Here is a 195540-nt window from a genome sequence, read left to right on the forward strand (position 1 = left end):
TTATCAAAATACAGATTATCCTAATTACTCTGATCAACAAATAAAACGTTTTAATGACTTACATAATTAGTACATTTTATTTAATTCTTAGATCGAACCTTTGTACAATAGTGATGAATGTTTATCAGATTTAGATAGTAAAGAAAGAAGTGGCAAAAATGAAGTTTATTTCATGGAACGTAAATGGTTTTAGAGCAGCTTTGAGACATGGCTTCTTAAGAACTTTTAAGGAATTGGATCCAGATATTTTGGCTATTCAAGATATTAGATTATCTCCTGATGAGATAGAAGTGGAAACTCCAGGATATTATCAATATTGGAATTATTCTGAAGAAAAGAGTTATGATGGTACAGCAATTTTTACTAAAGAAAAGCCACAAACTGTAGCTTATGGAATTGGAGTTCCGGAATTTGATCAACAAGGAAGAACAATTACTTTAGAATTTGAAGATTATTATTTTGTAAATACTTATGTACCATTTTCTGGAGAGCAATTACAAAGATTGGCCTTTAGACAGGCTTGGGATCGTGCCTTTAAAGAATATGTTGAAAGGTTAAAAGAAAATAAGCCAGTAGTAATTGGTGGTGATATGAGTGTTGCTCACGAAGCAATAGATTTAGCTGAACCATCAGAAAATCATCATCATGCTGGTTTTACTGAACAAGAGCGAGATGACTTCACTGAATTACTTGATGCTGGATTTATTGATACCTACCGTTACTATTATCCAAATAAGACTGGTATGTATACTTATTGGAGTTATCGTGGCGATGCTCGTCCAAAGAATGAAGGTTGGCGTCTTGATTACTTCTTAGTTTCAGATGATTTACAAAACAACTTGGAAAGTGCTAATATTTTGACTGATATCATGGGCTCAGATCACTGTCCAGTTAGTTTGAAAATTGATTTAAAGAAGTAGGCGAATAACATGAGAGTTACAAAATTAATTGTTGGAATTTTCTTAATCTTACTTTCAATTTGGTTGTTTATTCATGGTCTATTATTTGGCATAATTGGCTTAAATAATTTACAAAATATTTTTGCAGGTATTATTGAATTAATTATGGCTGGTTTAATATTAGCTGCTGGAATAGTTTACATAGTAACTGAAAACAGAGATGGACTGGGTGGGGACATCACTAATTTTGTTTTACTCTTAATTGCTGGATTAATTAGTATTGGTGGCTGGCTATATAATGGTTTAATATGGTATGGAGCATTGGTACTAGTTATTGGAGTAGGATTTTTTATCTGGCACTTATGCAAAGATAATTAGGAAAAATAAGATTCAAAAAACGCGATGAGTGATCATCGCGTTTTATTTTTCATGATAGATTTTTTTAACATTCTCAATGTCGCTAGGTTGAATAGTATAAAAGGAACCTTGCGGATACATGACAGAAATTCCACTTTGGTGATCAAGACCAATGGCGTGTCCTAATTCATGCTCAACTGTATTAACAATTCGATTATTGCTATAACTATAAGCTGGATTAAGTAAATAATATGAATTAAGCTGGACAGTTGCATGAACTAGGTAACCAGTTAAAGAATTATATTCGGTATTGGTAAGACCAGCTGCATCTGTATCAGAACGATCCATAGATTTAATGACTATTTGAGCGTTTTTCTTATCATTAACCATTTTAAAAGTGAAGGCACCAGTATTATTCCAAGATTTAAGTCCATCAATTGCCGCGTTATACAGAGTAGGGTTCTTAAGATCAACATAGACAGTTGCTTCGTTTTTTTGAAAGGTGTGGCCCTTTTCTTGAGGCTCATCATTGTTTAGCTGATTAAATTTATTAGGGTTAAAGACTCGCTCTATTCGGCTAGAAAGGTAAGGCAAAATATCAGTTGTACCAAAAGTTTGTTCTAAATATGGACGAGAATATAAGTAAGCCAAATTGCCTGCAAGATAAATGAGAACTAAGATTATTAAGTTACGAATAAATTTTTTCATTGTATCCTCAAACTAAATTATATTTAGAGTATATTATAGTCCTAATTAATTGAGAGACACATTAAGATGATTTATTTAGTTGAAAATTAAGAATATAGATTGAAATACAATTTATTTATGAAAATAACTGATTATGATAAAATATTATGCAACAATTGCTAGATATAGGTTTAGGTGAGAAGATGGCTAAAGAATCACAACAAGAATTAGAGCAGCAACATCTTGATGAAATAATGGAAAAGATAAAGGAGAAAGAAAAGTCTCTAGATAAGTCTATTGATTCTGCTCAAGGTGAAGCGCGTAACTTAAACTTTCATTATTTGGATGATGTAAGGCTAGATTATGATGATTATTCTACTTCAATAGAAACTGCACTAACTATCCAACAACAGCAACAAATGCTTAAAGAGCGTGAGCATGCGTGGCAGCAATCTACAAAACAGTTAGATACTTTGCAACGTCTAGAAAAGAGTCCATATTTTGCACGGGTGGACTTTAAGGAAGATGGCGAGAAAGATTCAGAAACTATCTATATTGGTTTGGGTTCATTTGCAGATGATCAAGAACATTTCTTAGTTTATGATTGGCGCGCACCAATTTCATCTATTTATTACGATGGCAAACTGGGGAAAGTTACCTATAATGCTCCTGATGGCGAACGTAGTGTCGATATGACTAAGAAACGCCAGTTTATCATCAAAGATGGCAAAATTGAGAACATGTTTGATACCAATGAGTCAATTGGTGATCAAATGTTGATGAATGTTTTAAACGAAAAATCATCAACTCAGATGAAATCGATTGTTACAACTATTCAGCGTGAGCAAAATAAAATAATTCGTAACACTAGTGCTGATTTACTATTTGTTCAAGGTGCTGCTGGTTCAGGAAAAACGAGTGCGATTATGCAACGAGTAGCTTATCTACTTTATCGTTACCGTGGTAACTTAAATTCTGGCCAAGTAATTATGTTTAGTCCTAACCAATTATTTAATGATTATGTTAAAAATGTTTTGCCTGAGATGGGTGAACAAAACATGGTCCAAATGACTTATTGGCAATTTGTCTCTCGTCGTGTACCTGGCATGAAAGTTGAAAATTTATTTGAACAATTTGAAGATAATAAAAAAGACGATAAGATTGTCAATTTAGAAAATTCCTTAGATTTCTTTAAAGCTGTAACACGCTATGCTAAGCACTTAAATAAGAGTGGAATGCTTTTTAAGAATATCTACTTTAAATCAAAGAAGAAACCATTTTTTGATAAAGAAAAAATCAAAGAAATCTATTATAGCTTTAATGAAAACTATAATTTAAGGAATCGAATTGATGCTACTCAAGAACAATTAATTACCGATTTGAATCATCGTGTAAGTTCAGAAGCTCGAAAAGCTTGGGTAAGCAAAACAATTGAATCTTTAGATCCACAGCAACTTAAGGCCCTTTATGATCGTCCTGACCAAGAGTTCGAATCAGGAGAAAAAGAAGAAAAATTCCTTGCTAAAAAAATTGTTACTAGGGAATTAAAGGGTGTTGCTAAGAAAATTAACCATCATCGCTTCTTAAATATTCGTAGTCAATATTTAGCATTTTTACGTGCAGTACCAAAAATTCTTGATCTATCTAAGTGGAAGATTAGTGAAGCCGAATGGCAAGAACATATTGAGCAAGTCAAAGAACGTTTACGTGATCATAAAATTAAAATGTCTGATATTACTCCTTACTTGTATCTTTATGACTTAGTGACAGGGCGTCGAACTGACTATACTATGCGTTATGCCTTTATTGATGAAATTCAAGATTATACTCCATTCCAATTAGCTTACTTGAAGTATAATTTCCCAAAGGCAAAATTCACGATGCTTGGCGATTTGAATCAAGCTATCTTTACTAAAGATTCAAGTAAAGACTTATTAAGTCAAATCTCTAAGTTGTTTGACCCAGAAAAAACTGATGTTGTTCAGTTAACCCGTTCATATCGTTCTACTAAAGAAATTACTGATTTTACTAAACAAATTTTGCGTCAAGGTGAAAAAATTGAAGCATTTGATCGTAAAGGACCAAAGCCGGCATTTTATAAACGTGATGATATTGAAAAAGAATATCGTGTTTTAGAAGATATTTTGACAGAAAATGATGAGCAAAAGTTAACAACGGCCATTATTACCAAAACTTTGGAAGAAGCTAAACAAGTAGCGCAAGTATTAAAAGAAAGAAATATTAAAGCTACCTTGATTGGCTCAGCTAACCAACGTTTAGTAGAGGGAACACTAGTGATTCCATCTTATTTAGCAAAAGGACTCGAATTTGATGCAGTAGTAGCCTGGGATGTTTCAGAGAAGCAATATCATGAAATGGATGAAACCCAATTACTTTATACTATTGCGTCGAGAGCAATGTATAAGTTAGATCTTACTTATGTAGGAAATAAGAGCCCAATTCTGGATGGTATCAAAGAACAAACTTATGTTAATAGATAAAAAAAGCGAATTAGCCATTATGACTAATTCGCTTTTTATTAATTTTCATCAAATTCATAATGAGTACCTTCTTCATTAATTATTGCCGTCAGATCACCTTTGCGACCGTCGATTAATTCTAAGATACCTAAGTTAATTTTGCCATATTCATGGTCAGGATCTGTTATTTCTACTTGATAGTCTGGATCATCAAGTAATTTTCGTAACAGTTTAATCTTTTTTTGATTTTCTTTTGATTTTTTAACCGCACTTGCTAGTGTATAACCCTGATCCAGTTTTTCTTTGATAAATACAATACAAAATAGGGTTCCAAGACTGTACTTGCGGATACCATCTTTTTCAATGGGGCTAATGTATCCTTTTTCTTCCCAGTAACGTAATTGCCTTTGTGTTACACCAGTAAGACTACTTACTTCGCCAATACCTACTTTAAGATCACGATAGATATTACGCCATATCGAATTCATTTATTGACCCTCCAAATAATAGTAGTCTGAATTATATTAGTATTGTAAACTAATTAATCATAATTGTAAAATTTATATCCACTATTGTAAAACTGATTGACAATAATCTAGAATAGACCTAAAATGGTATTCGTTAAACTTAAGTAAGGGAGATTGGATATGGATAAAGAAATAACCGATATCTATGGCAAGACATACAAACGCAGTTTGCTTGTTATGGTATTGATGATCGGTTCATTTTGTACGGTATTAAATGGTACTTTACTTGCTACCGCATTACCGTCCATTATGAGAGATTTTAAAATTAATACAGCTACGGCTGAATGGTTATCAACTGCCTTCCTCTTGGTAAATGGGGTTATGATTCCACTTTCAGCATGGGTCATGGGTAAGTTTGGAGTAAAGAAAGCTTATCTTTTTGCCATGATTACTTTCTTTATTGGAACTACTTTTGCAGCCTTAGCTCCAAATTTTGGTAGCTTATTAACCGCACGTATTATCCAAGGTATTGGAGTAGGAATTACTATGCCTTTACTTCAAACTATCATGTTAACAATTTTTCCCCCTAGTGAACGTGGGGCGGCGATGGGAACGGTAGGAATCGTTATTGGACTAGCGCCTGCGATTGGTCCTACTTTATCTGGTTGGATTGTTGATAATTTAAGTTGGCGGTACCTCTTTAGTTTAATTGCTCCTATTGCTTTTGTAGTAATTGTCTTGGCCTTTTTCTTTATGAAGGACGTTGTTCCGCTTAAAGATGATAAATTAGATTACTGGTCAGTAATTACTTCCACTATTGGTTTTGGATCATTACTTTATGGATTTTCAGAAGCTGGTAATGATGGGTGGACTGATCCAGTGATTTTAACTTTCATGGCAGTTGGAGTTGTATTTATTCTTTTGTTTGGCTGGCGTCAAACTCACATGGATAAGCCATTTTTGGATATCTCTGTTTTTAAACATTTTGAATTTGCCTTAGCAGCCTTTTTAAGTGGTATTGTTAACTTAGCAATGGTTGGAATCGAATTGGTTTTACCACTATATATTCAAAACTTGCGTGGCGAGAGTGCCTTTAATTCAGGACTTTTACTTTTACCAGGTGCCTTAATGATTGGTATTATGTCACCGATTACTGGTCGCTTATTTGATAAATACGGTGCTCGTAAGATGGCTATTACTGGTATGGTAATTTTAACTTTAGGTACAGTACCATTTGTCTTTTTAACTGAAGAATCTTCAATGATTATGATTACTATTCTTTATGCAGTAAGAATGGTAGGTGTATCTTTAGTAATGATGAACGTTACTACTTCAGGAATGAACTCATTACCACTTGATAAGATGTCTCACGGAACGGCAGTTAACAATACTTTTAGACAAGTATTAACTTCAATTGGTACTGCAATTATTGTTTCAGTGCTTTCTACTGTTACTAAGAATCACATGCCAGCCCATTCAGTACTTAAGGCAACTCCGCTTAAGTATGCTTCTGGTGCAAAAGCTGCAACTTTAGATGGTTTTAATGCAGCCTTTTGGGTAAGTATCGCCTTCTGTATTGTTGCATTAGTGTTAGCCTTCTTCTTGAAGAAGGGCAATCGTGCTAGCCAAACAAAGATTTCTGTTGAAGGAGGTAAGAATTAATGATTATTGTAATTTTAATTATTGCTATTTTCTTATTTGCTTTCTTCAATATTATTCCAGGAAAATTTCATACTTTTTGGGCTTGGATATTTATGATTGCTTCCATTGTAAGCGTTGGATTTATTGTTGCTCATGATTATAATCATTTAGGAATGAAAGAAGTTACTACAGTTAAAACTGAAAAGTTGGCTTCTGCTGTGCCAATGCCAAGTAAGGCTCAACAAGCTAAGCAAGCTCAACAAATGCAAGCGATGATTCAAGCTAATCCTGCAATGGCAGCTCAACTTCAAAAACAAGCTGCTAATACAAAGATGCCAGGGGGAATTTTGATTTATCAACCACTTGGCAACGGTTCAGAAAAAGTTTATGTTTACCATACTACTCAAAAGAGTAAGTTAAAACCAATTAAGACTGAACATATGACAGCTAAAACAGTTACTGCTAAAAAGCCACAAGTGGAAATTAGAACTACTAAGTATGTATATAAAAATAATACTGTAAAAGTCTTCTTTGGTATTTTTGGTAGAGATAATGAATTAATTAAAAGACAATATATTTTCCATGTCCCATCTGATTGGATGGTTATTTCAACCAAAAAAGCTAAAGCTCTTCAAAAACAAATGACTGAAATGAAGCAACAACAAGCTAAAATATTAAAAAATGCTCAAACTAGTCAAAAATAAAAATCGCTGAGTAATTACTCGGCGATTTTTTGTTTGATTAAACTAGTTAAGTTATTAGTTAATAATTCGATACCTGCTTGATTAAGATGAACTCCATCATCTTGCAGAAGTTCATTTGGATGGCCAGTTTCCATCATTTTTTTGTTAAGGTTTAAAAAGGGTAAATGGTGAATAAAACTGCACTGTTGTGCGATTAAAGTAAACTGAAGTGTACGTGGCCATGACTGGTTAGGATCAATTTTCCAATTTGTATAAGAAGGACCCATTAAAATAACTTTATGAGGATTTAATTTTTTAACAAGTGTATTTAAGTTGTAGGCGTAACGACCAGCATTTAATCCGTTGTAAACACTATCATCATTAGTTCCTAAACCTAAGGTAACAAGATCATAATGCTGATTTAAAATCCGTTTAGGAAGGAAGTCCGCTGCTTCTTCCGTGGTTAAACCAGGAATTGATTCATTAGTAATATTATATTTAGGAAAATTATTTATCAAAGCGTTAGTGACTCTGTCAGTAGGATGGCCATTAGTATAACCTGCAAGGAGAGAGTCACCAAACAAGATTATCTTTTTTGCCATTGTTAACATTTCTTTCTATTCAGTTATATGATACTCTGAACCCGGAAGTAATACTAGCAATAAGGAAGAAGGCGATTCAGATGAATAAAGAATATTTACATTTAACTCCTGATGAATGGGAGAGTTTAATGCCTCCAAGTAGTTCTAAAAGTGGCTGGGCTTTTATTAATTATGTATTAAATAAAGAAATTGTAGTACAGCAGAATTCATTACAGGAATTGAACTGGCGTATATCTAGTCCCTATATTATAGGAATTGCAGGTTCAGTTGCTGCTGGAAAAACTACATTTGCACAGAATTTAAAAGCAAATTTAGAAAAAGAAGATAGAAAAGTTGAGATTATTTCAACTGATAGTTTCTTGATGTCCAATGCAGAATTAACGGCTAAAGATCTAATGGATCAGAAGGGATTTCCAATTTCAATCAATTGGAATGCACTAAATAATTTTTTAAAAAATGTGAAATTAGGAAATACTAATATCCCATATCGTCTATATTCTCAAGAACGATCTGATTTAGTGCCTGATAAAGTAGGTATTTTACCTCAAACAGACGTCTTAATAGTAGAAGGAATAAATATTTTAGAGTTGCCAACAAATAATGGTGAGATGCCGAGTGATTATGTCGACTATGCAATTTATCTGGATAGTAGCGAAACTAATTTAGAAGCGTGGTATCTGGAACGCTATCATAGAATGTTAGATCTTAATCGAGATAATCCCGATAATTTCTTTTATAAGTGGGCTCATACTGATAGGCAAAAAGCTGATGAATTTGCAAAAGAAGTTTGGCTTAATGTTAATATTAAGAACTTACATGAATATATTGCTCCAACAAAAAAGCGGGCAGATATGATTGTAACTAAGTCTTTTGATCATTCCATTAGCGCAATTGACTTAAAACAAATTTAGGAGAAAATTTATGGAAGCAATCAATTTAAAAAAAGGTATGATTTTTAATCAAAATGGTAAGTTAACGGAAGTTTTAAAGAGTAATCACCACAAGCCTGGTAAAGGTAATACAGTAATGCAAATGGACTTAAGGGATGTTCTAAGTGGAGCAGTGGTGCATAAGACTATGCGTCCTAGTGAAAAGATTGAATTAGTAGATGTTGCTTTAAAAAAGGCACAGTATCTTTATGATGATGAGAGTAACTATATTTTTATGGATCAACAAACTTATGAACAATATATGATTCCCAAAGAACACTTAGCTAATGAGGCTCATTATTTATTACCTAATATTGATGTTGAATTAAAATTTACCGATGAAGGAAAATTAATTGGGATTAACTTACCTTCAACCGTAAAAATGAAGGTTACTGAAACTCAACCCGAAATTAAAGGTGCAACTGCTGCAGGTGGCGGAAAACCAGCAACAATGGAAACAGGCTTGGTAGTAACAGTGCCAGATTTTATTAATGAAGGCGAAGAATTAATTATCGGTACTGAAACTGGGGATTATAAAGGCCGTGCATAAAATTAATTTGACGAAAAAAAGCGAGTTTTAATAAACTCGCTTTTAATTATCTTCTTGATTTTTTTGACTTACAAGTTGATCTCTAATTTCTTTTAAGTAAATTTCTTCTTGAGATGGAGCAGTTTCTTTTTCCTTCATTGGGAAAACTTTTGTGACAGCCTTCATGAGTAAGAAGATTACGAAAGCAATAATGATAAAGTTAATTACGGCATTAAGGAAACTCCCGTATTTAAAAGTAGCATCTCCTACTTTTAAGGCTAAATCTGATAGATCAATCTTACCAATGAAGAGCCCAATTAAGGGGTTAATTAAGTTAGTTACCAAAGAATTGACAATTGCGGTAAAAGCACCACCGATGATTACGGCGATTGCTAAACCCATGACATTGCCACGAGAAATAAAGTCTTTAAACTCTTTTAGCATATTTTTACTCCTTTTCATTTATTTAGTTATATCTTATATTTAAATTATAAATAAATTATGAATATTGTGAAAAATTTTTTAGAACTCTAATTCCCAGTCTAATAGGCCTTACAAATTTTTGGAAAATGTCAATCCTTGTATTCGATTTTTTTCACTTATATACTATATATCGATGCGAAAAAGCGGACAAGGCACGATATATAGTATTGTGACCTAATAATGAAAGGAAGATAGAATATGCAAGAATCGACATCACTCACTGGTTCAGTGTCTACCAAAAAAGACAACTATTTTGTATGGTTATTTAAACAACTTAAGGGGTGGCCAATCCAAAACTACATGTTGTGGTTTTTTGCTTTTGGTTTCCAATTAGCTTTATTAATTGAAACTAAAATTACAGCTCTCAGTTTAATTACCTTTATTGGAACGTTAATTGGAACACTTTGTGTATTGGCTATCAATGCGACTAAGGCAATTAATGGCTGGCTTGGATTGTTGTCAGCTGCATGTTTTATCTATGCTGGCTTAGAAGCAAAAAATTATTTGTCAATTTTTGAGCAAATGGCTTATATTCTTACTTTAGATTTACCAATTATTTTTTCAGTTAAGTCTTGGAACGATGATACTAAGAATCATTTACGTAAGTTTGGCCCAAAGCAATGGGTAATTGCAATTGTAGGTACTTTACTTGTATATGTGGTTTCTGGATATTTAATTGGCCACTTTACTAATGATCCTCGTCCTTGGATTGATGCAATTAGTTTTTCAATTTCATTAACTGCAGGAATTATGTGCTTTATGCGTTACAACAATCAATATTTCTGGTGGACAGCTAGTGGAGTCTTTCAATTGATTCTTTGGGGCATCACTTATGCACAAGGGGATGCATCCCTGGCAATGGCGGTTAATGCCTTAATTTATGTGGTAAATGACATTTTAGCCTTTACAGTTTCTCCGTGGTTTAATCGTGGACGTCGTCTTAAAGGACTTCGTGAAATTAAAGGTCAAGAATAACTTAGCAAAAAGAGCTCATTGCATGAGCTCTTTTTCTTTTAATTGTATTTAATTTTATTCTTTCGTTAAACTAGAAATAAAAATTTTGAAATAGTGAGGAATAAGTATGGAAGAAGAATTACTTGCTTTAACACATGAAGAAGGTAATTGGCTTAAAAAGGCTAGCCAGTTAAAAGGAATAATTAACAATAATGCTTATATTCGGCTAAATGCAGGTATTTTATCTGTTAATCAAATTAATGAGTTATTAGCTAGTTATCCTGGAACTATCTTCTTTTATGGATCTCATGGTCATTTTCTTTACTATAAGCAATTGATTGATATGAATTATGACCCGAAAGAATTGGGGCATAAAATTATTGAATCAGATATTTTAGCTACTTTAAAATCTGGAACAAAAAAGGAAATTATTATTCCTGATCAAACGAATTCCTTGACGAGATTCGTAATAGATAAATATAAGGGTGTCTTTGATAAAGAACATAAATTTGCGGGTGTAGTAGAAACGGTAGAGGATATTTATCCTTTAGTTGAATATTACTTAAAAGAAACTGGGCAAAAATTAGTAGATGACCCCACTAGTAAGCAGGGAGCACAGTACCATCAAAATGCAGAAACTGATGCGGAAACTGGCGCTAGTGAGTGGGAAGGATAGGTTTCTTTCGATTAATTAAACATAATTTTTGGATTAAATAAGGATCTATTCTAAAATTTAGCTATAAAAATAATTTTAACTGAGAAGAAACTTATTGGAAAGGCATGAAGATGAGTATTTCAATTATACAAGGCGTTTTAAATATACCTGGAGCTCAAGAAAAAATTAGAGCTAAGGGTATTGAAAAACCGGGATTTCTGGATAATTATACCTTAATTGATGTAGAAACAACTGGACTTAGCCCATATCGAAATCGAATTACGGAAATGGGAGCATTAAAAGTTCGTCATGGTGAAGTAGTAGCGACATTTTCTGAATTAGTAAAGTTTCCAGATAGTAATAAGGTTCCAGCCTTTTTAACAAAATTAAATGGAATTGATGAGGAAGCAATTGAAACTAAAGGGATGCCAGTAGATAAAGCGATAAAGGAATATCGCCAGTTTATTGGGAGTGATATAATTGTTGGCTATAATGTTAATTTTGACTTGAATTTTGTCTATGATTTAACTGAAAAATATCATTTGCCAGTTTTGAGCAATGACTATGTTGATGTTTTACGTTTAGCAAGAAGTTTTTACAATCATGAAACTCATAATCGCTTGATTGATTGTATGCAGCGAATGGGGATTGCTGAATCGCAAGAACACCGTGGCTTAGATGATTGTCTTGATACTAAAAAAGTCTATGATAATTTACGCGAGAACTTTACTCAAACTCATATGTTACGGGCACATGAATCCGTTAAGTCAATTGATTTAACTAATGAATGGCCTGATATTGTAAAACAAACTCATGCCTTTAGAAGTCCATTTAAAAATAAAAATATTGTGCTTACAGGAGATTTGACTTTAGATGAAGTTGAATTAGGGAATGCAATTAAAAACCTAGGTGGCTTTATCCAAGATCATGTTGATGACTATACAAATTTTGTTTTTATGGGCGATGGCGACTTCTTTAGAACTGATTTAGTGGAATTGAATCGGGCTAAGGCTTTAAAGAAACAAGGGCAGAAAATTAATACTTGGTCAGAAAAATTTTTCCTAAATGTATTAGATAATTGGGCCAGATCATAATTAGGTATTTGTGTGAAAAGCGCTTACATTGTATAATCAAGTTGTAATTGATATGTACAAGGAGAAAGAAAATGGCTGAGCCTGATTGGTTAAAGAAAATACCGGAAGAAAAATACTTAAACGAAGATTTTACTGCTAGTGGTAAGGCAAAATATACTATTGATGGAATCAATAAGGAAGATCCAGAGTGGTTAGAAAAAGCTGCTAAAAAAGTTCACGCGGCTGAAGGTGACGACTACGTTAAATTAGATGCGGGTTTATTAACAGTTAATCAATTAAACTGGATGTTACATCAGACCTTAGGAGAATTAACTTTTGTCGATGAGAACAATCAATTTCTTTGGTACAACCGTCCAGTTGATCCAGATAAGAAAAAGCTGGCTAAGCGTGTCCCTAGTCAAGTAGGTGATACCATGGGAGCGGTACACCCGAATGTGAGAGATGTAATTCCAGAAGCGAAAAAAGTTGTTTATGCGTTACGTAATAAAGTAGACGGACATACTGAAGTTAAAATGCCTGTACCAAATGGTAATCGGCATAAAATGATTCTTCATAATTATCGTAGGATAGAAGATGATGAAGGAAATTATGCAGGTATTTATGAATGGGTACAAGACTTATATCCATTAGTTAAGTATTTCTGCGAAACTACTGGTCAGAAACTAGTAGATGATCCCGATGCTGTAAGTGGTGCAACTTTTAAGCGAGATGCACAGAGTGGTGCCTCAATAAAAGAAGAAAGTCCAAAAATAGATAGTAATTCTGGTGCTTCACAACATTAAACAGTTATCATACTAATAAAACCCCGAATTTTATATGAATTCGGGGTTTTATTAATTATTATTTGAATTTAAACATTTATCTTTTTTTGTCCTTTAGAAAGGGAAAATTTAACGAGATAAATTACATTGATAGTTACGACAAAGAATGAAGTCATAATAACTACTGGGAAGTAATGGAGCCAGATGCAGATGAAAAAGCCGATTAAGGTAACTGATGTAAAGAAAATGACAGTAGCCCTTTTTAAGGTAAATATTTTTTGATTATAACGGGTGGCAACTAATAATCCGAGATAGATTAAGGCAATTCCTGCAAAAAGACAACATACTGTAAAAAGTGAATCTGCTTCTTTCTCGTGGATAATTTTAAGACTAGCCGTAACTAAACTAATTCCAAAAATAATCGCATAGTGGAGGTAAATAAGTGCATTTCCAGTGGCATGAGGCTGATCTTCTTGGATTAAATAGTCAAATTGCAAAATATAAGTAAAAATAGAAATGCGACTAATAAGAAAATAAAAATGGAATAAAAATTAAATGTAGTGGGACGGAAGTAATCAGCAATCCCAATAATAGTTTCGCCAAAAATTACAATAACTAGTAAGTTTAATCTTTCTAAAAAATGACCAAAATGAATTGGATGCTTAACAGTATATTTTTTAGTCAAACTTGGCATAATCCAGCTAAAGGCTAATCCGATAATGGCAATTGAAAAGCCAAAGATATTATCAAGATATCCACCTGTGAATAAACAGATTGCACGGAAAATTAAAAATCTAAAATACGAAATGGTGATTTTTTTGTCTTCTTCCTTATTGACTTGAAAATATGTGATTAGATAGTGAAGTGCTAGAGTTGTTGAAAGTAATCCGGCTGAACTAAATAATACTCGCATTTCTTTTAAGTCAGTTGTATCAAATGAGTTTGACATGAAGAGTAAAATCATCATGTCAGTGAAATAGAAGCCAATATCACTCCAACTCCCTTTGCCGTAGCGATTGGTAAAAATAGTTTGAGTCATCCAGGAACTGATAAAAATTAGAACAATAATAGCAAATAAAAGAAAAGAAAAAAGAGAAATTCGTCCATGTGATAAGTGATGAAGAATCTCACTAGTTTTTGAAATCATGTAAACAAAGACAAGATCATAAAAAAGTGCAATTTTTGAAACATGCTTTTCGGTAGTTTCACTGGTGGAAGTCATTAATAAACCTACTTTCATATATTGTTGATATCTTTAGAATAATACTTATTTATTATTTTTGGACAAAAATAAATCCTATCAAATTATGATAGGACTTGAAAATTAGAATTCTTCATGTTCATGTGGATCAAAACGACGACTATCAATTTGATCAAGTGCAGTAATTTTTTTCACTTCTTCTGGAGTTAGTTTGAAATCAAAAATATCCAAATTAGATAATTGGTGACTAACTGAAGTTGCCTTTGGAATAGGGATTACATTTAGCTGAGTTTCCCATCGTAAAATTATTTGAGCAGGTGATTTGTGGTACTTTTGGGCAAGCTGATTGATAAGTGGTTCATTAAATGCTTCACCACCACGCTGCAATGGACTCCAAGCTTCAGTAATAATCTGATGTTTATCATCGAATTGACGAATAGCGCTGCTGGACCAGTAGGGATGTAGTTCAACTTGATTTACCGCAGGTAAAATATTTGTTTCACGGTAGATTTTTTCAATGTGTTCTGGTTCAAAATTAGAAACACCAATTGATTTAATTAAGCCCCATTTCTGTGCATCAACTAATGCTTGCCATGCTTCAACATATTTGTCTTCTTTTGGATTTGGCCAATGAATTAAGTAAAGATCAAAATAATCTAAGCCAGCTGAAAATAAGGATTCTTGAATTTGATTTACAGCTTTTTGATATTCATGATCTCGTCCAGGTAATTTGCTAGTAACAAAGATTGCATCTCGAGATACATGGCTACGCTTGATAGCGGCACCGACAGCACCTTCGTTTTCATAGTTTACGGCACTATCAAGTAAGCGATAGCCGAGGTTAAGGGCACTTTGAATGGCAAAACTACCAGCACTGCCATTTAATTTATAAGTGCCAAATCCTAATTTTGGAATGCGATTTCCGTCATTTAAGTCAAAATATTCCATTATGTTGTGCTCCTTCATTAAATTTTACTATCTTCAGTTTACCATTAACTATTTTTTTAAATAATCTACAAACATATGTTCAAAAAAGAATATACTAGTTTTATATAATTTAAGTTAAGGAGTAAAGTAATGGCTAAAAGGAAACGCAAACAAGCTAAATCGACCAAGTCTACTCTATTTTCATCGCTTATAGTTTTATTTGCTTTGGTTTGGGGGATTTGGGGCAAATATGGTAATCAACTGAAACAAATAAATACTAATAAATCTAATGAACCTCAGTCTGGAGTGATAAGTAATGCTAATCGTGCTAATACTTCATACGGTGGATTATCTAGTCAAGATTATCAAAAACTAGCAAATTTAAATTTTCAAAGTGGTAATCGTGGCTACGTTTATGTGAATAATAATAAATCAACTTTAATTAAGAATGCATGGCAAGTGAACAAGGTAGTCTACTCAAATTTAGATAGTTTGAATAGAACTTCAACTTCCAATACAGCTTTTCTTGAACCATGTAACGTTGCCAATGATAGTTTGCGAGTACGCCAGTTTATTCAGCCTACAGCATGGCATTCTAATCGTAAAAGCGGCACGCAAATTTATAATCGTGGTCACTTGATAGCCTATTCGGTTTCAGCTGGTATTGATCAAGATGGACAATATAATCCTAATAATCAGTCGGGAGATCAAAATAATCCTAAAAATCTTTTTACTCAAACAGCTTTTTCTAATCAAAAAATACAGACAATTTTTGAAACAAAAGTAAGACAAGCATTAAGACAAGGAAATAAGGTCATTTATCAAGCAACTCCGATTTTTCGGGGTAATGAGCTAATGGCACGCGGAATTAATCTACAAGCAATTGGGGTAACTGGAAATTTGGATTTTAATGTATATATCTTTAACGTTCAACCGGGTTATAGTTTTGATTACAATACTGGTAGAGCACTAGTTGATCGTTCAATGGAAGTAATAGAATAAAAAAGTGGAGTTAAAACTCCACTTTTTATTTGTTCTTGATTAAAGAGATATACAAATTAATGCAATTAAAGCAGGTAACATTTGCACTAAAAATATTTTCTTGGTAGCAGTAAAGCCACCGAAAATTCCTGCAATGACCACAAAAGCTAAAAGCAATTGCCAAACTGCGATAAGCCATTTAAAAGGAAAAACAAACCAAACCAAAATTATTAATAAACCTAATAATCCATTATAGATCCCCTGATTTGCCATAGAAATCTTAGCAGGTCTTTGTTCGACAAAGTTAATATCCATATCGAAAGATTTTGCTTGTAGTTTTGAATTACCAAAAATTTCAAGACAAGCTATACCAATGTGTTCTATTCCCACTAAGAATGTTACAATAATTCCGATTATTTGAAGTACGTTCATAATAGTGCCTCTTTCCGATAAATTGTCGAAAATTATTTTATAGGATTAAGGAATATTCTGCAAGCAGGTGAAGTTAGAAATGAAGTTTGAATTTAAAACGATTGACCAAATGACGGGAAGGGAAATGTATTGCATTGAGCGATTACGCTTAGAAACATTTGTTACTGAACAAAAAATTACTCTTCCTGAATTAGATGAGCAAGACTTAACTGCAATACATGTTTATCTATTGAATGAAGATAAGACAAATGCATTGGCAACTTGTAGAATTTTTCAAAATGAGACAAGAAAATGGATGCTGGGTAGAGTTGCAGTAGCCAAAAGTATGCGTGGTCAAGGGCTAGGAAAGCAAATGCTAGAAGCCGTGCATGAATTTTTAAGAACAGAAAAGAAGGCCGTAATGCTTTCTTGTCATGCTCAGCAATATGTCCAAAGATTCTATGAATCTCTAGGCTATAAGGCAAAAGGTGATACTTTTCAAGAAGCAAATATCGATCATATTATGATGACAAAAAGATTATAAATAAAAACCAGTTAGCGGAGCTAACTGGTTTTTATAATAATTAATTTTAGCTATTGTGGTTAGTAAAGTAACGGTAATCTTTACTCTTATCAAAGATGACACCACGAGCATTTTCACCATTAGATACACTAAAGACTGCATCTGGGTATTTTTCTTTAACTGCATCTTCCATAATTGAACGCATCATTGCATTATTAGAAAGTACTGAACCAGTTAAAGCAATGCGCATAGGTTTTGGATCTTCATAACGATCTAAGCAGAAAATAATATCACGTGCTAAAAGGTGGGCTTGATCTTGAATAATTTGTCGTGCTTCTTCATCACCGCTATCAGCAAGTTTAGCTACTTCAACAGCATAAGAAGCAACTTCAGGACTAGTCATTTTGTAGAATTTAGCTGGAGCTTCATCCATGCTATCTAAGTCCCAAATTTTAACAAAAAGATCAACTAATGAACTCTTTTGACGTTGGTCCCATTTAAGTAAAGCTGCTTGTAAAGCTGCCTTAGTGATTGCATAACCACTACCTTCGTCACCTAATTGTGAACCATAACCACCAACAGCAATTAATGATTCATTTTGACGACCGTTAACAACTGAACCAGTACCAGCAATAACTAAAGCACCATCTGCGCCTTCAAGGCCATTATAAAGAGCTAAAAGTGAGTCAGTGATTGCTCTAGTTGGAATATTACCAACATTTGAAGAAATAGTTGCGGCAACTTCAGGAGCGTTACCAACAACTGATAATCCGGCAATTCCGGCTAAAATTTTCATACAATCACCATTAACTTTATTTTTTAAATCGTTAATAGTGTTAGAAATATTTTTAATACCAAGTTCATAGTTGTTGTTAATTTGACCTGGGCCACCTTCACTACGAGCTAATTCATTTCCGTTTTCATCGTAAGCGATAGCGGTGGAATGAGTACCACCAGCATCAATACCAATCATATATTTCAACATGTTATCTGTCCTTACTTTTAAGATATTTAACTAGTTTATCATACTTTTCAACATATTTATAATATGAGCGTATACATTATAGTACAAGCATGAGTCATCAGTCTAATTTTTAATAGTGACGAATATTTTCTTTGAACATGATAAAATAAAAGAATGTATGTTAAGGAGTAAAATATGAAAAATAGAATATTCTTAGGATCGATTTTAGTGACATTTTTGAGTTTATCATTTTATTTAACTGGAACTGCGCGATTAGAAAATGCATCGTTAAAAATTTATGGAAGTAAAGATGCTCACGTTACTACTAAATCCAGTTTAGATCATAAATCAGCTGCTAATTTAACTCCGGATGCTTTAAAGAAAACAAAAAATAGTAACTCAGCATTGGCTAAAGTTATTATCAAAAATGTTGATGATGCTACTGCACCGATAGAGGTTGCGACAGAAAACCTGAAGCAGGATACTCAATATGCTAATATCAAAAATACGGATCAAGCACAAGACGTAAGTTCAGTGTTAAAGTTATTTATCTTAATTGCATATGAAAAAGAAGGTAAAGTATCTCAAACCTTTAAAGTAACTAGTGATGAAATAACAGAAAATGACAGGTCTTTGCAAGCCGGTACTGCATATTCAGGCGCCTTTTTAAAGGACTTGATGATACGCCAAAATAATAATACAGCAGCCAATATTTTACTAAAGTCTTTAGGTGCAAAAAAAGTTAATCAAGTAGCACATTCGGTTGGAGCCACCCATACAAAAATAACAGGAAAATTTGGTGATGAAAAAGTTGGAGTTACAACAGCTGCAGATTTAGAATTGGTCATGAAAAAGCTTTATCAAGGAAAAATTAAAGATACTAACTCGGATAATCAGATATTAGGTCAACTACTGAATTTTCCAGACAAAGGTTTAGCTAGTCAAGTTAGTGGAACTGTTTATAAAATTAGTGATGATCACGCTAGCGTGGCTTTAGTCCAGTCAAGTAGAGGACAAGTTTATGTGATGAGTGGTATTAGTGAGAATAATAGCTTCAATTTCGAAAAATTAGGTAGCGCCATTAATACATGGTATGAAAAGAATTAATAAAAGTCTTTAAAGCAAAGACTTTTATTTTTTTGCCCAAAATTTCAATCTGTAGAAAATAATCTACAGATTGTAGATTGTAATCTACAGGGTGTAGTGATATTCTATTAAAGAAAGAGGTGAATATCATGACACAAAAAAGGACCTTAGATCGTCAAAAGGTTATTAATAAAGCTACAGAAATCATTAATGACAAAGGATTAAGTGAATTAACAATGCCTAAGTTAGCGAGGGCTTTAAATGTAAGATCACAATCCTTATACCATTATGTATCTAACCGGGATGAATTACTTTCTTTAGTTTGTGCAGCTCGTTTGAAAATTTTGCGTACACATCTAACTGAGAATCTAATTGGCTATTCTGGAAATAATGCCTTATATCGTTTTGCAGATGAAATTAGAGATTTTTTACTAAACGATCGAACTGTTTCTAGTATTTTTTATAACATTAATGAATACATTAATAATAATTTGATAACTGATGAAATAAATAAAGTTATTGAGTTAGGTGAAAAACTGTTAGATGTAGATAAAAAGAATACTGTTTCATTGCATGGATTATTAGCGGCAGTTTTAGGTTATGTCTTCTTAGATAGAGCCGATCTATTTAAAAATGAAGATAAAAAAAGTGCTGATGATAATTACCATGAATTGCTTTCACGTTTAGTTACTGCTAATGGAAAGTAGAACTTAAGTGAAGTAATAAAAAGTTAGGAAAGGAAAAATATTTTTATGAAAGGGTTTGTTAAAAATCACTTTGGTGCCTTAGTTGCATGGATTGTGATCCTACTGATAGCAGTTTTTACCTTGCCTGATGTCTCAGCATTGACAAGTGCTCATTCAGAAATAACTCTTCCTAATTATGTCCAAACTTCGGTAGCAAAGAAGATCCAAAATCAATGGGGACGCAATCAAGGAAATAGTTATACTGCAGGGGCAGTGTTTAACAAGAAAAATGGTAAATTAACTGCAGCTGATAAAGAGCGAATTGATAATACAATTTCGTATTTGAAAGATAATAAGAAGAAACTTGGAATTAAGACAATGATGACGCCAAATGATAATGAGGCGGCGAAATCTCAATTAGTTTCAAAAGATGGTACAACAGAAGTTGTGCAATTGACCTTATCTAAAAGTCATCAAACAATCGCTAAAACTAATAAAGCTCTAATTAAAGCAGTAAAAACTAGCGGCTTAAGAACATATGTAACTGGTGCAGAAATTCTTCAAAATGATTTTTCTGCCTCAGTTCAAGAGGGAATTAAGAAGACTGAAGTTATTTCTGTTATCTTTATCTTTATTGTTCTAGTTCTTGTATTTAGATCACCGATTGTTCCGATTATTTCTTTGATAACTGTTGGAGTATCCTTCATTACTTCATTTTCAATTGTGACGAATTTGGTACAACATGCTAACTTCCCATATTCAAACTTTACGCAAGTATTTATGGTGATTGTGCTATTCGGAATTGGAACTGACTATAATATTCTTCTTTATAATAAGTTTAAAGAGAATCTGGGGAGTGGAATGGAGAAATGGGAAGCTACTCGCAATGCTCAGCACAAGGCTGGAAAAACCATTCTTTATTCCGGTTCGTCTATTTTAATTGGTTTTTCTGCTTTAGGATTAGCGAACTTTTCTCTATATCGTTCAGCAACAGGAGTTGCAATCGGTGTCGCTGTTCTTTTAGTAGTACTTTTGACTTTAAATCCTTTCTTTATGGCAACTCTAGGTAAAAAGATGTTTTGGCCAGTTAAAACATTTAAGGGAGAAAGTGATTCTAAATTATGGCATAGCATTTCAAAGAATACCCTCTTACATCCAATTGTTTATCTTGTGGTAATGGCAATTGTTACTGTGCCATTTATGTTGCTATATAATTCAACTGCATTAAATTATAATGATGCCGATGAAATTTCAGATTCTACGCCATCTAAACAAGGGCTTCTGGTATTCCAAAAGCATTTTTCAAAGGGAACACCAGAAGCGTCTACCTTGTATATTAAGGCTGACCATCCTTTAGATAATGAAAAAGATCTAAAGACAATTGATCAAATTACTAAGCAGATTCAAGATTATAAAGATGTCAAATTAGTTGCATCTGTAACAGAGCCTGCTGGTAAACCGGTCAAAGCTTTATATGTAAATGATCAACTTAAAACAGTAAATAAGGGTACTGTTGCTGCAAGAAATGGTTTAACTAAAGTAAGCGAGGGTACAAGTCAAATTGCAAGTGGTGCAGCATTGTTGCAAAATGGTGCAGGTCGCTTGGAAAACGGTACTCTTCAACTTAGAGACGGTGCAGTTCAGCTTCAAAATGGTACTTATGTACTAGCAAGCGGTGCCACTACGTTACAGAATGGAACTCAACAACTTGCCTCCGGATTAAACTTAATGAGTGCACAATTAGCGAGCCAAATGAATGGCGCAACGGCTGCACAATTGGCTCAGCTAGAAGAAGGTTTGCCACAAATTAATGCAGGAATTCAACAATTGAATCAAGCTTTAGGTAATTCAGACAGCATTGATACGCAGACTTTAGCAACTAATTTAACCAACGTTGGTACTCAAGCTAAAACTATTGGAGATAACTTAACTGCTGCTGGCAACACACTAAAAGGTATGCAAGATAATTCGCAACAAGCACAGACTGCCTTTGCTAGTGCGATGAATCAGGCACAATTAACTGATCAACAAAAACAAGTGATGAGTGCAGCTTTGAGTCAAATTATGGCTAGTCAAGAAAATAGCTTGAATTCTGTAGCTGGTAATCTTCAAGCAGCCGGAGATGCTGATCAATCGCTTGCTAATTCAATGACTAGTGTATCTGGTACCATGCAGAACTTGCAAAGTATGCTGGGTCAAGTAAATACCTTAAAAGCCTCTGTAAATCAATTAGCAAGTGCATCTAATGTTGCACTTCCTGGTGCAAATCAAGCGCTTGATAAATTGAGTTCTGGATTAACCCAAGTTCAAGGAGCTGTTGCTCAAGGAGCTAGTGGTGCTGAAGCCTTAAACTCAGGTGCAGGTCAACTTGTAGCAGGTTTAAATCAGGGAGCTGATGGCGCAGCACAATTAAGTTCTGGGGCCGAAGCCTTAAATTCTGGTGCTAGTCAATTAGATAATGGTATTGGACAAATTGCTACTAATGCACCACTTTTAACAGATGGTGTTAATAAAGTAAATTCAGGTTTAGGAACTGCTCAAAATTATTTAACTGGATTAGGAAATTCAGCAGCCGCTAAAACTTTCTATATTCCAGAAGATAAGATTCATTCAGATGAATTCCAAGAATCTATTGATAACTACATGTCTTCAAACTTGAAGGCAACCAAGTTTACTATTATCTTCAAGATAAATCCAAATTCTACTAAAGCGGCTAAAGAAGCTAATGAAATTAGTAAAATGGTTAAAAAATCTGTAAAGGGAACAAGTTTGAGCAATTCAACAATTGCAATGGCTGGTCAGTCAGAAAATATTTATGATACTCGTGATGTTGCAAACTCAGACTTTATTAGAACCGCTGCAATAATGTTAATTGGTATTGGAATTGCCTTAATTTTTATTACTCGTTCTCTCTTACAACCATTCTTTATCTTAGGTACTTTATTAATTGCTTACTTGGCTTCTCTTGGTATTACCCAGAAGCTAATTCCAGTAACTTTAGGTACAGATTTAATGGCTTGGAATACTCCATTCTTTACCTTTATCATGTTAATTGCTTTGGGAGTTGACTACAGTATCTTCCTGATGATGCGCTATCGTGAGTTAGGAAAAGAAGATCCATCACTATCACCGAGCCAGAGAATTTTACAAGCTTCTTCATTCATTGGAACAGTTGTCATCTCTGCCGCTATTATTTTAGGTGGTACATTTGCTGCTCTTATCCCATCTGGAGTTCCTACTTTAATTGAAGTTGCAATGGGAGTAATTATCGGTTTATTCTTGTTAGTCTTTTTACTGCCAATTAATATGTCTGCAGTAGTAAAAATTGCTTATGAGGGATTAACGATTAAAAGGGGTAAACACTCTGAAAGTTAATTCAGATAAATAAAAAGTTCGTACTGTGTGCGAACTTTTTTGGTATCAAGAAAATTATCGGGTAAAATAAAATTAAGAGATATTTTTTATGAAAGATAATTATGAAACAGAAGTTACTTAAAATATTATTAATTGTATTAGGTATCGCAGCAGCAATTTGTTTACTTTACTTTTTGTACCAAGATTATCGACCAGAAATTCAAATTTTACTTCATCCTGAGCGAGGAAACATTAAAGAAAAGTTATTAGTACTTTTGCGTCAACATGAAACAGGAGATATTTTATTTTTAATGTGTTTGATTATGATTTTTAATGCTATTCCTGGTCTTTCAAATTCTATTTTTTGTATTTTAGCTGGACTTTGTTATGGACCTTGGTTAGGATTATTAATTAATTGGTGTGGAAATATTTTGGGAAATAGTATTGTTTGTGCCTTAATTAATAAGATGCACTTTTCTCATTCTTTTAAAAAGAATCGTGTTCTAACATATTTAATGCACCGTAAACATCCAATTATTGGGATGACTATTGGACTCATGATTCCTGTTATTCCAAGTGTACTGGTTGATTATACAGCTGTGCGACTTAAAACACCTGTAAAAAATATAATCGCAATGATAGTTGTTGGTATGCTACCAACGTCTTTTATTTATGCGTTTGGAGGAGATGCACTATTTTCTGGCGATATTAAGAGAATCGCAAGTGCACTAGCAGCGTTGGTGATTTTAATTGGATTAGCACTAGTAATTTTCCAACTTGCTAGTCACCACGATAAAGAAAAATCAAAAACTACTTTATAAAATTAAAAGGGACACTTCATCTGAAGTGTCCCTTTTTTATTGAAAATAGATAGATTAAATTACTTAATCTAATAGGTCGTATTTTAAGGTCATTAAACCATGGCCTTCTTTAACCATGTTACCTAATAAATCTACCGTATTATTGTAAACGGTGTCTGCCATTTTTTGGTTAGCTGCATCAAGCTTATCTTGTAATTCATCACCTGAGAAATTAAGCGCTTCTTTATCAGTTTCGTGTTGAATCTTATGACATTGGGCTAAAGATTTTTGCTCAAAATCTTCTTCTAGAGCACCATAGACGCGGAAATTAGTATCTCCTAATTGAGCAGCTAACTTGTTTAACCAGAAGATTTGGTTCAGATCAAATTTTGGTCCAGTTTGGAAACTAGCAGGGGTAGTAGTGATATTAGTGTAAAATGGCACCATTGTGTTAAAGGTATTAGGGCCAAAAGCTAACCATTGTACACCAGCGATGCCACTAGGAACATCGTTTCTAATTTGTAAAATATGAGTTTCAAAATTACGGTTAATTCCAATTGGACGGAAGGTTTTCTTTTGTTCGGGTGTACCTTGATCGCCATAAGCATCGTAAGGAGTGTCTTGATAGTGAGAACTTTCTAGGAATTTGATGTCTTCAACGCTAATTTTATGTTTAGGATAAGTGATAAAAGGTTGATCTTGATCACCAGGCTGACCTTCAAAATCAGGGTCAAAGTAGCGGTGTACATACCAAGCACGTGGGTTGTTGTAGTGTGCGTCTTTAATAGTAGAAGAACCAAAAATATGACGTAAATTATATTGGTTCGGTTCATCAGGATTTAAATGGTATTCTTCAATTAAATCCTTTAAGTCGCTAGAAGCTAAAAAGCCAGGAGTTTCAAAATAAAATTCATCGATATTTAAACGGTTAGGGGCGATTACATAAGCATCATCTGGGATGCGACGTGCAGCCCAATGGTGACCACCAATAGTTTCAAGGTACCAAATTTCATCCTTATCAGAAAATGCCATGCCATTCATTTCGTAAGTGCCGTATTTTTCAAGTAAGTATCCTACTCGTTCAACACCTTCTTGAGCAGAATGAATATATGGTAAGGTCAAAGTTACAAAATCTTCTTCCCCTAAACCACCTTTTTCAAGTAAAGGATCAATTCCTTGGATTCTGGCATTAGTTGTAATGGTTTCAGTAGCAGTCATGGCAACATTGTCGCTATTGATACCTGCAGCTGCCCAAATTCCATTTTCATTTGAAGCATCAGGAGCAGAAGTGTAACGAAGTGGGGCAGTTAAAAGATCACTATCGTCAATTTTTTGATGACTAATTACACTTTCATAATGCTTAGGCTGATCTTTAGGCATGACTACTTTAAAAGCTTCAGGAATAATGGTACGACCACCATCTTCACTACGAGCAATCATAGTTGAACCATCAATACTTGCTTTTTTTCCAACAAGAATTGTTGTACATTCGGTTTGTTTCATGGATTAAATCCTTTCAATTCGAATAATAATTACTTTCATTGTTTTCTATACCTATATTATATTTAAAAAGAAAATATATTGACACTAAAATGAGTTAATGTATACTAAACTTAATTAATCAACAGGAGAATAATAAAATGCAAATTAGAAAATTGAACGTTAATATTCGTTGGCAAGTCCGGTAAGTCAGGTTCATCGACGTAGGTGTAACCTGAAATAATCAGATTACATCTGTGCCGGCTAATTTGCGTATTTAATTTGGTCTGCATGGATTAAGCACATGCAGACTTTTTCTTTAAGATATTAAGAACAGAAGATAGAGGTCTCATGTGAGATCTCTATTTTTATTTTCGGAGGAAAAGCATGAAACGAATGTATAGCTTTATTGCGATTATCCTAATTTTTTTAGGCTTTGCCTATTTTCAAGAAAATAAGCAAACTACTGAAAAAAATAAAATACCGCAAATTGGAGTTCTAACTTTGATGCATCATCCAGCTTTAGATAAGATTTATCAAGGCTTTTTGGATGAATTAAAGGCAGAAGGTTATCAGCCTGGAAGAAATATCAAAATTGATTATCAAAATGCAAACGGTGATCAGAGTAATTTGCGCACTATGGCTGCAAAGTTAGTTGATCAACATAATGATCTTTTAGTTGGTATTACTACTCCAGCTGCACAAGCTCTGGCTAATGACACTAAAACGACGCCAATAATTTTGGGTGGAATTACTGATCCACAAGGTGCAGGCTTAGTTAAAAGTAATCAACGACCAGCTGGAAATATTACAGGAGTATCAGATGGTGCGCCAATTAAGCAACAATTAAAGCTTATTAAAGAGTTTATGCCACATTTAAAAACCTTAGGTGTGATTTATACCTCAAGTGATAGTTCAGCTGTTTCTGAATATAAAAAAGTAGTGGCTGAATGTAAAAAAATGCATATTAATTTGAAAAGTTATTCAATTGCCAATAGTAATGATTTAAATCAAGTTTCAGTTCAGATGTTTAATCAAGTTGATGCGGTAATTATTCCTACCGATAATACAATTGCTGGGGCTATGGATACGCTAGTTAAAAATGGTAATGCAGCTGGTAAGCCAATTTTTCCTGCTGCTTCAACAATGGTTAAAGATGGTGGAGTAGCTACTTACAGTGTGAATCAATATGACTTAGGCAAACAAACTGCCAAAATGACAGTTGCAGTATTAAAAGGAAAGCAAAAAACAGCAACTACGCCGATTGCTCATGTTACGAAAGGTGAACCAGTTCTTAACATAAAAGAAGCTAAAAAATTAGGTCTAAAAGTACCAACTAAATTTATGCAGGAATGCAAGCAAAAAGGAGAGATCTATCGATGAATTTAATTGTATCTTCAATTGGACAAGGGCTTTTATGGGCTTTGTTAGGCTTAGGCCTATATTTAACCTTTAGGATTCTGGATTTTGCTGATATGACTGTTGAAGGAACATTTCCTTTAGGAGCAGCTATTGCGGTAACTGCAATTTCACAGGGGATGAATCCATATCTGGCTACGTTATTGGCACTAGTAGGCGGAATGACTGCTGGCCTGGTAACTGGTTTACTTTATACTAAAGGAAAAATTCCAATTCTTTTGGCGGGAATTTTAACAATGACAGGTATTTATTCAATTAACCTCCACATTATGGGAAAATCAAATATTTCCTTATTAGGAAAAGATACGATTTTTACAAATAAATTTTTAGAAAGCTTACCACAATATTTTGACAGTATTGTAGTCGGCAGTATTATTATTCTGATTCTCACTAGCTTACTTATTTTCTTTTTAAATACTGACTATGGACAAGCTTTTATTGCAACTGGAGATAATCCGATGATGGCACGTTCAATTGGGATTCATACTGATTCCATGGTCATTGTTGGCTTGATGGTTTCCAATGGCTTAGTTGCGGTATGTGGAAGTTTGATCGCCCAAAGTAATGGCTATGCAGATATTAACATGGGGATTGGAACCATTGTTATTGCTTTGGCCTCAATTATTATTGGTGAGGTGGTTTTTGGAGAATTAACTTTGAATCAACGATTGATAGCTATTACTTTGGGAAGTATCATTTATCGCTTGATTTTACTCGCAGTTCTACAGCTTGGCTTCTCGACTAATGATTTAAACTTAATATCTTCAATTGTTTTGGCGATTTGCATGATTATTCCTCAATTAGAAAGTATGTTTCATATTAAGAGAACTTTTATAAGAGGAGGCCAAAGTAATGAATAAGCCAATTTTAGAACTAAAAGATGTTCATACTAATGTGACTACGGCTGATGGCAAGTCAATTGAGATTTTAAAGGGTTTAAATTTAAAAATTAATGCCGGCGATTTTATTACTGTGATTGGAACCAACGGAGCAGGTAAATCAACTTTTTTTAATACAATTGCTGGTACACTCAAGCCTAACTATGGGAATATTTATCATCTTGGAAATGACATTACAAAATTTTCTGAAGAAAAAAGAAGTAAATTCATTGCACGAGTATTTCAAGATCCCAAACTTGGCACGGCACCACGAATGACTGTTGTGGAAAATATGTTATTGGCAACTAAGCGAGGAGAACGCAGATATTTATTACCAAGAAAGTTAAAGCAAAACGTTCCTTATTTTGAAGAATTGGCTAAGTCAATGAATAATGGATTAGAGAAGCGTTTAACTACATTTGTGGGAAATTTGTCGGGTGGACAACGACAAGCATTAAGTTTTTTAATGGCTACTTTAAAAAGACCGGATATTTTACTTCTTGATGAACATACAGCAGCTCTTGATCCGCATACTAGTCAAAATCTTTTGGCAGCTACAGATGAAAGGATTCGAAAAGATAAGTTGACGGCACTTATGATTACCCACCATTTAGAAGATGCTTTGAAGTATGGAAATCGCTTATTGGTATTAAAAGAAGGGCAAGTAATAGCAGACTATAAAGACGAAGCTAAAAAGAAATTAAATATTAGTGACCTATATAACTTTTTTGAAGATTAAACTTTTGGCTAGCTTGAAAACCTTAGTAAAAGATGCTATTCTAATTAAGTCGTAATATAATCTATGGTCTGAAATATAGGCCATGGCAAAGGAGTATAAAACAATGAAAAAAGGCATTCATCCAGATTACCAAGAAGTTGTTTTCATGGACTCAGCTACTGGTGCTAAGTTCTTAGCTGGCTCAACTTTAAAGCCAACTGAAACAATTGATTACGAAGGTAAGACTTACCCATTAGTTCGTGTTGAAATTTCTTCAGATTCACACCCATTCTACACTGGTAAGCAAAAGTTTGCTCAAGCAGATGGTCGTATCGAAAAATTCAACAAGAAATACGGTATGTCTTCAAAGAACTAATATTTCTTGGTTTTTACCAAAAGAGCAGTTCCGTTTGGAACTGCTCTTTTTAACTTATTATTTGCATTACTGAATGTGAATACCTTTTTGGCGTACTAGCTTAATCTAAAGTATAATAGGCAGTATGCAATAATTAATGGGAGCAAAGATATATTATGAAAATGCAACTTGCTGAAATTGCTGATGCTTTAAACAGCGATTTAGATAAAGGTGAAGATACAGTAATTACTTCAGTTGACTTTGATTCGCGCAAAGTAACTGATAATTCATTATTTGTACCACTTAATGGTGCAAGAGATGGCCATGATTTCGTAAACAGTGCAATTGCAAATGGGGCTAGTGCAACTTTATGGAAAAAAGGACATCCAAATAAGCCTGAGAATATTCCAGTAATTGAAGTAGAAGATCCTTTAACTGCATTACAAGAATTAGCACAATATTATCTAGAAAAGGTTAATCCAACTGTTGTAGGGATTACAGGATCAAATGGCAAAACTACTACTAAAGACATGGTAGCGGCAGTTTTGGCAAAAAGATTTAATGTACATAAAACTCAAGCCAATTTTAATAATGAAATTGGGGTACCAACTACAATTTTAGAAATGAAGCCTTCTACTGAAATTTTAGTATTAGAAATGGGAATGGACCGTGCTGGTCAATTGCATCATCTTAGTTCAATTGTAAAACCTGATGTATGTGTAATTACTATGATTGGGGAAGCTCATATTGAATTTTTTGGTAGCCGTGATAAAATTGCCGATGCTAAAATGGAAATTACTGATTTCCTTAAAGAAGATGGTGAATTTATTTATAACGGCGACGAGCCACTTTTAAGACAGCGAGCAGAAAAAATCTCACAAGATAAGGCTACTTTTGGTTTTGAAGCTTCTGATACTATTTATGCAACAAGCTGGCATAGTGAAATGCACCAAACTAGTTTTAAGGTGCAAGATTCTAAGCAAGAATTTACAATTCCAATGATTGGCAAGCATAATGTGTCTAATGCAATGGCAGCCATTAGTGTAGGACGTCACTTCCATGAAAGTGACGAAGAAATTGCTCAAGCTTTAAGTGACTTTACGCCGACTGCTAATCGTATGGAGTGGGAAACTGGCGACTTAGGTGAAGCGATTATGAGTGATATCTATAACTCTAATCCAACTGCTGTAGATGCTGTTTTAACTGCTTTTGGTCAAGTCGAAGTTAAAGATAATGGTAGAAGAATCGCGGTATTGGGAGATATGCTTGAGTTAGGGAAGAAGTCTCCAGAATTGCATGCAGGATTAGCTTCTGTTTTAGACCCTAAAATTATTAATGAAGTTTATTTATACGGATCAGAAATGAAAAACTTATATGAAGCGCTTAGTGATAAATATGATGAAGAGCATTTGCATTACTATCCTACTGATAAAATGATGGAGCTAAATAATGCATTAAGCGATGATGTTAAAGCTAATGATATTGTTGTTTTAAAAGGTTCCCATGGTATGCATCTTGAAAGAGTATTAGAACGTCTTCTTTAGGAAGGAAAAATTAATTGAAATTTTCAGAATTAAATTTAAAACCAGAGATTTTAAAAGCGATTAAAAGAGCTGGCTTTGAGGAAGCTACTCCAATTCAGGCGCAGACAATTCCCCTAGCATTATCGGGTAAAGATGTAATTGGTCAAGCCCAAACTGGAACAGGAAAGACTGCAGCATTTGGCTTACCAATTTTACAGAATTTAGAAAAGCAACATGATACCATTCAAGCGATCGTGATTGAACCAACACGTGAATTAGCAATTCAAACCCAAGAAGAACTGTATCGTTTGGGAAGAGATGAAAAGGCCAGAGTACAAGTTGTTTATGGTGGCGCAGATATCAGACGCCAGATTCATGCGTTGAAGCAAACACCAGCAGTTTTGGTCGGAACGCCTGGCCGCTTACTTGATCATTTAAAACGTGGTACGATAGATATTTCTCATGTTAAGACAATTGTGCTTGATGAAGCCGATGAAATGCTAGATATGGGATTTATTCAAGATATTGAAAGTATTTTGAAATATGCTTCCAGTAAGCATCAAACACTTTTATTTTCAGCTACTATGCCTAAACCAATTATGCGTATTAGTGAAAAATTTATGCATAATCCTGAAGTTGTCCAAATTAAGGGGAAAGAGTTAACTGCTAACTTAATTGATCAATACTTTATACGTGCAAAAGAAAACGAAAAATTCGATATTCTTTGTCGTTTAATTGATGTGCAAAATCCGGCTCTTGCAGTTGTCTTTGGTCGGACAAAACGACGTGTGGATGAATTAACTCGTGGCTTACAAGCTCGTGGTTATAATGCAGCAGGAATTCATGGTGATCTTTCTCAAAATAAGCGGATGAGTGTTCTTAAACGTTTTAGAAATGGCCACTTAGATATTTTAGTTGCTACTGATGTAGCTGCCCGTGGTTTAGATATTTCCGGAGTTAGTCATGTTTATAACTATGATATTCCGCAAGATCCTGATTCGTATGTTCACCGCATCGGAAGAACTGGTCGTGCTGGACAAAATGGGATGTCAGTAACCTTTGTAACTCCAAATGAAATAGGTTATATGCGTGAAATCGAGAGTTTAACTCGTAAGAAGATGATGCCATTGCGTCCACCTTCTGATGAGGAAGCATTGAAGGGACAACTCCATTCTGCTAATAAAAAAATAGTTGAGCTTTTGGATAGTGATTTAAGTAAGTATACTGAAGGAGCAGCTAAATTATTAGATGATTATTCTGCTGTTGATCTAGTAGCTGCTTTACTTAAGGATCTTTCAAAGGATTCAGCCAGTGTTAAAGTTAAGATTACTCCTGAAAAGCCACTCCCATTTAAGGGAAAACGTAAGAATAGTAATCGTCGCGGTAATCACTATAGTAATAATCATAAGCGTAATTCCCGTCAGCGTAACTCAAGTAACCGTCGTGGAAACAATCATAAGTTTGTGATTAAAAAGAAAAACTAAAAGAGTGCTTAAAGCACTCTTTTTATATAATCTGATAAAAGAAGGATTAAAAATGATTCGAGGTATTGGAATAGATATTATTGATCTTGAGCGAATTGAGAAAATTCAAGCTCGGCGCGGAGATGTTTTTGCCAAAAAGATATTAACAGAAAAAGAATTTGAACAATATCAGCAATATTCGGGCCACAGGCAAATTGAATATTTAGGCGGAAGATTTTCAGCTAAAGAATCTTTTTCTAAGGCTTTAGGAACTGGCCTAGGTAAAAAAGTAAGTTTTAAAGATATTGAAACTCTCCAAAATGAATTTGGTCAGCCAATTATGACCTCGACAAAATTTAGTGGTAAAATTCTAGTCAGCATTTCCCATGAAAAACGGTATGCGATTACGCAAGTGTTATTAGAGGAGAATTAAAATGGTTCCTGCAATGCATCGCCCAGCTCAAATAAATGTAGACTTGGGTGCCATTAAAGAAAATATCAAAAATGAAGTAAAACATTTAAAAGATAAGCAACAATTATGGGCAGTAGTTAAGGCAAATGCCTATGGACATGGTGCAATTCCAGTAGCTAATGCTGCTTTGCAAGCGGGTGCAACTGGATTTTGTGTGGCTACTCTCGATGAAGGATTAGAGTTAAGAGAATATGGCATTCCTAAGCCGGTTTTAGTTTTGGGAATTGTACCAGTTCAATGGACTCCTTTAGCTGCACAAAAAAATATTTCTCTGACAGTTGGTAGCTTAGAATGGCTTAAAGCAGCAGATAAAATTTTGGCCGAAACCAACCAAGCCTTAAAAATTCACTTAGGAATAGACTCTGGTATGGGAAGGATTGGTTTTAGTGAAGATGATGAATTTATAGCAGCTAATAAGTTTTTACAAGATAATCCACATTTTGAAGTTGAAGGGATGTTTACCCATTTCTCAAAAGCTGATGATGCTGATACTTCATATTTTGATTATCAAGTAAAACGCTTTAAGCACATGCAGGATTTGTTAACAATTAAGCCTAAGTATATCCATGTAGCTAATACTGCAACCAGTATTTTTAATCGAAAAATAGATAGCGATATTGTAAGATTCGGAATTGGAATTTATGGCTTGAATCCTTCTTCAACGCCTAATACAGATGATTTACCTTCAGAAGTCCCATTAAAGCCTGCACTTTCATTTACCTCTGCCCTTAGTTTTGTAAAACAAATTCATAAAGGCTATGGTGTAGGGTATGGTGCAACTTTTGTGGCTGATAAAGATCAATGGATTGGTACTGTTCCTGTAGGATATGCCGATGGTTGGCAAAGAAAAATGCAGGGCTTTAAAGTGAAAGTTGGGGATGAATATTGTCCAATTGTGGGACGAGTATGCATGGATCAATTTATGGTTTTACTTCCTCATAAAATGTCAGCTGGTACTCCAGTTGAATTGATTTCGGCTGATCCGACGGCTCCTAATAATATTAAAGCAGTAGCTGATCAAGCAGATACAATTCATTATGAAATTGCTTGTCTTTTATCGGATAGGTTGCCGCGAGTTTATAAAGATTAATGTGAGCATATAATAAAAAAGACAGTCTTGCGACTGCCTTTTTTAGTCTAAAAATTCTCCTGGTTTCTCATCACTACGAATGGTCATGCCAGATTGTAAATCTTCAATTTCAGCTACAACATAGCCTTTATGTTCAAGTTTTTTAACAATAGTTTCCATTGTTTGACGAGATACTCCAATCGGTAGAGTAAATAAGTTACGTCTTACAAGTTCGCCTTGCTTCGTATCTAAAGTAAGACATCCACCTAAATTAGTGTATTTAGCAATTAACTTACTCATCTTAGCTAAATTACCACGGCCATTGTCGGATAAGACTGTTAAAACATATGAACCAGATTTAATGTTCCAAGCATCTGATAACATGTTTAAAAGACTAGAGTGGGTCAAAATCCCGTAGAAGTGATTTTCCTCATCCAATACAGCGATATATGGCAAGTCTTTAATATTGAAAAATACGCGGAAGAAAGGTGAATCAACTTTAATTGTCTTAGTCGCATTCTTTAATAAATAAGTTACAGGTAAATTCATATCGCCACCTTGAGATTTGTGACGGTAAATGTGCATTTTATAAATATTTCCTCTGAAGATTTTGCCACTATCATCTAAAATCGGTACACATCTGAATCCGGAATCTTCAAGTATCTTTAAGGCTTCAGCTAAAGTTGCTTTTTCATTTACGGTAGTTAAATAATCTTTTTTGTATACAAGCGATTTGATTAGCATTAGTTGTCTCCTATTAATAAGTATAGTAATTCATTAAAAGTATAGCATATAGTCAAGGAAAACTTAAAGGATAATTAAAAAATATATAACTAATGAAAAAATTACATCCATAAAAAATAGACATTGTTATCCACAATGTCTATAAATAATTATTTAGCAAAGATTATTGACGAGTTTTAACTCCAGTTTCTTCAAAGGCTTTGTCCATAACCTTCTTTAATTGGTCAGCTGAAGCAGTCATAAGTTTCTTTTCTTTGTCATTTAATGGCATTTCAATAATTTGTTCAATACCATGACGACCGACAACAGCAGGAGTACCAATATGAATATCGTGAAGTCCATATTGACCATTCATTGGAACAGAAAGTGGAAGAACACGATGTTCATCATTCAAGATTGCTTTGGTAATAAATGCTAATGCAGTACCAATACCATAGAAAGTAGCACCCTTTAAGTTGATGATGTTGTAAGCCATATCAGCAACTTCTTTGTGGATAGCTTCAAGCTTATTTTCGCCAACTTCTGGGTGTGCCTTTACCCAATCACTAACTTTTACACCACCAACATTGTTGTAGCTCCATGCAGGGAATTCAGTATCACCATGTTCACCAAGCATGTAAGCATTAACTGAACGAGGGTCAACCTTTTCCATTTGACCAATAAGTTTTTGCAAACGAGCTGAATCAAGTGAAGTACCAGAACCGATAACACGATCTTCTGGGAAGCCAGACATTCTCCAAGTTGCGTGAGTTAAGATGTCAACAGGGTTGGCAGCAACTAAGAAAATACCATTAAAGCCAGATTCAACGATTGGTTCAACGATGGAACTTAAAATCTTTAAGTTCTTGTTAACTAAGTCAAGGCGAGTTTCGCCAGGCTTTTGAGGGGCACCAGCAGAAATTACAACTAAATCAGCATCTTTAGCATCTTCATATTTTGCAGAATAAATATTCTTTGGTGCAGTCCATGGAAGAGCATCAGACAAGTCGATCGCATCACCCTTAGTACGATCTTCAATAATATCAACGATACCTAATTCTTGAGCAATACCTTGTTGAACAAGTGAAAAGGCATAGCTTGAACCTACGGCACCGTCACCAACAAGAATAATTTTGTGGATTTTTTCTTCTGACATGAGAAAAGCTTCCTTTCATGATAGATATTATGAATTTTTTCACATAAGGATTATAGCATGAGACAGAAGTTGATTTAAAGTAGAAAGCATTACGGTATATGCTATAATCAGTACACAAGTAAAGCAGTTAAGAGGAGACAAAAAATGAAATTAATAACGGGTTTAGGTAATCCAGGACAAAAATATGATCGTACTAAGCATAATACTGGATTTATGGCTTTAGATAATTACTTAAATAAAAATAATTTAACTTTAAACAAAGATAAATTTGATGGTCTTTGGACTAAGGAAAAGATTGATGGAGAAGATGTGATTTTTCTTGAACCGCAAACTTATATGAATGATTCAGGAAAATCAATTGCTCAAGTAGCTAATTTCTTTAAGATTGCTCCTAAAGATATTTTAGTTATCCATGATGATATGGATATGCCAATTGGTAAGATAAGAATTAGAGCTAACGGTAAATCTGGTGGCCATAATGGTATTAAAAGTATTATGGCATGCTTAGGAACTAATAGCTTTAATCGTTTAAAGATCGGAATTAAACATCCTGAAAATGAATCAGTAGTTTCTTGGGTATTAACTCCATTTAATGCAGAGCAACAAAAGCAAATGGATCAAGCTTTTACTACTAGTGAAGATATTATCAACGACTTTATTAGTGGTAAAGATGCTCAATATTTGATGAATCGATATAATTAAAATGCAAGTTAGTGAAATAATAAACAAAGATCGAGATTTAGATAAATTTATTCAAGCTGTCCCTGATTCTAAGAAGTCATTATTGACTGGAGTGAATCCAGGGGCTTTTAATGCTGTCTTAAAACAATTTGTAAGCACAATTCGTCACCCTATTCTTTTAATTGAAGAAAATGAAGATCGAGCACAGCGCTTAGTAAATGATCTAGAAGCAGTGCTAAAAGAGCCAGTGCTTTCTTTTCCAGTAGATAGTAGTTTGGCAACACAAGCTGCAACAGCTTCACCAGATGAATTAAGCCAACGATTAGAAGCATTGCAATTTCTTTTAAGGGACCGTCCGGGCGTAGTCGTTGCAACACCGCAAGCGTTGCAATATAAATTATCTGATCCAATAATATTTGCTAGTGCAGCACGAACTTTAAAATTTGGGCAAGAGAACGATTTAGGTGAATTGACTAATTGGTTGGTTCAAGCAGGATACAAACGTGACAGCTTAGTGGCTCGGCCAGGAGAATTTGCACTACGTGGTGATATCTTGGATATTTATCCCTTAAGCCGTGATAATCCAGTTAGAATTGAATTCTTTGGTGATGAAATTGATACTATTAAAGAATTTGATGCAAGTAATCAGCGTAGTATCAAAGATTTGGATAGCATCACAATTGGCTCAGCGCTTGATCGAATCTATCAAAATGAAGATATTGAACGAGCAGCAAAGAAGTTAAAGCAAGATATGAGTGAAAGTATTGCTTATCCTGAAAATGTCAAAAGTCATTTTGGAGTCGATCTTGATGCTTTAGAGCGTGGAGAATTACCAGAAAATAATGCCTTTTTGGTTGATTATTTGCTAGATAAACCTGCTTCTCTAATTGATTATTTACCAGAAAAAGCACTGGTTGCTTTTAATGATTGGAACCACATTAAAAAGAATGTAGCAGATGTAAACACCCAAAATGAAGCTTTTATTTCCCAAGAAATAAAACTGGGTGGGATGTTAAATAATCAAAGTTTGCGTTTAGATTTTGATAAAGTTACGCGCAAAATTAAACAGCCACAATTACTCTTTTCTTTGTTCCAAAAGGGTACTGGCCGTATGAAGTTTGATCAGTTGCTTAATTTTGTAAGTCGTGAACCTGAACAATTTTTCAGTCAGATGCCTTTAATTAAGACTGAATTAACTAGTTTTGCAAAAGAAAAAAACACGTTAATCTTACAAGCTGATAATGAGCAACGAAGTCATGAAATTCAGCAGAACTTAATTGATTATGGGTTAGATGTGCCAATAGTGGATAGTGACCAGGTAAAAGAAAATACAACCCAAATAGTTGTTGGTTCTTATGCTAATGGCTTTACTTTGCCAACAGTTAACCTAATTTATTTAACTGAACGTGAACTTTTTAATCAAAAGCCAAAACGTAAAAAGCGGATAAGAACTCTTGAGAATGCTCAGCGGCTGCGTAACTATACCGAATTAAAGCCGGGAGATTATGTTGTTCATGTTAACCACGGAATTGGGCGCTTTGAAGGAATAAAGACCATGAAAGTTGACGGTAAAAACCGTGATTATATTACGATTACTTACCAACATCATGATCAATTATTTATTCCTGCTGATCAGTTAGGCTTAGTCCAAAAATATGTGGGATCAGAAGGAAAAGTGCCCCATATTAATAAATTAGGTGGTAGTGAATGGGCTAAAACTAAACGTAAGGTTCAAGCTAAAGTTGAAGATATTGCCGATGACTTAATTGAACTTTATGCTAAACGTGAATCTGAGAAAGGCTATGCTTTTAGTCCTGATGATGAATTACAACGAGAATTTGAAGATTCTTTCCCTTATCCAGCAACACCAGATCAGCAGAGATCTCTAAAAGAAATTAAAGCTGATATGGAAAGTCCTCGACCAATGGATCGTTTGTTAGTAGGGGATGTAGGATTTGGAAAAACAGAAGTAGCATTGCGAGCTGCATTTAAGGCAATGCAGGATGGTAAACAAGTTGCTTTTTTAGTACCAACAACAATTTTGGCTCAGCAACATTTTGAAACAATGCAAGATCGTTTTAAGAATTTTCCGGTTAATGTCGCTCTTCTTTCTAGATTCCAAAGTGACAAAGAAGCTAAGCAGATAATTGCGGATTTAAAAGCCGGTAAAATTGATATAGTAGTAGGAACTCACCGAATCTTATCTAATGATGTTAGCTTTAAAGATTTGGGTTTACTAATTGTTGATGAAGAGCAGAGATTTGGAGTTAAGCATAAGGAGCGTTTGAAGGAATTAAAGTCGAATGTTGATGTTTTGACTTTAACTGCAACTCCAATTCCGCGTACTTTGCATATGTCAATGGTTGGGGTACGCGATCTTTCAGTAATGGAGACGCCGCCGGTTAACCGTTATCCAATTCAAACTTATGTCATGGAAGAAGTTCCTAGTGTGGTTAGAGAAGCGGTTTTACGTGAAATGAAACGTAACGGCCAGGTCTTCTTTTTGCATAACCGAATTGATGACATTGATAAAGTAGTTAGTCAGTTGCAGGAATTAATTCCAGAAGCAAGAATTGAATTTATCCACGGCCGCATGAGTCAGAATCAGCTCGAAGATATCATGTATCGTTTTGTTAATAATGAATTTGATGTCTTAGTTACTACAACAATTATCGAAACAGGGGTGGATATGCCCAATGTAAATACTTTAATTGTAGAAAATGCGGATCATTATGGTTTGAGTCAACTGTATCAATTGCGTGGTCGTGTTGGACGGAGTGCGCGGTTGGCTTATGGTTATTTCTTATATCAACCCAATAAAGTTTTAACTGAGGTTGGAGAAAAACGTTTAAGTGCAATTAGAGACTTTACTGAATTGGGTTCTGGCTTTAAGATTGCAATGCGTGATTTATCCATTAGGGGTGCTGGTAATATGCTAGGATCGCAGCAACATGGATTTATTGATAGTGTTGGATATGACCTATATTCTCAAATGCTAGACGATGCAATTAAGGAACGCAAAGGTCAAAAGCCTGTAATAAAAACTAATGCCGAAGTTAACTTTGATCTTGAGTCCTATATCCCAAGTGATTATATTGCTGACCAAGAACAAAAAATTGAATTTTACAAAAAGATCAAAGCAATTCAGGATAAAAAAGAAGCAGAAGAAATTGCTGACGAATTGATTGATCGTTTTGGCGATTATCCACCAGCTGTTGAAAATTTACTCAATGTATCTACACTTAAGTTAAATGCAGATTTGGCTCAAGCAGTTACAGTAGTTCAAAAGGAACAAAAAATTCAAGTTATTTTCAGTAATAAGGCTACACAAGAATTAGAGGGCCCTAATGTTTTCAAAGCACTCGAGCATGTTAATTTACGTGCGCGTGTAAGCACAGACCAGCATCAAAGACTAAATGTAATGTTGGAAATTCCAGATAAGATGTCAATGCGTCAATTGTTTAATGAATTAAATGTATTCTTAGCTGCCGCAGCTGAGATTATTCAAAGATAATAATAGTAAGAGGTAAAAATGAGACTAGATAAATTTTTAAAAGTGTCACGATTAGTAAAGAGACGTACAGTTGCCAAAGAAATGGCAGATCAAGGACGTGTGGATGTCAATGGTCGTGCAGTTAAATCAAGTTACGATGTAAAAATTGGTGATGTAATTAAAATTGGTTTTGGTACTAAGGAAATAAAAGCAAAGGTATTAGACTTGCGTGAAACAACTAAAAAGGCAGAAGCTAGTGAACTCTATGAGCTAATTGACTAGTGACAATTTTATCCCACCGTGCTAAACTAGAAATGTTACATATTAAATAACTAAAAGTTATTAACTTATAAGGATAAATTGATGGAATAATGATAAAGGGTGGGCAGTAATAAATGAATAATGGACCAAGGATATATAATGCTTTAAGTGATGAAGAAAGAATTGCACGTCTGCAAAGAAAAGCTAATAAAAAAATTAAGGAAGTACATCGTGTGCGTCGAAATCGTATTTTGGCTATCTTTGCAGTAGTTTTTCTTATTTTTGGAGTTCAATTAGTAATGGTTCATGTTCAAACCAATAAAATTAATGCTCAAGCTGTTACTACCCATAAGCAACTAACTAAGTTAAAGAAGAGTAATAAGACCCTTGAGAGTCAAGCTACTAATTTACGTGATTCAGATTATCTATCAAAAGTAATCCGTTATAAGTTTTATTACTCTAAACCGGGAGAAACTATCTACAATATTCCCGAAAAAACAGGAGATAATAACTAGTGAAATATATAACTGGTTTAAGAGTTAACGGCAAAATTAATAATATTGTTGATTTTGGCATCTTTGTTGATCTGCCTGCTGGACGTCATGGATTAATTCATGAATCAGATTTTGACGGAAAATGGACAGTGAATAAGGGTAAATTTGAAGTGGGCCAAAAAGTTAGAGTAGTGGTCTTAGATAATACTAATGGACGTTTATCTCTTTCTCTTCAGAGAGTCGATGATCCCGAATTAATTGATCCAACTAATTCATTTAATCAGCAAAAGGATTTTGTCAAAAGCTTAAATGATTTATTAACCAAATCAACTGTAAGATTAAATAAGTTAAAAGAAGAGTTAAAGTGACCGATGGTCGCTTTTTTATTATCAATGGAAAATTTAAAAGATTTTTTTATAAAGCACCAACTGCAAATTGAAGCAAAAAAATTTTTGATAGCTGTGAGTGGTGGCCCGGATTCAATGGCCTTGCTTGATTTAATACGTCATACTGTGACGGACCCGACAAACCAGCTTCTCGTCGGACATTTTGATCATCAATTGCGTCCGGATAGTTATTTAGAAAGTAATTTAATTAGTAATTATTGTAAAAAATATAATTTAAAATTATTTGAACAAAGATGGAGCAAACAAGAGCAGCCAGAAAGAGGAATAGAAGCTGCTGCTCGAAAATTTCGCTATGCTTTTTTAAAAGAGCTAGTACAACAAAATCAAGTTGATTATTTATTAACTGCTCATCATGGGGACGATTTGATTGAAAACATCCTTTTAAAGCTTATTCGTTCAGGAAATGTAAAGGAAATGAATAGTTTGATTGAAATGGGGCAGTTTGAAGATACACAAGCGTATCTCTTGCGCCCCCTCCTCAAATATTCTAAAACAGACTTATTGCACTATGTTAAAGTGCAACAATTATCCTATATCCAAGATAGTACAAATTTTGAAGATAAAACTTTAAGAAACAGACTTCGTCATCATGTGATTCCACTTTTAAAAAATGAAAATAAGAAATTAATTAAAAATGCAAATCGCTTTCAGGTCAGTGAAGCTGAATTGGCTGAAAGTCAAAATATTTTGTTTAAGAATTTGTCCAATCCCCAAAGAAGATATTTTACTTGGACAGGAAATTTAAGTGATTTGCAAGAATTAAGGTTAAACCAAAAAAAGCTTTACTTCGAATGGTTAACTTTAACTAAATTTCATCAACAGGTTCATTTTGAATCCTTAGAAGAAAAGGCAAATTTTCGAACAAAAAAAGATGGTATTGGGTTAATTCTTTATCAGAATAAGTACTATTTGTATCGTGAAAAAGATTTAGATAGTGAACAAATAAGACCATTTAAGGTTTACTTAGATAAAATATTTAACTTTAAAGGTAAAAATTATTTAATTTCTAAGCAAAAATTAGGTTTGCAACAAGTTGGTAGTTTTTACAGTAAAGAGAATTTAAGTCTTAAAGTGGGTTCTTTGCCTGAGGGACAAAAATTAGTTTTAGCTACTGGAAATAAAACAAAGGCTAAAAAGAAATTTGCAGAAAAAGGTATACCTAATATTTTGCGTTCGAACTGTCTAACCATCTTATCGGATGATGGTAATGAAGAAGTTCAGTATATTATGAATGTATATCGTCGTCAGATTTTTGATCCTGCTTTTATTGAATATAGGGTTTATGAAATTTAAGATAAGTTGAAGAAATTTTAAATAATAGAGAAAAAAGTTGATTTATGGTAAACTTTTGAGGTAATTCGTTAAACTTTCATGGAGGTTCAATATGAAAAATAGAAGAAATAGACTGCTTTCTAACGGCCTTTTCTATATTTTGGTTTTCGTGATCCTCTTGGGAGGAATTAATTGGTTTGTCGGTGGTTCCGGCAATAGTGGTTCCTCTGAAAATATTAGTTATTCGACCTTGGTAAAGGAGTTGAATAACGGTAAAGTCAAGAGTATCAACATTCAACCAGCAAATGGTGTATATACTGTTACTGGTACTTATAAAAAAGCTGAAACAGCTAAAAATTCTCAGAATAATAATTTAGACTTCTTTGGTGGTGCCAAAAATAATAGTAAAGTTACTAATTTTAGTACTACCATGCTTCAAAATGATTCCATGGTTAAAAATGTATCAAATCTTGCACAAAAGAATGGTACAAAAATTTCTAACCAGGGAGAATCACAAACAGGTACTTGGATATCTACGTTAGTTATGCTTGTGCCAACTTTGATTTTTATCGTCTTACTTTGGATGATGATGAACCAAGGTGGTCAAGGTGGACGTGGTGGTGTCATGAACTTTGGTAAGTCCAAAGTTAAGCCACAAGATCCCAAGAAGAACAAGGTTCGTTTTTCAGATGTTGCCGGTGAAGAAGAAGAAAAACAAGAACTTGTGGAAATTGTTGAATTTTTAAAGAATCCAACCAAATACACTAAGTTAGGGGCAAGAATACCAGCTGGTGTTCTTTTAGAGGGTCCTCCCGGAACTGGTAAGACTTTACTAGCTCGTGCTGTTGCTGGTGAAGCTGGCGTACCATTCTACTCAATTTCTGGATCAGATTTCGTAGAAATGTTCGTTGGTGTTGGTGCTTCTCGTGTACGTGATCTTTTTGAAACTGCTAAAAAGAATGCGCCAAGTATTATCTTCATCGATGAAATTGATGCCGTCGGTCGTAAACGTGGCAATGGTATGGGCGGTGGACACGATGAACGTGAACAAACCTTAAACCAATTGCTAGTTGAAATGGATGGTTTTGACGGTGACGAAGGTGTAATCGTAATGGCCGCTACTAACCGTTCTGACGTACTTGATCCTGCCTTGTTACGTCCAGGTCGTTTTGACCGTAAAGTTTTAGTTGGTCGTCCAGATGTTAAGGGTCGTGAAGCTATCTTGAAAGTTCACGCTCGTAACAAGCCATTAGCTTCTGATGTCGATTTGAAAGAAGTTGCGCGTCAAACTCCAGGCTTTGTAGGAGCTGATCTCGAAAACGTCTTAAATGAAGCTGCCTTAGTTGCTGCTCGCCGTGATAAAAAAGAAATTACTGCTTCTGACATTGATGAAGCTGAAGATCGTGTAATTGCAGGCCCAGCTAAGAAGGATACTGTAATTTCTGCCGCTGAAAGAAAACGTGTGGCATATCACGAAGCTGGACACGCAATTGTTGGTTTAGTTTTAAGTGATTCTAGAACAGTTAGAAAAGTTACCATCGTTCCTCGTGGTCGTGCTGGTGGATACAACATTATGCTTCCTAAGGAAGATCAAAACTTGTTAACTAAGAAGCAATTAATGGAACAAGTTGCTGGTTTAATGGGTGGTCGTGCCGGTGAAGAAGTTGTCGTTGGTGATAAATCAACTGGTGCTTCAAATGACTTTGAACAGGCAACTAATATTGCTCGTGGTATGGTAACTCAATATGGTATGACTGATGTTGGTATGACCGAACTTGAATCACCAAGTCAGCAAAATGAATTTGGTGCAAGATCATACAGTGAAGCTACTGCTGCTAAAATTGATGAAGCAGTTAAGAATATCTTAGATGAAGGTTATGACACTGCTGTTGATATTATTAAGAGTCACCGTGATACTCACAAGTTAATTGCAGAAGCATTACTTAAATACGAAACTCTTAATGAAAAACAAATTCTTTCTTTATTTAAAGATGGTAAGATGCCTGAAAATGAAGATAATGAATTTCCAAGTGAAAGCGATGCTTTAACTTATGAAGAAGCAAAAGCTGCTATGGAAAAACGTGATCAAAAGAGAGAAAAAGTAGAAGAAAAGGATGATAAAGAAGATATTCATCCACTTCCAGATGATCATAAGAACATTGATGATATTCCTTTAAATACTCCTTCTGAAAAGAAAGATACTAAGGCTACTGATGAAAAATCAAGTCATCAAGATTCTAATTCTTCTGATGAAGATTCAAAGAATAATGAATAATAAGAATGGAGCCTACGGGCTCTATTTTTTTAGGAGAAATTATTATGGGTGATTATTTAATTAGAGCAATTGATAAAGATAAAAAGTTAAGATTGTTGGCAATTACTGCTAAAGGTGTAGTTAATGAAGCGCAAAAAAGACATGATACTTGGATCGCCTCTTCTGCAGTATTGGGGAGAACTATGATCGGAGGATTACTTTTAGCTGGTGCTTTATTAAAGGATAAAGATGAACTAACCGTACGCCTACTAGGTAATGGACCGGTGGGAGCAACTGTAGTTACAGCACAAGCCGATTTAACGGTAAAGGGGTATATTCAGAACCCTCATATTGCATTGCCACCAAAAAAGGATGGTCATATTGATGTAGCAAAGGCTGTAGGCCAGGGTTGGCTTGAAGTAACTAAAGATCAAGGACTAAAAGAACCATATACTGGCGAGGTTCCAATAGTTAGTGGTGAAATAGCAGAAGACTTTACCTATTATTTAGCCAAATCTGAACAAATTCCTTCAGCAGTTGGATTATCAGTATTTGTTGAACCAAATAATTCTATTGGAGCTGCTGGTGGTTTTATGATGCAAGCCTTACCTGGAGCTGATGATGCCTTACTTGAAAAAGTAGAAAAGAGAATTAAGGCACTTCCTAACTTATCAACAATGTTCTTAGATGGAGCTACACCAGAAGATTTAGCTAAAAAAATCTTGGGTGATGATTGCAAAATTTTAGATAAGCAAGATGTAAGCTTTGCTTGTGATTGTTCTAAGGAAAAATATAGTGAAATCCTTGCTACAATTAAGCCAGACCAATTAAAAGAAATGATTGAAAAAGATCATGGAGCAGAATTAACTTGTCGCTTTTGTGGTGAAAAATATCATTTTAGTGAAGATGAATTAAAAGATATTCAAAAAAAGGCAAAGTAATCTAAGATTAATAGTCGAGTTACTAATTTTTTGTTAGAATATTAAAGTATTTGTGAAAGGATGTGTTGAAGTGAGTAAAAGCTGGAAAATAAGAGACCTTACTATTCCTAATCAAGTTGTAGTGGCACCAATGGCGGGTATTTCTAATGCAGCCTTTAGAGTGGTTTGCAAGGAATTTGGTGCAGGATTAGTAGTTTGTGAAATGATCTCTGATCATGGAATTATTTATCGTAATAAAAAGACTTTAAGCATGCTTCAAGTGGATCCTCGTGAACACCCAATGAGCATCCAAATTTTTGGTGGTAGTGAAGAGACCTTGGTTGAGGCAGCTCACTATGTGGACGAAAATACGGCTGCTGATATTATTAACATCAATATGGGATGTCCTGTACCAAAGGTCACTAAGACTGATGCCGGTGCGATGTGGCTTAAAGATCCTAACAAAATTTATCAAATGGTACGTGCTGTCGTAAGAAATGTTAAAAAGCCAGTTACTGTTAAGATGAGAACTGGTTGGGACCAACGTAATATTTTTGCTGTTGAAAATGCTTTAGCCGCTCAAGAAGCTGGCGCAAGTGCTGTTGCTATGCATGGACGTACTAGAAAGCAAATGTACATGGGTGAAGCTGATTGGGGCATTTTGAAAGATGTAGCTGATGCATTAACAATTCCATTCATTGGTAATGGGGATGTAGATAGTCCTCAAAAAGCTAAAAAGATGCTTGATGAGGTCGGTGCTACTGCTGTCATGATGGGACGTGCTGTTCTAGGTAATCCTTGGCTTTTAAAAGAAGTAAGACACTACTTAGATACTGGGGAACTTTTACCTCCACAAACTGTGGAAGAAAAAGTGGAAACTGCAAAGAACCAACTTTCAGGCTTAATTGATCTTAAGGGAGAAAAAATTGCAGTACCAGAATTTAGACGTCAAGCTGCATATTATCTAAAAGGAATTCCCCGTTCTGCGCGAACACGTGCTAAAATAAATGAGGTATGGACAAAACAAGAAGTTTTTGACTTATTAGATGACTTTGTGGAAAAATATGAAGCAAGGCAAAAGCAAAGACAAGCTTAATAAATAATAAAGGAGTTTTTAGAGTGGCAAAGAATGAGATGAATGACCAGCTTATCGTTCGTCGCGAGAAGATGGAAGAAATGCGTGAAAATGGAATTGAACCTTTTGGCGTTAGAAAGTTCGATCGTCAAGATTTAGCACGTACTTTAAATGAAAAGTATTCTAATGAAGATAAAGATGAACTTAATGCTGACATGCCTAAGACCAAGGTTGCAGGTCGTATGCTTGCAAAACGTGGTAAAGGTAAAGTAGGGTTTGCGGACATTTATGATCGCACTGGTAAAATCCAAATTTACGTACGTAAAGATATTGTAGGCGAAGATAATTATAAGATTTTTAAGAAGGCAGATATTGGTGACTTCTTAGGAATTGATGGCGAAGTTATGAAGACCGATACGGGTGAATTAACTATTCGTGCTACTCATGTTACTTTCTTATCCAAGGCTTTACGCCCATTGCCTAATAAGTGGGATGGTTTAAAAGATGTTGAACAAATTTATCGTCAACGTTACCTTGATTTGATTACTAATAATGAAAGTTATCAACGTTTTGTAAACCGTACAAAGATTATTAAGGCTATTCGTAAATACTTAGACGATCGCGATTTCTTAGAAGTTGAAACTCCAGTTCTTCACAACATTCCTGGTGGTGCCGAAGCTCGTCCATTTATTACTCACCACAATGCTTTAGATATTAGTCTTTACATGAGAATTGCTCTTGAACTTCCTTTGAAGCGTTTGATTGTTGGTGGAATGGAAAGAGTTTATGAAATTGGTCGAGTATTCAGAAATGAAGGTGTTGATACTCGTCATAACCCAGAATTTACTGAACTTGAAACTTATGCAGCTTACTGGGACTTCCATGATGTGATGGATGAAGCAGAAGGTATTATTAAAGCCGCTGCTAGCGTTGTTTCTGATGATGGTAAGATTAACTACCAAGGTACTGAACTTGACCTCGGTAAGCCATTCCGTCGCGTTCACATGGTTGATTTAATTAAAGAAAAGACCGGTGTTGATTTCTGGCAACCAATGACTTTGGATGAAGCTAAGAAAGTTGCGCAAGAACATGGTATTCATGTTGAACCATTCTGGAAAGTTGGTCACATTATCAATGCCTTCTTTGAAGAATTTGGTGAAAAAACAATTGTTAACCCAACATTTGTTTACGGTCACCCTGTAGAAGTTTCACCACTAGCTAAGAAGAATGCAGACGATCCAAGATTTACCGACCGTTTTGAAATCTTTATCTTAGGTACTGAATACGGAAATGCTTTCTCAGAATTAAATGACCCAGTTGATCAACGTCACCGTTTTGAAGATCAAATGGCTGAGCGTGAAGCTGGTAATGATGAAGCTGATATGATTGATGAAGATTACATTCGCGCCATGGAATTTGGTATGCCTCCTACTGGTGGTTTAGGAATCGGTATCGATCGTTTGACTATGCTTTTAACCGATGCACCTGCGATTCGCGATGTATTGCTATTCCCAACTATGCGTCCTGAAAAAGTTGAAGACGTAGATGCTGAAGTTCAAGCAGACTTGAAGAAACGTAAAGAAAACAAAGAATAATATAAAACTCACTCAATATCATTTATATTAATTGAGTGAGTTTTTTTGATAGATGTTTAAAATTGTAATTTAGCTAATAAGTGGGAGATAATGACTATAAATTGTAAAACAATTGATACTTAGAAAATTGGTTCGACTAATGAAATATAAATATTTCGCATTAATAGATGATGTTGTGATAAAAAGTTCAGCATTATTTCCATACTTTTTATATGCAGTGGCTGTAGTCATTAAAGGCAATATAATTACTTTTGCGTGGCCTTTTATTTTGGGATATACTGCTGGACAAGTAGCTCCCTTTTTAATTGATGAAAAAATAGATAAAAACTGGCCTAAAAGTTATCGCACCCTATCTTTGGTTTCGTTAGTAGCTGTTTTTAGTGCTAGTGTAGGAATCTATTTAAGGTGGGAATGGTTAGCCAGTATTGGAGCAATGGGACTTAGCTTGAGTGTAACAGGCCTATCTAGTCTCAGTGATAATAAGCATTACAAAATTAATTTTAAGCGAATTGATACCTTTGCAGCTATTTTGGTAAGTATAAATCTGCTTATCTTAGGTTTTTTGGCTATCAAAATAAGTGTTGTAAGTGCATATATAGCTTATGCAGTTCTTTTATTAGCAGAAAGTATTGGTATTTTTAAGCACTATAAAATTGTTAAAACAAATATAAAATGGCATTTATTTAATACATCGACTAGGTCAGCAAAAGTAACTATTGCTGTATTTGTCGGTGTCTTTATTATTAGTATTTTCAAGCGTATTGGATATTTCTCCGATGTCAGTTGGTTTTTCCTTTTTATTTCAATTATTTATATTCTAGTTTTGCTTAATCAGTTTTTACATCAGAGATTTAAACTATTAAGAATCTGGATTGGCGCAGTGCGAAATTACCTAATAATTTTTACAATAATTTTAGCTTTTCAGATTCATCAGAATCTTTGGATATTTTTGATTTTTATAGAATTAGCTTTTGCAGGTATTTTTGTTAAATTTATTCAGAGGATATTAAATTACTGGTTACCGATTTATCAGTTCTATATCACAATGGCTCTTGTTGATATTTTGTTAGTTCTAATGGTGTATGATAAGTTCTATTTGCTTATTACTTGGATTATTTTGATTCTGCTTATTAATCTGACTGTGATTGCAAATCAAAAATTGCCGATTGTCAAAACTGGAATTAAATCTAAAATCAAAGTTCTTGGTGGCCTTATAAGTCAGGCAGTTTTATTTTCAGTTTTACAGTTAGTTGCTCAAATTAATTTGAAAAACCGTATTGCTTTAGTAACGCCTTATATTATGCATCAGCAGGATCTTAAGTACGGGTCGGAAATGATTTTGGTTAGAATAGTTATGGCTGCACTATTTATTTTAACTGGTATAGGTATAACCATTTATGATCATCGTCAATTAAAAAGATGATATGGAAATATAAATCTATAAATCTATCAATAAAAATAAAAAATATTTCTTGCAACTGAGCTATTTTCTGCTATACTGTTATTTGTACTGCGGAAGTAGTTCAGTGGTAGAACATCACCTTGCCATGGTGGGGGTCGCGGGTTCGAATCCCGTCTTCCGCTCTAGATAAAGAGATTCACGATGATGTGAATCTCTTTTTTATTTTCGGAAAATAGCTCAGTTTGGTAGAGCGCTACGTTCGGGACGTAGAGGTCGCAGGTTCAAATCCTGTTTTTCCGATTTATTGCAATGTATGTAGTACAGTTAAATTGTAATCAGCAAATTTAATAGATTATTTTTTATATAAAAGCACTACTTATTTTAGTAATAGGTAGTGCTTTTTTGAATATTTAATAAGTCAAAACTTTTGCAATTAATATAATAAACATTTATGGTAAAAGAGACGCAGAAAATAGAAAGAGGATGTAAAAATGGGAAAAAGTGTTGCTCCCACTAAAAAGCTATCATTTATCTCGATATTCTTTTTAGGGATTAATGCCATCATTGGCTCAGGGGCATTTTTACTACCAAAATATATTTATCATGATATGGATTTAATGAGTGTTGTTGTACTTTTATGTGCTGCTGTGACAGTAAGTATGATTGCACTTTGTTACGCTGATTTATCTAGTCGTTTTAGTGGATCAGGAGCAGCATGGCTTTATTCATATTATGCTTTCGGTAGATTTGCCGGTTATGAATTAGGGTTATTTACTTGGTTTTTAACTTGTTGTACTTATGCTGCTGAAGTTGTCGCCTTTGTTACAACTTTACGTAGTTTTGTTCCAGCATATAAAAATGATGCAGTATACTTTGGTACTGCGATTGGTTTGATTGTTTTATTCACTATTATTAACTTTTTCGGTAGAAAATTAGTTAAATTTGTGGACAACACTTCCTCAATTGCAAAACTTGGAGTTATCATTCTATTTATTGTAGTTGGTGTATTCTTTATGCACTGGTCTAACTTTAGTCCAGTAATGCCACATGCTGCTACTACTGGTGTAGGACCATTCTTTAAGCATTTTGGTGCTGCATTTAGTGAAGTGTTCTATCTCTTTACTGGATTTTCATTTATTCCTATTGCAGCTCGCCAAATGCAAAATCCAACTAAGAATATTCCCCGGGTATTAATTTCAGTTATGATTACTGTTACCATTCTTTATGCCTTAACAGTGCTAATTGGTATTGGTATTATTGGATCTAAGATGAGTGATTATACTGCTCCAATTGCTAATGCCTTTGGTAAAGCTGTAGGTGAATGGGGCTACATTGTAATTATTATTGGGATGCTCTTAAGTATTTTTGGTGTTGCATTTATTTCATCATTTAATGCTCCATCGCTTGTTGCTTCATTGGCTGAAGAACATAACTTAGTGCCACAATGGGTAGGTAAAAAGAACAAATATAATGCTCCTTGGATTGCTATTATCATGAGTGCAATTATTACAGCATTATTAATTACACAATCATATATTTTCTTAGTTTCATGTATTGTGCTTGCATCATTTGTTCAGTATGTGCCTTCAATTTTTGCGGTTATGAAGTTTAAGCATGATGGCAGATATCCAAACAAAGGCTTTAAACTACCTGGTGGTTACGTTATCCCGGTAATTGCATTACTGGTTTCTTGCTACTTAGTCTTTAATTTCACTTGGAAAACATTTTTTGTTGGAATTGGAGTTGCAGTAATTGCTGCGCTTTTGTACTTCTTCTCTGGACGTAAGAGAAAAGATCCGCATCCAGGAGTACCAGTTGCAAATGAAAATAATAAATAGTCATATATAACATTAATAAATTCTTATTTTCTCTTTTAATAATTACGTGATACGATTAAGTTAGACTCAGACGAGTCTTTTCCAATGCACCTGGAAGGAATGACATTATGAAAGAAAGAATTTATGTTGTAATGCATGCAAGTGTTAACAAAACTAATGAATCTAACAAGAATGGGGTTGTTGATATCTTGTTTGCATCAAAAGATTTTGAAAAGGCACGGGCTTATAAGGAGAATCTAGCTCCTTATGAAGTAGCTGCTATTTATCCTGTTGATCTTGATAAAAGCCTTAACTTAGCTCCTGAGAAGCCTGCGCTTTCAATTGATTGGACTGATCTCCAATAGAAAATATCCTGACTGTTTGGTCAGGATATTTTTATTGTTATAATTAATATAGAAATTATAATTTTACTTTTGGCTGCTTAAGTTTTACAATACATATCTACAATGTTATTCACTTATAAAAAGAAAGCAGTTATTAAGGCGGTGGAAAATGGAAAATTCTTATAGTAATAGTGCTAGAGATGTTTTAGACATCGCAAGAGAACAAGCACAAAATTTTAATCATCGTATTATTGGTACTGAACACGTCTTACTTGCGTTAGTAATTGAAGCAAATGGAGAAGCTGGTAAGATTTTACGTCAAAATGGTGCGACCCCTACAGTTTTACGAGAAGAGATTGAACGCTACACTGGATATGGTTCAAGTCCTAAGGCTAATTATGTAGAAATGTCACCTCGTTTAAATTTGGTATTGAATTATGCCAAACGCCGCGCAGAAAAGCTTGGTGATACACAAATTAAAACTAGCCATATTTTAATGGGATTACTTGCTAGCGAAAAAATTTTAGCAAGTTTAATTTTAAAAAATTTGGGACTAGATTCTGCCTACTTAATGGAACAACTAAAAAGAGTCGAAAATCAAACTGGTTCCAATAATATAAATAATAGTTTAGGAAATAGTTTGTCTAATTCAAATCAAACTGAAAATCAGTCAATGACTCCTAATCTAGATAAAGTAGCTGTTAATTTAAATAAGCGTGCTGAAGAAGGAGATATCGATCCTGTTATTGGTCGAGATAAAGAAGTAAAGCGTGTGATCCAGATTCTTTCTCGTAGAACTAAGAATAATCCTGTACTTGTGGGTGAACCGGGGGTCGGAAAGACCGCAGTTGCTCAAGGTATTGCCATGGCGATTATAAATGGGCAAGTACCTGAGAATTTACTTAATAAACGAGTAATGTCTTTAGATATGGGAAGTTTGATTGCTGGAACCAAGTATCGTGGTGAATTTGAAGATCGGATGAAGAAGATTTTAAATGAAGTTCATTTGGATGGAAATGTAATTCTGTTCGTTGATGAGATGCACACGCTGATTGGTGCTGGGGGAGCAGAAGGTGCGATTGATGCTTCCAATATCTTAAAACCTCCACTAGCTCGTGGTGATATTCAAATGATAGGTGCAACTACTTTTGATGAATATCAAAAATATATCGAAAAAGATCAAGCATTAGCGAGACGTTTTCAACAAGTAAAAATTGAAGAGCCAAATAGTCAGGAAGCACAAGAGATTTTATTGGGCTTGAGACCAAAATATGAAAATTATCATCATGTCACTATCACTGATGATGCAATTAAAGATGCAGTAGACCTGTCTGCAAGATATATCTCCAATCGCTATTTACCTGACAAGGCGATAGATTTAATCGATGAGGCAAGCGCTGCTGTCAAAATTGCAGTCAACCATGAGAAAAATCCACGTTTGACAAAATTAGAAGCTCAAATTCGTTCAGCCAGTCAAGAAAAAGAGCAGGCTGCAGAAAATCAAAATTTTGTTCAAGCAGCGCAGTTACAATCTAAAGAAGAAGAATTACAAGATAAATACAGTAAGCTGACCTCACAATTACAGGAAAAGACTTCACAAAAGGCTACTGTGAATAGTGATGAGATTGCCAAAATTGTAGCTCAATGGACTGGTGTACCGGTTACTCGAATGAAGAAGAGCGAAACGAAACGTCTTGCTCGTTTAGAAAGCTTGCTTCATGAAAGAGTAATTGGCCAAGAAGCAGCAATAAGTGCAGTAAGTAAGGCCATTCGTCGAAGCCGGAGTGGAATTAAGGATGAAAATCGACCAATTGGTTCTTTCTTATTCCTAGGTCCAACTGGTGTTGGTAAAACTGAATTAGCCAAAGCTGTTGCCGATTCAGTTTTTGGTTCAGAACAAAATATTATCCGTGTAGATATGTCAGAGTACATGGATCAAGTAGCTTCTAGCAAACTGATTGGTTCAGCACCAGGATATGTCGGTTATGAAGAAGGTGGACAACTTACTGAAGATGTTCGTCGTAATCCATATTCAGTAGTTTTGCTTGATGAAGTAGAAAAGGCTAACCCTGAAGTCTTTAATCTATTACTTCAAGTATTAGATGAAGGATTTTTAATTGACTCTAAGGGGAGAAAAGTCGACTTTAGAAATACGATTATCATTATGACTTCTAATTTAGGTTCACGTTCTATCCAAGAAGATAAGACCGTCGGGTTTGCTGCAGACTTAGCTGATCAAAATCGTCTTAATAAAGAAAGAGTTCAAGCAGCTACTAAGCAATTCTTTAGGCCAGAATTTCTTAACCGAATTGATGAGACCGTTGTCTTTGATAGTTTGAGTAAAGAAGAATTGCGCCAAATTGTTAGCTTGATGACTAAGAAGTTAGAGAATCGTTTAGCAAAACAAAATATTACTTTAAAGATTTCTCCATCAGCACTTGATGTACTAGCTAAGGATGGTTTCGATCCAGAGATGGGTGCTCGCCCATTAAGAAGAACAATTCAAACCGAATTAGAAGATCCAATTGCCGAAGATTTAATCAGTGGTAATGTATCTGCTGGTCAGACAATTAAAGTTGGCGCGCAAAAGGGCAAACTTAAATTAAAAATTGAAAAAGATACAGCCAAATCATTAGTTAAAAGCTAATACAATAGCTTTGACAAAATGTCAAGAATATAGTAAAATTATTTCTGTTTAAAAGGCTGAAACTCAGGATTTCACTGATCTATTGTCCAGTGAGATGATAAAACAAAAACGACTTATTAAGTTGTTTTTGTTTTTTTGTACCCAAAAATAGGCTTTTTGCAAAATGTAACACAAATGTAATATTAGGCTCTTTTTATGCAAGAAAGGATGTTTGCTGTGTTAGGACATACTGTAAACTACGGTAGCCATCGTACTAGACGTAGCTTCTCACGCATCAAAGAAGTGTTGAAGCTTCCTAATTTAACCGATGTGCAAACGCAATCTTACAAGTGGTTTCTAGATGAAGGTATTCGTGAAATGTTTGATGACATTATGCCAATTTCAGACTTTTCAGGAAAACTTTCTCTTGAGTTTGTTGATTACAAGCTTTTAAAACCTAAATATACCCTTGAAGAAGCACGTGATCATGATGCTAATTATGCTGCACCATTACACGTAACTTTGAAGTTAACTAACCATGAAACTGGTGAAATTAAAACTCAAGATGTCTTCTTTGGTGATTTCCCATTGATGACTGATTCTGGTACTTTCGTAATTAATGGTGCCGAAAGAGTTATTGTTTCTCAATTAGTGCGTTCACCTGGTGTATATTACAATTCAGATTTTGATAAGAATGGTCGTGCAATCTACGGCGCAACTGTAATTCCTAACCGTGGTGCTTGGCTTGAATATGAAACTGATGCCAAGAACTTAGCATACGTACGTATTGATAGAACCCGTAAACTTCCATTATCTATCTTAATTCGTGCTTTAGGATTTGGTTCTGATAGTGAAATCCTAGATATGTTTGGTGATATCGATTCACTTAAATTTACTTTAGATAAAGATTTACATAAGAATCCAGCTGATTCTAGAGTTGCAGAAGCATTAAAGGATATCTACGAAAGATTACGTCCTGGTGAACCTAAGACTACTGATTCATCTCGTTCACTTCTTTATGCTCGCTTCTTTGATCCAAGAAGATATGATTTAGCTCCTGTTGGTCGTTACAAGATCAATAAGAAGCTATCTTTGAAGAATCGTTTATTAAAGCAAACTTTAGCCGAAACTTTAGCAGATCCAGATACTGGTGAAATTATTGCTAAGAAGGGTACTGTTGTTACTCATGAAGTAATGGAAAAATTAAGTCCTTACTTAGATCGTGATGATTTCAAGATGGTAACTTATGAACCATCAGATGAAGCCGTTGTTCCTGAACCAATTACTGTTCAAGAAATTAAGGTTTACTCAAAGAATGATCCTGAAAAAGAAGTTAAGTTGATGTCAAATGGTCATATTGCTGATGATGTTAAACACTTAACTCCAGCTGATGTCTTAAGTTCAATTAATTATTTCTTTAACTTACAAGAAGGTATTGGTACTACTGATGATATCGACCACTTAGGTAACCGTCGTATTCGTCGTGTTGGTGAATTACTTCAAAATCAATTTAGAATTGGTTTAGCACGTATGGAACGTGTTGTTCGTGAAAGAATGTCAACTCAAGATATTGAAACTGTTACTCCACAACAATTAATCAATATCCGTCCGGTTGTTGCATCCGTGAAAGAATTCTTTGGTTCATCACAATTGTCACAATTCATGGACCAAAACAACCCATTGGGTGAGTTAACTCACAAACGTCGTATGTCAGCCTTAGGACCTGGTGGTTTGTCTCGTGATCGTGCCGGTTATGAAGTTCGTGATGTGCACTATACTCACTATGGTCGTCTTTGTCCGATTGAAACACCTGAAGGACCTAACATTGGTTTGATTAACTCATTGGCAACCTATGCCGTAGTTAACAAGTATGGTTTCATTGAAACTCCATACCGTCGCGTTTCTTGGACTGATCACAAAGTTACAGATAAGATTGATTACTTAACTGCTGACGAAGAAGATAACTACATTATTGCCAGTGCCAACTCTCCACTTAATGAAGATGGCTCATTTAAGGATGATATTATTTTGGCACGTCATAAGGAAGATAACGTCGAAGTATCACCTGATAAAGTGGACTACATGGATGTTATTCCTAAGCAAGTAGTTTCTGTAACTTCTGCATGTATCCCATTCCTTGAAAACGATGACTCAAACCGTGCTTTGATGGGAGCTAACCACCAACGTCAAGCTGTTCCTTTAATTAATCCACATGCACCACTTGTTGGTACGGGTATGGAATATCGTGCTGCTCACGATTCTGGGGATGCTCTTTTAGCTAAAGCTCCTGGTGTAGTTGAATACGTTGACGCAAATGAAATCAGAGTAAGACGTGATGACAAGACTTTAGATACTTATATTCTTGAAAAATACCGTCGTTCAAACGCAACTAAGAACTACAACCAAACTCCAAATGTAAATAAGGGTGATAAGGTTGTAGCTGGTGAAGTTATTGCAGATGGTCCAGCAATGGATAAAGGTGAATTATCTGTTGGTCAAAACCCAATTATTGCCTTTACTACTTGGGACATGTACAACTTCGAAGATGCCGTTATGATTTCAGAAAAATTGGTTAAGGATGATGTTTATACTTCAATCCATATCGAAGACTATGAATCTGAAGCTCGTGATACTAAGTTAGGACCTGAAGAAATTACTCGTGAAATTCCTAACGTAGGTGAAGATGCCCTTAAGGATCTTGACGAAGAAGGTATCGTACGTATCGGTGCTGAAGTTAAAGATGGTGACATTTTGGTTGGTAAGGTAACTCCTAAAGGAGTAACTGAATTATCAGCCGAAGAACGTTTACTTCACGCAATCTTTGGTGAAAAGGCTCGTGAAGTTCGTGATACTTCTCTCCGTGTACCACATGGTGGTGGCGGAATTGTCCAAAACGTACAAGTCTTCACTCGTGAAGCTGGAGATGAATTAGCTCCTGGTGTAAATAAGATGGTTCGTGTTTACATCGTTCAAAAACGTAAGATCCAAGTTGGTGATAAGGTCTCTGGACGTCACGGAAACAAGGGTACTATTGCCTTGGTTTGTCCTGAAGAAGATATGCCTTACTTACCAGATGGTCGTCCAGTTGACATTTGCTTGAACCCAATGGGTGTGCCTTCACGTATGAATATTGGACAGGTTCTTGAATTACACTTAGGTATGGCTGCAAAACACTTAGGTATTCACGTAGCAACTCCAGTATTCGATGGTGCTACTGAAGATGACATGTGGGACTTAGTTCGTGAAGCTGGTTTAGGTAAAGATGGTAAGACAGTTCTTTACGATGGACGTACCGGTGAACCATTCCATAACAGAGTTTCTGTTGGGGTTATGTACTACTTGAAGTTAACTCACATGGTAGACGACAAGATCCACGCACGTTCAATTGGGCCTTACTCATTGGTTACTCAACAACCACTTGGTGGTAAAGCACAATTTGGTGGACAGCGTTTTGGTGAAATGGAAGTTTGGGCTCTTGAAGCTTACGGTGCAGCTTACACTCTCCAAGAAATCTTGACTTACAAGTCTGATGACGTTGTTGGTCGTGTAAAAGCATACGAAGCAATTGTTAAGGGCGAAAAGATTCCAAAACCTGGTGTACCAGAATCATTTAGAGTTTTAGTAAAAGAACTCCAATCTCTTGGTTTAGACATTAATGTGTTAGATTTGAACCATCAAGAAGTAGATCTTCGTGATATGGAAGATGCAAATGAACATCTTAATATTGATACATTATCTAAGATGGCTGAACAACAAGAAAAGAAGAAGTTAGCCGAAGAAGCTGCCAAAAATGAAGAACAAGCTCATTCTGTAGTAGATTCTTCGTCAGATGACAAGCTTTCTAATTAATTAACAGGAGGTTAAACTTTGATTGACGTAAATAAGTTTGAAAGTATGCAAATAGGTTTAGCATCTCCAAACAAGATCAGAAGCTGGTCTTATGGTGAAGTTAAGAAACCTGAAACTATTAATTATCGTACTTTGAAACCAGAAAAAGACGGTCTTTTTGACGAAAGAATTTTTGGACCAACTAAGGATTACGCTTGTGCTTGTGGTAAGTACAAAGGCGTTCGTTATCGTGGTATTGTCTGTGACCGTTGTGGTGTTGAGGTAACTTCTTCTAAAGTTAGAAGAGAAAGAATGGGCCACATTGAATTGGCTGCCCCAGTATCACATATCTGGTACTTCAAAGGTATTCCATCACGTATGGGATTGATATTGGATGTATCACCTCGTTCACTTGAAGAAGTAATTTATTTTGCTGCTTACATTGTGATTGATGCTGGTGATACAGACCTTGAAGATAAGCAACTTTTAACTGAAGTTGAATATCGTGATTATAAGGCCAAATATGGCAATCGCTTCGAAGCTAAAATGGGTGCAGAAGCAATCAAGGAACTCTTAGAAAGAGTCGACATTGATAAAGAGGTTACTGCTCTTAAAGAAGAATTAAAGAGTGCAACTGGTCAAAAGAGAACTAGAGCTATTAGACGTCTGGATATCTTAGATGCATTTAAGACTTCTGGTAATAAGCCAGAATGGATGATTATGGATTGTATTCCAGTTATTCCACCTGACTTACGTCCTATGGTTCAACTTGATGGGGGTCGTTTTGCGACTTCAGATTTAAATGATTTATACAGACGTGTAATTAACAGAAATAACCGTTTGAAGAGATTATTAGACCTAAATGCACCTCGAATCATTGTTCAAAATGAAAAGAGAATGCTACAAGAAGCCGTAGATGCGTTGATTGATAATGGTCGTCGTGGTCGTCCAGTTGTTGGACCAGGTAACCGTCCACTTAAGTCACTTTCTCACATGTTAAAAGGTAAGCAAGGTCGTTTCCGTCAAAACTTACTTGGTAAACGTGTTGACTACTCTGGTCGTTCAGTTATTGATGTTTCACCAAAATTAAAGTTCTATCAATGTGGTGTTCCTCGCCCAATGGCGCTTGAATTATTCAAACCATTTGTAATTAATGAATTAGTTAAGCGTGAATTAGCTTCAAATATTAAGAATGCTACTCGTAAGATTGATCGTGAAGACGATGAAGTATGGGATGTTTTAGAAGACGTTATCAAAGAGAGACCGGTTCTTTTAAACCGTGCACCTACTCTTCACCGTTTGGGTATTCAAGCATTTGAACCGGTACTTGTACCAGGTAAGTCTATTAGACTTCACCCATTAGCTTGTGAAGCTTACAATGCCGACTTTGATGGGGACCAAATGGCTATTCACGTTCCATTATCAGATGAAGCTGTAGCAGAATCACGTTTACTTATGCTTGCTGCACACCACATCTTAGCTCCTAGAGATGGTAAGCCAGTTGTAACTCCATCACAGGATATCGTGTTGGGTAACTATTGGTTAACCCAGTCTGAGCGTGGACGTGAAGGTGAAGGAATGATTTTTGATTCACCAGAAGAAGCAGCAATTGCATATGCAAATGGCGATATTCACTACCACACTAGAATTGGATTAGCAGCTGATTCAATGCCTGAAAAGACTTGGCCAAAGGGTTATGAACATGGTATTTTTGTAACTACTTATGGTAAGTTAGTCTTTAACCAAATCTTGCCTGAAGATTTCTTCTACATTAATGATCCAACTCAAGAAAACTTAACTCATCCACTTGATGAAAAATACTTCTTACAACCAGGTGAAGATATTCACGAAAAATTGGATAATATGAAGTTAGGGGATGCCTTCAAGAAGGGATTCTTGTCGGATATCATTGCTCAAATCTACAAGATTTACAAAGTTCAAAGAACTTCAGATTTATTAGATGATATTAAAGAATTAGGTTTCACTGTATGTACCTACTCAGGTTTAACTATCGGTGTTGAAGATATTCCTACTATTACTGATAAAGATGATATCGTAGCCGAAGCACGTAAGAAGGTTGATGTTGTGTCTAAGCAATATCGCCGTGGTTTGATTACTGATGAAGAAAGACACGATCGCGTAATTAGCATTTGGAATAGTTGTAAAGATACTGTGCAAGAAGAAATTGCTGATATTCACGCACCACGTAACCCAATCACTGTCATGGCTGATTCTGGTGCACGTGGTAACATTTCAAACTTTACTCAATTAGCTGGTATGCGTGGACTTATGGCCGCTCCTAACGGCGGAATGATGGAAATTCCTGTTACATCAAACTTCCGTGAAGGTCTATCAGTTCTAGAAATGTTCATGTCAACACACGGTGCTCGTAAAGGAATGACCGATACCGCCTTGAAGACTGCTAACTCAGGTTACTTAACTCGTCGTTTAGTTGATGTTGCACAAGACGTTATTATTCGTGAAGAAGATTGTGGTACTGATCGTGGTATTACGGTTAAAGCTATCACTGAAGGTGATGAAATGATCGAACCACTCTTTGATCGTTTGGTTGGTCGTTACACATTGAAGAGTGTGGTAAATCCTCAAACTGGTGAAGTTATTTGTCCAGCAGATGTGATGATGGATGAAGACATGGCTCACAAGATTGTAGATGCTGGTGTAACTGAAGTTACTATTCGTTCTGTCTTCACTTGTAACACACCACACGGTGTATGTAAGAAATGTTATGGTATGAACCTTGCTACTGGTGAAGATGTTGAAGTTGGTGAAGCAGTAGGTACTGTTGCTGCTCAATCAATTGGTGAACCAGGTACTCAGCTTACTATGCGTAACTTCCACAACGGTGGGGTTGCCGGTGGTGCTGACATCACCCAAGGTCTTCCTCGTGTTCAAGAATTGTTTGAAGCACGTAACCCTAAAGGTCGTGCGACAATTTCTGAAGTTAGTGGTGAAGTTACTTCTATTGAAGAAGATCCAGCAGAACACTCACGTCAAATCACTGTTCAAGGTCAAACTGATACTCGTACTTACGATGTGCCTTATACTGCATCTGTAGCAGTTAGCGAAGGTGACCACGTTGAACGTGGTGATCGTTTGACTATTGGTTCAGTTGATCCTAAGGAATTAATTCGTGTTTGTGATTCATTAACTACTGAAAAATACATTTTGAATGAAATTCAAAAAGCCTACAGAATGCAGGGTGTAGAAGTTGCTGATAAGCATGCCGAAGTAATTACTCGTCAAATGTTACAAAAAGTTCGTATTCTTGATCCAGGTGAAACTGATCTCTTACCAGGTGAATTAATGGATATTGGTGACTTTAAGGAACGTAACAAGGAAGTTATTATTTCCGGTGGTATTCCAGCGACTGCTCAAAGTGTAATTCTTGGTATTACTAAGGCTGCCCTTGAAACTAACAGTTTCTTATCAGCTGCTTCATTCCAAGAAACTACTCGTATCCTTACTGATGCTTCAATTAGAGGTAAGGAGGATCCACTTCTTGGACTTAAGGAAAATGTTATCATTGGTAAGATTATTCCTGCTGGTACTGGTATGGCAGTTTACCGTGAAATGGAACCTAAAGTTGATGTTCCTGATGAAAACTTAAAAGATGCCAAAAAAGATTCAGTCTATTCTATAGCTGATATTGAAAAGAAATTAGCTGCTGAAAGCAATGACAGTAAGGACTAATTTGTTTACTAATAATACATTGTGTAAAAAAACCGTTCCTATGGAACGGTTTTTTTACTAAATTAAAATATAACTAATAAAAATAAAGGGTAAAAATGGTTGGTAATCGTTGTTTCTATTAAATATATAAAAAAGCAAGAATAAGATTGAAGCCATAAGGAGAACATGTAGTCCAAAAATCTGTCCTTTATACAAAGAAATTAAAATAAAGAATAGGGTATCACCGATGCCAAATGTATTTTTTAAATTCATGTAGCTCATTATTAAAATGAGAAAAATTAATAGAATCCAATTAGTAAATGAAAAATAGTGAACGGCTGATTCAGGAGAACCAACTGCAATAATTGTAGGAAGTAGTAAGATAATTGTTTCAAATTCTAAAAAGAAATAATCAAAAATCGCTGCTAATAGAAAGAAAAACAGAAAAATAGCACTAATATAACCAGTTCTAGAAAAAGGAAAAATATTGTAGAATGCTATTCCACTGATTATTTCGATAAAGAAACTATATAAAGGAATTGGTTCATTGCAATGAGTGCAGCGGCCACGTTTACATAGGTATGAAATAATAGGAATTTGATCTAATAATGTTAAAGGAAATTGGCAACTGTCACATCGAGATAAAGAATTAATAAACGATTTATCATTATTTCGTTGAACAATTACAAGCGCATGAGAACCAAGAGCTGCACCAATAAAAAAATTAAAAATCATCATCATAACAAAACCTCCATAAATTATTACGAAAAAAGTTGGAATTTTGTTTACTTAATATTGACGCTAAAGTTTATTCGAGGTAAACTAACACTCGTGCATATAAATATGATATCCGTGAGGTTAAAAAGAAACTCCCGGATGTGTGAACAAAAATTAGGAGGAAAATTTAATGCCAACTATTAACCAATTGGTTAGAAAAGGCCGTCACTCAAAGACGACTAAGTCAAAGTCACCAGCTTTGAACTATGCTTACAACAGCATGAAGAAAGAAATGAATTATAACCCAGCTCCTCAAATGCGTGGAGTTGCAACTCGTGTAGGTACTATGACACCTAAGAAACCTAACTCAGCTTTACGTAAGTATGCTCGTGTGCGTCTTTCAAACATGGTTGAAGTTACTGCTTACATTCCTGGTATTGGTCACAACTTACAAGAACACTCAGTTGTTTTAATTCGTGGTGGTCGTGTTAAGGACCTTCCTGGTGTTCGTTACCACATTGTTCGTGGTGCTTTGGATACTGCAGGTGTAGATGGTAGAAAGCAATCTCGTTCTAAATACGGTGCAAAGAAGGACTAAGAGGAGGAATAACGAATGCCTAGAAAAGGTAAAGTTGCTAAAAGAGAAGTTTTAGCAGATCCAGTATATAACTCTAAGTTGGTTACTAAGTTGATCAACCACTTAATGATTGATGGTAAGAAAGCAAAAGCTTCATCAATTCTTTACGATTCATTTGATATCATCAAAGACAAGACTGGTAAGGAACCAGTTGAGGTATTTGAAGAAGCTATGAATAATGTAATGCCAGTTTTGGAAGTTAAAGCTCGCCGTATCGGTGGTTCTAACTACCAAATCCCAGTTGAAGTTCGTCCAGAAAGAAGAACTACTCTTGGTTTAAGATGGATCGTTTCATACGCTCGTTTACGTAACGAACATACTATGGACGAACGTCTTGCAAATGAAATTATGGATGCAGCAAATAACACTGGTTCTGCAGTTAAGAGACGTGAAGATGTCCACAAGATGGCAGAAGCTAACCGTGCATTTGCTCACTACCGCTTCTAATCGTTAGTTTACAAAAGGAGAAATTAATCTTATGGCTAACAAACGTGAATTCTCTTTAGAAAAGACACGTAACATTGGTATCATGGCCCACATCGATGCCGGTAAGACTACAACTACTGAACGTATTTTGTATTACACTGGTAAGATCCACAAAATTGGTGAAACTCACGAAGGTGATTCACAAATGGACTGGATGGATGAAGAAAAAGAACGTGGTATCACTATTACTTCAGCAGCTACAACTGCTCAATGGAAAGATTACCGTATTAACATCATTGATACCCCAGGACACGTTGACTTCACTATCGAAGTAGAACGTTCACTTCGTGTTTTAGATGGTGCTGTAGCTGTTCTTGATGCTCAAGCTGGTGTTGAACCACAAACTGAAAATGTTTGGCGTCAAGCAGAAACTTATGATGTTCCTCGTATTGTTTTCGTTAACAAGATGGATAAGATCGGTGCTGACTTTGATAAATCAGTTAAGTCATTACATGAACGTTTAAACGCAAATGCTCATGCTGTTCAAATGCCTATCGGTTCTGCTGATACTTTTGAAGGTGTTATTGACTTAATCGACATGGTTGCCGATGTTTACGACGAAGATAAGATGGGCGCAGAATGGGAAACTATTCCCGTTCCTGACGAATACAAGGAAGAAGCAACTAAGCGTCGTAACGAATTAATTGAAGCTGTTGCTGATGTTGATGATGCTATCATGGATAAATACCTTGGTGGTGAAGAAATTTCTAATGAAGAATTAAAAGCAGCTATCCGTAAAGCTACTTTAAACTTAGAATTCTTCCCTGTATACGCTGGTTCAGCATTTAAGAACAAGGGTGTTCAAATGATGCTTGATGGTGTTGTTGATTACTTACCATCACCACTTGATGTTAAACCTTATGTTGCTCACGATCCTAAGACTGGTGAAGAAGTAGAACTTATGGCTGATGATAATAAGCCATTTGCTGCTTTAGCATTTAAGATTGCCAGTGACCCATTTGTTGGTCGTTTAACTTATATTCGTGTTTATACTGGTTCACTTATGTCAGGTTCATACGTATTAAACGCATCAAAGAATAGTCGTGAACGTGTTGGTCGTTTGCTTCAAATGCACGCTAACTCAAGAAGCGAAATTCCTGAAGTATTCTCAGGTGATATTGCTGGTGCTATCGGTTTGAAGAATACCACTACTGGTGATTCATTAACTGATCCAGATCACCCACTTATTTTGGAAAGTCTTCAAATTCCAGATCCAGTTATCCAAGTTTCTATTGAACCTAAATCTAAGGCTGACCGTGATAAGATGGATGTTGCTTTACAAAAGCTTACTGAAGAAGATCCAACTTTCCGTGCAGAAACTAACCCAGAAACTGGTCAAACTTTAGTTTCAGGTATGGGTGAATTACACCTTGACATCATGGTTGAACGTATGAAGCGTGAATTTAATGTTGAAGCAACTATTGGTGAACCACAAGTTGCTTACCGTGAAACCTTCACTAAGCCTGCTAAGGCACAAGGTAAATTCGTTCGTCAATCCGGTGGTAAAGGTCAATATGGTGATGTTTGGGTGGAATTTACTCCAAACGAAGAAGGTAAAGGTTACGAATTCGAAGATGCTATCGTTGGTGGTGTTGTTCCTCGTGAATTTATTCCTTCAGTTGACCAAGGTTTACAAGAAGCTATGAAGAATGGTGTTCTTGCTGGATACCCATTAATTGACGTTAAGGCTAAGCTTTACGATGGTAGTTACCACGAAGTCGACTCATCAGAAGCTGCATTTAAGGTTGCTGCTTCACTTGCATTAAAGAACGCTGCAGGCAAAGCAGGTGCTGTAGTTCTTGAACCAATTATGAAAGTTCAAGTAACTACTCCTGAAGAATACCTTGGTGACGTTATGGGTTCTGTTACTGCTCGTCGTGGTACCATGGAAGGTATGGAAGACAGGGCTGGTGCTAAGATTATTAATGCCTTTGTTCCACTTGCAGAAATGTTTGGTTACGCAACTACTTTGCGTTCATCAACTCAAGGACGTGGTACTTTCACTATGGTATTTGATCACTACAGTCCAACTCCTAAGTCAATCCAAGAAGAAATTATCAAGAAGCGTGGAGGAAACGCTGACGACTAATAATATTCTTTTAAAAGAAGTAGGTAAATCCTACTTCTTTTTTTGTATAAAATAAATTTATTGCCGAAATCCCTTGATAAATAAGGAAAGTAGAAGTACAATAATAAGCGTGCATTTTGATGGGCGTAGTCTGTCTATTGCACAATTGTTAAGCTTTGACGCAAAAGGTTGCGGCACACCAGGCTGCATTGCCACAGAGGTGAGTCGGTAATTTTTGCCGAGCTAGTCATCTTTTAAAGAAGACGAAGGAGGTTATTAGATGGCAAGTCAACAAATTCGTATTAGATTAAAGTCTTACGAACATGGTATTCTCGATGAGTCAGCTGCTAAAATCGTAGCTACTGCGCAAAGAACTGGTGCAGAAATTTCTGGTCCAGTTCCATTGCCTACTGAAAGAACTTTGTTCACTGTTTTACGTTCACCACACAAGAACAAGGATTCACGTGAACAATTTGAAATTCGTACGCACAAGCGTTTAATCGACATTTTGAATCCAACACCAAAGACTGTTGATTCATTAATGAAGCTTGATTTACCAAGCGGCGTTGATATCGAGATTAAATTATAATTTTAAACACATTATGGAGGTGTAATCATGACCAAAGGAATCTTAGGAAGAAAGGTCGGCATGACTCAAATCTTCACTGAAAATGGTGTTTTGGTTCCTGTAACTGTTGTTGAAGCAACCCCTAACGTAGTTTTACAAGTTAAGACTAACGAATCAGATGGTTACGAAGCAATTCAAGTAGGTTACCAAGATAAACGTGAAGTATTGAGTAATAAGCCAGCCAAAGGTCATGCTGCAAAAGCAAAGACTTCACCTAAGCGCTTCATTCGAGAAATCCGCAATGTTGAGCTTAAGGATTATGAAGTCGGCTCAGAAATCACTGTGGACACATTTAGTGAAGGTGACGTTGTTGACGTAACTGGAACTACTAAGGGTCATGGTACTCAAGGTAACATTAAGCGTTGGGGCCAATCAAGAGGTCCAGAAACTCACGGTTCAAGATACCACAGAATCCCAGGTTCAATGGGTTCAATCATTAACCGTGTACCTAAGGGTAAGAAGTTACCTGGTCACATGGGTGGCAAGACAGTCACTGTACAAAATTTAGTAATCGAAAAAGTTGTACCTGAAAAGAATGTTCTTTTAATTAAAGGTAATGTTCCTGGTGCAAAGAATTCATTAATTGAAGTTAAGTCTGCTGTAAAGGCAGCTAAATAGGAAGGAGGACTATAATGGCTAATTTGCAAGTTATCGATCAAAAAGGTAAATCTACTGGTAATGTAGATTTAAACGAAGAAATCTTCGCTATTGAGCCTAATGAAAGTGTTGTTTTTGATGCGATCATTAGACAAAGAGCCGGCAAACGTCAAGGTACCTCTGCTGTAAAGAACAGATCTGCTGTTCGTGGTGGTGGTAAGAAGCCTTGGAGACAAAAGGGTACTGGTCGTGCTCGTCAAGGTTCCATTAGAGCTCCACAATGGCGTGGTGGTGGTACTGTATTTGGACCAACTCCTCGCTCATACAAGAAAGATATGCCTCGTAAGGCTCGTCGTTTAGCTATGAAGTCAGTTCTTTCTCAAAAAGTTGCTGACAACGATTTAATTGTTCTTGATCAACTTACTTTATCTGCACCTAAGACAAAAGATCTTAAAGCTATTTTAGATAATGCTAAAGTTGACGGTAAAGTTTTAATCGTTTCTGACGATAAGAATGTTCAATTATCTGGTAAGAACCTTCCAAAAGTTAAGGTTGTTCCAGTTAACGGTTTAAACATTGTTGACGCAGTTGACTATGATAAACTTTTACTAACTCAAGACGCTATCAAGAGAATTGAGGAGGTTTTGGCATAATGGATGCACGTGATATCATTTTACGTCCCGTAGTTACTGAAAAGTCCATGGATTTAATGGATGGCAAGAAGTACACTTTTGATGTTCTTGTATCAGCTACCAAGACTCAAGTTCGTGATGCTATTGAAGAAATTTTTGACGTAAAAGTTAAAAAAGTAAACATTATGAACGTTCGTGGAAAAGAAAAGAGAGTCGGCCGTTATACTGGTAAGACTGCTCGTCGTAGAAAAGCAATCGTTACATTAACTGAAGATTCTAATGATATTAAGATCTTCAATAACGAAGAAGAATAAATTATAGGAGGTCAGTCAAGTGGCAATTATTAAATATAAGCCAACCACAAACGGCAGACGTAATATGACTTCTTCTGACTTTAGTGAAATCACAAAGACAAAGCCTGAAAAGACTTTACTTGAATCACAAAGTCACAAAGCAGGTCGTAACTCATACGGTCATATTACTGTTAGACACCGTGGCGGTGGACACAAACAAAAATACCGTATTATTGACTTCAAGCGTAATAAGGATGATGTAAAGGCAGTTGTAAAGGCAATCGAATATGATCCAAATAGAACTGCTAATATTGCACTTCTTCACTACACTGATGGTATTAAAGCTTACATTTTAGCTCCTAAGGGCTTAAAAGTGGGCGATATTGTTGAATCTGGTTCAAATGCAGATATCAAGCCTGGTAATGCATTACCATTAGCAGATATTCCTGCAGGTACTGAAATTCACAATATTGAACTTAAACCTGGTAAAGGTGGTCAATTAGTAAGAAGTGCCGGAACTGTTGCTCAAGTTCTTGGTCAAGATGGTAAATACACTTTAGTAAGATTACAAAGTGGTGAAGTGCGTCGTATTTTATCAACTTGCCGTGCAACTATTGGTTCAGTTGGTAATGAACAACACTCATTAATCCAACTTGGTAAAGCTGGTCGTAGTCGTTGGTTGGGCAAGCGTCCACAATCTCGTGGTTCTGTAATGAACCCTAACGATCACCCACATGGTGGTGGTGAAGGTAAGGCCCCAGTTGGTCGCCCACAACCTATGACTCCATGGGGTAAGAAGTCTCGTGGTATTAAGACTAGAAACTCTAAGGCAAGAAGCGAAAAACTTATTATTCGTCACCGTAAGGGTAAATAAAAATAGTTAAACAAAAGGAGGTTTATTAATGAGCCGTAGTATTAAAAAAGGTCCTTTTGCTGATGCAAGCCTTTTAAAGAAAATCGAAGCCCAAGAAGATTCTGAAAAGAAGCAAGTAATTAAAACCTGGTCTCGTCGTTCAACTATTTTCCCTTCATTCGTTGGTTTTACAATAGCTGTTTACGATGGTAGAAAACATGTGCCAGTTTACATTACTGAAGATATGGTTGGTCACAAGTTAGGTGAATTTGTGCCAACTAGAACTTTCCATGGCCACAAGGTTGCTGATAAGGCAACTACTACCAAATAGAGAGGAGAAACATATAAATGGCAGAACAAATTAATTCAGCAAGAGCTGAAGCAAGAACTGTTCGTATCGCTCCTAGAAAAGCCCGTTTGGTTGTTGACCTTATTCGTGGTAAGAGCGTGGCTGAAGCATTAGCTATTTTGGAGTTCACTCCAAGAGCAGCTTCCCCAATCGTTGAAAAAGTTTTGAAGTCAGCAATTGCTAACGCAGAACACAACTACGATCTTGAAAGTGCAAATCTCTATGTTTCTGAAGCATACGTTAACGAAGGTGCAACTTTAAAGAGATTCCGCCCACGTGCTAAAGGTATGGCTTCTCCAATTAACAAGAGAACCAGTCATGTGGTCGTTGTAGTTTCTGAAATGAACGATTAAGGGAGGTAAATTTAATGGGTCAAAAGATCAACCCAAATGGTTTCCGTCTTGGCGTTAACCGTGATTGGGAAGCTAAGTGGTACGCAGACAAAGATTACGCTGATACTTTAAATGAAGATTTACGCATTAGAAAATTTATCTCAGAAAAATTAGCTGATGCATCTGTATCAACTGTTGAAATTGAACGTGCCGCAAACAGAATTAATATTTCAATCCACACTGCTAAACCAGGTATGGTAATTGGTAAAGGTGGTAAAGAAGTTGAAGCTTTGAGAAAACAATTAAATGCTTTAACTAAGAAGAACGTTCACATTAATATTGTTGAAATTAAAAAGCCTGACTTAGATGCTAAATTGGTTGGTGAAAGTATTGCTCGTCAATTAGAAGCTCGTATTGCTTTCAGACGCGCTACTCGTCAAGCAACTTCAAGATCTATGCGTTCAGGTGCTAAAGGTATTAAGGTTCAAACTGCAGGACGTTTAAACGGTGCAGATATGGCCAGAAGAGAATGGCACACTGAAGGTAGTGTTCCACTTCATACTTTAAGAGCTGATATTGATTATGCATGGGTAGAAGCAAACACCACTTATGGACAAATTGGTGTTAAGGTTTGGATTAACCGTGGTGAAATTTTACCTGGTAAAAAGAACAAGCCTGCTTCTAAGAAAGCGAAGGGAGGAAACTAATAGTGTTAGTACCTAAGCGTGTAAAACACCGTCGTGAATTTCGCGGTAAGATGCGTGGTGAAGCCAAGGGTGGTAAAACTATTGCATTTGGTGAATATGGACTAGAAGCTGTTGAATCTCACTGGATTACCAACAGACAAATCGAAGCTGCTCGTATTGCGATGACTCGTTATATGAAGCGTGGCGGTAAGGTTTGGATTAGAATCTTCCCACAAAAATCATACACTGCAAAAGGTGTAGGTGTTCGTATGGGTTCCGGTAAAGGTGCTCCAGCAGGTTGGGTAGCTGTTGTTAAGAGAGGCAAGATTATGTTCGAAATCGGCGGCGTTTCTGAAGAGGTCGCTCGTGAAGCATTAAGACTTGCATCTAACAAGCTTCCAATTAAGACTAAATTTGTTAAGAAGAGTTCGGAAGTAGGTGGCGAATCTAATGAAGGCTAAAGATATCAGAGCATTAACCACTGATCAAATGTTAGAAAAAGAAAAGCAATATAAAGAAGAATTATTTAACTTGCGTTTCCAACAAGCAACTGGTCAATTAGAAAACACCGCTCGCTTGAAGAAAGTCCGTAAAAATATTGCTAAAATTAAGACAATTCTTAGTGAAAAAGAATTGAGCAACGATTAATAGTGGAAGGGAGTAATAAACTTGAGCGAAACTAACGAAAGAAATCGTCGTCACACTTACCAAGGTCGAGTTGTTTCAGACAAGATGGATAAAACTATCACTGTTGTAGTTGATACTTATAAGAACCACCCTGTTTACAAGAAGCGTATTAAATATTCAAAGAAATACTACGCTCATGATGAAAACAACGAAGCTAAACTTGGCGATACTGTTCGTATCATGGAAACCCGTCCATTATCACATGCGAAGCGTTACCGTCTTACTGAAATCGTTAAGAAGTCAATTTAATAGCGCGGATTTTATTGAGGGGAGGATATACTAGTGATTCAACACGAAAGCCGTTTAAAGGTTGCAGACAACTCTGGTGCAAGAGAACTACTAGTTATCAAAGTTTTAGGTGGTTCTAAGCGTAAAACTGGTAATATTGGTGATATTATCGTTGCTACTGTCAAACAAGCAACACCAGGTGGCGTTGTCAAAAAAGGTGACGTTGTAAAGGCAGTTATTGTTAGAACAAAATCAGGTGCACGTCGTGAAGATGGTTCATACATTAAGTTTGATGAGAACGCAGCAGTTATTATAAATGCTGATAAAAGTCCTCGTGGAACCCGTATCTTTGGGCCAGTTGCTCGTGAACTGCGTGAGAACGATTTTATGAAGATCGTTTCTCTTGCTCCTGAAGTATTGTAAAAAGTTTAGGGAGGTGCACTGATGTTTGTTAAAACAGGTGACAAAGTAAAAGTTATCGCCGGCAAAGACAAGGGTAAAGAAGGCACTGTTCTTTCTGTAAATACAAAGAAGAATCGTGTCGTTGTAAAAGGTGTTAACACTATCAAAAAGCATGAAAAGCCTTCACAAACTAACGCTAATGGTGGCGTAGTTGAAAAAGAAGGTTCAATTCATGCTTCAAATGTTAAAGTAATTGCAAAAGCAGAATATAAAAAAGCAGATAAGAAGTAGGAGGGAGGATAACAAATGGCAAACTCATTAGCTGAAAAATACTCAAAAGAAATTGCTCCAGCATTAAGCGAAAAATTCGATTACAAGTCTGTAATGGAAATTCCAAAGATTGATAAAATTGTTTTAAATATGGGTGTTGGTGATGCTGTTTCAAATGCAAAGAATCTTGATGAAGCAGTTGAAGAATTAACACTTATCGCAGGCCAAAAGCCATTGATTACCAAAGCTAAGAAATCTATTGCTAACTTCCGTTTACGTGAAGGTATGTCTATCGGTGCTAAGGTTACTCTTAGAGGAGATAGAATGTACGATTTCTTAGATAAGTTAATTAACGTTTCTCTTCCTCGAGTACGTGACTTCCGTGGAATTAGTCCAAGATCATTTGATGGTCGTGGAAACTATACTTTAGGTATCAAGGAACAATTGATTTTCCCTGAAATTGACTACGATAAAGTAAACCGCGTAAGAGGTTTGGACGTTGTTATTGTAACTACTGCCAATACTGATGAAGAAGCTCGTGAACTTCTTACAGACTTTGGTATGCCTTTTGCTAAATAATTAATGGAGGACAATTAATGGCTAAAACATCACAAATCGTCAGAAATCATCGTCCTGCTAAGTTCTCTTCACGTGAATACACTCGTTGTGAAAGATGTGGACGTCCACATTCTGTATACCGCAAGTTTAAATTATGTCGTATTTGCTTAAAAGACTTAGCACACAAGGGTCAAATTCCTGGTCTTAAAAAGGCAAGTTGGTAATTAACGATAAGGAGGCAAATAAATGGTCATGACAGATCCGATCGCAGATTACTTAACTAGAATCAGAAATGCTAATATGGCAAGACATGATTCAGTTGAAATTCCTGCATCATCAATGAAAAAAGCTCTTAGTGAAATCTTGAAACAAGAAGGTTTTATTCGTGATTACCAAGTTGAAGAAGATAACAAACAAGGTATGATCAAGATCTTCTTAAAGTATGGTCCTAATAATGAACGTGTAATTTCAGGATTAAAACGTATTTCTAAACCAGGTTTAAGAAATTATGTAAATGCTGAGAATTTACCAAAAGTTCTTAATGGTCTTGGCATTGCTATCATTTCTACTTCAGCAGGTGTTATTACTGATAAAGAAGCTAGAGAAAAGAACGTTGGCGGCGAAGTTATCGCTTACGTTTGGTAATATTGAAGGAAAGGAGAACTATTAAATGAGCCGTATTGGTTTAAAAGTCATCGAAGTTCCTGATAATGTTACTGTTACTAAAAATGGTAATGACATTACTGTAAAGGGACCAAAAGGTGAATTAACTAGATATTTTGATCCACGTATTACCTTTAATCAAGAAGACGGTAAAATTCAATTTACTCGTTCTAACGAAGATGATAAGGCTTTACATGGAACTGAAAGAGCTAACCTTGCAGCTATGATTGAAGGGGTAGAAAAAGGCTACGTTAAGAAATTAACTTTAGTCGGTGTTGGTTACCGTGCTCAAGCTCAAGGTAAGAAGTTAACTTTAAATGTTGGTTACTCACATCCAGTTGAATTTGAAGTGCCTGAAGGCATCACTGTTAAGACTCCATCTGCAACAGCAATTGAAGTTGAAGGTATTTCTAAGCAACGTGTAGGTCAATTTGCTGCCGAAATCCGCGATGTACGTCCACCAGAACCTTATAAGGGTAAAGGTATTCGTTACGAAGATGAATATGTACGTCGTAAGGAAGGTAAGACTGGTAAATAATAAATAGAAAATTTTGAGGTGAAATTGTGATTTCTAAACCAGATAAAAACAAATTACGCTTAAAGCGTCATAAACGTATTCGTGGTAAAATTTCTGGTACTGCTGAGCGCCCACGCTTAAGTATTTTCCGTTCTAATAAAAACATCTACGCTCAATTAATTGATGATGTAGAGGGTGTAACGCTTGCAAGTGCCTCAACAAATGATAAAGCTATTTCAGCAAATGGTTCTAAGATGGAACAAGCTGCTGAAGTTGGTAAAGCTTTAGCTGAAACAGCTGCTAAAAAGAATATCAAGAGCGTTGTATTTGACAGAAGTGGTTACTTATACCACGGTAGAATTCAAGCTCTTGCTGATGCAGCACGTGAAAACGGATTAGAATTCTAGGAAAGGAGAATAACTAATGGCAAACCGCAACGATTCTCGTAGAGATTCTCGTAAAGATCGTAAAAAAGACGATATTGAAGATCAATTAGTCGCAATCAACCGTATTACTAAGGTTGTTAAGGGTGGCCGCCGCATGAGATTTGCAGCAGTTGTTGTAGTCGGCGATAGAAAAGGTCACGTTGGTTTTGGTACTGGTAAAGCTCAAGAAGTTCCAGAAGCAATCCGCAAAGCTGTAGAAGCTGGTAAGAAGAATATGATTAAAGTTCCAACTGTTGGTACTACTATTCCTCATGAAGTTATCGGTCACTATGGTTCAGGTAACATTATGTTGAAGCCTGCTGAAGCAGGTTCTGGAGTAGCAGCTGGTGGTGCAGTTCGTATCGTTATGGACTTAGCTGGTATCGCAGATGTTACTTCTAAGTCATTGGGTTCAAATACTCCAATTAACGTTATCCGTGCAACTATGGATGGTTTGAAGAAATTAAAGACTCGTGAAGATGTATTAAAACTTCGTGAATCAGCAAAGAGCTTAGAAGATTAAGGAGATATATAAATGAACTTAAAAGTTACCTTAATTAGAAGTGCCGCTCACCGTCTACCAAAGCAAAGAACTATTGTTAAAAATCTTGGTCTTGGTAAGGTAAATAGCTCTGTTGTTCTTCCAGACAACGCTGCAACTCGTGGCGCTTTACTAAAAATTGCACACTTGATCTCTGTTGAAGAGGTTAAAGATTAAATTATCTAAGGAGGTGCCCTGAATTATGAAGCTTAATGAATTAAAACCAAATGAAGGTTCTCGTCGTAGCAGAAAACGTGTAGGACGTGGTACTTCAAGTGGTTACGGTAAAACTGCTGGTCGTGGTCAAAAGGGTCAATTAGCTCGTACTGGTGGTAAAACTCGTTTGGGCTTTGAAGGTGGTCAAATGCCATTATTCAGAAGAATGCCAAAACGTGGATTTAACAATGTTAACCGCAAGGAATATGCAATTATTAATTTAGAAGATCTTAACAGATTTAAAGATGGTAGTGAAGTAACTATCGATTCATTAAAATCAGCAGGTCTAGTTAAGAAAGAACTTGACGGTGTTAAATTATTAGCAAATGGTGAACTTAAAGCTAAATTAACTGTTAAAGTGAACAAAGTTTCTGAAGCTGCTAAAAATGCAGTTGAAGCTGCTGGTGGAACTGTTGAGGTGATCTAATGTTCACGACCTTGAAGAACGCCTTTAAGGATAAAGAAATTAGAAGTAAAATATTTTTCACATTATTTATCCTTTTGCTTTATCGCATTGGTGCAAATATAACTGTACCAGGGGTTAATGCAAAAGCTGTCACACAGGTCGCACAAACTGGTCTTGTACCTATGTTGGATACAGTTAGTGGTGGTGGATTGGATACTTATTCAATCTTTTCATTAGGTGTTTCGCCATATATTACTGCCCAAATTGTTATTCAATTACTACAAATGGATATTGTTCCTACACTTGTAGAATGGGGAAAACAAGGTGAAGTAGGTCGTAGAAAAACTAACCAAGTGACTAGATATTTAGCATTAGTAATAGCATTCGTTCAAAGTATAGGTATTACCTTGGGATTCAACGTATTAACACAGATGGGATTGGTTAAAAATCAAACTCCACAAACTTATGTTGAAATTGCAATTATTATGACTGCTGGAACAATGTTATTAACCTGGTTAGGTGATGAGATAACTGATAAAGGTTTGGGAAATGGTGTATCAGTAATTATTTTTGCTGGAATAATTGCACGTTTACCAAATGGGTTATATCAGATCTTCAAAGAAAACATCATTAACTCTAATCAAAGCGATCGTTGGCAAGGAATTTTGTTCTTCATCGCGATCATTATTGCCATTTTACTAGTAACTCAATTTGTTACCTGGTTTCAACAAGCTACTCTCCGTATTCCAATTCAATATACACGAAGAGCAGCAACAAGTGGCTCCGAAAGTTTCCTACCATTAAAAGTAAATGTTTCTGGTGTTATTCCAGTTATCTTTGCTAGTTCCTTCATTATTACTCCTGCTACCATTTTAATGGCTTTTCAAAGAACGCATGGAGAAGAAGAATGGTTTAAGATTTGTAATCAAATATTTAGTTTACAAACTACCCCAGGTTCACTGATATATACACTTTTAATTATTCTATTTACATTCTTTTACGCTTTTGTTCAAGTTAATCCAGAAAAATTATCTGAAAACTTACAAAAGCAAGGTGCATATATTCCAAGTGTTTGGCCTGGAAAGGATACACAACAGTATGTTTCTAAAATTTTAATTAGATTATCAACTGTTGGTGCTGTATTCCTAGGTTTAGTAGCCTTAATTCCCCAACTTGCAACTAATATTTGGGGCTTACCAAGTTCAATTGGACTTGGCGGAACTAGTTTGTTAATTGTAATTGGTGTTGTTCTTGAATTAGCTCAACAAATAGATGGGTTACTAATGAAGCAAGAATATGTTGGTTTTATTAGATAGGAAAAAATATGATTAATTTAATTCTTTTAGGATTACCCGGTGCAGGTAAAGGTACAGCTTCAGAACGAATTGTGGATAAGTATCATATTGCTCACATTTCAACAGGTGATATGTTTAGAGAAGCAATGGCTAATGAAACACCTGTTGGTCTAGAAGCAAAAAGTTACATCGATAAAGGTAATTTAGTACCTGATGAAGTAACTGCAAAACTTGTTGAAGAAAGACTTCAACAGCCTGACACTGAAAATGGTTATATTTTAGATGGTTTTCCAAGAACAACTGTACAAGCAGAGTTGTTGGAGAATATTACTAAAAAACTTAATAAACCATTAACTAATGTAATTGCAATTGATGTTGATGAAGATGTTTTAGTAAAACGTCTTTCAGCAAGATATATGTGTAAAAATTGTGGTGCTACATATAATAAAATCTCAAATCCAACTAAGGTTGAAGGAAAATGTGATCGCTGCGGTGGAACTGAATTCTATCAGCGTGAGGATGACAAACCTGAAGTTGTAAAGAATCGCTTAGAAGTTAATAAAAAGATGAATACCCCACTTCGTGATTTCTACGAAGAAAAGGGACTTCTTGAATCAGTAAATGGTGAACAATCACCAGAGAAAGTTTTTGAAGACATCGATAAGATTTTAAGTAAAGACTAGCACTAAGAATTGTAATTTTTATATTCCGTGTTATAATTCCTAAGTGTACATTTCTCATTGGAGGAAATATTTTGGCAAAAGATGATGTCATTGAAGTAGAAGGTAAAGTAGTGGATACTTTACCTAATGCTATGTTTAAAGTTGAATTAGAGAATGGAGCTACTATTTTAGCTCATGTTTCTGGTAAAATTAGAATGCACTATATTCGAATTTTGCCTGGCGATAGAGTAACAGTAGAACTTTCTCCATATGATTTAACTAAAGGTAGGATTACTTATCGTTTTATTAAATAATTACGGAACGGAGGCAAACAATGAAAGTTAGACCATCAGTTAAACCAATGTGTGAACATTGTAGAATTATTAAAAGAAACGGTCGAGTTATGGTTATTTGCTCTGCAAATCCAAAACATAAACAACGTCAAGGTTAATTATTAAAATTAATAGGAGGTGCAATTAATGGCACGTATTGCTGGTGTTGACTTGCCAAAAGACAAGCGAGTTGTTGTTGCTTTAACTTACATTTATGGTATTGGTGAACCAACTGCAAAGAAAATCTGTAAAGATGCAGGTGTATCAGAAGATGTACGTACAAACGACTTAACTCCAGAACAACAAGAAAAACTTCGTAGTGAAGTTGATAAGTACCGTGTTGAAGGTGACTTACGTCGTGAAGTCAACTTAAACATTAAGCGTTTAGTTGAAATTGGTTCTTACCGTGGTATGCGTCACCGTCGTGGCTTACCAGTTCGTGGTCAAAATACCAAGAATAACGCAAGAACTCGTAAAGGTTCAAAAAAGTAATATAGGAGGTTAAGTTAATGGCTGCAAAGAAAACAGCACGTAAACGTCGTGTAAAGAAGCATGTCGAAAACGGCGTTGCTCACATTCATTCTACGTTTAATAACACATTAGTTATGATTACTGATGTACAAGGTAACGCAGTTGCATGGTCATCAGCTGGTGCTTTGGGCTTTAAAGGTAGTCGTAAGTCTACTCCATTTGCTGCACAAATGGCTGCAGAAGCTGCTGCAAAGTCAGCAATGGATCAAGGCATGAAGCATGTAGAAGTTTCAGTTAAAGGACCAGGTGCTGGACGTGAAGCTGCTATTCGAGCACTTCAAGCTGCTGGACTTGAAATCACTGCTATTCGTGACGTAACTCCAGTACCACACAATGGTTCCAGACCACCAAAACGTCGTCGTGTCTAGTTTATTCCTGCATGCAGGATTTTACGTTTTGAAAGGGGCCCATTAAGTAATGATTGAATTTCAAAAACCAAATATTACCGTTGTTGATCAGGAAGAATCATACGGTAAAATTGTTGTCGAACCATTGGAACGCGGTTTTGGTACTACTTTAGGTAACTCACTCCGTCGTGTTTTGTTAACTTCTATTCCGGGAACGGCACTTTCTTACGTCCAAATTGATGGCGTATTGCATGAATTCTCTACAATTCCTGGCGTGAAAGAAGACGTCACAAAAATAATTCTTAATTTGAAGAAACTAGAGTTAAAGTCACTCTCAGATGAAGAAAAGATTGCAGAGATTGATGTAACTGGCCCTGCTATTGTTACAGCAGCTGATTTGAAAGTTGATTCAGATATTGAAGTTTTAAATCCTGATCAATACATTTGTACTATTGCTGAAGGTGGACACTTGCAAATGAATATTGCTATCAAAAATGGTAGAGGATATGTTCCAGCAAGTGAAAATAAGAGAGAGGATATGCCAATTGGTGTTATTCCTGTTGATTCTCTCTTCTCACCTATTAAAAAGGTCAACTACCAAGTCGAGAATACTCGTGTTGGTAAGAGAGACGATTATGACAAATTAACTTTGGAAATTTGGACTAATAGTTCAATCACACCAAATGATGCCCTTAGTTTTGCTTCTAAGATTTTACAAGAACACTTTAAGGTATTTATGTCTACTGATATGGGTGCACAACTTGAAGATGTTATGGTTGAAAAAGAAGACAATAAGAATGAAAAGAAACTTGAGATGACTATTGAAGAGTTAGATCTTTCTGTTCGTTCTTACAACAGTCTTAAACGTGCAGGAATTAACACTGTACAAGAATTAACCGATAAATCTGAGGCAGACATGATGCGTGTTAGAAACTTAGGACGTAAATCATTAGAAGAAGTAAAGAATAAACTTAACGATCTTGGTCTTTCACTTCGTCAAGAAGATTAAGATTCTGAATCAAGGAGGGAAAATCCATGGCTTACCGCAAATTAGGTCGTGATAGTGCTCACAGAAAAGCAATGCTTAGAGAGTTAACTACTCAGTTAATTATGAATGAACGTATTGTTACTACTGAAACACGTGCTAAAGAATTACGTAAAACCGCCGAAAAAATGATTACCTTAGGTAAACGTGGCGATTTAAACGCAAGAAGAAAAGCAGCAACTTTTGTTCGTAACGAAGTTGCAGATATTCATGAAGAAGGTGATGCAGTAGTAGTTAAATCAGCTTTACAAAAGTTGTTTAGCGATATTGCACCACGCTACAAAGACCGTAATGGTGGTTATACTAGAATGTATAAACTTGCTAACCCACGTAAGGGTGACGCTGCACCAATGGTTATCATTGAATTAGTTTAATAATTATTTGTATAAATCTTTCACGAAAGCGAGAATAAGTGCGATGATGGTGGCAATTTGCCTAGTCTAGCTTAGATGTAAATTCATCCCTCTTCGTGGATGATTTTTTTTTACACTTTTTTTGTTTAAGGTTTGTTACAATTATCTTATATAAAATAAGTGAAGTGAAGATTATGGCCAAGGAAATAATTAAAGTAAATAATATTAGTTTTACCTATAAAGATACTGATAAAAAAGCTCTCAATAATATATCTTTTTCTGTGGATAGAGGAGAGTGGATATCTATCGTGGGACATAATGGTTCTGGGAAATCAACATTATCAAAAATTTTAAATGGCTTGTTACTGGCTGATAATAACAACGAATCTTCAGTTATTATCGATGGCCTCCCCATGAATGAAAAAAATGTATGGAAGATTAGAGATAAAATTGGTATTGTATTTCAAAATCCTGACAATGAATTTGTAGGCGCAACTGTGGAAGATGATGTTGCATTTGGTTTAGAAAATCGTAATGTTGACAGAGAAAAGATGATACGAATAGTCTCGCATGTACTTGATGAAGTAAACATGCTTGATTTCAAAAAAACAGAACCTCAAAATCTTTCAGGTGGACAGAAACAGCGGGTAGCTATTGCAGGTATCTTAGCCGTTGATCCGGAAATCATAATTTTGGACGAGGCAACTAGTATGCTTGATCCTGAAGGTAGGAAAGATGTATTGTCCTTAATTAGAGATTTACAAGACAAAAAGAATATTACTGTTCTTTCAATTACTCATAGTATTGAAGAAATCGAAAAGTCGGATCGGATTTTAGTATTAAATAAAGGTAAATTACTCAGGTTTTCTAGACCAGATGAGATATTTACTGATCAGGTACTCATTAAAAATGCCGGACTGCAATTACCATTTATTTATCAATTGAAGAATAATTTAAGGGAAAAGGGACTGTTTATTCCATCTAATATTAGTAGTGAGGAGGAGTTGGTTGAGTATTTATGTCGATAAATTTTAAGAATGTAAATTATACTTATAATTCCAATACACCGATTGCTCATACAGCACTAACAGATATAAATTTGACTATCAAGGATAATATAGTCACTGCCCTGGTTGGTCACACGGGAAGTGGAAAATCGACTCTATTACAACTTCTTGATGGTTTGTTAAAGCCAACAAGTGGGGAAATTAACGTAAATGATTTTATTTTAAAGAGTAAGACGAAAAATAAAGGATTAAAACCATTAAGAAAAGAAATAGGAATAGTATTTCAATATCCCGAGACGCAATTATTTGCTGAAACAGTTTTAGAAGATGTCATGTTTGGACCTAAAAATTTTGGTTATTCAGATAAGGAAGCAGAGGCAACTGCAAGAAAATGGTTAAAGCGAGTTGGCATAGATGAGGATTTATTTCAGCATTCTCCATTTGACCTTTCGGGTGGGCAAATGAGACGAGTGGCTATTGCAGGCGTGCTCGCATATGAGCCAAATATTTTATGTTTAGATGAACCTGCAGCTGGTTTAGATCCTTCGGGTAAAGCGGAAATATTTTCGATTTTTAAGGAATATCAACGTGAGGACCATGGGATTATTCTAGTAAGCCATGATATGAATGATGTTGCAAATTTTGCAGATGAAGTAGTTGTAATGGATCATGGGAAAGTGGCAAGTCATGATAAAGTACAAAATATCTTTTTAGATCCAGAATGGTTGATTAGACATCACTTAAACGAGCCTGAAAGTATTTCCTTTGCTTTAAAACTGAGAAACAGGGGATTAGATATTTCTCCAGCTTTAAATGTTAAAGATTTAGCGGAAGAAATTATCAACGAAGTAGGTGAGAATCTAAATGAGTAAAATAATTGTTGGACGTTATATCCCAGGAAATTCAATTGTTTATAAAATGGATCCTCGAGGAAAAATTTTAGCTTGTTTTTTGTTTATTGTAGTAATATTTTTAGCTAATAATTGGCTTACTTATGCTCTCATTACAATTTTTACATTTTTAGCTGTAATTGCTACTGGATTGAGACCAAAGACTTTTTGGGATGGTGTTAGACCATTTGTCTGGATAATCTTCTTTACTGCTTTGTTGCAATTGTTTTTTTCTCCAGGAGGGAAAATTTATTGGCAATGGACTGTTTTTAGCATTAGCTCTTATGGAATAGTGAGTTCGATTTATCTCTTTATTCGTTTCTTAATGATCATCTTGATTTCAACTGTTTTAACGGTAACCACGACGTCTTTACAAATAGCTGATGGTATTGAATGGATTCTCAACCCATTGAAATATATAAAAGTTCCTGTTGCGGAGATTGCCTTAGTTCTTTCAATTGCTTTACGCTTTGTACCGACCCTAATGGACGAAACAGTAAAAATTGCGAATGCCCAGAGAGCGCGGGGAGCAGACTTTAGTAATGGCTCATTAATACAAAGAGCCAAAGCTGTTATTCCTATTTTGATTCCACTATTTACTAACTCATTGACAGTAGCATTAGATTTAGCAACTGCAATGGAATCAAGAGGATACCGAGAAAATAGCGTTAGAAGCCGATATAGAGTTTTAAAATGGACTAAGTATGATTTACTTAATCTGGGCTTTTTTTTACTTCTAGTGCTTTTATTGATTATATTTAGGACAAAGTAAAGATATGACACGATACAAAATGACTATGGCATATGATGGCCATTTATTTCATGGATTTCAAAAACAACCTAATCAACGTACGGTTCAAGGTACGATTGAAGAGACATTAGAAAAAATGACTAAGGGAAAACGAGTTGTTGTTCATGGATCTGGAAGAACTGATGCTGGTGTTCATGCAAAAGGACAAGTAATACATTTTGATTATCCCGATAAAGAAAATAAAGTTATTCCTGCTAAAAATATGATGTTAGCCATTAATTCACAAATGCCAACTGATATAGTTTTTTTTGAAAGTGAAATTGTAGATCAGGATTTTCATGTCCAGTATTCTACAAAAGGAAAATGGTATCGTTACATTGTTGATCAACATCATTTTACAGATCCCTTTAATCGCTTCTATACAGGACATTTTCCTTATCCTGTAAATGTAGATTTGATGAGACAAGCAAGTAAGGATTTACTTGGGTATCATGATTTTTCAAGTTTTGCGGCAAGCGGTGGACAAATAGTAGATAAGCGTAGAACTATTTACTATGTTAATATTGAGCAAGATCCAGAGAGGAAAGAAATCATTATTGATTTTATTGGAAGTGGATTTTTGTACAATATGGTGCGTATCATGGTAGCTGCACTATTAGAAATTGGAAATGGAAAAAGACCTGTGCATGATTTAAAACGGGTAATTGAAGCTAAAGATCGTCAAGAAGTGCGGGGAACAGCTCCTGCAAGTGGGCTTTATCTCTATCATGTATTTTATGAAGAAGTACCAGAAAAATATCGTTTAGACCATAAAATATATTGACAATTTCCTAAAAGGGACGTAAATTATTATATGTATGTTTGTCCACGATAGGCCCCGGAAACTTATTGTATGTCAAACACAAGAAAACGGAGGAATTCAAATTGCGTACTACCCCATTAGCAAAAACTAGTGATATTAATCGTAAGTGGTATGTTATCGATGCAACTGATATTTCACTTGGTCGATTATCTGCTGCTGTAGCATCAATTTTAAGAGGTAAGAATAAGCCTCAATATACACCAAATGTTGATACTGGTGACAACGTTATCGTTATTAACGCTGGTAAATTGAAATTGACTGGTAAGAAAGCAACTGATAAGATTTACTACCACCACTCAGACTACCGTGGCGGTTTAAAGGCTACTCCAGCTGGTGAATTATTAGCCAACAATCCTGTAAGATTAGTTGAAATGTCTGTTAAAGGCATGTTACCAAAGAATACCCTTGGTCACCAACAATTTATGAAGTTACATGTTTACGCTGGTGAAGACCACGAACATGCAGCACAAAAGCCTGAAAAGTTAGACATTAACAAATAATTCATCTAGGAGGTTTATATAAATGGCACAACAAGCAGCTTATGCTGGAACTGGTCGCCGCAAGGATTCTGTTGCGCGCGTACGCTTAGTACCAGGTAATGGTAAGATTACTGTAAATAAAAAAGATATTAATGATTACATTCCTTTCCCAATTTTAGTTAAGGATTTGAAGCAACCATTAGACATTACTGAAACTGAAGGTCAATACGACATTTTAGTTAACGTTAATGGTGGTGGTTACTCTGGTCAAGCTGGTGCAATTCGTCTTGGTATTGCACGTGCACTTTTAGAAGTTGACCCAGATTTCCGTGCTCCTTTGAAGAAGGCCGGTATGTTAACTCGTGATCCAAGAATGAAGGAAAGAAAGAAGCCAGGTTTGAAGAAGGCCCGCAAAGCTTCACAATTCTCAAAACGTTAATCTTATTATCGTTTCAAATATTTCAAAAAAGAACTCAGCTTATGCTGGGTTCTTTTTTTGAGTTTATAATTACTTTTGAATTTACAGCTTGACTTTATTATCATAAAAAATCTTATTGTTTAGAAATTAGTCGTTGATAAAAATATAAAGTGGATTGAAGTATTAAGAGAGAACAAATTGATTTTATTTCTTAGATTGAAGATAGACTAGACATTTGATAATATGTTAGAAAACCATAGGGGATAATAATAAATTGAATGAGCTATTGGGGTATGAAGATGAAAAAAACTTGCCAAAGACTTTTCTTTAGGGATGAAGGAAAGGTTAGGGATTGGACTAGCGCTAGTGGGAAATCCAAAATTATTAATTTTAGATGAACCAACTAATGGACTTGATCCTTTGGGTATTCAGCAACTTAGAAGTTTAATTACTAATTTAAAAGCAGAAAATATTACTATCCTCATATCTAGTCATATGCTTTCAGAAGTGGAACATTTGGCTGATACAATTGGAATTATTGGAAATGGAAAATTATTATTAGAACAGTCATATAATCCTCAGACTAATTTAGAAGAATTATTTAATAATACTTTGATAAAAGGTGGGGTTCAAAATGTTTAAAACTATTTCTAGTGAATGGTTAAAGAACAAAAGAACGATAGTTAGGAAGTTAGTTTGGTTTTTCCCGCTTTTAGTTGTAATTATGGCAACTCTTCTTTTTATGTCTACAGGTTATGTAGTTCAAACGATTGTTAATCAATGGAGTATTATTTGGGTGAATTTCTTTCTAGCTTTAATTATTGGCTTAATTGATCGACATGAAAAAAATAGTACAGAATATAAAATGATATTAAGTTCACCTATAAATTTATTTAATTATGAATTAGGTAGAATACTTCATGGAGTTCTCCTATCATTTATAGCAACAGTTGTACTAAGTGCTCTGATTCTCTTAGAAAGTTGTTTTATGACTATAACAGTGCCTGTCGTATTTTGCATTATTGCATTATTTGGCATTTTTATTACTTCTCTTTGGGAAATACCATTTTATATATGGCTAAGCCGAGTAACTAATTTATATTTTTCCATTGGAGTTGCTTTTATAGGAAGCATACTTGGTATTTTTATTGCACCAACAGCTTTTGGAAAAGTATTTCCATTTACTTGGATTGATTTAATGCCAGTTTCATTAATTAAAATGAATGTTAATGGATTAATTGTAAAAGACCCTACAGTTCTTTCCAATAACTATTGGACACTGGGAACCTCAATTATTTTGTTTATCGTATTAAGCTTTTTAAGTGCCAGATCTTTTAAAAAGCAGGTGATAGAGCATGCTTAAAAAAATAGTTGGAGCAGAAATAATGAAAATGAGACGTAGTTTTTTATTGTTTCTACATTTAATAATATTAATTTTATTTCCACTTGCTGTAGGGATGTATTATGGAAACAGAAAAGATAGTATTACATCAGCTAGCATGGTAATCATTTTCTTTGAGATTTTGTCTATTTCCTCACCTATTTTAATTAGCATAGTAGTTTCTTCAGTATTTGATCGTGAAGAAAAGGCAGGAAAGTTTAAAAATTGGTTAACTGAGCCAGTAAAAAAAGGGATAGTAGTTCAAGATCAACTTTATTATTATTGGGGCCTATACGGAGTTGAGATTATTGGTACTAGCTTAATTTATTACTTGGTTCTAAGACTAAATTCAGTAAATAATGTTTCGTTTTTGAAATTAATAGGGGTGAGTATAGTTTTTGCATTATGTGGACTAGCTCAGTATGAACTGGCACAATGTGCAGCTTTAAAATGGAATATTGGTGGAACGCTAACTATTGGATTTTTCGGAACAGTAATTTCGTTGTTAAGTATAACAAGTTTATTTGATATAGTTTGGCCAATAATTCCATGGGCTTGGCAAATGCGATTGATTACTTTTTGGCAACCAGGCATAAGTTGGGATTTAATAAAATTAGTGATGATTGAATATCTTATTCCTTTAATTTTTACAATATTAATAATTTTATTTAGTAAATGGTATTTTAATAGATGGGAAGGAAAGTAATAAAGTTTATTACAAGATGCCATGAGTGTTCCTGTTGATGAATATTTTGCGATATTCTTTCGACAGGATTTTTTAATATAGAAAAGTGGATAAAACTTCACTCTAAATTCGATCAATTAAGTCTTTGAGTATTATTGTAATTAAAAAAATATTAAAGTATAATAATTTTAATTTAAAAAAGGGGAGAGTAAGTATCATGATAGAGGAAAATTTTATTTTAGATTTTGATAATAATAAACATGCTGTAATAGAACCAAATCATGATAGACTACCTTTTAAATTTCATGAAAGGTTATTATATGCATTTGTCCCTAAAGACAATATAGACACTTTTTTTAGAGAATAGGCCTTATAAAATATTAGGGAAATTTGATAGTATATCATTTCAACTAAATATTTATGAAATTGAAATAAATAATGAGAAATTAACTCTCTGTCAAGCTCCATTAGGTGCCCCAGCTGCAACTCAGTTATTAGATTGGCTGATTGCATATGGTATCAAAAGTATACTGGCTTTCGGTAATGCTGGCGCTTTAGTAGATTTACCAGAAAATGAGATGGTTTTACCTATCAAGGCAATTAGAGGTGAAGGTACATCATTTTATTATCAAGAACCAAGTAATTTCATTGATATGAAATCATCTTATTTAAGTGAAATTGAAAAAGTAATTACAAGTATGAACTTAGATTATAGAGAAGGAATTACATGGACAACTGATGGTTTCTTTAGAGAAACAGCAAAAAGGGTTAAACAATTTCAAGCGATAGGAGCAGACACAGTAGAAATGGAATGTGCAGCATTAGCAGCGTGTGCTAAGTTTAGAAAAATTAATTTTGCTCAAATTTTATTTACTGGTGATACATTAGCTAACATTACAAATTATGACGAAAGAAATTGGGGCTTAGAATCTCATAGTTTAGGGTTGGAGATTTGTTCGAAAATTTTGAGTAAAATCTAATTAGAATTATGGATTAAAACCTTTTTTCTCTAATCTTCAGAATATCAATTAATATCATTAATTTTTCATCTAGGGTATAATTGTTATGCACGTTAAAGAGGTGAAAATAATGAAATACTTAATTACCGGTGCAACTGGAAATCTTGGACGTCGAGTAACTGAATGGTTGGCAACATTTACAGCGCCGGAAAATATTAAGGCTGGTGTGCATAATCCAGCTCATGGAAAATTCTTAGATAAATTATCTGTGGAAAAAGTAAAAATAGATTATCAACAAAGAGACACCTTGAAGAATGCTTTTAAAGGAATTGATTTGGTTATCTATATTCCAAGTAAGACTTATAAATTAAATGATCGCATCGCTGAGTTTGAAAATGTTTTGGCAGCTGCCAAAGAGAACAAATCTTCTCTTATTTTTGTAAGTTTCTTTGCAGATCAAGAAAATAATCCGTTTGTCATGTCCCCATTTTATGCTTATGTGCCGCGTCGCTTAGCGGGGGCAGGAATCAAGTACACAATTGTAAAAAATACTTTGTATGCCGATCCCTTAGTACCGTATTTATCTGAATTAATTCAGCGACACCATGTAATCTATCCTGTAGGAGCTCAGCCTTTATCTTTTATTACTCAAAATGATAGTGCACATGCAATTGCCAAGCTTGCAGTAGAGCCTGAATTTCGTGATCAAGGACAAACTTATTTGTTAAGTATGGAGCATAATTTTAATATGGTGGAATTAAGCTATATTATGCAAAATGTCACTGAAAAGACTATTACTTATCAGCCAGTTAGTTTAGAAAAATTTGCCCAAATTTATGCGGCTGAAGGTGATGGCTCAGAACTATCATCAATGTATGCGGGAGGAGCAATGGGACTATTAAAAGCTACTTCCGATGATTTTCATCGCATAACTGGTCGTGAGCCGGAAGATATGGAACATTTCTTACGCAACGGTTATCAAATTTCTAAATTAAGTTCTTTCGAGAAAGAACAATTATAAAAAAAGAAGTTAGCTCATGGAGCTAACTTCTTTTTCTTATAAGCTATCTTTAATATTCTTTGCAAGATAGTCGTATAACATAGCTTTTTCTAGTTGACTTGGGTCAATTCCCAAGGCTCTGGCAATCGCATAACTATATGCCCAAGCAGTAGCAGGACCACGGCTTGTAATTACCTTGTGTTCTTCGTCAGTAATAGTAATGTCTTCGCTAAATTTAGCACTTGGACATTCTTCCTGAATTTCATCTTGAAAACCTGGGTAACAAGTATAATTAGTATCTTTTAAGATACCATATCTACCTAAAGCAATTGGTGCAGCACACATTGCAGCATCCCACTTACCTTCTTCATGGCGTTTAACCATAATATCTTTTAACTTATCATCATCGCGTAAGTTGTGGGCACCAACAGTTCCACCAGGAAATGCTACAAGATCGTAATCTAATAAAGAATCATCCACAACTTTATCACAAGTAATCTTAATATTATGAGCACCCATAATACCTTTTTTATCAAGTCCCACCATATCACATTGGACGTTTAAACGGCGAATTACGTCGACAACACTCAGACCTTCAACTTCTTCACAGCCATCTGCAAAGACTACAGCAACTTTAGTCATAATTGTCTCCTTTCAATTACATTTACTATTTATATTCTAACGCATCAATTTAGTTTAGATAAAAAAGACAATCGGCAAATTTCTTAACATGAAGAGTAGGATGGGGCGTAATAGGGACTTTTCGTCCAGTATTTATCCACATAGAATCCACAGCTTCATCATTTGCCTGTTGAATTTCCTCATTTAAATTGGTCCCAATAATTAAGGTCTCTTTTGAATCCCAATTATTGCTAGTGATAATTTGTCTAAAACTACTATCACCAGCCAGAGAAGCTGTTGGAAGCTTTAAAGTTAATTTAGAATTGTTTAGACGAGACGCAATAATCTCATTGGGCAAAAAACTTGTGATAACCAAATTAGTGGCTTCTGTAAGCTGAGATAAATCTTCTTGAATATTTTTAGTTAAACGCGTTTGGTGGATAAGTTGTTGATAAAATTCACTCTTACTTTGATCTAGCTCTATTTCTGGTAGTAAAGCTGTTAAGAGGAGCTGATGTCTTTGTGTCCGTTTTTCGTTTAAGTAACGCTCAAAAAGTTGGTTAAAAAGTTCCTTTTTTTCATCAAAATTATCTATATTAAAGTTTTTAAAAGTATTCTTTAAAGCAGCTCTTTCAGTAATTTTTTCATTAAAAATAATTCCTTCAGGAATTAAAATGATATTCTTATAGGTCATGATTAACCTCCCAATAAATTTTCTCATAAAATTATCGAAATTGCGTAATAAGATATGTTAGGGATGCTTTTAGCTGTAATAAATGTTGAAAATATTACTTAGTTTGATATGATTTATCTAATTAAAATACATATGATAAGTGAGAGGAGTGATAAATTGACAACTGAAGTTTATTTAGTAAGACACGGGGAAACAATGTTTAATCAATTAAATAAAGTCCAGGGATGGTCCGATTCTCCGTTATCGTTAAAGGGCATAAATGATTTGAAAGTTACTGCTAGAAATTTAGCTCAGGTTCACTTTGACAAAATGTATAGTTCCGATTTAAAACGTGCAATTGATACCGCACATTTAATTCAGGATAATAATAAAGTCTCAGTTCCTAGTAAAATGAAAAAACTTCCAGCTTTTCGAGAAGTATTTTTTGGGTCATTTGAAGGGGACGATATTGATCGAACTTGGGAAAAAGTTGCCGTAGCTGGTGGAATGAAACCAGAAAAAAATGTCGATAAAATTATTGAAACTTTAGGTTTTGACAAATTTAGGGATGCGACCAAAAAAGCTGATCCCCGTCACCTAGCAGAAAATAGCCAAGAATTAAATGAACGTATGAAGCAAGCAGTAGAGCAACTGGCTAAAGAAACTAAAGGGTTAAATAGAGTTTTAGTAGTATCTCACGGTGATTTTATCAAAAGTTTAGGTCTTGTCTACTGGGAAAAGGCAGCAGTAAAGGACATCATTCCTTTTCCAGGAAATGGTAGTGTAACTCGGGCGGTTATTGATGATGAAGGTCAATTTAAAATTGTTGATTATAACATTCAAAGTAAAGATTTAAATAATTTATAAATATCTTCTCTAATAGAGAAGATATTTTTCTTTTTGACTATGGTAAACTACTAGTGGAAAAGGGAGAGCAAGTTTATGCATGATAAAACGTCAGTTAAGTTTATTTGGGTAATGATTCTAAATTTTTTAATAACGATTGCTGAATTTTTAGGTGGGATTTTTTCCGGCTCCCTCGCTTTATTATCTGATGCTTTGCATAATTTAGGTGATACAGGAGCAATTGTTTTATCCTTTTTTGCACATTTGATTAGTAAGAAAAGTAAAGATCATATCAAAACTTTTGGGTATGAACGTGCTGAAACTTTAGCAGCATTCACCAATGGGGTAATTTTAGTAGTAATATCTTTCTTTTTAATTATTGAAGCAATTGAGCGCTTTTTAAAGCCAGAGCCAATTAAGGGAAACATTATGTTAATTGTGGCGATTATTGGACTAATTGCGAATCTAATCTCAATGTTTGCAATGCACAATGATTCTAAAGCCAATTTAAATGTTAAATCAACTTTCATTCATATGTTATCTGATGCCTTATCAAGTATTGTAGTGGTTATTGGAGCAATTTTTATTAAAATTTGGCATTGGGAATGGCTTGATCCAACTTTAACTATCTTGGTATCGATTTTTATTTTGTATGAAGCCTTTAAAATCATAAAAAGTGCGGCTAACGTTTTGATGGAATCTAATCCAAGCATCGATTTAGATCAGGTCAAAGCAATTATGTTAACGATTCCCGAGATTGCAAATGTTCACCATGTTCATTTATGGCGTTATTCAGATCAATTAATTATGTTAGATGCGCACATTAATGTTTGTTCAAATTTAGAAATTGAGGAGTTAGAAAAACTCTATAATGAAATAGAAGATAAATTAAGTCCTTTAGGTATTAACCATATTACGCTACAAGCTGAATGCAATCGTGGTTTAAAAGAAAAAATGATTGATACCAGTCAGAGTGATTAACACTTTTATTTGAAGCAAGGAGAAATTAAAAATGAAAACGACATTTTGGACAGCTTTAATTGTATTACTCGTTGGGCTTTGGGACATTCAACTTGCTGTTAAAAGATGGCCAAAGAAAAATCAAGAAAGCCAAGATGGGTCAGCTACTCGAGGATATATTGCGTTTTTGATTTTAGGAATAATTTTCGTGATTACTGGAGTTGTACTATTTTTTGTTAAGTAATTAGGAGAGGAAAGAATGAGAGTAAATATCTGGACTTCGATAATTCTAATTATTGTTGGGCTCTATGACCTAGCTATTGTTTTTAATCGACGCCAGCAATTAAGCAAGGATTATGTTGGACAATCAAAAACTTTAAAACATCAAAGATGGAATTTAATTGGTTTTTTAGTTGTGGGGATAGTCTTATTGTTAGCGGGAATTATCATATTGTTTGTACGTAAGTAGGTGAAGATAATGGCAAAACTTGTTTTGATTCGCCATGGAGAGAGTACAGCTAATCGCGATAATATTTATACTGGGTGGAATGATGTACCGTTAAGTCCAAAAGGAATTGAACAAGCAAAAGCAGCTGGCTTAAAAGTTGCTAAAATTCCTAATTTTGTACCAACCCATATTCATACTTCAGTTTTATCACGTGCAATTATGACAGCCTATATCGTGGCTGATATTTGTGATTTTTTGTATCTCCCTATTACTAAGACTTGGCGCCTAAATGAACGCCATTATGGCGCTCTTAGAGGGATGAATAAGGACGTTTCGCGAAAAATATATGGTAAGGAGCAAGTTCTTGAATGGCGCAGAGGATTCGATAGTGTGCCACCATTGTTAGAAAGACCAGTTCAAGATCGTAGATATGCAAAGTACGATATGCACTTAATGCCTCGTGGTGAAAGTCTTCATCAAACTCAGCAGCGTTTAATGCCATATTTTGAGGAAAAGATAGCTCCCGAATTATTGGCAGGACATGATCAATTAGTAGTTGCACACGGCTCTAGCTTGCGGGCACTAATCAAAAAGTTAGAAAACATTTCAGATAAGGATATTGTCAAGTTGGAAGTTCCAAATGCTGAACCGATTGTTTATACATTTGATCAGGATTTAAAGATTACAAATAAAGAAATTTTAAGCTAAGAAATAAGTATCTAAGCTTTACTCTCAATATTTCTACAGCAAACTCTATTTATTTTTAAAGCATATTTATGGTAGAATTTTTAACGAGTATATTTAAATAGAGAGATTTTAGTTTGGAGAAATAAATGCGTAAAATTTTCTTACTTAGAGGTGCGCCTGGCTGCGGAAAATCCTCGTTTATTGCGCGTCATCACTTACAACCTTACGCTATTTCCCGTGATTCAGTTCGGCTCTTATTAGCTGACTTAACAGTCTATTACGACAAGAAAACTAAATCACTTCATGAAGTTGTGCCTCGGTATGTGACCGAACAGACAGAAAAAATGGTTGATGATTTAGTTGAACATAAAATGAAACATGGTGAAACTGTCATTGTTGATGGAACCCATATTGTTCCTGAAAAAATTGAACATTTTAAACCTTGGGTTGATAAGTATCGGTATGAACTTTTTGTAGTAGATTTGATGCAAAATACTACTTTAGATGGACTTTTGAAGCGCAACCAGACGCGGATGCACTATGATTGGGTAAAACCAACTGTGATTAAAAAGATGTATGAGGACTATGAATCTCACCCTGAGGTCCCCGATTGGGCTTATCGAATCTTGCCCCATGAAATAGATCGTGCCTTGAGTCAAAAAGAAAAGAATTTAGATCGGTTTTCACATGTGATTTGTGTCCCAGACAAAGTAAAACCTGAAGACTTCCCACATGTGCATATTTCCAATTTCTACTTTTCTTTTAATGATGAATTTAATCAGAAGTATGGATCTTATCATAATGTAATTTCTTTAGGTAAAACTAAAGAAGAGGTTGTTAAAGGTTTTAAGTTACCATTCTTTGTTTTTAAATTTCACCATAAGCATTTTTTAATTTCAGCTTATCCAATTAGGAATGAAATGCTTGACCCCATTAGAAAAGTAAAGGGAGTATGGTATTACTCTACTGGATTATTTAATGTGGGTGATTTTGTCCAAGAATTTCCTGAAAATGAACATCCCCATGTTCATCAATTTAACTTAAGTAAAATTGATTCAACACGATTACTACATATTTGGTAAAAGAAAAAACGACTTAAAAGTCGCTTTTTTTCTTTACTAAAATTATTTAATTAATCATCAAAAGCTAAAGCACCCATTGGATCCCATGGTAATAATTCAATTGGGTTTTCTTTTCCTTCTTCATAAGCCTGCTTCAAATCTTCAGGAAGGTATTTCTTGTTGATAACAGCTTGGTAAACAAAGTTATCAAACCATGAATCACTCATAACAAAGTAACCCTTGAATCCAGGTTTTTCACCCCAAGAGTTTTCGATCTTCCACTTAGTAGGCTTGCCATCAACGATATCAACACCAGTGATAACCATGGCGTGATCCATCATACTTTCACCTGAATCTAGCATTTGTGCTTTAGTCATAGTGAAGTCAGTATCGAATAATTGATCACGGCGATAAAGATTAGTATCAAGTAAGCCAGCTTGACGGTCTGAATCTTTAACTACATTAGAACCAAACCAAACAACTTCACCATCTTTAAGTTGCTTAATAATTAAGTCTTTCATCTCATCAACTGGAAGATTTAAGTGACGTACTTGGCGACCACCTTCAATATTTCCCAAGTATTCAACTGAGAATACCTTGTGGAATGGTTTGTCAGCAGTTGGTGCATTAATGGTTGAAATATGATTTTCTAAATCAAGGTCAACGTATTTTTTGTAAAATTCTTTTGGAGTTAAATCTTTGTCAATATGATAATTCTTATTATCATCACGATATTCAAAGTTAAATTTCTTAGGTGGCACACCAAGAGAAATAGCTAAGATACGGTAAACATCATTAAGCATTTCATTTTTACGTGCTCGAATTTCATCATCGGATTTACCATCGTTAATCATTTGACGTAACTCTAGGCCATCTTTGCGAAGTAAAGTGTTTAAAGTATCATTTAAAGCACTTGAATTAGTAGCATTAGCAGTTTCTGGGTAAACACTCTTAGGTACAATACCATACTTTTCAATAATGCCGCATAGCATGTCCCATTGACCACCATCTTGTTGTGGGGTAGCAAATAGAAATGCCACTTTACGGTCACCAAGTGGCTTATCAGCACTGGAAATTACATTTTCAAAGAACCAATTTGATTTTTCAAACTTATCCCAAAAGTTAGTATAGTTTTGAGATAATTCAAAGTCTTTTAATTTGTATTCTTTTTGAAGTGGATGACGCATAGTATTTAATGCGGAGAACATCCAGCAACGACCTGATTGCTTTTGATCAGCTGGCTTACCAGTTTCAATTTCAATTGAAAAGGTTGGATCAAGGTCAATTTTAGTTTCTAAATTTTCACTAGCCTTGTAGATACCATTTGTTTGTGCTGCATGAGATGCAACATTAACTACGGGATGCTTAGCTAAATCATTTTGATAGTTTTCAATATCAGCTTGAGAAATTTCTTTTGCCATAGAAATTTACCTCCTATAAGTAAAATTAAGAATATATTAAATTATTTATAATCTATCTTAACATTATTTAGAAAAAGAAAACATAGCTAACAGATAATTATTAAATCTGCGTAATAAATAATAGATGGTCATTTTTAATGCCGGTTTTAGGGTAAAATAGAAGCAAGGTTATTAATAAGGAGAAAGCTATGCGGACGCGAGGATTTGAAGTAGTTTCAAAATATAAAGATAAAAATATTAACTTACCTCAACGTCAAACAATTGCAAGTGCAGGTTATGATTTTGAGGCAGCTGAAGATATTACAATTCCATCAATCTGGTGTTTAGATTTTGTCAGAATTTACCGTTTGATTAGAAATGGACATGAACTAAATGAATTAGATTTAGAAAGAGCTGAAAAAATATTAAAGCCGATTTTAGTTCCTACGGGAATAAAAGCCTATATGCCAGAAGATGAAGTGTTAATTTTAGCTAATCGTTCTTCAAATACCTTTAAGCATAATATTTCTCTTCCTAATGGGATTGGCGTAGTTGATAGTGATTACTATAATAATGAAAAAAATGAAGGAGAACTATTTTTCCAATTTATTAATTATGGGGTACGTCCACGAAAAATAAAAAAAGGTGATCGCATCGGACAAGGGATATTTATGAAATATCTTAAAGCTGATGATGACCAGCCAGTTCAGAAAAAGCGAATTGGAGGATTTGGTTCTTCAGGAATTAATTAGAGAAAGGAGCAGCGATGGCAAAGGTTAAAACACGCTATAAATGCCGTAATTGTGGCTATATTTCAGCGTCTTATTTAGGACGTTGTCCTAATTGTGGTGCTTGGAATCAATTCGAAAAGGAAACTGAACAAGTAAAGACAGTTTCAACAAAAGCAACTGCTTCACGTTTAATGACAAGTACCGGTAGTAATGAACCAGTTAATTTAAAAAATATTAAGACCCATAAAGAAGAAAGATTGGTTACACCATTTGAAGAACTAAATCGTGTGTTGGGTGGCGGAATAGTTCCTGGATCGTTAGTCCTAATTGGAGGAGACCCAGGTATCGGAAAATCCACTTTAATGTTGCAGATTTCTAGTGCGCTGGCAAAGGATAATAAAGTTCTTTATGTTTCTGGGGAAGAATCGGCTAATCAAATTAAGCTACGGGCTGATCGCTTGCATGTTGGAGAGAGTGGTATTTTACTTTATCCAGAAACAAATATGGAAAATATCCGCCAACAAATTGACGATCTTAAACCTGATTTTTTAGTAATTGATTCAATCCAAACCATGAATGAACCATCATTAGATTCTATGGTGGGATCAGCTTCTCAAGTACGTGAAGTAACTAGTGAACTTATGAAAATTGCCAAAAATGATCAAATTACTGTTTTTGTGATTGGACATGTCACTAAAGAAGGTTCAATTGCAGGACCAAAGATTCTGGAACATATGGTTGACACTGTGCTTTACTTTGAGGGTGATAGTAATCATTCTTACCGGATGTTACGTTCCGTAAAGAATCGCTTTGGAGCGGCAAATGAAATTGGAATGTTTGAAATGAAAACTGAGGGCTTATCAGAAGTAACTAATCCTTCGGCGATCTTTTTAGATGAACGTTTACCTAATTCTACCGGATCAGCAGTCGTTGTTTCTTTAGAAGGAACACGACCAATTTTAGCGGATATTCAAGCTTTAGTAACTCCAACAGCATTTGGTTATGCTAAAAGAACTACTTCAGGGTTAGATTATAACCGAGTTGCACTTTTATTGGCTGTCTTAGAAAAGCGGGGCAATTTAATGTTGCAGAATCAAGATGCTTTTTTGACTGCAACTGGTGGAATTAAATTAAATGAGCCAGCTGTTGATTTGGCAATTGCAATGGCAGTTGCTTCAAGTTACAAGAATAAAGAAATTGCGGCTACTGATTGTTTTGTAGGAGAATTAGGATTAACTGGGGAAGTAAGAAAGGTTAATCAAATTGAAGCAAGAGTAAATGAAGCTGCAAAAGTTGGTTTTAAGAGAATTTTTGTTCCAAAACATAATATGACTAATAAATTAAAAGCTAATGACAAGATTGAAGTAATTGGAGTAGCAAGTTTACCCCAAACTTTAAAGTTAGTTTTCGGATAGAATTGAACTTTTTACCAGTAAAAGTTAAACTTAAATAGGTAAATTTTAGAATTTTGAAAGAGGCGCTTAATTTTGGCTAAACAAAAAATTCGTGTTCGTTACGCACCAAGTCCAACAGGACACTTGCATATCGGTAATGCACGTACAGCATTATTTAATTACTTATTTGCCCGTCATAATAAGGGTAAGATGATTCTTCGTATTGAAGATACTGACCAAAAACGTAACGTTGAAGGTGGTTCTAAGTCTCAAATGGAAAACCTTCATTGGCTTGGAATTGACTGGGATGAAGGTCCTGATGTTGGTGGGGATTATGGTCCTTACCGTCAATCTGAGAGAAAAGATATTTATAATAAATATATTCAACAATTAATTGATGAAGGTAAAGCTTACTATTCATATAAGACTGAAGAAGAGCTTGAAGCTCAACGTGAAGAACAACGTGCGATGGGTGTTGCTCCTCACTACACTTACGAATATGAAGGTATGACTGCTGATGAAATTAAACAAGCTCAAGCAGATGCAGAAGCAAAGGGTCTTAAACCAGTTGTAAGAATTCATATTCCAGAAATGAGAACCTATGCTTGGGATGATATGGTTAAAGGCAAGGTTTCCTTTGAATCTGATACTATCGGTGGCGATTTTGTTATTCAAAAACGTGATGGGATGCCAACATACAACTTTGCGGTAGTAGTTGATGACCATTTAATGGAAATTACTCACGTTTTACGTGGTGATGACCACGTTGCTAATACTCCTAAGCAATTAGTAGTATATGAAGCACTTGGCTGGGAACCACCTAAGTTTGGTCATATGACTTTGATTATTAATTCCGAAACTGGTAAAAAGCTTTCTAAACGTGACGAATCAGTTCTTCAATTTATTGAACAATATCGTGATCTTGGTTACTTACCAGATGCAATGTTTAACTTCATCACTTTACTTGGTTGGTCACCAGTTGGTGAAAGTGAGATTTTCTCACAAAGAGAATTAATTAAGGCTTTTGATCCTGCTCGTTTATCAAAATCACCTGCTGCTTTTGACCAAAAGAAACTTGAATGGATCAATAACCAATACGTAAAAAAGGCTGATCGTGATCAATTATTAGATTTAGCTTTGAATAACTTACAAGAAGCTGGCTTAGTTGACAAAGAAATTAGTCCTGAAAAGATGGAATGGATCCGTCAACTTGTAAATATCTATGCAGTTCAAATGTCATATACTCAACAAATTGTTGATCTTTCTAAGATTTTCTTTGAGGAAGAACCTGAACTTTCAGAAGAAGAAATCGAAGAACTTAAGAAAGATGATGCTCGTCCAGTAATTGAAGAATTTAAGAAACAATTAGACAGTATTCCACGTTTTACTGCAGTTCAAGTGATGAACGCCATTCAAGCAACTAGACGTGAAACTGGAGTTAAGGGTAGAAAGTTATTTATGCCAATCAGAATTGCTTCAACCCGTTCAATGGTTGGACCAGGTGTTGGTGAAGCAATCGAATTATTGGGTAAAGAAAAGACTATGAAACATATTGATTTAACTTTAAAGCAATTAAGTGAACTTGGGCTTTAAAACAATTTCGATTTAAAAGTAAAGCTACGCGAAAGCGTAGCTTTTTTTTGTTAGAATAGAGCTAATGAGTAATTTAGAAAAGAGGGATCTGTGTGAAAGTTTTTAACACTTTAACCCGTAAAAAAGAGGAATTTAAACCACTTGAAGCTAAGAAAGTTAGCATGTATGTTTGTGGCCCAACCGTCTATAACTACATCCATATCGGTAATGCTAGAAGTGTCATTGCTTTTGATACGATTAGACGCTATTTTGAGTATCGGGGATATGAAGTAAAGTATATTTCTAATTTCACAGATGTCGATGACAAAATGATTAATGAAGCTAGAAGGGAAAAGATTACTGTTCCTGAATTAGCGGATAAATTTATTACAGCTTATGAAGAAGATACGGCAGCTTTAAATATTAAACCAGCCACTTTTCATCCACGTGCAACTCACGAAATAAAGGACATTATTGCTTTTGTTGCAGAATTAATTAATAAGGGATATGCCTATGAAGTAAATGGCAATGTGTACTATCGTGCTAAAAAGTTTGCTGATTATGGGAAATTAAGTGATCAAAATATTGCTGAACTTGAAGAAGGTGCTTCAAGCCATATTGATAGTAAAGAGCAAGAAGAAAAAGAAGATCCAATTGATTTTGCTTTATGGAAAGCACAAAAAGAAACTGATGAAATAGCCTGGGATTCACCCTGGGGAAAAGGGCGCCCTGGTTGGCATATTGAATGTTCAGTAATGAGTACTAAATATTTAGGTGCTACCTTTGATATTCATGGTGGTGGACAAGATTTAGAGTTCCCACATCACGAAAATGAAATTGCTCAAAGTGAAGCAGAAACTGGCCAAAAGTTTGTTAATTATTGGCTCCATAATGGTTTCGTAACAGTCGGGAAAAATCAGGAAAAGATGTCAAAGTCCTTACATAATTTTGTTACGGTTCATGACATTCTGAAAGTAGTTGATCCCCAGGTTTTACGTTTTTACATGTCGAGTGTTCAGTATCGTCGTCCCATCAATTACTCTGAAGATGGCTTGAAGCAAGCGCAGACAGTATTAGAACGTTATAAGAATACATTACGTTTGACTAAAGACCGTTTAGCTGAAGATAGTTTAACGATTACAGATGATGAATTTAGAGCCGATCTTGAGCAAGCAAAGGCAGAATTTATTGAAGCTATGGATGATGACTTTAATGTACAAAATGCATTGAGTGTAGTCTATGAGTTGGTTTCAAAAGCTAATAGTCATCTGCAAGAAGATCAAATTGATCGTAGTGCTATTACTAACTTCAAAGAATTATTAACTGACTGGTTAAGTATTTTTGGAGTAGATTTGGACAAACCTCAAGCAAATTCAGATGATGAACAAGAGATTGAAGCATTAATTGCTAAAAGAGATGAAGCTCGTAAAAATAAAGATTGGGCAGCTAGTGATCAAATTCGTGACCAATTAAAAGATATGGGAATCATTGTTGAAGATAGTCCTCAAGGAACGAGGTGGCACCGTGCTTAAGCCAAAAGTATTAAAAGAAAAAAAGCAAAATCCTAATGGCTTAGGGCCTTTAACATTAGCCTACTTAGGTGATGGCGTATACGAGGTCTATATTAGACGACACTTAGTTAAAGGTGGAATCGTTAAACCGCAAATGTTACAAAGATATGCAACGCACTATGTTTCTGCTAAAGCACAAGCATCTTTAATTACTAAAATGAAAGATTTAAAGATGTTAAGTGAAGAAGAATTAGCGGCATTTCAACGTGGTCGTAACGCTAAAAGTCACACCCATGCCAAGAATACTTCGATTAATACTTACAAATTATCTACTGGCTTTGAAGCAATGTTTGGTTACCTTGATTTATTAGGAGAGACTAAACGAATTGAGGAATTAGTAGTTTGGTGTATTGAACAAGTAGAAAATGGAGGACTTGAAAATTATGAATTCAAATAATGATTTTGTTTTTGGACGTCATGCCGGCCTGGATTTCTTAAAAACTCAAGACGCCGAAAAAATTAATAAAGTATTTTTACAAAATGGGGTACGAGAAGATTTTGCTAATCAAGTTTATCAATTAGCTCGCAAAAAGCACCTTATTGTCCAAAATGTGCCTAAAAACAAGTTAGATCAACTTACTGACAATGGTAATCACCAAGGCTTAGTCTTAGCAGTTTCTTCTTTTGAATATGCAATTTTTGAAGATTTACTAGATAAATTTGATGCTGAAGGTAAAGAACCCTTTTTATTAATGCTTGATTCAATTGAAGATCCACACAATCTGGGGTCAATTTTACGTACCTGCGATGCAACAGGGGTAGATGGCGTTATTATTCCTCAAAGAAGAGCAAGTGGTTTAACTTCTGTTGTAGCTAAGACTTCCACTGGAGCTATTGATTATGTACCAGTAGCTCGTGTTAATAATTTAGTTCAAACAACCAAGTTACTCAAAAAACGTGGCTATTGGATTTTTGGTACAGCAATGGAAGGTCAAGACTATCGTCAGTGGAACGCACAAGGAAAAACAGTTTTAGTAATTGGTAATGAAGGAAAGGGCATTTCCCCATTACTTCTAAAACAAATGGATCAAACTTTAACTATTCCAATGATAGGTCATGTTCAATCATTAAATGCAAGTGTTGCAACTGGTGTTTTACTATATCAGATGTTTTCTAGTAGACATGGTGGAAAATAATATTTCCCTGGAAATTATAAAAGGTACAGTTAATTTAAGCTGTACCTTTTATTAGTTAGAAAAAAACATTGATGTATCTATTAAACAATTGTTCGCTATGTTCGCAATATTAGCTCCTTTATTATTAGAGAAAAAAATAAAGGAGTCTTTTATGGAAAAAAAGAATGAATATGATCTAATTATAGGTGTGAAAAATAAGAATGATGAAGACTTAAGAGAATTAATGCAGCGTTACATGCCTTTAGTTAATAGTATTAAGAAGCGCTATTATATTAGACATTATGACAGTGATGATTGGGATCAAGATGCGATGATGATTTGTTATGAAACTTGTTGCTTATTTGATTTTAAATTGAATAAATCTTTTGGAGCTTTTTATAAAACCAAGCTGTCTAATCATGCGCGTTCACTTTTACGCTATGAATTGGCAAAGAGACGTGAGCCATATCGCAAAGCAATTTCTTATGAGGTGGCTACTACTAATGGCATGGTCAATGAAGAGAGCCGAGAATTAAGTATCACACCAGAAAGAGAAATTTATCAAAAGTACCTTACAAATTTGAGTAAACTAGAATTAATTGCAACTTTATTTTTATTAGGGATGATGACCCAAAAACAAGCCTGTAGTCTTGCACAGTGTTCCTACATGCAACTACTGCAGGCTAAAGGCCGCTGCAAGAAAAAACTGACTCAAGAATTAAAATAAAGAGGGAATTAAGATAAAATAATTGATGTGAGGAGGAAAGTAAATGACTAAAATTGATAATTTATCTTGGTTAGATAATCAAATGACAGAAATTTTCTCATGGAGCGATGATGAAAGCTCAGTAAGAGAGTTTTTATGGAAATATTATTTAGAACAAGCTGGAAATGATACCGTTAGAGCAGAAGGTTTGATGCTTAACTTGCTCAATCAGGGCGATGAAAAGATAAAACAGGTAATTGAAGAAATAAAAAAATAGGCTTTTAAAATGAAAGAAGTTATTGGAATCGATATTGGAACAACTGCTTCTAAAGGCGTACTTTATGATGAAGCAGGTAATCAATTAGCCCAATTAAGTCAAGCTTATCCTTTAATTCAAGATCATGTTGATCAGGCAGAAGAAGATCCCAAGGTGATTTTTGCAGCTGTTCAACACATATTGTTTGAATTGGCTAAGATTGCTAAGCGTAAAGGGACTTTAGCGGCTATTTCTTGGTCTGCTCAAATGCATAGCTTAATCGGTTTAAATGAAAATTTTGAGCCTCTCTCCAATAGCTTTACTTGGGCAGATAATCGAGCACAGAATTATGTTGCTAATAATAATCAAATTTACTTAAAGACGGGATTACCAAATCATCCGATGGGGCCAATCTATAAGTTGCGCTGGTTAAAACAAAAAAATCCCCAACTTTACCAGCAAGTAAAATATTGGGTTGGAATTAAAGAATACATTATTGCTCGTTTAACAGGTCAATTAAAAGAAGATATGACCTTGGCGGCGGGTACGGGACTTTTAAATATGCATACCTTAAGTTGGGATGCTGACCTACTGAAAAGTCTTACACTTAAACCGGATCAACTCCCTGATTTAGCAATGCCAGATGAGATAGCTGGATACTTGACTCCGGAATATAGTCAAAAGCTAGGAATTGGAACAGAGGTACCGATTATTATGGGTGCAAGCGATGGCTACTTATCTACGATCGGTGTTGGGGTGCTTGATCACAACGAATTTGCTTTAAATGTTGGAACTTCTGGTGCTGTAAGGACATTGGTGCCCCAACCTCTAACAGATAAAAATGGTAAATTTTTTAGTTATGCATCACCCAATAAGCAATATTTAATAGGTGGGCCGGTAAATAATGGTGGAATTGTGTTTGCTTGGGCTAAAAATACTTTGTTTGGTCCGAATGCAGCTGCAGAAGATTATTTAGCGGCGGCTGAAACAGTTCCAGCGGGAAGTAATGGCTTATTATTTCATCCATATCTGGGTGGTGAAAGAGCTCCAATTTGGAATCCTGCTGCACGTGGATCTTTTATAGGTTTGACTAGGAATCATACTCAGCCACAAATGGCTCGTAGTGTCTTAGAAGGGATTGTTTATAATTTAGCTGGTGTTGGGCAAACATTGCGTGAACAGGTTGGTCAACCAGATACTTTAAGAATTACGGGTGGCTTTGTGAAAAGTGAATTAATTAGGCAAATGCTAGCTGATGTATTTGAATTACCAGTTCAAACAATGAAGCAAGAACAAGGTGGAAGTATTGGAGCATTTTTCTTAGCTGGATTAGCTTTAGGCTGGTTTCATGATTTTGCTGACATCAAAGAGTTTGCCCAGCCAGATAAGACATATTATCCGAAGGCTCAAAATGTACATATTTACCAAGAACTTTTACAGCTTTATCGCGAAATTGAAAAAGATTTAGAACCTACTTATTTACAATTAGCCAAATGGCAAGAGAATCATCCACAAAAGTAATAAACAAAAAGACAGCTCACTACATGAGCTGTCTTTTTAGTTTTGTGAAAAATGATAAGACTTTAACAATCTAGCAATATTCTCTGACAAAATTTTAATATCATTGCTGCTATCTTTCATGGCTTGGGCGAGGTCTTTAGCACCTGATTCAGTCGCAAAGATTGCATCGATTTTGTCATCACCATATAATTGATCGATTCCTGCCCCAATATTTCCTGTTAAGCAAATTACTGAACAATCAGGTGCTATTTTCTTAGCTAGTTGGGCTACTCCAAAAGGAGTTTTGCCGTATTGCGTTTGAAAATCTGTTCCACCTTCACCCGTAAATACTAGATTTGCAGCTTTAACTTTTTGAGCAAAATTGGTTTCTTTAAGAACCAAATCAATCCCTGAATGAAGTTGGGCACCAGCAAAGGCCATTAAGCCGAAGGCCAAGCCACCAGCTGCACCTGCGCCTGGTATATTTGCTAAATCTAAATGAAGATCCTTTTTTACGATTGCCGCAAAATGCTGGAGATTTTGATCAAGTATTTTAACCATTTCAGGGGTAGCACCTTTTTGCGGGCCGAAGACTGCTGAAGCACCATTTTTACCAGTTAAAGGATTTTTTACATCACTGGCAAGAATAATTTTGACATTTTTCAGACGTGGATCTAAGTCTGTAATATCAATATGATCAAGGTCGTTAAGGTGGCCGCCACCAAAAGGAATTTCATTGCCAAAACGATCGAGGAGTTTGGCTCCGAGTGCTTGTGCCATCCCTGCGCCACCATCGTTAGTAGCACTACCACCTAGGCCAATTATTATTTTTTTGACATCTTGATCCAAAGCAGCTTTGATTAATTGACCACTCCCAAAAGTAGTAGCAATTAAAGGATTAGCTGTTTCAGCAGTGATATATTGAATTCCACTGGCCTGCGCCATTTCAATTACTGCGGTATCTTGATTTTCGAGTAAACCGTATTTTGCTTCTACAAGATAATTAAGTGGGGAACGAACTGAAGTAGTTAAAATTTTTCCTTCATTTGCACTTACAAGTGTTTCCATGGTGCCTTCACCACCATCAGCCATTGGGATTAATTCATAATCAGCTGCTGGAAAGATTGGTTTGATTCCAGCATAAATAGCTTGACTAACTTCTTTTGCTGTTAAAGATCCTTTAAAAGAATCGGGTGCAATTACAATCTTCATAATAAACCTCTTTTCTTATTAGCTATTTTAAAACAAATTCAAAAAAAACGATATTCACAAGTGAATATCGTTAGTAGTCTATTTTTTATTAATAAAGTCGTAAGTAACTTTACCATCTTTGGCAGTGTAAAGGGTACGATTTTTGTTATCAGGATTTACGATAACAATTGAAACACCATCAAGTGAATCAGACATTGTTGTTAAGTGATCCGTTAACTCATTCCAATCATCTGTATCTCCATCTACAGCTTCATGGATGATTTGACGCATACCGCTGTCAGAATCAGATTGATCAGTATTAATCATGATAGCCTTTTTACTCTTATCATAAGTAACAGGGGTATCATTTTTAATAGCGGTTTGAATATCACTAGCAACTTCCTTGTAGTCATCATCGTCAAAAGTGACATCATCGGAATCATTTGAATCACTGTCATTTGAGTCAGAATCATCATCTTTATCTAAATCAGTGTAATAGTTTGCAAGTTCCTTATTAACCTTAAAAGTTGTAGTCTTAATTTTTGCTTTATTGATAGCTTTTCTTAAGGCTGCGGTTAAAGTTTCTTGATCAAATTTTTCATCATAACCAGTCACAGCAAAAACTTTGAACTTTAATTTTGTGTCTTTTACGTTAAGATCTTTTGTTTCTTTAACTAGTGGAAATAAATCATCAATTTTAAAATTAACTTTTTTGTTTTCTACACGAGCGTAAGTGTAGCCATCACTATCATCTGAAGAAGCAACATTATCGTTGATAGAATAATCTGCTCCAGACTCTGACTTGGCAAGAACTTTTGCGCCATCAGGGGCTTGAGTCTTAGCTTTTAAGATAAGATCTCCTTCTTTAGATTTAATATTAGTAATAGTAACTGGGTAGACTTTTAAGCCCTTGTATGCAGTGTAAGGCTTTGCTTGTTCCTTTTTAGCACCACAGGCAACAATTAAAAAACAAGTCAATAATCCTAAAAGACCTACTAGAAGTGCTTTCCCTTTTTTCATAAATATAAATATCCTCATTTCATCTTAAATTTTGCTCTTCTAAGTGTATCGAAGATTGTTATCGAATACAAGCAGATATTTATATAGCCTTATGAAAAGCTTAGAAATAATACATTCATAAAAAATATCATATGTTATTAAAACTTATAATTTGATAAGTAAATATAAAAAAGGAGACTCAAAATTGAGTCTCCTTTGATTAGTATTTTAATTAATCAAGAATATTCTTAATGTCTTGAGTAAGGTGATCCACAGTTATGTGATTACGTTCCATAATATCTTTAACTGGTTCTTGATCAGTATAAACGCGGTCTTGACCATAGTTCAAAACTTTAACAGCTTGGTCACCTAAGTAAGAAGCAACTTTTTGACCAAAACCACCATCTAAAGCATTATCTTCTAAAGTAACAATTACTTCACTATCGTGGGCTAGGTTATCGAGTGCATCCTTGTCCAAAATATTAGCTGAAAGTGGGTTAACTAAAGTTGCTCCTAATTGTTGAGCAACTTCACTTGCTAGACCGAAAAAGTCTCCCAAACCAATAATTGTAATTTTAGGATTCTTTCCTGAAGTAATTTGATACTTGATCTCATCGTAGTTCTTGATTGTTTTAGCATCGTCACCTTCAGGAACAGATTTAGTTGGTAATTTAATTGCAATTGGGTGCTTACGTTGACTTAAAGCCCATTCCATCATTGCTTTTTCTTCAGCTAGAGTAGTAGGGGCCAAATAATTCCAGTTAGGTAAGTTTCCGACCATCACTTGATCAAAAATACCTAGGTGGGTCTTTGATTGAGAAGAAATTCCACCGTTACCAACTATCATAACGACTGGTAAGTCATTGGCAGCAACATCATGGGATAATTGATCAAAAGCACGTTGTAAGAAAGTGGAGTTTTCAAAGAGAATTGGGACGCCACCTTCTTTAACGCTACCTGCAGCAAAAGCTACTGATTCTTGCTCAGCAATACCAACATCTTTGTAGTTATCTGGATATTGCTTTTTAATTTCACCGAGTCCAAAGACACCTGGAATGGCAGCATTAATTGCTAAAGTTGTTTTATCTTTTTCAATTTGTTTTTTAGTAACATCTAAAGCCACACTAGTTGCATTAGGTAATGTAGGTGCTGGCACAGTAGTTTTATCGGTCTTTAAGTCAAAAGGTAATACCCAGTGGTGGGCTTCTTCATCATCAATGGCTGGTTGATAACCTTTACCTTTAAGAGTATTGATATGTAAAACAACTGGATGATCTAAGTCTTTAACTTTTTCAAAAGCAGCAATCATTTTTTCTATGTCATTACCGTTTGCTTCATAATAATAGTCAAAGCCCATAGCAGTAAATGGATTTTCTGGTGTTTCGCCATTACTGTCTCGTAATTTCTTGAGGGCAGTAACTACACCACCAACATTTTCATCAATGGACATTTGATTATCATTAATGATGGTTAAAAGATTATGTTTTTCAACGGCAGCATTATTTAAACCTTCAAAGGCTAAGCCACCAGTTAGAGAACCATCACCAATTAAGGCAGCAATCCTTTCATGTCCACCTTTTAGATCACGGGCCTTGGCTAAACCAGTAGCTAAGGCGATTGAAGTTGAGGTGTGACCAATGGCAAAGTAGTCATAAGGACTTTCTTCTGGATTGGTGTAAGGCGTAACATCTTCATAATGTTCAGGATCAAGCCAGCCAATAGCACGCCCAGTTAACATTTTGTGTGGGTATGTTTGGTGAGATACATCCCACACAATCTTGTCGTTGGGTGCATCAAAAACGTAATGGTAGGCAATTGTAGTTTCTACAATACCTAAATCAGGTCCTAAGTGCCCACCTTCAACAGAATCTTTTTCAAGAATTAAGGTTCTAATTTCTGAAGCGAGTTGTTTTAATTGTTCAAGATTTAATTTCTTTAAATCTTTGGGACTATGAATTTCGTTTAATAAAAAATCAGGATGTTGATTCATAAGATACCTCCTAAAATAAAAAGCTTACTTTTTAATTGTAAGTCAAAAAGTAAGCTTTGGAAAAATAATAAAACTTAATTAGTCAAATCAATTTCAGATTGTTTGCTTTTTTGAGATTTTAAAGTTAAGAATAAAGCAATAAAACTAATCAGATAAGCAAGGGCATTAATCCACCAGCCCAAGTTATAGCTAGCGGTTTTATCAAATAATAAACCATCAACATAAACTGAGATTGACATGGCGAAGGCACCTAGCATATTAATAATAGAAAGAATATTACTATAATCTTTGGCACCGAATTCGTCGCGTATCAAGTAAGGAAGTGCCACTAGGCAAATACCTTGTCCTAACCCTAAGATAAAGGCAGCCCCAATCAAAAGATTGCCATTATTTAAAAAGATTTGTCCCAGCCAGCCGATCATGCCAAACAATGAGTAGCAAAAGAGCACTATGCGGGCATTGAAGCGATCAAGAAGATAACCAATTGAGATTTTGCCGGCAGCGGCCCCAAGCATTAAACCAGAGACCACTGTGGCACCAGTGGTTAACGGTAAGCCAATATTAACGATGTGGCCGGAAATATGTTGGACAGAACCTGATACATATTGCAGAACAATCATTGCAAGTGCAATTGCATAAAAGACCGGCATTTTAAAAGCTTGACGAAGAGTAAAGCCACTATTTTCAAGTTTTTCTTGCTGCTGGACTTTCTTTTCACCATACGCAAGATGTTTATCGTTAGGCTCACCTTGTAAAAATAAAGCGGTTGGGACTAAGATAATTAAAATTAATAACCCTTCAGCCAAATAACCACTACGCCAACCGTTGTTTGTGATGATGCCAGCAATAATTGGGTTAAAGAAGGTACCACCGACCGCTGATAAACCAAGGGCAATTCCCATCACCGTCCCCAGCTTTTGGTTAAACCAGTTACCTAATAAGACCGGAATGGATAAAGTAATAGCAATTGGTTGGCAGATACCAATAATAATCCAAGCAACATAGAAATGAATCAAAGAATGAGCCTGGGTTAATGACAACATGCTGATGGCGATTATAGTAAAACAGCCAGTCAATAACCAGCGTAAATTAACTTTGCTCATAATTTTACCAGCGAAGATTAAAGTAATAGCAGCTGCGGCGTTTTGGAATGTTCCCATCAAAGAGACACTAGCACGCCCAACACCAAAACTTTTGCTAACGGGTTCAAAAAATAAACCAATTGTGTTTACCAATAAGCCAAAGCCAATAATCGAGATTAAGCAGGTAGCAATAAACACCCACCAAGGATAAATACTTCTTTTATTATTCAACTTACAATTCTCACTTTCTAAAAGTTAGTCTTGCTAATTATATTTAAAATTACTTAAAAAAAGTAAAAAAGTATTTAAGCTTTAGATTTTCTTTAAAATATAAAAGAGCAAGCTTAAGCTTGCTCTTGACTGGGGATTAATATTTTCGATCTAGTAGCTGATGGGTTAGACTTTCAATTTGCTGGCGTGCTTGTGTATCAGGCCAGTGCTTTTGTAAGTGCTCTAGTGCCTTGAGTGTATATTGATCAGCTAAGCTACTTGCTTGTGTGATACCACCATGTTCTTTAACTAAACGATCAATTTCTTGTAGTTGGGTTGTAGTTAAATCTTTGCCCTGGGCGACTAAATTATGTAACGTTTGTTCGTGATCATTTTGTAAGGCGAAAATTAAAGGAGCAGAATAAACGCCGTCTTTTACATCTAGCAATACTGGCTTTTTAAAATCTTTTGCACTGGTAGTGTAATCCAAAATATCATCGCGAATTTGGAAAACTTGGCCTAAATATTCACCAAATTTTTTGGCTTGGAGAGTTCGCTTAAGATTAGCTCCACTTTCAAAACTACCTAATAAACAAGCTAGACCAAATAAAACGCTGGTTTTACCTTTAATATGTTCTAAATATTGTTCAATAGTAATATTAGTGTCGTAAGTAAAATTATATTGCTCGGTCTCGCCAAGTAATATTGCCTCCATGGTTTCACTGTCTCTTTGTAAAGTAGAAATGTTTTTAGTGTTTGAACTCAAAATATTTAGAGAAACAGCAAAAAGATAATCGCCGGCATAAACGGCAATATGTTTACCATATTTTGCTTGAATTGAAGCTTGACCATGACGCATATCTGATTCATCAATAATGTCATCATGAATTAAAGTTGCGTTATGGAGCATTTCAATTGAAGCAGCAATGTTGAGTAACTGCTTGTGCTTAAACTTGGCTTTTTTATTAAATTGACTAAAAAGCATGACAAAAGCTGGTCGCAGCATTTTGCCGGGAACGGCAAATGTATCATATAGCGCTTGCCCCATAATGCCATTAACGTGACTAATATGCTTTAAGATAATCTTATTAACAGCTATCATATCTTTTTGAATAGAAGGGTATTCATCCCAAAACGCGAATTTTTCCTTGTCAGGGAAGATAATTTTATTATCACTATTTTTAAATGAAGAAAGTTTGATCATTATAATTTTCCTAAGTTTTGTTAAATTTTCTATACTTTAAAGTTTACACTAGAATTTGTTTGAACTATAATTATTTGGCAATTTTAAGTGAAATATTTTAAAGAGATTGATATTATTGCCTATTTTTGGTAGTATTATTCACAGTTTAGGAGTGATTTTATGGCAGTAAAAAAAGCAGCACTTGCTTGCACTGAATGTGGATCACGCAATTATTCTATTACCGCAAGTAAAAATAGAACTTCAAGACTAGAATTAAAGAAATTTTGTAAGCATTGCGGCAAACAAACATTGCATAAGGAAACGAGGTAAGCTTAATGTTTAAGTTCTTTAAGAGCGTTGGACATACAATGAAAGAAGTTACTTGGCCAACTTGGAGACAAAATAGAAGAGATACAGGAATGGTTATTACTGCATCAATTTTATTTGGTTTGTATCTTGGCTTATTAGACTTACTTTTTTCTTTCCTCGTGCAAACATTCTTTTAATCACAAGTGTGTATGTTATAATAATGATAACAACAGAGACCTCCAGTGGGGGTTTTTTATTTTGCAAAAATATTTAAGGAGTTAAGACAATGGTAGAAACCAGCAAGAAACAATGGTACGTTTTACATACTTATTCAGGCTATGAAGATAAAGTTAAAAAAGATCTTTTATCACGTGCACAATCTCTAGGGATGCAAGATTACATTTTTAGAGTCATTGTTCCTGAAGAAGAAAAGACCGAAACTGTTCGTGGCAAAAAACAAGAAGTAGAAGAAAAAGTTTTCCCAGGTTATGTTTTGGTTGAAATGGTAATGACTGATGAAAGCTGGTTTGTGGTAAGAAATACTCCAAACGTAACTGGTTTTGTGGGAAGTCATGGTGGTGGATCAAAGCCTTCACCATTGTATGAAGATGAAATTAATCGTATTTTACGTTCACAAGGTCAACCAGCCAAGCGTCCAGATGTAACTTATGAAGTTGGTGAAACTGTTACTATTACTGATGGTCCATTCAAGGGCATGAGTGGTAAAGTAACTGGGATTGATGATGACAAATACAAGCTTACTGTTTCAATTGATATGTTTGGTCGTGAAACTAATGCCGAATTAGACTACGATCAAGTTAAGAAATTCGAGGCTTAAGTCAAAATTGATATTGTAAAAAATGTAAGTTGATGGTACTATATCAGAGTATCTTTATTATTGTGGGAGGAGAAGAAGGAAAATTCTCCATTATAACCGCATCACGGAATCAAGGAGGTATTGACCGTGGCAAAGAAAGTTATTAACGTAGTTAAGTTACAAATCCCTGCTGGTGCAGCAACTCCTGCACCTCCAGTTGGTCCTGCATTGGGTCAAGCTGGAATCAACATCGTTGGTTTTACTAAGGACTTCAATGCACGTACTGCTGATCAAAAGGGTATGCTTATTCCTGTAGTTATTACTGTATATGAAGATCGTTCATTCGAATTCATTACTAAGACTCCACCTGCAGCAGTTCTTTTGAAGAAGGCTGCTAAGGTTGACAAGGGTTCTGGTGAACCTAACACCAAGAAGGTTGCTAAGGTTACTAAGGCTCAAGTTAAGGAAATCGCAGAAACCAAGATGCAAGATCTAAACGCTGCAGATGTTGAAGCTGCTATGCGCATGATTGAAGGTACTGCTAGAAGCATGGGCTTCGAAGTAGAAGACTAATAAAGTTTCTAGGAACGTCGGATCGTTAATCAAAGTTAACGAATCAAGGTGGGAGAGTTTATGAGAACTTGTTTGACCACATTTGCAAGGAGGAAATCACATGCCAAAGCATGGTAAAAAATATTTAGAAGCAGCAAAAAAAGTTGATTCAACTAAATTTTATTCAGTAGATGAAGCTATGAAGTTAGCTAAAGAAACTTCATACGCTGATTTTGATGCAACTATTGAAGTTGCTTACAACTTATCAGTTGATCCAAAGCAAGCTGACCAACAAATTCGTGGTTCACTTGTTTTGCCTAACGGTACTGGTAAGACCCAAAAGGTTATTGTATTCGCTGAAGGTCCACAAGCTGAAGCTGCAAAAAATGCAGGTGCAGATGAAGTTGGTTCAGATGAATTAGTAGAAAAAGTTCAAAACGGTTACTTAGACTTTGACGTTGTTGTTGCAACTCCAATGATGATGGCTAAAGTTGGTCGTTTAGGTCGTGTATTAGGACCTAAAGGTTTAATGCCTAACCCTAAGACTGGTACTGTTACTATGGACGTTGAAAAGGCAGTTAAGAACGTTAAGGCTGGTCAAGTTGAATACCGTGTTGACAAGCAAGGTTTAATTCACGCACCAATCGGTAAGGCTTCATTTGAAGCTGACAAGTTAGCTGAAAACTTTAACGCTTTACGTGATGTTATTGTACGTGCACGTCCTGCTTCAGCAAAGGGCCAATACATTAAGAGTGTTGCCGTATCAGCAACCTTTGGCCCTGGTATCCACTTGGATCCATTAAACTTAGACTAATTATTTTATGATAATTATCAAAAAGAACTCGCCGTGGGTGAGTTCTTTTTTTGTTTAAGGTGGAGGTTGTCAAGTTAAGGATGCTTATAATAAAATATAATTTTAGTTGTAGACAAATTTGAATTTAATAAAGAGGTTCCAGTGATTAATTATATTATTAGTATCTTACCTTCACTTTTTTCAGGTGCTTGGTTAACTTTAGAGATCTTTTTTTGGACAACTGTTCTAGCTATTCCTTTAGGTATTATTGTTGCCCTAGGTTTACTGTCAAAAATTAAACCTTTAGAAGTAATATTACGTTTTTATATTTGGATTATGCGTGGAACTCCACTCTTATTACAATTAATCTTTATTTTTTATGGCTTACCAACTGTCGGGATAGTTTTTCCCCGTTATGAATCAGCTTTAATTGCTTTTGTAATTAATTATGCAGCTTACTTTGCAGAAATCTTCCGTGGCGGCTTACAAGCAATTCCTAAGGGACAATTAGAGGCAGCTGAGGTGTTAGGCCTATCTTCTTGGCAAAGATTTCATCGAATTATTCAACCGCAGCTATTTAAAATTGTTTTACCTTCAATTGGTAATGAATTAATTAATTTGGTTAAGGATTCAAGTTTGGTATATGTAATCGGCTTATGGGACTTACTTCGTGCAGGTAATGTAGCTACAGCACGCGACGTATCTCTAGTGCCACTCGTTTTGGTTGGTATTTTATACCTAGTCTTAACTGGAGTTTTAACTTTTATCTTAGCTAAAGTGGAGAAAAAATATAATGCCTGGAAATAAAATATTAGAATTAAAAGATATTAATAAATCATTTGGCTCACGTAAAATTATACAGAATTTGGACTTAAGTCTTGATCAGGGCGATATTTTAAGTATTATTGGACCCTCAGGTGCAGGTAAGACAACTTTGCTAAGAATGATTGCTGGGCTAGAAGTCGCTGATAGTGGGCATTTTTATCATAATGGTAAAGAATTTGATCCAACCGATCGCAGCGAACATATTGTTGGCATGGTTTTTCAAGACTATAATCTTTTTCCAAATTTAACGGTGATGGAAAATATCACTTTGGCACCTATTAATGTCAAAGGCTTAAACAAAAAAGAGGCCGAACAGCAGGCTCAAAAAATAATTGATGAGTTAGATTTAGCTGAAGTGGTAAATGCATACCCTTATCAACTTTCTGGTGGGCAAAAACAGCGAGTGGCGATTGCTCGCGCTTTGGAAATGCAACCAGCAATTCTTTGTTATGATGAACCAACTTCTGCCCTTGATCCAGAATTAGTAGGGAAAGTAAAAGATATTTTCTTTAAATTAAAAAAGAGTGGTATTACTCAGATTGTAATTACCCATGATCACCAATTTGGAAAGGCAGTTGCAGATAAGATTCTTGAAGTTGGCAAGCTTAAAGGGGATAAGTAATGAAAAAGAAGTTTTTATATCTGATTCTATTTTTTTGTAGCTTAACCTTACTGAGCGCTTGTGGTGAACGAACCAACTCTTGGCAAGCAATCAAAGAACGCAAGACCTTGGTTATTGGAATTGATGATAGTTTTGTGCCCATGGATTTTAGGGAGAAAAATGGTAACTTAGTGGGCTTTGATGTGGATTTAGCCAAAGCAGCTTGTAAAAAATTAGGGTTAAAACCCCAATTTCAGCCAATCGATTGGGATATGAAAGAAACCGAATTACGTAATGGAACCATTGACGTTATTTGGAATGGCTATACTAAAACTAAGGCGAGAGCCAAAAAGGAAAGCTTTACTGAACCATATTTAAAAAATAAGCAAATTTTGGTTACTAGAAAAACTGAGCATATTAAGAATTATCAGGAAATGAAAGGCAAGATACTGGGGCTGCAGACTGGCTCTTCTGGTGCTGATGCTTATGATACTTATCCTAAAGTACTTAAAGATCGAGTTGCCAGTACAGTACAATATGATAACTATAATGATGCCTTCTTAGATTTAAAGGCTGGCAGGATAAATGGCTTATTGATTGATAGCGTTTATGGTGATTACTATTTAAAACATACTAAGGACGGCAATGACTTTAGCAAATCAGTGCTGCCTTATCCAAGTGAAGAATTTGCCATTGGGGTCAATAAAAAAGATAAAACATTGACTAAAAAATTAAATTGGGCCTTGAATGAATTAAAAAAAGATGGAACCATTAGTCGCTTAGAGAAGAAATGGTTTAATTAGCTGTTGACTTTTACCAGCATTCCTAGTAAAGTAGTTAACGAAGTAAATTCTACCTAAGACTCGGGTGGCGTAAGCCTTAATATCCCGCCGAGGCCAGAAAAAGAACGAGTTTTGTCACTCCACGTCTCTTTTTGGCGTGGAGTTTTTTATTTCGGCAGATAGAATTTATCTGAATAAGTATTTTGGAGGTGAATTCATTGAGTAAAGCTGCTATTGCTGCAAAGGAACAACTTGTCAACGATTTCGCAGAAGAACTTAAGACTGCTAAGGCTATCTTAGTAATTGATTACTTAGGTTTAACTGTTGATCAAGTTACTAACTTACGTAAGGATCTCCGCGATTCTAACGTTAAGATGAAGGTTATGAAGAACACTTACTTAAGACGTGCTGCTGAAAAGGCTGGTATCGAAGGTTTAGATGATACTTTTGTAGGTCCAACTGCTATTGTTTACACTGCTGATGCAGATGACATTACTGAACCTGCTCGTATTGTTTCTAAATACGAAGATGATATCGACGTATTATCTATTAAAGGTGGTATGCTCGAAGGTAAGGTTGCAAGCCAAGACGAAATCAAGAAGCTTGCTTCTATCCCAGGTCGCGAAGGTTTACTTTCAATGCTTCTTTCTGTATTGCAAGCACCTGTTCGCAACGTTGCATATGCTGTTAAGGCTGTTGCAGATTCTAAAGACGAATAATAATTTCGTAAATTTAAACTATATTTTTGGAGGAAACTTATAATGGCTTTAGATACTGAAAAGATTATCGATGCTTTAAAAGATGCATCAATTCTTGAATTAAACGACTTAGTAAAGGCTATCGAAGATGAATTTGGCGTTTCAGCTGCTGCTCCAGTTGCAGCTGCAGGTGCTGCTGGTGGTGACGCTGGTAAGACTGAATTTGACGTTGAATTAACTGACGTTGGTCAAGAAAAAGTTAAGGTTATCAAGGTTGTACGTGACATCACTGGCCTTGGTCTTAAGGATTCAAAGGACCTTGTTGATGGTGCTCCTAAGAACCTTAAGGAAGGCGTTTCTGAAGACGAAGCTAACGACATCAAGGCAAAACTTGAAGAAGTTGGTGCTACTGTAACTGTTAAATAGTTATAGCCTTTCTTGTAAAAGCTCCCCGCTCGGGGAGCTTTTTTGTTTTGAAATAAAACCACCTAATTTTTTGTAATTATTATTAGTAATTATGAAAAGGAGAGTTTTATGATTAAACCTTATTACGGTTTTACTAACGACGTTGTCTTTGGTTGGGTAATGGATAATAAAGAATTTTGTAAGTATTTAATACAGATTATTATTCCAGAACTCAAGATTAAAGATATTGAATATTTAAATCGTCAACATGATGTCAGCACACCCGATGCTAGTAGAGATGTCCGCTTAGATATTTTAGTAAAGGACACAAAAGATAGGTTATATGATATTGAGATGCAGGTGGCTAAGGAAAAAGATTTAGGGGCTAGAATGCGGTATTATCAATCTAAAATTGATAGTTATGCTTTACGTAAAGGAAAAAGTTTTCATGAATTAAAAGAAAGCTATGTCATTTTCCTGTGTGATTTTGATCCTTTTGGTTTTAGAAGATTACGTTATAGTTTTTCCAATTATGAAGATGAATTAGGCAAAGAATGTAAGTTGAATGATAAAAGCAAGCGTATTATTATTAATTCAAAGGGAAAAGATCAAAAAGTTAGCAAAGATTTACAGGCGCTAGTTGATTTAATGAATGGAAAGCCGAAGAAGCTTAACAAGCATTTTGATTATGCCATTAAGGAAATAGAGAAAATAAATGCAAGTCCAGAGAAGAGGAGAACGATCATGACGTTTGAAGCTTAACAAGCATTTTGATTATGCCATTAAGGAAATAGAGAAAATAAATGCAAGTCCAGAGAAGAGGAGAACGATCATGACGTTTGAAGAGAAGCTGAATGAAGTCAGATACGAGGGGATGGAGAAAGGCAAGGCTGAAGGTATAGCCGTTGGCGAAAGAAGAGGCATAGCTGTTGGTGAAAGAAAAGGTAAAGCCTTAGGTAAAACCGAAGCGGTTGTGGAAACATATTATGAATTAGGCCAAAATAGACAAGCAGCGCTATCTGCAGTTAAAAAGCTAAAATTAATTTCAGATCAAGAAGCAGAAGAGCTAGTGAATAGGATATATGGCGAAGAATAATAACGAGAAGTGAGCGATTAGAACTTTCTTCTCGTTTTTTTATAAGGAAAACTCTGTAAAATAGCAAAGTTGAGGTTATTTAATAACATATACTTTCGAAATAACTTATATTATTAAAAAATAAAAAACAACGTAAATTTAATTAATTTTGAAATATTTTTTAGGAGATTTGCCACTCTGTGTTATGTTTAAAAAGCTTAACAGCAGCAAGTTGGGGGGGGGCACGAAACCCACTATTAACTGATTTATAAAAAATATCAATCTTATTAAAATGTTATTTATTAGGTATTGCTTATATAAATAACATCAGTTATATTTAATTTGCTTATTAAATTATTAGACATTATAAATCGGAGGACAAAGATGGTTTCAAAAAATAATAAGGTGAAAAAGTTTGAACAAAGTGCTCAACGCCAAAATCACTTTAGTATTAGAAAATTAACTGTAGGTGCTGCCTCAGTTTTACTAGGTACCTCATTATACTTTGGTACCCAAACTAGCCAAGCGCATGCTGCAGTTGAGAGTGAAAGTGATGTTAAGACTACTGAAGTTGCAAAGAGTGAAGCACCAGCAAGCTCTGCGGCTGCAATGCCTGCAAGTGCAGCTAACCAAGCAAGTAGCGCAGCAATTTCAAGTGTAGCTAGCTCAGCTGTATCTAGCGCAGCAAGTCAAGCAAGTTCAGCAGCATTAAGCAGTGCAGCAAGCGATGCTACAACTTCAAGTGCTGTAGACAAGAAGTCAGAAACCACTACCCAAGAATTCAAGATCAACAAGGATGCAAAGAAAGTTGATTCTAAGAAGCTTGAAAATGCTTTAAAAGAAAGTAAAGCAGCAACTACAGATTCAACTTCAGGTGTAAACCCACTTAGTGTGTTAGAAGATTATGATGACGATAACTGGGATGGTACAGAATATCCAGGTCAACCAGGTGAAGATGGTGTTCCAGATGTATGGCAAAAGAAATATCACGTTAAAATTACAATGATTAATGCTTTAACTGGTGAAGTAATGGATCCAAAAACATCTGGAGATCCAAAGTTCTTTGTAGGTCAGTACTATAATAATACAGGTGTATATAATAGAGACGAATTAGCAATTGATTCTGCTGGTGACTTTGCAATAGCTCCATATGGCTGGAAACTTTTAAATCCAGAAGAAGTAGCCAAGAATTTCCAAGTGTTAGATAGTGACATCGTTATGCCGGATGATATAGCAGGCATGATGAGTTATCCTCAAGGATCAGTGATTGCTAAAAAGGGTAATGTTATCTTAAAGACAATGAATGATGTCGATATGACTCTTTACTTTGCACCTATTTCGCCAGTTGAAATTAAATATGTTGCTGAAGAACAGGATGAAAATGGTAATACTGTTGAAAAGAATTTAATTACCTATACTATTGATAATTCAAATACCTTTGGAACTTATACAAATCCATGGCCAGGTCAAGAAACTACAGATGTTAATGGTATACCAATTCCGTTGGGAGATACACCAATTAATGCGTACGCATTGCATATTCCTGGATTTGATTTAATTGGAGATGCAACATGGTCTGGAGTAGATACTCAATCTAAAACTAAAGACGGTACTAATCCAGTTGTGGTTACCTTTAAATATAAGAAGAATAGTCAAAATGAAGATTCTAAGAGTTTGACTGGTGGAGCCCTTATTCCTTCAGATGCAACTGAAACTATTGGCGGCGGTGAAGCTATATTTAATCTTGATTACGATAAGTATCGAAACTATAATGCACCAATTAATGCTACTTTTGGGGAACAATATCCAGGTGCATCAGAAGCTCTTGCAAAGTTAATTGAGCAACAAAAGAAACAAGGATGGACAACATTAGCGGACTCAGGCCAGTATAAAGCTGATGAAGTTCCACTTGCTAATGCAATGACTGGTAGAAGAGATTTAACAAACAATCAAGCTGTTACAGTTCACTATGTGGATCAAGATGGTAACAAGTTAGCAGATGATGTAATTTTAGCAAGTAATCCAAACAATCCAGATCAAACTAATCAAGGTGTAAATCCAGCAGAAAACTGGTATCCAGAAGGTGACTGGACTGCTCCTCAGAAGAAGATTGATGGTTACCATGTAACAAAGACTTATGGTGAAGATCACGGTAAATTCATGCCATGGGCTTACGAAGTAACTTTTGAATATGCAAAAGATGCTACACCTGAAGAAGCTAAGATTACTGTAAATTACATTGATCAAACTGATAACAATAAAGTTCTTCAAACTGTACCAATTCAAGGTACTATTGGTTCAGCAATTAAGTATGATCCAGCTACTACTATTAAAGCTTACGAAGGTGCTGGTTATGAATTAGTATCAAACGGCTTTACTGAAGCAGGTAAAGAATACAGTGATGCTAACAACGGTAAGTCTTACGACATTATCTTCAAGCATGGAACTCAACCTGTAAACCCAGAAAATCCAGGTGCAGGATACACTAAGACTCAACTTCAAGATGAAGTAACTCGTACTATTACTTATGTAGGTGCAGAAGATGCATCTCCTAAGACTGTAACTCAAAATGTTAAGTTTACTGCTGCAGGTACTATGGATAAGGTTACTGGTAAGTTAGTAACTCTTAATGCTGATGGAAGCATTGCCAATGAAGATGGTAAGTTAACTTGGACTCCAGATTCTGCAACTCTTGATGGTGTAAACTCTCCAGTTGTACCAAATTACCACGTAGTAAGTGTAAGCTCAGATTCTAAAGATGGTGTAAATGTAGATCCAATTACTGTGAACCATGATAGTGTTGATAGTACTGTAGTTGTTAAGTACGCACCAAATGGACACATTATTCCAGTTGATCCAGATGGTAACGAAATTCCAGGTGCACCTCACCCACAATACCCAACTGATCCTAAGAACCCAGCTGGTGTTGTACCAAACGAACCAACTCCAAACGTACCAGGCTACACAACTCCAACTAAGGAAATTACACCTGAAGATCCAGGTAAGGATACACCAGTTGTGTACACTAAAAATGAAGGTAAAGTACCAGGAGATGCACCTACTGTAACTAACCCAGAAGCAGCAGTAATCACTGTAAATTACATTGATCAAACTGATAACAATAAGGTTTTAGCTTCTGAAAAATTAGCCGGTGAAGATGGCTCAGCTATTGATACCAATAGTGTAGACACTAAGATTGCTGATTACGAAAACGAAGGTTACGTATTAGTATCAAACGGCTTTGAAGCAGCAGGTAAGGACTTTACTACTGCAAATAATGGTAAGACTTACGATGTTATTTTCAAGCACGGTACTGAACCAGTAAATCCAAATCACCCAGGTAAGCCAGGTGAACCATTAAATCCTAAAGATCCAGAAGCAAAATTCCCAGATGGAACTGCTAAAACTGATCTTGAAAAGACTGTAACTCGTACTATTACTTACGTAGCAACTGGTGAAGAAGCTTACATTAAATTAGCAAACGGCGAACACAGAGCTATTCCATTTAATACACCTAAGACAGTAACTCAAGATGTTAAGTTTACTGCTGAAGGCATTATTGACAAGGTAACTGGTAACTTAGTAACTGTTGATGCAGCTGGTAATATTACTAGCCAAAATGGTAAATTAACTTGGACTCCCGAAGATGGTACTCTTGCTGGTGTAAACTCCCCTGTAGTTGATTCTTACCACGTAGTAAGCGTAAGTGCTGATTCTAAAGATGGTGTAAATGTAGATGAAACTACTGTTAACCATGACAGCAATAACATTGATGTTGTTGTAACTTATGCTGCAAATGGTCACTTTATTCCAGTTGATCCAAATGGAAACCCAATTCCAAATGTTCCAGTAGATACTCCACCATACACTACTGATCCTAAGAATCCAGCAGGTGTAGTTCCAAACGAACCTGTACCAAATATTCCTGGTTACACTCCAAACACACCAACTAAGACTCCAGAAGATCCAGGTAAGGATACTCCTGTAACTTACACCAAGAATCCAGAAGCAGCTGTAATTAATGTCAGATACATTGATCAAACTGATGACAATAAGGTTCTTGATTCTACCGCTTTAGCTGGCGAAATTGGTTCAGCAATTGATGCTAAAGGTGTAGACACTAAGATTACTAATTACGAAAACGAAGGTTACGTATTAGTATCAAACGGCTTTGAAGCAGCAGGAAAGGACTTTACTGATACTAACAATGGTAAGACTTACGATGTTGTCTTCAAGCATGGTACTGAACCAGTAAACCCACAACATCCAGGCAAACCAGGTGAACCATTAAATCCTAATGATCCAGAAGCAAAATTCCCAGATGGAACTGCTAAGACAGATCTTGAAAAGACTGTAACTCGTACTATTACCTACGTTGCTAATGGTGAAGCAGAAGATCATAAATTCGTTGCACCTAAGGCAGTAACTCAAAATATTAAGTTTACTGCTGAAGGCATCATTGACAAGGTAACTGGTAACTTGGTAACTGTAGATGCTGCTGGTAATATTACTAGTCAAGAAGGTAAGTTGACTTGGACTCCAGAAGATGGAACTTTAGAAGGTGTAAACTCACCAGTAGTAAAATACTACCACGTAGTAAGTGTAAGCACTAATTCTAAACATGGTGTAAATGTGGATAGTGTTACTGTTAACCACGATAGTAAGAATATTGATGTCGTAGTAACTTACGCACCAAATGGTCACATTATTCCAGTTGATCCACAAGGAAACCCAATTCCAAATGTTCCAGTTGATACTCCTCCATATCCAAATGACCCAACTAACCCATCAAAGGTTGTACCAAATGTACCAGTTCCTGTAATTCCTGGTTACATTCCAGATATTCCAGAAGTTCCTGGTAAGGATCAAACTGTACCAACTCCACCAAACCCAAGTGACAATAAAAAGGTTACTTACATTAAGCAAGATAACCCACCAGTTGTAAATAATGACGAAGTAGCTGGTGTAGTATCTTACATTGATGATACAACTGGTAAAACTTTAGATACTGTTACCCTTGAAGGTAAAGTAGGCGAAAAGATTACTTACACTACTAACTCAACTATCACTAAGTACGAAAATGAAGGCTACGACTTTGTTTCAAGTAACTTTGTAAATGGTGATGAAACATTTACTAATGGCAGCAACGTCTTTGAAGTTCACTTTAATGAAGGTACTGTACCTGTAAATCCACAAAACCCAGGTAAGCCAGGTGAACCATTGAACCCTAATGATCCAGAAGGTAATGGTCCTAAGTACCCAGATGGCACTGGTGAAAAAGATCTTAACAAGACTATCACTCGTACTATCAAGTTCGTTGATAACAACGGTAAGGAAGTAGCTAAGAGTATTACTCAACCAGCTCACTTCACTGCAAGTGGTGTGCTTAACAAGGTAACTGGTAAATGGGTAACTCCATTAACTTGGTCACCAAAGGGTGAAGACTTATCATCAGTTAACGTACCTGTTGTTGAAAAACAACACGTAGTAAGCATTGATAAAGATGGTAATGGCTTAACTTCAGTTAAAGGTGTAACAGTAACTGTTAACGATAGTGACTACACCGTAACAGTAACTTACGCACCAAATGGTCATATTGTACCGGTTGATCCTAATGGCAACCCAATTCCAAATGCACCACAACCACAATACCCAACTGATCCTAAGAACCCATCAGGTGTAGTACCAAATGAACCAGTACCAGACGTACCAGGTTATGTACCTGCACCACACGCACCATCAACAGTGACTCCACATGATCCAGGTGAAAATACTCCAGTTCCATATGTACCAGTTGAACCAGGTAATCCTGAAACACCAACTGATCCAAACCCAACACCACAACCACATCCACAACCAACTCCAGATGTAGAAATTCCGGACGAACCAACTCCAGAAGATCCAAGCATCGATGTGCCAATGCCACATCCACAAACACCTGAAGTACCAGAAGAACCAGAAGGCAATACTCCAGCACCACATGCAAGTGTTCCAGAAGAACCTGTAAGTGTAAAAGAATTACCAGCAGTTCATGCTAACAAGGTTAGTGAAGATGTACCAATGCCACACGCAACTCAAGAAACTTTACCTCAAACAGGTGAAAAGACTTCAGTTGTAGGCTTAATTGCCGGAGCTCTTGCTTCAATATTAGGTGTAATCGGATTAGCTAGTCGTCGTAAGGAAGACAAGTAATTTAAAGTCATATTATTTCTAAAAAAACTAATCGTCTAAAAAAGAGATTCCGTAAGGAGTCTCTTTTTTGTATATATACTTAATATATTATTTAAAAAATATGAAACAACGTAAATTTTAAAAATATTGAAGTTTTTATTTTAATTATTTATTAGGGTGTTATTTAATAACCGTCGCTAAGCTCTTAATAGTCGTTAGATAATCGTTACATAATTAAAAGACGACTTTGAAATTAGTTGATAATATTGATGTTGAAATGTTATTTATTAACTATTGCCATATCTATAACGAGTGTTATATTTAATACATAGCTTATTGAATTATTAGTTCACAATTAAAACGGAGGAAAAGAATGGTTTCAAAGAATAATAAAATCAAGAAAATGGAACAAGCAGCACAACGTAACAATCACTTTAGCATTAGAAAGCTAACAGTGGGAGCTGCTTCAGTATTATTAGGGACTTCTTTATACTTAGGTACACAAACTAGTCAAGCTCATGCAGCTACTGCTGACGAACCCAAAGAAGCAGTTGTTGTTACACATGATGATACTTCAAATAATAATCAAGATATTGAAACTAAGACAACTCAAGCTTTAGCTAACACTGAAACAGCTAAAGCTAATGAAGTTCAATCTAATCAACTTACTGCTAAATCAGCAGATGATCAAGATAGTAAAGCTGTAGCAGAAGCAAAAGCAATTCAAGATGCTCCAGCAACTACTAATAGTGAACAAGAAAAAGCAACTACTAAAGATGCCAAGAATCAAACTTACAAAGTTCAGATTAATTACTGGAATGATGCTAAAAATACACCATTGACTTATACTGGGAAACTACCTGGTAATAATGGTAGCTTTAGTCAAGAGGTAAAAGCTGGTGATGTTGTTGGTATTTTGGGAATGGCACCAATGGGATACAAATTATTAAACCCAGAAGCTATTACTTCTAACTTCAAGATGGCTGGTAATGTTGCATATATCGATGGTCATGATGTAGATATTACTTTACATTACGCACCACTTTCATCTGTTTATGTAGAGTATGTTGATGAAAAAACTGGCAAAGTATTGTCAACTACTGGAGTTGGTTCTAATACTTCAAGTAGTCAAAGTATTGCCAATGCTGCCGGTGATGTTATGTATCCAGGTACTTCAAAATTCTTAGTTCATGCTATTGATATCCCTGGCTATGAATTAGTATCTGATCCAGAATATATTGGTTACTATGATCAAGTTCAATCAGCAGATAATGCAAATCCAATTATTGTGCAATTTAAGTATAAGAAGATCACTACAAATGAAGATCCAAAAGATGTTAAGGCAGGAGCTGAAGTAGACGGTCAATGGTTTGGCCCAACTTGGGAAAATTTACCAGGAGGTTCTGCTGTAACTGGGGTATACGGAACTACTTACGGTGAAGAAAATGGTAATCTTGAAGAAAAAGAACAAGTCATGATCAACCGTTATGAAAAGCAAGGTTACACTTATGTTGGTACTTTTAACTACCACAAGAATAGCGATTATTACAACTTTAATGAAGGTGGCGTAGCTGTTAATTTAATTCCTAATCAGCCTGTTACCGTATATTATGAAGATAAGAATGGGAACCAGCTTGCTACACCAACAGTAATTGCGCAAAATCCTAATAATCCAGATCAAACTAATAATGGTATTGACGAATCAAATCACTGGCATCCAACTGGTGATTGGAAAGCAATGGCTAAAGATATTGATGGCTATGTTTTGGATAAGACTTATGGTGCTACTGAAGGTAAATTTGTTCCTTATGACTATAATGTAACTTTTGTTTACATCAAGAAAGAAGGAAAAGTGCCAGGTGATGCACCTACTGTAACTAACCCAGAAGCAGCAGTAATCACTGTAAATTACATTGATCAAACTGATAACAATAAGGTTTTAGCTTCTGAAAAATTAGCCGGTGAAGATGGCTCAGCTATTGATACCAATAGTGTAGACACTAAGATTGCTGATTACGAAAACGAAGGTTACGTATTAGTATCAAACGGCTTTGAAGCAGCAGGTAAGGACTTTACTACTGCAAATAATGGTAAGACTTACGATGTTATTTTCAAGCACGGTACTGAACCAGTAAATCCAAATCACCCAGGTAAGCCAGGTGAACCATTAAATCCTAAAGATCCAGAAGCAAAATTCCCAGATGGAACTGCAAAGACAGATCTTGAAAAGACAGTAACTCGCACTATTACTTATGTTGCAAGTAGCCAAAAAGATGGCTATCCATTTGTTGCACCTAAGACAGTAACTCAAAATGTTAAGTTTACTGCTGCAGGTATTATTGACAAGGTAACTGGTAACTTAGTAACTGTTGATGCAGCTGGTAATATTACTAGCCAAGATGGTAAGTTAACCTGGACCCCAGAATCTTCAACTCTTGCTGGTGTAACCACACCAGTTGTGGCAAACTACCACGTAGTAAGTGTCAATGCAGATTCTAAAGACGGCGTAAATGTTGATGCAATTACTGTTAACCATGACAGCAATAACATTGATGTTGTTGTAACTTACGCACCAAACGGTCACATTATTCCGGTAGATCCAAATGGTAACCCAATTCCAAACGTACCAGTTGACACTCCACCATACACTACTGACCCACACAATCCATCTAAGGTTGTACCAAATGAACCAGTTCCAGTAATTCCTGGTTATATTCCAGATATTCCAGAAGTTCCTGGTAAGGACCAAACAGTACCAACTCCACCAAACCCAAGTGATGATATTAAGGTTCCTTACATTAAGAAGGAAACTTCAACAATGCCGCCACTTGTAGATACTAAGCCTGAAGCAGTAATTGGCCAAGTTGCTTACATTGACGATACAACTGGTAAGACTTTGTCAACTGCAACAATTGCTGGTGAAGTAGGTCAAAAGATTGATTACACTACTACTGGAACTATTACTAAGTATGAAAACGAAGGCTATGATTTTGTTTCAAGTGACTTCGTCAATGGGAATGAAATTTTTGAAAAGGGGGGCAATGACTTTACGGTGCATTTTAAGCATGGCATTATTCCAGTAAACCCACAAAACCCAGGTAGACCAGGTGAACCATTGAACCCTAACGATCCAGAAGGCAATGGTCCTAAGTATCCAGATGGTACTAAGGAAGATGATCTTGTAAAAGACGTGACTCGTACTATCAAGTTTGTTGATCAAAATGGTAATGAAGTAGCTAAGACTGTTACTCAACCTGCTCACTTCACTGCTGCAGGAAAACTTGATAAAGTAACTGGCAAATGGGTAACACCATTAACTTGGACTCCAGATAATGAAAAATTATCATCAGTAGCTGTACCAGTTGTTGAAAAACAACACGTAATAAGTATTGATAAAGATGATAATGGTTTAACTTCAGTAAATGGTGTGACTGTGAACCATGATACTGAAAGTTACGTTGTAACTGTAACTTACGCACCAAACGGTCACATTATCCCAGTTGATCCAAATGGAAACCCAATTCCAAACGTACCAGTGGACACACCACCATATCCAACAGATCCAACTAATCCATCAAAAGTTGTACCAAATGTACCAGTCCCAGTAATTCCTGGTTACATTCCAGATATTCCATCTAAGAATGATAAGGTTCCAACTCCACCAAATCCAAGTGATGATATTAAGGTTCCTTACATTAAGAAGGAAACTTCAACAATGCCACCACTTGTAGATACTAAGCCTGAAGCAGCCATTGATATAATTAAATACATTAATGATACAACTGGTGAAACAATGTCAGAAGTTAAGGTGGCAGGTGAAGTAGGCTCTAAGGTAACTTATACGACTACCAAAGCAATTTCCGACTATGTAGGAAAAGGTTATAAGTTTGTCTCAAGTAACTTCGATAACGGAAATGAAGTATTTGTCAAAGGTGGTCAATCATTTGAAGTTCACTTTACTCAAAGTAATGAACCAATTGAACCAAATACTCCAGAAGATCCAAATCCAACACCACAACCACATCCACAAACCCCATCAGAAAATATTCCTGATGAACCAACTCCAGAAGACCCAGATGTGCCAATGCCACATCCACAAACTCCTGAAGTTCCAGAAGAACCAGAAGACAACACCCCAGCACCACATGCAAGTATTCCAGAGGAACCGGTAAGTGATGATGAAGGTGAAGTACCTGTAGTTCACGCAAATAAAGTGGATGCCAATGATGATGTACCAATGCCACATGCAACGCAAGAAGCATTACCTCAAACAGGTGAAAAGACTACTTCTGCAGTTGGCATTATCGCTGGAGCAATTGCCTCAGTATTAGGCATTATTGGTTTGGCAGGTCGTCGTAAGGAAGACAAGTAATCGATAGTCATATTAATTCTAATCAATCTAATCATCCAAAAAAGAGATTCCAGAAGGAATCTCTTTTTTTATGTATGGAGTTATTAATGAACACAATAAAAAATAAGAAACAACGCAATTTTAAGAAAAAAAGTGAATTTTTTTGAGCATTAGTCGTCTGGTGTTATTTAAAACGGGTCTTGATATACAAGCTTAGTGCAAATTAAATGTTACATAACTGAATAAAAGTCTTGAAATTATTTGTTATTACTGAAATTAATGCGTTATTTAATAAGTGTTGCCAAATTAATAACTAATGTTATATTTAATTATAGCTTATTAAATTATTAGACATCGATTAAGACGGAGGAATAAAATGGTATCAAAGAATAACAGAATAAAAAAGATGGAACAAGCAGCACAACGCAATAATCACTTTAGTATTAGAAAATTGACTATCGGTGCTGCTTCTGTTTTACTTGGAACTTCTTTATATCTAGGTACTCAGACTAGCCAAGCACATGCAGCTGAAGTGGCTAAAGCTGATGAAAAAGTTGAAGTTGTTAATAATAAATCTAGTGAAGCTGAACCAGTAAGTGCTTCTCCTAGTCAAGCTGATAAAAAAGCTGATGTCACTACTAATAAAGATCAGATTGGGGTAGCTGTTGACTCTCTAACTAAGGATTCAGTTGAAACTAATCAGGCAGCAAAGCAAAAGACTTCTGCAGAAAACAAAGATACTAAAGAAGAAAAAACTGCTAAACTTGATTCTCAAATTGTAAATTCAAAGAAGGTAGTGACAACTACTAATGATGATAAGAATAAAACTTATCATATCAAAGTTACTGCCTGGGACGATGCTACTAACGCACCTTTAACCAGGGTATATGGTGATGCTGCTTGGAATTTCAATTTCGAAAATGGTGTTTTAGACGTTGAAAAGAAAAATTCTGATTTTGTTTATGATTTAGGTACCGCTCCTCGTGGTTATAAATTAATGAATCCTGACGCTGTTACCGATAACTTTAAACTAGAAGGTAATAATGCTTATCCAAATGGCCATGATGTAGATATTACTTTACACTATGCACCTCTTTCACCCGTTTATGTAGAGTATGTAGATGAATCAGGAAAAGTATTATCATTTACGCGTGCATTTTCAAATTACTTTAGTAGTCAAAGTATTGCCAATGCTGAAGGTAATCCGATTTATCCAGGCACTTCTCAATATTTAGCTCACGCAATTGATATTCCAGGGTATGAATTAGTCTCAGCTCCTGAATATGTTGGCTCTTATGATAAGGTACAATCTGCAGGTAACGAAAATCCAATTATTGTACAGTTTAAGTACAAGAAGGTCTCACCTAATGAAGATCCTAAGGATATTAAGTCTGGAGCGACTTTAAATCAGCAATGGATTGCACCTAGTGTTGAATACTTACCTGGTGAAATTGAAATTAAAGGACAACAAGGTAAGACATATGGGGAAGCTAATGGTGATATTGAAAAGGAATATCAAGATTTAATTAATCGTTATAACAAGCAAGGGTACAGCTGGCTAGGAACTTTTAATTATGTCAAGAATGACGAATACTACAATATAAATGCACCTGACAGTATGGTTTATCTCATTCCAAATAAGCCTGTGACTGCTTATTATGTTGATCAAAACGGCCAACAAATTGCTGACGCAACTACAATTGAAAAAAATGAAGCTAACCCTGACCAAACTAATAACGGGATTAATTATTCAGATCACTGGCATGCAGCTGGTGATTGGAAGCTAACTGCCAAAGATATTGATGGTTATGTTTTAGATAAGACTTATGGAGCTACTGAAGGTAAATTTACGCCATATCCTTATACAGTTACTTTTGTCTACACTAAGAAAGAGGAAAAAGTTCCGGATCTACCTCCTGTGATTGATAATGAAGAAGTAGCCGGTGAGGTATTGTATATTGATGATACTACTAATACAACTTTAGATAGCGTAGATCTTCATGGTGAAGTAGGCCAAAAGATTAATTATAGTACTGAAGCATCAATTAAAGATTACGAAGATAAGGGTTATGACTTTGTTTCAAGTAACTTTAAAAATAATGATGAAGTATTTTCTAATGGAAGCAACGTTTTCGAAGTTCACTTCAAACATGGTACTGAACCAGTAAATCCAAATCATCCAGGTGCAGGTTATACATCAACAGAGCTTCAACATAATGTGACTCGTATTATTACCTACGTTGGTGCAGGAGATAAAACTCCAGGTGCAGTGACTCAAACTGTTAAGTTTGCTGCTCAAGGTACAATGGATAAGGTTACTGGTAAGCTGGTAACTTTGGATAAAGCGGGTAATATCGTAAATGAAGATGGTAAGCTAACTTGGACTCCAGATTCAGCAAACCTCAATGCAGTAACTACACCAGTTGTGACAAACTACCATGTAGTAAGTGTAAGTGCAGATTCTAAAGATGGTATTAATGTAGACAGCATTACTGTTAACCATAATAGTGCCGATAGCAATGTAATTGTTAAATACGCTAAAAATGAAGGAAAAGTACCAGGTAATGCACCTACTGTAACTGACCCAGAAGCAGTAATTGGTCAAGTTGCTTACATTGACGATACAACTGGCAAGACTTTGTCAAAAGCAACTATTGCTGGTGAAGTAGGCCAAAAGATTGACTATAACACTACTTCAACTATTGAGAAGTACGAAGATGAAGGCTACGACTTTGTTTCAAGTAACTTTGATAATGGAAATGAAACATTTGCTAAGACTGGCAATGACTTCGAAGTTCACTTCAAGCATGGTACTGAACCAGTAAATCCAAATCATCCAGGTAAACCAGGTGAACCATTAAATCCTAATGATCCAGAAGCAAAATTCCCAGATGGAACTGCTAAGACAGATCTTGAAAAGACAGTAACTCGTACAATTACTTATGTTGCTAATGGTGAAGCAGAAGATCATAAATTTGTTGCACCTAAGACAGTAACTCAAAATATTAAGTTTACTGCTTCAGGTATTATTGACAAGGTAACTGGTAACTTAGTAACTGTTGATGCAGCAGGTAATATCACCAGCCAAGATGGTGAATTAACTTGGACTCCAGAATCTACAACACTTAATGGTGTAAAAACACCAGTAGTAAATTACTACCACGTAATCAGTGTAAGCGCAGATTCTAAAGATGGTGTAAACGTTGATACTGTTACCGTGGACCACGATAGTGCCAACATTGATGTTGTTGTAACTTATGCACCAAATGGCCATATTGTGCCAGTAGATCCAAACGGAAACCCAATTCCAAATGTACCAGTTGATACTCCTCCATATCCAAGTGATCCAACTGATCCATCCAAGGTTGTGCCAAATGTGCCAATTCCTGATATTCCAGGATATGTTCCAGAAAAACCAACTAAAGATGGCGAGGTGCCAACTCCACCAAATCCAAGTGATAACATTAAGGTTCCTTACATTAAGAAGGAAACTTCAACAATGCCACCACTTGTAGATACTAAGCCTGAAGCTGCTGTTGATGTGATTAAGTACATTAATGACACTACTGGAGAAACAATGTCAGAAGTTAAGGTGGCAGGAGAAGTTGGCTCTGAAGTAACTTACTCCACAACTTCAACTATTTCTAACTATGAAGAAAAGGGTTATAAGTTTGTTTCAAGTAACTTTGAAAATGGTAAGGAAGTATTTGTGAAGGGTGGACAAACTTTCGAAGTTCACTTTACTCAAGGTACTGAACCAGTTGAACCAAATACACCAACTGATCCAAACCCAACACCACAACCACATCCACAACCAACTCCAGATGTAGAAATTCCGGACGAACCAACTCCAGAAGATCCAAGCATCGATGTGCCAATGCCACATCCACAAACCCCTGAAGTACCAGAAGAACCAGAAGACAACACTCCAGCACCACATGCAAGTGTTCCAGAAGAACCTGTAAGTGTGAAGAAAGTTCCAGTTGTGCATGTAAATGAAGTACAAGAAAATGAAGATGTACCAATGCCACACGCAACACAAGAAGTATTACCTCAAACAGGTGAAAAGACTTCTGCAGTTGGCATTATCGCTGGAGCAATTGCCTCAGTATTAGGTATTATTGGTTTGGCAAGTCGTCGTAAGGAAGACAAATAATAAATTTGTATTTAAGTAAAAAGAGATTCCCGAGAGAATCTCTTTTTTTGCTTTTTGAAGGTTTATTTTTTTGAATAAAATAAGTGTATTTGTTTAAATAAAGGTATGATTAAGAAATATTTGAATCGCCGTATTATCTACAAATGGATAATCGCAATTTTGGCAATTTGGGATATCCTATTAATTTTTATGGATTTTGCCGGATTTGTGAATATCAATTCGCCTGATTCTAAATGGTTTTGGGTTAATAATTTAATTTTAGTAATTTTTGCCATTGATTATTTTGTTCAACTAGCTCACGCTAAAAATAAAAAACGCTATGTAGCAACCCATATCTTTGATTTGCTGGCAATTATCCCAGTAGGACTTGTTTTTAGTGGAATGCAGTTAGCCAAGTTAGGAGATGTGGGATTATACTTTAGGCTGCTTAGATTAATTCGTTTAGCTGGTTTAATGGGTAAATTAAGAGAAATTTGGCATACTAATGGTATTCTTTATATTCTCTATTTCGCAATGGCGTTTATTATGCTAGGTGCAGTTGCCATTTCTATTACAGAGCATGTTACTTTAGATACCGCTTTTTGGTGGGCAATTACAACTGCTAGCACGGTTGGGTATGGAGATATTTCTAGCCGAACTTTAACACCTGATTCGCTAATTGGAAAAGGTGTCGTCTTAATAATGATTCTAGTAGGTGTTGGTGTAATGGGTTTGGTTACGAGTTCGCTGACAGCCTATCTGATGCGCCGAGATCGCAAGCAAGTTCAAGAACCAATTGAGCCTAAGTCCGAGGCTGATCGTTTAAATTTAATTCTAGATAAATTAGAAAAATTAGAAAAACAAAATCAAGATTTGATGAAAACAAATCAAAAGATGCAAATGCAAATTGATGCTTTAGAAGACCATCCTCATCACTCTGATTGGAAGAAATTTAAGACTTGGCTAAAAGACCACAAAGAAACTAAATAAGGGCATCCTACTTCGGGATGCCCTTTGTGTTTTATTACTTAAATTAATATAATCTAAAGTATAAGTGTAAGATGATGCCAAAAATAAAGTAGACTACAGAAAGTAATAATACTGTCCAGCCTGCGGTGATCCAGAATCTAGCCCATCCTTGACGACTAGTTTGTAATTCTTGACCAAAAACTTTATTTTTTCCTTTAATTAAGAAGCCAATTACTAAGGCGGCAACACCGATAACAAGTAAAACTATAAAAATTGGGATTGAAATGTCCATTTTCTTTCTCCTATTACATTATTCTTCTTTTCTAGATTACCACATTTATGGTAAAAGAAGATATATTAAGATGAGAGATTTATAAGATAAAAGAAGAGATTTAAGATGACTGAAGAAAAAAATCAAATGTATTTTGCTACTGCCCCAACTGCTAAACACGATGAGCACTTGGTGAATTATCGAATTGACGACTTTAATTTGAAATTTTATACAGATGCGGGAGTTTTTTCAAAATTAAGAATTGATTATGGCTCAGGTGTTTTGATTAAAGCAATGAAGGATCAAGAATTCCCTGCAGCTGGTATCTTAGATGTAGGCTGCGGTTATGGGCCTATTGGATTATTTGCGGCAAAATTTTGGCCTGAACAAGAAGTTGATATGGTTGATGTTAATGAACGAGCATTAGCGTTAGCCAAAAGAAACGCAAAATTAAATGGGATTGATAATGTTAAGATTTATTGTTCTGATGGTTATGAAAAAGTTACCCAAAATTATGGTCTAATTCTTACTAATCCTCCTATTAGAGCTGGAAAAAAAGTTGTCGATGAAATTTTAACTGGCGCTTATGATCATTTAGTGACTGATGGCCTTTTACTGGCTGTACTGCAAAAAAAGCAGGGTGCTCCAAGTGCTAAAAAATTAATGAATCAAACTTTTGGCAATTGTGAAATCATTAAACGTGATAAGGGCTATTACATTTTAGCTAGCCGTAAAAAATAAAGGAGTTAAATTCTTGTTAACTAAAGCTGAAAAAGAAAAGGGAATGAAGTTTGCCTTTGCCCAAGCCAAACTTGCTCAAGACCAAAATGAAGTACCGATAGGAGCTGTTGTATTAGATGCTGATGGTAAAGTGATTGGTACAGGCTATAACCGTCGTGAGCTTGATGAAGATGCAACCCAGCATGCTGAACTGATTGCGATTAAGGCGGCTTGTCGTCACCTCGGTTCTTGGCGTTTAAATGATTGTAGCCTCTTTGTTACACTAGAACCTTGTCCGATGTGTGCGGGAGCAATTATTAATTCACGTCTAGCTAATGTTTTTTATGGCGCATTTGACCCAAAAGCCGGAGCAAGTGGTAGTGTGATTGATCTCTTCAAGGTGGACAAGTTTAACCATCATCCTCATGTTTATGGTGGTCTGTATCAGGATCAGGCCGCGCAATTATTAAAGGATTTTTTAGAGAAATAAGACAAAAGCAAAAGCGAGCAAAAGAGATAAAATCAACAGATAATGGTGGAAAAAATTCGTAAAATACGCTATTATATCTGTAGGCAATATCCATCTTCTGAATCGTGTCAGGACCGGAAGGTAGCAGCACTAAGGTTGCTTGGGTATGTGCCTTTTTTTGTAGTAGACAATGACTCTTAGCTCTTATTTGAGAGTTAGGAGTTTTTTAGTTAAGAGGTGCAAAATGGCTTATCAAGCCCTTTATCGTAAATGGCGCCCCAAGACCTTTGATGATGTAGTGGGTCAAGGTGCGATAACTGATACTTTGAAAAATGCTATTACGCGTAATAAAATTTCTCATGCATTTTTATTTGCAGGGCCACGTGGTACAGGTAAAACTTCTTGTGCAAAAATTTTTGCTAAAGCTCTCAATTGTACTAACCTTCAAGATGGTGAGCCATGTAATGAATGTGAGAATTGTCTAGCTGCGGATAAAGGCTCAATGAACGATATTATTGAAATTGATGCCGCTTCAAATAATGGAGTTGACGAGATTCGGGATATTCGTGATAAGGTGAAGTATGCTCCTACCCAAGGAAAGTATAAAGTTTACATCATTGACGAGGTGCATATGTTGTCAATGGGAGCTTTTAATGCCTTATTAAAGACACTAGAAGAACCACCCGAGCATGTAGTATTTATTTTAGCAACTACTGAGTTGCAAAAGGTACCAGCAACTATTATTTCACGAACTCAACGTTATAATTTTAAAAGAATTAGTGAACAGGATTTGGTTGCCAGAATGCAATATATTTTAAAGCAGGAACAAATTGATTTTGAACCTAAGGCTTTAGATGTGATCGCACAAATTGCTGATGGTGGAATGCGTGATTCTTTAAGCATTTTGGACCAGATTTTATCTTATGATCAAGATACTGTTAAATACGATGATGCTCTCAAAATTACTGGTTATGCTGATCAGACTAAGATTGAATCTTTGCTATTAAATTTATTGCAACATCAAACGCAATCTGCATTAGATTTAGTCAAAGAATTAATTCAAAATGGATCTTCAAGTCAAAATATTTTGGATGAAATCATTCAATTGACTGTGCGAGTAATGCTAGCAGTTAAAGGAAAACAAGAAGAACATTTTTTAATTGAGAATTATCTTGAACAAGTTAAAGGATTTGACCAGGCAGAATTTTCTCAAATTGTTGAACGGGCAAATGAGGCTTTAAATGATTTACGGTTTACTAATCAGCAGCAAATCCCACTGTATGTGTTCATTGTTAAAGTGACGCAAGAACAAGATCAAATAGTAACAAAAAATACTGCTGCTAATCCTAACCAGACACCAAGTAAAGATGATTCTGGGATAATCAAACTGCAAGAACAAGTTGCTAGTTTGCAAAAGCAAGTTTTAGCTTTACAAAAGAGCGCACCTAGTGCTATAAATAATAATTTTTCAGGTAGAATTACTGATGATTATCAAAGTAAAAAGGCGCCAGTTAAACAAGAAATAGCAAAATCAAGTTCAAGCCCAGAAACACCAAAGATTGCTAAGCGTATTAATAAGAATACAAAAGCTGCGCAAGAAAATAATCGTCGCCAAGTTTATCATGTTTTGGAAAATGCCACTAAACAAGATATTGCAGCCATTAAAGATATTTGGCCTGATTTATTAACGATGCTAGAAGTATCGCAAAGGGCAGTCTTAGAAGTTTTAGAACCTGTTGCTGCAAGTTCTAGTCAGGTTGTTTTAAAATGTAAATATGAGTTATGGTTTGAACGTGCTAATAAGGATAATGATTTAGTTGAACAATTAGAAAGTAAGATTGCACGACTAACCAAGCATAATTATGATATTGTGTTAGTAGCAGATGGAGCTTGGGCACAGGTGAGAAAAGATTTTGTCGCCAGTCATAAAGAAGAATTACTTGCGAAAAAGTTAAAAAAGATCGAAGCTAGCGAACAAAAAGAAAGTGAAGCTAAGGATTCTCAGCCAACAGCTCAGCAACAACAAGAAGTAGTTGATAAGGCAAAAGACTTATTTGGTGATTTAGCCCAGGTTAAAGATTAAGATAGATAAGTAAGAAGGAGAGATTAATTATGAGCAAAGGTCCAAATTTTGGTGGTATGAACATGGGAAACATGCAAAGCTTGATGAAACAAGCCAAAAAAATGCAAAAGCAAATGGCTGAAGAGCAAGCTAATTTAGCTCAGCAAGAATTTGTCGGTAAATCTGCTGATGATTTAGTAGTTGCTACTTTTAATGGTGACCGTAAATTGAAGGATCTTAAGATTAATGCTGAAGCAATTGATCCAGATGATCCTGATATGTTACAAGATTTAATTATTGATGCTGTTAATAAGGGGATTAAAGCAGTTGAAGATGCAACCCAAGCATCAATGGGTAAATATACTAAAGGATTTATGTAAAATGCAATATCCATTGCCAATCGCTCGTTTAATTGAAAGTTACATGAAGTTGCCTGGGATTGGAGAAAAAACTGCTACACGGCTTGCTTTCTATACTTTGGACATGCCAAAAGAAGATGTAGAAGATTTTTCTAAATCTTTGCAAGATGCAAAAAATAATTTACATACTTGTTCTATTTGTGGCAATATTACTGAAAATGATCCTTGTGCAATTTGTAAGGACCAAAGTCGTGATCAAACAACCATTATGGTTGTTGAACAGCCCAAAGATGTCATGGCTTTTGAAGAAATGGGTGAATATAATGGCTTATACCATGTATTACACGGTGTCTTATCACCAATGGATGGGATTGGGCCAGAAGAAGTTAATATTAAGAGTTTAATTACTCGTTTACAAAAAAATGACCAAGTTAAGGAAGTAATTTTAGCCCTTAATTCAACTCCAGAAGGAGAATCAACTGCAATGTATATTGGTAAGTTGATCAAACCTGCTGGGATTAAAGTATCACGTCTGGCTGCTGGTCTTGCAGTTGGAAGTGACATTGAGTATGCAAACTCGATTACCCTGAAAAGGGCAGTTCAAGGGAGAACTACCTTATGAGTTTATTAAATAAAAATCGCATTAAAAAGTTAGGCGATGACCAGTTAATTGAAGTCATTTCAAGACTTCAAACTCAACTTGCAAATCAAAAAATGCTTGATCAAACAACAATTGATTTATCAGATGATAATCGGATTGCAGATCGTATCTTACAAGCAAAATATAATTTTTTATACGATGAAGCAAAACGAAGAAACACAAAATCTAGTGGCTTAGCAAGCGTGATTACACAATAAAATGTACCCATCTTAGATGGGTATTTTTTTTTACAAAAAGTTAAATTTATAAATACAAGACTATTTTTAACTAATTATTTCCAGTAGAATTATTTTGGAGGTTGAAAATGAGAGGACATTTTATTACTTTTGAAGGACCGGATGGTGCCGGGAAAACAACTATTATTAATGAAATATTAAAGCAAATTCCGGCAGCGAAGAAGAAAAATATCTTGGTTACTCGTGAACCAGGCGGTTCCAAAATATCAGAAACAATTAGACAAATAATCTTAGACCCAGCTAATAAGGAAATGGATGATCGAACAGAAGCTTTACTCTATGCTGCGCAGCGAGGTCAGCATATCAATGAAACTGTCCGGCCAGCGCTTATGGCAGGGAAGAATGTATTCTCAGATCGTTATATTGATAGTTCACTTGCTTACCAGGGAGTTGGGCGCAATTTGGGAATTGAAGCAGTCCAGTTGATTAATGACTTTGCGACTAATAATTTAGTAGCTGACTTAACTCTATTTTTTGACCTTAAACCAGAAATCGGTTTAGCTAGAATTAAGAAGTTACGTCCTGATCAAGAAGATCGCTTAGAACAAGAAAAACTTGCTTTTCACCAAAAAGTCTATGAAGGTTATCAAGAACTTTTATCACGTGATAAGAAGCGGATTAAAGTTGTTGATGCCAGTCAGTCAATTCCTGATGTTGTTGCCCAAAGTGTTAAAATAATAAAAAGTAAATTTCCTGAGATATTTTAAAAGGAATGATGGCTAAATGAAATTAATTATTGCCGTAGTGCAAAATAAAGATGCTGATGAATTAGTTAAACAATTTATTGAAAATGATATTCGTGCCACTAAATTAGCTACCAGTGGCGGTTTTTTAAAGGCAGGCAACACCACTTTAATGATTGGAATTGAAGATAAGCGTGTTGATGAAGTTATTGCTCTAGTTAAAAAGTATTCCCATAGACGTAAACAATTTTTAGCTCCTAATATGAGTATGGGTTCAACCATGTTTGCTAAAGGTGTTGAAGTTGAAGTGGGCGGAGCTACTGTTTTTGTGTTACCAATTGAAAGTTTTAAGCAATTCTAATGATTGATTTAAAAAAAGCCGATCAACACCAAATTACATTTTTAAATGATGCGTATCAAAATAAAAAGATTGCTCATGCTTATTTATTTGTCGATCCGATTCAGGAAAGTGGGATTGCTACTGCATACTGGTTAGCTTGTCGCTTCATGTGCACTGGTGAAAAAAAGCCTGATGGTCAATGTAATAATTGTCAACGTATTTTATCTGGTAATCATCCCGATGTTTTTTTGGTTAAATTAGATGGTAAACAGTCACTCTCGATTGAGCAAATTAGGCCTTTAAAAGCTGAATTGGCCAAGAGCCCTGTTGAAGGAACCCACAGATTCTTTATTATTGAAAATGCTGAAAAATTAACATTAGCTGCTAACAATGCTTTGCTTAATTTGTTAGAAGAGCCTGTTGCGCCTGTAGTAACAATTTTAGTAACGAATAATGAGAGTAAAATTTTACCCACTGTTCGCTCTAGAACACAGATACTTCATTTTGAAGAAGAAGTACAAGACAATCGGGCCCTAGAACTGTTAGAATATGGATTGAGTAATGAAGAAATTGCGGATCTAACTAATAGTGAAAAATTAGAACAAGAGACTAAGTATCTTTATCAAGAAATTAAAGAAAAAGATAATTTTGCCTTGGTGAGAGTACACCACTTAGCCGAAAATAAGAGTTCGGCAGAGCAGAAGTTTATCTTGTTTATCTTAAAGAAACTTGCACTTACTGATTTAGAACAGGATTTGACCAGACAGTCAGCTGCAAGAATATTAGATTTACTAGTGCATTGTGATCAGATGCGTGCTAGTAATGTAAGTTTTCGCAATTGTTTAGACTATTTAGTCTTAAAGTATTAAGCGATATGATGTAGTAAGGTAGGTGAATAGGATGGATCCATTTTCACAATTAACACAATTACAACAGGGATTAGATGCGATGACTAAAACCGTGACTGGTCTAAAAAATGATCTTTTAGATGTATTAAAAGAAAATACAGAGCTAAAAGTTGAAAATCAATTATTACGTGAAAAAATTAGTAAATTAGATAAAAAAGAAAATTCTTCTTCAAAATCTCAAGCTGGTTTAAAGTCGCTGCGTAATATCTATAATTCAGGATATCATATCTGTAACATGTACTATGGTTCACATCGTGATGAGGGTGAAGACTGCATGTTTTGCCTAGACATTCTGGATAATTTTGAAAATCATGCTCAAAAACCAAAGAAGGACTAATTATGCAAGTACAAAGTAGTTTTAAAGATGACAAGATTGGTCATCTTTATTTAGTACCTACCCCAATCGGAAATTTAGAAGATATTACTTTAAGAGCAAAAAGAATTTTAGCTGAAGCAGATTATGTCGCGGCAGAAGATACTCGCACGAGTGGAATTTTATTAGAAAAAATTGGTGTCCATAATCATATGCTTTCTTTTCACAAATATAATTCTAAAGAAAGAGCACCAGAATTGATTAAGCTATTGAAGTCAGGAAAAAACATTGCTGAAATTTCCGATGCAGGGATGCCAGTGATTTCTGATCCAGGATATATTTTAGTTCAGGAATGTATCAAAAATGATATTCCAGTTATTCCTTTACCTGGACCATCAGCTTTTGCGACTGCTTTGATTGCTTCGGGCTTTGATGCGCAACCTTTTACTTACTACGGTTTCTTATCACGTAAAAGTAGTGAGCAAAAAGTATTTTTTGAGAAAATGAATAAAGCACCAGCTACTTCTATCTTTTATGAAGCACCACACCGTTTAAAGAAGACTTTAAAAAATCTAGGAGAAGTTTTAAGTCCTGAACGTCAAATTGTCTGTGCGCGAGAATTAACTAAAATTCACGAGGAATTTATTCGCGGAAGTGTAAAAGAAGTAATTGATTATTTTGATCAAAATGATCCTCGTGGTGAATTTGTAGTTTTGGTCTCACCAAATGAAGACCAAGAAGAGACACTTTCATGGCCAGAATTAATTAAACAGGTGGATGAATTAGTCGCACAAGATATTTCTAAAAAGGACGCAATTAAGCAAGTTGCAAAAGAAAATAAAGTTTCAAAAAATGAGCTTTATGATAAATATCATCAATAATAATGGGGTATTTAAATGTCAGCATATAAAATGAAACATACGGTAACTTTTTCTGATGCTGATGAGCAAGGAAGAATAAAGTTATCAACATTAGTAAGTTATATGATGGAAACTTCAAATCGTCAGTTAGCACAAGGAAATGCAAGTGTTGAAGCTTTTATCAAACGTGGTATCGGGTGGGTAGTGTTAGACTATCATTTTGAAATCGAACGTTTACCTAAAGCAAATGAAACAGTAACTTTTTCTGCTGATGTAGCTGGATATAATCGCTTTTTTGCTTATCGTGATTTTAATGTTACCGATGAAGCCGGTCACGAGATTATTACAGTACATAGCCAATGGGTTATTCTTGATCTAAAAGAACGCAAAATTAAAGAAGCTGATCCTAAATTAATGGCCAGCTTTAATAATTATGAACTAAAGAAGATGCCTCGTTTTAAGCGAGTAAGACCCTTGAAAGACTATGAAGAAAAGTATGACCAAAAATATCAGGTAAGATATTATGATTTAGATACTAATCATCATATGACTAATACTAAGTATTTTGATTGGATAGTTGATTCTTTACCACGTGACTTTTTAAATAATCATCAACCTAAGATTTTAGATATTTGTTTTAAAAAAGAAATTCATTATGGACAAGATGCAGTATCACATGTAAAACTAGATACAGAAAAACTTACCTCAAAACATGAAATAGTACATGGTGACGATATTGCTACTTTAGCAGAAATCACTTGGTTATAAAGCATGACCTCCGTCATGCTTTTTTGGGAGGATAACTTATTGAATAAAAGAAACCTAACATTAAAAAAAATGGTTTTATTAGCTGTTTTGGTGGCGATAAATATTATTCTTCAAAAGATTTCTTTTGGACCAGCTTATTTAAAAGTAGGTTTAGGTTTTCTTGGTCTAACTATCCTTGGCTATTATTTTGGCCCTTTTTGGGGAGGAATTGGAGCAGGAATCAGTGATTTGGCAATGGCTTCAATTTTTGGAGTTGAAGGTGGCTTTTTTCCTGGATTTACAATTTCGGCAATTATTTCCGGGGTAATATATGGCTTTTTCTTTTATCAAAAGCCAATCAAAATTTGGCGGATTATTGTAGCGAGTTTGCTAGTTACAATAATTGTTAATCTTTGCCTTAATACATATTGGTTACATGTACTTTATGGGTTGAATTTAAGAGCTGCTTTTCTACAGAGAGTTTTAAAAGAATTGATTACACCGTGGATCCAAATGATTGTTATTTACCTAGTTTTAAAAGCACTTCAACGTGTTAAAATAGTAGATAAATTCTAAAAAGAAAGAATGTATTATGAAAGTATTAAGTATAACAACGGCAACAAACCATCTTAGTGTTGCCCTGACTGATGGTCAAAAAGTGATTGCAGAAAAAAATGAAGAAGATCAAAGAAATCATAGTGAACATTTAGATCCTATGATTACTGAAATCTTAAAAGAAAATAATCTTAAACTAGCTGATATTGATCGCTTTGCTGTGGCTCAAGGCCCTGGTTCTTATACCGGGTTAAGAATTGGAGTCACAACTGCCAAAATGTTTAGTTCGATTTTACAAAAAGACTTAGTAGGGATATCAACTTTAGCCGCATTAGCAAAGGGTATTGAACAAAGTCAAGCCGTTATTGTCGCAGAAATTGATGCTCGTAATAATAATTTCTTTGCTGGTGCCTATGTTCAAGATGAAACAGGACTGAAAAACGTTGTTCCTGATGGTCATTATCATTTAGATGAACTTTTAAAACTCGTCAAAGAACAAGCTGAGCATACTCAAAAACAAATTGTTTTTGTTGGTAGTGAAATGGAAGCTTATAATGAGCAGTTGAAGCAGCAGGTAGCCGGATTTAATTATCAACAAGTTACAGGGGATGTTAATCAAGTTCATGCCAAAAATATTGGCTTCTTAGCTGAAAATGCTCCAGTGATTGATCCTGACAAAATGGTTCCAAAGTATTTACGACGCACGCAGGCAGAATTAGATTGGCATAAAAAGACAGGGAAGGCATATGGCTCTGATAGCGACTATGTTGAAGAAGTTTAACTACTTCTTTCATCAGCCAGAAATTGATCTCTCTTTTCCTTCATATGCTTTAAGGATTAATGGTCAAACATTACAAATTATGAAGGCAAGTGATGAAAATATTGCAGATCTTTTGGTTTTAGAAGAACAAGTTTATTCTGGAAAAACTCCATGGAATAAGTTCTCTTTTAAAAGTGAATTACAAAAGCATTCTAATTCTATTTATTTAGTAGTGTACGAAAGTTCGACTTTGGTGGCTTTCGTAGGAATGAGAATGCAGGCCCAAGAAGGACATATCACTAATATTGCGGTCAAGCCTGCTTATCAACATCAAGGAATTGGGACTTATTTGTTGAATACAATGATTGAACTTGCGCGCAAGAATCATGCTGTCCAAATGACCTTAGAAGTTAGAGTAGATAATGATAATGCCAAAAATGTATATCAGGGGCTGGGATTTAAACCCAATTTTGTTAGAAAAAATTACTATGCTAGTGAACATGTCGATGCACTAAGTATGATTAAAAAATTAACTGATCAGGAAGGAGAAAAAGTAGTAAATTGACTGAGAAAAAAGATATCCGTATTTTAGCTTTTGAAAGTTCTTGTGATGAGACATCAACTGCAGTTATTAAAAATGGTCAAGAAATCGAGAGTTTAATCGTTGCCACTCAAATTAAGAGTCATCAGCGTTTTGGTGGAGTTGTACCTGAAGTAGCAAGCCGTCATCATATTGAGGTAATTACCCAAATTACTAAAGAAGCTTTAGCACAGGCAAATAAAAATTGGGATGATATTGATGCGATTGCAGTTACCTATGGTCCAGGACTGGCTGGTGCTTTGTTAGTCGGAGTCAGTGCTGCCAAGGCTACTTCAATGGCAACTGGAATTCCGCTAATTGGCGTTGATCACATTATGGGGCATATTATGGCAGCGCAATTAAAAGATGAAATTGAGTATCCCGCTTTTGCATTGCAAGTCTCTGGTGGGCATACTGAAATTGTTTTGCTAAAAGATCCAACTCATTTTGAGATCATTGGTGATACACGTGATGATGCAGCTGGAGAAGCTTACGATAAAATTGGACGAGTTCTCGGAGTAAATTATCCAGCAGGAAAAACAATTGATCAGTGGGCTCATAAGGGAAAAGATACATTTAATTTCCCAAGAGCAATGATAGATAGTGATGATTATGACTTTTCATTTTCTGGGTTAAAGAGTGCTTTTATCAATACTTGCCACCATGCAGATCAAATTCATCAAGAATTAAATAAATATGATTTAGCTGCCAGCTTTCAAGCAGCAGTCATTGACGTGCTAGCAACAAAAACTATCCGAGCAATCAAAGAATATCAACCTAAAACTTTTATTCTTGGTGGTGGGGTTGCTGCAAATCAAGGACTGCGTGATCGCTTAAATAAAGAAATTGAAAATATCCCAGTTGGACAAAGACCAAAAGTTATCTTACCTGAGCTTAAATTATGTGGTGATAATGCAGCGATGATCGGTGCTGCTGCATATAATTTGTATCAAAAAAATAAGTTTAGTGATGAACATTTAAATGCTGATCCATCACTGGAATTACCTTATGCCGATCACATGTTAAGTTAGTCAAAAGAGTTTCTATTTAAAATAGAGACTCTTTTTTTAACAATTTATAAAGTTAAAGTTTATAATAAAGTTGAAAAGAAAGTGGAAGCGCTTTTTAGGAGGCTATATTATTATGGATAATGATGAAAAAGAACAAAAATTAGGCTATTGGAGATGGATGGTAGAATCATGGCGTCGACCAATGGGGATGGAAAGCAATGCCAGTCATGGCTATGGAATTTGGACCTTAATTTGGGAAGACATTATTTTATTCTGGGGTTTTGAAGTAGCTGGTGCAAGTATTATTGATGCTGCTTTTCCTGGTGTAATTGCCCAACAATTAAGCACAGAAGTGAATAAGTTCTTATTTAGTTTAATGGTTCTAATTTTCTGTTTCCAAATTGTGACTGTCCTTTGCTCAATGGTTGGTCATTTGTTTGTCTTTGGTTCTGGTTCAATTGGAAACTTTTGGAGCTATTTTAATAAAATAATGCAAGCAAGTAACTGGAATATTTGGATTTCAATTGTTGCATTCATTAGTTTATTGTTCACTTCCAACATGGGCTTTGTTGTGGTAGGATACCGTCTAACATTACTATTTTGTGCTTTCTTTGGTTTAGCAGCATTTGTAAATGTATTGCGTGGTGAACCACAAGATAAGCCAGTTAAGCACGATACATTTTATGGCGCTTTAATTTATGTAGTACTCTTAAGTTTTGCTTATGCAATCTTAATTGCACTATTTAGATTCGTTTTAAGCTTCTAGATTAATTAATTAATGATTTGAGTAAAAAGAGTTATCCTTTGTAAAGGATAGCTCTTTTTAATGTTCGTGTTTTAATAATTTATTTATATAAATACTATTTTGATTAAAAATTATTCCAAAAATATGAACTTTGTAGATACATAATTAAAATAATGTTCGTAAAGTGTGTTGACTTAATTAACTCATCTTGCTACACTAGAAGTCGGTTTTAAAAATAGTTTTTATGAGGTGAAATTCAATGACATCAGTTGCAGTTGTAGGAAGTCAATGGGGAGACGAAGGAAAGGGTAAGATTACCGATTTCTTAAGTAAAGAAGCGACTATGGCAGTTCGCTCAAACGGAGGAAATAACGCTGGTCATACTATCGAAATTGATGGTAAAGATTTTAAAATGCGTTTAATTCCTTCTGGAATCTTCGCTGCAAGTAAAGGCGCTGTGATTGGAAATGGTACAGTTATCAATCCAGAAGTTATGTTTGAAGAATTAGATAATCTTGAAAAAAATGGAATTGATACCAGTAAATTAAGAATTTCTAATCGTGCGCATGTCATTATGCCATATCACATTAAACAAGATGAATACCAAGAAGAAGCAAAAGGCGCTAATAAGATTGGTACTACTAAGAATGGTATTGGACCAACCTATATGGATAAAGCTTCTCGTGTTGGTATTCGTGTTTGTGATCTTTTAGAAAAAGATACTTTTGAAGAAAAGTTACGCACTAATTTAAAGGAAAAGAATGCTTTATTCACTAAGGTATACGGGAAGCCAGCACTTAAGTTTGAAGATATCTTTGATAAATATTTGGAATATGGTCAAAGAATGAAAAAGTATGTAACTGATACCTCTGTCTTAGTTAATGAAGCCCTTGATAATGATGAAAAGGTTCTTTTTGAGGGGGCTCAAGGCATCATGCTTGATATTGATGAGGGTACTTATCCATTTGTTACTTCTTCAAATACTATTTCAGGAGGAATTGCCGCTGGAATCGGTATTGGTGCTAACCGCATCGATAATGTGATTGGAGTATGTAAAGCTTATACAACTCGTGTTGGTGCTGGTCCATTTCCAACTGAATTGACTAATGCTACTGGTGATAAGATTCGTGATATTGCTCATGAATACGGAACTGTGACTGGCCGCGCACGTCGTGTTGGTTGGTTTGATTCAGTAGCTTTACGTCATGCTAAGCGTGTGTCAGGTTTAAATGCGTTGAGTTTGAATTTACTTGATGTCTTTTCTGGTTTTGATACAATTAAAATTTGTACTGCTTATGAACTTGATGGTGAGAAAATTGATTACTATCCTGCTAGCTTAAAAGAACTTGACCGTTGTAAGCCAGTTTATGAAGAATTACCAGCTTGGGAAGAAGATATTACTCAAGTTAAGAATTATGAAGATCTTCCCGAAAATGCTAAGAAGTTCTTGAAGCGAATTGAAGAAGTTACTGGTCTACCACTAGTTACAGTGTCAGTTGGACCAGATCGGAAGCAAACTATTGTTATTAAGAATCCATGGGAAATGTAATAAATGCTTGAACGTTATACTCGCCCAGAAATGGGCAAAGTTTGGACAGATAAGAATCGTTATAATGCTTGGTTAAAGGTAGAAGTTGCTGCAACTAATGCTTGGGCAGAACTCGGTGAAGTACCAGTAGAAGATGCTAAAAAAATTGCTGAAAATGCTAGTTTCACTCCAGAAAGAGTAGCTGAATTAGAAGCAATTACTCACCATGATGTTGTTGCCTTTACTCGGACAGTTTCTGAAAGTCTTGGTGAAGAAAAGAAATGGGTTCACTTCGGCTTAACTTCTACTGATGTCGTAGATACGGCTCAGGGTGTTCTTTTAAAAGAAGCTGATGAAATAATTCGTAAAGATTTGGCTGAGCTGAAAGATACTATTGCGCAAAAAGCTCGAAAATATAAAAATACTGTTATGATGGGACGTACTCACGGAGTACAAGCTGAACCAACTACTTTTGGCTTGAAGCTTGCACGTTGGTATACAGAACTTGAACGTGACATTGATCGTTTTGAACATGCAGCTAAAGGCGTAGAATCGGGCAAGATCTCTGGAGCAGTTGGAACTTTTGCTAATGTCCCTCCAGAAGTTGAAACAAGTGTCTTAAAGCAGTTAGGTTTGAATCAACAACCTGTTACTTCACAAGTCTTACCACGAGATTTGCATGCTGAATATATTGCAATGCTGGCTTTAATTGCAACGAGTATTGAAAACTGGGCTACTGAAATTCGTTCCTTGCAAAGATCAGAAATTCATGAAGTTGAAGAGCACTTTAGAGCGGGTCAAAAAGGTTCTTCAGCAATGCCGCATAAACGTAATCCTATTGGTTCCGAAAATTTATGTGGAATGGCACGTGTGGTTCGTGGAAATATTGTAGCAGCCTATGAAGATGTATCATTATGGCATGAACGCGATATTTCTCATTCAAGTGCGGAACGGGTAATTTTACCCGATACTACAATTGCAATCGATTATATGCTTCACCGGTTTAATAATATCTTGTCTAATTTGGATGTCTTTCCGGAAACAATGCTCAAGAATATGGATCGTACTTACGGTTTGATTTATTCTCAACGCGTATTATTAAAATTGATTGATGAAGCAGGTTTATCACGTGAAAAGGCTTATGACATGGTTCAAAAGCTTACCGCAAAGTCTTGGAACGAACAGTTACAGTTCAGAGATTTAGTTGAGAACAGCGAAATCATGAATTATTTATCAGAAGCAGATATTGATGATGCGTTTGATTATCACTACCATTTACGTCATGTCGATGAAATTTTTGAAAAATGTGGTTTAAATTAGGATAAAGTTGAAAGACTTATCCTTTTTTATTGCACTAAATAATGAAAAAGGAATAAAATTAAATCATTAGTGTTAATTTTTATAAAGTGGGTAGAGAAATATATGGTAAAAACAGCAAAACAAATTTTGCACAAGCCTTTTACTTCTAAAATTACTTATATCTTATTTGGGGCAATTGCAACGGGACTGGGAACAGGATTCGTTGTCAGCGTTTTTCGCTGGATCATTGACCGGACAATGGAAGGATTATTTATTATTTATCCTGTGATGAAGCACAATCTCTGGTTTCTGTTACCTTATATAGCATTGATGTTTGTCGTTTGTTGGTTAATCGCTATTGTCATTAAGCCCCAAATCAAGAATTTAGTGGGATCAGGTGTACCTCAAATTGAAGCGGTATTTTTAAAAGAAAATAAAATGCCGTGGTGGTCAATTTTGTGGCGCAAGTTCATTGGTGGCTTATTAGCTATTTGTCCTGGATTAATGCTTGGACGAGAGGGTCCATGTATTGAAATGGGTGCCATGATTGGTCAAGGAATAGAAAAAAACTTAATTCATACAAAAAGTGAGATCCGCCAGCAATTGCTATTTCAATGTGGTATTGCTGCTGGCTTATCAGCTGCATTTTCTGCACCATTAGCAGGAGTTTTATTCTTAGTAGAAGAAATTACTTTTAGCTTTACTCCTCTTGAAGTAATTGCGGCCTTAATTGCAAGTTTTTGTTCTGATTGGGTTACTTTGCTATTCTTTGGTACTACTCCATGTCTTTACTTACCAGTAAATGGTCCACTTCCTTTGAAATATTACTGGATAATCTTAGTTCTAGGAGTAGTATTAGGCTTATTTGGATATGTTTATCAATATTGTTTATTGAGCTTAAGACCTATTTATAGCAAAATAACTAAACTCACTAAGCTACCCAATGTTTACCACAGTATCATTCCCTTACTATTAATTATTCCCGTGGGTTTATGGGATGCAAAAATACTTGGTGGATCGCATGTTTTCATTAGTAGCTTATCTAATGCTAAATTTATGCATACAATGTTTGATAGTTCCTGGGAAATAATTTTTCTTCCCCTTGTGTTCTTTGTGGTGAGATTTATTTATTCAATGATTTCATATGGTAGTTCAGTTCCTGGTGGTATTTTTATGCCAATTTTAGCTTTGGGTGCTATTTTAGGTGCTTTTGCTGCTACTTCACTCATCCATATGAATTTATTGTCTACTAATTATTATCCACATTTAATCGTAATTTCAATGGCTGCTTATTTTGGCTCAATTGAAAAAGCTCCGTTTACAGCAATTTTATTATTGACTGAAATGGTCGGAAGTGTGGAACAAATTTTGCCAATGGTAATTGCAACCTTCATTTCTTACTATGTAGTTGATTTACTAGGTGGTCGTCCAATTTACGAAGCATTACGCTTACAAATGAATTACAAATAAAAAGAGTTTAAGTCATGATAAAGTTCATGACTTAAACTCTTTTTTTATTCAAATTTATCTAAGGCTTCAATTGCCTTTTCCCATTCATTGTTGGCTTGTTCAAGTTGTTTTTGCACTTTAGTCAGATCTTCTTGTAATGGGCCTAATTTTTCAAATGAAGCAGCAATTTCTGGATTAGCCATTTCAGTTTGAATACTATTTTCTTGATTTTCTAAGTCTTCAATTAAAGTTTCAGCATCTTTGACTGCACGTTCAAGTTTACGCTTTTGAGAATCTCGTGCCTTTTGCTCTTGATAGGAAAGTTTGGTTTTACTTTCGGAAGTAGTTGTAACTTTGTTATTTGAAGAGACAACATTATTTTCGGTTTGGGCAACTTTTTCTTTTTCTCTTTCACTAAGATAATAAGAATAATTACCTTCATAAATTTTAGCATGGCCATCTCTGACAGAAATAATCTTGTTAGCTAATTCATTGATGAAGTAACGGTCGTGAGAAACAAAAAGTAAAGTGCCATCATATTTATCTAAAGCAGCTTCTAAAACTTCTTTAGCTTCAATATCTAAGTGGTTTGTTGGTTCGTCCATTAGTAAGAAGTTGTCATGTTCCAATGAAAGAACAGTTAAGGTTAAACGCGCTTTTTGTCCACCAGATAATTGACCGACAGTTTTATCAATATCCTTAGCAGTAAATAAGAAACTAGCCAGAATTGAACGTACATCTTTTTCTGGCATAGTTTTATGACGATCCCAAATAGTGTCAAGAACTGTTTTGCGAGGTTCAAGGGTTTGGAGTTCCTGGTCATAGTAACCAAGGTCTAGACTGGCACCTAATTTAATAGAACCAGTTTTTGGTGTTAATTTGTCAACAACTGTTTTTAATAAAGTAGACTTACCAATTCCATTAGGGCCAATGATTGCTACGCGATCATTTTTGTTAACTTGGAAGTTAATATCTTCGACCATTGTTTTGTCAGGATAACCAATAGATAAATCCTTAGCTATTAAGACTTCTTTACCAGAAGGACGTTCACTAGAAAAATGAATTCTAACTTTATTTTTGTGCTTAGGTGGATTGATCCGCTCTAATTTTTCTAGTTGTTTACGTCTACTTTGAGCACGTTTGGTTGTAGAGACTCTAACTAAGTTTTTTTGAATGAATTCTTCTTCTTTTTTGATGTGTTCTTGTTGTTTTTCATAAGCTGCTTCTTGTTGTGAATCCATTAATTCACGTTCTTTAGTGTATTGAGTATAGTTACCCTTAAAAGTAGTTAGCTTACCAAAATTTAATTCAAAAATTTCATTAGTTAGATTGTCCAAAAAGTATTGATCGTGAGAAACAGTAACAATAGCGCCTTGATAGTTCTTGAGAAAACTTTCTAGCCAGTCTAATGTATCTAGGTCTAAGTGGTTAGTGGGTTCGTCAAGTAGTAACAAAGGTGGTTTTTGTAAAAGTAACTTTACAAAGGCCAAGCGTGTTTTTTCACCGCCTGATAAAGTCCCAATTACTTTTGACCAAGTATCTTCCTTAAAGTTAAATCCATTTAAAACGCTTTTAATCTCTGCTTGGTAGGTAAAGCCCCCAGCTTGTTCAAAGTCATATGCTAGTTGATCATAGCGTTTTAAAAGTTCTTGATCTTCGGGATGATCTGCAATTTGTTCTTGCATGCTAGTGATTTTTTTATTTGTCGCAATTAAGTCTGCAAAAACAGAAAGCATTTCTTCCCAGATGGTCTTACTTTCATCTAGACCATTTTCCTGAGCGATATAACCGACATCAATATTTTTGTTAATAGTGAACTCACCACCAGATGGATTTTGTTCGCTAGTCATTATTTTTAATAGAGTAGTTTTTCCAGCTCCATTTGGTCCAACAAGACCGATGCGAGCATTGTCAGGAATTGAAAAGGTAACTCCTGAAAAAATTGTATTAGCGCCAAAACGCTGTTCAAGATTTTGTCCTTGTGCAATTATCATAATTCTAATTCTCCTAGCAAATATTGTAACATAGCGCTTTATCCTAAATTTATTTTAGATTGTGAAATATTGGTATTTTTATTTAAAAATATTAATTTGTGAACTTGCTTACTTGATTTTTTTCGAAAGTATCGCGTATTATTGATGTGAAAAGTAAAATAATTCACATTCACAAACTATTGATGATGAGGTAAAAGAAATGGAAGCAATTAAAATTCCTAAGGCAACGGCAAGACGATTACCGTTATATTACCGCTATTTAATTTTTTTAAATGATGAAGGAAAAGAAAAAGTTTCTTCTACGGAATTATCAGAAGCAGTGCAAGTAGATAGTGCATCTATTAGAAGAGATTTTTCTTATTTTGGTGCTCTTGGTAAAAGAGGCTATGGTTATGATGTCAAAAGTCTCTTGAATTTCTTTAAAAAGATTTTAAACCAGGATACTTTAACTAATGTTGCTTTAGTTGGCGTCGGAAATATGGGGCAAGCCCTTTTAAATTACAATTTTAAGCGCACTAATAATATTCGTATTTCAGCAGCTTTTGATATTAATCCTAAGATTACGGGAACAATTATGAGTGGCGTTCCTGTTTATGATATGAGTGAAATGAAGAAGCAATTGCAAGAGCAACAAATTACGATTGCTATTTTATCAGTTCCACAAGCAGCTGCTCAAAAGACAGCTGAAGAAATGATAGAAGCTGGAATTAAAGGAATTATGAATTTTACTCCTTTACGCCTGTCTGCTCCTGCAGATATTAGGGTACAAAATGTCGACTTAGCAACTGAACTTCAAACTTTAATTTATTTCTTGGATTCAGATAAGAAAACTGATGACTAATTAAAATTAATTTTAAAACACAGACTTAGGTAATAGCCTGTGTTTTTTGCTATTTAGCACTCAATGATAAAAAGTGCTAATTTTTTGAACGTAAATTCTTGCATTCATCTTCTAAAGAGGTTAATATTTTAATTGTGAGTTAGCACTAGACAAAAATGAGTGCTAAATATTAATTATGCAATAGGAGGCATGCATCATGTTACAACCAATCGGTGATCGTGTAATCGTAAAAGTTGAAGAAGAGGAAGAACAAAAGGTTGGAGGCATTGTCCTTGCTTCTAATGCCAAAGAAAAACCTCAAGAAGGACAAATTGTATCTGTTGGTGAAGGCAGACGTAGTGCAAACGGCGAATTAATTCCAATGTCAGTTCAAAAAGGTGAAAAAGTATTCTTTGACAAGTATGCTGGAACTAAGTTGAACTACGAAGGTGAAGATTACTTAGTTCTTCACGAAGGCGACATTATCGCTGTCATTAAGTAATTTTAAATAAAAGGTGGCTAGAATTATGGCAAAAGATATTAAATTTAGCGAAGACGCAAGACGTTCATTATTAAAAGGTGTAGATAAGTTAGCTAACACTGTAAAAACTACTCTTGGACCTAAGGGTAGAAATGTTGTTTTAGAAAAGAGCTACGGCAACCCTGATATTACTAATGATGGTGTTACGATTGCTAAGAACATTGAATTAAAGAATAACTTTGAAAACATGGGTGCCAAACTTGTTGCAGAAGCAGCACAAAAGACTAACGATATCGCTGGTGATGGTACTACTACTGCAACTGTTTTAACTCAAGCAATTACCCAAGAAGGTATGAAGAATGTTACTGCTGGTGCTAACCCTGTAGGAATTCGTCGTGGTATTGAAACTGCTACTAAGGCAGCTGTTGATGAATTGCACAAGATCAGTCACCAAGTAAGTACTAAAGAAGAAATTGCACAAGTTGCTTCAGTTTCCTCAGCAAGTAAAGAAGTTGGTAATTTAATTGCCGATGCTATGGAAAAAGTTGGTAATGATGGTGTTATTACTATTGAAGAATCTAAAGGTATTAACACTGAATTATCAGTAGTTGAAGGTATGCAATTTGATCGTGGTTACTTATCACAATACATGGTAACTGATGACAACAAGATGGAAGCAGACCTTGATAATCCTTACATCTTGATTACTGACAAGAAGATTTCTAACATTCAAGACATCTTGCCATTATTACAAGATATTGTGCAACAAGGTAAGTCATTATTGATTATTGCTGATGATGTTGATGGTGAAGCTCTTCCAACTCTTGTCTTGAACAAGATTCGTGGTACTTTCAATGTAGTTGCTGTTAAGGCTCCTGGCTTTGGTGATCGTCGTAAGGAAATGCTTCAAGACATTGCTATTTTAACTGGTGGTACTGTAATTTCTTCAGATCTTGGTCTTGAATTGAAGGATACTAAGATTGATCAATTAGGTACTGCAGGCAAAGTTACTGTAACTAAGGATTCAACAACTATTGTTGAAGGTGGTGGCTCTAAAGAAGCTATTGAAGAAAGAGTTGACCAAATTAAGAGTCAAATTGAAGATGCTACTTCAGAATTTGACCGTAATAAGTTACACGAACGTCTTGCAAAACTTGCTGGTGGTGTAGCTGTCATCAAAGTTGGTGCTGCTACTGAAACTGAATTGAAGGAAAAGAAGTACAGAATCGAAGATGCCTTAAACGCAACTCGTGCCGCTGTTCAAGAAGGTTACGTTGCTGGTGGTGGTACTGCTTTAGTTGATGTTATGAAAGCCATCCAAGACAGTGTAAAGGGCGACAGTGAAGATGCTGAAACTGGTGTTAAGATCGTTATGAGAGCTTTAGGTGCTCCAGTTCGTCAAATTGCTGAAAATGCTGGTAAAGATGGCTCAGTAATCTTAGACCACTTGGAACACGAAAAGCCAGAAGTTGGTTACAACGCAGCTACTGATGAATGGGAAAACATGATTGATGCTGGTATTATTGACCCAACTAAGGTAACTCGTTCAGCTCTTCAAAATGCTGCTTCAATTGCTGCATTATTGTTAACTACTGAAGCAGTTGTTGCTGATGATCCAGATGACTCAAAGAATGATGGACCAGCTGCTCCAGCTAACCCAGGTATGGGCATGATGTAATAAGCTAACTCCTATTAAAAAGTTTATTAATCTTAAATAATTAAAATGCTGATGACTAAGTCATCAGCATTTTTTGTTGTTCTGTTATAGTGAATTTAAACAGAGAAAAAATACTTTTATATAGAATTGGAGATAAAGATGAATCAAGAAAGAAATATTGGAAAATTCTTATATCAAGAACGTAAAAAAAGAGGATTAACTCAAAAAGAATTCGTTAGAAATATTATTTCAGTATCTCAATATTCAAGAGTTGAACAAGGGCAACAAGATTTACGCACTATAGATTTCTTTAAAATAATTAATATTAATAAAATTAAATTAAATGAATTGATGACAGCTGTTAATGAAGAAAAGTTAGTTAACGAAAACTCAGATGATGAAATTTTAAAACGACTAGCGAACGCTTTTTATGATCGTAATTTAGTAGAAATAAAATCTATTAAAGAAAAATATCGTCCCATAAAATTAAAAGAAAATATTGTTTTACAAGCTACGTTGATGGAGTCAATTTTACAAGATAATTTAAAAAATTTAGATCCTATAATTATTAAAAAATTATCTCAAAAATTAAATGAAGCTGATGAGTGGACTACAAATAAAGTATTTTTACAACTATTTGGAAGTTCTATGATGATTTTTGATATGCAACGATTGAGTATTTATATGAAAAAAATTATACGAACTTATATGAATAAAATATCTCAGTATTCCTTTGAAACTCAAAGGAGAATAGGATCGATTTGCATTAATTATTTAGGCAGGGCATACCAAGAACAAGATCAGCAGTTGCTAACAAACATACTGAAGTTACTAGAAAATATGTCAGCTAATCCTGATATGTTAATGTATAAATTATTAGGGAAATATTTTGAAAGTTTATTTAAGAATGATAGAAGTCAAAGTGAGGAGATTCTAGAGATTTTATCTTTATCAGGATATAAGAAATTTATTGTAAATTTGCCAAAATAAATTTGCATATTTGCAAATTTTAACAAAAAATTTATTCGTGATGATATTATTTCTCTAATTATTAATTTAGGAGGAATAAATTATGATTATTGTAACATTGCCTATTTTACCTTAAATAAAAATTACATAAATAAGAGTTAAAGGTAGAAAATTAATGCAAAAAGAATCTAAACTTATTCAACAGTTAGTCAATGAGTCTAATTCGTATCAATCTCCTGTTGTGTTATATTCTCATAGATTACTAATCAATAATTTGAATAAAATAATTAAGGATTTAAGTTATTCGAAGAATAGAGTTTATTTATTTTATTCTGTTAAAGCTAACATGAATCCTGAAGTATTACAAATTATAAATAAGAAAGTTAGTGGTTTTAGTATCTCTTCAGATCAAGAGTATGAAAGTATAAGATTATTCAAAAATAAGATTATTAGTAGAACAGGCTTTTCTTTTCTTCATAATCATATTTCTAAGAATAAGGAAATTTTTTATTTTAATTCTATTTCTCAATTAGAAAATTTTCTTAAGTTAAATAGTGATAGGGCTTTACAAATAGGAATTAGAATAAGAGCTCCAAGGAACTTATATGATCGAAATTCATCTATCTCTAGATTTGGATTTTCAGAAGGCGCACTACGAGATTTAGAGTCATTACAAAAAAGATACAGTTTTAAAATAGATAGTATTCTTATTCACCAAGAAAACAAAGTTTTAGAAGATTGGCATAGACTCAGTAAATTTATTAAAGATATTTTGAAGAAGAAATTATTAAAGAATATTTCTTCTATAAATTTAGGTGGAGGATGGGATAATCTTTTTTTAAAGAATCAAATAGGATTGTTTATTAATCATTTAGGCATTCCCATCCACTATGATGTTTATATAGAACCAGGATCAGCTATAGTAAGAACTATTGGTATATTAAAAGCGGCTGTAATTGATGAAAATGAATTTGAGGATAAGCGTTATATAGTGGTAGATACTTCTCAATTTAATAATAGTTCATGGTATATACCGAGAATAATTGGATATTCAAAAAATGAAATAAATAGGAAGCCTATGACCACAAATGTTTATGGAAATACTTGTTATGAAAAAGATTATTTTGGACAGTATACAAAATGTACTATCAGCTTTGGAAGCAAAGTGTTTATGTTTCCAATTGGAGCATATTATTCTACTACTCATAGAGAATTGCATGGAATAAAATTTCCAAGAGAGTATGTTATATATGATTAAGAGCTATGAAATATATATGAATCAAATAGAAGAGGTTAGAAATCTGACTGATATAGCAAGGGAAATGGAATTATCAAGACCTCATATTTCATTAAAGGAAGATACAATAATTCAAAATGAACGGTTAATTATACAGCTAAATCAGGAGATAAGGAAAAGTTGGATAAAAAAGTGTTGCAATAGAACGGCACCAATATATAAATCACCATTATGGAATACAAATGTAAAAGATTTACAAAATTATTCTTATCATTATTCTTATGAAACCCTCTTAAATGATGAAAATGACTTTGCGGATTTATTAGGTTATCAAATCAAAAATATGACAAGTAAAACATTTCTTTTTTCAAGTGGAATGAATGCAATTTCGAATATTTTAAATTGCTTTAGTAGCTTGATTAAAGAAAAATTAATTATTCAGGCTAGTGCAGGGTATTTTGAAACAAAATATTTATTAAAAATTTTAAAAAGTATGGGAAATGAAATCTATACTGATTTTACTAATAATGTAAATGCCAATCTCTTTTATTTTGAACCGATTAAGTATGATGCTTCATTATCAACTACGGATTTAGATAAATTAATAAGCAGGGTTAATCAGTCTACACATTCGCTTAAATTTATAATTATGGATTCTACTATGCATAATAAAACTAAGATTTTTGATGAATTAAAAAATAAAATTTATAACTTAGATAATGTAGTATTATGTGATATTCGTTCTGGATTGAAATTGGATCAGGAAGGATTAGAGCTTTCAAATTTAGGTATATGTTCTATTTTTGTATCAAAGAATAACATGAATTTATTTCAAATAGTAAAAAGATATATTGAACACTATAAAAACTTAACGGGTGCAAATTTATCTTTTTATTCTTTGGTATTAAGTCATTATTTTAAAGGAAAAATTAAATCTGTAGAGTATACTCAAAAAGTTAAAAAACAGATAATGTGGGCTAGCAAAGCTATCACTTCGGATTCTTCTAGAATTATTAAAAGACTAATTTGGAGAAATAAGCGAATAGCTAATGAAAATTTAATAGCACCTTTTTTATTTATTGAATTATTTTCGCAAGAAGAAGAAGAGTATTTAAATTATATTCATAATTTTCAGAAGTTTATGAAAAAAAGGGGTACCCCAATAGACTATAGAAATAGTTGGGGATTCCGAATGCCATCGGTAGAATATTTTAATGATATCTTCACTCGAAAAAAATATATTAAATTTTATCCTGGATCTTTTCAGGGACTAACAGCTGTTAATGCTATTTATTATTTAAATAGGATATAAAATCTTAAGTATTATTAAAGGAGGTGAAGTAGTATGGAAATAAGACTTTCTAAAGATCAGCTTTCTATGAAAAATATGGAAATTAATTTGGATGAATTAGATAAAACATTAATGCCTGCATTATCAGATAGTGCTGAAATTTTAATGACAGCTTATCCAACGGTAGATAAGCCATATTAAAACGAAAACCATATATGGGTTCTAACCTATATATGTTTTTTTATTCAAGGAGAAAAATAAATGGAAGAAAATAAATATGATGTACTAATAGTGGGCGGTGGACCTGCGGGATTATATACAAGTATTATGTTAAAAAAGGGAACTCCTATGCAAGTTCCAAATGAAAATATAAAAGTAGGAATAATTGAGCCAAATAGAGTAGGCGGTCTTACTCAGTATGCTTATATACAAATAACTAAACACTGGGCATTTTCTGGAAGAAATCTTATTAATACCTTATGGAATGATGCAAAAGAAGCAGAAGTAAATTTTATACAAGAATATGTAGTACAAATTGATAAGGAGAAAAAGTTTTTTAAAGTTATAACAAATCAACGGATTTTAAAAGCAAAATATGTAATTATTGCAACCGGAATTATGACACATCCAAATATATTAGATACACCAGAAGTCGCAACAATTGGATTACATACGCCAGAGGAAATGATAAACGAAGCAGTAAATGATCATAATTGGAAAAGAGTATTAATAGCTGGAACAGATAAAAACTCAGTACAAGATTTATCAAAAACTATTTCTAAATTAGGTAAAAATAAATTGGAGTTAGTAAATTATTATGTATTTGATGAAACAGTAAATATTCAAAAGAAAAATTATGGAATTAATAATAATATTCTTCGTAAATATGATGGGATAATTTTTGATTATAATTCTTACAAATTAAAAAATGGAAGTACATCTTATTTTAAAAATTTAGGAATATTACAGAAGAATGGCTTTATAAAAACTAATAGTTTTGGGGAAACAAATGTTTTAGGGATATTTGCCGTCGGAAGCGTCACAATGCCGATATCCGGTATACCAGAAGCCATATATTCAGGACAAGTAACAGGACTGTATGTAGGGCGATTGTTAAAGAAGACGACTATCGCTGAACCAAGTGGAAGATTTCCATTTTTCCCTCGGGAACTTAATTGGAATTTTAGTTTTCAACATGAAATGGAATAATATAAAATGAATAATTTTACGAAATACGGTAATGTATATAGGCTACTGGGAGGGAGAATAGCTACTAATATAGCTGATAGTCTTTTTTATATGTCTATTTTATGGCATTTTAAAGAAATAACGAACTCTACTTTAGTAGTTTCTATAATTTTTGCAATAACATCAGGAATTGACACGATATCTTTTGGTTTTGGACCTTTAATCGATCGAATTTCTATAAAAAGGCTTTTAAAAATATCTACTTGCATTCAGATTTTAATTAGTATTGGAATTGTAGTTATGTTAACTATTAATATTAGAAATATAATAGTTAGTATTTTAATACTCATACTTTTTACAATTTCTTCTATATTATCTTCTGTGGTTTATCCTGCAGAAGACAAATTGTTACCTCTTTTTGTATCGGAAAGAGAAGTTTTGCGATTTAACGGCATTTTTCAGTTAACTTATAAAGTTTTAGATATAGCTTTAGATGCTTTTGTAACTGTTATTATTACAATAACTTCCATAAACATTACAGTAATTTTCTCTGGGATTGTTTTTGCTATTGCTTTATATTTTTATTCTAATTTAAAAATTAAAGTTATAGCAAAAAAAGTTCTTGAAGAAGAGGAATATTTTACTGGTTCGTATATAAAGGATTTATTAATAGGATGGAAAACTCTAAAAGAACAAAAAACAATTTTGGAATTGATTTTACCCATTTGTGTCATTAATCTATTTTATGGCATTTTTATGGTTGGTTTACCTTATTTTGCACAAAGCTATGTTAAAAATTCTGCGCTTGGTTATGGTGCATTACTTTTTGCTTCTTCTTTAGGTAGTATTTTAGGCGCTTTATTAGTTCAAAAATTTAAGATTGGAAAAGAAGAAATGCATGTATTTGTAGCTCTTTGCTTTTTAGGAGCAGGGATCTTTCGATTAATTGTACCTTTGGCTATAACGCTAAATGTATGGATAATACTTTTTGCTTCAGCAATATCAAGCGCTTGGATTACAATGATGAATATTAATTTTGAATCCTTAGTTCAATTAAGTTTTTCATCTTCTGTTTTAGGACGAGTTCAAACAATTAATTATAGTATTTTGTCGGTAATGATTCCAATTGGCTCTATACTCGGCGGCTGGATTGTAAGACTATGGGGATCACTATGTACACAATATATTTATGGGATTTCGTTATTACTGTGTGCACTATATTATATTTTAGTAATTAAAAGAAAGCCTGATATGTCAGCAGAGGAATAAAATAGGGCAACTAGTATTTTTAGAAGGAACGAATATTTTCACCTCTCTACAACTGAATTTTATTTCCGTTACTAGCCTTGGCTTTAGTAGCTATTTTGTTAGATAATTATTAAATCTTCATGTGATCAGACATGAAGATTTTTGTCATCTAAGAGTTAATATGTTTCAATGAGTTTTACGTTATAATAGAACGTAGGTTTGTAGAAAGGATCCTGAGTTAAGTATGGCCAAAAAAGACACTACTCCCATGATGAAACAATACTATGAAATTAAGGATCAATATCCTGATGCCTTCTTATTTTATCGGGTGGGAGATTTTTACGAATTATTCGAAGATGATGCAGTTAAAGGAGCCCAAATCTTAGAATTAACCTTAACTCATCGTTCTAATAAAACAGACAATCCTATCCCTATGGCAGGAGTGCCCCATATGGCTGTGGATTCTTATGTGAATACTTTAGTGGAAAAGGGATATAAAGTTGCACTTTGTGAACAACTGGAAGATCCTAAGCATGCTAAAGGGATGGTTAAGCGTGGAATTGTTCAATTAGTCACTCCTGGAACAATGATGGCAGATCGCCCTGATCAAGCTAAGGAGAATAATTATTTAACTTCAGTAGTTTCGACAAGCAGTGGTTTTGGTTTAGCTTACAGTGACTTATCCACTGGGGAAACTTTTGCAACTCATTTAAAAGATTGGGAAGCAGTAGCAAATGAACTACTATCACTACAGACAAAAGAAGTAGTTTATGAGGGTGCATTAACTCCGGCAAATAGAGATTTTATAGATAAGGCTAATATTACTTTGTCGGCACCGGTTAAATTAGATGAAGAACATGCTGAAATCTCTTATGTAATGCAGAACTTAAGCCATCAAGCAGAAAAACTTGCTACGCGTCAGCTAGTTGCTTATCTTTTGTCTACTCAAAAACGTAGTTTGGCTCACTTACAAATTGCTCAAAGCTATGAACCAAATCAATACTTACAAATGTCACATACTGTTCAAACTAACCTTGAGTTAACTCATTCAGCAAAAACTGGAAAGAAGATGGGATCGCTATTTTGGTTGTTGGATAAAACCAGTACAGCTATGGGAGGCCGTTTATTAAAGGCTTGGATTGAACGTCCTTTACTTTCATTAAGCGATATTAAGGCACGCCAGGAAATGGTTCAGGCATTTTATGATGACTACTTTACGCGTGAAAATGTAATTGATAACCTCAAGGGTGTTTATGACTTGGAGAGATTAACTGGACGCATTGCTTTTGGTTCGGTTAATGCTCGTGAAATGTTGCAATTATCGAATTCACTTAAAGCAGTTCCTGGTATTTTAGATACTTTAAAAAATTCTGGAAATAAATATTTAGTGGATTTTGCCAAACAAGTTGATCCTTTAACAGGCATCCAAAAATTAATTGAAGAAACTATTGTTGAGGCACCACCTTTATCTACAACTGAAGGAGGAATTATTCGCAAGGGTGTTTCTGATCAATTAGATCGTTATCACGATGCTATGACAAATGGTAAAAAGTGGCTTTCAGAAATGGAGGCTAATGAACGTCAAGCAACAGGAATTAACAATTTAAAAGTTGGTTACAACAAGGTTTTTGGTTACTACATTGAAGTGACGAACTCTAATAAGAGTAAAGTACCTACAGATCGTTATACGCGTAAGCAAACGTTGACTAATGCCGAACGTTATATCACTCCGGACCTGAAGGAACATGAAGCACTTATTTTAGAAGCAGAAACAAAATCCACTGATTTAGAATATGAGCTGTTTGTTAAATTAAGAGAAAATATTAAGACTTATATTCCTGCGCTGCAAACTTTAGGTAAACAATTAGCTAGCCTTGATGTTTTAGTTGCTTTTGCTACTGTTGCAGAACAAAATAATTACGTACGTCCAGCCATGACCAATGAGAGTCACGAAATTAGAGTTACTAATGGACGCCATCCAGTTGTGGAAAAGGTGTTAACTGCTGGAAGTTATATTCCTAATGATGTGATGATGGATAAAAATGTGGATATCTTTTTAATCACAGGTCCTAATATGTCTGGGAAATCCACCTATATGCGTCAAATGGCGCTAATTGCGATCATGGCGCAAATTGGGAGTTTTGTTCCAGCAGATCGAGCTCAGTTACCAATTTTTGATCAAATTTTTACTAGAATTGGTGCAGCAGATGATTTAATTTCTGGTCAAAGTACTTTTATGGTAGAAATGAGTGAAGCTAATGATGCGCTTCAACATGCAACTGAACGTTCTTTGATTTTGTTTGATGAAATTGGTCGTGGAACGGCTACTTATGATGGGATGGCTTTAGCTGGGGCAATTGTAAAATATTTACATGATAAAGTTGGAGCAAAGACCTTATTTGCAACTCACTACCATGAATTAACCGATTTAGCAGAAACTTTAACTCACCTAGAAAACATTCATGTTGGTGCTACTGAAGAAAATGGTAAACTAATTTTCTTACATAAGATTTTGAGTGGCCCTGCTGACCAGTCTTATGGTATTCATGTAGCTCAATTAGCTGGCTTACCTAAACGAGTTTTGCGCGAGGCTACAAGTATGTTGCATCATTTAGAAGCACAAGGAGCTCAGACTACTACTGAGCAACTTGATTTATTTACAGCTCCAGTTGAGGAGCCAGTAGCAGAGGCTCCAGCTTTAACTGATGAGCAAGCTGATGTCTTAGATGATATTAAAGATATTTATTTAGCAGATAAAACTCCGCTTGAAGTAATGCAGCTAGTAGCGCAATGGCAAAATGAACTAAAAGATAAGAAGAAGGACTAATGGCAATAATTCATGAATTATCACCGGAATTAACTAATCAAATTGCAGCTGGAGAAGTTATTGAGCGCCCAGCTAGTGTTGTTAAAGAATTATGTGAAAATGCGATTGATGCTGGTAGCACTAGAATTAGAATAAATTTTGTAGCAGCAGGTTTATCAGAAATTACGGTCCAAGATAATGGTAGTGGGATTGCAAGTGATGAAATTGATTTAGCTTTTACGCGTCATGCTACTAGTAAGATAAGTACTCAAAGAGATTTGTTTAATATTTCAACCTTAGGATTTAGGGGTGAGGCTTTAGCTTCAATTGCGGCAGTAGCTCATGTGGATATTGTAACTAGTGATGGCAGTGAAGTAGGAACCAAGGCAAGTTTTGCTGGTGGACAAAAGAAGGAGCAAGAAGATGCGGCTTCCCCTCAAGGAACAAAAATTACCGTCCGCGATTTGTTTTACAATACTCCTGCACGATTAAAGTATCTAAAGTCAGAACGGACTGAGATTTTAAAAATTGTAGATATTGTTGATCGTTTAGCTTTAAGTCATCCTGAAATAGCCTTTACTTTAACCAATAACAACAAACCTATTTTAAAGACTATGGGACGCAATGATTTAAAGCTAGATGTTGCTAATATTTATGGCCGTCATTTAGCCGAAAAAATGATCCCAATTGCAGGAAATAGCCCAGATTTTAAAATTAAAGGATTAATTTCTAGTGTAGAAGATACGCGTTCGAATCGTAATTTTATCTCTTTACTTTTAAATGGCCGCTATGTGCGCAATAATCAATTAACGCAAAGTATTATGGCCGGTTATGGTAGTAAATTGCGTCCGCGTCGCTATCCAATTGCGGTGATTAATATTGAACTTGATCCTTTGCTAGTTGATGTTAATGTTCACCCGACTAAACAAGAAGTGCGGCTTTCTAAAGATAAGGAATTGGAGCGGTTATTAACTGAAACTATTTCTGATACATTAATGAAGAATGAACACGAAAGTTCAGGATTAGATAACCTGTTAGCCCAAGATAAAAAGGAAGATCAAATTAGTCAATTGCAGTTTGATTTAAATAAAAATGCTGTTAATACTAAGCGTCCAGTTATCTTTGAAGATAATGAATCAGAAGAAAAGAGCCAAAGTGATAATCATTTAGAAGTAAATGAAGCAACTTATGTTGATTTAGATAAGCCACGTAGTGATGATCAGTATGTAATCACTGCTTCTTGGAATAAGAATGTTAATGAGCAAGTAAAACTTACGCCATTTGGCAAATCAGCCGAAAAAGAAGATACATCACTTTTATCTCAGGGTGATGAAGTTGTTGCTAGTCGTTTGGCAGACTTGGTATTGGTAGGGCAGATGGAAGGGTATATTATTGCCCAAGCTCAAGGTGATTTATATTTAGTGGATCAATTGGGAGCGCAAAGAAGATTGAAGTTTGATCAAGTTTATCATGAACTAGAGCAAGAAAATGCATCCCAGCAAGGTTTGTTAGAACCGATCTTGTTAGATTTTTCTAATGTAGATTATTTAAAAATTAAAGAGCAACTAGAACAGCTAAAACAGTTTGGGCTATTTTTAGAAGATTTTGGACAAAATAGTTTCATTTTAAGAACTTATCCTATTTGGTTAAAGCATGATGTTGAGCATCAAGTTCGAAATTTACTAGATATATTTTTGAATGGACTAGCTTCAAATAGTGAAAAATTAAAAATTGAAATTACAAACCAAATTGTTACCCAAAGTATTAGAAATCGTAGAAAACTTTCATCTTTAGAAGCCCAAAATTTATTAAAGGACTTACGTTATAGCTCAGATCCATATCAAGATAGTAATGGAAAAATTATTATTGTTCGTTTAAGTGCGAATGATTTAAATAAGATGTTTAAAAAGAATGAGTAATTAAATGTACGAATATTTAAAAGGTATTGTTACTAAAGTTGAACCAAGTTATATTGTATTAGAAGTAAATGGCGTAGGATATAAGCTTTATTCGCCGACACCATATTCTTATACCGAAAATAAAGAAGCGACAGTTTATGTTGAACAAATTGTTCGTGATACGGGAATTACGCTTTACGGTTTTGTTAAGTCAGAAGATAAAGAATTATTTTTAAAATTATTATCTGTTTCAGGAATTGGTCCTAAGTCTGCCTTAGCTATTATGGCAGCAGAAGATTCGGATTCATTAGCAAGTGCGATTCAAGAGGGGGAAGTTAAGTACTTAACCCGTTTCCCTGGTGTCGGTAAGAAGACAGCCTCACAAATTGTCTTAGATTTAAAGGGAAAATTAGGCGACTATGTCAAAAAGAGTGCCAAGACAGCAGATCTTCCAGCAAGTTTACAAGATGCACTTTTGGCTTTAATTGCCTTAGGCTATACTCAAAAAGAAGTAGACCGGATTACGCCAAAATTAGCTAAGTTGCCTGAAAATACAGCAGATGGTTACATTAAAGAAGCTTTAGGTTTATTATTAAAAAAATAATTAATTAACAATTTAGTAAAGGAAGTGAAGCTAAGTGTCTGATGAAGAAAGAATAGTAGATGGACAAAGTAATGACGAAGAAGAAAATACCGAATTATCATTACGTCCACAGTTTTTAAGCCAATATATTGGTCAAGATAAAGTTAAGTCAGAAATGAAAGTTTATATTCAGGCTGCTAAACAAAGGGATGAAGCTTTAGATCATGTTTTACTTTATGGACCTCCTGGTTTAGGTAAAACAACTTTAGCCTTTGTGATTACTAATGAAATGCAAGTTCATTTAAAAAGTACTTCAGGTCCCGCAATTGAAAAAGCTGGTGATTTAGTTGCTTTACTATCTGAACTGGATCCCGGGGATGTTTTATTTATTGATGAAATTCACCGTTTAGCAAAACCCGTTGAAGAAGTTCTTTATTCAGCAATGGAAGATTATTATATCGATATTGTTGTTGGTGAAGGGCAAACAACCCATGCAGTCCATGTGCCACTTCCTCCCTTTACTTTAATTGGTGCTACTACCAGAGCTGGACAATTATCAGCGCCATTGCGCGATCGCTTTGGGATTGTTGAGCATATGGAATACTATGAAATTGCTGACCTTGAAAAAATAATCTTGCGTTCTAGTGAAGTTTTCAATACTCAGATTAATGAAGATGCGGCTTTAGAGTTGGCACGTAGATCACGTGGTACGCCAAGAATTGCCAATAGATTATTAAAACGTGTCCGTGATTTTGCGGAAGTTAAAGGCGAAGATGCAATTTCTTTAGCAACCACGCAACATGCATTGACTCAACTAGAAGTAGATAATGAAGGGCTAGATCAAACTGACCGCAAGTTACTCGCAACAATGATTGATTCTTATTCTGGAGGTCCTGTAGGGATAAAAACTTTAGCTGCTAATATTGGTGAAGATACTGATACGATTGAATCGGTTTATGAACCATATTTACTACAAAAAGGTTTTATTATCAGGACGCCACGCGGAAGAGTAGCTACGGATAAAGCTTATTTGCAGTTGGGCCTACCACCTAAAAATAAGTAACTGTCAGATTTAAAGAAATAGGTTATAATTAATAATTAAGAAATAAGAGCTAGTTATTTTATGAGGTGAAAATTTTGAATTTATTTTATTTAGCTAATACAGCTGCTAAGGGCGGCAATAATATGTTTATGTGGATTATCTTCATTGCATTGATTGCTTTTTCATATTTCTTTGTAATGCGTCCACAAAAGAAAATGCAACAACAAAAACAACAAATGGAAGCAGGTTTAAAACCTGGTGATCGCGTAATGATGTCAAGCGGTCTTTATGGAACAATTGATACTGTAAATAAACAAGAAAATACTGTAGTAATTGATGCAGATGGCATTTATTTAACTTATAATATTCGTGCCATTGCTAAAGTAGTTAAGTCTGGAACTACTGTGACTAAGACACAAATGGAAAATGCAGCCAAAGAAGATTCTACTGAGAATGAGGAATCAAGTAGTGAAAACCAAAAAGATGAATAATCTTTCCCAAAAAGCGCATTAAGGCGCTTTTTTGTTTTTGTCTTAAGTGCAGCCTATTGTAAAATAAAAACAAGTAGTATTTAAAGGGGGACTATAAAATGAATAACATTCCTGTAGTAATGATTATTTTTGGTGGTTCAGGAGATTTAGCTCACCGTAAATTGTACCCAGCTTTATTTAATTTATATGAAAAAGGATTGATCAAGGATAATTTTGCGGTAATTGGTACTGCTCGTCGTCCGTGGAGTCATGAATACTTAAGGGGACAAGTTGTACAAGCAATCAGTGAAAGTAATGAGCACTATGATGAACAAGCTGCAGCAAATTTTGCCTCTCATTTTTATTATCAATCTCATGATGTGACTGATATTGATCACTATATTGCTTTGAAAAAGTTAGCAGAAGATTTAGATGAAAAGTATCACGCTCAAGGTAACCGTATTTTCTATATGGCAATGGCTCCAAGATTCTTTGGTACAATTGCCTCACATATTAATGATCAACATTTAGTTGGTTCAGGATTTAACCGTTTAGTAGTCGAAAAACCATTTGGTCATGACTTAGCTTCTGCAGAAGAATTAAATAAAATAATTCAAGGAAGCTTTGATGAAGAAAATGTTTACCGCATTGACCATTATTTAGGTAAAGAAATGGTGCTTGATATTACACCTTTTAGGGTGACTAATCCTTTAGTAAGAAATAGTTGGAATGCTGAAGTAATTCAAAATATCCAAGTAACGGTAGGCGAAAGCCTAGGTGTGGGGACTCGTGGTGGTTATTATGATACGTCAGGTGCCTTGCGTGATATGGTTCAAAATCATATTTTCCAAATTATTACTTTATTAGCAATGCCTGAACCAAAGAAATTAACTTCTCAAGATATCCATCAAGCAAAAAAAGATCTTTTGGATAGTCTAGAAATTCCAACTAAAAAAGATGTTGAAGAACACTTTGTCCGGGGTCAATATGAAGCAGGAAAAGATAACCCTGCTTATTTAGAAGAAGACCAAGTAGATCCAAACTCAAATACAGAAACCTATACTGCCGGGATGGTTAAATTTAAGCGTGGTCCAATTGCAGGTGTACCAATTTATTACCGTACTGGAAAAGAATTAAAAGAAAAAGTAACCCGCATTGATATAGTCTTAAAACAAGTAGAGAATTCATATGGGACTACAGAGCCAAATGTCTTAACAATTATTGTGGATCCAAGTAAAGAAATAATTTTTACAATTAATGGTAAGAAGGTTTCTGGTTCTGGTTTAAGAGAGGAATTGTTGAAATTCAATTATTCACAAGCAGAGTTAGACAAGATTCCAGATGGTTATGAACGTTTAATTCATGATATTTTAGTTGGTGATAATACTAACTTCACTCATTGGGCTGAATTAAAGCAATATTGGAAGTTCATTGATGCTATTGAAGCTGCATGGAGCGAATTAAATAAAGAAGGAAAGAAGCCTGCAACTTACAAGCCAGGTTCATTTGGCCCAGCAAGTGCTAATAACATTTTTGAAAATCCTACCGATAAGTGGATTTATCGTTAATGAAAGAGTTATTACCACGTAATAATACTAAAAGAAAGATTATCCATTTAGACATGGATGCTTTCTATGCATCTGTGGAGATGCGTGATAATCCTGCTTTGGCTAAAAAGGCACTAATTGTGGGACAAGATCCACGAAAAGCAAATGGTCATGGTGTAGTTGCGACCGCAAATTATGTTGCACGCCAATATGGTGTCCACTCTGCGATGCCAACCATGAAGGCTTTACGCTTAGTTCCCAAGGATAAAATTGCTTTTGTCAGACCAAATTTTGAAAAGTATCGAGCTGTTTCAGCTCAAATTCATGAATTAATGTATGAGTTAACGGATGTAGTAGAATCAGTTGCTTTAGATGAAGCATATTTGGACGTAACCAAAAATAAACTTGGAGTTTATTCAGCAGTTACTTTAGCAACCCGTTTGCAAGAAAAAATTTTTAAGAAGACTGGATTAACATCTTCGTTTGGAGTTAGCTATAATAAATTTTTAGCTAAAATGGGTTCAGAATTTGCTAAGCCTTTTGGGAGAACAATTATCTTACCAGAAGAAGCAGAGGATTTTTTAGCTCAGCAACCAATTGAAGCTTTTCCAGGAATTGGTAAGAAAACGCAAGAACAATTGCACAGTATGGGAATATTTACTGGAGCTGATTTACAAAATTTGGACGTTAAATTTTTGATTGAGCGTTTTAAAAGAATGGGATATTTTATTGCCCAACATGCTCAGGGAATTGATTTAAGACCGGTAAATAGTACGCGACAGCGGAAGTCAATCGGAACTGAACGGACCTTTGAACCTAATATTTTTGATGAGAATATAGCCTTAACTACTTTGAGAAAATATAGTGAAAACTTGAGTAAAAAATTAAAAGAGAAAAACTTTTTAGCGCAAACGTTAGTAATCAAAGTTAGAAATAATAATTTTGAAACGGTAACTAAAAGATCAAAATTAACAAAACCCACTAATGATGCAATTGAGATTTTTCAAACTGCAAAAGAACTTTTTAAAAGTGTAGATAATTTTTTAACTCAAGGGATCCGCTTATTAGGATTATCAACAACTGACTTGCAAACAAATCAATATGAAGAGATAAGTTTAGATCTTTTTACAACTGAATAATAATTTTAGTAAAATATAATAAAAATAGAACTTATAACTAAGGAGTAATGATAGTGGCAACTTTTGATGAAATCTATGAAAAAATAAAAGAATATCCAACAATTATTTTGCATCGTCATACTAGTCCTGACCCAGATGCACTAGGTTCCCAAGCCGGCTTAGGTCGTGCTTTGAAGGCAAGATTTCCTGAAAAGAAAATTTTGTTTGCAGGTGAAAACGATGAAGGCGATCTTGCTTGGATTAATACGATGGATGATGTATCAGAAGCGGATTATCAAGGTGCTTTAGTTATCACAACGGATACTGCAAATACACCACGTATTTCTAACAAAAATTATGATAAAGGTGATTTCTTAATTAAAATTGACCACCATCCAGATGTTGATCCTTATGCAGATATGAGTTATGTCGATCCCGATTCTCCTGCAGCTTCACAAATTATTGCAGAATTTTTAAATGCAGAAGGGATGGAAATTACTCCAGATATTGCTTATCCACTTTATGCAGGAATCGTAGGAGATACTGGTCGTTTTATGTATCCAGAAACCTCTGCTAAGACTTTTGAAATAGTGGCGCAATTGGCTAAGACAGGCATTAATATTAATGAAATTGCCCGTAATATTAGTGATGTAACTTTTGAACAAGCTAAATTACAAGCTAAGGCAATGGATGAAATGATTGTAGATCCTTCTGGTGCAGCTTATGCAGTTTTAACTCAACAAGATCTGAAAGATCTAGGTGTAACTGGTGATCAAGCATCGGTAACTGTTTCAACTCCTGGCCGCATTAAAGACGTAATTGCCTGGAATGTTTTTGTGGAAAAACCAGATGGCACTTATCGGGTTCACTATCGTTCAAAGGGTCCTGTAATTAATGAATTAGCTGCAAAACATGATGGTGGCGGTCATGCTTTAGCAAGTGGTGCTAATGCTAAGGATATGGATGAAGTAAAGCAAGTATTTGCAGAACTTGTAGAAGTTACTAGAAAGTATCAACAAGAAAATGGCACAAACAAATAATATTTTTGAAAGTGAAAAATTAAGACCTGAGGTAAAAAACGCCTTAGAAAAAATTAAATTTAAGAAGCCTACCAAGGTTCAAGAAAAAGTTATTCCTGAATTATTAACAGATAAAAATGTGGTAGTTCAAGCCGCTACTGGTTCTGGGAAAACTCATGCTTATTTAATTCCAATTTTTAATATGATTGATGAAACAGCTCCCGTTACTCAAGCAGTAATTACTGCACCTAGTCGTGAGCTAGCTAATCAATTATATAAAGTGGCTCGTCAACTAAAAGAAGCTTCTGACTTAAATATTTCAATTGAATATCTTGGTGGTGGTAATGACCGCAATCGTCAAATCGAAAAAGCTTCAAATAAGGCTCCCCAATTAGTAATTGCAACTCCAGGAAGATTACATGATTTTGTTTCTAAAAAGATTATTAACTTAGAAAATGTTAAAGTTTTTGTAATCGATGAAGCTGATATGACTTTAGATATGGGCTTTTTAGGCCAAATGGATCAAGTGATGGCCAAGCTTTCATCTAAGACCTTGCTAAGTGCTTTTTCAGCAACTATTCCAGTTAAGTTGGAAAACTTTTTACGTAAATACATGTCTAAACCAGAATTTATTGTAATTGATAATCCAACTGTTATTGCGCCAACAATTCAAAATGATTTAATTGATGTCGGTTCTGGCGATAAAAAAGAACTGCTATATAAGCTGTTAACTATGGGCCAACCTTATTTAGCCGTTACTTTTGCTAATACTAAAAAGACGGTTGATGAATTAGCAGATTATCTAGAAAATCAGGGCCTTAAAGTAGCGAAAATTCATGGTGGAATTACCGAACGTGAGAGAAAAAGAACCATCCGTCAAGTACGCGAAGGTCAGTATCAATATGTAGTAGCAAGTGATTTAGCAGCTCGGGGAATTGATATTCCTGGTGTTAGTTTGGTAGTTAACTATGAAATTCCAAAAGATTTGGAATTTGTAATTCACCGCATTGGGCGTACAGGTAGAAATAATTTACCTGGTCATGCAATCACATTGATCTATGACGATGAAATGCCAGACATTGAAGATCTCGAAAAATTAGGGATCAACTTTGATTTTAAAGAATTAAAAAATGGTGAGTTAGTTGAACGTACCCACTATCACCGTCGTGATAATCGTCGCGTACGTACTCAAAAACTTGATAACAATATCCGTGGTATGGTTAAAAAAGCTAAAGCTAAACGTAAGCCGGGATATAAGAAAAAGATTCAAAAAGCGATTCAAGAAGATCGTCGCCAAAAACGTAAGTTAGAAGAGCGTCACGAAATGCGTAAAGCAAAAAGAAAACGTAAGCGTGAACGTGATCGTGCACGTGAAAATAATTAATTTGGTCAGTCTTTTTAATTTGTAGTAAAATAGAGAAAGCTTAGGATATGTCTCCAAGTTTAACTTTTCAAAGAGAGAGTTTGATGGTGAGAAAACTTAAAGTTAGCTTGAGGGATGCTCCCTATCCTTTAATAATGAAATAATTGAGAGGTAACAAACACTGTTGCAATCAAGGTGGTACCGCGCTTTAAGCGTCCTTGGCATGCAAACAGTGTTTTTTATTATTTAGGAGAAAATCGATGAAACAATTAACCAGTTCTCAAGTTCGTCAAATGTTCTTAGATTTCTTTAAAGAACATGGACACACAATTATGCCTAGTGCATCATTAATTCCACAAGATGATCCAACTTTATTGTGGATTAACTCAGGTGTTGCAACCATGAAGAAGTATTTTGATGGTTCCGTTGTTCCTAAGAACCATAGATTAACTTCTTCACAAAAATCAATTAGAACTAATGATATTGAAAATGTTGGTAAAACTGCCCGTCACCAAACTTTCTTTGAAATGTTAGGTAACTTTTCTGTTGGTGATTACTTTAAAAAAGAAGTTATTCCATGGGCATGGGAATTTTTAACTAGTCCAAAATGGTTAGGTTTAGATCCGGATAAGCTTTATGTAACTGTTTATCCAAAAGATACTGATGCTTACCACATGTGGCATGATGTTGTTGGCTTACCAGATGATCACATTGTTAAATTAGAAGAAAACTTCTGGGATATTGGTGAAGGTCCATGTGGTCCTGACTCAGAAATTTTCTATGATCGTGGTCAAGAAAATAACGACGTAGCTGAAGATGATCCAGAAAACTTCCCTGGTGGTGAAAATGCGCGTTATCTTGAAATTTGGAATATCGTATTTTCACAATATAATCACTTACCAAATGGCAAATATGTTGATCAACCACATAAAAACATTGATACCGGTATGGGTTTAGAACGTGTTGTATCAATTATTCAAGATGCACCAACTAACTTTGAGACTGACTTATTTATGCCAATTATTCGTGAAACTGAAAAGTTAAGTGATGGTAAAAAATATGGTGCAAATGCCGAAGATGACATTTCATTTAAGATTATTGCTGACCATGTCCGTACAGTGTCATTTGCAATCGGTGATGGTGCACTTCCATCTAATTCAGGTCGTGGTTATGTTTTACGTCGTTTAATTAGACGTGCTGATTTGAATGGTCAACGTTTAGGAATTAAAGGCGCATTTTTATATAAACTTGTTCCAGTTGTTGGCGAAATTATGAAGAGTCACTATCCAGAAGTTGTAGAACAAGAAGACTTTATTCAAAAAGTAATCAAGAACGAAGAAGAAAGATTCCAAGAAACACTTTCATCTGGTCTTAACTTACTTGACAACTTAATTGCGCAAGCAAAAGAAAATGACGATAAGACTATTTCAGGAAAAGACGCCTTCAAGTTATTTGATACTTATGGTTTCCCATATGAATTAACTGTTGAAGCTGCTGAAGACGCTGGCTTAAAAGTTGATAAGGCTGGCTTTGATGCTGAAATGAAGGCACAAAAAGAACGTGCACGTAATGCTCGTGGTAACTTACAATCAATGGGTTCACAAGATGTTACTTTAATGAATATTAAAGATAAGAGTGAATTCGAATACGGTAAGTTAGAAGAAGATCATGCCAAATTAATTGATATTGTTGTGGATGACAAATTAGTAGATAGTGCTGATGGTGAAACTGCAACTTTGATTTTTGATAAGACACCATTTTATGCAGAACGTGGGGGACAAGTTGCTGATCATGGTGATATTTATAACCAAAGCGGCGAATTAGTAGCTAAAGTAACAGATGTCCAACATGCACCTAATGATCAAAACTTACATTTTGTTGATGTGATCTTGCCACTTAAGAAAGGCGAAGAATATGTCCTTAAGGTCGATCAAAAACGTCGTCGTGGCCTTAAACATAATCATACTGCTACTCACTTGCTTCATGCAGCACTTCGTGAAGTTTTAGGCGATCATACTCACCAAGCTGGGTCATTAGTGGAACCTGATTACTTAAGATTCGACTTTTCAAGTTTAGAACCAATGACCAAACGTGAAATTGATAATGTTGAACGTTTAGTTAATGAGAAGATTTGGGAAGAAATTCCAGTAGAAACTACTGTAACTGATCCAGAAACTGGTAAGAAGATGGGAGCATTGGCCTTATTTGGTGAAAAATATGGCGATACTGTTCGAGTAGTTAAGATCGATGACTTTTCAACTGAATTTTGTGGTGGTACTCATAGTGAAAATACTGCTCAAATTGGTATGTTTAAGATTGTTTCAGAATCTGCTGTTGGTGCTGGTACTCGTAGAATTATTGCTGTTACTGGCCCTGAAGCTTACCAATATATGACTGATCATGATGAAATCTTAAAAGAAATTCAAAATGATGTTAAGGCTACTAAGGTTGAAGATGTTAAGACTAAGATTGATTCAATTGAAGATGATTTACGTGCAAGTCAAAAAGAAGTTGAGCAATTAAAGGCACAAATTAATCAAGCTAAAGCTGGCGATTTATTTAGTGACGTCAAGCAAGTCAAAGACCTTACTGTAATCGTCCAAGTAGCTGATGTTGAAGGCATGAATGATTTACGTGAATTAGCTGATAACTGGAAGAGTGCAGATAAATCTGATATTTTAGTCTTAGCTGCGGAAGTAAATGGTAAAGCTAATATGGTTATTAGCTTAGGAGATAAGGCACTAAAAGCTGGTCTTAAAGCCGGTGATTTAATTAAACAAGCTGCTCCATTATTTGGCGGTGGCGGTGGTGGCCGTCCAAATATGGCTCAAGCAGGTGGTAAGAATCCAGCTGGTTTAAATGATGCCATTGCCCAAGTATTAAAAGATATTGAAGAAAAACAAAATTAATTGAGTTACGTTTTAATATCAAGTAAAATTAATAGTGATTAGTTAGATGGGAGGAGTTCTATGAGTTCGCTAGATAAAACTATGCATTTTGATTTTAATCAAAATAAAGGTAAAAATATTTATGATACTTTACAAGAAGTCTATGCCGCTTTGGAAGAAAAGGGCTATAATCCAATTAATCAAATTGTAGGGTACTTACTTTCAGGCGATCCCGCTTATATTCCTCGTCATAATGATGCACGTAACTTGATTTTGAGACATGAACGTGATGAAATTATTGAGGAATTAGTTAAAAGCTATTTAGGTAAAGATAAATAATGCGTCTTCTGGGACTAGATGTGGGTAGTAAAACTGTTGGCGTTGCGATTAGTGACCCTTTAGGAATTACTGCTCAAGAAGTAGAAACGATTCCGATTGATGAAACTAAAATGAATTTTGGGATGAAACGAATTAGAAAGCTAGTTCGCAAATTTCAAGTTGACGGTTTTGTCTTAGGATTACCCAAAAAAATGGATGGAACAAATGGAGAATCAGTCCAAAGAAGTAAGAATTATGGTCAAAGATTAAAAGATAAGTTTGCTTTGCCAGTATATTACGAAGATGAACGTTTAACCACCAAGGTAGCAAATCGCGTTTTAGTCCAAGAGGTTGGGATTCATGATCGGACTGAAAGAAAAAAAGTCATTGATCAGATGGCCGCTGTGCTTATTTTACAGAATTATTTGGAACGAACTAGAAAGGATAAACTAAACAATGAGTGAAAAAATAAATAATCAAGACTCTGAACGACAAATTACTTTAGTTGATGAAAATGGTAATGAAGAATTGTTTGAAGTATTATTTACTTTTACTTCAGAAGATTACGGGAAGTCTTACGTATTACTTTATCCTGCTGCCATTGGTGAAGATGATGATGTGGAAGTCCAAGCATTTTCTTACGATGCAGATGGAGATGGTGATGTAACAAGTTCTGATCTTCATGAAATTACTAATGATGACGAATGGAACATGGTGCAAGGAGTATTAAATACTTTTCTATCAGATGATCGCTTAAGTGGAGAATAGAGTGCTAGAAAAGGCTAGCTTAGCTAGTCTTTTTTAGTAAAAGGAAAAAATATGTTTTCATTTTTCATTATTTTAATATATGTTTATTGCCTTTATGTTGGTTACCGTCGCGGCCTAGCATATGAAGGACTAAGTGCTTTAGGATATTTAATAAGTTTTATAATTGCAGTACTTTTTTATAAACCATTTAGTTCATTATTGACCTTGTGGATACCTTATCCTTCAGCAAATGATCGCAGCAGGTTTGCCTTTTTTGATCAAACTACTGGTTTAACTTTAGATAAGTCATTCTATGCAGTTATTGCTTTTGTCATTATCTTGCTATTTTTCTATGGTATTTGGCGCATAATTATGCATGGATTTAATCAGTTAAAATTCGTTGAGATAAATAAGGAAATTAATACTTTAGCAAGTATTTTAATTGCTTTAATTATTACTCAAATTGGAGTTTATTTATTTTTATTTATCTTAGCAACTATTCCGTCTCCTGGGTTACAGAGTGCGCTAGGTAAATCTATCTTAGCTAATAGTATTTTGCGTTATACGCCAGGGTTATCAAATTTCTTTATAAATTTATTTATCAATGCAATTTAAAGTGGGGGTCCCGGTTATGGGCCCTCTTTTAGTAGGTATAAAAATGAATCCAAAAATTATTGAAAAATTAGAATATAAACGAATTACTAGTCAATTAAGTGATTTTGCAATTACTAGTCCAGCTAAAAAAGCAGCTCTTGATTTATTACCAAGTTCAGATTATGAAGAAGTAAATAAAATGCTTGCTCAAACACAGGTATTAAGCAATATATTGCGTATTAAGGGCCCCTTACCAATTACAGATTTTATTGACGTTAAACCTAGTTTGAAACGATTGAAAATTAAAGCTGATTTGAACGGTGAAGAATTAGGAAATATTTTTTTAGTTTTGGATCTAACACAAGATGTAAATAATTTTAGAGCTGACTTTGAAGATAGAGAAATTGATACTGATCCTATTAGGGAATATCTAGATAAGTTAATAGTTCCCGAAGATTTGTATAAAAAACTTGCTAAAGCAATTAGTAGCGATGGGCAGGTGCTTGATTCAGCCTCAGTAGCTTTAAGTAAAATTCGTCGTGCCCTTAAAGCTAATGAAAATGAAATCAAGAATAAGATGAATAGTTTTATTAAGGGAAATAACTCTAAGTATTTATCTGAACAAATTATTACTATTCGTGACGGCCGTTATGTTGTTCCAGTAAAACAAGCTTATAAAAATAAATTCGGCGGCGTGATTCATGATCAAAGTGCAAGTGGTCAAACTATTTTTGTTGAACCGGAATCAGTATTAACCATCAATAATCGCCAGCAAAATTTACAAGCAGAAGAGCGTCAAGAAATTAGAAATATTTTAAAAGAATTATCTGCTTTTACGGCTGATTTTATTACTGAAATTGCAGCGGATGCTGAAGTATTGACACAGTTGGATTTCTTGAGTGCAAAAAGCAAATTGGCTAAAGCAATGAAAGCAACAGAGCCAGTTTTAACAAATAATCAAGTCTTGAATTTGCGTAAAGCACGTCATCCCTTAATTGATCCTAAAAAAGTCGTAGCTAATGATATCGAATTAGGAGAAGAATTTGATACCATGCTAATTACCGGGCCAAACACAGGTGGTAAAACAATCACCCTTAAAACTATGGGGCTACTTCAATTAATGGCACAGTCAGGTTTATTTATTACAGCTGAGGAAGGTAGTAAAGTAGGCGTCTTTAACGAAATTTATGCTGATATTGGTGATGAGCAATCAATTGAACAGTCTTTGAGTACTTTTTCTTCTCATATGGATCAAATTATCAAGATTATGAACCAGGCAAATGCGCAAGATTTGGTATTAATTGATGAGTTAGGTGCTGGTACTGATCCTGAAGAAGGTGCTAGTCTTGCAATTGCAATTTTGGATGATTTACAAGCAACTGGTTGTAAAATTGCGGTTACTACGCACTATCCAGAATTGAAGCTTTATGGTTATAACAGAGTTCGGACAACTAATGCATCTATGGAATTTGATTTAGAGTCACTTTCACCAACATATAAATTAAGAATTGGGGTGCCTGGACAAAGTAATGCCTTTGCTATTGCTAAACAACTAGGAATGGATGAGCAGGTTGTTGCTAATGCCCAGAATCTAGTTAAAGATGAAAACAGTGATATTAATCATATGATTGATCGGTTAACTGAACAAACTAAGCAGGCAGAAGATTTACGGATACGTTTGGAAAAAGACGTTAGCCAGAGTGAAAATCTGAAAAAGCAGCTTCAAGATGGCCTAGATTGGTACAATCAACAAGTAAATAAGCAATTAGAGAATGCTCAAGAAAAAGCAAATGAACTTGTAGCGAAAAAACGTAAAAAAGCAGATAAGATTATCGCTGACTTAGAACAGCAACAAAAATCTGGCGCGATGGTCCGAACTAATAAGGTAATTGATGCCAAAGGTGCACTTAATAGTTTAGAAAGAGAAAGCTCTAATTTAGCTAAAAATAGAGTACTACAGCGTGAAAAGAGACGCCATCATGTAAATGTTGGAGATACGGTGAAAGTACTCTCGTATGGTCAATCTGGTCAGATTACTAAGAAGCTAAGTGAACATGACTACGAAGTACAAATTGGCATTTTAAAATTAAAAGTTAGTGATCGTGATATTGAAAAAACAGGGACTACTAATAGTAAAAAGAAAAAGACTGAGGTTTCTGTTCGTTCAAGTAGAGGGTTACGTTCTCACAATGCCCACTCCCAATTAGATCTTCGTGGTCAGCGTTATGATGAAGCAATGACAAACTTGGATCGCTATATTGATTCAGCTCTTTTAAGTGGACTTAATAGCGTCACTATTGTTCATGGTATTGGTACAGGTGCTATTCGTAAGGGTGTGCAGCAATATCTTAAACGCAATAAGCATGTTAAAAGCTTTGGTTATGCTCCAGCTAATGAAGGTGGAACAGGGGCAACTATTGTTGAATTTAAATAAAGCTTTTCACTTGCAAAAAGTAAGTAAAGCGTTAGAATATAGGTATAAATATTTTAGAAGTTAAAAAGAGAGGTATGTCTTATGGTTGAAGAAATTAATGACAAATCTTTTGAAAATGAAACCAGTGAAGGTGTTGTATTAACTGACTTTTGGGCAACTTGGTGTGGTCCATGTAAAATGCAATCTCCAGTAATTGAACAATTATCTCAAGAAATGGATGATGTAAAATTTACGTCAGTTGATGTTGACCAAAACCAAGATCTTGCAAAAGAACTTGGTATTATGGCTATTCCAACTTTAATTATTAAGAAGGATGGCAAGATTGTTGACCGTTTAACTGGTTACACTCCAAAAGAAAAGTTAGAACAAATTTTAGATCAATATACTGATTAAGAAAAAGCACTGACGTCACGTCAGTGCCTTTTTCTTAATCTGTTTGAACCGTAATTTCAACGGTTTGCTTTTTTTCGTTTACGCTTGCTGCAGCTTCAGTAGGAGTTCCATTTTGTCTTTCGATACATTCAGCGATAATACCACATTCTAGAGAAAATTCATCACTCCCACTGGCAATACGATCTTGCACAATTTGACCAGAAAGTTCAAATGACGCTGATCTTTTTCGTTCTTTGAGAATTTTAAGTGTACCAAATTCAGCCATATCAAAAAATTCAGGCAGGTCAGTCACGCTTGAAAGATCATATTTGCGACTAACATGCTTACCAGCCCAATAAAGAATTTGCTCTGTATCTTGACCTAAGATTTGCGGTAAAATAGTATCTCGATATAGTGAATTTAAAAAATATAAGTGTTCTTGATTGTCTGCCATAATTTCATTTCCTTTTTGTCTTCTTTAGTATTTTAACCTAAAATAAGTAAAGTAGAAAATATTTTTCTCTTCAATATATAGTGAAGGAGTTAACTGATGGATAATCGTCCAATTGGAGTATTAGATTCAGGTTTAGGTGGATTGACGGTTTTGAAGAAGGTAATCAAGAAATTACCTAATGAATCCACTATCTTTATAGGTGATCAAGCTCATATGCCATATGGGGATCGAAGTGAAAAAGAAATCATTGATTTGACAATGGCGAGCGTTGATTTTTTATTGAAAAAAGATGTTAAAGTTATTATTTTTGGTTGTAATACCGCAACTGCAGTAGCAATGCCAATTATTCAAAAACAAGTACCAGTTCAATTAATTGGGGTAATCCAGTCAGGAGCATTAGCAGCTTCAAGAGAAACAAAAAATAAAAAAGTTGCTGTTTTAGGTACGACTGTAACGACAGAAAGCCATGCATATCAAAGAGAAGTTAAGGGCCGCAACCCAGAAATTGAAGTAAAAGAATATGCACAACCTCTCTGGGCTCCTTTAGTTGAAACTGATCCCGATGAAAAAGAGAAACTTGCAGTTGTCCGAAAAGGAATAGAGGAAATCAAAGATCAAGATTTTGATACTTTAATTTTAGGTTGTACTCATTATCCACTATTAATGGATGAAATTAAGGCTAATTTAGACCCCTCAAAGCAAATTCTAGATCCTGCTGATCAAGTGGCTCAGTATACATATAATGTTCTTAAACGCGATAATATGCTTGCTCAGGGAAAAGCTGAGCATGAATACTTTACTACCGCTACTAATACAGAGAAATTTAACAAATTGGCACAAAAATGGATGGAAGATTCTTCTATTCAATCTAAGCATGTTGATGATTAAAAGAAGTGGAAGTTAAAATGAAACCAGATACCTTATTATTTGCTACCAATAATCAAAATAAAGCTAAAGAAGTAGCTGAAGCACTAAAAAAGGCAAATTTTCCTTTAAAGGTCATCACTAACCGCGACTTAGTTGATCCACCTGAAGTTGTTGAAAGTGGCACAACATTTTTAGCAAATGCCAAATTAAAAGCGCATGCTTTAGCAGAGTTTAGTAATTTACCAACTCTTGCTGACGATTCTGGACTTAAAGTAGATAAATTAAATGGTGCACCCGGAGTTCATTCCGCCCGTTTCGCTGGAGAAGCTCATAATGATGCCTTAAATAATGCCAAGTTATTAGCAGAATTAGGTGGAGTACCAGAAGAAGAAAGAACAGCTACTTTTCATACGACGATGGTAGTTGCATGGCCAGAACATTTTGATGATGATCTAGTGACTGAGGGCGAGATTAAAGGACGAATTCTTACTTATCCTCAGGGTGAAGGGAAGTTTGGTTATGATCCATTATTTTTTGTCCCTAATAAAGGCAAAACTTTTGCTGAAATGACAACTGATGAAAAAAATAGTATTTCTCACCGAGGACAGGCTCTAAGAAAATTATTAGCTGAACTACCAGCTTGGTGGCAAAAGATGGAAAAATTAACTAAGTAAAAAAGTGGAAGAAAGATAAAACTTTCTTCCACTTTTATTTTTAGCTTAGTGCAATATTATGTTTTTTTAGAGCTTTAATATATTCACTAAGATAAGTATTTTTAACTTTGGCTTCCCAGCCTGATACTACTTGGAAGTGAATATTATAAGTTAAAATATTACCATTTTGTCCTGTAAGACCAACGATGGTTGGGCCCTTTTTTATTCTTCGTTTAAAAGTGCCTTTAAGCAATTCATTAGTGGTTTCAATAATTTGGTTTAATTCATGTAAATCGGTAGTTACACTTACTTGGAGGTTAATATCGACTCCGATGCCACCTCGAGTTACATTTTCAACCACGGTAATATTGCGATTAGGAATATAAGTAATAGTTCCATCATAGTTTTTAAGGCGAGTAGTACGTAAGCCAAGAGCTTGTACGGTTCCAGTATAATTTCCAATTTTGACAATATCTCCAACATCGAATTGGCCTTCACTTAAAATTACTAGGCCATTTACCATATCGCTTACAAAGCCTTGTGCACCCATCCCTAAAGCTAGGGAAACAATTCCAGCACTGGCTACTAAGGTTCCAACAGGTAAGCCGAGAATTGAAAGTACACTATATAAATAAAACAGGAGTAGGGTATATTGAAAAATATTCATTGAAAGCTCAGAGAGGGTGCGCTTTCGACCAGTAATTTTATTCTTAAATTTAGAATTATTAATGACATATTTTGCAATGAGAGTTTTCCCAATTCGCCAAATTATTAAGAAAATTACTGAGGTAATTGCAAGCTGAATTGTCTTTCCCAGTAAATTATGAGCAACATCATCCCAATCAATGGGGGAAATTTTGTTGGAAGTTGCTTTATATTTTGAAACAAATGAAGAATAATTCATCTCATAACTCCTTTACTTTGATGTTTGTAGTATATCAAATTATCGGAGGCTATTCATTGCTTGCTTAATTAATTAATGCTAGACTTTAAAGTGAATAGGAATTATTGATGGAGGTAATTTATGACTATTTCATTTGGTGCTCTAGCTGGATTAATTGCTGCTATTGCTTTTCTTATTTTAGTTTTATTTACACTTCCAATATTGGTTAAGTCAGTAAAAACAATTAATAAAGTAAATGTAACTTTAGATAGTACAAATAAAACTATTAATGAGCTCACTGCTCAAGCTTCAGTATTAATGAAGCAAACAGAGGATTTACTTGATAAAAGTAATGATTTATTAGCTGATATAAATAAAAAGTCTGAAGATCTTGATCCAGTTGTTAAAGCAGCAGCAGATTTAGGTCGAAGCGTTTCCGGAATTAATGAATCTTCAAAAGATTTGGTAAACCGCATGGCAAAAAATCATGCTAGAAGAAGAAGCTTTAGCATTTTAGGTTCATTAACAAGCCGAATTTTTGCTAGACGTAAACGTAGAAATGGTGAAGATTAAATTATAAAGGAGATCTTGCATTATGAAAAAAGTATTTAGTTTTGCATTAGGAAGTATTGTTGGTTTGGGTGCAGGTTTAATTGCAGCATCAATGTTTCTTCCAGATGATACCGAAGATGAATTAAAAAAGAAAATCTCAGAGAATGATAAAATTCAAAATTTAAAGGAAAAATATAATAAGGGAACTGAAGTGCTCAGAACTCAATTAAAATCTTTCCCAAAGAGTGTTGATGATGATTCTGAATTGAAAGACTTTGACGATATTGTCATTGATGGCTCTGCAGATGATTTAGGTGAAGACGAAAAAGCTGATAAGAATGCTGTTTCTGATTTATCTAATGCCGAAGCTGATAAGAATTAATCACTTTCTTTATCCAGTAAATTAAAAGGACTGAAGTAGATATTGACTTCAGTCCTTTTTGTCATTCTATTAATCCTTTGCCGGAATATATTTTAGGTCTTTCGGAGTATGGGTAAAGGTTTCAAAGCCATGATTAGTTACAACACCACAGTCTTCAATTCTGACTCCTGCTACATTTGGAATGTAAATACCGGGTTCGATTGAAAAACACATTCCCTCTTGAAGGACAATGTCATTGCCTTCCATAATTTGTGGTTCTTCATGAACATTTAAGCCAATACCATGACCTAAACGGTGTATAAAGTATTCTCCATAGCCAGCTTTAGTAATAATATCTCTAGCTACAGCATCAAGTTCTGCAGCAGTGATTCCAGGTTTTGCAGCATCGATAGCAGCTTGTTGGGCTTCACGGTCTACTTCGTAGATTTCCTTTTCTAAATCTGTCGGAGTACCATAAGCTACTGTACGACTTGAATCCGATGCATAACCATTATGCATGGTTCCAAGATCAAATAAAACTAATTCGTTAGGCTCAATTTTGTTCATAGTAGGACCTAGGTGAGGATTAGCTGCATTTTTACCGGCCTGTACAATCGTTTCAAAACTTGTATGCATAACACCTTTTTGGAGTTTTAATTGATAATCAATTTGTCCGGCAACGTAACGTTCGGTAACTCCATTGCGTAAAGCATCGAATCCAACAGTGAAAGCAAAATCAGCTTCCTCTCCTGCAGCCTTCAGTTGTTTGATTTCGTCTTCAGTTTTAACTAAACGTGCCTTTGCAATAAAAGGCGAAACATTGGCAGCGAAAATTGAATTAGGAAAAGCAATTTTTAATTGTTCAGAGCGATCAACAGATAGATGATTTTTTTCAATCGCAATATTTGCAACAGAATTGACTTTATTTTTGACTAAACTTGCAATTTTTTCCCAAGGATTTTCGTGATCAAGATAGCCATAAACATCACCATCCCATGCTGAAGCCTTAGCTTCTTCAACATTAAGCTCTGGAGCAAAAATAAATGCTGGAGCATCTTTAAATGCAAGTAATGCAAAAATTCTTTCATGTGGCTCCATACTATAACCAGTAAAATAATTGATACTAAGTGGATCTGATATATAGGCAACATCGTTATTGGTATCAATTAACCATTGTTGTAACTTATCAAGATTTTTCATAGAATAGCTCCTTTTTGGATTAACTTGTTAAGGTGAGTATAGCATAATTTTTGCGAAAGAAGTTTGAAATTACATGATAAAACTTGCAATGAAGAAGTATTATTGATAAGTTAAGAAGGAATGGAGTGTGAAAACGGATGCAAAAACAGGAAGTTACAATTTATGATGTTGCCCGCGAAGCTAAAGTTTCGATGGCAACTGTTTCACGTGTTGTAAACGGCAATAATAATGTTCGTAAGGAAACACGAGATCGTGTACTTAAAGTAATAGAGCGTCTCCACTATCAACCAAATGCTGTCGCACAAGGTCTAGCTTCGAAAAAGACAACTACTGTTGGACTTATTGTGCCTGACTTTTCTAACTTACACTTTGCAGAGCTATCTCAAGGAATAAATGATATTGCAACTTTATATAAGTACAATATTCTTTTATCTAGTGTTGGAAATACTTTAGTCGGGGATGATCATGTAATTCAAAACTTACTTAATAAACAAGTTGACGGCATTATTTATATGGCTGATCAAATTTCTGAAAAGGGTAAAGAAACTTTATTAAGATCAAAAATTCCCGTAGTATTAGCAGGCACTTTATCTGAAAATAAGGAAACATTTGGTAGTGTTGCAATTGATTATAAAAAGGCAGTAGAAGAGTCACTTGAAATCTTTTATCAAAATGGAAAAAGAAACTTTGCTCTTGTTCTAAATAATCCTGAAACTTATTTAAGTAGCAAGGAATTAATTCCTGCATTTAATCAATTTGCTCAAGAGCATAAATTGAGTAATAATCATGTTTATAGTGATATCTCAACCTATGAGGATGGTTATAACTTAGTTGATCAATTAAGACAAGATAAGATTGATGCAGTTATTACGCTAAAAGATATGACTGCAGGTGGTATTATCAATGGAGCCCTAGAAAAGGGAATGACTATCCCAAAGCAATTAGAAATTATTTCAGCTGGATCAACAAATGTAGCCAAATTGGTAAATCCTCAACTAACTGTAGTCCAACAACCTCTTTATGATATTGGTGCTATGGCAATGAGAATGTTGACTAAATTAATGAATAATGAAACAGTCGAGGACAAAAATATCAAGGTTCCTTATCTTTTATTAAGAGGTAAGACGACTCTTTAATTAGATAATAAAAAGAACGGAAGTTAGCTTCCGTTCTTTTTTATTGCCCGTTATTTTCCGAGACTTGATTATTTTCCGTTGCTGCTTCAGCACTATCTGCATTAGTAGAGGGTGCTGCTTCATTGTTTGAAACTGAGGCATCGGCAGCATTGCTTGTGTCATTAGATTTATTACCATTACCATTTCCCGAACTACCTTGTCCGGAATTAGCTTGCTGGTCATTTGCACCAATATTTCTTTCTGAAGTAGAGGAGCCCTTGCTATTCACGTTACTTTCTTTGCCGTAATATTCATCATTAGAAGGGTTACCATTTGCTACTGCAAAGAGATCATCTAAGTTACGTTTCTTAGAAATTGTCTTTCCAGTATAAATCAGAGTTTTGCCATAATCATTATCCATATCATCAAGATAATCATAGAATAAGCGGTAATCTTTATGAGAAGCTCCTATACCAAATTCACTGTTAGCTTCAGGAGCAGGGGATAAGCTTAAAGCAGTAACTTTCTTGCCAGAAATACGGTAATCTTCACCATCAAAGTTAACCGTACCAGGAAGCGTACCTGTTTTCTTTACCACTCGATTCTCATAAACACTATCTGGCTTAGGCATTTTCTTGCTAAGATTAAAGATTGATGGATCTTCTTGGTATAAAGCATTTGCAATATTAGCCCATAACTGAAGATTGGTTTCACTTGAGTTAGTATCTAAGGTGTAAGAGTGGCCATAGAAATTGTCATAACCAATCCAACTTGAGATAGTTACTCCAGGAGTCGCACCGTTGAACCAAATATCACGGTAATCATTACTTGTACCAGTTTTACCAATTAAACTCTTAGTGCTAAATTGTAATGAACTCTTGAGACTTGATGCAGTACCACTGGCAACCACTTGGTGTAACATCTTTTGCATGATATAGGTAGTTCCTTTAGAGAAGACTTTGGTCTTTTTGGTGTGGTGTTTATAGAGCACGCGACCAGTAGGATCAGTAATTTCATCAATGTAGTAAGCAGAGCTGCGGTTACCATTATTGTAGAAATTAGAGAAGGCACTGGCATTATCAGCAACTGAGAAACCATAATCGGTACCACCAAGAGCTAATCCAAGGTTTTCGTATTCACTCTTGCTAAGGTTCAAACCTAATTTCTTCATAGTTGCTTGTTCATCAATACCCCGTGTATGAAGAAGTTTATTATAAATATTTACTGCTGGAAGATTATATGATTTTGCTAACGCTTCTTGTGCAGGAATAAAGCGGTTTTCAATCGTCATATTGTAATCGGTTGGAATATAATTTCCATAATTTTTAGGGAAATCGGCGATTGCAGTTTGACTAGAAATAATTTTATGTTCAATTGCAGGAGCATATACTAAGTAAGGCTTAATTGAAGAACCAGGAGAACGATAAGTATCAAAGGCATGATTTATCTGTGAATTTTTAAAATCAACACCACCGGAAAAGGCTAAAACTGCACCCGTTTCATTATCGATAGCAACACTACCATTTTCAACGTTTTCAGTTGTGTTCACGTATTTATTAGTGGATTGGTCATAATCTTCACTAGTATGACTTTCACCCAGATTAGATTCTTTTACTGCAGTCTGCATTGCCTGGTAAAGTGGTTTGCGAATCGTAGTATGAACTGTATAACCCTTTTCGTGTAATAATTGGGTTGCATTTGCTAGATACTGATTATATTGGTTGGTATCCTTTTTTACATCCGAAGGATTAAGTCCATCTTGCTGAATTAAATCATCAGCAATTATCTCTGAACTCTTATTCATCACTAAATTAAATAAGTATGAATTTTGTTTCTTTTGTTTCTTTGCTTTACCTGGTTTTAAGAAATCTTTAGTTAAATCGTATTTCTTAGCAGATTCATATTGTTCTTTAGTAATATCACCATTACGATACATTCTAAATAAAACAATATCTTTACGGCGCATACCCAAGGAAATATTACTTTTCAGCTTGCCGTTTACTGTATAAGGAGTATAAACAGAAGGACTTTGTGGTAAGCCAGCGATAAAAGCGACTTCAGGTAAGGTCAGATCATTTAGATCTTTACCAAAAATTCCTTGAGCAGCAGTTTTTATTCCGTTAATGTTTTCACCATTATTATTTTTACCATAAGGTGCAGAGTTTAAATATGCGCGTAAAATCGTATCCTTAGAGAAGTTTTGTTCAAGTTTATGTGCATAAAACATTTCAGTTATTTTGCGACGCCAAGTAGTCTGACTAGTCAAAAATTGCATTTTTACCAGTTGTTGCGTTAGCGTTGAACCACCCGTTTGGACACCAATTCCCGTAAATTCTGAAATAACAGCTCTGACTAATGACTTGGGAAGCACACCTTTATGTTCGTAAAAAGTTTCGTCTTCGGTAGCAGTGACTGCCTTTTTGATTAACGGTGTAATTTCTTCATCACTCGCCTTGTCAACTTTAATATCAGAATTAACTTTGGCAATTTTTTGGTTACCAGAATAATATAAAGTAGCGGAACTTTGGGCATGATTAATTGGTCGATTAAGTTGACTTACAGTTGGAATAGGGGGTTGCCGTACGATTCCAACAGCGTAGCCACTACCAAAGCCTACAAGTAAAAAAATAATAAAGGCTAAAATAGCAAAAGCATAATGAAAAATACGATGGAGAGTAAGATAAGTTACTCCCGCGTAAAAAGATAGTTTGCTTTCATCAGATTCTTGAGCTAATTCATTAACTTTGGGACCAGCCGTCAAGAAATTAATAAATTTTTCTTTTAAATTTTTCACAATAAATTCCTTTTTATAATGTACTTTTCCTTATTATAGCAAAAAGGACGGTTAATTAACCGTCCTTTTTTGAATTGTAGCAATATTATAAAAATTATTTAGTTAATTCATAGATTGCTTGGGCATAAATAGCAATTGAATCAATCCAATCGTCAACCTTCATATATTCATTAGGTTGGTGCATTACTAAAGGAGCACCTTCAGGTTGTGCACCAAAAGCTACCCCATGTTCAAATAAGCGACCATAAGTACCGCCACCGATAACTACTTCATGGCCCTTTTTACCTGTTTGTTCTTCGTATACTGAAAGTAAAGTTTGAACTAAAGGATCAGTAACTGGAACATAGTGAGGAGCTTCGTTTTTACCATTAACACGTGCAACTAAAATATCGCCATATTTTTCATTGATTTGTTCGCACATTTTTTCGGGATTCGTACCTTGAGGGTAACGGACATTGTTCAAAATGTAAGCATCTTGGCCTTCTACTTTAAAGATTGAAGGTGAACTTGCAATATCGCCCATTAAATCGTCATGGTGAGCAATACCCAATTTTTCACCATGGAAATCTTTGTGTTCAACAGTAGCAATAAAATGGAGGAAGTTCTTAACTTGACCACCAAAATCAAGTGAATCAAGGAATAAAGCAAGGTAGGTTGCAGCGTTACGACCAGTTTCTGGAGCAGAAGCATGAGCACCTTGACCAGTTAAAGTTAAAAGAGCGCGGCCACTGACCATTTCAAACTTACCTTCGAGATTATGTTCTTTAAGGAATAAGTCGTATTTAGGCTTGATGCTTTCTAAATCTTCACCATTTAATTGAGCAGTAGCAGTTTGGGGAATAACGTTAGCAGCAATACCGGCATTAAAGGTCCAAAGTTTTACGCTACCTTCGTTAAAGTCATCTTTAAAGTCTAATTTTAAAGTTACAATACCTTGTTCACCGTTAATGATTGGAAATTCTGCATCAGGTGAGAAAGCAACATCAGGTGCAGGTTGATGCTTAAGGTAGTATTCAATTCCTACCCAATCGGTTTCTTCATTAGTACCTACAACAAAGTCAATCTTTTTCTTTGGTTCAAAACCATGTTCTTTTAAAATTAACATACCGTAGTATGCAGCAAGAGATGGCCCCTTGTCATCAGCACTACCACGACCGTAGATTTTGCCATCTTTGATAGTCATTTTGAAAGGATCAGTCTTCCAGCCATCACCAGCAGGAACAACATCCATGTGACCAATGATACCTACACGCTTATCGCCTTCACCGTAATTGATACGACCAGCATAGTTATCAAAGTTTTCTGTATCAAAGCCATCACGTTTAGCAAATGAGAGAAACTTCTTCATTGCTTTAACAGGTCCTGGTCCTACAGGATATTCCTTACTTGCTTCATCTAAATTTTCGGCAGAATCAATTGCAATTAATTCACCTAGATCTCTTAGAATGTCATCTTTCTTTTCTTTAGCTAATTTTTTATAATCTAGTTCCATAATTAACTCCTTTATTAATTATTGTCTATCATTATATATTATTGCATTTTCAGCTCGATAAGTATTCCAAAAATTGAAACTTACAACTCTATTGTGAGTTAAAGTTGGGAAAAGAGCAATATTTGTGGCTTGTGAACTTTTAGGTAGTTGGCGATATTCTTTAAAGGTAAGTGAATTTGAATTAAACAAACCATAATATAAGATGTCAGTTGCTTTAACCCAACCTTGTTTTGTTAAAATCCAATTAATTTTTTCACCGCCGTTAACTGCTAGAATCTGATATTTTTGGTTGGGATTTAAGGAAGATGTTAAATGAGAGTTTTGAGTAGGTTGTTGATAAGTTTGAGCTAATTTAGTTTTAGATATGACTTGTAAGTTCCAATAAGGTAGAACATTTTTAGGATCTAAATCTAAACTAACGGCATCGGCAGGAACGAATTCTTTATCACCGATTTGATAGAAAATTTTATTATCATTTACAACAGCTGAAGAAACGTGAACAGGTTGTAAGAAATTAAGTGATTCATTAGTTTTAGTTTGAATATATGGATTTTCGGTACTATTAAGAGGGGCGCGCCCGAAATAGTAGCCATCTTTATTGATACTATACTTTTTAGTTCCGTCTTTAGCTAACTTGTACTTATATCCAGTTGCTGGGAAGTTGGTTACGACACCATCAATATCATTATTAATGAGCCAGTTCCATAATTTAGGTGATTCATTCATCTCAGCCCAGACAAAAACTTTTTTATCTAATTTATGGAGTTGGCTAATTAAATCAGGATTATCAGTAATAAGATCCGAAGAAATGTTTACACCATTAACATAAGAAAGTACTTCAAAGTTAATTCGCTTAAGAGATCCAACAATAAAAAAACGCGGTACACTTGGCAATAACTTACTCATTTTTTCTAAACTGCTTGCAGAAAAAGAATGAATCATTACACGATCTTGCATATGATATTTTTTGATGCTTTTTGCAAGTAAGTCTTCCATGTTTTTGGGATAACCATGTGAAGTTTTCTTTGTTTCAATTAAAAACTTAGTTTTTGGTTTATTCTTATAATATTGAAATAATTGATCCAAAGAAATTATATGTTCACCATTAGGCTGAGTTAGTGAGTGTAAATAGTTAAAATTGTTTTGTGATACAATAACCGATGACCCGACAACTCTTGAAAGATCACGATCGTGTGAGACAACCAAGATATTGTCTTTGGAAACATGCAGATCAAGTTCAACATAATCTGCACCATCTTCGAAAGCGGAGTTGTCACTTTGAATAGTTTCTTCAGGATATTTGGATGGATTACCTCGGTGACCTATAACCAAAAATCCAGAATTAAAAACAAAGATAATCGTTAATATTAAAGTAAAAAAAGATAAATGTTTAACCTTCATATATTCACCTCTATCTTTTTAACGATAGCATGGTTATAATATTTTTTCTATATAAAACATGAGGGAAGATAAATTTAGAAACATTAGGTGGAAAATTATGGCTAGTAAGTATCAACAACTAAATTTAATCGAAGAAGTTACCCGTAATGATGGTACTAAATATTATGAAATATCGAATGTTGATCAAAATGGTATTGCTGAATTGGCAGTAGATCAGGGAAAAATTAAAAGAGTAAGAATTTTACAGCTGAATTTAGCTCGTACTAAAGCACTGCAGACTTACGAGAAGTATATTAATGAGACCTATGAACTGGAAACATTATTGAATGAAGATGATTGGAAACATCCAGAATGGGTTGAATGGGATAAGCCAAAAGGGAAAGTACTTGATGCATATCATAGTATTTTAAAAGCAAATCGCATTGGATAGGTAATATGAAAAATAAAGCGAAGTTTAACGATAAAAAAGACAATAATTTTAAGAAAAAAGAACGCGAGCAGCCAACTGAGCCTGTCAAAAAGTTTCATCCTGATGCTCATATTGTTATGGGAGAAGGGGAGTTACTGATTGAGGGACGTAAGTATGAAATTCTTACTAATGAAAAAAATGCTTTGGATGTTTCGCTCTTAAAAGAAAAATATGATCCTTTTTTGAATCAATATGACTATCTTGTCGGTGATATTGCAAGTGAGCATTTAAGATTAAAGGGATTTTATGATAGTAAAGACCATGTTGCAATCGATAAAAAGGCACTTACAATTGTGGATTATCTTGATGAATATTCTAATCCCGGTAGTCCGTATTTTATTCTTCACTTAATTGGAGAAAACCAGGTTAAAAGGGTGGTTTTGGGACGTAAAAATAAGCATAAAAAACGGAATTTACATAGTTATTCGGGAAAAAGACATAATTTTAAAGAGAGAAAAGTACGTAAAACTACCTTGAATTCTCATCATGGCAAGGTAGTTAAAAAAAGTAAAAATAGGGGATTTATTATTAAAAAGAGAGGAGACAAGTAATGAAAAAATATAATGCTTACCTAATAGATTTAGATGGAACTATCTATCGAGGTAGTGACACAATTGATTCTGGAGTAAGATTTGTTAAAAGGCTTCAAGAAAAAAATATTCCCTATCTTTTTTTAACAAACAATACGACCCGTACTCCGGAAATGGTTGTAGCTAAGTTAAAAGGACACGGCATTGAAACTGATGTTAATCATATATACACGCCAGTTTTAGCTGCGAAAACTTATCTAAAAGAACAAAATCTAACTACTACTAAAATTCCTGTTTATTTAATTGGCGAGCAAGGCTTAATAAACGGATTCTTATCAGATCCTCGATTTTATTTGGATGCACAAAATCCAAAATATGTAATAGTGGGGATGGATACTGATTTAACCTATAAAAAAGTCCGTACTGCATGTCGAGCAATTAGGAATGGCGCTACTTTTATAGGAACAAATGCAGATAAGGTATTGCCAGCAGCAAATGAGTTTCTTCCTGGAAATGGTTCACAGTGTAAAATGATTGAGGAAGCAACTGGACAAAAGCCAATCTATATTGGAAAACCGGCTAGTCCAATTATTGAATATGCCTTACAATTAATTAATAAAAATAAGGATGAAGTGGTAATGGTAGGCGATAATTATCAAACTGATATTAAAGCTGGGATGGATAATGGCTTAGATACTATCTTGACGCTTACTGGGGTATCTAATTTAGAAGAGGTTGAAAAAGAAGAAGCTCAACCAACTTATATTGTTAAGAATATGGATGATTGGAAATTATGAAAAGTAAACCTTTAATTGCAATAATCTATAACTTTTTTAATTCCCTATCATTGGCGACAATAGCTACTATTGTGATTAGTTATCCGCTATTAGCTCTATTTACCCTTGGTCAAAAAAATTATCTAATTGTTTATCAATCGATTCCATCAATTATGTATGCTTACGGACAATTATTAATTTATCTTTTGTGGCCATTTTCAACTAAATTACAGATGCGAAATTTTCCTACCTCAGTTTCTGCCGCGGAACACTTTTATGAATGTAAGCTTTTGTTTAGTTTGGCCCTAATCGTTTTTATAATCGGCTTAATCATATATTTATATTTAAAAAGAAGAAAAAAGGTTGGCTATATTGCTTTAACCAAAAATGAGGCAATATTTTTTATGATCTTGCCAATTATCTTATTACCTTTAGCATTAACGAATTTCGATGAATTTTTTATTAGTTTTCATCAAATGATTTTCCACAATAATAATTGGTTGTTTGATCCTAATACGGATCCTATTATTAATGTATTAACAGAAAATTTTTTTGCTGCTTGTTTTGCAGTTGCAGGAATAGTATATGAGATGTATTATAGCCGCTACTTATTTAGCAAATAAAAAAGAACTTCATTAGCGAAGTTCTTTTTTTAATGCTATCTTTTTTTGAAGCCACATGATTAATGGTGGTAGGACCGAAATTAAAATAATTCCAATTACAATTAAAGAAAAGTGTTCTTGGACAATAGGAATATTACCAAAGAAGTAACCCAAAGCTGAGAAAAGACTTACCCAGCAAAATGCGCCTAAAATATTATAGAAGATAAAAGTTCGATAATGCATTTTACTTGCACCTGCTACGAAAGGTACAAAAGTTCTAATAAAGGGAATAAAGCGTCCAAGTAGAATTGTAATACCTCCGTGTGTATCGAAGAAGTTTTCTGCAGCTTTACGATGATTCTCGTTAATTAGTTTGTTGAACCAATTATGATCAGCACTTTTTGTTTCAGACCAGTGTCCAATCTCATAGTTAGAAGAATCGCCGATTATAGCTGCTAATAAAAACAAAAAATAGCAAAGCCAGATATTTAAACCATATTTAGGGGATGCTGCCATGGCACAAGCGGCAAAAACAAGTGAATCGCCAGGTAAAAAGGGAAAAATTACCACTCCAGTTTCGACAAAAATTATTGCAAATAAAATAAGATAGGACCAATTTCCGAAGGTGTTTACCAAAGTAACCAGGTGATCATCAATATGCAAAATAAAATCGATTAGATTCATTATTTAATAACCTTTCTATAATTATTAGATACTTGTTGAGTGTAGGGTGATTTTTTTATTAGGAAATAGATTAGCCATGATATTAGTGATAGCTATTTGTGCTTCACCAAACCCTAATGCAATCATTGGTACGCGTCCTTCATATTCTACACTATCTCCGACGGCATAAATACCTGGAATATTAGTTGCCATAGTTCGATCAACTTTAATGCCACCAGCGCAAAGCTCAAGACCCCACTTTTTTAAGAGACGATTATCCGACTTAAAGCCATATGCAATAAAGATATTATCGAAATTGGATGTAATAAGCTCTTTATTGCCTACCTTATTAAGGGTGATTTCTAATGATGTTGTCTTTGATTGTAATTTTTTTGGAAGGTAAGGAGTAGTAATTTTAACATTTTTTAAATTTTTGAGTTTATCAAGAGAGGCTTCTAGTCCTCTAAATTCTGGGCGTCTATGGATTAAAGTTAATTCTTCAACTTCTGGAGCTAATTGAAGAGCCCAATCTAAAGCTGTATCACCACCGCCTAAAACGGCTACCTTTTGATGTTGATATTTTTTGGGATCAGTCATGAAATAGTTAATAAATTTATCTTCAGCTTCAGAGGTCTTAATAGGTAAAGTTTTCGGATGAAAAGCTCCTAATCCTGTAGTTAACAAAATAGTTTTAGCCTTATATTCATTATTTATAATAAAGAAATCATCATTTTTGGTAATTGATTCAACTCGGTAGTTAGATTTAAGTTTATTATTAATAGAAAATTTAAGTTGTTCTATAAGGTTATAACCACTTATTGTTGGATATGCTGGAATATCTTTAATTTGTTTATTTGGGTATAGCCATTTTACTTGTCCTCCAAATTGATCGAGGACTTCAAAAGTAATTGTGCTTAAATTGTGCAGCTGAGCAAATTGAGTTGCAAATAATCCAATTGGACCGCCCCCAATAATTGCTAAGTCAAAGGTTGTCATATAGTTTGCTCCTTATGAGTTTGTTTAAAGGTATCAAATATTAGCTTTTACAATTAACTAGCTTACAATAAAGCTAGGGGAAGAGAAAGAGATGAATTAAGATGAACCTTCAAATCGGACAAATAGTAAAAGGTGTGATTAATGGAGTTCAGCAGTATGGTATTTTTGTACGATTAGATAAAAAGAATGAAGGATTATTACACATATCAGAAATAAATAAAACTAATCCATCAATCAAGTATAAAGTTGGCAAAGAAATAAAAGTAATGATTTTAGATATTGATCCCTTTTCAAATAAGATAAGTTTATCGCAACGAGGTTTATTAACAACTGCGATAAATATCAGAAGAAAAAAGAGACATTTTTGGACTTCAAGAAGTGTAAGAACGGGATTTGAACCGTTAAAGCAAGCCCTACCAGAAGAAATAAAAGCAGGCTTAAAAAAATACAAAAAATATCTTGCATAAGTAAAATTAATCCTGTAATATATTTATTGCTGTCAGGGATGACAGGCAGAGTTAATAAATAAAAAGCTCTTGCATTATTTTATAAGCTCTGTATAATAATAAACTGTTGTTAGAAAGAGAAAGGATAAATTGATCCTTGACACTATTCTAATAGCTGTGCTATAATTATTAAGCTTCATTTTTGAGAAGCA

Annotated in this window: 199 protein-coding genes, 2 tRNA genes, 1 other RNA gene, 3 pseudogenes and 1 other annotated feature (1 of these 206 only partly in view); of the genes and pseudogenes, 174 read left to right on the forward strand and 31 right to left on the reverse strand. The window is 34.9% G+C overall.

The features are described 5' to 3' along the window. The 3 genes from FP432_RS06980 to FP432_RS06990 all read left to right on the forward strand — a co-directional run. Nucleotides 1-70, forward strand: partial view of a nuclear transport factor 2 family protein gene (locus FP432_RS06980; protein WP_265488603.1) — the 3' portion only. The gene continues 422 nt to the left of window position 1, outside the view; 70 of the gene's 492 nt are visible here — the last part of the coding sequence; its start codon lies beyond the left edge, outside the window; the stop codon is at nt 68-70. A gap of 88 nt (nt 71-158) precedes the next feature. Further along, on the forward strand, nt 159-920 hold the full coding sequence (locus FP432_RS06985) for an exodeoxyribonuclease III (protein ID WP_265488604.1): 762 nt from the start codon (nt 159-161) through the stop codon (nt 918-920). A gap of 9 nt (nt 921-929) precedes the next feature. Continuing rightward, nucleotides 930-1277, forward strand: a complete 348-nt coding sequence (locus FP432_RS06990; RefSeq protein ID WP_265488605.1) for a hypothetical protein — start codon at nt 930-932, stop codon at nt 1275-1277. 42 nt (nt 1278-1319) lie between these two features. Here the strand turns inward: FP432_RS06990 and FP432_RS06995 are convergent, their stop codons facing one another. Further along, nucleotides 1320-1964, reverse strand: a complete 645-nt coding sequence (locus FP432_RS06995; RefSeq protein ID WP_265488606.1) for a matrixin family metalloprotease — start codon at nt 1962-1964, stop codon at nt 1320-1322. 182 nt (nt 1965-2146) lie between these two features. On the opposite strand from FP432_RS06995, the gene helD reads away from it, so the two are divergent. Next, nucleotides 2147-4444, forward strand: a complete 2298-nt coding sequence (helD, locus tag FP432_RS07000) for an RNA polymerase recycling motor HelD (protein ID WP_265488607.1) — start codon at nt 2147-2149, stop codon at nt 4442-4444. Nucleotides 4445-4482: 38 nt separating this feature from the next. Here helD and FP432_RS07005 read toward each other — a convergent pair whose 3' ends face one another. Beyond that, nucleotides 4483-4911: a MerR family transcriptional regulator gene (locus tag FP432_RS07005; RefSeq protein WP_265488608.1), complete on the reverse strand. Its 429-nt coding sequence runs from the start codon at nt 4909-4911 to the stop codon at nt 4483-4485. 159 nt (nt 4912-5070) lie between these two features. Between FP432_RS07005 and FP432_RS07010 the strand changes: the two genes are divergently transcribed. Continuing rightward, nucleotides 5071-6552 carry an MDR family MFS transporter gene (locus FP432_RS07010; RefSeq protein WP_265488609.1) on the forward strand — a complete coding sequence of 494 codons (1482 nt, stop codon included), beginning with the start codon at nt 5071-5073 and terminating at the stop codon, nt 6550-6552. Further along, nucleotides 6552-7235: a DUF4811 domain-containing protein gene (locus FP432_RS07015; RefSeq protein ID WP_265488610.1), complete on the forward strand. Its 684-nt coding sequence runs from the start codon at nt 6552-6554 to the stop codon at nt 7233-7235. Before FP432_RS07010 ends, FP432_RS07015 begins: the two co-directional genes overlap by 1 nt. A 14-nt stretch (nt 7236-7249) precedes the next feature. On the opposite strand, the gene FP432_RS07020 is transcribed toward FP432_RS07015, so the two are convergent. Further along, nucleotides 7250-7816, reverse strand: a complete 567-nt coding sequence (locus FP432_RS07020) for an SGNH/GDSL hydrolase family protein (protein WP_265488611.1) — start codon at nt 7814-7816, stop codon at nt 7250-7252. Between the two features lie 80 nt (nt 7817-7896). Between FP432_RS07020 and coaA the strand changes: the two genes are divergently transcribed. Beyond that, nucleotides 7897-8727, forward strand: a complete 831-nt coding sequence (coaA, locus tag FP432_RS07025) for a type I pantothenate kinase (RefSeq protein WP_265488612.1) — start codon at nt 7897-7899, stop codon at nt 8725-8727. Between the two features lie 10 nt (nt 8728-8737). After that, nucleotides 8738-9295: an elongation factor P gene (efp, locus tag FP432_RS07030; protein WP_265488613.1), complete on the forward strand. Its 558-nt coding sequence runs from the start codon at nt 8738-8740 to the stop codon at nt 9293-9295. A gap of 42 nt (nt 9296-9337) precedes the next feature. Here the strand turns inward: efp and mscL are convergent, their stop codons facing one another. Beyond that, on the reverse strand, nt 9338-9718 hold the full coding sequence (mscL, locus tag FP432_RS07035) for a large-conductance mechanosensitive channel protein MscL (RefSeq protein ID WP_265488614.1): 381 nt from the start codon (nt 9716-9718) through the stop codon (nt 9338-9340). A 237-nt stretch (nt 9719-9955) separates the two neighbouring features. On the opposite strand from mscL, the gene pnuC reads away from it, so the two are divergent. The 4 genes from pnuC (at nt 9956) to FP432_RS07055 (ending at nt 13242) form a co-directional block, all read left to right on the forward strand. Then, nucleotides 9956-10732 carry a nicotinamide riboside transporter PnuC gene (pnuC, locus tag FP432_RS07040; protein ID WP_265488615.1) on the forward strand — a complete coding sequence of 259 codons (777 nt, stop codon included), beginning with the start codon at nt 9956-9958 and terminating at the stop codon, nt 10730-10732. Between the two features lie 106 nt (nt 10733-10838). Next, on the forward strand, nt 10839-11387 hold the full coding sequence (locus tag FP432_RS07045; RefSeq protein ID WP_265488616.1) for a PAS domain-containing protein: 549 nt from the start codon (nt 10839-10841) through the stop codon (nt 11385-11387). 110 nt (nt 11388-11497) lie between these two features. Beyond that, nucleotides 11498-12460, forward strand: a complete 963-nt coding sequence (locus FP432_RS07050) for an exonuclease domain-containing protein (RefSeq protein ID WP_265488617.1) — start codon at nt 11498-11500, stop codon at nt 12458-12460. 71 nt (nt 12461-12531) lie between these two features. Continuing rightward, the gene (locus FP432_RS07055) at nt 12532-13242 is read left to right on the forward strand and encodes a PAS domain-containing protein (RefSeq protein WP_265488618.1); all 711 of its coding nucleotides are present in this window, start codon (nt 12532-12534) and stop codon (nt 13240-13242) included. Nucleotides 13243-13310: 68 nt separating this feature from the next. On the opposite strand, the gene FP432_RS07060 is transcribed toward FP432_RS07055, so the two are convergent. The 3 genes from FP432_RS07060 to FP432_RS07070 form a co-directional block, all read right to left on the reverse strand. Further along, nucleotides 13311-13718 (reverse strand): hypothetical protein, encoded by a 408-nt coding sequence (locus FP432_RS07060; protein WP_265488619.1) that lies wholly within the window; start codon nt 13716-13718, stop codon nt 13311-13313. Beyond that, nucleotides 13700-14443: a low temperature requirement protein A gene (locus tag FP432_RS07065; protein WP_265488620.1), complete on the reverse strand. Its 744-nt coding sequence runs from the start codon at nt 14441-14443 to the stop codon at nt 13700-13702. The genes FP432_RS07060 and FP432_RS07065 overlap by 19 nt, the downstream gene beginning before the upstream one ends. Nucleotides 14444-14545: 102 nt before the next feature. Then, nucleotides 14546-15370, reverse strand: a complete 825-nt coding sequence (locus FP432_RS07070; RefSeq protein ID WP_265488621.1) for an aldo/keto reductase — start codon at nt 15368-15370, stop codon at nt 14546-14548. A 129-nt stretch (nt 15371-15499) separates the two neighbouring features. Between FP432_RS07070 and FP432_RS07075 the strand changes: the two genes are divergently transcribed. After that, nucleotides 15500-16351 (forward strand): DNA/RNA non-specific endonuclease, encoded by an 852-nt coding sequence (locus FP432_RS07075; protein WP_265488622.1) that lies wholly within the window; start codon nt 15500-15502, stop codon nt 16349-16351. Between the two features lie 39 nt (nt 16352-16390). Here the strand turns inward: FP432_RS07075 and FP432_RS07080 are convergent, their stop codons facing one another. Then, nucleotides 16391-16762, reverse strand: coding sequence for a DUF1304 domain-containing protein (locus FP432_RS07080; protein WP_265488623.1), 372 nt, complete (start codon nt 16760-16762; stop codon nt 16391-16393). Nucleotides 16763-16841: 79 nt separating this feature from the next. Here FP432_RS07080 and FP432_RS07085 point away from each other — a divergent pair, with 79 nt between their 5' ends. Next, the gene (locus FP432_RS07085) at nt 16842-17285 is read left to right on the forward strand and encodes a GNAT family N-acetyltransferase (RefSeq protein WP_265488624.1); all 444 of its coding nucleotides are present in this window, start codon (nt 16842-16844) and stop codon (nt 17283-17285) included. Between the two features lie 46 nt (nt 17286-17331). Here the strand turns inward: FP432_RS07085 and FP432_RS07090 are convergent, their stop codons facing one another. Then, nucleotides 17332-18249 carry an N-acetylglucosamine kinase gene (locus FP432_RS07090; RefSeq protein ID WP_265488625.1) on the reverse strand — a complete coding sequence of 306 codons (918 nt, stop codon included), beginning with the start codon at nt 18247-18249 and terminating at the stop codon, nt 17332-17334. Nucleotides 18250-18423: 174 nt separating this feature from the next. Here FP432_RS07090 and FP432_RS07095 point away from each other — a divergent pair, with 174 nt between their 5' ends. The 4 genes from FP432_RS07095 to FP432_RS07110 all read left to right on the forward strand — a co-directional run bounded on the left by FP432_RS07095 (nt 18424) and on the right by FP432_RS07110 (nt 24175). Then, a complete protein-coding gene (locus FP432_RS07095; RefSeq protein ID WP_265488626.1) occupies nt 18424-19335 on the forward strand; it encodes a serine hydrolase in 912 nt (303 codons plus the stop codon). A gap of 128 nt (nt 19336-19463) precedes the next feature. Next, nucleotides 19464-20021 (forward strand): TetR/AcrR family transcriptional regulator, encoded by a 558-nt coding sequence (locus FP432_RS07100; RefSeq protein ID WP_265488627.1) that lies wholly within the window; start codon nt 19464-19466, stop codon nt 20019-20021. Between the two features lie 45 nt (nt 20022-20066). After that, entirely contained in the window at nt 20067-23375 is a 3309-nt protein-coding gene (locus FP432_RS07105) for an MMPL family transporter (protein WP_265488628.1), read from the forward strand. 101 nt (nt 23376-23476) lie between these two features. Continuing rightward, complete coding sequence (locus tag FP432_RS07110; protein WP_265488629.1) at nt 23477-24175, forward strand: TVP38/TMEM64 family protein; 699 nt, start codon at nt 23477-23479, stop codon at nt 24173-24175. Between the two features lie 63 nt (nt 24176-24238). On the opposite strand, the gene FP432_RS07115 is transcribed toward FP432_RS07110, so the two are convergent. After that, entirely contained in the window at nt 24239-25657 is a 1419-nt protein-coding gene (locus FP432_RS07115) for a C69 family dipeptidase (protein WP_265488630.1), read from the reverse strand. 363 nt (nt 25658-26020) lie between these two features. Between FP432_RS07115 and trpX the strand changes: the two genes are divergently transcribed. The 8 genes from trpX to alr all read left to right on the forward strand — a co-directional run bounded on the left by trpX (nt 26021) and on the right by alr (nt 33551). Next, entirely contained in the window at nt 26021-27016 is a 996-nt protein-coding gene (gene trpX, locus FP432_RS07120) for a tryptophan ABC transporter substrate-binding protein (protein WP_265488631.1), read from the forward strand. Beyond that, nucleotides 27013-27912, forward strand: coding sequence for an ABC transporter permease (locus FP432_RS07125; RefSeq protein WP_265488632.1), 900 nt, complete (start codon nt 27013-27015; stop codon nt 27910-27912). Before trpX ends, FP432_RS07125 begins: the two co-directional genes overlap by 4 nt. Further along, complete coding sequence (locus FP432_RS07130; RefSeq protein ID WP_265488633.1) at nt 27905-28669, forward strand: ABC transporter ATP-binding protein; 765 nt, start codon at nt 27905-27907, stop codon at nt 28667-28669. The genes FP432_RS07125 and FP432_RS07130 overlap by 8 nt, the downstream gene beginning before the upstream one ends. Before the next feature lie 103 nt (nt 28670-28772). Further along, the gene (locus tag FP432_RS07135) at nt 28773-29024 is read left to right on the forward strand and encodes a type B 50S ribosomal protein L31 (RefSeq protein ID WP_265488634.1); all 252 of its coding nucleotides are present in this window, start codon (nt 28773-28775) and stop codon (nt 29022-29024) included. Nucleotides 29025-29179: 155 nt separating this feature from the next. After that, nucleotides 29180-30547: a UDP-N-acetylmuramoyl-tripeptide--D-alanyl-D-alanine ligase gene (locus FP432_RS07140; RefSeq protein WP_265488635.1), complete on the forward strand. Its 1368-nt coding sequence runs from the start codon at nt 29180-29182 to the stop codon at nt 30545-30547. A 14-nt stretch (nt 30548-30561) separates the two neighbouring features. Next, on the forward strand, nt 30562-32010 hold the full coding sequence (locus FP432_RS07145; RefSeq protein ID WP_265488636.1) for a DEAD/DEAH box helicase: 1449 nt from the start codon (nt 30562-30564) through the stop codon (nt 32008-32010). A gap of 52 nt (nt 32011-32062) precedes the next feature. After that, nucleotides 32063-32422, forward strand: coding sequence for a holo-ACP synthase (gene acpS, locus FP432_RS07150; RefSeq protein WP_265488637.1), 360 nt, complete (start codon nt 32063-32065; stop codon nt 32420-32422). A gap of 1 nt (nt 32423) precedes the next feature. Then, on the forward strand, nt 32424-33551 hold the full coding sequence (gene alr, locus FP432_RS07155; protein WP_265488638.1) for an alanine racemase: 1128 nt from the start codon (nt 32424-32426) through the stop codon (nt 33549-33551). A 42-nt stretch (nt 33552-33593) separates the two neighbouring features. Here alr and cbpA read toward each other — a convergent pair whose 3' ends face one another. Further along, the gene (cbpA, locus tag FP432_RS07160; protein ID WP_265488639.1) at nt 33594-34274 is read right to left on the reverse strand and encodes a cyclic di-AMP binding protein CbpA; all 681 of its coding nucleotides are present in this window, start codon (nt 34272-34274) and stop codon (nt 33594-33596) included. A gap of 163 nt (nt 34275-34437) precedes the next feature. Beyond that, nucleotides 34438-35409: an L-lactate dehydrogenase gene (locus FP432_RS07165; RefSeq protein ID WP_265488640.1), complete on the reverse strand. Its 972-nt coding sequence runs from the start codon at nt 35407-35409 to the stop codon at nt 34438-34440. A 144-nt stretch (nt 35410-35553) separates the two neighbouring features. On the opposite strand from FP432_RS07165, the gene pth reads away from it, so the two are divergent. The 18 genes from pth to rpoC all read left to right on the forward strand — a co-directional run bounded on the left by pth (nt 35554) and on the right by rpoC (nt 61589). Then, nucleotides 35554-36111 carry an aminoacyl-tRNA hydrolase gene (gene pth / locus FP432_RS07170; protein ID WP_265488641.1) on the forward strand — a complete coding sequence of 186 codons (558 nt, stop codon included), beginning with the start codon at nt 35554-35556 and terminating at the stop codon, nt 36109-36111. A 1-nt stretch (nt 36112) separates the two neighbouring features. Then, the gene (gene mfd, locus FP432_RS07175) at nt 36113-39604 is read left to right on the forward strand and encodes a transcription-repair coupling factor (RefSeq protein WP_265488642.1); all 3492 of its coding nucleotides are present in this window, start codon (nt 36113-36115) and stop codon (nt 39602-39604) included. Nucleotides 39605-39622: 18 nt separating this feature from the next. Beyond that, entirely contained in the window at nt 39623-39865 is a 243-nt protein-coding gene (locus FP432_RS07180; protein WP_265488643.1) for an RNA-binding S4 domain-containing protein, read from the forward strand. Between the two features lie 113 nt (nt 39866-39978). Beyond that, complete coding sequence (locus FP432_RS07185; RefSeq protein WP_265488644.1) at nt 39979-40359, forward strand: FtsB family cell division protein; 381 nt, start codon at nt 39979-39981, stop codon at nt 40357-40359. Next, complete coding sequence (locus FP432_RS07190) at nt 40359-40706, forward strand: S1 RNA-binding domain-containing protein (RefSeq protein ID WP_265488645.1); 348 nt, start codon at nt 40359-40361, stop codon at nt 40704-40706. Before FP432_RS07185 ends, FP432_RS07190 begins: the two co-directional genes overlap by 1 nt. A 3-nt stretch (nt 40707-40709) precedes the next feature. Further along, nucleotides 40710-42038: a tRNA lysidine(34) synthetase TilS gene (gene tilS / locus FP432_RS07195; RefSeq protein ID WP_265488646.1), complete on the forward strand. Its 1329-nt coding sequence runs from the start codon at nt 40710-40712 to the stop codon at nt 42036-42038. Between the two features lie 91 nt (nt 42039-42129). After that, nucleotides 42130-44292: an ATP-dependent zinc metalloprotease FtsH gene (gene ftsH / locus FP432_RS07200; RefSeq protein ID WP_265488648.1), complete on the forward strand. Its 2163-nt coding sequence runs from the start codon at nt 42130-42132 to the stop codon at nt 44290-44292. Between the two features lie 44 nt (nt 44293-44336). After that, nucleotides 44337-45212 (forward strand): Hsp33 family molecular chaperone HslO, encoded by an 876-nt coding sequence (gene hslO / locus FP432_RS07205; protein WP_265488649.1) that lies wholly within the window; start codon nt 44337-44339, stop codon nt 45210-45212. 70 nt (nt 45213-45282) lie between these two features. After that, nucleotides 45283-46287: a tRNA dihydrouridine synthase DusB gene (gene dusB, locus FP432_RS07210; RefSeq protein ID WP_265488651.1), complete on the forward strand. Its 1005-nt coding sequence runs from the start codon at nt 45283-45285 to the stop codon at nt 46285-46287. A 23-nt stretch (nt 46288-46310) separates the two neighbouring features. Beyond that, on the forward strand, nt 46311-47861 hold the full coding sequence (gene lysS, locus FP432_RS07215) for a lysine--tRNA ligase (RefSeq protein ID WP_265488652.1): 1551 nt from the start codon (nt 46311-46313) through the stop codon (nt 47859-47861). A 139-nt stretch (nt 47862-48000) separates the two neighbouring features. Further along, complete coding sequence (locus tag FP432_RS07220) at nt 48001-49284, forward strand: hypothetical protein (protein ID WP_265488653.1); 1284 nt, start codon at nt 48001-48003, stop codon at nt 49282-49284. An 89-nt stretch (nt 49285-49373) separates the two neighbouring features. Beyond that, nucleotides 49374-49445: transfer RNA gene (locus FP432_RS07225), tRNA-Gly, on the forward strand. Between the two features lie 44 nt (nt 49446-49489). Further along, nucleotides 49490-49563, forward strand: a tRNA-Pro gene (locus FP432_RS07230). A gap of 191 nt (nt 49564-49754) precedes the next feature. Continuing rightward, nucleotides 49755-51101 (forward strand): APC family permease, encoded by a 1347-nt coding sequence (locus FP432_RS07235; protein WP_265488654.1) that lies wholly within the window; start codon nt 49755-49757, stop codon nt 51099-51101. A gap of 107 nt (nt 51102-51208) precedes the next feature. Beyond that, nucleotides 51209-51445 carry a hypothetical protein gene (locus FP432_RS07240; protein ID WP_265488655.1) on the forward strand — a complete coding sequence of 79 codons (237 nt, stop codon included), beginning with the start codon at nt 51209-51211 and terminating at the stop codon, nt 51443-51445. 148 nt (nt 51446-51593) lie between these two features. Continuing rightward, nucleotides 51594-54071, forward strand: a complete 2478-nt coding sequence (locus FP432_RS07245; RefSeq protein WP_265488656.1) for an ATP-dependent Clp protease ATP-binding subunit — start codon at nt 51594-51596, stop codon at nt 54069-54071. Nucleotides 54072-54278: 207 nt separating this feature from the next. Next, nucleotides 54279-57899, forward strand: a complete 3621-nt coding sequence (locus tag FP432_RS07250) for a DNA-directed RNA polymerase subunit beta (protein ID WP_265489618.1) — start codon at nt 54279-54281, stop codon at nt 57897-57899. 18 nt (nt 57900-57917) lie between these two features. Continuing rightward, complete coding sequence (gene rpoC, locus FP432_RS07255) at nt 57918-61589, forward strand: DNA-directed RNA polymerase subunit beta' (protein ID WP_265488657.1); 3672 nt, start codon at nt 57918-57920, stop codon at nt 61587-61589. A gap of 57 nt (nt 61590-61646) precedes the next feature. On the opposite strand, the gene FP432_RS07260 is transcribed toward rpoC, so the two are convergent. Continuing rightward, nucleotides 61647-62309 carry an A24 family peptidase gene (locus tag FP432_RS07260; RefSeq protein ID WP_265488658.1) on the reverse strand — a complete coding sequence of 221 codons (663 nt, stop codon included), beginning with the start codon at nt 62307-62309 and terminating at the stop codon, nt 61647-61649. 166 nt (nt 62310-62475) lie between these two features. Between FP432_RS07260 and rpsL the strand changes: the two genes are divergently transcribed. From rpsL to FP432_RS07475, 43 genes and pseudogenes are all read left to right on the forward strand, one after another. Further along, on the forward strand, nt 62476-62883 hold the full coding sequence (rpsL, locus tag FP432_RS07265; protein WP_117117417.1) for a 30S ribosomal protein S12: 408 nt from the start codon (nt 62476-62478) through the stop codon (nt 62881-62883). A gap of 15 nt (nt 62884-62898) precedes the next feature. Then, entirely contained in the window at nt 62899-63369 is a 471-nt protein-coding gene (rpsG, locus tag FP432_RS07270) for a 30S ribosomal protein S7 (RefSeq protein ID WP_265488659.1), read from the forward strand. Between the two features lie 31 nt (nt 63370-63400). After that, entirely contained in the window at nt 63401-65497 is a 2097-nt protein-coding gene (gene fusA, locus FP432_RS07275) for an elongation factor G (protein WP_265488660.1), read from the forward strand. A 259-nt stretch (nt 65498-65756) separates the two neighbouring features. Continuing rightward, the gene (gene rpsJ, locus FP432_RS07280; RefSeq protein ID WP_008469934.1) at nt 65757-66065 is read left to right on the forward strand and encodes a 30S ribosomal protein S10; all 309 of its coding nucleotides are present in this window, start codon (nt 65757-65759) and stop codon (nt 66063-66065) included. 27 nt (nt 66066-66092) lie between these two features. Then, nucleotides 66093-66722, forward strand: a complete 630-nt coding sequence (rplC, locus tag FP432_RS07285) for a 50S ribosomal protein L3 (RefSeq protein WP_265488661.1) — start codon at nt 66093-66095, stop codon at nt 66720-66722. A 14-nt stretch (nt 66723-66736) separates the two neighbouring features. After that, nucleotides 66737-67354 (forward strand): 50S ribosomal protein L4, encoded by a 618-nt coding sequence (gene rplD / locus FP432_RS07290; RefSeq protein WP_265488662.1) that lies wholly within the window; start codon nt 66737-66739, stop codon nt 67352-67354. Next, nucleotides 67354-67647: a 50S ribosomal protein L23 gene (gene rplW, locus FP432_RS07295; RefSeq protein ID WP_265488663.1), complete on the forward strand. Its 294-nt coding sequence runs from the start codon at nt 67354-67356 to the stop codon at nt 67645-67647. Before rplD ends, rplW begins: the two co-directional genes overlap by 1 nt. Nucleotides 67648-67666: 19 nt before the next feature. Then, nucleotides 67667-68500 carry a 50S ribosomal protein L2 gene (gene rplB, locus FP432_RS07300; RefSeq protein ID WP_265488664.1) on the forward strand — a complete coding sequence of 278 codons (834 nt, stop codon included), beginning with the start codon at nt 67667-67669 and terminating at the stop codon, nt 68498-68500. Between the two features lie 28 nt (nt 68501-68528). Further along, nucleotides 68529-68810, forward strand: coding sequence for a 30S ribosomal protein S19 (rpsS, locus tag FP432_RS07305; RefSeq protein WP_117117431.1), 282 nt, complete (start codon nt 68529-68531; stop codon nt 68808-68810). 17 nt (nt 68811-68827) lie between these two features. Further along, on the forward strand, nt 68828-69181 hold the full coding sequence (gene rplV, locus FP432_RS07310) for a 50S ribosomal protein L22 (protein WP_265488665.1): 354 nt from the start codon (nt 68828-68830) through the stop codon (nt 69179-69181). Nucleotides 69182-69195: 14 nt separating this feature from the next. Then, entirely contained in the window at nt 69196-69867 is a 672-nt protein-coding gene (gene rpsC, locus FP432_RS07315; RefSeq protein ID WP_265488667.1) for a 30S ribosomal protein S3, read from the forward strand. A 2-nt stretch (nt 69868-69869) separates the two neighbouring features. Next, nucleotides 69870-70307: a 50S ribosomal protein L16 gene (rplP, locus tag FP432_RS07320; protein ID WP_265488668.1), complete on the forward strand. Its 438-nt coding sequence runs from the start codon at nt 69870-69872 to the stop codon at nt 70305-70307. Next, nucleotides 70297-70494 carry a 50S ribosomal protein L29 gene (rpmC, locus tag FP432_RS07325; protein ID WP_117117438.1) on the forward strand — a complete coding sequence of 66 codons (198 nt, stop codon included), beginning with the start codon at nt 70297-70299 and terminating at the stop codon, nt 70492-70494. The genes rplP and rpmC overlap by 11 nt, the downstream gene beginning before the upstream one ends. A gap of 21 nt (nt 70495-70515) precedes the next feature. Next, nucleotides 70516-70782 (forward strand): 30S ribosomal protein S17, encoded by a 267-nt coding sequence (rpsQ, locus tag FP432_RS07330; protein ID WP_117117440.1) that lies wholly within the window; start codon nt 70516-70518, stop codon nt 70780-70782. A gap of 33 nt (nt 70783-70815) precedes the next feature. Further along, nucleotides 70816-71184, forward strand: a complete 369-nt coding sequence (gene rplN / locus FP432_RS07335; RefSeq protein WP_117117442.1) for a 50S ribosomal protein L14 — start codon at nt 70816-70818, stop codon at nt 71182-71184. 21 nt (nt 71185-71205) lie between these two features. Continuing rightward, the gene (rplX, locus tag FP432_RS07340) at nt 71206-71454 is read left to right on the forward strand and encodes a 50S ribosomal protein L24 (protein ID WP_265488669.1); all 249 of its coding nucleotides are present in this window, start codon (nt 71206-71208) and stop codon (nt 71452-71454) included. Nucleotides 71455-71469: 15 nt separating this feature from the next. Beyond that, entirely contained in the window at nt 71470-72012 is a 543-nt protein-coding gene (gene rplE / locus FP432_RS07345) for a 50S ribosomal protein L5 (RefSeq protein WP_265488670.1), read from the forward strand. Nucleotides 72013-72029: 17 nt separating this feature from the next. Further along, complete coding sequence (locus FP432_RS07350) at nt 72030-72215, forward strand: type Z 30S ribosomal protein S14 (protein ID WP_006729422.1); 186 nt, start codon at nt 72030-72032, stop codon at nt 72213-72215. 22 nt (nt 72216-72237) lie between these two features. Further along, entirely contained in the window at nt 72238-72636 is a 399-nt protein-coding gene (gene rpsH, locus FP432_RS07355; protein ID WP_265488671.1) for a 30S ribosomal protein S8, read from the forward strand. A gap of 25 nt (nt 72637-72661) precedes the next feature. After that, nucleotides 72662-73192, forward strand: coding sequence for a 50S ribosomal protein L6 (rplF, locus tag FP432_RS07360; protein ID WP_265488672.1), 531 nt, complete (start codon nt 72662-72664; stop codon nt 73190-73192). 26 nt (nt 73193-73218) lie between these two features. Further along, nucleotides 73219-73578: a 50S ribosomal protein L18 gene (gene rplR / locus FP432_RS07365; RefSeq protein ID WP_265488673.1), complete on the forward strand. Its 360-nt coding sequence runs from the start codon at nt 73219-73221 to the stop codon at nt 73576-73578. A 16-nt stretch (nt 73579-73594) separates the two neighbouring features. Beyond that, a complete protein-coding gene (gene rpsE, locus FP432_RS07370) occupies nt 73595-74119 on the forward strand; it encodes a 30S ribosomal protein S5 (protein WP_117117452.1) in 525 nt (174 codons plus the stop codon). Between the two features lie 12 nt (nt 74120-74131). After that, entirely contained in the window at nt 74132-74314 is a 183-nt protein-coding gene (rpmD, locus tag FP432_RS07375) for a 50S ribosomal protein L30 (RefSeq protein WP_117117454.1), read from the forward strand. Nucleotides 74315-74339: 25 nt separating this feature from the next. After that, nucleotides 74340-74780 (forward strand): 50S ribosomal protein L15, encoded by a 441-nt coding sequence (gene rplO, locus FP432_RS07380; protein WP_265488674.1) that lies wholly within the window; start codon nt 74340-74342, stop codon nt 74778-74780. Then, entirely contained in the window at nt 74780-76075 is a 1296-nt protein-coding gene (secY, locus tag FP432_RS07385) for a preprotein translocase subunit SecY (protein ID WP_265488675.1), read from the forward strand. The genes rplO and secY overlap by 1 nt, the downstream gene beginning before the upstream one ends. A gap of 8 nt (nt 76076-76083) precedes the next feature. Then, nucleotides 76084-76737, forward strand: coding sequence for an adenylate kinase (locus FP432_RS07390; RefSeq protein ID WP_265488676.1), 654 nt, complete (start codon nt 76084-76086; stop codon nt 76735-76737). Nucleotides 76738-76808: 71 nt separating this feature from the next. Beyond that, the gene (infA, locus tag FP432_RS07395) at nt 76809-77030 is read left to right on the forward strand and encodes a translation initiation factor IF-1 (protein WP_002878178.1); all 222 of its coding nucleotides are present in this window, start codon (nt 76809-76811) and stop codon (nt 77028-77030) included. Nucleotides 77031-77050: 20 nt separating this feature from the next. Further along, nucleotides 77051-77167, forward strand: coding sequence for a 50S ribosomal protein L36 (gene rpmJ / locus FP432_RS07400; protein ID WP_117117461.1), 117 nt, complete (start codon nt 77051-77053; stop codon nt 77165-77167). Nucleotides 77168-77195: 28 nt separating this feature from the next. Further along, nucleotides 77196-77540: a 30S ribosomal protein S13 gene (rpsM, locus tag FP432_RS07405; protein ID WP_117117463.1), complete on the forward strand. Its 345-nt coding sequence runs from the start codon at nt 77196-77198 to the stop codon at nt 77538-77540. Between the two features lie 17 nt (nt 77541-77557). After that, complete coding sequence (rpsK, locus tag FP432_RS07410) at nt 77558-77947, forward strand: 30S ribosomal protein S11 (protein WP_117117465.1); 390 nt, start codon at nt 77558-77560, stop codon at nt 77945-77947. 49 nt (nt 77948-77996) lie between these two features. Further along, the gene (locus FP432_RS07415) at nt 77997-78935 is read left to right on the forward strand and encodes a DNA-directed RNA polymerase subunit alpha (RefSeq protein ID WP_265488679.1); all 939 of its coding nucleotides are present in this window, start codon (nt 77997-77999) and stop codon (nt 78933-78935) included. Between the two features lie 26 nt (nt 78936-78961). Next, nucleotides 78962-79345: a 50S ribosomal protein L17 gene (gene rplQ, locus FP432_RS07420; protein ID WP_117117469.1), complete on the forward strand. Its 384-nt coding sequence runs from the start codon at nt 78962-78964 to the stop codon at nt 79343-79345. A gap of 173 nt (nt 79346-79518) precedes the next feature. Next, on the forward strand, nt 79519-80352 hold the full coding sequence (locus FP432_RS07425; protein WP_265488681.1) for an energy-coupling factor transporter ATPase: 834 nt from the start codon (nt 79519-79521) through the stop codon (nt 80350-80352). Next, a complete protein-coding gene (locus tag FP432_RS07430) occupies nt 80343-81203 on the forward strand; it encodes an energy-coupling factor transporter ATPase (protein ID WP_265488682.1) in 861 nt (286 codons plus the stop codon). Before FP432_RS07425 ends, FP432_RS07430 begins: the two co-directional genes overlap by 10 nt. Continuing rightward, entirely contained in the window at nt 81196-81993 is a 798-nt protein-coding gene (locus tag FP432_RS07435; RefSeq protein WP_265488683.1) for an energy-coupling factor transporter transmembrane component T family protein, read from the forward strand. The genes FP432_RS07430 and FP432_RS07435 overlap by 8 nt, the downstream gene beginning before the upstream one ends. 4 nt (nt 81994-81997) lie before the next feature. Continuing rightward, nucleotides 81998-82795, forward strand: coding sequence for a tRNA pseudouridine(38-40) synthase TruA (gene truA / locus FP432_RS07440; RefSeq protein WP_265488684.1), 798 nt, complete (start codon nt 81998-82000; stop codon nt 82793-82795). Between the two features lie 101 nt (nt 82796-82896). Further along, complete coding sequence (rplM, locus tag FP432_RS07445; RefSeq protein ID WP_265488685.1) at nt 82897-83334, forward strand: 50S ribosomal protein L13; 438 nt, start codon at nt 82897-82899, stop codon at nt 83332-83334. 22 nt (nt 83335-83356) lie between these two features. Further along, nucleotides 83357-83752 (forward strand): 30S ribosomal protein S9, encoded by a 396-nt coding sequence (rpsI, locus tag FP432_RS07450; RefSeq protein ID WP_117117481.1) that lies wholly within the window; start codon nt 83357-83359, stop codon nt 83750-83752. Between the two features lie 282 nt (nt 83753-84034). Further along, nucleotides 84035-84373, forward strand: a pseudogene (locus FP432_RS07455) (AAA family ATPase); the annotation flags it as partial. Then, entirely contained in the window at nt 84366-85094 is a 729-nt protein-coding gene (locus FP432_RS07460; RefSeq protein ID WP_265488686.1) for a lantibiotic immunity ABC transporter MutE/EpiE family permease subunit, read from the forward strand. The pseudogene FP432_RS07455 and the gene FP432_RS07460, both read left to right, overlap by 8 nt. Then, nucleotides 85087-85818: an ABC transporter permease gene (locus tag FP432_RS07465; RefSeq protein ID WP_265488687.1), complete on the forward strand. Its 732-nt coding sequence runs from the start codon at nt 85087-85089 to the stop codon at nt 85816-85818. The genes FP432_RS07460 and FP432_RS07465 overlap by 8 nt, the downstream gene beginning before the upstream one ends. Nucleotides 85819-86014: 196 nt before the next feature. After that, nucleotides 86015-86777: pseudogene (locus FP432_RS07470) on the forward strand (nucleoside phosphorylase). A gap of 109 nt (nt 86778-86886) precedes the next feature. Beyond that, nucleotides 86887-87777 (forward strand): NmrA family NAD(P)-binding protein, encoded by an 891-nt coding sequence (locus FP432_RS07475; RefSeq protein ID WP_265488688.1) that lies wholly within the window; start codon nt 86887-86889, stop codon nt 87775-87777. A 36-nt stretch (nt 87778-87813) separates the two neighbouring features. Here FP432_RS07475 and FP432_RS07480 read toward each other — a convergent pair whose 3' ends face one another. Together FP432_RS07480 and FP432_RS07485 are read right to left on the reverse strand one after the other, a co-directional pair. Next, on the reverse strand, nt 87814-88398 hold the full coding sequence (locus FP432_RS07480; protein ID WP_265488689.1) for a DJ-1 family glyoxalase III: 585 nt from the start codon (nt 88396-88398) through the stop codon (nt 87814-87816). A 49-nt stretch (nt 88399-88447) separates the two neighbouring features. Further along, nucleotides 88448-89071, reverse strand: a complete 624-nt coding sequence (locus tag FP432_RS07485; protein WP_265488690.1) for a hypothetical protein — start codon at nt 89069-89071, stop codon at nt 88448-88450. Nucleotides 89072-89227: 156 nt separating this feature from the next. On the opposite strand from FP432_RS07485, the gene FP432_RS07490 reads away from it, so the two are divergent. The 6 genes from FP432_RS07490 (at nt 89228) to FP432_RS07515 (ending at nt 93073) form a co-directional block, all read left to right on the forward strand. Beyond that, nucleotides 89228-89917: a histidine phosphatase family protein gene (locus tag FP432_RS07490; protein ID WP_265488691.1), complete on the forward strand. Its 690-nt coding sequence runs from the start codon at nt 89228-89230 to the stop codon at nt 89915-89917. A 75-nt stretch (nt 89918-89992) separates the two neighbouring features. Further along, entirely contained in the window at nt 89993-90877 is an 885-nt protein-coding gene (locus tag FP432_RS07495; protein ID WP_265488692.1) for a cation diffusion facilitator family transporter, read from the forward strand. Between the two features lie 31 nt (nt 90878-90908). Beyond that, nucleotides 90909-91100: a hypothetical protein gene (locus tag FP432_RS07500; RefSeq protein WP_265488693.1), complete on the forward strand. Its 192-nt coding sequence runs from the start codon at nt 90909-90911 to the stop codon at nt 91098-91100. A gap of 15 nt (nt 91101-91115) precedes the next feature. Then, a complete protein-coding gene (locus FP432_RS07505; protein WP_265488695.1) occupies nt 91116-91325 on the forward strand; it encodes a hypothetical protein in 210 nt (69 codons plus the stop codon). A 9-nt stretch (nt 91326-91334) separates the two neighbouring features. Beyond that, nucleotides 91335-92012: a 2,3-bisphosphoglycerate-dependent phosphoglycerate mutase gene (locus tag FP432_RS07510; RefSeq protein WP_265488696.1), complete on the forward strand. Its 678-nt coding sequence runs from the start codon at nt 91335-91337 to the stop codon at nt 92010-92012. A gap of 125 nt (nt 92013-92137) precedes the next feature. Further along, on the forward strand, nt 92138-93073 hold the full coding sequence (locus FP432_RS07515; RefSeq protein ID WP_265488698.1) for an AAA family ATPase: 936 nt from the start codon (nt 92138-92140) through the stop codon (nt 93071-93073). Nucleotides 93074-93123: 50 nt separating this feature from the next. Here FP432_RS07515 and pepC read toward each other — a convergent pair whose 3' ends face one another. Next, nucleotides 93124-94473, reverse strand: a complete 1350-nt coding sequence (gene pepC, locus FP432_RS07520; protein WP_265488699.1) for an aminopeptidase C — start codon at nt 94471-94473, stop codon at nt 93124-93126. Between the two features lie 188 nt (nt 94474-94661). Here pepC and FP432_RS07525 point away from each other — a divergent pair, with 188 nt between their 5' ends. The 9 genes from FP432_RS07525 to FP432_RS07565 all read left to right on the forward strand — a co-directional run bounded on the left by FP432_RS07525 (nt 94662) and on the right by FP432_RS07565 (nt 103318). Then, nucleotides 94662-95204: a dUTP diphosphatase gene (locus tag FP432_RS07525; RefSeq protein WP_265488700.1), complete on the forward strand. Its 543-nt coding sequence runs from the start codon at nt 94662-94664 to the stop codon at nt 95202-95204. Nucleotides 95205-95218: 14 nt separating this feature from the next. Then, a complete protein-coding gene (gene radA, locus FP432_RS07530) occupies nt 95219-96598 on the forward strand; it encodes a DNA repair protein RadA (protein ID WP_265488701.1) in 1380 nt (459 codons plus the stop codon). A gap of 72 nt (nt 96599-96670) precedes the next feature. Then, on the forward strand, nt 96671-98170 hold the full coding sequence (gene gltX, locus FP432_RS07535; RefSeq protein ID WP_265488702.1) for a glutamate--tRNA ligase: 1500 nt from the start codon (nt 96671-96673) through the stop codon (nt 98168-98170). Nucleotides 98171-98262: 92 nt separating this feature from the next. Beyond that, nucleotides 98263-99681, forward strand: coding sequence for a cysteine--tRNA ligase (cysS, locus tag FP432_RS07540; protein ID WP_265488703.1), 1419 nt, complete (start codon nt 98263-98265; stop codon nt 99679-99681). Further along, entirely contained in the window at nt 99674-100117 is a 444-nt protein-coding gene (locus tag FP432_RS07545; RefSeq protein WP_265488704.1) for a Mini-ribonuclease 3, read from the forward strand. Before cysS ends, FP432_RS07545 begins: the two co-directional genes overlap by 8 nt. Next, entirely contained in the window at nt 100104-100856 is a 753-nt protein-coding gene (gene rlmB / locus FP432_RS07550; RefSeq protein WP_265488705.1) for a 23S rRNA (guanosine(2251)-2'-O)-methyltransferase RlmB, read from the forward strand. The genes FP432_RS07545 and rlmB overlap by 14 nt, the downstream gene beginning before the upstream one ends. A gap of 151 nt (nt 100857-101007) precedes the next feature. Further along, on the forward strand, nt 101008-101562 hold the full coding sequence (locus tag FP432_RS07555; protein ID WP_265488706.1) for a sigma-70 family RNA polymerase sigma factor: 555 nt from the start codon (nt 101008-101010) through the stop codon (nt 101560-101562). A 43-nt stretch (nt 101563-101605) separates the two neighbouring features. Further along, nucleotides 101606-101818 (forward strand): hypothetical protein, encoded by a 213-nt coding sequence (locus FP432_RS07560; RefSeq protein ID WP_265488707.1) that lies wholly within the window; start codon nt 101606-101608, stop codon nt 101816-101818. A 9-nt stretch (nt 101819-101827) separates the two neighbouring features. Beyond that, nucleotides 101828-103318 (forward strand): gluconokinase, encoded by a 1491-nt coding sequence (locus FP432_RS07565; RefSeq protein WP_265488708.1) that lies wholly within the window; start codon nt 101828-101830, stop codon nt 103316-103318. 36 nt (nt 103319-103354) lie between these two features. Here FP432_RS07565 and FP432_RS07570 read toward each other — a convergent pair whose 3' ends face one another. The 5 genes from FP432_RS07570 to FP432_RS07590 all read right to left on the reverse strand — a co-directional run bounded on the left by FP432_RS07570 (nt 103355) and on the right by FP432_RS07590 (nt 109973). Next, nucleotides 103355-104509 carry a glycerate kinase gene (locus FP432_RS07570; RefSeq protein WP_265488709.1) on the reverse strand — a complete coding sequence of 385 codons (1155 nt, stop codon included), beginning with the start codon at nt 104507-104509 and terminating at the stop codon, nt 103355-103357. A gap of 78 nt (nt 104510-104587) precedes the next feature. Beyond that, nucleotides 104588-105508: a hypothetical protein gene (locus FP432_RS07575; protein ID WP_265488711.1), complete on the reverse strand. Its 921-nt coding sequence runs from the start codon at nt 105506-105508 to the stop codon at nt 104588-104590. Nucleotides 105509-105719: 211 nt separating this feature from the next. Further along, nucleotides 105720-107477: a 1-deoxy-D-xylulose-5-phosphate synthase gene (locus tag FP432_RS07580; RefSeq protein WP_265488712.1), complete on the reverse strand. Its 1758-nt coding sequence runs from the start codon at nt 107475-107477 to the stop codon at nt 105720-105722. A 74-nt stretch (nt 107478-107551) separates the two neighbouring features. Then, on the reverse strand, nt 107552-108790 hold the full coding sequence (locus FP432_RS07585; protein WP_265488713.1) for an MFS transporter: 1239 nt from the start codon (nt 108788-108790) through the stop codon (nt 107552-107554). A 136-nt stretch (nt 108791-108926) separates the two neighbouring features. Then, nucleotides 108927-109973, reverse strand: a complete 1047-nt coding sequence (locus tag FP432_RS07590) for a polyprenyl synthetase family protein (protein ID WP_265488714.1) — start codon at nt 109971-109973, stop codon at nt 108927-108929. A gap of 159 nt (nt 109974-110132) precedes the next feature. Here FP432_RS07590 and rpmG point away from each other — a divergent pair, with 159 nt between their 5' ends. From rpmG to FP432_RS07670, 16 genes are all read left to right on the forward strand, one after another. Further along, nucleotides 110133-110282 carry a 50S ribosomal protein L33 gene (gene rpmG, locus FP432_RS07595; RefSeq protein ID WP_117117537.1) on the forward strand — a complete coding sequence of 50 codons (150 nt, stop codon included), beginning with the start codon at nt 110133-110135 and terminating at the stop codon, nt 110280-110282. A 5-nt stretch (nt 110283-110287) separates the two neighbouring features. Continuing rightward, nucleotides 110288-110458: a preprotein translocase subunit SecE gene (secE, locus tag FP432_RS07600; protein ID WP_265488715.1), complete on the forward strand. Its 171-nt coding sequence runs from the start codon at nt 110288-110290 to the stop codon at nt 110456-110458. A gap of 89 nt (nt 110459-110547) precedes the next feature. Continuing rightward, a complete protein-coding gene (gene nusG / locus FP432_RS07605) occupies nt 110548-111099 on the forward strand; it encodes a transcription termination/antitermination protein NusG (RefSeq protein WP_265488716.1) in 552 nt (183 codons plus the stop codon). Nucleotides 111100-111225: 126 nt separating this feature from the next. Next, nucleotides 111226-111651, forward strand: a complete 426-nt coding sequence (gene rplK, locus FP432_RS07610) for a 50S ribosomal protein L11 (RefSeq protein WP_117117543.1) — start codon at nt 111226-111228, stop codon at nt 111649-111651. A gap of 100 nt (nt 111652-111751) precedes the next feature. Continuing rightward, on the forward strand, nt 111752-112444 hold the full coding sequence (rplA, locus tag FP432_RS07615; RefSeq protein WP_265488718.1) for a 50S ribosomal protein L1: 693 nt from the start codon (nt 111752-111754) through the stop codon (nt 112442-112444). Nucleotides 112445-112585: 141 nt separating this feature from the next. Next, complete coding sequence (locus FP432_RS07620) at nt 112586-113230, forward strand: amino acid ABC transporter permease (RefSeq protein WP_265488719.1); 645 nt, start codon at nt 112586-112588, stop codon at nt 113228-113230. Nucleotide 113231: 1 nt separating this feature from the next. Continuing rightward, nucleotides 113232-113870, forward strand: a complete 639-nt coding sequence (locus FP432_RS07625; RefSeq protein ID WP_322555888.1) for an amino acid ABC transporter ATP-binding protein — start codon at nt 113232-113234, stop codon at nt 113868-113870. Then, nucleotides 113870-114652 (forward strand): amino acid ABC transporter substrate-binding protein, encoded by a 783-nt coding sequence (locus FP432_RS07630; RefSeq protein ID WP_265488721.1) that lies wholly within the window; start codon nt 113870-113872, stop codon nt 114650-114652. Before FP432_RS07625 ends, FP432_RS07630 begins: the two co-directional genes overlap by 1 nt. Nucleotides 114653-114686: 34 nt before the next feature. Beyond that, nucleotides 114687-114810: a sequence feature (ribosomal protein L10 leader region), on the forward strand. 39 nt (nt 114811-114849) lie between these two features. After that, nucleotides 114850-115350 (forward strand): 50S ribosomal protein L10, encoded by a 501-nt coding sequence (gene rplJ / locus FP432_RS07635; protein ID WP_265488722.1) that lies wholly within the window; start codon nt 114850-114852, stop codon nt 115348-115350. Nucleotides 115351-115392: 42 nt separating this feature from the next. Next, nucleotides 115393-115755 carry a 50S ribosomal protein L7/L12 gene (gene rplL, locus FP432_RS07640; RefSeq protein ID WP_117117553.1) on the forward strand — a complete coding sequence of 121 codons (363 nt, stop codon included), beginning with the start codon at nt 115393-115395 and terminating at the stop codon, nt 115753-115755. 108 nt (nt 115756-115863) lie between these two features. Then, nucleotides 115864-116496, forward strand: a complete 633-nt coding sequence (locus tag FP432_RS07645) for an Rpn family recombination-promoting nuclease/putative transposase (protein ID WP_265488723.1) — start codon at nt 115864-115866, stop codon at nt 116494-116496. Next, nucleotides 116486-116830 (forward strand): hypothetical protein, encoded by a 345-nt coding sequence (locus FP432_RS07650; RefSeq protein ID WP_265488724.1) that lies wholly within the window; start codon nt 116486-116488, stop codon nt 116828-116830. Before FP432_RS07645 ends, FP432_RS07650 begins: the two co-directional genes overlap by 11 nt. Nucleotides 116831-117193: 363 nt before the next feature. Further along, a complete protein-coding gene (locus FP432_RS07655; RefSeq protein WP_265488725.1) occupies nt 117194-123001 on the forward strand; it encodes a mucin-binding protein in 5808 nt (1935 codons plus the stop codon). 352 nt (nt 123002-123353) lie between these two features. Continuing rightward, nucleotides 123354-127352: a mucin-binding protein gene (locus FP432_RS07660; protein ID WP_265488726.1), complete on the forward strand. Its 3999-nt coding sequence runs from the start codon at nt 123354-123356 to the stop codon at nt 127350-127352. Between the two features lie 355 nt (nt 127353-127707). Beyond that, the gene (locus FP432_RS07665; protein ID WP_265488727.1) at nt 127708-131487 is read left to right on the forward strand and encodes a mucin-binding protein; all 3780 of its coding nucleotides are present in this window, start codon (nt 127708-127710) and stop codon (nt 131485-131487) included. Between the two features lie 105 nt (nt 131488-131592). Then, on the forward strand, nt 131593-132456 hold the full coding sequence (locus tag FP432_RS07670; RefSeq protein ID WP_265488728.1) for an ion transporter: 864 nt from the start codon (nt 131593-131595) through the stop codon (nt 132454-132456). A gap of 43 nt (nt 132457-132499) precedes the next feature. On the opposite strand, the gene FP432_RS07675 is transcribed toward FP432_RS07670, so the two are convergent. Further along, complete coding sequence (locus FP432_RS07675) at nt 132500-132727, reverse strand: hypothetical protein (protein ID WP_265488729.1); 228 nt, start codon at nt 132725-132727, stop codon at nt 132500-132502. Nucleotides 132728-132832: 105 nt separating this feature from the next. Between FP432_RS07675 and FP432_RS07680 the strand changes: the two genes are divergently transcribed. The 21 genes and pseudogenes from FP432_RS07680 (at nt 132833) to FP432_RS07780 (ending at nt 149011) form a co-directional block, all read left to right on the forward strand. Then, nucleotides 132833-133447 carry a class I SAM-dependent methyltransferase gene (locus tag FP432_RS07680; protein WP_265488730.1) on the forward strand — a complete coding sequence of 205 codons (615 nt, stop codon included), beginning with the start codon at nt 132833-132835 and terminating at the stop codon, nt 133445-133447. 13 nt (nt 133448-133460) lie between these two features. Then, a pseudogene (gene tadA / locus FP432_RS07685) lies at nt 133461-133978 on the forward strand (tRNA adenosine(34) deaminase TadA). A gap of 12 nt (nt 133979-133990) precedes the next feature. Continuing rightward, nucleotides 133991-134085, forward strand: an RNA gene (ffs, locus tag FP432_RS07690) — signal recognition particle sRNA small type. Between the two features lie 54 nt (nt 134086-134139). Continuing rightward, on the forward strand, nt 134140-135978 hold the full coding sequence (gene dnaX / locus FP432_RS07695) for a DNA polymerase III subunit gamma/tau (RefSeq protein ID WP_265488732.1): 1839 nt from the start codon (nt 134140-134142) through the stop codon (nt 135976-135978). A 29-nt stretch (nt 135979-136007) separates the two neighbouring features. Further along, nucleotides 136008-136337, forward strand: a complete 330-nt coding sequence (locus tag FP432_RS07700) for a YbaB/EbfC family nucleoid-associated protein (protein ID WP_265488733.1) — start codon at nt 136008-136010, stop codon at nt 136335-136337. 1 nt (nt 136338) lies between these two features. Continuing rightward, complete coding sequence (recR, locus tag FP432_RS07705) at nt 136339-136938, forward strand: recombination mediator RecR (RefSeq protein ID WP_265488734.1); 600 nt, start codon at nt 136339-136341, stop codon at nt 136936-136938. After that, nucleotides 136935-137174 carry a YaaL family protein gene (locus FP432_RS07710; protein WP_265488735.1) on the forward strand — a complete coding sequence of 80 codons (240 nt, stop codon included), beginning with the start codon at nt 136935-136937 and terminating at the stop codon, nt 137172-137174. The genes recR and FP432_RS07710 overlap by 4 nt, the downstream gene beginning before the upstream one ends. A gap of 107 nt (nt 137175-137281) precedes the next feature. Then, nucleotides 137282-137920: a dTMP kinase gene (tmk, locus tag FP432_RS07715; RefSeq protein WP_265488736.1), complete on the forward strand. Its 639-nt coding sequence runs from the start codon at nt 137282-137284 to the stop codon at nt 137918-137920. 16 nt (nt 137921-137936) lie between these two features. Beyond that, nucleotides 137937-138257: a cyclic-di-AMP receptor gene (locus FP432_RS07720; protein WP_265488737.1), complete on the forward strand. Its 321-nt coding sequence runs from the start codon at nt 137937-137939 to the stop codon at nt 138255-138257. Continuing rightward, nucleotides 138257-139105, forward strand: a complete 849-nt coding sequence (locus tag FP432_RS07725) for a DNA polymerase III subunit delta (protein WP_265488738.1) — start codon at nt 138257-138259, stop codon at nt 139103-139105. The genes FP432_RS07720 and FP432_RS07725 overlap by 1 nt, the downstream gene beginning before the upstream one ends. Before the next feature lie 31 nt (nt 139106-139136). Beyond that, nucleotides 139137-139481, forward strand: a complete 345-nt coding sequence (gene yabA / locus FP432_RS07730) for a DNA replication initiation control protein YabA (RefSeq protein WP_265488739.1) — start codon at nt 139137-139139, stop codon at nt 139479-139481. Between the two features lie 2 nt (nt 139482-139483). After that, on the forward strand, nt 139484-140338 hold the full coding sequence (gene rsmI, locus FP432_RS07735; protein ID WP_265488740.1) for a 16S rRNA (cytidine(1402)-2'-O)-methyltransferase: 855 nt from the start codon (nt 139484-139486) through the stop codon (nt 140336-140338). Nucleotides 140339-140353: 15 nt separating this feature from the next. Continuing rightward, complete coding sequence (locus FP432_RS07740) at nt 140354-141085, forward strand: acyl-[acyl-carrier-protein] thioesterase (RefSeq protein ID WP_265488741.1); 732 nt, start codon at nt 140354-140356, stop codon at nt 141083-141085. Nucleotides 141086-141124: 39 nt separating this feature from the next. Continuing rightward, nucleotides 141125-141640: a folate family ECF transporter S component gene (locus tag FP432_RS07745; RefSeq protein WP_265488742.1), complete on the forward strand. Its 516-nt coding sequence runs from the start codon at nt 141125-141127 to the stop codon at nt 141638-141640. Between the two features lie 16 nt (nt 141641-141656). Further along, nucleotides 141657-142400, forward strand: coding sequence for a tRNA (adenosine(37)-N6)-threonylcarbamoyltransferase complex dimerization subunit type 1 TsaB (gene tsaB / locus FP432_RS07750; RefSeq protein ID WP_265488743.1), 744 nt, complete (start codon nt 141657-141659; stop codon nt 142398-142400). Next, nucleotides 142384-142944, forward strand: coding sequence for a ribosomal protein S18-alanine N-acetyltransferase (gene rimI / locus FP432_RS07755; protein WP_265489619.1), 561 nt, complete (start codon nt 142384-142386; stop codon nt 142942-142944). Before tsaB ends, rimI begins: the two co-directional genes overlap by 17 nt. After that, on the forward strand, nt 142941-143990 hold the full coding sequence (gene tsaD, locus FP432_RS07760) for a tRNA (adenosine(37)-N6)-threonylcarbamoyltransferase complex transferase subunit TsaD (protein ID WP_265488744.1): 1050 nt from the start codon (nt 142941-142943) through the stop codon (nt 143988-143990). Before rimI ends, tsaD begins: the two co-directional genes overlap by 4 nt. 112 nt (nt 143991-144102) lie before the next feature. Beyond that, nucleotides 144103-144735, forward strand: coding sequence for a hypothetical protein (locus tag FP432_RS07765; RefSeq protein WP_265488745.1), 633 nt, complete (start codon nt 144103-144105; stop codon nt 144733-144735). Nucleotides 144736-144973: 238 nt separating this feature from the next. Then, on the forward strand, nt 144974-146263 hold the full coding sequence (locus FP432_RS07770; protein WP_265488746.1) for an adenylosuccinate synthase: 1290 nt from the start codon (nt 144974-144976) through the stop codon (nt 146261-146263). A gap of 3 nt (nt 146264-146266) precedes the next feature. Next, nucleotides 146267-147562 (forward strand): adenylosuccinate lyase, encoded by a 1296-nt coding sequence (gene purB, locus FP432_RS07775; protein ID WP_265488747.1) that lies wholly within the window; start codon nt 146267-146269, stop codon nt 147560-147562. Between the two features lie 102 nt (nt 147563-147664). Continuing rightward, entirely contained in the window at nt 147665-149011 is a 1347-nt protein-coding gene (locus FP432_RS07780; protein ID WP_265488748.1) for a ClC family H(+)/Cl(-) exchange transporter, read from the forward strand. A gap of 44 nt (nt 149012-149055) precedes the next feature. Here the strand turns inward: FP432_RS07780 and FP432_RS07785 are convergent, their stop codons facing one another. Beyond that, on the reverse strand, nt 149056-150984 hold the full coding sequence (locus FP432_RS07785; protein WP_265488749.1) for an ABC-F family ATP-binding cassette domain-containing protein: 1929 nt from the start codon (nt 150982-150984) through the stop codon (nt 149056-149058). 199 nt (nt 150985-151183) lie between these two features. Between FP432_RS07785 and FP432_RS07790 the strand changes: the two genes are divergently transcribed. The 25 genes from FP432_RS07790 (at nt 151184) to trxA (ending at nt 179095) form a co-directional block, all read left to right on the forward strand. Beyond that, on the forward strand, nt 151184-151825 hold the full coding sequence (locus tag FP432_RS07790) for a redox-sensing transcriptional repressor Rex (RefSeq protein WP_265488750.1): 642 nt from the start codon (nt 151184-151186) through the stop codon (nt 151823-151825). 196 nt (nt 151826-152021) lie between these two features. After that, complete coding sequence (gene groES, locus FP432_RS07795) at nt 152022-152306, forward strand: co-chaperone GroES (RefSeq protein WP_265488751.1); 285 nt, start codon at nt 152022-152024, stop codon at nt 152304-152306. Between the two features lie 25 nt (nt 152307-152331). Continuing rightward, complete coding sequence (gene groL, locus FP432_RS07800; RefSeq protein WP_265488753.1) at nt 152332-153963, forward strand: chaperonin GroEL; 1632 nt, start codon at nt 152332-152334, stop codon at nt 153961-153963. A 138-nt stretch (nt 153964-154101) separates the two neighbouring features. Next, on the forward strand, nt 154102-154932 hold the full coding sequence (locus FP432_RS07805; RefSeq protein WP_265488754.1) for a helix-turn-helix domain-containing protein: 831 nt from the start codon (nt 154102-154104) through the stop codon (nt 154930-154932). Between the two features lie 154 nt (nt 154933-155086). Then, nucleotides 155087-156169 (forward strand): hypothetical protein, encoded by a 1083-nt coding sequence (locus FP432_RS07810; protein ID WP_265488755.1) that lies wholly within the window; start codon nt 155087-155089, stop codon nt 156167-156169. 16 nt (nt 156170-156185) lie between these two features. Beyond that, complete coding sequence (locus FP432_RS07815) at nt 156186-157460, forward strand: hypothetical protein (RefSeq protein ID WP_265488756.1); 1275 nt, start codon at nt 156186-156188, stop codon at nt 157458-157460. A gap of 33 nt (nt 157461-157493) precedes the next feature. Continuing rightward, on the forward strand, nt 157494-157640 hold the full coding sequence (locus FP432_RS07820) for a hypothetical protein (RefSeq protein ID WP_265488757.1): 147 nt from the start codon (nt 157494-157496) through the stop codon (nt 157638-157640). Nucleotides 157641-157700: 60 nt separating this feature from the next. After that, nucleotides 157701-158648, forward strand: a complete 948-nt coding sequence (locus FP432_RS07825) for an NAD(P)/FAD-dependent oxidoreductase (RefSeq protein WP_265488758.1) — start codon at nt 157701-157703, stop codon at nt 158646-158648. Nucleotides 158649-158654: 6 nt separating this feature from the next. Further along, nucleotides 158655-159896 (forward strand): MFS transporter, encoded by a 1242-nt coding sequence (locus FP432_RS07830; protein WP_265488759.1) that lies wholly within the window; start codon nt 158655-158657, stop codon nt 159894-159896. Nucleotides 159897-160119: 223 nt separating this feature from the next. Then, nucleotides 160120-162702: a DNA mismatch repair protein MutS gene (mutS, locus tag FP432_RS07835; RefSeq protein WP_265488760.1), complete on the forward strand. Its 2583-nt coding sequence runs from the start codon at nt 160120-160122 to the stop codon at nt 162700-162702. Then, complete coding sequence (gene mutL, locus FP432_RS07840) at nt 162702-164600, forward strand: DNA mismatch repair endonuclease MutL (RefSeq protein WP_265488761.1); 1899 nt, start codon at nt 162702-162704, stop codon at nt 164598-164600. Before mutS ends, mutL begins: the two co-directional genes overlap by 1 nt. Before the next feature lie 4 nt (nt 164601-164604). Then, nucleotides 164605-165183: a Holliday junction branch migration protein RuvA gene (ruvA, locus tag FP432_RS07845; RefSeq protein WP_265488762.1), complete on the forward strand. Its 579-nt coding sequence runs from the start codon at nt 164605-164607 to the stop codon at nt 165181-165183. A gap of 34 nt (nt 165184-165217) precedes the next feature. Further along, nucleotides 165218-166225: a Holliday junction branch migration DNA helicase RuvB gene (ruvB, locus tag FP432_RS07850; protein ID WP_265488763.1), complete on the forward strand. Its 1008-nt coding sequence runs from the start codon at nt 165218-165220 to the stop codon at nt 166223-166225. Nucleotides 166226-166299: 74 nt separating this feature from the next. Beyond that, nucleotides 166300-166695 carry a preprotein translocase subunit YajC gene (gene yajC / locus FP432_RS07855; RefSeq protein ID WP_265488764.1) on the forward strand — a complete coding sequence of 132 codons (396 nt, stop codon included), beginning with the start codon at nt 166300-166302 and terminating at the stop codon, nt 166693-166695. Nucleotides 166696-166793: 98 nt separating this feature from the next. Continuing rightward, on the forward strand, nt 166794-168242 hold the full coding sequence (gene zwf / locus FP432_RS07860) for a glucose-6-phosphate dehydrogenase (RefSeq protein WP_265488765.1): 1449 nt from the start codon (nt 166794-166796) through the stop codon (nt 168240-168242). Continuing rightward, a complete protein-coding gene (dinB, locus tag FP432_RS07865; protein WP_265488766.1) occupies nt 168242-169360 on the forward strand; it encodes a DNA polymerase IV in 1119 nt (372 codons plus the stop codon). Before zwf ends, dinB begins: the two co-directional genes overlap by 1 nt. A gap of 53 nt (nt 169361-169413) precedes the next feature. Next, on the forward strand, nt 169414-170379 hold the full coding sequence (locus FP432_RS07870; RefSeq protein ID WP_265488768.1) for a DHH family phosphoesterase: 966 nt from the start codon (nt 169414-169416) through the stop codon (nt 170377-170379). Next, nucleotides 170363-171742 (forward strand): DEAD/DEAH box helicase, encoded by a 1380-nt coding sequence (locus FP432_RS07875; protein ID WP_265488770.1) that lies wholly within the window; start codon nt 170363-170365, stop codon nt 171740-171742. The genes FP432_RS07870 and FP432_RS07875 overlap by 17 nt, the downstream gene beginning before the upstream one ends. Nucleotides 171743-171981: 239 nt before the next feature. Next, nucleotides 171982-174630, forward strand: a complete 2649-nt coding sequence (alaS, locus tag FP432_RS07880) for an alanine--tRNA ligase (protein WP_265488771.1) — start codon at nt 171982-171984, stop codon at nt 174628-174630. A 60-nt stretch (nt 174631-174690) separates the two neighbouring features. Next, on the forward strand, nt 174691-174948 hold the full coding sequence (locus tag FP432_RS07885) for an IreB family regulatory phosphoprotein (protein ID WP_265488772.1): 258 nt from the start codon (nt 174691-174693) through the stop codon (nt 174946-174948). Then, complete coding sequence (ruvX, locus tag FP432_RS07890) at nt 174948-175391, forward strand: Holliday junction resolvase RuvX (RefSeq protein WP_265488773.1); 444 nt, start codon at nt 174948-174950, stop codon at nt 175389-175391. Before FP432_RS07885 ends, ruvX begins: the two co-directional genes overlap by 1 nt. Next, the gene (locus FP432_RS07895) at nt 175384-175695 is read left to right on the forward strand and encodes a DUF1292 domain-containing protein (RefSeq protein ID WP_265488774.1); all 312 of its coding nucleotides are present in this window, start codon (nt 175384-175386) and stop codon (nt 175693-175695) included. Before ruvX ends, FP432_RS07895 begins: the two co-directional genes overlap by 8 nt. A 51-nt stretch (nt 175696-175746) precedes the next feature. Next, a complete protein-coding gene (locus FP432_RS07900; RefSeq protein WP_265488775.1) occupies nt 175747-176289 on the forward strand; it encodes a CvpA family protein in 543 nt (180 codons plus the stop codon). A 43-nt stretch (nt 176290-176332) separates the two neighbouring features. Continuing rightward, complete coding sequence (locus FP432_RS07905; protein WP_265488776.1) at nt 176333-178702, forward strand: endonuclease MutS2; 2370 nt, start codon at nt 176333-176335, stop codon at nt 178700-178702. An 81-nt stretch (nt 178703-178783) separates the two neighbouring features. Then, nucleotides 178784-179095, forward strand: coding sequence for a thioredoxin (trxA, locus tag FP432_RS07910; protein ID WP_265488777.1), 312 nt, complete (start codon nt 178784-178786; stop codon nt 179093-179095). 34 nt (nt 179096-179129) lie between these two features. On the opposite strand, the gene FP432_RS07915 is transcribed toward trxA, so the two are convergent. Beyond that, nucleotides 179130-179528 carry a YslB family protein gene (locus FP432_RS07915; protein WP_265488778.1) on the reverse strand — a complete coding sequence of 133 codons (399 nt, stop codon included), beginning with the start codon at nt 179526-179528 and terminating at the stop codon, nt 179130-179132. Between the two features lie 96 nt (nt 179529-179624). Here FP432_RS07915 and murI point away from each other — a divergent pair, with 96 nt between their 5' ends. Both murI and FP432_RS07925 read left to right on the forward strand, forming a co-directional pair. After that, nucleotides 179625-180416, forward strand: a complete 792-nt coding sequence (gene murI / locus FP432_RS07920; RefSeq protein ID WP_265488779.1) for a glutamate racemase — start codon at nt 179625-179627, stop codon at nt 180414-180416. Nucleotides 180417-180433: 17 nt separating this feature from the next. Further along, nucleotides 180434-181069, forward strand: a complete 636-nt coding sequence (locus tag FP432_RS07925; RefSeq protein WP_265488780.1) for an XTP/dITP diphosphatase — start codon at nt 180434-180436, stop codon at nt 181067-181069. A 40-nt stretch (nt 181070-181109) separates the two neighbouring features. On the opposite strand, the gene FP432_RS07930 is transcribed toward FP432_RS07925, so the two are convergent. Further along, a complete protein-coding gene (locus tag FP432_RS07930) occupies nt 181110-181952 on the reverse strand; it encodes a mechanosensitive ion channel family protein (RefSeq protein ID WP_265488781.1) in 843 nt (280 codons plus the stop codon). A 120-nt stretch (nt 181953-182072) separates the two neighbouring features. Between FP432_RS07930 and FP432_RS07935 the strand changes: the two genes are divergently transcribed. Further along, on the forward strand, nt 182073-182504 hold the full coding sequence (locus FP432_RS07935) for a DUF948 domain-containing protein (protein ID WP_265488782.1): 432 nt from the start codon (nt 182073-182075) through the stop codon (nt 182502-182504). A gap of 22 nt (nt 182505-182526) precedes the next feature. Next, nucleotides 182527-182865, forward strand: coding sequence for a DUF1269 domain-containing family protein (locus FP432_RS07940; RefSeq protein WP_265488783.1), 339 nt, complete (start codon nt 182527-182529; stop codon nt 182863-182865). Between the two features lie 69 nt (nt 182866-182934). Here FP432_RS07940 and FP432_RS07945 read toward each other — a convergent pair whose 3' ends face one another. Beyond that, nucleotides 182935-184044 (reverse strand): M24 family metallopeptidase, encoded by a 1110-nt coding sequence (locus tag FP432_RS07945; protein ID WP_265488784.1) that lies wholly within the window; start codon nt 184042-184044, stop codon nt 182935-182937. 137 nt (nt 184045-184181) lie between these two features. Here FP432_RS07945 and FP432_RS07950 point away from each other — a divergent pair, with 137 nt between their 5' ends. Beyond that, nucleotides 184182-185180: a substrate-binding domain-containing protein gene (locus FP432_RS07950; RefSeq protein ID WP_265488785.1), complete on the forward strand. Its 999-nt coding sequence runs from the start codon at nt 184182-184184 to the stop codon at nt 185178-185180. 40 nt (nt 185181-185220) lie between these two features. Here the strand turns inward: FP432_RS07950 and FP432_RS07955 are convergent, their stop codons facing one another. The 3 genes from FP432_RS07955 to FP432_RS07965 all read right to left on the reverse strand — a co-directional run bounded on the left by FP432_RS07955 (nt 185221) and on the right by FP432_RS07965 (nt 190846). After that, a complete protein-coding gene (locus tag FP432_RS07955) occupies nt 185221-187953 on the reverse strand; it encodes a transglycosylase domain-containing protein (RefSeq protein WP_265488786.1) in 2733 nt (910 codons plus the stop codon). 94 nt (nt 187954-188047) lie between these two features. Next, the gene (pepV, locus tag FP432_RS07960) at nt 188048-189445 is read right to left on the reverse strand and encodes a dipeptidase PepV (protein ID WP_265488787.1); all 1398 of its coding nucleotides are present in this window, start codon (nt 189443-189445) and stop codon (nt 188048-188050) included. Between the two features lie 18 nt (nt 189446-189463). Beyond that, on the reverse strand, nt 189464-190846 hold the full coding sequence (locus FP432_RS07965) for a glycerophosphodiester phosphodiesterase (protein WP_265488788.1): 1383 nt from the start codon (nt 190844-190846) through the stop codon (nt 189464-189466). 97 nt (nt 190847-190943) lie between these two features. Here FP432_RS07965 and FP432_RS07970 point away from each other — a divergent pair, with 97 nt between their 5' ends. Genes FP432_RS07970 through FP432_RS07985 form a run of 4 tightly spaced genes read left to right on the forward strand, consistent with a single transcriptional unit; the run spans nt 190944 to nt 193244 of the window. Beyond that, nucleotides 190944-191276, forward strand: coding sequence for a hypothetical protein (locus FP432_RS07970; RefSeq protein ID WP_265488789.1), 333 nt, complete (start codon nt 190944-190946; stop codon nt 191274-191276). A 5-nt stretch (nt 191277-191281) separates the two neighbouring features. Further along, the gene (locus tag FP432_RS07975) at nt 191282-191866 is read left to right on the forward strand and encodes a YutD family protein (RefSeq protein ID WP_265488790.1); all 585 of its coding nucleotides are present in this window, start codon (nt 191282-191284) and stop codon (nt 191864-191866) included. Then, on the forward strand, nt 191866-192642 hold the full coding sequence (locus FP432_RS07980) for a TIGR01457 family HAD-type hydrolase (RefSeq protein WP_265488791.1): 777 nt from the start codon (nt 191866-191868) through the stop codon (nt 192640-192642). The genes FP432_RS07975 and FP432_RS07980 overlap by 1 nt, the downstream gene beginning before the upstream one ends. Then, a complete protein-coding gene (locus FP432_RS07985; RefSeq protein WP_265488792.1) occupies nt 192639-193244 on the forward strand; it encodes a TIGR01906 family membrane protein in 606 nt (201 codons plus the stop codon). Before FP432_RS07980 ends, FP432_RS07985 begins: the two co-directional genes overlap by 4 nt. Before the next feature lie 12 nt (nt 193245-193256). Here the strand turns inward: FP432_RS07985 and FP432_RS07990 are convergent, their stop codons facing one another. Further along, nucleotides 193257-193907, reverse strand: a complete 651-nt coding sequence (locus FP432_RS07990) for a VTT domain-containing protein (RefSeq protein WP_265488793.1) — start codon at nt 193905-193907, stop codon at nt 193257-193259. Between the two features lie 24 nt (nt 193908-193931). Continuing rightward, complete coding sequence (locus FP432_RS07995) at nt 193932-194882, reverse strand: NAD(P)/FAD-dependent oxidoreductase (protein WP_265488794.1); 951 nt, start codon at nt 194880-194882, stop codon at nt 193932-193934. 101 nt (nt 194883-194983) lie between these two features. Here FP432_RS07995 and FP432_RS08000 point away from each other — a divergent pair, with 101 nt between their 5' ends. Beyond that, nucleotides 194984-195349 (forward strand): S1 RNA-binding domain-containing protein, encoded by a 366-nt coding sequence (locus tag FP432_RS08000; RefSeq protein WP_265488795.1) that lies wholly within the window; start codon nt 194984-194986, stop codon nt 195347-195349. Nucleotides 195350-195540: the final 191 nt, after the last annotated feature.

This window comes from Lactobacillus sp. PV034 (genome assembly GCF_014522305.1).
Taxonomy (GTDB): Bacteria; Bacillota; Bacilli; order Lactobacillales; family Lactobacillaceae; genus Lactobacillus.

Coding starts and splice junctions, on each gene's coding strand:
- FP432_RS06985 (WP_265488604.1), top strand. CDS start 159: ATGAAGTTTATTTCATGGAACGTAAATGGTTTTAGAGCAGCTTTGAGA.
- FP432_RS06990 (WP_265488605.1), top strand. CDS start 930: ATGAGAGTTACAAAATTAATTGTTGGAATTTTCTTAATCTTACTTTCA.
- FP432_RS06995 (WP_265488606.1), bottom strand. CDS start 1,964: ATGAAAAAATTTATTCGTAACTTAATAATCTTAGTTCTCATTTATCTT.
- helD (WP_265488607.1), top strand. CDS start 2,147: ATGGCTAAAGAATCACAACAAGAATTAGAGCAGCAACATCTTGATGAA.
- FP432_RS07005 (WP_265488608.1), bottom strand. CDS start 4,911: ATGAATTCGATATGGCGTAATATCTATCGTGATCTTAAAGTAGGTATT.
- FP432_RS07010 (WP_265488609.1), top strand. CDS start 5,071: ATGGATAAAGAAATAACCGATATCTATGGCAAGACATACAAACGCAGT.
- FP432_RS07015 (WP_265488610.1), top strand. CDS start 6,552: ATGATTATTGTAATTTTAATTATTGCTATTTTCTTATTTGCTTTCTTC.
- FP432_RS07020 (WP_265488611.1), bottom strand. CDS start 7,816: ATGGCAAAAAAGATAATCTTGTTTGGTGACTCTCTCCTTGCAGGTTAT.
- coaA (WP_265488612.1), top strand. CDS start 7,897: ATGAATAAAGAATATTTACATTTAACTCCTGATGAATGGGAGAGTTTA.
- efp (WP_265488613.1), top strand. CDS start 8,738: ATGGAAGCAATCAATTTAAAAAAAGGTATGATTTTTAATCAAAATGGT.
- mscL (WP_265488614.1), bottom strand. CDS start 9,718: ATGCTAAAAGAGTTTAAAGACTTTATTTCTCGTGGCAATGTCATGGGT.
- pnuC (WP_265488615.1), top strand. CDS start 9,956: ATGCAAGAATCGACATCACTCACTGGTTCAGTGTCTACCAAAAAAGAC.
- FP432_RS07045 (WP_265488616.1), top strand. CDS start 10,839: ATGGAAGAAGAATTACTTGCTTTAACACATGAAGAAGGTAATTGGCTT.
- FP432_RS07050 (WP_265488617.1), top strand. CDS start 11,498: ATGAGTATTTCAATTATACAAGGCGTTTTAAATATACCTGGAGCTCAA.
- FP432_RS07055 (WP_265488618.1), top strand. CDS start 12,532: ATGGCTGAGCCTGATTGGTTAAAGAAAATACCGGAAGAAAAATACTTA.
- FP432_RS07065 (WP_265488620.1), bottom strand. CDS start 14,443: ATGACTTCCACCAGTGAAACTACCGAAAAGCATGTTTCAAAAATTGCA.
- FP432_RS07070 (WP_265488621.1), bottom strand. CDS start 15,370: ATGGAATATTTTGACTTAAATGACGGAAATCGCATTCCAAAATTAGGA.
- FP432_RS07075 (WP_265488622.1), top strand. CDS start 15,500: ATGGCTAAAAGGAAACGCAAACAAGCTAAATCGACCAAGTCTACTCTA.
- FP432_RS07080 (WP_265488623.1), bottom strand. CDS start 16,762: ATGAACGTACTTCAAATAATCGGAATTATTGTAACATTCTTAGTGGGA.
- FP432_RS07085 (WP_265488624.1), top strand. CDS start 16,842: ATGAAGTTTGAATTTAAAACGATTGACCAAATGACGGGAAGGGAAATG.
- FP432_RS07090 (WP_265488625.1), bottom strand. CDS start 18,249: ATGTTGAAATATATGATTGGTATTGATGCTGGTGGTACTCATTCCACC.
- FP432_RS07095 (WP_265488626.1), top strand. CDS start 18,424: ATGAAAAATAGAATATTCTTAGGATCGATTTTAGTGACATTTTTGAGT.
- FP432_RS07100 (WP_265488627.1), top strand. CDS start 19,464: ATGACACAAAAAAGGACCTTAGATCGTCAAAAGGTTATTAATAAAGCT.
- FP432_RS07105 (WP_265488628.1), top strand. CDS start 20,067: ATGAAAGGGTTTGTTAAAAATCACTTTGGTGCCTTAGTTGCATGGATT.
- FP432_RS07110 (WP_265488629.1), top strand. CDS start 23,477: ATGAAACAGAAGTTACTTAAAATATTATTAATTGTATTAGGTATCGCA.
- FP432_RS07115 (WP_265488630.1), bottom strand. CDS start 25,657: ATGAAACAAACCGAATGTACAACAATTCTTGTTGGAAAAAAAGCAAGT.
- trpX (WP_265488631.1), top strand. CDS start 26,021: ATGAAACGAATGTATAGCTTTATTGCGATTATCCTAATTTTTTTAGGC.
- FP432_RS07125 (WP_265488632.1), top strand. CDS start 27,013: ATGAATTTAATTGTATCTTCAATTGGACAAGGGCTTTTATGGGCTTTG.
- FP432_RS07130 (WP_265488633.1), top strand. CDS start 27,905: ATGAATAAGCCAATTTTAGAACTAAAAGATGTTCATACTAATGTGACT.
- FP432_RS07135 (WP_265488634.1), top strand. CDS start 28,773: ATGAAAAAAGGCATTCATCCAGATTACCAAGAAGTTGTTTTCATGGAC.
- FP432_RS07140 (WP_265488635.1), top strand. CDS start 29,180: ATGAAAATGCAACTTGCTGAAATTGCTGATGCTTTAAACAGCGATTTA.
- acpS (WP_265488637.1), top strand. CDS start 32,063: ATGATTCGAGGTATTGGAATAGATATTATTGATCTTGAGCGAATTGAG.
- alr (WP_265488638.1), top strand. CDS start 32,424: ATGGTTCCTGCAATGCATCGCCCAGCTCAAATAAATGTAGACTTGGGT.
- cbpA (WP_265488639.1), bottom strand. CDS start 34,274: ATGCTAATCAAATCGCTTGTATACAAAAAAGATTATTTAACTACCGTA.
- FP432_RS07165 (WP_265488640.1), bottom strand. CDS start 35,409: ATGTCAGAAGAAAAAATCCACAAAATTATTCTTGTTGGTGACGGTGCC.
- pth (WP_265488641.1), top strand. CDS start 35,554: ATGAAATTAATAACGGGTTTAGGTAATCCAGGACAAAAATATGATCGT.
- mfd (WP_265488642.1), top strand. CDS start 36,113: ATGCAAGTTAGTGAAATAATAAACAAAGATCGAGATTTAGATAAATTT.
- FP432_RS07180 (WP_265488643.1), top strand. CDS start 39,623: ATGAGACTAGATAAATTTTTAAAAGTGTCACGATTAGTAAAGAGACGT.
- FP432_RS07185 (WP_265488644.1), top strand. CDS start 39,979: ATGAATAATGGACCAAGGATATATAATGCTTTAAGTGATGAAGAAAGA.
- tilS (WP_265488646.1), top strand. CDS start 40,710: ATGGTCGCTTTTTTATTATCAATGGAAAATTTAAAAGATTTTTTTATA.
- ftsH (WP_265488648.1), top strand. CDS start 42,130: ATGAAAAATAGAAGAAATAGACTGCTTTCTAACGGCCTTTTCTATATT.
- hslO (WP_265488649.1), top strand. CDS start 44,337: ATGGGTGATTATTTAATTAGAGCAATTGATAAAGATAAAAAGTTAAGA.
- FP432_RS07220 (WP_265488653.1), top strand. CDS start 48,001: ATGAAATATAAATATTTCGCATTAATAGATGATGTTGTGATAAAAAGT.
- FP432_RS07235 (WP_265488654.1), top strand. CDS start 49,755: ATGGGAAAAAGTGTTGCTCCCACTAAAAAGCTATCATTTATCTCGATA.
- FP432_RS07240 (WP_265488655.1), top strand. CDS start 51,209: ATGAAAGAAAGAATTTATGTTGTAATGCATGCAAGTGTTAACAAAACT.
- FP432_RS07245 (WP_265488656.1), top strand. CDS start 51,594: ATGGAAAATTCTTATAGTAATAGTGCTAGAGATGTTTTAGACATCGCA.
- FP432_RS07250 (WP_265489618.1), top strand. CDS start 54,279: ATGTTTGCTGTGTTAGGACATACTGTAAACTACGGTAGCCATCGTACT.
- FP432_RS07260 (WP_265488658.1), bottom strand. CDS start 62,309: ATGATGATGATTTTTAATTTTTTTATTGGTGCAGCTCTTGGTTCTCAT.
- rpsL (WP_117117417.1), top strand. CDS start 62,476: ATGCCAACTATTAACCAATTGGTTAGAAAAGGCCGTCACTCAAAGACG.
- rpsG (WP_265488659.1), top strand. CDS start 62,899: ATGCCTAGAAAAGGTAAAGTTGCTAAAAGAGAAGTTTTAGCAGATCCA.
- fusA (WP_265488660.1), top strand. CDS start 63,401: ATGGCTAACAAACGTGAATTCTCTTTAGAAAAGACACGTAACATTGGT.
- rpsJ (WP_008469934.1), top strand. CDS start 65,757: ATGGCAAGTCAACAAATTCGTATTAGATTAAAGTCTTACGAACATGGT.
- rplC (WP_265488661.1), top strand. CDS start 66,093: ATGACCAAAGGAATCTTAGGAAGAAAGGTCGGCATGACTCAAATCTTC.
- rplD (WP_265488662.1), top strand. CDS start 66,737: ATGGCTAATTTGCAAGTTATCGATCAAAAAGGTAAATCTACTGGTAAT.
- rplW (WP_265488663.1), top strand. CDS start 67,354: ATGGATGCACGTGATATCATTTTACGTCCCGTAGTTACTGAAAAGTCC.
- rpsS (WP_117117431.1), top strand. CDS start 68,529: ATGAGCCGTAGTATTAAAAAAGGTCCTTTTGCTGATGCAAGCCTTTTA.
- rplV (WP_265488665.1), top strand. CDS start 68,828: ATGGCAGAACAAATTAATTCAGCAAGAGCTGAAGCAAGAACTGTTCGT.
- rpsC (WP_265488667.1), top strand. CDS start 69,196: ATGGGTCAAAAGATCAACCCAAATGGTTTCCGTCTTGGCGTTAACCGT.
- rpmC (WP_117117438.1), top strand. CDS start 70,297: ATGAAGGCTAAAGATATCAGAGCATTAACCACTGATCAAATGTTAGAA.
- rplX (WP_265488669.1), top strand. CDS start 71,206: ATGTTTGTTAAAACAGGTGACAAAGTAAAAGTTATCGCCGGCAAAGAC.
- rplE (WP_265488670.1), top strand. CDS start 71,470: ATGGCAAACTCATTAGCTGAAAAATACTCAAAAGAAATTGCTCCAGCA.
- FP432_RS07350 (WP_006729422.1), top strand. CDS start 72,030: ATGGCTAAAACATCACAAATCGTCAGAAATCATCGTCCTGCTAAGTTC.
- rpsH (WP_265488671.1), top strand. CDS start 72,238: ATGGTCATGACAGATCCGATCGCAGATTACTTAACTAGAATCAGAAAT.
- rplF (WP_265488672.1), top strand. CDS start 72,662: ATGAGCCGTATTGGTTTAAAAGTCATCGAAGTTCCTGATAATGTTACT.
- rpsE (WP_117117452.1), top strand. CDS start 73,595: ATGGCAAACCGCAACGATTCTCGTAGAGATTCTCGTAAAGATCGTAAA.
- rpmD (WP_117117454.1), top strand. CDS start 74,132: ATGAACTTAAAAGTTACCTTAATTAGAAGTGCCGCTCACCGTCTACCA.
- rplO (WP_265488674.1), top strand. CDS start 74,340: ATGAAGCTTAATGAATTAAAACCAAATGAAGGTTCTCGTCGTAGCAGA.
- secY (WP_265488675.1), top strand. CDS start 74,780: ATGTTCACGACCTTGAAGAACGCCTTTAAGGATAAAGAAATTAGAAGT.
- FP432_RS07390 (WP_265488676.1), top strand. CDS start 76,084: ATGATTAATTTAATTCTTTTAGGATTACCCGGTGCAGGTAAAGGTACA.
- rpmJ (WP_117117461.1), top strand. CDS start 77,051: ATGAAAGTTAGACCATCAGTTAAACCAATGTGTGAACATTGTAGAATT.
- rpsM (WP_117117463.1), top strand. CDS start 77,196: ATGGCACGTATTGCTGGTGTTGACTTGCCAAAAGACAAGCGAGTTGTT.
- rpsK (WP_117117465.1), top strand. CDS start 77,558: ATGGCTGCAAAGAAAACAGCACGTAAACGTCGTGTAAAGAAGCATGTC.
- FP432_RS07415 (WP_265488679.1), top strand. CDS start 77,997: ATGATTGAATTTCAAAAACCAAATATTACCGTTGTTGATCAGGAAGAA.
- rplQ (WP_117117469.1), top strand. CDS start 78,962: ATGGCTTACCGCAAATTAGGTCGTGATAGTGCTCACAGAAAAGCAATG.
- FP432_RS07425 (WP_265488681.1), top strand. CDS start 79,519: ATGGCCAAGGAAATAATTAAAGTAAATAATATTAGTTTTACCTATAAA.
- FP432_RS07430 (WP_265488682.1), top strand. CDS start 80,343: ATGTCGATAAATTTTAAGAATGTAAATTATACTTATAATTCCAATACA.
- FP432_RS07435 (WP_265488683.1), top strand. CDS start 81,196: ATGAGTAAAATAATTGTTGGACGTTATATCCCAGGAAATTCAATTGTT.
- truA (WP_265488684.1), top strand. CDS start 81,998: ATGACACGATACAAAATGACTATGGCATATGATGGCCATTTATTTCAT.
- rpsI (WP_117117481.1), top strand. CDS start 83,357: ATGGCACAACAAGCAGCTTATGCTGGAACTGGTCGCCGCAAGGATTCT.
- FP432_RS07460 (WP_265488686.1), top strand. CDS start 84,366: ATGTTTAAAACTATTTCTAGTGAATGGTTAAAGAACAAAAGAACGATA.
- FP432_RS07465 (WP_265488687.1), top strand. CDS start 85,087: ATGCTTAAAAAAATAGTTGGAGCAGAAATAATGAAAATGAGACGTAGT.
- FP432_RS07475 (WP_265488688.1), top strand. CDS start 86,887: ATGAAATACTTAATTACCGGTGCAACTGGAAATCTTGGACGTCGAGTA.
- FP432_RS07480 (WP_265488689.1), bottom strand. CDS start 88,398: ATGACTAAAGTTGCTGTAGTCTTTGCAGATGGCTGTGAAGAAGTTGAA.
- FP432_RS07485 (WP_265488690.1), bottom strand. CDS start 89,071: ATGACCTATAAGAATATCATTTTAATTCCTGAAGGAATTATTTTTAAT.
- FP432_RS07495 (WP_265488692.1), top strand. CDS start 89,993: ATGCATGATAAAACGTCAGTTAAGTTTATTTGGGTAATGATTCTAAAT.
- FP432_RS07500 (WP_265488693.1), top strand. CDS start 90,909: ATGAAAACGACATTTTGGACAGCTTTAATTGTATTACTCGTTGGGCTT.
- FP432_RS07505 (WP_265488695.1), top strand. CDS start 91,116: ATGAGAGTAAATATCTGGACTTCGATAATTCTAATTATTGTTGGGCTC.
- FP432_RS07510 (WP_265488696.1), top strand. CDS start 91,335: ATGGCAAAACTTGTTTTGATTCGCCATGGAGAGAGTACAGCTAATCGC.
- FP432_RS07515 (WP_265488698.1), top strand. CDS start 92,138: ATGCGTAAAATTTTCTTACTTAGAGGTGCGCCTGGCTGCGGAAAATCC.
- pepC (WP_265488699.1), bottom strand. CDS start 94,473: ATGGCAAAAGAAATTTCTCAAGCTGATATTGAAAACTATCAAAATGAT.
- FP432_RS07525 (WP_265488700.1), top strand. CDS start 94,662: ATGCGGACGCGAGGATTTGAAGTAGTTTCAAAATATAAAGATAAAAAT.
- radA (WP_265488701.1), top strand. CDS start 95,219: ATGGCAAAGGTTAAAACACGCTATAAATGCCGTAATTGTGGCTATATT.
- rlmB (WP_265488705.1), top strand. CDS start 100,104: ATGAATTCAAATAATGATTTTGTTTTTGGACGTCATGCCGGCCTGGAT.
- FP432_RS07555 (WP_265488706.1), top strand. CDS start 101,008: ATGGAAAAAAAGAATGAATATGATCTAATTATAGGTGTGAAAAATAAG.
- FP432_RS07560 (WP_265488707.1), top strand. CDS start 101,606: ATGACTAAAATTGATAATTTATCTTGGTTAGATAATCAAATGACAGAA.
- FP432_RS07565 (WP_265488708.1), top strand. CDS start 101,828: ATGAAAGAAGTTATTGGAATCGATATTGGAACAACTGCTTCTAAAGGC.
- FP432_RS07570 (WP_265488709.1), bottom strand. CDS start 104,509: ATGAAGATTGTAATTGCACCCGATTCTTTTAAAGGATCTTTAACAGCA.
- FP432_RS07575 (WP_265488711.1), bottom strand. CDS start 105,508: ATGAAAAAAGGGAAAGCACTTCTAGTAGGTCTTTTAGGATTATTGACT.
- FP432_RS07580 (WP_265488712.1), bottom strand. CDS start 107,477: ATGAATCAACATCCTGATTTTTTATTAAACGAAATTCATAGTCCCAAA.
- FP432_RS07590 (WP_265488714.1), bottom strand. CDS start 109,973: ATGATCAAACTTTCTTCATTTAAAAATAGTGATAATAAAATTATCTTC.
- rpmG (WP_117117537.1), top strand. CDS start 110,133: ATGGCAGTAAAAAAAGCAGCACTTGCTTGCACTGAATGTGGATCACGC.
- secE (WP_265488715.1), top strand. CDS start 110,288: ATGTTTAAGTTCTTTAAGAGCGTTGGACATACAATGAAAGAAGTTACT.
- nusG (WP_265488716.1), top strand. CDS start 110,548: ATGGTAGAAACCAGCAAGAAACAATGGTACGTTTTACATACTTATTCA.
- rplA (WP_265488718.1), top strand. CDS start 111,752: ATGCCAAAGCATGGTAAAAAATATTTAGAAGCAGCAAAAAAAGTTGAT.
- FP432_RS07630 (WP_265488721.1), top strand. CDS start 113,870: ATGAAAAAGAAGTTTTTATATCTGATTCTATTTTTTTGTAGCTTAACC.
- rplL (WP_117117553.1), top strand. CDS start 115,393: ATGGCTTTAGATACTGAAAAGATTATCGATGCTTTAAAAGATGCATCA.
- FP432_RS07645 (WP_265488723.1), top strand. CDS start 115,864: ATGATTAAACCTTATTACGGTTTTACTAACGACGTTGTCTTTGGTTGG.
- FP432_RS07655 (WP_265488725.1), top strand. CDS start 117,194: ATGGTTTCAAAAAATAATAAGGTGAAAAAGTTTGAACAAAGTGCTCAA.
- FP432_RS07660 (WP_265488726.1), top strand. CDS start 123,354: ATGGTTTCAAAGAATAATAAAATCAAGAAAATGGAACAAGCAGCACAA.
- FP432_RS07665 (WP_265488727.1), top strand. CDS start 127,708: ATGGTATCAAAGAATAACAGAATAAAAAAGATGGAACAAGCAGCACAA.
- FP432_RS07670 (WP_265488728.1), top strand. CDS start 131,593: ATGATTAAGAAATATTTGAATCGCCGTATTATCTACAAATGGATAATC.
- FP432_RS07675 (WP_265488729.1), bottom strand. CDS start 132,727: ATGGACATTTCAATCCCAATTTTTATAGTTTTACTTGTTATCGGTGTT.
- FP432_RS07680 (WP_265488730.1), top strand. CDS start 132,833: ATGACTGAAGAAAAAAATCAAATGTATTTTGCTACTGCCCCAACTGCT.
- dnaX (WP_265488732.1), top strand. CDS start 134,140: ATGGCTTATCAAGCCCTTTATCGTAAATGGCGCCCCAAGACCTTTGAT.
- FP432_RS07700 (WP_265488733.1), top strand. CDS start 136,008: ATGAGCAAAGGTCCAAATTTTGGTGGTATGAACATGGGAAACATGCAA.
- recR (WP_265488734.1), top strand. CDS start 136,339: ATGCAATATCCATTGCCAATCGCTCGTTTAATTGAAAGTTACATGAAG.
- FP432_RS07710 (WP_265488735.1), top strand. CDS start 136,935: ATGAGTTTATTAAATAAAAATCGCATTAAAAAGTTAGGCGATGACCAG.
- tmk (WP_265488736.1), top strand. CDS start 137,282: ATGAGAGGACATTTTATTACTTTTGAAGGACCGGATGGTGCCGGGAAA.
- FP432_RS07720 (WP_265488737.1), top strand. CDS start 137,937: ATGAAATTAATTATTGCCGTAGTGCAAAATAAAGATGCTGATGAATTA.
- FP432_RS07725 (WP_265488738.1), top strand. CDS start 138,257: ATGATTGATTTAAAAAAAGCCGATCAACACCAAATTACATTTTTAAAT.
- yabA (WP_265488739.1), top strand. CDS start 139,137: ATGGATCCATTTTCACAATTAACACAATTACAACAGGGATTAGATGCG.
- rsmI (WP_265488740.1), top strand. CDS start 139,484: ATGCAAGTACAAAGTAGTTTTAAAGATGACAAGATTGGTCATCTTTAT.
- FP432_RS07740 (WP_265488741.1), top strand. CDS start 140,354: ATGTCAGCATATAAAATGAAACATACGGTAACTTTTTCTGATGCTGAT.
- tsaB (WP_265488743.1), top strand. CDS start 141,657: ATGAAAGTATTAAGTATAACAACGGCAACAAACCATCTTAGTGTTGCC.
- rimI (WP_265489619.1), top strand. CDS start 142,384: ATGTTGAAGAAGTTTAACTACTTCTTTCATCAGCCAGAAATTGATCTC.
- FP432_RS07765 (WP_265488745.1), top strand. CDS start 144,103: ATGGATAATGATGAAAAAGAACAAAAATTAGGCTATTGGAGATGGATG.
- FP432_RS07770 (WP_265488746.1), top strand. CDS start 144,974: ATGACATCAGTTGCAGTTGTAGGAAGTCAATGGGGAGACGAAGGAAAG.
- purB (WP_265488747.1), top strand. CDS start 146,267: ATGCTTGAACGTTATACTCGCCCAGAAATGGGCAAAGTTTGGACAGAT.
- FP432_RS07780 (WP_265488748.1), top strand. CDS start 147,665: ATGGTAAAAACAGCAAAACAAATTTTGCACAAGCCTTTTACTTCTAAA.
- FP432_RS07785 (WP_265488749.1), bottom strand. CDS start 150,984: ATGATAATTGCACAAGGACAAAATCTTGAACAGCGTTTTGGCGCTAAT.
- FP432_RS07790 (WP_265488750.1), top strand. CDS start 151,184: ATGGAAGCAATTAAAATTCCTAAGGCAACGGCAAGACGATTACCGTTA.
- groES (WP_265488751.1), top strand. CDS start 152,022: ATGTTACAACCAATCGGTGATCGTGTAATCGTAAAAGTTGAAGAAGAG.
- groL (WP_265488753.1), top strand. CDS start 152,332: ATGGCAAAAGATATTAAATTTAGCGAAGACGCAAGACGTTCATTATTA.
- FP432_RS07805 (WP_265488754.1), top strand. CDS start 154,102: ATGAATCAAGAAAGAAATATTGGAAAATTCTTATATCAAGAACGTAAA.
- FP432_RS07810 (WP_265488755.1), top strand. CDS start 155,087: ATGCAAAAAGAATCTAAACTTATTCAACAGTTAGTCAATGAGTCTAAT.
- FP432_RS07815 (WP_265488756.1), top strand. CDS start 156,186: ATGAATCAAATAGAAGAGGTTAGAAATCTGACTGATATAGCAAGGGAA.
- FP432_RS07820 (WP_265488757.1), top strand. CDS start 157,494: ATGGAAATAAGACTTTCTAAAGATCAGCTTTCTATGAAAAATATGGAA.
- FP432_RS07825 (WP_265488758.1), top strand. CDS start 157,701: ATGGAAGAAAATAAATATGATGTACTAATAGTGGGCGGTGGACCTGCG.
- FP432_RS07830 (WP_265488759.1), top strand. CDS start 158,655: ATGAATAATTTTACGAAATACGGTAATGTATATAGGCTACTGGGAGGG.
- mutS (WP_265488760.1), top strand. CDS start 160,120: ATGGCCAAAAAAGACACTACTCCCATGATGAAACAATACTATGAAATT.
- mutL (WP_265488761.1), top strand. CDS start 162,702: ATGGCAATAATTCATGAATTATCACCGGAATTAACTAATCAAATTGCA.
- ruvA (WP_265488762.1), top strand. CDS start 164,605: ATGTACGAATATTTAAAAGGTATTGTTACTAAAGTTGAACCAAGTTAT.
- zwf (WP_265488765.1), top strand. CDS start 166,794: ATGAATAACATTCCTGTAGTAATGATTATTTTTGGTGGTTCAGGAGAT.
- dinB (WP_265488766.1), top strand. CDS start 168,242: ATGAAAGAGTTATTACCACGTAATAATACTAAAAGAAAGATTATCCAT.
- FP432_RS07875 (WP_265488770.1), top strand. CDS start 170,363: ATGGCACAAACAAATAATATTTTTGAAAGTGAAAAATTAAGACCTGAG.
- alaS (WP_265488771.1), top strand. CDS start 171,982: ATGAAACAATTAACCAGTTCTCAAGTTCGTCAAATGTTCTTAGATTTC.
- FP432_RS07885 (WP_265488772.1), top strand. CDS start 174,691: ATGAGTTCGCTAGATAAAACTATGCATTTTGATTTTAATCAAAATAAA.
- ruvX (WP_265488773.1), top strand. CDS start 174,948: ATGCGTCTTCTGGGACTAGATGTGGGTAGTAAAACTGTTGGCGTTGCG.
- FP432_RS07895 (WP_265488774.1), top strand. CDS start 175,384: ATGAGTGAAAAAATAAATAATCAAGACTCTGAACGACAAATTACTTTA.
- FP432_RS07900 (WP_265488775.1), top strand. CDS start 175,747: ATGTTTTCATTTTTCATTATTTTAATATATGTTTATTGCCTTTATGTT.
- FP432_RS07905 (WP_265488776.1), top strand. CDS start 176,333: ATGAATCCAAAAATTATTGAAAAATTAGAATATAAACGAATTACTAGT.
- trxA (WP_265488777.1), top strand. CDS start 178,784: ATGGTTGAAGAAATTAATGACAAATCTTTTGAAAATGAAACCAGTGAA.
- FP432_RS07915 (WP_265488778.1), bottom strand. CDS start 179,528: ATGGCAGACAATCAAGAACACTTATATTTTTTAAATTCACTATATCGA.
- murI (WP_265488779.1), top strand. CDS start 179,625: ATGGATAATCGTCCAATTGGAGTATTAGATTCAGGTTTAGGTGGATTG.
- FP432_RS07925 (WP_265488780.1), top strand. CDS start 180,434: ATGAAACCAGATACCTTATTATTTGCTACCAATAATCAAAATAAAGCT.
- FP432_RS07930 (WP_265488781.1), bottom strand. CDS start 181,952: ATGAATTATTCTTCATTTGTTTCAAAATATAAAGCAACTTCCAACAAA.
- FP432_RS07935 (WP_265488782.1), top strand. CDS start 182,073: ATGACTATTTCATTTGGTGCTCTAGCTGGATTAATTGCTGCTATTGCT.
- FP432_RS07940 (WP_265488783.1), top strand. CDS start 182,527: ATGAAAAAAGTATTTAGTTTTGCATTAGGAAGTATTGTTGGTTTGGGT.
- FP432_RS07945 (WP_265488784.1), bottom strand. CDS start 184,044: ATGAAAAATCTTGATAAGTTACAACAATGGTTAATTGATACCAATAAC.
- FP432_RS07950 (WP_265488785.1), top strand. CDS start 184,182: ATGCAAAAACAGGAAGTTACAATTTATGATGTTGCCCGCGAAGCTAAA.
- pepV (WP_265488787.1), bottom strand. CDS start 189,445: ATGGAACTAGATTATAAAAAATTAGCTAAAGAAAAGAAAGATGACATT.
- FP432_RS07965 (WP_265488788.1), bottom strand. CDS start 190,846: ATGAAGGTTAAACATTTATCTTTTTTTACTTTAATATTAACGATTATC.
- FP432_RS07970 (WP_265488789.1), top strand. CDS start 190,944: ATGGCTAGTAAGTATCAACAACTAAATTTAATCGAAGAAGTTACCCGT.
- FP432_RS07975 (WP_265488790.1), top strand. CDS start 191,282: ATGAAAAATAAAGCGAAGTTTAACGATAAAAAAGACAATAATTTTAAG.
- FP432_RS07980 (WP_265488791.1), top strand. CDS start 191,866: ATGAAAAAATATAATGCTTACCTAATAGATTTAGATGGAACTATCTAT.
- FP432_RS07985 (WP_265488792.1), top strand. CDS start 192,639: ATGAAAAGTAAACCTTTAATTGCAATAATCTATAACTTTTTTAATTCC.
- FP432_RS07990 (WP_265488793.1), bottom strand. CDS start 193,907: ATGAATCTAATCGATTTTATTTTGCATATTGATGATCACCTGGTTACT.
- FP432_RS07995 (WP_265488794.1), bottom strand. CDS start 194,882: ATGACAACCTTTGACTTAGCAATTATTGGGGGCGGTCCAATTGGATTA.
- FP432_RS08000 (WP_265488795.1), top strand. CDS start 194,984: ATGAACCTTCAAATCGGACAAATAGTAAAAGGTGTGATTAATGGAGTT.